Here is a 230,191-nt window from a genome sequence, read left to right on the forward strand (position 1 = left end):
GGCGCATGATCTTGAGGGTTTGACTCCGACTGATGCGCTGGTGGTGCGGGAGTTGGCCAGGCTCGCTGATTGGAGAGGTGAGAGTATCTGTTCTGTCGCATGGCTGGTGAGGCAGACTGGGCGTCATCGAGCCTCGGTGCTGAGAAGTTTGAGCCATTTGGAGGCTATGGGGGCGCTGCTGCGCCAGCGCAGGTATGGCTGTGGTGGTTGGGGGCGGCAGGCTTCTAGGGTCATGTTGTTGGCGGCGGCGCGGCGTCCTGAGGTGGAGGAGGTGCTGGTGTGCAGCTTTCCCCCGATGCCTGAGGTGCCTAAGAAAGGGCCTGTGGTAGGTGACGGGGAGGAGTTGCGCCAGATGCTGAGAGAGGCGATTGAGCACGGCTGGGTGGGTAGGGCCACGGAGATCGTGGCACGCAGTTTGACGGCTGCGGTGCGTACCCGGATGTCAAAGATTGTGCGCAAGGGCATGGTCTATTCAGGCATGGGATGGCAAGAATCTTTGGCTGACACGGTGTCTTGGGCGTGGGAGACGCTCAGGCTCAACGAGTCGAAGATCGTTGGAGCTGATGACCCGTGGGGTATGTGGACCACGATCACTGACCGAGCTACGGGTGAGCGCGACGGCGCATCTGCTGACGCAGTGAGCCTTGAGCTCGTGGAGCCGTTGAAGATGCCTGTTTCAGAGCGGGGTCTTCCGGGCGAGCTGACGGTGAGTGCCGAGCGGGTAGGGATTGACGACTTTCAGGGGGTGCTGTCCGCGATGGTTGAGGCGCTCATTGAGGCTGGTATGCCGCAGGAGGTGGCTTGGGCGGGGACTCGTCGGATTGTGGAGCTTTCGCTTAAGGGCGGCTCGCGGCGCCATACGCTGGCCGGGGAGGACCCGCGGCTGACTGACCTTGGGGTTGATGGGGCCTGTGGGCGGGCGTGGATGACGATGTTCGTGGGGTCGCGCAGGGGTGCCAAGACCTCGGTCCTGGAGGCTTCCCCTGAGGAAGTGCGTGGCCGCGCTGAAGCGGTTGTCGAGGCGTTCAACCAGGCCTCGTTTGTGTGATATGGGACACGATGTAGTCTTGGTCGCGTTTTGCGACCTATGGATTATTTGGGTGGCTGGCTGGCAATGGAGGTCAGGAGATCTCTAACCAGGGTGTTGGGGTTTAGGTTGACGTCGTGGGGCATCCACGGGGTGGTGGCGGTCAGTTGGAGGGACTGCCAAAAGGAGATGTTGTCGGTGGGTAGTTCCATGCCTTGGACCCCTTGGAGCTGGTCAGCCATTGACAGGTAGGCGTCTTGGGCTGCTTTCAGGGTGGTTAGTCCATCGGAGTTAACCGAGTCTGACCATGTGCGAGGGTCGTTGGGGTTGGCTTGGGCGGTGGTGACGCACCAGGTGAGTTTGCAGGTGGTGATGATGTCTTGGGGTGGGGCAGGGATGATGGCCAGGTGGCGGCCGTGATGCTCGATTGGCGTGCGGGTCAGTTCACTTCGGGCTTGACTGAGCAGTCGGGCGGGGTCTGATTCTGGGGTCACCAGGCGCCAGGAGGACTCAGCGATAGCAAGGAGTCGGTACCAGAAGGTTGCGTCTTCCTCGTCGACTTCCGCATTGATTTGGGCGGCCATGGATGCCATTTGAGCTGCGAATCCAGTCGCTGGTTCGTGGATTAGGCGGTGGTAGCTGGTTTTGGCTGCTTCGAAGGTCTGGCAGATCAGGGGGCAGTAGTAGGGCTGTTCGTCGGGGTGGTTACCGCCCGTGACCACCCACTCGTGCTCGGTTGTTACGGGCATGAGTTTTTCCTCCCCAAGGTCTGTATGGGGTCACGGTACACGGGTGGTGCGCCCACAGCAGACGGTTTAGGCGTAGAGAGGAGGTCATCGATGGCCGTAAATCCTTGGTTGCCGCCACCGGCGCCGGAGCCCGGCGTGGTGCAGACGGTGCCTGTTAGGCCCAAGTGGGCGCCTGGGGCGGAGGTGCGGGTGGAAGACGGGCTGCCTGTTGCCCGGGTGCCTGGAGGAGGGCTGTGGGTGCTGGGGGCTCATGGTGGGGCGGGAGCTACGACTGTGGCCGGTCTGATGGGCGCCAATGACGCGCTTGGGGCTTGGCCACTACCAACCGGCGCCTCAAACCAGGTGGTGGTGGTAGCACGGACCTCGGCTTATGGGGCCTGGCGTGCCCAGCTCGCTGCTTTGCAGTGGGCATCAGGCGCCCTGCCTGGCATTGACCTAGTCGGGGTCGTGTGGGTCAGCGCCGCCCCTGGCCGCATCCCAAAGGACCTCAGACAACAGATCTCCCTGGTTTGTGGAGCCTTTCCGAGGTCAGCGGCCCTCCCATGGGTCAGGCCATGGCGCGTTGAACACCCGATATCAACCCTGCCACCAAAGCGTGTGCAGGCAGACCTTAAACAGTTTTTAGCTGAGATCTAAGTTAGGAAGACAAAATGCTGCTGACAGCCACCCCCACGCCGGACATCAAAGACCTGTCAAACAAGCCAGTGATCCCGCCGGGCATCATCACCCCTTTGAACCAACTCCTTGGCATGGCAACCTTCGGGGTTCTGATCTTGGCGATCCTGGCGTTCATCGTGACGGCAGGACTGCTTATTCTCTCAGCTCTGGGGAGGGGAGGGGATGGCCTGGAGAACCTGATCCGCAGGGTCTTGAAAGTCTTCATTGGTTGCTTCTTAGCCACTTCCGCGTTAGCGATCATGACTGCTATTACAGGCGGATTCTGATGCCACAGGAAGAACCAAACCTGTTCAATAAGTCGTTTGCACTATCGGCAGGCTTCATTTTTCTGCTAGTTATCGGCCTGGTTTGGTTATTGGTAGATGGTGGCGTTTCGCGTACTACGGTCCCGTCTGGGGCGGTTTCTGATTCTGGGGTGCAGGCACCCGAAGTGACACCAACTAACGGTGTAGATACCCCAGATTTGGGATGCAAGATGCCTCAAGGTGACCAGAAAGTGCCAACTGGCGCTTTGGGGGCGGAGGTTATCCAGGTTGGCTCTGATCTGGTGGTGCCTTTTGTGCCGGGAGCCGGGCCTGGAGTCAGAGAAGGAATCACTCGCTGCTTCACCCACTCACCTACCGGCGCTGTGGTAGCGGCAACTAATTTCCTTAAATGGCTTTCTTCTAACCGGAAACTGGATGAGGTCACCGCCAAACTGATCGCTCCAGGCCCTGACCGCGACAGGATGCTGAAGGACGTCAAAACTAACTGGGATGGATCGACCACCCCGGCACTGACAGTTTTGGGTTACAAGACTGAGATCAGGGGTCGGGACGAGGTATTGGTGACGCTAGCGACGGCACTACCCTCAGATCTGTCTCACATGGTGTCGTGGCAGCTGGTTATGACCTGGGCAGAAGACGACTGGAAAGTGCGCCCCAGCCCGACGGGTGACTGGGGTGGGCGGGTTATCAAGAGCCTGGCAGACGAAAGATTTGCCGCCTGGACTGTTTGAGGTGATGAAATGTCGAAGTGCGAGCATGCTTGGCAGATCACCTGTCACGCGAAGGATTTATTTAGTGGCTTCGTTGCAGCGGGCACGGACGCCATCGTTGACTCATGGGCTGGCGCTGTCCTTAAAGGCTTGGACAGGACGCTTATTTCTGTGGGAACATTCTGGGTGAATGTGCAAACCCCAGACGTAACGTCACAAGACTCTGTGACTAGTTGGGCGAAGGGCTTGACTGCTTGGATGGTGCTGGTAGCCGGAACACTATCCTTCATTATCGCTTGCGGTATCCTCGTGTGGCACCAGCGCGGCGAGACATTTAGAGGCATCGCCTCTGGAATGTTAACACTGCTTTTTGTTTCTACGGGAGCAACGATTATCGGTCATTCGATGATCACGATCTGCGATGAGACCGCGAGATGGATTCTTGAAAAAGCCACCGAAACTGCTGATGGATCATTCTCAACGAAGCTGTTAGCGATCACTGCCATAGATCCAGGATTCACGACCATGATAGTCGTGATCCTTCTGGGTTTGGCTGGCATAATAGCCAATCTAGTTCAAATGGGGCTTATGTATGTTCGAGCAGCAATGCTCATATTACTGTTGGCGACCATTCCTATAGCGGCCGCCGCCTCGATGCTGGACTGGGGTAAAACCTGGTTCAAGAAGACACTCACTTGGTTCTTCGCATTCGCTTTGGCTAAACCCGCAGCAGCACTGATCTATGGGATCGGAATTAAACTTGTCTCCACCAATTCAGGTGACGCCCTGCAGGCCTTCATCCTGGGAGTTATCGTGATGGTGTTGGCGCCCTGGGCACTGCCAGCACTCATCAAGTTGATCACACCGGCAGCAAACATCGGCGGTGGATCGGGTGTGGGCGCGGCTGGTGCGGCCGTGGGGGCGCTAGCAACAGGTGCAGTCGCCTCTTCAGAACTTTTCAGCTCCAGCAGCGTCTACAACCAAGGTGGAGCTCCGAATGCAGGAGCTCCAAGCACGCCTGATGCTGGCACTCCGAATGCAGGAGCTCCAAGCACGCCTGGTGGTGGAGCTCCAAGCACGCCTGGTGGTGGAGCTCCAAGCACGCCTGGTGGTGGAGCTCCAAGCACGCCTGGTGGTGGAGCTCCAAGCACGCCTGATGCTGGTGCTACGGGTGCTGGTGCTACGGGTGCTGGTGCTACGGGTGCTGGTGCTACGGGTGCTGGTGCTACGGGTGCTGGTGCTACGGGTGCTGGTGCTACGGGTGCTGCCTCGGGTGGGGCGGCAGCTTTAACAGGTGGAATGAGCATGATCGTTGAGGTTGGTAGTAAGGCGGCTGAGGCCGCTAACAATGCGGCCCAGGAGGCGGCTGACAGTGCTACTGGTTCGGGGCCGGAGGCTGAACTATGAGTGAACAGAGTCAAGAGTCGGTCGTGCGCACTTACGGTGGTTGGCGCCGCGAACAGTCGGTTGGGCTTGGGGCTTTTTCTTTGGGTCAGAGCTTGGCGGTGCTTGTCGTCGGCTTTTCGCTGGTGATGGTGAATCTCTGGGCAGGCTGGCGTTGGTCAGCCCTGTTCGCGCTTGGCGCGGTCGCGGTGGCGGCGGCGACCTTGTGGAAGGACCGTTACGGGATGAATTTCTTCAACAGAAAGAGTGAGCGCATGAGGTTCTTGAAAGCAAAGCGTAAGGGTCGCACCGGTGTGCGTGCGGGCGTGCTGTCCGCACAAAGGAAGTCAGATGGACGCTGCCGACTGCCTGGTGTGCTTGGGAAGGTGTCGTTGACTAGTCATGTTGATGCTTACCGGCGTCCGTTTGGCATGCTGAGGCACTCCGATGGACACGTAACCATCGTGCTGGGGATCGCCCCGGATGGGGAACGATTGAAAGACAAGTCCCAGATTGACGATCTGGTGAGCGCCTTTGGTTCTTGGTTGGCTTGTTTGTCCAATGAGGTTGGGCTAATTGCTGCATCCATCACGGTTGAGACCAGCCCTGAAAGCGGTCAAAGGTTGCGGGCTAAGGTTCGCTCGCAACGCGGCTGTGAGGTCCCTGATGTGGCGCAGGAAGTCATTGAGGGTGTTCTGGCTGCGACCGACTGTACCGGGGCGCGGATCTCATGCTGGGCGACTTTGTCGTTTGAACCAGCGAATTTAGGCAAGGGCAAGCAGGCCGTGGACGAAATCGCGACCAGGTTACCGACTTTGACGCAGACTCTGGTGGCTGGAGGTGCCGGAGCGGTTCATGTCATGGATCGCGCTGAGATCGCCCAAATGGCGCGAATTGCTTATGACCCTGGGGTTGAAGCACTGATTGAGTCGGCGGCCGCGAAAGGGCAGCAGGTGGAGATCGAGTGGGAGGATGCAGGCCCGGGGACAAAATTGGAGGGATGGGACGCTTTTAGGCACGACTCAGCAATTTCATGCACTTGGGTGCAGCGCGTCGCGCCGCGTGGCACGGTCCAACACCGGTCGCTGAGGCGGCTGTTGGAGGCAACGAACCAGGTGCCTCGAAAACGAGTGACGATGATTTATCGGCCCCTTGACCCGGCCCGAGCTCCAGATGTGGTCGAGCGCGCGGTAGACCGCGCCGATAGTCGTCTCAGGCTGCGCGGAAAGCGTGCCACGGCAAGACTAAAGCGTGATCTCGCCCAAGCAGTGCAAACGACCACCGAGGAAGCTAGCGGAGCTTCAATCCTCGACTTTGGCCTCATTATCACGGCGACAGCCAGCGGGCCGGATGCCGATGCGCGCATGGTTGATGCGATCGCTGCGGTCGAAAGCATGGCGTCAGCTTCCAGGTTCACCATGCGTCCCGCTTTCGGGTCGCAGGGGATCGCTTTCGCCATGGGGCTGCCCTTAGGCGTGTTGCCCCACCAGCAGTCTTGGTTGGCGGAGGCCTAAAGTGGGGGCACTAGATCTGCTTACAGACGCCCTTGTTGGGTGGGTGCGCCCTGGCTGCGACACTAAGAGTTTGGCTATGGCCTTCACCCGCGAGGTGCCCTTGCAGATGTTCAGAGGCACTTCGTATCAGGTGTGTGGGTTGTGGCCTTACGTCATCGGGGGTGCCACCCCTGAGGTGGGGGTTCCCCTGGGTCAAGTCTTGCAGGGCTCAGGAATGCTCTGTGCAGACCACATCAGTTGGTTTCGCAAGGGGCTCATCTCCGCGCCCTCAGGGATGGTCCTAGGCCTCAACGGCCTGGGTAAGTCCTCTCTTATCAGGCGCATCATTTTGGGGCTTGCCTATCAGGGCGTGCACTCCATGATCTTGGGTGACATCAAGCCGGACTATGTTGACTTGGTGCAGGCACTAGGTGGCCAGGTCATCACCGTCGGACACGGGCGAGCTGGTATCAATCCTCTTGATGCCGGAAACGTCGATGAGGCGTTGGCCTTGCTGGCAGGCCGCCCCCAAGAGCAGCAGGCTTTAGCGCGCAGCGCGCATCAGCGCAAGAAGACGCTGATGATCTCCCTAATTCACATTGTGCGGCGCAGGCCTCCTACCGAGAGGGAGGAGGTAGTGCTAGATCAAGCAATCAGCCTTTTGGAGCACCGCTCAGGCAAGCCAGGGCTTGCTGACTTGTTGGCAGTGATCCGCCAGGCCCCTGATGAGCTCAGGCGCGCCGCGATCGATCGCGGTGACATCAGGCGCTACCGGGCCCTGGTAGAGGATCTTGAGGTCTCTCTTGAGGCTCTTGCCTGCGGCAGGCTCGGAGAGATTTTCTCTGCACCCAGCACCACTGCGATGATGATGGACCGCTCGACGGTCTTTGATGTTTCTAGCCTGCTGCAAGAGGACCTTGACGTAGGTGCAGCTGTGTTGCTGGCCTGCTGGAGCTATGGGTTCGCGACCATTGAGATCGCCCAAACACTCGCTGACGCTGGGGTGGCTCCCAGACGCCATTACAACTTAGTGATGGACGAGCTTTGGCGGATTTTGGAGGCATCTTCTGGCATGGTTTCAAGGGTCAACGCGCTGACCCGGCTAAACCGGACCATCGGGGTTGGCCAGTTGATGTGCACGCACTCAATGGCCGACATGAACGCGTTGGCTTCCTTGGAGGATCGGACCAAAGCGCGAGGCTTTGTCGAACGCTCCAAGATGCTTTTCTTGGGTGGGTTGCCAAGCCAGGAAATCGACTTGTTGTCAGGAGTCATGCATTTCTCATGCGCTGAGCAGAAGCTCTTGTCGTCCTGGAATGCCCCGGGAACTTATAACCCTTACACCGACCAAGTCACTGGTCACTGTGGCGTCGGCAAGTTTCTGCTCAAAACATCTGATGCTCCCGGGGTGGCATTCCAAGTCAGGTTCGCTCCTGGAGAGAGGGCTCTAAACGACACCTCTGCCCGGTGGAGGGAGGAGATGGGCTGATGAGACTGAAAGATGAGATCAAAACCTGGGATGGCGCGACTGTGCTGGGGGTCGGGGTCATGGTGGCCACGACTGTGCTGGCGGCCGTCATAGTCCTGGGCTCTCAGTTATGGGCGTTGCTGGCAGGCACTTCACTGCCCTGGAACCCAGTGCGGCTGGCTTTGATGCTGTGGCGTGGAAACCTTGAGATGTCGTGGAGTTGGTGGGCGTGTTGTGCTCTTGTGGTTGTCTTGCCGTTGGTCCTGTGGCTGTGGGTGCGCCGTGCGCGACGGGGCAAAGGTCGGCGTCGTGTGCGCGGAGATCAGGCAGCCCACCGCACTGGTAAGCCTGGTGATACCCGCAGTTTGATGCCTGTGCAGGCCCGCGCCAAGGCTGAGCGTCTAGGAGTGACGTCAAAGGTCTGTGGTTTGCCGGTGGGGCGAGCTGTGCGCACCGGCAAACCGCTGGTGACGGATTTTGAGTCAGTGTGCACCGGGGTAGCTGGGCCAAGAACTGGCAAGACCACCTGTTGGGTGATACCTCGCATCCTGGTCGCACCAGGTGCGGTGGTTAGCACTTCTAACAAGCGTGATGTCGTGGACGCCACTCGTGAGGCACGACAAGAGCAGGGACGCTGTTGGGTGTTCGATCCTCAGGGCATTGCTGATGAGCCTCAGCGCTGGTGGTGGAACATCATGGATTATGTGACTGACGCGGTTTCAGCGCGGGCTCTAGCTGAGATCTTCCAAGACACCACCCGCCCACCCGAGGCACAGGTCAGTGCCTACTTCGACGCTGCTGCCAGGGACCTGGTCGCTTGTCTGCTGTTGGCGGCTGCCCGCTCAGGTCGGCCACTAACCGAGTTGCACACCTGGCTCAACGACCTAAACGATGACGAGCCGGTTGTTTTGCTCAAAGATGCCGGCGAGAACCTGAGCGCAGACACTTTACGCGGCATCATGGCGTTGGTGCCCGAAACCAGGTCTGGAGTTTATGGCTCGGCATCAACCATGATGAGTTTCTTGCTGAATGCGCAGGCCATCCGATGGGTAACCCCAAGTCCGTGGTTGGAGCAACTAGATCCGCGCGAGTTCGTGAAGTCAACGGACACCTTGTTCGCCCTGTCTCAGGAGGGCAGGGGGTCAGCGACTCCGATAGTTACGGCGCTGACTGTCGCTGTGACCGAAGCCGCCGTTGAGCACGCCAAGACGCAGCCAGCAGGTCGGCTCTCGGTCCCAATGCTCATTGAGCTCGACGAGGCAGCCAACGTGTGCAAATGGCGGGAATTGCCAGACATGTACTCACACTTCGGCAGTCGTGGGATCTGTGTGGACACAGTTCTTCAGTCCTGGTCGCAAGGTGTAACCGCATGGGGTGAGGCGGGGATGAAAAAACTTTGGTCTGCGTCGAATGTGAAGGTGTATGCAGGTGGTGTCTCGGAGCGTGCTTTTCTTTCAGATCTCTCAGAGCTCATCGGCAGCTGGTGGGCAGACTCAATCCAGGTCTCCCACTCTTCACAAGGCCAAAGCACTTCACGCTCACTGCAATCCCAGCAGCGCAATATCGCGACCGTGTCTGACTTGCAAGCTTTGCCTCCGGGCAGAGCTTGGGTGTTTGCCTCTGGAGCGACCCCGGTTCTAGCTGAGCTTGTGCCCTGGTGGCGCAACTGAAAGCCAACTCAACAACAACACCGACGGCAAGGAGGCCGAACATGGAAGAGGTCGTAGCACTAGCAGGTCAAGAAATCACTAAGCTTATGAGAGCAGCAGCCCAAATCGGCAGGTTTCTGGCAGAGCAACGCCGTAGACAGCTGTACCAGCAGGCCCAGCGTTCAGCTGGGCATGCTCGCAACCTTAGGGCGATCATGAACCAGGAACGTGTGCTGGCCGCGCCGGTATACCGGCGTGCCTTAGACCAACGCTTCTGGCAAACGGCCAACGCGCCGCAGGCCAGTTTCGTTTATGGGTTAGCGACCCGGTTCGCGACCTTGGACCCCGTGGCGGAGCAAGCCGCACGCATTTGCGAGGTGGAGGCCCACAATCGTTGGAATGTCCACCTAGGCGAACTCCAGCAGGCCTCCGAGGCCCCAGTGACTTCCAAAGACCTGGGACCCGGCCAGATCGAAGCGTTGGCTCCCAAGCTCCAAGGAGAGCCAGCCCAGCAGTGGGACCGTGTGCTTGACGAGGCGGCCAAACAAGAACGCAGTCAGGCAGCCAACCCCGATCCGGCTGCTCAAGAAGCCAAGAAACAAGAAAAGGCGGTCAATCATTTGCTGACTGTGCTGGGCGATCACCCCGAGATTGCCCGGGTCCGTTTTGGGACACTGCATAGTGGGCTGGCCGTTGAGGCACTCGACGAGCAGGGGGCTGGGCTGCCTGAAGCGTCCTTAGCCCTGAACCAGGTGATTACCAATGCCGCAGTGCCTGATCTGCTGGCCAGACAGTTAGGTGACCGCACATGGGAGCGTGAAGCGTTCGAGACCGAGATTTCACGCCCGCTGGTGGCCGCTGCTGTCACACAGCGCCAAAGCCCACACACACCCGGGAATCCGACGGACCTTACTACCGCTTCTTCCAGCGACGAGATTGATGTGGCCGGAGCAAGGGCGTGGTTTGACACGCACTACAGCACCCATAAAGTGCAGGGCGATAGGAATGAGTATGCGGTGATGCTGCAGGCTGCCCTAGCAGCCGAGGGCTATGACCTACAGGCCCCGCCTCAACTACGTGACCCTGGCTCTTTTAAGCTGAACGATGAGTTCATGAGTGCCGTGGGAGCTCGCAAAGAGTTGGCTGGCTGGCTGGCAATGGAGGCCAGGGGGATCGAGGAGCACATTGATGGACGCGCGATTCACTCCTTGCGTGCATGCTGGCAAATTGTCCAGGACGGGGACTACCCGGAGTTAATCAATTGGAAATGGAATGTCGGCACAAAGTCGATGGAAGCAGCAAAATGGGCCCCTAAAGAGATAGGAGAAGTACGCCTGGTGGGTGAAAACCCACAGCCAGGCGTTTATTTGCCTGCAATGCGCCAAGCCGCAGCCCAAGAAGCCGCTGAGGCAGGCCTGGATGTCCAGGCCTATCTCGACCACCTGCAACCAGTGCAACGGCGTGCTCTGATAACCGGGCTTGGCCCCGAAGACCCCAATGCCACAGATCACCATTACGGTCCGGGAATCTTACGCGCAGCTGCATACCGCGTGGCCTATGCCAAGGCCTCGGCCGCTGAGCGTCCCCAGTGGTCAACCCGACATGAGCTTGAAGTCTCCCAAGCCCAAGACCAACTCAACAATGACGAGCTCAAAACTGATCTGCTCCAAGATGCCACCAGCTTGGAACGGGTAGATCCTGTTGAGCAGGTCGGCCAGGAGACAGACAGCATGGCTTGGGAGAACAGGCAGGTATTGAGCCTGGATGCGACCGAGAGAGCGGCGCTGGCCGACGAGCTCCGCAAGTACGCCGCCTGGCGTGAAGGCGATCTGAACTTCGATATTCATGAACGGATCGCTGAGTTGGGTCAGGACCCAACCTACGCCTATGACCTGGCGCGCCAGGATCGGGAGCTGGAACTTGAACGGCAAAGAATTGACCAATTCTCCCAGGAACAGGCCCAGGCCGCTAACACCTACCGGCAGCTAGCACATCAGGTTGAGCAAAACGGACAGCTCGACCTGACTGATATGGCCGTGCGCCGAGAAGTGATTGAGATGATCGACAATCACGGCTGGCAGCTCGATAATCGCGCCCTAGAGTCGGTGCCCGCCCCCATGCGCCGTGTCGTGGAAGCCTGCCTCCAGGCGCCGTCTGTGCCACTGCGCCCCGAGCCTGACATGGCCAGTCAGGCCGTCTCTGTGGCTGACGCGCCGATGGCCCTACCCGAGGAGTACCTGGTAGCCGATCACGGCCCCAGGTGGGACTCACAAGAAGCGAGGGACGACTGGGCGGCAGAGCTGGTCTCGAAAGGTGTGGATCCTGCTGCAGTGCGCGCAGCACGCACCGGGGACTTGAGCAGGTCCAAGCCCACGAAAGCCACCACCGTCAAAGGCTCCACGAGCAAGTCTGGTCGGCGCCCACCTAAGACACCGCATGCGTCCAACTCTCACAAGCCTCGTTCAATCCCGTAAGGCTCACATGCGGGGAGTGAACAAGTCGTCAGGTGGCGGCTCACACGGCAGCATCGCTTCAGGGTGAGGACGTCTAGGTTGGTGGCCACGCTCAACAGAGCAGCCTTTGAATGTGCCCTCTGAGCTCAGCAGCTGTCCCATGATGGGATCGGCGTAATATACCAGCCACTTGGCCGTGGCCAGTGGCTGCTCGTTGACGTGCATCTCCTCCCACGCCTGCCACAACGCGGTCAACCGCAAAACGGCTTCGTCGTGCATCCACCACTTGGGGCACCAGGTCGTTGCCGTCGAGGTTGCCCGCTCGTAGATCAAGGCGATCAGCCCCGTAACAAAGTCATTTAGCGTGGGGAACTGGAAGGGGACCGCCTGTGGCTGACCACCATCATCTAGTGGCACAGAAGAACTCGCGGACCGGCCAGGATCTGAAACAAAAGGATTAGGTTCACTCATGCCCTAACCGTGTGGTGTGCGCGCTCAAAGACCGTTAGTTCTAGGGCGCACTCGAAGGGGAGGCGCCCCCACAGCCTCAGCAGGACGCTGAACTTCATCAGGCTTCGGCACCTGGGGGCGGCCGCCCTGGGTCAGTGAGGCCAGGCGCGCCACACGCTCGGCGTGCGCACGGCTCATGCCTGCCGCCTCCAGTGCAACGTCACTTGGGCCCACACGCTGGCGTCCACCAGGCCCAGGCAGGGTCTTAGCAGCGCTAGCCTGGCTAGCTGCCAAGGGCGGCTCACCCTGCGCCAACGCCCCAATTCGTTGTAAGCGCTGGCTCCTGTTGGCACTCAGCTCTGCGCCCTGGCCAACCAGCTCAACACTGCGTGGCTGATCCATTCGTGACGCAGGCAGCGCTACCTCGTGGGCGTGCACCAGCGCGAAGGCCTGGGCAGTGTCACGCAGCATCACCCGCGCACTTTCAGTCTGAGCCTGCTGCTCATACAACGCGGCCAAGGAGCGAACCAAAGCCATCATCTCGACCACCAGCAGCATCGAGTCGGCCGACTGATTAGTCAACGCCAGCGAGAGCGTCTGCGCAGCCAAAGCCAAGGCACTAGGCACATTTGCTTTAGGCGCGGGCCTGGTGTGCGTCTGGCAGTGACGTCCCACAGCCCGGCTAGCGTGCTCCAAGATGCTGCGCTCTTGGACATCACTCCGCTGAAAAGCGGCCGTCGCCAACAGCCCAGATATGTCCCTAGTGGCGTCAGCCAAAGCCACCGGATCGCCGGCATCGATCTGGCAAAGCACGTCCCTAAAGGCGCGCAGCCCCACAGCCCTAGCCTCCCACTGATCAGAGGTGACATGAGCGCTGGGAGACACGACCTTCGCGCCTTGCCAAACTTGTCTCCAGGCGCGTGCTGCTCGGCTAGCGTCCTGGGGGGTGTCAGCCCATCTGGCACGCAAGCGCGGCAACGCCAAGTCTCTGGCCAACCGGCCAGCGCCGTACCACTGTGCCCGCTTAGTGTGGTCATAAGAGTGCAACGCGACGCTGTAGCCCACGACCACGTCGGTGCGCCCAGCAGCAAAACGCGGCCGCGCCCGCACACCGAGCTCGGACAGGCGGTAGACGAAGTCAGACTCGCTGCGCGCCGAGACAGCAGCCGACCTTACACGAGTCTCTAAACGAGCTCTGTCAGTCACAACTTCTTCATCACGTGCGGCCCGCTTGGCGGCCACCAAGTCACCATAAGAGTCCGCGCGTGCGCCACGTTGATGCTCACGCGCCTCAATCACCCGCAACCCATACTTATGCTCGATGGCATTAGCTGCCTTCCCAGAGTTTCGCTCGTCCCTCCAGCGCGACCACCTCGTGCCATCTTCACGCACGACGTTAACCGCGATATGCACGTGGTCACCTCCGTTAACAGAAGTGCCGTGACGAAGAGCAACCCAACGGCACGGAGCCTTCCCATCAGCACCGGTAAACCCCATCGAGTCCATGAAGTCACCCACAACGTCGCGCCACATCTCATCACTGAGCGCACCCTCTTCAGCAGGCAAAGACAACGAACAATGCCACACGTGGTTAGCCGCGTTCTTAACCAACTCAGTCTTCCCCGTGCGACGGTTGTAGACCCGAGCTGCACCCACCGAGCGCACACCTGTCTCTGTCATGAACTGGTCCACGAACCGTGCGATCTCATAACCCTGCGCAGGAGTTAAAGAATCCCAGCCACCCCACCTGCGCGTGATCACATCAGAGCCCGCCACAACATGAGGACACTCGTGCTCATTGGCGTTACCAGGACCCACCAAGTAGTTCAACAACCCAGGAGTCGACCCACCGTCAGTGACCTTCACGATCATCTCCGCGTCACCGCCGAACACTGACGAGCATGTCATTGACCTCGTCAACAGTCGCCTCCACGCGACTAAGCACATCGGCAAAGTTTGACGGGATCTCGCACACAGTATTGGCGTGGTGAGCGATCTGGTTCAAGTTCGTGCAAGCCCCCTCCAGTTGACGCCGATAGCCGCGCAGCAAAGCTACCGCCTCAGCCAAGCTACCCACATCAACATGACCCCCAACCGGACGCAAAGCAGCATCAACCAAAATCTTTGCCATCGACTCACCGCTCGTCTCAGCACGCAGCTCCAACAACTCACGCTCCTGAGGAGTCAGATAAACAGTCAAACGCTCACGGCGCCCCACCCGCATCCGTTCACTACGCCGCAGATCATGACGGGGCCCGCCCCGTGAACTGCTCACACCAGCACCCGCCACCACAACCTCCCAACACATCCGCCCAGCGCAGCGACCCGCCAGGGACCACACCAACAGTGTGCCCCCGCTGGACGAAGGAAGTCCAGCGGCAAGATACCTAGCACAGGTGCTAGGTTCCATCTTGCTCCACTTGTGGCTATCTGTGCGCAGCAATAGCGCACCCAGCCTGGGAACACAGCACTCGCCGTCAGCTGCCACGTTAAGCAACTGAGCACCTATGCCCTTTTGAGCACGCACGATGCGCAACTACCAGCACAGACGCAACCCACTTCAATCAGACCTCTGATACGCGCCTAACTGCCCCTTTGCCCCAACTTCGGTCTGGTCCGGTCCGAGGCTCGCGCCCCGGCAGGGCACGAGCCTTAACGCCGTCGTGCGCGCACGCTCCACGTGATCAGCAAACGGGCAACACCAACGCCCAAGACACCGGAAGGAAGACAATGATCGATCCGCTCGAAGCGCTCTTGAGCTCAGACAACGCACGCGCCGCAGCCGCAAGAAATCTCGGCGCCGCACACAAAGAAATGATCGATGCGATAGCCGCCTACCGCGCGTGCTGGCGCACCGCGACAGGATGCGGCTGGTCAAAAACAGACCTAGTGCGCGCCGGATTCACCGACCCCACCAGACTGCCACGCAAGAGCACAACCCAGCCCGCTAAGACCAACACCGAGGAGTGAGCCACATGACCACCACCGCCCCCACAACCACACACACCGCCCACGTTGAGATTCACGAGACAGGCGCGGCCAGCGTCACCATCAACGACACGGTCTACCCGCTGCGCGCGGCCAACACCGAAGACGCAAGAAAAGAAGCCAAGGAACTCATAATCGACTACGCGCAATCCTTCAACTGCCTCATGCTCACCACAGCCACCGAACCCAGCGGAAGCTGGACCATCTGCATCCACCCAGACGGCTCCGTAACGACACCCCCACCACACCACCCCACCACAGCCGCGCCTCCAAGAAACAGCGGGCACCACGCCCGCATGAGCGCTCCAACCCCACCAGACCAACTCACAGACCCAGCACCGGCTCCCTCACAACCTGTGCACCCCACAACCATGGCGCCACCAGTTGCATCGCCACCCGCGAAGCGAGCAGCAACAACGCACGCTCCCACCACAGCGCAGCCCCTCCCCCAACAGGTGCAGGACATAGACGCGCGCCAGCACGCCCGATCCACCTCCATGCTCACCGAAGCAACCACCGAACTCCCTGCCAAAACCGGCTGGCGTGGGGCCCTCAACCTGCTGGGCCTACACCTGAGCCCAAGCCCAACCGAACGCGCCGAGAGGCAAGACATCGAAGCGGTCGCCCAGCACTGGGCTGGGCCAAGAACAATCGCCATCGTTAACGGAAAAGGCGGATCCGGCAAAACACCCGCAACAGTCCTTCTCTCCGCAACCTTCGCCCGCAACGGCGGCGCCGGAGTCATCGCCTGGGACAACAACCCCACGCGCGGAACCCTGGGGTGGCGCACCCTCCAAGGCTCACACAACTCTTCAGTGGAAGACCTGCTCCCACACGTGGAGCACCTCCTATCCCCCGCTGCTCAGGCCGCCGAACTCGCGGCCTTCGTCCACCACCAACCAGGCGACCGCTTCGACGTCCTACGCTCCCGACCAGAACTGCTAGCCGAGGCCCAATCGGTCGGCCCGCAAGCCTTCAACTCAGTGCACGACGTGCTCCGCAAGTACTACCGCCTGGTGCTCATCGACTCAGGCAACGACGAATCCGCCCCAGCGTGGCGAGCAATGATCAACAAGGCCGACGCCATCGTGGTGCCCACCACGACACGGCCCGAGCACGCCGAATCAGCTCGCCTACTCCTAGACGAGCTCGCCCACACCGACACCCACTGCACCCACCTGGCCGCCAACGCCCTGGTCATCGTCTCCCAAGCATCAAAAGCGGAGCCTGGTCCCAACGAACTCGTTGCCACGTTCAACAACATCGCGCGAGCAGCAATCGGGATCCCATACGACCCCATGATGTCCGGTCGCCCACTGCTGCTGGGCTCCCTTGCGCCCAGCACTCAACGGGCTTGGCTCCAAGCCGGAGCAGCCCTGGCCGCAGGCCTCCGCTAGCCGCAAGCTGAGCTTCGGGTGTGCCGATAGGTGCGCTCACGCTGCACGTTAGGGGTGAGCGGGCACCTCGCCCACCTGTAAGGAGACCTCAATGGAACAGGTCCAGGACAACAATCCGTGGCTGACCAATGAGCGGTCAGGCGCACTGTCGCAGATCACCATCTACACCAAACCCAACTGCCCAGCATGTCGCTTAACCCAGCGCGCACTAGACAAGGCCGGGGTGCAGTTCGCGGTAGTAGATCTGTCCCAGCGCCCCGACATTGTGGCTCAGCTGCGGGCTGAGGGGCTGCTGGCAGCCCCGGTGGTTGAGGGGCCTGACGGTCAGCGATCGTCAGGCTTCCGCCCTGAGCGCATCAAAGCGCTGGTGGAGCTGGCGGGGGCCGGGCCGGTGCTGGCTGGGGGCAGTGGGGATCACCAGCTGCTTCCGCCTGCGCACCGGCCCAATGCTGCCCGCAGGGGGTTGGTGCAGTGAAGGCAAGGAACTGGGTCACCACTGTTCTGGTGGGGCCGCTGATGGCCATGCTCGCGCTGATGATGGCCAGCGGAGGAGAAAGCCAAGATGAGGAGGCCAAGAAGATTGAGGTTCCCACGCTCCAAACCGGCACGGGCCTGAGTAGCAAGGTGCCCGAGGCCTACCGCGCGCTGATTGAACGCGCGGCCACCGTCTGCCCTGAGATCACCGCGCCGCTGCTGGCCTCCCAGCTGGCACAAGAAAGCGGTTTCAACCCCAATGCCACCTCACCGGTCGGGGCTCAAGGGATCGCCCAGTTCATGCCGGGCACCTGGGCCACCGCTGGCAGGGACGGGGACGGTGACGGGATCGCAGACGTGTGGAACCCCGCTGACGCTATCTGGTCCCAAGCCCACTACATGTGCAACAACGTTGCGTCTTTGAAAGGGCTTGCCGGTGCGGGCCGGGTTTCAGGAGACCTCATCGACCTGGCGCTAGCCGCCTACAACGCTGGCCTGGGGAACGTTATTGCGCACGGGGGCGTGCCTCCGTTTGCTGAAACCACCAACTACATCAGGGTCATCAAAGCGCGTATGGCTGAGTTCACCGCCCCTGCCCCATTGGTGGAGGAATACGAGCCAGGCCAAGGGGGAGAGTGGAAGGCGCCAGCATCCGGGCCGATCACCAGTCCGTTTGGCTATCGTCTGCACCCCATCCTGGGTTACCAGGCACTGCACGAGGGTACAGACCTCAATGGTGGAGGCTGTGGCGGGCCGATCTACGCAGCTGCTGGCGGGACCGTGAAATTCGCCGGCATGGACGATGACACCGGCACCGTCACTATCGCTCATGGCGGTGGCGTGAGCACTAGCTATCTGCATGTGCCAGAAAGCGGGATCTTCGTGAAAGTTGGTGACACCGTCACTGCGGGCCAGCGGATCGCTGTGGTCGGCTCAACAGGCAGGTCAACGGCCTGTCACCTGCACTTCGAAGTCAGGATCAACGGTCAACCCACGGACCCCGTGCCGTTCATGGCCCAACGCGGAGTCCCCTTGAGGTGAAGCCGTTGTGTGTGGTATGGTTTGTCTACTCCCCTTAACGGGAGCCGCGCTTCATTGAGGATATGTAGTGAGCTTGAATGGGGTCACAACAGATTCCGGCTTGCAGCCCTTCCGGGGGCTGCGCTTCATTTTGCGGCATCCTTCGGGGAGTGCTTCGGAGGGCGGGGGCGGTGAGACTTTTGGTTTCACCGCCCCCGTTCTGTGTTAGTTCAGGTGCTGGATGATGAATGCGTTGGCGCATTCACGGCGGGTGCGTCCTTGAGCGATGGCGTATGTTAGTCGGTCGTTTTGGTTGGCCATCGCGTCTGCGTGGCTAGGCGATTCGTAGGCGAACCAGCCTTCGCCGTGCCACTGAGAGAGGTAGTCGTCGTATCGTTCGAGGGTTGCTATGCGTTCTCCGTTGTCGAGGAGGCATGCCAGGCCTGGGCATATGGTGTGAATGCTGTAGGTGGTCATGGTTGGACCTTTCTTGCGGTGTGTCGGCTAAGGAGCCGATGTCCCCCGGGCTTGGGGGACACACCCCGGTCAAGCCGGGGGGTGGTGGCTGTCAAGGCCCTAGAGAGGTGACCCGCGCGGTGGTGCTGCGCACACGGAGCTTGCGGAGTGTGGACAGCACCAGGGCCAGCGGGTCACCTCGTGCCTTGACAGGCGGTGAACCACCCCCCGGCTACGCTGGGTGTCCCACGAGACGGGATTAACGGTGAGCACAAAAGGCCGCGCACCGGCCTAAACAGGGTCCGTGAGCTCGTCATGGGTCATTGGGCCGGTGCGCGGCCAGGCAGAATTTTCAGGCAGTCTGCCCGTAGGGCAGGCCGCTCCTGACCCCTGCTATGGCTGGGCGTGACGGTAGACGCTGGCGCGTGAGACCCCCAATGCGCGGGCGACGGCCGCGACGCTGGCCCCGCCGGCCAGCATGGCGCTTGCGGCCTCGGCCTTGTCCTGGCTCCACACGCTGGGGCGCCCGATAGGGACGCCGCGCCTGCGGGCGGCCGCCAGCCCCGCAGTGGTTCTCTCAGCGACCAGGTCACGCTCAAAGGCAGCCAGGGCCGCGAAAACGTTAAGCATGAGGCGGCCTGTGGCGGTAGTGGTGTCGATGGCCTCATGCAGGCTGCGCAGGGCCACTGCCCTGGCGTGGAGCTCCTCGACTGTGGCCACTAGGTGGGGCAGGGACCGCCCCAGGCGGTCCAGGCGCCACACCACTAGGGTGTCACCGGCATTGAGGTTGGCCAGGGCTGCTTCCAAGCCCGGGCGGGCGGCCAGGGCGCCCGAGGCAGTGTCGGTGTGCACGCGGGCGCACCCCGCCCCCGCCAGAGCGTCGAGCTGAAGATCTAGACACTGATCAGGGGTAGAGACACGCGCGTAGCCGATGGTGGTCACTACCCCATCATGACGCTTCCCCGTGCGATGTCGTCGCCACGGGAGGTGTTTTGGACGCGGGTTTTGGACGCGCTGTGCTCGGCGTGTCGCGGTGATTGGGTGGGGTGTCCTAAAGGGGTCGGTTTAGATACACAGCCCGCTCTACCCTCCACCGAGCACTCAGCCGATTAGGCATGGGAGTGCTGAGGTGTCAGATGCTGGAGAGGTTCAGGTCTGTGTAGTCGGTGGGGTCCTGGACGTGGAGGAAGTCCGTCTCGGTGAGGAAGTGGCACCAGGGGATCTGGGTGCCGTCGATGTGGAGGCGGCGGCCGCCGCTCCAGCAGGCGAGTTCGATATGGCAGGGGGTCTCGTTGTAGACGAGTTCGATGGCGGGGAGGATGTCTTTGTCGCTGGTGAATACGATGGCGGCGTCGATGGCGCCACGCATGGCGTACTTGGCGAGGTCGACGGCGAGGGCGACGTCAATGCCCTTCTCGGAGGCGGGGATGTCGGGCCACTGGGGTGGGTACTGGAGGTTGCGTCGGATGACGGTGACGCCGGTTGCCTCCCAGTCGACTGTCTGGCGGTCGTTGGCGCGGGCGGAGGCGGCCTGGCGAGTAGGGTTGGGGCGGCCGCGGTAGACGCGGGTGTCGATGAGCTGGCTGGGTCGGCGGCGGCGGCTGACGAGGAGCTCGGCTGTGGCCTTGGGCCAGATGTGGCCGTCGGCGGTGTTGAAACAGCGCTTCGCCCAGCCAGCGACGTTCTGGTAGTCGAAGAAGACGGCGACGCGATCCATGACGGGTACCTCACTTGGCAAAAAAACCCCGCCAATCCCTGAGGATGGCGGGGCGGAATGAGACAACCATACCGCGTCCGGGCGACAGCGGCAACAGGCAGCACGCGGGCGCGATGGCGTGATATCGGCTGTCACTGAGCTCGATGGAGGCTACCCAAGGTGGGGCGAGCTGGTAGGAGGTGGAGCGCCGCTCGTTGTTGGTCGGGGTCGATGCCGAGGTAGCGGCCGGTAGTGGCCAGTGAGGAGTGGCGCATGAGGGTCTGGACGACTCGGCTGTCGGCGCCAGCTCGCAGGAGCGCGGTGGCGAAGTAGTGGCGGAGCTGATGCGCGCTCCCCCGGACACCGGCACGGTCGAGGGCCCGTGAGATGACCGTGCCGACGGTCTGGGGCCTGACGGGTAAGCCTGGTCGGGCAGGTGAGGGGAACCAGTAACCGGTGCGTGGATACCCGCCTGCGAGGCCGAGGATGACGGGGTGGGCGGGTAGGAGGTCGTCGCGGCCACCTTTGCCGACGACATGGAGGCTGCCGGTGATGGGGTCGATGTCAGTGCCACGGATGCGGGCAATCTCGTGGATGCGCAGGCCAGCGTAGGCGGCCAGGAGGATCTTAGCTCGGGTGGAGCGGCGTAGCGGCAGGGCGAGGACGGCGTCGAACTGGGCGTCGGTGATGGGGCGTGGACGTCCTGCGGGCACACGGGGTCTGGGCACGCGGATGGTGGGGTCATCGTCACGGTGGCCGGCGAGCACGAGCCACCGGGTCCAGGCGCGGACGATGGAGTAGTAGGCCTCGCGGGTCGCGGGGGTTGAGAGGGTGGCAAGCCAGGCGGACAGTGTGGTCGAGGTCAGGGCTGCCGGGTCGGTGCCGGTGTCTCGTGCGAGCTGGGCGATTACGCGGGTGCGCTCAGTGATGGTGCGCTCGGACAGTCCCTGGCCGGCCATGGTGGTGGCCCAGGTGCCGATGAGGAGGATGCGGGCGTTGGCGGCGGTGACGAGTTTCAGGGATGCGCTCATGACGTCAGCGTCACCCGGCCCCCCTCTCCTCCGCTGTCGGGTGGGTTGGGGCCCGGGCGGCGATGATCGAGCGGGCTACCGTCGGGCAGCGTTTCCTGTAGGCAGGACGCCGGCCGGGGTAGGTGGGAAGGGCTGGCCGCCGTTGTGGTTGGCCTCGACGGCCTCGGTGGCCGCGATGAGGGCGCTGGCAGCCCACTGTCCGAAGGTCGGGTAGTCGCTGCCGGGTTGGGCGCAGGCGATGCGCCAGGCGGTGCGGGCACGTCCGAGGTCGTTGGCGTCCATACGGATCGTAAGCTTCGCCTGAGCCGGCGGGGACGGCTGGCTGCCAGCAGCTGTCTCGCTGAGAATCTGCACCGGACGGGTGGCGTGCCTGGGGTCAGCTGACCCACTGGGCGTGAACGCCGGGTGTGATCTCGATCCCTGTGGGGATGTGGAGGCTGGGGCTGTAGACGATAGTCTCGCTGCCGATGTGCTGGGTGGCGGCGGTATGGGCGATGGGGAAGCGTGCGCACCGCGCGTCGCCGTAGAGGTCGGCCCAGATGAGCTCCTTGTCGTCGTAGGTCAGCAGCCACGGGTAGGGGGCGGCCAGGAGCTGGTCAGCGAGACGGGTGTGGTCGTCGTCGTCGAAAGCGTGCAGGTAGAGGTTGCCGCCCTGCTCGACGTAGGGCGGGTCGGCGTAGACGAGCAGGTCGTCGCCCAGTGGCCTGAGGGTGGCGAGGAAGCTGAGCCCGTCCTGCTGGGTGACGTGGATTCGTTCGCTGAGCGTGGCCACGGCGTTGAGTCGCTGGATGAGGGCGGGCTTGTTGAATCGGGCGTCGATCTTCCAGCGGCCGGTCTGCTCCAGTCCGCCGATGGGACGGGCGTCGAGGATGCCGGAGCGGTTGGTGCGGTTGAGGAAGAAGGTCGCGAAGGCGAGCGTGAGGTCGTCGCTGTCGCAGGCCTGGTAGACGGCGCGCTGGTGGTGCCACTGTTCGATGGTCACGGGCGCGTCCTGGATCAGGTTGATGAGCGCGCGTGATCTGTCCGGGCAGGTGGCGGTGCGCCAGAAGGCGGCGACGCCGGCGTTGAGGTCGTTGAGGTGGATGTGCTCGACGACGCCGTCGGTCAGCAGGCGTAGTGCGGCGCCGGCGCCGCCGGCGTAGGGCTCGGCGTAGTGGGTTGGGACCGGGTCCTGGGCGTTGATGACGCGTGCGAAGAAGGGGGCCAGGCGGGCCTTGCCGCCGGGGTATCGCAGGGGGGACAGGTACCTCACGGGTCAAGCCTGCCTGTTTTCCTTGTCCGTGGCCACCGCTGGGGCATCCGGCTTGCCCAGGTCGTCGTTGATGGCGTTGAGCAGCGGGGGGAAGAGCCTGTTGGCTCTCTCGGCGATCTCGGTCGCTGCGGTGAACCGGTAGGAGTGGACGCAGTCGTTGAGGTCTCGCAGGAGGTGCCCGTCAGCTTGGTCGGTGCGTACGGCTGCCCACGTTCCGCTCAACTCTGGCCGTTCGGGGGTCTTGGCGTCGAGCTTGGGATCGAGGTGGCGCAGCACGGCAGCGATCTTGTCGTAGAGCCTTGTCCCGTTCTTCGGCTGGAGGTCACGGTGGTGGATGAGGGCGTCAACGGCGAGCTCGACGACGACGCGAGCCATGACCGAGGCGGTCTCCGGGTGGGTCTTGATCTCGATGGAGGCGCACTCCCTGAGCAGGTCCCTGACCCTGTCTGGCATGTTCTTGGATGGCACGCCGTGGTAGAGGTGGGTCTCGCTCTTGCGTGGCTTGTTCGATGGCGTTGACGACTTGCCGCTGCCTGGACGCTGGCCACCGTTGCTGTCAGCCGGGGTCGGTTGCGTCTTTTCAACGTCGTCGTCGGTGTCGGGCGTGCCTGACGGAACGGGGCCCGGGCCTGATGGCGGTGCCGGGGGCTTGAAGACGTCGTTGTCGCCGATAGTGCGCTCCCACAGGTCGGTGAGCAGGCTCTCGGCGGAGGCCTGAGTGTTGAGCGTGCGCGAGGAGAACACGTCCTTCTTGTCGGGCTCTTGGGACGATTTCGATGGCTTCCTCAGCATGCCTTCAACGAGCGCCTCGATGAACGGCCTGATCCTGCTGGGGTCGACGTCGGTACGGATCCTGCCGTCAGGGCCGAGGGTCGCTTTCAGGTGCTGCTTGAGACCCCAGTTGTAGACGCGCCCCATGAGCGTGTACTGCTCACGTCGAGCCCGGTCAATGAGGGTGGCCAGGGACGGGGCGCCGTCGTACGCCTCCTCCAGCCAGTACCAGAACTCGTTCCACTCGACCCGGGCACCGCCATTGTTGACCTGGTCGAGGTAGACCATCTCGGGCCCCCACGAGGCGGTGCCCTCGCCGTCTCCGGCGCCGTGGTGCCTGAGCTGGATCCAGTAGCGCGCGTCAGCTCGGCGCTCAAGCTCGACGCAGCTCGGCTTGATAGCGTCGACGTCGATGCTGGCTGCGTCTCTGATGCTCTTGAAGCGCCCAGCCAGGCTCGCCGGCGCCTTGTCCGGGTGCTGCAGCAGGTAGCAGGCGACGAGGCGCCGGTTACCCTCCAGGACCACGTACCTGCCACCCTCCTTGACGACGATCCATGACTCGGCCGGGCTGAGTCCGTGCTCTGCGACGCTCTTGGCGAGGACAACGATCTTGTCCCCGAACATGTCGAGGAGGCGGGCTCTGGCCTGCTCCTCCGTTTCGGCGTCGTGGCGGCCGAGTCGTGGGTTGCGCAGGTCGAGGTGGAGCCGGCTGATCGCGCGGGGTCTGGGTGGTTTGTGGTCCACCGGGCGGGCCTTTCGGTAAGGGATGGGGCGGGGTGCGAGGGCGTTCAGGCTGCGGGGGTGGCGTGCCTGGTGAGGTAGGCCTCCAGCGCCTCGCGCATGACAGCGCTGGGGGTGGTTCCGTGAGCGGCGGCGTAGGCGTCCAGGGCGTCGCTGGTGGCCTCTGGCAGGCGCACCTGACGGCGCGGGGAGCGCCCCTTGCCGGTGGCGCGAGCCGCACCGAGGTTGGGGCGGCCTCCGAGGATCACGTCGAGCTCCTCGTCGCTGATGCGGGAACCGTCGCGGTGATGGACGTGACCGAGTCGCTGGACCCGGCCAGCGGTGACATCCTCGTCGAGCTGGTCGTAGTAGGCCTGCTCGGCGTCGGTGAAGACATTGCTGGTGGTCATGGGCGTACCTTTCTCAGGTGTCCTAGTCGGTGGGTGGGATGAGGTCGCGGTAGAGGTCGGTGACCTCCATAGCGTGGAAGATAGTGCGGCCGCCGCGTCCGTCAACGGCCACACCGACCTCTAGGTAGCGCAGGGCCTGCGGGTGGGGCAGGCCGACGAACATGAAGGATCGAGTACCGCGGTGGCGTGAGGTTATCTCGGTGTAACCGACGTTGTGGACGACGGCGTGCTCGGCGTCGGGGTGGGGGACGCCGTGCTTGTCGGCGCTGGCCGTGAACTCGAATCCCATACATGTATGGTACTACCAAAGAGGGGGTGGTGTCCACCCTTTTTCCTGGCTCTTAGAGCCGGTCGAGTGCGGTGCGGTGCGCTGCTGGTCCTGGTCCACGGCCAGGTAGCGGGCTGTGGTGGACAGGGATGCGTGGCGCATGAGGGTCTGCACGACGCGGCTGTCGGTGCCGGTGCGCAGGAGCTCGGTGGCGAAGTGATGGCGGAGCTGGTGGGCGGTAGCGGGGGTGCCCGCCCTGGTGAAGGCGCTGACTATGACGTCTCCGACCGCTTTCGGGGTCACGTGCCGGCCAGAGCGGGTGGGTGAGGGGAACCAGTAGCCTGAGCGGGGGTAGGCACGCGCCAGCTCCATCACTCTTGGGTGTGCAGGCAGGGTCGCAGTGGTTCCGCCCTTCCCGGTGATGGTGATCGTGGCGGCGACGTGGTCGATGTCCTGGCCTCTTATCTTGGCGATCTCGTGGACGCGCATACCTGCATAGGCGCCGAGGATGATCTTGGCTTCTGTGTCCCGGCGCAGGGGCAGGGCCAGGACGGCGGCGAGTTGCTCACTGGTCACGGGGCGGGGCAGCCAGGTGGGCGTACGGGGGTGGGGCACCAGGAGGGTGGGGTCGTCAGTTCGTCTGCCTGAGCGGACCAGCCACCTGCTCCAGGCCCTGACCACGGCGTGGTAAGCGCCCTTGGTGGCAGGACTGGGAAGCCCGGCCAGCCAGGCGGTTAGCACCCCTGGGGTGAGGGCCTGCAGGTCGGCTCCGGTGGTGGCCGCCAGCTGCGCGACGACTCGGCGGCGCTCGGTGATGGTGCGACCGGCTAGTCCCTGTGCCTGCATGTCTAGGGTCCAGACGTCTAGGAGGGCGGTAGGTGTTTCAGGGATGTGGTGTCTCATGGCCCAGCCTCCGCCTCCTGGGCCATGAGACACCAACGGCCTATTGGGCCAGGCGGCCCCTGGGGATCACGCCTGCTGGGGTCGGGGCGAACGGGCGGCCGCCGTTTAGGCGGGCCTCGGCCTCGGTCGTGGCCGCCTCAACGGCAGCCACGAGCCAGTCGTTGAAGGTCGTGGCCTCCCCCAGGGCCAGGCTGTTGGCCCAGGCGGTCCTGGCCCGCCCGAGCACGTCCTCATCCAGGCGGAGGGTCACCTTCCGCCTAGCGTCGCCAGCATTGCTGGCTTTTCTGCTACTGCCAGCAATACTGTCATTGACAGCACGGCTGGCTCTGCCAGCATTGACAGCAGTGCTGGCTGTGCTGGCAATGGCGGGCAGCTCGGCGGGGTCGGGGCCGGTGGCCTTGGGGACCGTGACTGCCTTGCGGGGTTTGGGCGCTGGCTTCATCGGCTGACCTCCTTGGTGAGCAGCTCGACGATCGAGTCAATGGCGTTGGCGTAGTCGTGTGCCTCGCGACGCGGTACGGGGACCTGGTTGGTTGCGGCCGTGGCCACCACTTCCCGCTCGGGCAGGTGGTCGGGCAGCATGAGGTCATCATGGCCCAGACGCAGCTGCTCCATCCAGGCCACTCGGTCCTGCCTGTCGGCACGCCACTTGTTCACGACGATGCCCAGGACCTCCAGGCCGGGGTTGTAGTACCGCCTCACGGTGTCGACGGTGGACAAGAGCTCGTCCACGCCGTCGACCGAGGAGGCCCTGGGCTCGGTCACCACCAGGACGTGCGTGGCTGCCGCCAGGCAGGCCAGGGTCAGGCTCCCCAGGGACGGTGGGCAGTCGATGAGCACGACGTCATAGTCGTGCTCCACCCCCTCCAGAGCGGTCCTGAGCGTGAACTCCCGGCCCGGCCGGTTGTCGGCCTCCCGGCTGGCGAGCGCCCGCTCGGAGGGCACAACGTCGATACGGCCCCATGCCTCACCGGCGGGGGTGATGGCGGCCGCGATAGCGCCGGCACCAGCCTGGCCGCTCGCAACGGCCACCAGGACGTCGTTGAGCGTGCGGCTCTCGGCGTCTAGCTGGGCATCCATGATGGTGGTGGCGTTGGCCTGTGGATCGGCGTCGATCACTAGGACTCGCTTCCCGGCCACGGCCAGGCGGTGGGCAAGGTTGATGGCGGTGGAGGTCTTGCCGACCCCGCCCTTCTGATTGGCTACGGCGATGATGTCAGCCATCGTGGCTCTCCAGTTCCTTCATACGGTCGATTTCTTCCAGGAGGTAGTCGATGTATGTCTCTGCCCGGTCTCTGAGGTCTTGTTGGGCCTGCCATCTCTCGTACCTGTTGCCTTGAGTGCAGGCGGCCAAGGCGGCTCGGGCCTCGCTTATAACCTGTGCTGTGGTCGTTGGTGGATCGGTGATCATGGTGTTATCCCCAGCCCTGCGAGTCGTCTCCTACAGCTGGACCTGAGGCCCACGGGTCCACCCACTCCTCTGGAGGCTGGTAGCCCCCCCCTGGTAGCCGCCAGAGCCCTGGCCGCCGCCGTTGTAGCCGCCGCCCTGACCTCCGGGACCGCCTGCACGTGGGGTGCGGGTGACCTCGGCCTTGGCGTAGCGCAGCGAGGGGCCGACCTCATCCACCAGCAGCTCGTAGACCGTGCGGCTGGCGCCCTCACGGGTGGTGTAGGAGCGCTGGGTCAGACGGCCCTGCACGATCACGCGCATGCCCTTCTTCAGCGAGGAGGCCACGTTGTCGGCCGTGTCCCGCCACACCGAGCAGGACAGGAACAGCGCCTCGCCGTCCTCCCACTGGTTCGTCTGGCGGTTGAAGGACCTGGGCGTGGAGGCCACACGGAAGGAAGCGACCGCCGCACCGCTAGGGGTGAAGCGCATCTCCGGGTCCGCCACCAGGTTACCGACGACGGTGATTACAGGCTCTCCGGTCATGATGATCTCTCTTTTCTTTGGTGTCGGGTGTTCAGGGCAGCCAGCACTGACAGCATTGCTGGCAGTAGCAGACCGGCCAGCAATGCTGGCGTCGACGGCAAGGCCAGCCGTTTGCGTTTATGGGCCACCGAGCTCTTCGGGCCAGCCCTCGCCTGGGACGTCTGCGAGGTGGACGGCGTCGATGAGGCGTTCCTGGAGCAGCGCGACCTCGGCCTGGATTGCCCCGAGCTGGTCAAGGCGATAGGGGGCTGCGGCGGCAGCAAGGGACACGTCGTCACTGTCGCAAAGCTCAACGAGCCCGCTCTCCCGCTGCTCAAGCTCACGGAGGAGGGTCGTCAGGCCCGAGACGACGAGCTGCGCCTCGCGAACGCTCAGCTCTACGGGATAAGACCTCATTCACCATCACCGCCCTGCGCGACTTGCTGGCAGATCTGATCCTGACGGCTCTGCTGGCAGTGCTGGCGACTACGGGTCGGCCAGCAGATGTGGATCGGCTGGCACAAGTCGATGGAGAGCCAGGCCATGCGTCGAACACCCCTGCGCAGCAGCAGGTGGCGTAGGACTTTTAATCCGAAGGTCGTGGGTTCGAGTCCCACAGGGGGTACTCATCTTTAGGGGGCTGCTTAACACGAAGCTAAGAGGCGGCCCACCCGATCTACTGTTTCCAGCATCCGCGTTCCCCTCTGAAGCGCCTGCCCGCACCATCTATTGCTCGATATGTAGGACCTAGAGCCGATGGAATGTACTTGCGATGAGCCGGTTACCGGAGCATCGTCAGCACGGCCACCTCTCGGGGTAGCCGTTTTTCACGGCCTCCAAACGCGGCTGACGATGGTGAGGGGCTCAAGGTCAGGGCAGGCACCCGCCAACCAGGCTGCATCCCTCTGGCATGGTTGGCGGGTGTTGTTCTTGCTTGCTGTGGGATCAACGGGTGGCGTCGCGATACACGGCTCTGAGCCGCTTTACACACATAAGCAGGACAAGGAGGTAGTGCAGGCCGACAGTAGTGATGAGTCCAGTTCCTGCACGGGCCAACAGTCCACCAATCGTCAAACTTGAGGCGAGGACTAGGAGAATAGTCCAGGCTATGCCGACGATGACGGAATACAAGACGTTGGCGAAGAACTCGTCGAGCAGCCGCAACCGTCGACTGCCCTTGGTGCTGGTTTTGTCTACGGTGCGCGTCTGAAAGGCGAAGATGGCGAGACCGAAAGAGAACGCCGTGAGGATCGCGGCGCCTCCCAGGAGCGTTCCCGGAGCCTTCAGCGTGAAAGAGCTGAGCGCAACGGCCACACCCACAAGGACGGGGATCATGTACTGCAGCAGCAGGTCATTGATGCTCCTCCGAGGAGCTCCACCATCACCTCGCTGGTCGACAAGCGTGTCAAGGTGATCTGTGACGATGGGCCATACGTCCATCTTCATGGTCATGCCGCACCCCCGTTCGAATGGGTTTCAGTCCTTCTCCCACCGAGAGTTCCATTTGACACCCTCACGTTGTAGGAGTCCAGAGATCTCTTCCAAGCTTCGACTGCGGTGCTCATCGTCATTCAGTGCGGGTACACCCCAGTCACTGAAAACCCAACGAGCGAGCGGAGTGCGTTCCTGGTCGATAGCGAATGTCTTCTCCTTGCCGTCTTCCCCACGCATTCGCACAGTGATGGAGTCAGGCCGCTCGGACTCGTCCCTGCCCACGAGCCGTCCGGCGATCTCAGGGTGTTTCTTAACGCAGTCAAGAGTCCTGCGAGGGAGGAGTTTTCCCTTCGGGGGCTTTAAGACGAAGTGCACGTTCCCTGCTACGGTCCCTTGTCCGTAGTCGGACAGGTCTCGGCTTTGATCTAGGTAGGTCACCGTCATCTCCGCCATGGATGCGGTCTCAAGCCAGCCCTCAGCCTCGCTGACATTCTTGATAACGAGAGTGAACTTGGGGTACCGCACATTCCACAGCTCCTTGAGTGCGTCCAAATACGGCTTTTTCAGCGTTCCCTCTGGGATTTCCTCCACCACCATATATGCACTGATGCAGGGAGTCTCTCCAGGCACAGCGATGACGAGCCGGACCTCTGGCTCATTCGCGATGTTGCCGTCATGGGTCAGTAGGACCTGCCCTGAAGCCACGTCGCGCACCTGTGCGGGCGCCCCGTAGTGCCCCACCCTCCCCTTGAGCAATGCGACTCGCCCTGTGACAATGGCAGGAGACGTTACGAAGGAGCGCTGCCGGTCCTCGTCACGATCAGCCACGCGATTCCATGCCTCAAGAGCGAAGGCGAGGAAGTTGTCGCCGTCAGGCAAGCGACCGAGATCAAGTGACTGCGCGTTGCGTTTGTACTTCTCGTGATACGAGAACCGCACGGCATGAGCCGTGAAGCGAGGCATGAGTTTAGGACACCAGATCAGGCCGCAGCACGTCGGCGCGGAGCAGGCGAGCTAGCTCGGCCCCTTCGACGTTCAGCCCCGTCCGCCGTTTGAGTTCCTTTCGAGCCTCGTCCACCACCTTCTCCGACAACATGACCTCAGCCAGGTGCTTAGGAGCCGTCGCTGCTCGTTCTTTCCAAAGTTCCTCTATCTGCCCGCGCCCGAAAGACTCCTTGGACAGAGGGAACAAAGCGGCGGCAGCCTTAGCGGCAGTCATGCCATCCGCCAAGAGATCCAGTTCGAGAACCAAGTCAATGGTCACTGGTAGGCCTGCGATAAGCTTGTACACCTGCCACTGCGGACCGTTAGTAAGCACCAACCATTCAACGCCCTCGTTTACGGCGTACATCTCAACCTGCCGCAAGTGCCGCTGGTTAAGTCTCGTAGTGCAACGTTTGACTTCCACAAAAGCCGCCAACTGCTGGTCTACCCGGATGCCGTAGTCCGCAAACTCTCCCTTTACCCGGTATTCCGTTGTCAGGTCCGAGTACTTGTCGTACCCCAGAGCGTCACAAAGGATGTCGGTAACAAACAGGCGAGTATCCCCCTCATTCGCGTCCCGGGCCACGAGTTCTGCGGCTGGCTTGAGCATGTTGCGTGCGACCTTACGCAGGCGCTCACGAGTCTCGGTTCCCATTTCGGGGTCTTAGACCTAGGGGTATCAGCCATTGGAGTATCTCCTAATTTCAAGGGGAGGGGAATCACTAAAGGTATCAGCGATCAATGTTTGGGGCGGATTGGGGCTCCTCCCCTAGATCCTTGCGCCAACCGACGCATTCCGCAAGTTACCGCATAGCGTTTGGTCAGCATAGCCGCCAGTCGTAAAGGCTCGCAGGCACACCGACAACCAAAACAGCAAGCCACCGCTCCCCCGCGCCTACCCTGGGTGGATGAGCACAACGACGTCGCATCCCCGCCAGCCGCGCGTCCTAGTAGTCGCCGGACATCCTGACGAACAGTCCTACTCCCACGCCCTGGCACGCGCCTACGCCGTGGGCGCCAAGCGGGCAGGGGCGCAGGTGACGCTCCTAGACCTAGCCGCCGCCGACTTTGACCCGGTCCTGCGCTACGGCTACCGCGAGCGCATGGCCGACGATCCCTTCATCACCCACTCTCAGGCGGAACTGCGGGCCTGCAACCACCTGGCCTTGGTCTTCCCCACCTGGTGGTCGGCCGAACCCTCACTGCTGAAAGGCTGGTTCGACCGCGTCCTCACCCCCGGCGTCGCCTACCGCTATCGCATTGGGAAGCTCCGGCCAGAACAACTACTCGCAGGCCGCACGGCCACGATTATCACCACCTCCCACGGCCCGGCAGCCTGGACCCGACTGGCGCCAGTCAACTCTGTGTCCCGGGTGGGGCGAGCCGTGCTGGGCTACTGCGGCATGCGGGTCACTCAGCGCCTCGTACTAGGCGGAATGGAGGGCAAAGCTGACACCCCGCAGCGGCGTCGAGCCTTCCTAGCGCGGGTCGCACGAGCAGGCGCCCGGCAGGTGGAGCGGCTCCAAACTGCCGGAAACTAACTCTACTCCACGGCTCCGCGCCGCGGGTCAGGGCCGGTTCAGTGCGCGTAGGTCAGGTGGTCGGCTTGCGCAGATCTGTGCGTGCACCGCGCCCGGGGCGGCTGGCAAGCCACTGGTCGACGGTGCTCGGCAGCCAACCGCGCACCTCGCGGGCACCCTCGATAATGAGCGCGTCCGGGGGCGGTAGGTAGCCGCCCGCAGCGTAGCTGCTGGCGGTGTTTCGGCTGATTCCGGCCCGCTCAGCTAGAGCTGATAGCCCGAGGTAGCGGGCTGGCTCAGCCACGGTGGCACTCCTGGTGGCGGCGCTCGTAGCGCAGGGCGGCGAGGACGGCGCAGCCTAGAAGCGTCCACGAGGTGATGGCGATTGCTGGGGTGGCCTTGGGGTTGCCCAGGCGAGCGGGAGCGCGATGGCGGCTAGTGCTGCGGCGCTAACCTTGGCGCTCTTGGTGGCCATCATGATGTGTTCCTCTCCGAAAGGGCTGCGTAGTAAGTATTCTGGCAGGAGTGTGGTCTCGGAGGTACTTCGATTACTTCCAAGCCCCAATCTCACTCATATCCCGTGCTTGCCGTTGCTGCTGCGTGGTCAGTCTCAGAAGATCGTGAACGCGAGCGGATTTAGCAGGGGCCTTGGGCTTGATCGGGATCGGGATTCTCCGCCCCACGCCGTGGGTCAGGGCCGCTTCAATGCGTGTGGCGATAGCTTGTGCCACCGCGTCGGGTTCCAGCCGGACGAGTTCCCCGCGCCTTCCCGCCGGTAGCCTTCGGCGCGGCGGATCTTGAACCATGCGCCCCGGCTGAGCTGTGACCGGCCTTAGCAGTCCGCCCGCCGGTGGCCTTTGCAGCGCTGGGCTTAGCTCCGCCCCGCTTAGCTGAGCGCCCACCCCGACCTGCAGCACTCCGGCCAGCCGGCCTCCGGCCAGTTCCCGCCTTCGCAGACACCACCGGCCCGCCCTTAATCGCCACGCCCTCGGGCATCTCCTCTAGCGCGACGGGTTCAGCCACCTGGCCCACCAGCGCGGCTACGGCGTCGGCATCAGGACGGATGCGTTCAATCTGCGCCTTAATCTTGGCTTTCTTAAGCAGCACCTCCACGTCCTTGCGCTGCTCGGGCAGCACCAGCGTGACCACCACGCCCGCAGCACCAGCGCGGGCGGTGCGGCCAGAGCGGTGCAGGTAGGCCTTGTGCTCGGCGGGAGGGTCAACATGCACCACCAGCTCCACACCTGAAACGTCAATGCCGCGGGCGGCAATATCGGTGGCCACCATGACGTGCACCTGCCCGCTGGAGAAGGCCCGCATAGCGCGTTCGCGGGCATTTTGGCTCATATTGCCTTGCAGTTCGACGGCGGGAATGCCGTGAGCCACCAACTTGCGCGCAATGCGGCGGGCCAGATGCTTGGTGCGCGTGAACAGGATGCGCTGCCCGGTGCCGGAGGCCAGGCGCGTCATCACACCGTCTTTGGCAGTTTTGTCGGCCAGCAGCCAGACGCGGTGCTCCATGCTGGCCACCGGGGAAGCGTCCGAGTCGACAGCGTGCTGCACAGGCCGGTGCAGGAACTCGTCTACAAGCTTGTCCACGCCGTTGTCCAAGGTGGCGGAAAACAGCATCCGCTGGCCGCGGGCAGGGGTAGCGCGCAAGATGCGACGCACGGAGGGCAGGAAGCCCAGGTCGGCCATGTGGTCAGCTTCGTCAATGACGGTCACACCGACCTCGTCCAGGGCCACCACCCCCTGGTTCATGAGGTCCAGCAAGCGACCTGGGCAGGCGACAATCACGTCCACGCCCTGCGCCAGGGCCTTCTCTTGGGGTTTCTGGGAGACGCCACCAAAGAGCGTGGTGACAGTCATGTCCACGGCGGCAGCCAGGGGCTCAATCACCTCTGCGATCTGGCTGGCGAGTTCGCGGGTGGGGGCTAGGACCAAGCCGATGGGGTGGCCGGGGCGGGCGCAGTCCTCAGCGGCTAGGCGCTGCACCAAGGGCAGGGAAAAGGCAAGGGTTTTGCCACTGCCGGTGCGACCGCGCCCTAGGACATCGCTGCCAGCCAGGGTGTCTGGGAGTGTGGCGGACTGGATGGGGAAGGGGGCGGTAAAGCCGCGCCGCTTGAGGTCGGCGACGAGGTCTGGGTCAACGCCTAGGGCGGCGAAGGTGGGGGCCTTAGTGGCGGGCGCCTTAGCGGTTGAGGAGGCAGTGGCTACCCGGGTCTTGCCTGCTGTCTTAGGCGCAGATGTGGGCGGTTTGGCGGAGTGATTGGGCACGGGGGTCCTGTCGGTTGAGCCGGGCGCCCAGGCACCGATCCTGGGCGCGACGGTGCGAAGGCGCCGGTATCAAGCTCAACTGCGGCAAAGCCGCTGGGGTTGCCCCCGACGCTGGGGCACCTGGCCACAGCAGGTTGCCGGGCCGAGTGGTAATTGTGCCGCCTCTTGGCGGTTTCCGCCATGACCTGGGTCTCCTCCGGTTCGCGGGTGGCACGTTTTGCAGTACTTTGCGGCGCGGCGGCTTTAGCCCGCCTCAAAGATCCGCATGATTCTGCGGATCTGTTCCGGAGAGCGCGCGAGCCTGGATTCAAAGTGCTGCATTTCGGGACACTTTTCGGCGAAGCCAGCTGCCTGCTGGGATCAGCGGAAGAAGGGGACCCCGTAGAAAGGCATGGTCTTGCCCTTGGATGCGCGCACGCCACCAACCACGGCCAGGATTAGGTGCACCAGCGTGAGCAGACCGAAGATCGTGATCGGGATTCCCAAGGGGAAGAACTCCTTGACGGGCTTGTCCCGAGTCATGGTGAAGAGGAGGTATAAGTGGGCACTCAACAGGAGCACCGCCAAGATGGAGTAGGTCAGCCCCCAACTCGCTGCTTGCCTGGCCTGGGTCCGCGCGGGCTCAGGGGCTTGGTTTCCCATAGCCAAGCCGACCCCAGCCTGGAGGAACCCAGTTAGGACTCCCAAGATAGGAGCCACGCCCAGCAGCCCCAACAGCCAAGGGGCAGCGCAGGTGCTCGGAACCTGGTTGGAGTACGGGTTTGACAGGCCCGCAGCCGCGTAACCGGGGGTTCCCGGGTACATCGCGCCGGGAACCCCACCGCCAGCCTGCGGGGGCTGTGGGGAATCGTTCTGCGGCGTCTGGCCGGGGTAAGCAGAGTCTTGCATTTTTCCTCCAACGGTCAGGGATTCCTTGCTGGCTCAAAGACCCTATACCAGCAAGCTCGTTATGGCCTGGCAGCGGGCGCGGGCTACTCCACAGCGCGCTAGCGCCCCCACGTCCCCTCAGCCACCGGCCAGCCCGAACAATCCAGACCTGGGTCAATCGAGCCGCACACCCCCGCCTGCCCAGCTTCAGCAGATCGAGGTGTGCGTCAGCAGTGGCAGCCGCACTCCCCGGCCCCGCCCCAGCTTCAGCGAGCCAGGGCCACCGCCACAGAAACCAACAGCAACCCCAGCAGTTCCCAGGCATTAGGCACCTGCCCGAGCATGAGCACGCCCACGGCCAGGCTGGTGGCGGGCAACAGGGCGGAGAGCAGGGAGAAAGTGGAGGCCTGTAGGCGCTTGAGGGTCACTTGGTCCAGCACAAATGGGATCACGGTGGAGGCCAGCCCCACCCCGAGCACCGTCAGCAGCGTGCCCACGGAGTTAAAAGCCCGCCCCGCCGTCGTGGCCGCTAGCGGCAGGTAGAACAGGAAGCCCGCCACCGAAGCGAGCGCCAGCGAGTCCAGGCCGCTTCCGGCGGAGGCAACTTTGCGCCCCAGCAAGATGTAACCGGCCCAGGCAGTCCCAGCCGCGAGCGCCAGCAGCACGCCCAAGCGCTGGCGGGAATCGCTCAGGTCGAGGCCCAGCCCAGAAATTGAGGCCACCCCGGCCAGGGCCAGGAAAGCGGCTACGCGGGGTCGCCAGCCCCTGCCGGTGGCCAGGGCGACAGCCACGGGCCCCACGAACTCTAGGGAGACGGCGGTGCCTAGCGGCAGGTATTTGATGGCGGCGTAGAAGATGACGTTCATGGTGGCGGTGGCGAGGCCGAACATGGCGGCGGTGGCCAACTCCCGCCGGGTCCAGTGGAGTCGCCAGGGCCGGCGCCAAGCCATGAGCACGATGGCGCCGATGGTGATGCGCCACCAGGCCGCGGTGGTGGGTGGCATGAGGGCGAAGAGGGTGACGGCAAAGCCTGCCCCGATATATGCCGAACCCCCGGCAGCGCAGAACAAAAGGGGCGCGGGCACGCGGTCGAGGATGCCGCGCACGCGGCCGGTGAGGGTTGAGGTGGGGACTGGCACGGGCCAATTGTGCGCTGTTGACCGCGCTGCCCCTCAATTCGCTGGAATCAAGTGGGTATCCTCCGCTGTCGGCTCGCTGCAGTGGTCTTGGTGCTGCTGGTCCGCCTGGTGGGACGACGACGCCGGTGTGCCCGCCCAACCGCGCACTCACGGCCAAGCGCGGGGACGGTCCCAGCGAAGCTCAAGCCCAGAGGCACGCTATGGCGCGGACCGGCGCGCAGCTGCGTCAGCTGCTTAGTTCCAGGTCCACCCAGGTGCCTGCGTGGTCGGAGATGACGAAGCTGCGTGTCCCCCATCCCACTGCCCGCAAAACACCTTGGCCGGTGGGGTCGGGCAGGCCATTGGGGCCTGCGGGCCAGGGGTCGGTGAGGAAGTGGTCGATGCGATGGTCGGGAATGCCTGCCGGATAGGTGTCACCCGTGCCGACGGGCCGTGCCACGCCAAGCGCAGCCACCTCCTCTTCCCAGAGGTTCATATCTCCGCCCAGCATATGCGGGCCGGGCAGGGTGGATAGGCCGCGCCAGGCGTCGGCGAGTTGGCGACGGGCGGTGGCCGTGTTGGTGGCTAGGTGGGTGACGCCTACGGCTAGATGCTCGGGCAGTCGGGGCCTGCTTGCTGAGTTTTGGGGCTTTGGGGATTGGGGCTCCGGTGCCCGAAGGTCCGCATCGGCCCAGGTGCGCATATCGGCCTGGCCGCTCGTAGCTGTGAGGGCGCTGGCAGCGCGCTGCGCCGTAGCCCCCAACGCCCCGACCTCCCCTGACGCCGGGGAAGCCGACGCCGTCGCCTCGCGCAAATCAATGCTGGCGGTCAGCATTAGGCGGGAGGAAGCGGTCCACAGGCGGTAGCCGCGCGGGTCCCACACGGGGCCGCTGCGGGTCCAGGAGGGGGCGCCGCGCCCGAGGCGCTGCACCCGCCAGGTGGTCACGGGAAAGCGGCTGAGAAGCGCGTTGCCGAAGCCCTGCGGGGGGAGCCCGACCAGGGCTCGCAGGGGCCCGAGCAGCTCATCGCCGGCCTCAGCTAGGGCACTGCGCAGCGGGCGACGGCGCAGCCCCGCCACGGGCCCGGCCCAAGCGGCCGCAAAACGGTGGTGCGGCATGCCCAGCAGCTTGGCCAGGATGCTGGTCTGGTCCAGGTTGGCGGAGCGTTTTTGGTGGTGGTCTACCTCTTGTAGGAGCACGACGTCGGGGGCAAGCTCTGCGATCTGCTCGGCTAGAGCCTGCAGGGCGGCGTGGGCTGTGCGGGGCTCAGCGATGTCTTTCCCGGCCAGGGCGCGGTGGGTGGGGTCGGTGGCCTGTGCGGCCCCGGCACCGATGGCGCCGTGCTGCAGGTTGAGGCTGAGAAGGCGGAGCATCAGGCCTCCGGGTTGGGGGCCTCAGCGCGGGAGGTGGTAGCGCCCGGGCCTTTAGGGCTGTCCTCCGCAGCGGCAGCAGAGCCTGCTCCTGCACCAGTGCCTGTCTCACCGGCAGGCTCGGCCTCCGCGTCGGAGTCAAAGCTGAGGCTGACAGAGTTCATGCAGTAGCGCTGCCCGGTGGGGGTGTGGGGGGCGTCGTCGAAGACGTGGCCTAGGTGGCTGTCGCAGCGGGCGCAGCGGACTTCGGTGCGCACCATGCCATGGCTGGTGTCGCGCAGCAGGGTGACGGCCTCAGAATTAGTGGGATCGTAGAAGGAGGGCCAGCCGCAGTGGGAGTCGAATTTGGTGGTGGAGCGGAATAGTTCGGCCCCGCAGGCTCGGCAGCGGTAGCTGCCTTCGCGTTTCTCGTTTAGGAGTTTGCCGGTGAAGGCACGTTCGGTGCCGGCTTCGCGCAGCACGTGGAACTCCATGGGGCTCAGGCGCTCCCGCCACTGCGCATCACTGAGGGTGGTGGGGTCAGTGCCTTCTCCGGCTGCGCCGCCGGGGCGGCTGGTAGGAACCTCATCGTCAGCGGCGGGGCTGGTCAGGGCGCTTAGGAAGGACCGGATACCGGTGAGAGCAGAGTAGGAGGATTTCTTTGTCATGGGGCCAGTTTGGCATTAGGCCCCACCCGTGCCGGAACCCCTTCCCGTCTCCTCGAATCTCACATTTTCGCCAGAGCGACGGCGTCGCCCCTGCCTGCCGCGAGCTAGAGGCGGGCGGTCTAGCGTCCTCGGCTGGGCGGCGCCGTATGCTCTTGCGCCCGCGACAGCCCGCCAGCAGTGGCTCCGCTCGCCTCTGTAATCACCCGCAGCTGAGGCAAGGCCTCCGGCGCCTCGGTCTGCAGCCAGGCCAGCAGTTGCTCGCGCACCTGGCATTGCAGCCCAAAGACATTGGCTGTATCCCGACCGCTGAGCACAATCCGCAGGGTCACCGCGCCTTTGGTGGCGTCGGTGACTTGCAGACTGGCCTCGCGCCCGTCCCAGTCGGCCTGGGCTGCCACGATCCGCTCCAGCTCAGCGCGCACTCGCGCCACCGGCACCCGGAAGTCGAGCTCCAAGTTCATGGTGCCGGTGACCTGGGTGCCCCGCCGGGACAGGTTCGAGAAGGGGTGTTGGGTGAACTGGCTGGAGGGGAAGATCATGCGGCGGTCATCCCAGGGGCGCACCACCACGTAGGTGAGGGTGATTTCCTCCACCGTGCCCTGTTGTTCTTCCACCTTGACGACGTCGCCTACGCGAATCGCGTCAGTGGCGGCCAGCTGCAGCCCGGCAAAGACATTCCCTAGGGTGGACTGGGCCGCCAGCCCTGCGATCACGGAGACTAGGCCCGCTGAAGCCAGCAGGGAGCCCATGGCCAGGCGCGCGCTGGGGAAGACCATGGCGGCCCCGACCACGCCGCAGACCATAATCACGGTCTCAATGACGCGGCGCAGCACCTGGGTTTGGGTACGTACTCGGTTGCGACGCCCGGAGTCACTGTCTTTGAAGGCGGAGAGGATGCCGGCTTCAGCTGCCTTTGCCAATCCGACCACGAACCAGGTTCCAGACAGCACCACCCCGACCAGCAGCAGCCTGCTAGCCAGCAGCCCCCAGGCGGGCATCTCCACGTACAGAAAAGTGGTGAATGTGCCGAGCCAGGCACCGAGCAGCGCACCCCCCAGGTAAAGGGGACGGCGGCCGTACTTATGGACTTCACGCCACAGAGGTTGGCGGCGAGCCATCAGGGACAGCACTCCAACTAAGGCTGCAGCAGCTACCAGCCCCAGGACTATCCCGATTCCGCCTCGCAGCAGAAAAGAGAGCAGCGTGGCGCTGGCCTTCACCACGGCCTGGGCGGCCTCTTCTACAACGCCGGGGCTAGGCGACGGCGTCGCCGCAGCCAAGAAGGTCTGGGCGGGCGTGAGAGTAGATGCAGCGGGTCCAGGCATCCCCAGCGCCACCGGCACGGGCGCAGCGATTCCCGCCAGGGCCGGGACGGCAGCGTAGGTAGAGGTCAAAGGCATGCGCCCAGCGTAGAGCCGGTTACTGCTCCCAGCCTTCCGCCAGGCGCTGCACCTGGGCGATGACCTCCGCGGTGGGCCTGCCGGTGCTTGCCGCCACGTAGCCCACCACAAAGGCGGTCATGGGAGCACCGGGCCGCGAAGGTCCGTGCGCCACAGTGGAGATGAGCTTTAGCAGAGGGGTCTCTGGGTCTTGCACCACTGTGGGGTCCAACTGCAACTCAGTACACAGTGCGTCCAGCCAGTGGCGCATCTGCTCCATCTTGGCGGTCTCGTCAGCCTCAGTGCGTCCCATACTCGCTCCTTTAATCTGTCTATCCCGTGAACTCTGCTAGCAGCGCCTGTTTAACACGTTCTGGCCTCGCCCGTCTCCGAATCACCGCGAGTCCGGGTTGCTAAATCCTTCCGGCTGTGTCCTGTCAGCTGTTTCTCGTAGGTGCTGCCGGGGTCGCGGTGCCGGGGAGTGTCCCCTGTCCCTGGGCGGCGAGAGTCTCCAGTAGATGGCGACGCCCCAGGCTGGCCACGCCGGTGGGCGAGAGTCGCACCAGCTGCCAGGGCGGCGCCAGGAGAATAAAGGTGTCTACGACGTCGCCCGGTTCCTCCCGCATACCTGTGCGCAACCAGGACTCAATAATCACCACGGTGTTGGAAACGTGCTGGGACACGGCCATGTTGACCCACAGCTCGGATACGGGCTCCTCTAGATGCGTGATGAAGCTCTGTACGAATTCCTCGGCGGTCTGCCGGAAGCGCTGGCGCAAACGCCCGACGACGGCGGGTGAGCCGTGGTCGCCGAAGACGTGCTGGTAGATCTCCTGGTCCTCGCGGATGGTGTGCAGCACCTCCACATACAGGCCCCTCCAGGCGGTCACAAAATTGTCCGGCTCTTCCTCCAACAGGTTGCCCAGACGGTCCAGGTATGGGGTCAGCTTTTCCAGGAGGTAGCTGGCGAGCAGGTCAGCTGGTGAGGTGGCGTGGGCATAGAAGGCGGAGCGTGAGACTCCTGCTAGAGCGGTGAGTTCAGAGATGGCGACGGCGTCGACCGTGCGTTCCCGCCCCAGCCGGGCGGCAGCCTGAACCAGACTGCCGCGCACTCGCTGATAGCGCGGGTCATCCTGCGCGGTGCGTGGCACTGGCGCCTCCTCCACTGGTTCCACCGGTAGGCCTGGACCTGCTTCCAGCAGGCCGTCACCAGAATACGCAAGCCGCCCGTACCTCAAAACACGGAACTAAGCCACTGACACCCCAGATCGACGTGGCGCCTTTTCCTTGCAATACCAACAAACATCAAAACCTAAAGTACACCCGTCGTTTAGTTCTTTAGTCTTTACATGCATCTTTCCCATTGCCTCCAGAGGAGACCGCTATGGCAGAGCCCGCAGCGTCCACTACCCCCAGCCAGACCGGACCCCGGCTGCGGCCACGGCGTCGTTCCTTCCTGGCCTGGTCCGGCGTAGCGGCCGGCACCACCGCACTTGTGGCCACCACCGATTTAGGCATGCCTGGCAGCGGCCCAGCCGCCGCAGCCGAGGTGGAAGGCATGGCGGAAGCAGATAAGACCGTCTGGTCCGCCTGCACCGTGAACTGCGGCTCCCGCTGCCCCTTGCGCCTGCAGGTCAAGGACGGCACCGTGGTGCGTGTTCTGCCGGACAACACCGGAGACAACAACCTGGGCACGCAGACCGTGCGCGCCTGTGTGCGTGGCCGCTCCATTCGCCACCGCATCTACAACCCTGACCGCCTCAAGAAGCCGCTGCGCCGCAAAGCCGGCACCAAGCGCGGCGCTGGCGAATGGGAGGAGATCAGCTGGGAGGAAGCCCTCACAGAGATCGCCGAGAAAATGAAGGCGATCAAGCAGAAGCACGGCAACGAGGCCTTCTACATCAACTACGGCACCGGCACCCTGGGCGCCACCATGGCCTGCTCCTGGCCGCCGGACCAGACTCCCTTCTCCCGCATGATGAACTGCTGGGGCGGCTACCTGGACCACTACTCCGACTACTCCACCACGGAGATCACCGCCGCCTACCCGTACTTCTACGGCGACTGGGTCTCCTCCAACTCCCTAGATGACGCCAAGAACTCCAAACTTCAGGTCTTTTTCGGCAACAACCCGCTGGAGACGCGCATGTCCGGCGGCGGACTGACTTTCGTCTCGCAGCAGACCCGCAAGGACTCCGGGGTACGCACGATCGTCGTAGACCCGCGTTACTCGGAGACGGCTGCGCTGCTGGCCGACGAGTGGGTGGCGGTGCGCCCGGGCACGGATGCGGCGCTGATCGCCGGGATGATCCACGTGATGCTCAAGGAAAACCTGCACGACCAGGACTTCTTGGACCGCTACTGCCTGGGCTTCGATGAGCAGCACATGCCTGCTGGCGCCCCTGCCAATGCCTCTTACCGCTCCTATATTGAAGGCAAGGGCCCCGACGGCGTCGAGAAAACCCCCCAGTGGGCCGCGGATATCTGTGGCGTCCCAGCCGACCAAATCACCCGCCTGGCCCGGGAAATCGCCGGCGCCAAGCCCTGCGCCATCAACCAGGGCTGGGGGCCGCAGCGCCACGCCAACGGGGAGAACGAGGCCCGCGCGATCTTCCTGCTGGCCTGCGTAACCGGCAATATCGGTATTCCTGGCGGCGGCACCGGCGGACGCGAGGCCGCGCCTGGACTGTCGATTAAGAAGGTCTTCAACGCGGGCACCACTAACCCGCAGCCCCACATCATTTCCGTGTTCTCCTGGCTGGATGCCATCGACCACGGGGAGAAGATGACCACCTTCAACGCGGGGGTCTGCGAGAAGCCCAAGCCCGGGGTGCGCGCCGCCAAGGTGCCTATCGACGACGCCGGCAACCCCACGGATACCGCCCTGACTACCCCCATCAAGATGGTGTGGCAGTACGCGGGCAACTCGATCGTCAATCAGACCGGCGGGAACAACCAAAGTGTCGAGATCCTGCAGGATGACACCAAGTGCGAGCTGATCGTGGTCTGCGATATCCAGATGACGGTCTCCGCCCGCTACGCCGACTACGTTCTGCCCGGCACCTCTGCCGCGGAGGAGTTTGACCTCCACCCCGGCGAAAACGCCAGCCCCATGGCTTACGGGATCATGTCCACTCAGGCGATCGAGCCGCTCTACGAGTGCCGCACTGTCTTTGACATTTGTGGCCAGCTCGCGGAGAAGCTCGGCACAGATGTTAAAGATGCCTACTACGAGGGCAAGGACCGTGAGGCTTGGCTGCGCGCCACCGTCGATGCTTCCCGCGAGAAGGACCCGGAGCTGCCCACTTATGACGAATGGGTGAAGATGGGCCTATACCGCCGCAATGTCGGCGCCGTGATTCCCTTGGAGGAGTTCCGCCAAGACCCGGAGGCCAACAAACTGGAGACGCCTTCGGGCAAGATCGAGATCTACTCCGAGCGCCTAGCCAAGATGGCGCAGAAGTGGACCTGGGACGAGTTCCGCACCCCGCTGGCCGGCGACCAACTCACCCCCCTACCTGAGTTCACTCCCACTTGGGAAGGCGCGCTGGAAGCACGCGAGTCGGATAAATACCCGCTACAGATCATTGGCCACCACTACCGCCAGCGCACGCACTCCACCTACGGGAACGTGGACTGGATGCAAGAGGCGCACCACCAGTACTTGGCAATCAACCCGGTGGACGCAGCGCCACGTGGCATCAAGAACGGTGACCTGGTGTTTGCCTACAACGACCGCGGCACTATCCGTATTGAAGCGCGGGTGACTGAGCGCATCGTCCCGGGTGTGGTGGACCTACCCCAGGGGGCCTGGTTCAACCCGCAGCCCACCTCTGAGGTGGCGCCACCCAAGGGAGCCAATCCCAAGTACCCGGTGGACATTAACGGCAGTGTGAACACGCTGACCTCCCTGCACCCGTCACCGCTAGCCAAGGGCAATGCGGTGCACACGACCACTGTCCAGGTAGTGAAGGCCTGAGGAGCGAAGAAATATGAGTGAGAGCTTCATCAGCAGCGGCGCCGATTACGGCTTCTACTTTGACCAGTCCCTGTGCACCGGCTGTAAGGCCTGCCAGGTTGCCTGCAAGGACAAACATGACCTGCCAGTAGGAGTGACCTGGCGGCGCGTCGTGGAGTACACGGGTGGCTCCTGGAAGATGGACGGCAACACCTTCACACCCAATGTCTTCAGCTACTACACCTCGGTTGCTTGCAACCACTGTGAGAACGCCGTGTGCATGGAGGTCTGCCCCACCACCGCCATGTCCAAGCGAGAAGATGGCACGGTGTATGTGGACCAGTCCAAGTGTGTGGGCTGCCGTTACTGCCAGTGGGCCTGTCCCTATGGCGCCCCCCAGTTGGACCCGCGCACGGGCCATATGACCAAGTGCGACTTGTGCTACGACTACCGCTCCACCGGGCAGGCCCCGGCCTGTGTGTCTGCTTGTCCTTCCCGCGCCCTGGACTGGGGCCCGATTGACGAGCTGCGCAAGAAGTACGGGGAGCAGGCGGGGATCGCCCCCTTGCCTGATCCTTCTCTTACCAAGCCCCATCTGGTCATCAAGCCGCACCGCGACGCCCAGAGCTGGGACAACGGCACCGGCACTATCGCGAACCCGGAGGAGATCTGATGAACACCGCCGAACTGCCCATGATCCTGTTCACGGTGCTCGCCCAGATGTCGGTGGGAGCCTTCCTGACCCTGGGGGCTCTGCAGGTTGTGGGGCATCTACGCCATGACAAAACTTGGACCACTGACCGGGTGACCCGGGCCGCACTTTTCGCCGTCTGGCCCCTGCTGGTGCTGGGCTTCGCGGCGGCCTTCTTCCATCTGGGAGACCCCTTCCACGCCCTCAATACCTTTAGGAACTTCGGTTCTTCCTGGCTGAGCCGGGAGATTGTATTTGGGGTGCTTTACGGCGCCCTAGGTTTCGCCTGCACAGGCTTTGAATGGTTTGGTTGGGGCTCGCGCGGCACTCGCCAAGTCCTAGCCATCCTGACGGCGACGGCGGGCGTAGGCCTGCTGGTATCCATGATCCAGGTCTATTACTCGGTGCGCACAGTCCCGGCTTGGCATAACTCCAGCACCTGGCTGCTGTTCCTGGGCTCAGCGCTGCTGACTGGTCCACTGGCAGTGGCGGTGGCGCTGTTGTTCTCTTGGACTTCACAGCTCAAGCGCGATGAGCACGGCACCAACTCCGGCTGGCGGCGTTTCTTGGACCTGCTGCGGGTGACTGAGGCTCGCCCTATGGACGCCCCCACCTCCAAACTCACCACGGTGGCCATCCAGCTGTGCGCTTTGCTCAGCCTGGTAGCGGCACTGGTCCTGCTGGTTACCTACCCGCTGCTCACGCAGCACCTAGCGCAGGGGAAGAACCCCGCCTCCGCGCATGTGCTGGGCTTGCTGACTGAGGGCAGTGCCCTCACCTGGCGCCTGCTCCTGTTGGCGCTGGTAGTGGTTTTGGTCAGCGGTGTCGCTTATGTGCGCGCCAAGAACGCTGAACGTCCTTCTCACACACTCGTGTGGGTGCTGACGGCCGCCTTCGTGCTGGCGGTGGGAGGCGAGCTGCTAGGACGCGCGCTGCACTACGAGGGCTTATTCCACGTGGGCCTGAATACGCTGCAGGCGGGCCTGGGCGGCTGAATCAGCCAGGAGAGCCATGACCACCGATGACCAACTTGAGCGCTTTGCTGCCGCCTTATCCACCTTGGGCAGGTTGCAGCTGACGCCAGCTGATGACCAAAGCCGCACCGACGTCGTCGAGTTAGCTCCGCAGTGGCCGCTTACGGCTTGTCTGGAGGCTGACTCTGCCGCCGCGGAGTACTCGACGGCGGGGTGGGCGGAGCTGCAGGCCAGCGTCACTAGTGGTGAAGCGGGCTCCGTGGTTCATGCCGACCAGGATCGGGTCTACGGCATCAGTGCGAGCGCGGTGGTGCCCCCCTTTGAGTCGGTGCACCGTGACGAGGAGGGGCTGGTCTTTGACCGCCGCACTTTGGAGGTACGGCAGGCCTACCGGCGGCTGGGGCTGCACGCCCCCAAGCTGAACCGGGAGCCGGACGACCATCTGGGTCTGGAGTTGGACTTCCTGGCCCAGTGCTGCGAGCGGGCCCTGGACTGCGCTGACCGAGGTGACGCCAGATTGCGCGAGGAGTACCTGAGCCTGGCGCGGGACTTCAGTTCTGTGCATCTCCTGGCCTGGGCGCCAGCGATACTGCAGCAGGCGGCGCAGGCAGCCCAGACTCACTGGCTGCGCGGGCTGGAGTTGCTGACCTTAGGCAGCGTGCTGGCCTGGGGGCAGGCACTGGGGCTGCCAAGTCCCGTGCAGAACGAGCAGGGCGAGTACCAGGTTATTCGGGGCCAACAGGAGTTCTGAGAGGCCATGGCAGCTAGGGACAAGCCTGACTCTGGGCGGGTACCTGGGGCTGGGCTTGGGTGCGGGTCGGAGACTGCAGGCGGACCTGGCTCTGCCTCTGGGCCCGCCTCTAAGTCTGCCCCAGACTCTAGGCCTGGGGAGATTGCTGCGCTGGTGCGGTGGTTCAGCGGGACCGATTTCCACGGCCCGGTGCTCTTGTGCTGTGCTGCGTGTGGCGAGCCGCCCGCGCCTGCTGAGGGCTTGCTCCTGCGCTGGAGCGCTTGTCTGGCACAGGCGCCACTGGCCCTGGCCCCGGCGCTGTTGGCAGCGGGCGCTACTGAAGTGCTGGTAGCCCACTGCCTCGCAGGTGGCGCATCTGCGGTGACGGAGCTATGCGAGCGTTGGGAGCAGTTGGCTCCTGGGTTGGTGCGCCGGCTCCCGGTGAGTGCTCCACGCGCACGCAGCTCAGCTCTGCGGCCTCTGTGGCGGCGCAGTAGCCCCATACTTAACGCCGCCGCGGTGCCGATCCCTCGGCGAATGCTGCTGGGGGGCCGAGTGGAGTTGCCCTTTGACGTCGACGGCGACGCGCAGGCGCTGCTGCTGGCGGCCCTGCGCGCGCTGGTGCGGGCGGGGCGCGTGTCTGATCCGGCTAGCGCCCTACAGGGCTTGCCTGCCGCAGGTAGGCATCTGGAGGCCACCGGCTGCAATCTGTGCGGGGTCTGCACACATGCCTGCCCAGAGGGCGCTTTGCAGTTCGCCTTGGTGGGTCACAGCGCGGGGGCCACCCAGGGCTTGGTGCACGACCTGTCCGCTTGCCGCAGTTGCGGGCTTTGTCTACGCCAGTGCCCCACACAGGTGCTACGCGCTGCGGGCCCGGCTGAGCTGAGGGCGCTTTGGCAGGAGCCGCAGGAGGTGCTGGCGGCTGACAGCTCAGTCCTTTGTGAACGCTGCGGCAACCGCTTCGGCAGCGCTGCCGCGAGTGGGCCTGAGTCCCGGCGTCTGTGCCCTTTATGCACTACCCGTTTGCATTCGCCTTTTGGGGCCTTGCCACCGCAGGCGGAGGCCTTTCTGCCTGCCGACGTCGTCGCCAAGATCCGGCGCGCGCAGAACGGTGACGCCAACAACCAGTTGTAGTACTACGGCAGCCGTAGTATGCTTGTCGTACAACAGACATGCGAGAAAGAGACACCGTGATCAGCGCTGACGCCATCCGCGGTTACGTCGACCTGATGGTCCTCTCCTTGCTCCAACAACGCCCTTCTTACGCCTACGAGCTAGCCAAGACCATCACCGAGGTCTCCGCTGGCGAGTACACCATCAAACAGACCACCCTCTACACCGCCCTGAAACGACTAGAGGCCTCCGGACTCACCGTGTCCTACGCGGACGTCTCCGAGTCCGGCAAACCCCGCACCTACTACCGCCTCACCGCCCAGGGAACCACCTACCTGAGCCAGAAGCTCACCGAGTGGGAGGACACCAAGAACCTGGTGGACCGCTTTGCTAAGCCCCAGAAAGGAACCCCCTGATGGACGCCATCGACACCTTCCTAGAGGCCATGTTCGCGCCCTACCCGGCGACGCCTCGTATGACGGAAGCCAAGGCGGAACTGCGAGCCATGATGGAGGACGCCTACGCGGATGCCGTCACCTCCGGCAAGACCCACAATGAGGCGGTCGGCCAGGTCATCACGGATTTCGGCAATTTGGAGGAGCTCGCGCCCGTGCTCGGAATCCTCCCGGAGATTAGAGATGCACAAGCCGAGCAGCCACCAGCACCTCCCTCTAATGCGCCGGCCAGCCCCTCCTACGACGCTGGTGCCTGGCCGGTGGTCACGCTGCCTGAAGCTCAACAACTCGCGAAAGCCAAGCGCCAAACCGGCCCCCTCCTGGCAGCGGGTGTGTCCCTATGCGTGCTCGCGGCTATCCCGGTTACCCTAATCAGCGTGCTCGGCCCGATGGGCCTAGGCTGGTTTAGCAGCGACTCCAAAGCCTTTGCCTTAATGGTCCCGATGACGCTGATGATTGTCGCCTTTGCTGTCATGCTGCTGCTGCGCCGTCGTCAAGCTTTCGCTGGCATTGAGCACCTGGCAGAGGGGCGTTTTGTGCAGGACCCCATCGTCTCCTCCTGGGCTTCGCGGCTGCGCGTGGAACACGAAGGGACGCGCTCACGGGCACTGATGATTGCCGTCGGCCTGTGGATAATCTCAGCTATCCCCGTGATGACCTTCGCCGCTTTGAAAGAGCCAAACAGCACCCAGGACTTCACCGGCCTGGGGGTGGCCGGCACCCTCCTCCTAGTGGCGACTGGTTTGTACATCTTCCTGCCCGCCAATTGGGCGGCTTCCACCCACGAGTTGCTAAGCAAGCAGGGGCGTTCCCGCGTTGACGTGCCGGACTCGGAGGCCGACCGCGACCGGATTGTCGGCGTGATTGCAGCCATCTACTGGCCGGTGCCGGTGGTCGCGTATCTGATCTGGTCTTTCGGCTGGGATGCCTGGGAGCGCTCCTGGTTGATCTGGCCTATCGCAGGCATACTCTTTGGGGCGATCGCCGCGGGCATAGGCGCTTGGTCCTCCGGACGCCGCGCCAACTAAGGCACCCCACCCCACCCTTTTGCGAGCGCAGCCAACAGATAAGCCCGCACAGGCTTGGCTGACCGCCGGGTATTGGGGGTGGCAAAGGCCCGGGTTCCAGGGACATCCTGGCAATCCGGGCCTTTCTTGGTGGCTCCGACCGGCGTCGATCCGGTGACCTTTCGATTTTCAGTCGAACGCTCTACCAACTGAGCTACAGAGCCTGGATTTCCCCAATCTTGCCGCACTAGGGCGGCTTCGCAGGGAATCCGCGACCTTGACGGGACTTGAACCCGCGACCTCCGCCGTGACAGGGCGGCGCGCTAACCAACTGCGCCACAAGGCCATATTCAGCAAGGGCTGACTCTACCGGACCCCCGCCACAAGTCAATCCGGGCCATCCCACACGGCCCGCGCCGCGGCGATTGCTGCGCTCGGCGCAAAGACCCCTGAAATATGACGAGGACCCGCACCTTGTGGGTGACGGGTCCTACGTCGTGGCTCCGACCGGCGTCGATCCGGTGACCTTTCGATTTTCAGTCGAACGCTCTACCAACTGAGCTACAGAGCCTGGGACTATCCGGCCCGGCCAGCTACTGGAACTGACCGGGCCAAAGTCCGCGACCTTGACGGGACTTGAACCCGCGACCTCCGCCGTGACAGGGCGGCGCGCTAACCAACTGCGCCACAAGGCCATATTGTATTGTTCGGCAAATTGCCAGAATCACTGCACGATCCGTACCCCCAACGGGATTCGAACCCGTGCTACCGCCGTGAAAGGGCGGGGTCCTGGGCCGCTAGACGATGGGGGCCCACTAGGCCTCGGCGTCGTTGTGCCTCGAACCGGAAGGAACACTATTGGCCATCATGCAAAGCGCGCAAATCGCTCGCACGTGAGCCTGCTCACCAGGCTAGCACGGGCTTTGAGTGCCTGCCTCAAAACCCAAGCGGCACAGCACTTAACAACGCTTATCCCACAGGGCAGCCCACCCGTGGCAGGCTGGCCCCATGACTCCTCCAGTGCAGCTCACAGACGCCGAGTTCGACGCCGCCGTCGACGACGCCCTAGCCCTCATCCCCGAAGAACTGGCTCAGGCGATGGACAACGTGGTCTTCCTGATCCAGGACGAGCCCGACCCGGAGCTACTCACCGCCGCTGATTACGACGAAGACGGCCTGCCCACCCTCTTGGGCCTATACGAAGGCACGCCCCTAACTGAACGGGACGAGTCCTGGAACCTAGTCCTGCCCGACCGGGTGTTGATCTTCTCGGGTCCACTGTCCCGCTGGTGTCTAAGCCGCGAAGAGCTGGTCCGCGAGATTGCGATAACAGTCATTCACGAGGTGGCGCACCACTTTGGCATCGACGACGACCGCCTGTGCGAACTCGGCTGGGAGTAGCGGAGGCACAGTTATCGGGTCACCCACACCTCGTTCTATCTAAGGGTCTCCCCTGATTCCTCGCGCCCTTAACGGGCTACCCACGGACTCCCCCAAGTAGCTATGGGGTCTTTCCGGATACCGCCGTCAGTCCCTCGGAGCGAGGGCCGGCGACTGCTGTTTTACCGCAATCATGGGCCCCTCCGGCTCCGGCAAATCCACCCTCATGCACTGCCTAGCAGGTCTGGAAACCGTTACCTCCGGCACCATTGACCTGGATGGGGAGGTGATCTCCTCCATGAGTCAGCGCCGCCTGACCAAGCTGCACCGCGAGCGCATTGGCTTCGTATTCCAGGCATTCAATCTGGTGCCTTCGCTGACTGCGGAGGAGAACATCACCCTGCCGCTGGATATTGCCCGCCACAAGGTGGATCGCGCCCACTTTGACCGGGTGGTCGACGCCGTCGGCCTGCGTGACCGCCTGGGGCACCGGCCCGCTGAGCTCTCCGGCGGCCTGCTACGCAAGCCCGTGGATAGCGCCCTAGCGGAGCAGCTGAAAACCATTGCGGGGGTATCCATTGCCCGCCCCGTCTCCTCCCTGCAACTGACCCTGGTGGGCGCGGACCAAGCCCCCGTCTCCACCACCGGAGCTCCCTCCATAGCCATGCCCTTGTATGGCGACGAACGTGGCCTCACCCTGGTTTCCGGCGTCTATCCCAAGGGGGAGAGTCAGATCATCCTGGAGTCTGACGCTCTGCGTCGCTCGGGTCTGAAGGTTGGGGACCGCACGCATATCGTGGCCCTGGGCACACCTCGCGAGGTGGAGTTGGTGGGGGAGTTCAGCTTTGGCACCTCCATGGCGGGTGCGGTGCTGGTGGGCATGGACCCCGATTGGGTAATGCCCATGGCGGCCCCGGACGGCAAGGTCAGTTCGGTGGAAATCCAGGTGGCATCTGGCTCCGACGTCACCAAGGTGAAGGAGGCCGTAGCTGCCTCCTTGCCCGCAGACGCGCAAGTGCGCACCCGGGAAGAGGAAATTGCCGAGCAGAACCAGTTCGTCGAGAAGATCCTCGGCTACGTGCAGACCTTCCTGTTGGTCTTCGTGGTGCTGGCCATGTTTGTGGGTTCCTTCATCATCATGAACACCTTTGCGATGAGTGTGCGGCAGCGGCAGAAGGAGTTCGCGCTGCTGCGGGCGGTGGGGGCTTCCACCTTCTCGGTGTTCCTGACTGTGCTGCTGCAAGCGGTGGTGATCGGGCTGCTCGGCTCGGCATTGGGGGTGCTGGGTGGCCTAGGCCTGACCCGGCTGCTGGTGGCGGGCCTGGAGGCGTATGGCATGCCACTGCCCGGCGGGGTGCCGATGACCAGCACCATCATCGCGACGTCGATCGCAGTGGGTCTGCTGGTCACCATTGTGGGGGCGCTGCTGCCTGCCCGCGACGCCGCCCTAACCGCCCCGGTGGAGGCGATGCGGCAGGTTTCAGGCTCCCGCGAGAAGTCCCTGGTGTTGCGCAGCATTTTGGGGCTGCTGTTCACCGCTGCTGGGCTTGCAGGGGTACTGACCGCCTGGAAGGTGACTGGCCTAGGCCACCGTGGGCTGGTGCTCGGCGTCGGTGCCGGAGTGCTGCTGCTGGGGCTCTTGGTCTCCTCCCCCATTCTGTCGCGCCCGGTGACGAGCTTGCTGGGGCTGCCGCTGCGGCTGCTGCGCCCCTCTGGGCGGCTGGGCACTCGAAATGTGGTGGCTGCTCCTCGGCGCACTGCCGCCACCTCTGCGGCCTTGCTAATCGGTGTGGCCCTGGTGAGTGCGGGCGCCACCATCACCGCCTCCATGAAGGAGTCGGTGCGGGAGATCGTCAACGATTCCATGCACGCGGACCTGCTGGTGCAGCCCGACGCCACGAACAGACTCCAGCCGATGGCGCCGGAATACAAGACGAAGATCAGCCAACTCCCGGGCGTGGCCGAGACCACCTCCCTGCGCATGAGCATGGTGTCGCTCACCGGGCAGGGCAAAGAGCCCGGCACCTCCGTTATCGCCGCCGTGGACGCCCCCTCTTATGTGCGCGCCTTCGACCCGATCATGGTTTCCGGTTCCTTGGAGTGCCTTGACGACTCACATGTGGTGGCTTCGAAGAGCTCCGGCTTCCAGGAAGGCAAGCCGGTAACCGTCACTGGCCCCGCCGGCTCAGTGGAGGCCACCGTCTGCGGCATTTCGGACGCCAAAGGCTCAGGCAATGCCCTTTTCACCAATGCGGCTTTGGCCGCTCAGGTGGGCGACCTGCTGGGTTCCCCGCCGCTGAGCGCCCAAGAACTGCTGGATAACCCCCACGCCATGATGGTGACCTTGGCCCCCGGTGCGGACCTGGCTCAGGTACGGGAGCAGATCAAGGACCTAGTGGCGCCGTCCTATGTGTTCCAGGTGCTGGATCAGAAGCAAATTTCGGATCAGGTGGGACAGCAGGCCAACCAGGCCCTGTCTGTGCTCTACGCCCTGCTGGGGCTGTCCATTGCTATTGCCATCCTGGGGATCGTCAACACGCTGGTGCTGAGCGTGTCTGAACGCACCCGGGAGATCGGGCTGATGCGGGCGGTGGGCTTGGGCCGCTCCCAGTTGGCTGGGATCATCATGACTGAGTCGGTGCTCACAGCCGTGTATGGCACGGTGTTGGGGGCCGGTACTGGGCTCTTGCTGGCTGCAGCGTTACGCTCGTTCTTGGCCGATCGGGGTTTGAGCGTGCTCGTAATCCCCTGGGGCCAGCTAGCTGGCATGGTCATCACTGCCGTGGTGGTGGGAGTGCTAGCCGCCTTGTGGCCCGCCCTGAGGGCCACGCGCCTGCCTGTGCTGGAAGCGATCGCCACTGAGTGAATCGTGTTTGAGTCCGGCTGGCCGTCCCTGATGCCAAGCGATTCCTGAGGTCATCATGCGCCCACCCCACCAAGCTGCCCAACTGTCCCGCCGCAAACTCCTGGCGGTCTCGCTGAGCGCCACCACCCTGGCCGCCTGTGGCCGCGCTGCAAATTCGGCTGATTCGGTGGGGGCGGGCGCCACCTCAGCCTCCGCAGTTACGACGGCACCTGCCACAGCAGCCCCCAGCCCCACGCTGGCCTCTCCCTCCGCCGGCCCGACGCCGTCGCCCACCCCAACACCTAGCCCAACTCCAACGGCCCTGGCAGGTTGGAGCCTGGAGCAGAAGGTGGGGCAGTTGCTGATGGTGGGCACCGACGCCACGGCAGCCTCCGGGACCGCCAGTTCAGCGATCACTGATCTGCACGTGGGCGGGGTGTTCCTTTCGGGGCGCTCGGGGGCGGGGGTGGCGGCGACGCGCCGCGTCGTGGATTCTTTGCGGGCCCTAGTGGGAGCGGATTCCACTCACTCGACGCCGTTGCTGGTCTCCACGGACCAGGAGGGTGGGCAGGTGCAGGTGCTGCGCGGGCAGGGCTTCTCCCGCATGCCTGACGCCCTAGCGCAGGGCGGCCAGGGGGCCGGCTTAGCGGCCACGGCGGCGGGCTGGGCGCAGGAGTTAGCGGGGGCCGGGGTGAATATGAACCTGGCGCCCGTAGCTGACCTGGTGGACCTGGCTAACCCGGGTGCAAACGCGCCAATTGGTGCTTTTGGGCGTGAATATGGGCATGACCTCGCTACGGTGCGGGCTGGGGTGGAGGCTTTTGCCGCCGGCATGGAGCAGGGCGGGATCATCCCCACGCTTAAGCACTTCCCTGGCCTGGGGCGTGTGGCTAAGAACACTGATGTTTCCTCCGGGGTGACGGATTCGCTGACCGGCCCGGATGACCCGGCGGTGGCTTTATTCGCGGAGCTGGCTAAGGCCAGCAGCAAGCGCGTGGTGATGGTCTCCTCCGCCTACTACACGCTGCTAGATGGCTCCGCACCGGCGGTTTTCTCCAAGGCGGTGGTCACGGACCTGCTGCGCAGCAAGCTGGGCTTTGGTGGTGTGGTCATCACCGACGACGTCTCGGCAGCGGCGCAGCTGGCCGCCTGGACGCCCGGCCAGCGCGCCGTCTGGACGCCCGGCCAGCGCGCCGTGTCTGCGGTGCGGGCGGGCTGTGACATTGTGCTGGCCTCCGGGGCACCGTGGCTGATCGGCGAGATGGCTGCTGCCCTGGTGTCTGCTGCACAAGCAGATGCGGCTTTTGCTGCGCAGGTGGATGCAGCGGTGGAGCGGGTGCTAGCCCTCAAGGCTCAGCTGCCTGGCTGAAGCCCGGAGCGCTCCCGCCACGGTTTGCGCGCAGCGGGAGATCGTCCGCACAGGTAGTCTGGTGGCGCTGCCGAAGCGGCCGAGCGTATGAGATTCTGATGCTAGGCCTACTCCGCACCGCCTACGCGTCTCCCAAGAAAGCCGAGATCGTGTCACGTAACACCACTCCCCCCAGTCCCCAGCCGACACTTGGCGAGCTGGTTGCCCGGATTTCAGAGAATATTTCCGGCCTGATCCACGGCGAGTTTGACCTGGCCAAAGCCAAGGCCAAGAACATGGGCCTCCAGATGGGTCTGGGCACAGGCCTGCTGGTGGGCGCCGCCGCCGTCGCCCTGTACGGCCTCGGGTTCCTATTCGACGCCGCCGCCCGCGGCATCGGCGTATTTTTGCCCTTGTGGGCGGGCAAGCTCATCGTGGCCGTAGTGCTGCTGCTGATCGCAGCGATCCTGGGCCTGATCGGAGCTAAGAAACTCAAGGAAGGCAAGGCCTCCATGCCTGCCCCCCAGGAGGGCCTGAAGACCAGCGCCAAGACCCTCAAGTCCTCTATCGTCTCCGGTTTCCAGAAGGCACAGAACCATGACTGACTCTGCCAAGGCTCCTGCCCCCACAATTGCCGAGTTGGAGGCCCGCCTGGCCCGCCAGCGCGAGTCACTAGCCTTCGACCTGGAGTCCCTGGGCTCACGGCTCGCCCCGGTATCGCTAAAGACTCAGGCTCGCGAACAAGTCAACAGCACTTTGGCTTCTCTGCGCGACCGCGCGGCCGCGCTGCGGGACGGCGGCAGTGCCGACGGCGTCGGGGAGGCTGCGGAGAGCCTGTCTGGCAAGCTCGGCAAGCTGCGTGAGCGCGCCGCCGATCTCTTGGAGACCAAGGGTGAGGATGACATCGCCGCTCCCGGCTCCCCCCTAGCAAATATCCGCACTCGGGCCGCCAAAGTCATGCGCGGCGATGCTGGGGCCTGCTGTGGCGGCTCAGCCTGCGGTTGCCCGGGGCGCAAACGCGCCACTGAAGCGCTGGGCAAGCTGTGCTCACGAGCCAAGGGGCTGGTGAGTCACCAGGAGGAACAGCCAGCGGTCTACGGCATCTATGCGGAGGCCACTGAGGCTGCCAGCAGCACAGCCAGCCCTGCTGGGTCCGCCGTGGAGGACCTGCCTACGCGCCTGCGCCACCTGCTAGACGATGCGCGCGACGGCGATCCGACTGCCCTAGCCGTAGCCACCGGTGTTGCCCTGTGCCTGACCGGAGTCGCCACGGTGGCTGTGGTGCGGGCGGTTCGCCGGTGAGTTCGCCGGAGCGCACGCGGGACGTGGCTGAGATTGAGGCGCAGCTGCGGGCCTCACGGGAGGCCTTGGCGGCCGACGTCGACGCCCTGGCGGCGCGTTTCAGTCCCAAGGAGCAGGCCAAGCAGGCTGGGAAGCGGCTTGGTTACCGCCTCCGCTCCGCCCTTACCTCCCGCCGCAAGTGACGCCTCTGCGCTGGGGTTGCAGTGCTGCCGGGCCCTGGATGCATAAGCTCGCTTTGGAGAGGTGGGGTGCACCACCCCGGCAGCTCAGTTCAGGAATGGCCTAGTTGCACTGAAACGATGTACGGTAGCGCCACGACACATTTGCCCATGAGATGCGCGCCCAGCGCGCCCAGAGACGTTGGAGGGGGTCGAGCCTATGGGGCGCGGCCGTCAGAAGGCCAAGGCGACCAAGGTCGCACGGAAGCTCAAGTACTTCACCCCGGACACGGATTACGCGGCGTTGGAGCGTGAGCTCTCTGCGTCGTCCTCCGCCTCCGGTGACGAGATGGACTATGAGGCGCTGGCCTCTAAGTACGCCATTGCCGACGACGATGAGGACTGGGTTGAGGACGATGCGGCCCAGGTCTGAGCGTCGCTTTTGACAACGGCTGAAGGGCCGTGGGTTCGTCAGAGCCCACGGCCCTTTCGCATGCCTGCCCGCCGCACGCGTATGAGTGCGATCGTCTAGCCCACCCGGGCACTGGCCGCCACATGAACGCGCCGCTCGACGCGTACTGCGGCTCCTGCCCGGAGGTGAACCGCGACGCGCGCACCTCTTGGCATTCGCCCGTTCACAGGGCTCAGCGAGAACCGGCGTACTTGTGTGCTGGACCTCGGTGAGTCATACTTAAACCACTAGACCGACGGTCGGTCGGACACACTGAGGCGGAACCTCACTCCTGACCGCCACCACCCCCACTCGGAGCAACCATGCCGCCCACCCGCCTAAACGCCTCGGCCCGCCGTGAGCAGATCCTGGACGCGGCGCAGGACCTGTTCCTGGCCAAGGGCTACGAGACCGCCACCATCGAGGACGTCCTGACCGCCGTCGGCATCGCAAAGGGCACCCTCTACCATCACTTCCGCTCCAAGGAGGCGATCCTGGAGGCGATCGTCGCCCGCACCTGCGAGGAGGTCTCCCAGCGCTCCGCGCAAGCTGCAGAAGCCACCGCTGCCGCCCAGCTCCCCGCCCCTCAGCGCCTCCTGGCAGTGCTCGCCGCCGCCCGCGCCGACGACGAGGACATCGCCCTGTCCCAGCAGCTGCAGGCTGCGGGCAATATGCGCTTCCACCTCATGTCCCTGACCCACGCCTACCGCCACCTGCACCCCCTCCTGACTCAGGTGGTGGCCGACGGCGTCGCCACGGGTGAGCTGCACTCCACCGACCCGGCCGGCGACGTGGAGATCATCCTGGCCGCCGGCATGACACTGCTGGAGGGCGGGATCTTCTCCCCTGCAGATCTCACGGAGGCAGCGGAATCCGACGCCGACTCAAGGGCCCAGTCCGGGGAGGGGGCCGATGCGCCCGGGGGCGGGGCCAATGCACCCGCCTCTGCCGCCGCCTCGCACACAAGCATCAGGACCGCTAACGGCACCGGTATCAGCACCGGTGCCTCCTGCACCCCCGGAGCCATCGCAGCCCGGCGTCGCACAGCCCTCATCCGCGCAGCGGCAGCCCTGCTCGGCGCAGATCTGACCTGGCCGCCCTCCCCGGCCGCAGCTGCCGCACCCTCTGACCCGGCCTCCCCCGCCCCGCCCCCAGGCAGCCCACAATGAACCGCCTCCTGATCCTGGTCCTGGGCTCCTTCACCACCTCGCTCGGCTCCGGTATGACCGCCTTCGCCCTGGCCACCTGGGCCTACCGCACGCAAGGCAGCGCTTCCGCCGTCGCCCTGGTGCAGCTGTGCGCCTTCACCCCCATAGTCCTACTGGGCCCGCTGGCTGGCGTGCTGGCCGATCGCCACGACCGGCGCACCATGATGCTGCTGGGCGACGGCGGCTCCGCACTCGGCCTGCTGCTGGTCCTGGCGGCCCTATCCCGTCCCAGCACACCCCTGCCCATGGTGCTGGCGGGCGTGACCGCCTCCTCCTGCCTGGCGGCCCTGACCGAGCCGGCCCTGCGCGCCTCCGTCAACGAGCTGGTCCCCGCCGAGCAGTACGCCAAAGCCTCCAGCCTGCTGCAACTGGCCTCCGCCTCCAAGTTCTTGCTGGCCCCCGTGCTGGCCGGGGCGGTGCTGGTGCGCGCGGGCGTCTCCGCCGTCCTGTGGCTGGATATCGCCAGCGTGGGAGTGACCTTGGCGTGCACGCTGTACGTGCGTCATCGCACCGCCTCCCACACCGACGCCCAGACCGCCCGCCTGCTGGAGCAACTGCGCACGGCTGCCGCCACCCTGGCCCACACCCCGGAGGTGCGCCGGGCCATCACCCTGGCCGGTCTGCTCACGGTGGTGCTCGGCAGCCTGCAGGTGCTGCTGCCGGTGGTGCTGCTGGCCCGCTACGACGTCGAGGCCGTGGGCACCGCCCAGTCCCTGGCCGCGACCGGCCTGCTGGTGGGCGCCCTGGTGGTGGGGGCACTGCGCCGCCCAGTGCCCTGGCGGCTGCTGACCACCGGGATCACGCTCCTCGCGGCGGGCCTGGTCATGGTGCCGCTAGCCCACTCCCTGCCCCGCCTGAGCCTTTGCTGTTTCACAGTATTCGGGGCCCTGGCAGCCTGCCAGACCGGCGCAGATCTGGTGGTGCGCACGCGCGTACCTGACCAGCAGCAGGGGCGGGCCTGGGGAATGATCGGCATGATCTCCCAGCTGGGGTACCTGGTGGCCTACGCCCTCGCCGGTCCCCTGGCGGATCACGGCTTCGAGCCGCTGCTGCGCGAGGGCGGCCCCCTGGTGCCGACTCTGGGCGCTGTGGTGGGGGCGGGCGCGGGGCGGGGCACCGCCTTGCTTATCGCGACGGCGGGCCTAAGCTGCCTGGCACTGCTACCGCTGGCCGCGTCCCGAGGGCTGCGCGCCGTCGTCGTCCGCAAGGCGCCACCGGACCAAGCTCTGGCGCCTGTAGCCGAGGGCAGCTGAGCTCAGGCGGTGCGGTAACTGCCAAAGATGTCCACAGCCCCGCCGTCTACGCCCTTGGTTCCGGCCACCACCCGGCCACGCGCCCGATAGTCCGCGCCAGCGTGCACCCGCCCCAACAGCCAGGCGGGAACGCCCGCCCCCTGCGCCACGCGCACCACGGTCTCCACAGCCTCCGGGGCCACCACCGCCACCATGCCCACCCCCAGGTTGAGCGTGCCCTCCAGGTCCTCCCAAGGCACAGATCCGAGACGACGCACCAGGTCGAAGACGGTTGGCACCTGCCAGGTGGAGCGGTCCACGTCAGCTACTAGTCCGGCAGGCAGCACGCGCGCTAGGTTCGCGGCTAGGCCACCGCCGGTGATGTGGGAGAAGGCGTGCAGGCGCAAGGCGGTCGGGTCGGCGTCGGTGGGGTCGACGGCGTCCACCAGTTCCAGGCACAGGGCAGAGTACAGGCGAGTGGGCTCCAGCAACTCCTCCCCCAGGGTCCGTCCGAACTCGGGCACCTCCCGCTCCAAGCCCCAGCCGGCGTGCTCCACCACGCGCCGCACCAGGGAGTAGCCGTTGGAGTGCAGGCCGGAAGCGGCCAGGGCCACCAGCACATCCCCGGGGCGGACGCGCTCGGCGCCGAGCAGGCGGTCGGCTTCCACCACGCCGGTGGCGGCGCCTGCAACGTCGTACTCATGCGGTGCCATAAGGCCAGGGTGCTCGGCGGTCTCCCCGCCCAGCAGGGGGGTATGCACGGCGGCGCAAGCCTGGGCAACACCGCGCACAATGTCAGCGATTCGCTCAGGTACTACGTGCCCGCAGGCAATGTAGTCGGTCATGAGGAGAGGGCGGGCGCCGGTCACGGCGATGTCATCCACCACCATGCCCACCAGGTCCTGGCCAATGGTGTGGTGCACGTCGAGGGCCTGAGCGATCGCCACCTTGGTGCCGACGCCGTCGGTGGAGGTGGCCAGGAGCGGACGCCGGTAAGCGCGCAGCTCGGAGACATCTACCATCCCGGCGAAGCCCCCCACTCCCCCAACCACGGCCGGGGTCATGGTGGCGGCCACGGAGGCTTTCATGAGCTCGACGGCGCGGTCCCCGGCGGCGGTGTCTACTCCAGCGGAGGCGTAGGTGATGGCCTGGGGGGATGCGGTGGCGGTGGGGTTTTCAGTGCTCACTGGTGGGCTCCTTAGGGGTGGGTTCGCCTGCGGTCAGCTTGGGGTGGGCTAGGTCCAGGCGCCTTGGCTTAGGGCGGGCCAGCTCGGGTGCGGGAGCGCTTGCGCCCGAGTCAGGGCGGGCCAGTTCGGGGCGGGTGACGGCAAGCTGCGCGGGGGTCTGGCTGAGCTGCGGCGCTTGACTGCACTGCTCGGAGCGTCTGCGATACACGGAGGGCACGCGGGAGACCGGCAGAGTGCCAAGCGACACTCCGTCGTCGGGCGGGGCAATCGGGTAGTCGCCGGTGAAGCAGGCCATGCACAGCTCCTCGCGGGGCTGCCCGGAAGCCGCCACCATGCCCTCCACTGAGAGGTACCCCAGCGTATCCGCCCCAATGGACTCGCGAATCTCCGCAATGCTCATGCCGCTGGCAATCAGCTCGGCCCGGGTCGCGAAGTCAATTCCGTAAAAGCAGGGCCAAAGCACCGGAGGCGAGGAGATGCGAATATGCACCTGGATGGCCCCGGCCTCACGCAGCATGCGCACCAGGGCCCGCTGGGTGTTGCCGCGCACGATGGAATCGTCCACCACCACCAGGCGTTTACCGGAGATGACCTCGCGCAGGGGATTGAGTTTGAGCCGGATGCCGAGCTGGCGCAATGTCTGGGTGGGTTGGATGAAGGTGCGGCCCACATAGGCATTCTTGACTAGGCCCTGACCGTAGGGGATGCCGGAGGCCTGGGCGTAGCCGATGGCGGCGGGGGTGCCCGACTCGGGGGTGGCGATCACCAGATCTGCCTCCACCGGGTATTCACGGGCTAGGGCAGCCCCCATGGCGTTGCGGGCGGTGTTGACGGAGCGCCCGGCAATGCGCGTATCCGGGCGGGCAAGGTAGACGTATTCGAAGACGCAGCCAGCGCGCTTGGCTTGCGCGAAGTGGCTAGAACGCAGACCGTCGGCGTCGATCTGCAAGAGTTCACCGGGCTCCACCTCCCGCATGAAGGTGGCGCCGACGATGTCCAGGGCGGCGGTCTCAGAGGCCACCACCCAGCCGCGTTCCAGGCGTCCGAGTACCAGGGGGCGCACGCCGTGGGGGTCGCGGGCGGCGTAGAGGGTGTGCTCATCCATGAACACCAAGGAGAAGGCGCCGCGCAGCAGGGGTAGCACACGGTGGGCGGCCTGGGAGAGAGGCAACGGCGCCTTGGTGGCGGAGGCGACGGCGGAGGTGGGCTCGGCGCCGTCTACGACGGGCTGGACGGGGGCAGCGTCGGGCTCGGCGTCCCCGTCCCAACCGTCCAGGTGGCCGCGTTCGCATACGAGACCGAACAGAGCGGCCATAACGGCGGTGTCAGTGGAGGAGCCGCGTCCCAGCTCACCGGTGAGGTCCTCACCACTGGTGCTTCGGATGGCCTCCATGAGCTTGCGGGTGTTGGTCAGGTTGCCGTTGTGAGCCAGGGCCAAGGTGGAGCCAGCCACCGGCCCGAGCATGGGCTGGGCGTTCTCCCAGGTGGTGGCACCGGTGGTGGAGTAGCGCACGTGGGCCACGGCCATATGGCCCGTCAGAGTCCCCAGCGTGCGGTCGTCAAAGACCTGGGACACCAGCCCCAGATCCTTGTAGACCAGAATCTTCTGGCCGTCGGAAGTGGCGATGCCGGCGGCCTCCTGGCCCCGGTGCTGCAAGGCGTAAAGACCGAAGTAGCTCAGGCGGGAGACATCCTCACCGGGAGCCCACACTCCAAAGACGCCGCATTCCTCACGGGGGGCTGGTTCCAGGTCTGCTGTGGTTTCAAGCTCCGAATCCTTGCCGGACTCCACGGCCATAACCGCGCCGGAGGCCAAGTTTGCGGAGCTGGCAACGGTGACAGAACTACCTGTCTGCTGCGGCATATCTACGGCGTCGAGATACTGCTGCTGAGGGCTGCGGGCTGGAGCGGTGCTGGCGAGGCCTGATCTCACCCCAACAGTGTGTCACTCCAGCCGACACATGCCAGTTACACCGGCCCACCGTGCCCTGCCACAGGCAGGAGCCAGCTCAGCTGGAGACCAGCCCGAACCTGGAGACCCCTTGGGCCGGGTCAGCCTGCTCTAAGCGCACCTTTACGGCGTCGCCCACCGGCAGGCGCTGTTTCTCTGCCGCCACCACGGTGGAGACGACGGCGGGCTCAGCCAGCACCACCTCACCGCGGGGCCCGCGCACGGAGGTGATGACGGCGTCGAAGATCTCCCCCACGCTCCCGCGCAACACCAGGGCCTCCAAGGTATCCAGGGCACCGCGCTCCACACTGCTCGCGCGCCGCCCACAGCTAGCCATGGTCTCCGGCAAGGCTGGCAGCGCGTCCAGCACCCACGGGGGCACAGGCTGCCCGGCACAAACCGCCAAACAGACCTCCTCGCCGTAGCGGTCCACCAGGCGGCGCAGCGGCGCGGTGACATGCGCATAGGGGCAGCCGAGCGCCGCATGTGTGGCGCCGTCACCCTCCGGCACGGGCAGCTCTGCTACGCCAAAGGCCTTATAGCCTGCGCCCCGGAACAGCCCGGCGGCCTGATCCATGAAGGCGGCGTGGGCGGGTTGAGCTGAGTCAAGGGAACGGATCAGCTCGGGATAAGGCTGCGCAGCGGGCCAATCTACCTTTAGGCCGCGGGCGACGCGGCGCAGGCGCTTGAGGGATTCCTCTGGGGCGGGCGGCATGGTGCGCAGCACGCCCACACCAGCTTTGAGCATTATCTGGGCGGCGCAGATGCCGGTGAGCAGGGAGATTTGGGCGTTGTACTCCTCCGCGGGGAGGGTGGCGCGGAAGACCAGTCGGTAGCCGGTGGGGGCGCCCTCGGGGCTGTGGCCGGGAAGTTCCTGCACTTCTTGTTCAGGGGTGCGCAGGGAGATGCCGCCGCGGCTGACCTCCTGGGCCTGCCGGAGCCTGCCGACCGCCGCCAACAGGGTGGGCAGGTCTGTGGGAGCTTCAGGGGGCAGCGGGGCGAGGCCGTCGATGGCGTCCTGGACCTGCTGGTAGTGCAGGCGGGCGCGGGAACGGACCAAGGCGCGCTCCACGTGAGCGGCTAGGACAGTGCCTGCGGCGTCGAGGTCTATGGTCCACAGGCAGGCAGGGGTGTCCTGGTCCGGGAGGAGGGAGGCGACGGCGTGAGAGAGGGCCTCGGGGTGTAGGGCGGTGGGGCGGTCGGGGATGTAGATAGTTTCACCACGGCTGTGGAGCTCGGTGTCTAGGGCGCCGCCGGGCTGCACGAAGGTGCCTAGGGAGGCGATGGCGTAGCTGACGCGGTAGACCGTGCCGGTGGGCAGGGGGCGAGCGCCGGTGTGGCCGGGCACCGTGGAGGCTGCGGGGGCGCTGGCGGAGGCTGCGGAGCCAGGTTCGCCGGGAGTGCCAGGAGCGCCTGAGAACCCGGAGGTGCCGGGGCTTTCTATCAGCAGGGCCTGGTCCAGGTCTTTGGAGCCTGGTGGGTCGATGGTGACCAGTTGCAGGTCGCGAGCGTCGCGGGCGCCGCTTTGTAGGAAGCGAACGACGCCGTCGGCCTGCCAGTCGCGGGCGGCCTGCTCAGCCTCAACCTGGGCGGCGGCGGAGAAAGCGCTGGGGATTTCAAAGCGCTGGCGCAAGGAGTCCAGGGCAGCGGAGACCTCAGCGGGCGGGGCCGTGAATCGGGAGATGCGCGAACGGGTCATGCGCTGAACCTACCCAGTCTCCCCACCGCTAATGCTGCATTTTCGCGCGAGGGTGACGGTGGTGCCGCGTCACCCGTGCGGAAATGTCACTTTGGCTGCCTATGGAGGCGCAGCCTCACTTAGGCGGGTAGCAGCGGCAGGTAGGCAGACAGGTCGCAGCGCTCCCCGGAGGCCTCTAATGCCCCGGAGTCTCGGGCTTCGGCCCAGGTGAGGCGGCCGGTAGCCAGGGCTAGCCAGGTTTCGGCGTCGGTTTCCACCACCGACGGCGGGGTGCCGCGCCGGTGCACGGTCCCGGAAACCGCCTGGGTGACGCCGTAGGGAGGTACGCGCACCTCCACGCTGCGGCCGGGCGCGCAGGCGGCAAGCTCTTCCAGGGTGAAGCGGACGGCGGTGGCGATGGTGGCTCGGTTTGGGGCTGCAGCCGGGGCGGGCGTGGGGCCGACGGCGTCGTCGCCTGAGGTCAGGGCAGGGGTGGTGGCGGGGTTGGCGCCGGAGCCGGGGGCGGCGCCAGAGTTCGTAGCGGCGGCCCAGGCGCGCACGGCCTGCGCCCCCTCAGCAAGATCAATACGACGTCGTGCGGCCATAGCTGGACCTTAGCCGAGCAGTGAACCGGCCTAAAACCGACGACTTCGCCCGTTTGTGACGAGAACGCCTGCACTGCGGGCGTTTAGGTCACAAACGGGCGTTTTGGCGGGGCTGAGCCCTGATTTAAACCTCAGACGACGCCGTGGGTCATCATCACGTCGGCTACGCGGGTGAAGCCGGCGGCGTTGGCGCCCAGGACGTAGTCCCCGGGCTTGCCGTACTCCTCGGCAGCAGCCACGCAGGCTTCGTGAATGCCTGCCATGATGCCGGTCAGCTTGGCTTCGGCGGTCTCGAAGCTCCACTGGGTGCGGCTCGCGTTCTGCTCCATCTCCAGGGCGGAGGTGGCCACCCCACCGGCGTTGGAGGCCTTGCCGGGGGCGTAGAGGATGCCGGCGGCCTGGAGGGCCTCAATGGCTTCCGGGGTGGAGGGCATATTGGCGCCTTCAGCCACGACGCCGCAGCCATTGCGCAGCAGGGCGGCGGCATTGTCACCGTTGAGCTCATTCTGGGTGGCGCAGGGCAGGGCGACGTCCACGGGCACATCCCAGACCGAGCCTTCGGTCACCAGGCGGGCGCTGGGACGGCGGGAGACGTAGTCGGCCACGCGCCCACGCTCGACCTCCTTGACCTGCTTGAGGAGCTCTAGGTCAACGCCGGCCTCGTCCACCACGTAGCCGGAAGAGTCAGAGAAGGTGATGGGCTTGGCGCCCAGCTGCTGGGCCTTCTCGATGGCGTAGATGGCCACGTTTCCGGCGCCGGAGACCGCGATCTTCTTGCCTTCCAGGGACTCGCCCTTGGTGGCCAGCATGGACTGGGCAAAGAGCACTGTGCCGTAGCCCGTGGCTTCGGTGCGCACCAGGGAGCCGCCCCATTCCAGGCCCTTGCCGGTAAGGACCCCGGCGTCGTAAGAGTTCTGGAGGCGCTTGTACTGGCCAAAGAGGTAGCCGATCTCGCGGCCGCCAACGCCGATGTCTCCGGCGGGGACGTCAGTGTTCGGGCCGATGTGGCGGAAGAGTTCGGTCATGAAGGACTGGCAGAAGCGCATGACCTCGGCGTCAGACTTGCCGTGCGGGTCGAAGTCAGAGCCGCCCTTGCCGCCGCCGATGCGCTGGTGGGTGAGGGCGTTCTTGAAGATCTGCTCGAAGCCCAGGAATTTGATAATTCCGGCATTTACCGAGGGGTGGAAACGCAGACCGCCCTTGTAGGGGCCCAGCACCGAGTTGAATTGGATGCGGAAACCACGCTGGACGTGGACCTGACCGGCGTCGTCGGTCCACGGGACGCGGAACATGATCTGACGCTCGGGCTCAACGATGCGCTCCAGCAGAGCTGCCTCTAGGTATTCAGGGTGTTTGGTGACTACGGGCTCCAGCGAGTCGAGGACCTCTCGGACCGCTTGGTGAAACTCAGCTTCGCCACGGTTGCGCTCGACAACCTGCTGATAGACCTTCTCAATGCTCTCCTGCACGCTGGACTCCTAACTACCAGAGGGATAGTGGCGGCAGAGCTGTGGCAGAACGCAGTCGATGCACACAGTTTCTGCGCCGAATTGAAGTCTTGCACCCGGTCGGAAACTGAGACGAAACATCTCGCTAAGCGGCTGAATGCTGGGGAGTGCCAGATATAACCGCAGCCCAGGGTAAAAGCTGCGACGGTTCTAGATCTGCAAAAGCTGCCCCCTGACTCGGCCCGCCTCTCGCCACAAACCCCGCCTGCGCAGCCGCCTCCTGGCGCTGCGCTCGTCCAGGTCACCGCCACCCCGTGCAATCATTGACGACATGCCCATCCCTGAGGACCCTGAGTCATTCAAGCCCCTGGACCTTAGCGCCCTGCATTCCCTGTCCCCGAACTACGACCGCAGCCGTGACCAAACCGTCTACCGCCCTGCTCGTTCAAATCCCCACCTGGTGACCGCAGCCAAGTGCTGGGCCTTTGCCACTGCGCTCTCGATTTTCGCCCGCCTGACGGCGGCAGGCGTACTCCTGCGTGACAACGTGAGCTGGTTCGAGCTCATACACAAGGCAGTGGCGAATCTCAGCTACCTGCCGATCTTGGTCTTGCTCCTAAGTGGGCTGCTGGTCAGTTTCGCCGCATCCCGACCTTCAGCAGGCCAGCGCCGGCGCTACCTGGGCATTGTTCTGGCTGGTGTCTACATGGCGCAGGCCCTCTCGAACCTGCAACTGCTCGGCGGTCTCACCCAGACCGCGATCTGGCTGTACATCAGTGAAGCGGTCTCCTTGGCCTTAATCACGTCCGCGCTCGTCGCCTCGGTGAACTCGCTGCCTGACTGAGCAGCTAAGCCCAGGCGCCGCACGGCAGGCGAATCAGCCCAGGAAACGCGAATGGGCAGGCGGGCCTCCCTTGGAATTCGTGCCCGCTCAAGGCCCTCGATATGCAGGAGGGCGCCCGCGGCGCAGCACTGCAGTGTGCCAGCGCTAGGCACTCTGGAGGCACCGTGAGGTCGGACACGCCGTCAACTTCCTGGGGAGCCGAGGAGACAGAACGGCTCCGCTTCTGAAAAGCTGCCGCCATGACTCAGCCTGCCTCTCGCCGCAAACCCGGCCTGCTGAGCCGCCTTCTAGCGCTGCGCTCCATGCTTTCAGTCCCGCTGGTGCAGCGCACGGTCCTGGATCCACAGGCACTCCTAAGGGCGAGCGGCGCCGGGCGCATCGGTGACTTGCGGGCCGCTAGCGACGTCGTCGAGCGGCCACTGCTGGCCGAGTTGGCCGACGCCGACCCCACCACCCTGCTCCAGCCTGACAGCCTTGGCTGGCAGCTGGGCAATGCCCTGGACCACGCGGTAGAGCAACGCACGCGCCTGTGGCTGGTCCAGTTGCCCAGCGCCGCCCTGGAGCGCCTGCGCCAAGTCCTGGGCGTGGATCTAGTCCATCAGGTGGGCCCTGCCGACGCCGAGGGCCGCGTGGTGGCGGGAGTGCACCCAGCTGACGTCGTCGTCGCCCTATCTGACCGGGGTGAAGCCGGGCGCAGCTTCCTACGCCAATGCCTAGAGGGCACAGACACCATGCGCTGCTCCCGACGCACCTTGGCAGCCATGCGCCGCGCTGAGGTGGCCTTCACTGAACGCACGCTGGTGCGCCGCGCCATGTCCAACCCGGTGTTCCTGGCCTACGCGGCAGTGTTTATCTACTCCTCGCTGCGGGCCCTGCCGGTGGCTTTTGTACCGGGCTTCACGGGGCATCTGGGGGTGCTGTGGGCTATCGATGTGCTCACCGCGATCCCCTACACCTGGGGCATCGTGGCGATGTTCTCCGGCCGCCGCCTGCGCATCCGCGCGCTGGGCCTGCTGACCACACTTGTGACCTTCACTTCGCCCTATATCTACTTCTGGACGCAGGGCAGGGACTACCCGCATGGGGTGGTGGCGGCCGTGGTGGCCATGATTCTGGGGGCGGCAGCCTTGGAGGTCCTGCGCTGGTTGCGTGACGTCGTCGTAAGCAAAGGCCTGCGCGAGCACCGTTAACGGACGCGCCCTAGGCAGCCCTGAATCGCTGGGCGGGCCCCGGTCCTCCGCGCAGCGCTGAACTCAGCTGTCCAGTGCGCCCTCGACCTCGTCGGGACGCCCCTGGAGGGTGCGCAGCACGCCAATCACCAGGAACCAGCCCCCACAGACCACCGACAGCAACATGGCGGGCAGGGGCCGACTCGGGTAGACGACCACCAGCCAGATGGTGCCTACCATCCAGGCGAGCACCAGTGCGATCAGCAAGGAGCGCCGCTTCACCACACGCATGGGGTGGGCGTAGTGGGTGGGTACCAGGGTCAAAATGGCCAGCGCCACCAAGCAGACGACGTTGAAAAGGGCGGGAGTGTGCAGCACCCACATCATCACGGCCACCACATTCCAAGCAGCGGGGAAGCCCACAAAGTAGTTGTCGGCAGACTTCTCCCCCTCGTTCGCGTAGCAGAATAGGGAGGAGATCAGTGCCACTAGCACCAGCACTCCGGCCAGGGATTTTGGACCGAGCGGCAGGTGCAGGTACATGAAGACGCCGGGGATGAAGGTCCAGGTCAGGTAGTCGATGATGATGTCGGTAACCGAGCCGTCAAACCACGGCACCGCCTCTTTGATGCGCACGCGCCGGGCCAGGGTGCCGTCCACGCCGTCGACCACCAGTGCCACCACCAGCCACAGCCACATCAGCTTCAGGGAGCCCTCGTACAAGGCGAGCAGCGCCAGGCTGGCCCATACGATCCCGGACATGGTGAAGGCGTGCACGGCCCAACCAGCTAGGACCTGATTGCGCTTGGGTGGCGTAGTCCCGGACCCACCCGGCAGAGCAGGGCTGCCAGTAGGGGCGACGGCGGGCTGGGGAGGAGGGGCGGTGGCCACAATGAACCTTCGTTTGGGGAGGACGGTCTGCTGCATCCTATGGCAGGTTCACCGCTAGTCCACCTCCCACAAGTCCCACTCAGGCAGTGTGGGATGTGGCGCAGTTTCACGTCAAAGCAGTAACGCAGGGGCGCCGGGCAGCTAATTCAAGCCACCCAGCGCCCCAGCTGTGCTTTGCGGGTGTTGGTGTGGGTTGGCTGGTAGTGTGCAGTCAGTGGTTACTGGGCTGGTTGTGTGTCTGGTGGTTGCTGGGTTTGGTTGTTCTGGGTGAGTTTTTGGGAGGCGTGCGATGAGTCGCGATAGTGTTCCGTTGATCCCTGATCCTTGGGACATCATCCCGGTGCCTGAGCCGCAGAGTTTGGCTGAGATGGATGCTGAGACTGACAGGCTGATCGACCGGGACCTGTTTGACCCTGAAGGGGCGAATTTGCGGCCTATGGGGGTGGGGGAGGCGGTTAGTGGTGAGCATATTGAGCGGTTTGCTCCGGTGTTGCCGCGCTCGATTATTCACACTTGGCAGCGCTTTGGGTTTGAGGGTTTTAGCGGTGGGGCATTTTGGATCACTGATCCTTTGAAGTGGGCTCCGGTGGTCCAGGACTGGTTAGATCCGGTCATGGAGCGTTTGCCGTTCACAGACACTTGGCATTGCCTGGCCCGCAACGCTATGGGCACCATGTTCCTATGGGGAGAAAACAGTGGCCACAGCTTGGAGATCGACCCTGTCTACCATGAGGTGATTGTTGACCAACTCGCGCGACGCACCTTCGCTGACCCTGGGCGTCGCGAGCAGCAAGGACGTGTTACCTTCATAAGTCCGGCAGACTCCTACCTGACCAGCGCTTTGGATGCGGATAGTCGCCCACTTATGCCTCAGGCTTTGGAGCGTTTAGGGCCTTTGGGGGTTGATGAGGTTTATGGTTTTGTTCTGCCTGTGGTGTTGGGTGGGTCTTTGAGTGTAGACAATCTGCGTATCGTGAATGCTTTTACCTATCTGAGTCTGCAAGCTCAGCAAGACGAGATCGCTATCAGTGACCCTGTTGGAGGTGCTTGGGAGCAAATCGCCCCTATTATCGGTGCTGAGCCCACTACCGGCCCATGAACCCAAATCCGGTGTCCCTGCCCGAGGACTACGGTTTTACTCACAGTATCAGGGGTGAAGACCCCGGGGCGGTCGCCAAACAGTACACCGCAGCTCAAACACTAACTGGGCTCACCCAGGTGGTGCGCAGCGTGTACTTCAACGGTCACTCAGCGCAGCTGCAAACCATGGGTCAGGAGTTTGAGTTCCAGCTCGATGGTCAATACAGCGTCTTAGCCCAGATACCGGCGGACAAGTACGTCCAAGCCCGTGAAGTGTTCAAACACCAAGGCAGGCAAGGCGCTGCTGCCACCCAACGAGCCCGCACTAAACTCGAGAACAGACTCACCGACTACCGCGTGGATCTTGAGGACAAGCCTTCAGAGGCTGAGGCTAGGCGGTGGGCGCGTGAGGTTATGAAGCAAGTTGAAGCGCCCCAGGTTTTGTTCCGCTTCTTTTAGTGGGTGGTCACCGGTGTTGGTGTCCGGCGTTGATTGTAGGTGTGGATGACCTCTTCGGGCGTCTGGTAGCCCAGTGCCTGATGGAGGCGAGCGGTGTTCCACCAGTGCACCCACGACAAGGTCGCAAATTCCACCTCGGCCAGGGATTCCCACTGCCCGGTGTAGATGAGCTCGGTCTTGTACAAGCCGTTGACGGTCTCGGCGAGCGCATTGTCGTAGGAATCCCCCACGGTCCCCGTCGACGCCTTGATCCCCAGGCCCGTGAGCGTGTCGTTGTAGACAATCGAGACGTACTGGGAGCCGTGGTCACTGTGATGCACGAGCCCTTCCAGGTTGCCCCGAGCCTGCGCGATCGCTTGATCGAGAGCTTCGAGCGGTAACGCTTCGGTCTTCATGGACGAGCGTGTCGACCAGCCGACGATCTTGCGGGAGAACACGTCGGTGACGAAGGCCGTGTACACGAACCCGACCTTCGTTCGAACGTAGGTCATGTCGGCGACCCACAGTTGGTTGGGCCGATCAGCCGTGAACTGGCGTTCGACCAGATCTGGGCGCGTGTCTGCCTGCCTGCCCTTGCGGGTGGTGATGGGGGTCCGGCCTCTGCGAACACCACAAATCCCCGCCGTCCGCATGAGCCGGGCGACCTGCTCGCGTCCGACACTCCAACCGGAGCGTTTGAGGGCATGCCACATCTTGCGCACCCCATACACCCTGTAGTTCGCCTCGAAAATCGTGGCGATCTCCCCGATGAGGACGGCATCATTGAGCGAGCGTACCGACGGGGGCCGAGTTTTCGCCGCCCGGTAGCCCCGCGAGGACACGAACCCGCCGGCGCGTTCACGGTTCAACGTCTGACAGATGAACTCGACAGAAAAACGATCACGATAAGCGTCGATGAAGGCGATCATTTCCGACGTTGGGGGTCGAGTTCCGATGCGAAAAAAGCCGACGCCAACTTCAAGATCTCATTCGTGCGCCGCAGCTGCGCGTTCTCCTTGCGCAGCCGGCGAATCTCTTCACTCTCCGACGTTGACACTCCCGGGCGCGTTCCAGAATCCACTCGGGATTGGACCACCCAGCGCCGAAGAGATTCCCTCGATGTCCCCAGCTTCATCGCGGTATCAGCGATCACGCTCGTCTCAGACGCTCCAGGATCATCCCGAAGACGATCCTCCACAAGGCGCACAGCCCGATCCTGAAACTCTCTCGGATAGTTCCTTGGCATGCGAAATCCTCTCACAACAACCGCGGAACAAAACCTGGGGCGCTTCAGTTGGTGTGGGTTGGCTGGTAGTGTGCAGTCAGTGGTTGCTGGGCTGGTTGTGTGTCTGGTGGTTGCTGGGTTTGGTTGTTCTGGGTGAGTTTTTGGGAGGCGTGTGATGAGTCGCGATAGTGTTCCGTTGATCCCTGATCCTTGGGACATCATCCCGGTGCCTGAGCCGCAGAGTTTGGCTGAGATGGATGCTGAGACTGACAGGCTGATCGACCGGGACCTGTTGGGGCCTGAGGGGGCGAATTTGCAGCCTATGGGGGTGGGGGAGGCGGTTAGTGGTGAGCATATTGAGCGGTTTGCTCCGGTGTTGCCGCGCTCGATTATTCACACTTGGCAGCGCTTTGGGTTTGAGGGTTTTAGCGGTGGGGCATTTTGGATCACTGATCCTTTGAAGTGGGCTCCGGTGGTCCAGGACTGGTTAGATCCGGTCATGGAGCGTTTGCCGTTCACAGACACTTGGCATTGCCTGGCCCGCAACGCTATGGGCACCATGTTCCTATGGGGAGAAAACACCGGTGACACTCTAGAGATCGACCCTGTCTACCATGAGGTGATTGTTGACCAACTCGCGCGACGCACTTTCACCCAACCCGGTGCGCCTCAACGAGCAGGAGACATGTTCTTTGGAAGCATGGCATATCTCCCAGACGACGAGGGTGGGCGCCCTTTGCCGTCTCAGGCTTTGGAGCGTTTAGGGCCTTTGGGGGTTGATGAGGTTTATGGTTTTGTTCTGCCTGTGGTGTTGGGTGGGTCTTTGAGTGTAGACAATCTGCGTATCGTGAATGCTTTTACCTATCTGAGTCTGCAAGCTCAGCAAGACGAGATCGCTATCAGTGACCCTGTTGGAGGTGCTTGGGAGCAAATCGCCCCTATTATCGGTGCTGAGCCCACTACCGGCCCATGAACCCAAATCCGGTGTCACTGCCCGAGGACTACGGTTTTACTCACAGTATCAGGGGTGAAGACCCCGGGGCGGTCGCCAAACAGTACACCGCAGCTCAAACACTAACTGGGCTCACCCAGGTGGTGCGCAGCGTGTACTTCAACGGTCGCTCAGCGCAGCTGCAAACCATGGGTCAGGAGTTTGAGTTCCAGCTCGATGGTCAATACAGCGTCTTAGCCCAGATACCGGCGGACAAGTACGTCCAAGCCCGTGAAGTGTTCAAACACCAAGGCAGGCAAGGCGCTGCTGCCACCCAACGAGCCCGCACCGACCTCGAGAACAGACTCACTCGCTACCGCAAGAAGCTCGAAGACAAGCCTTCAGAGGCTGAGGCTAGGCGGTGGGCGCGTGAGGTTATGAAGCAAGTAGCGATCTTGCATAACCCTGATCAGATTCTTGGCGGCGAGCCTTCCCCCGCTCTGGATCGTGGGGGTGCGCCTATTCCTGGTGATCGTGCGGTTAACTCCTCACTGGGTGCACAAAACCGCTCCAATGCGGCCCTTATTGATGCAGCTGCCCACAAGCAGATCGCTTCTGGTTACGGGCACCTACCCATGCACTTCCAAGTAGTGCTAACTAATCGACGCCAAAACGTTGAACGCCTACGCGCAAAACAGCCACCCCCACCCCTGAAACACCCAACCCAACCCACTCACAACACACCACCCCAACCACCCACACTCACCACTGCCGCCAAGATCCGCCACACCCTAAGCATCCAAACCCCCAAACCACCACCCACCCACACACAACACAACCCCCACACCAAACAAGAAATCCTCAAAGCCCTCACCCACACAACCCACAAACACACCCACCCCACCCACACCACACACCACAAAAAACCCAAACTCTAAACAATCAACACACCAGAAATTATCAAACGGAGAGACTATCTGAGAAACTGCGGTGCGAAAAATTGAGTTACGTAATATCAATGGGCTACAAACCACTTCAGTGGTGCTCAAAAATTCGAACACCTCAACCGTTTATGATCCAGTTCACCAGTGAGCACAGGGACCTCAGCCTTGGTTTTCTTGCGAGGGAGTGCAGCCTGCCCAGCACAAACGCACACTTGGTCCATTGTGCTCACAGACATACAGACAGCTACCTCGACCAAAACCAGACGATGGACAATCTGGTGAGCATCACAACTCCTGTACCGCTCAGCTTTGAAGGGCTGAGCAGACTATAGGGACTCGATCGCCGCACGCAGCGTGCCTACTCAATCAGCTGCCCGTCAATATCGTCGGCAATGATCAAAATGAAGTCCTCACGGACTACCGGTTATCACAGCATCGTTACGGGTGAAAACGCAGGGGTGCCGGGCAGCTAATTCAAGCCACCCAGCGCCCCTGAATCTGCGTCCTTTACCGGCCTCAGCCAGCCACCGGCTCCTCGTGCCAAACCACGATGGACCACGGCTCCACCGGGGTGCCTGCGGTGACCACAGCACCCTCACCGACGGGCCAGAAGTTACCTTCAGCCTCCGCCGGGATGGAGGTATCCACTAGGCGGCGCCACTGGCGGCCGCTGCGCGCCTCTGGCACGCGGAAACCAATCTGCTCACCAGTCATATTGAGCATGAGCCAGAAGGACTCGCTCGGCGCGTCAATATTGACGGCCAGGGCGCGGTCGCCCTCCTGGGGGTAGCCCTCGGTGGTGGGCGTGTGGAACAGGTAGGAGACGTCCTCGTTGGCGGCAATCATGTCCCCCCAGGCGGCCTGGTGCAGGGCGGCGTGCTCGCGGCGCAGGTGCATCAGGAAGCTGGCGAAGCGCAGCAGGGGGTTGACTTTGGGGTCTGCGGAGGGGAACTCGCCCAGGTTGTCGTGGTAGGCGGCGTCCAGGCCCTCGGCCACCGGCACCCGCTGCGGGGCGTTGGTGGCGGCCATGGCGTAGTTGTTGCGCATGGCCACGGTGTCCAGGGCCCAGGGGTTGTTGTTGCCGTTCTGGGTGCGGCCCAGCTCGTCTCCGGCCACGATCATGGGGACGCCGCGCGAGAGCATGAGGATGGTCCACAGGTTGCGCAGGCGCACGCGGCGCAAGGATTGGTCGCCGCCACTGTCCCATGACAGGTTGTTGTCGTTGCCGCCATCGGAGGGGCCAAAGGGGTCGGGCTGGTCGTTGGACTTGTTCTGGTAGGAGACCAGGTCGGCCAGGTTGAAGCCGTCATGGGCCACAATGAAGTTCACGGACTTCTGCGGTCCGCCGTTGTCGGCGAAGTGGTGGTAGTCGCCGTTCACCATGTCCAGGAAATCGATGGTGTTGCCGTCACCCTTGGTGAAGCGGCGCACGGCGTCGCGGTAGCGGCCGTTCCACTCGCCCCAGCCGCGCGGGAAGTTGCCGACCTCGTAACCCCACAGGTCCCAGGCCTCAGCGATGACCTCGATGTTCTCCTGCTCGGCCAGGTCGGCGATGGCGGTGAGCAGCGGATGGTCGGTGAAGAAGCGCTTCTGGGCGCCCCAGTCCTCGGCGGCGGCGGCGCCGGGCTTGCGGCCCAGCACGGTGGCCAGGTCGAAGCGGAAGCCGTCCACGCCCATGTCGCGGCACCAGTAGCCCAGGGAGTCCAGGACGAGTTGGCGGGCCACCGGGGAGGAGTAGTTCAGCTGGTTGGAGGTGCCGGTGGCGCCATCCACGAGCATCTTGGAGTCGGTCATCTGGTAGTACTCGGCGGTGGCGAATCCGCCCAGGCTGGTGAAGCCGGTGGTGTTGACGTCCCCACCCCAGTTGCCGCCCTCAGCAGTGTGGTTGTAGACGACGTCCAGGTACACCTCCAGGCCGGCGGTGTGGAAGGCGGATATCATCTGTTTGAATTCGCGGGTGGGTCCGCCCCAGGACTTGTCGGAGGAGTACTGGCGGTTGGGGGCGAAGAAGGACAGGGTCATGTAGCCCCAGGCGTTGGTCTTGCCCGGTCGGCAGGACTCGGAGTTGTTGGTCTCGTGGACGGGCAGCAACTCAATGGTGGTGACGCCGATGGATTTGAGGTACGGCGCCAGCATTCCGGCGCCTTTGTAGGTGCCCAGGTACTCGGCGGGAATATTCGCTAGGCCCGCAAAACCGGCCTGTCCATGCAGGAGGTCGGCTAGGTGAGCGGCGGAGGGGTGGCCGGTGAGTTGCCTGATGGAGGCCTCGTAGATGATGGCCCGCTCCTGCGGTAGCTCGGGCTTGGGCGCCATGGGGGTGGCATCGGCGACGACGACGCCCTTGGGCGCGTAGGGGGCGGTGTCGATCTGGCGGCGGGGCACGCCGTCCACCAGTTCCCCGCCGGTGCCCAGCACGCCGTCGTTGACGCCTAGTTCCGCTAGAGCGTCGGTGTAGACGTTGTGGGTGACTTCGCGGGCGTAGGGGTCGAAGAGGACCTTGTTGGGGTTGAAGCGGTTGCCCTGTTCGTCTAGGTCGGCGTTGAAGCCGGTGGTGGAGCCGGGGGTCCAGGACTCCTCGTAGGACCAGTTGGGGCCCCAGGCGCGGTAGCCGAAGAGGGTGCCGGCGGGGGCGTCGGAGAGGCGGGCGCGCCAGACGCCGTCGCTGCCCTTGGCGGGCAGGAAGGTGGCGGAGGCGGTGGCACCCAGGGCCTGGGGGTAGATCTCCAGCTGGAGGCGGGTGGCGGCGGGCGCGTAGACGGCGAAGGTGGTGGCGCCGTCAGTGTCAGGGTGGGCGCCCAGGGGCCAGGTCGCGGTGGCCCAGGTGGATTCTGCAATTGCGGAGGGTGTTGCCATGCCGCCATCATCGCATTGCGACGGCGAGAGCGCTGTGGCGAAGCTGGCTCCTACGCCCGCCGCGAGATCGGGGCATCGGTGCCGCAAGATCGGGACATATGGCTCGCGAAACCGGTAGGGCGACCCTTAGTTCCGGTGGATAACTGCCCCGCGCCCCCGCAGCAGCACCGACCTCATCCACCAGGCCTGACTACCCCTGGATGGGCGGATCCATTGGAATCACAGTGCCCGTCTGCCGCCATTGACTCTGGTACTTGCAGGCCCTCAGCCTCCTCCGCTCAGCAGCGACGGCGCAGCATGACCAGCGAGGCCGTAAACCCCGCCACCGCCCAGCAGGCCACCACGGCCCACGGCCGCGAATCGACCGGAAACTCCTGCGGGGACATCCCGCCACGCACCAGGTGCCCCATAGATTCGAAGGGCAACCACTCGTGCAGGCTCCGCCCCCAGGCGGGCAGCCGTTCAGCCGGGTAGGCGATGGGGGTGAACAGCATCGTGCCCATGATGAACACCTGGGTACACATAAGCGTGCCGACCTTGCCGAAGGTGACGGCAGGGACGTAACCGATAGCGGTAGCGCAAAATGCCACCAGCAGTACGGCTGGCACCACGGACCAGCTGGGTGAGAACTCCAGCCCGTACCGCCAGCCGGCCACCAGCACGCAGGAGATCAGTCCCGGCAGGGCCAGGGCCATCCACACCAACATGTCCCCCAGAACGAAAGCAGCCCGGGGAACGGGCAGGGTGAGCATCCACTCGTACCCGCCCTCGGCACGGGTGTCGGCCACGGTCTGCGGGGCTACCACCAGCCCGAGCATCAGCAGGCAGACGGTCATGGAGGCGGTGCTCAGGAACAGGCTAGTGCGGTGGTCCACGTCCCCGACGATCAGGCCGTAGCCAAGGGTGATAGCGGCAGCGATGATGACCTGCAGGGCTAGGTAGACGGGCAGGGCCATGCCCTGGCGGCGCAACTGCCACTGCATGAACAAGCCGAACTGCCTAAGGGTTCTCATTGGGACTCCTCGGCTTGCTGGGTTAGCTGGAGGTATAGGTCTTCCAGGCTGGGCGGCGCGTCGGGCCCACTAAACAGCTCCGCGCGGGAGCCTTCTGCGATAACCCGTCCGTGGTCGAGGAGGGTCAGGCGGTCGACGGCGGTCTCGGCTTCGCGCACGTTGTGGGTCACGAGCAGGATGGCAGCCCCGGCGTCCGCCACCTCCCTGACCTGCCGCCACAGCAGTTGGCGACGCACCGGGTCGACGTCATTAGTGGGCTCGTCGAGGGCCACTAGCTTGCCGGGGGCAACCACGGCCATGGCGAAGGCGGTCAGGCGCGCCACCCCGCCGGAGAGGGTCTGGCTGACGCGGTCAGCCCACTCGCCAATGTCGAGGGCCTCGATCAGCACGGCGGCCCGGCGCTTGCTCTCGGCTCGCGATAGGCCACGCAGGCGGCCAACGAGTTCGATCGCCTTGCGGGGAGCTAACCCGGAGACAGGAACTGTCCCTTGCGCCTGGACGCTCACCAGGCTTCGGGCAACCTCCGGGCGTGCGACGAGGTCGTGACCGTCTAGGTAGATGTTCCCCGAGGTGGGGCGCAGCAGGCCGACGATCTGGCGGATGAGGGTGGTCTTGCCAGCACCGTTGTGGCCGAGCAGGCAGTGGACATGCCCGGCAGGCACTTCAAGACTCAGGTCGATATTGGCCTGCACGGGACCGTGCCGGGTGGGAAAGGTGCGGCACAGGTGTGTCACATTGAGACTCATGACTCTCCTCTTGCAGATACCATACCGTTCGGTATATCCCGTAAGGTATCACTAGAGGCGAGGGCAGGCAAGACCTTTCTCAACCCAATCCACTTACACCAACCCGCATACCGTTCGGTATCATGTGGGAATGAGCGACTCGGAACAGTCACCCGGGGTAACCGACGCCCTGCACGACCTGACGCAAGCTGTCGGCAGCCTCGCCCGCGCACTCACCCGCGATGCGCTCGACACCAGCACCACCGCCCAAGCCCGAGCCTTCAACCAGGTCTCGCGCCAGCTTCAGGAGGCCGCCGATACCCTGACGAAGAAAGCTGACGCCGCCTCAGGTCGGCTGAAGCGGGACCGTACTTCCACCCAGGAGGAGATCCTCGCAGCCACGAAGCGGGTGGTGGCCGCCAAGGGCTTCGCGGGCGCCTCGATGGCCGATATCGCAGCCGAGGCAAGGTTCACCAAGGGGGCGATCTACGGTTCCTTCTCCTCCAAGGAGGAGCTCCTCCTAGCGGCTGCCGACCGCCACTACGAGCTTCAGCAGGAGCAGCTGTCCGAGCACTACGTCAACGGCACCACACCCCAGACGTGGGAGGAGATGTGCCGCGAAGGGGGCACCGTCGACATCACCTTCGCCCTGGAGATCATCCTGTTCGCCATCCGTAACCCGGTGGGCCGCGCCCACACCGCCAGGCACATCAGCGAACTGCTGCAGGCCGCCGCTCGGCTCTGTGTCAAGACCGATGGGCAGGAGCCTGGGCCAGAGCACCAGGTCTTCGCATTCATCATGAGCTCGGTCTTCTCCATGGCCGGGCTCTACTCGGCGATCCTGGGGCCGGAGAACGCCAAGGACATATTCACTCACGCCGCCCGCCTCCTCGAGAGCCTGGGGGACTCCCTGACCCGCCTCGAGTAGCACCGAGGGGCATCGACTGTCTTGGCCAAGGCCTCGGCCAGGAGGCCAAGGCACGCCGTCAGAACAACGCGGGCAGGGTGGCCTCGACGGCGTCGCGCAGCTCGGAAAGCTCCAGAACCAACGGCGCTTCAGCCAGCAGGTCGGTGCCGGTGACTACCAGCAGGTCGCCGCCGGTGGTGCCGATCCGCGCCCAAGCCACACCCTCTGCCTCAGCGGCGGCGGCCACCACCCGCAGGGCCACCTCCGGCACGGCCACCAGGGCCCGGGCACCGGACTCGGAGAACAGGGCGGTGAAGTCGTCCACCTGGTCACGCCCCTGGATTTGGCCCAAATCAATGCTGGCGCCCACGCCACTGCGCAGTACAGCGTCTACCAAGGACTGGATTAGGCCGCCGTTGGACAGGTCGTGGGCAGCCCGCAGCACCCGGCCGCCGTCGTCGGGCAGATCCGCCGCGGAGAGGGCCAGCAGCACTCGCCCTAAAGCCATTTCTGCGGCCAGGTCCACGTGCGGCGGCAGGCCGCCCAGGTGGTCGTGAATGATGCGGGACCAAGCGGAGCCGTCAAGCTCCGCGGCGGTGACCCCCAGGGCCACCACCGCCAGGCCCTCTTCGTGCCAGCCGGAGGGGTTGGCGCGACGCACGTCGTCCATGACGCCCAGCACGCCCACCACGGGGGTGGGGTTGATGGAGGAGTCAATCAGACCCTTGACCTTGCCGTGAGAGTTGTACAGGGAGACGTTACCGCCGGTGACGGGCACGCCCATCTCTTGGCAGGCGTCGGCCAAACCGGTGATGGCCTGCACAAGCTGCCACATGGCGTCAGGGTCCTCGGGGGAGCCGAAGTTGAGGCAGTCGGTGACGGCTAGGGGCCGAGCGCCCACCGTGCAGACATTGCGGTAGGACTCGGCTAGGGCTTGGGCGGCGCCGGTGGCGGGGTCGAGTTTGGTGTACCGGCCGTTGGCGTCAGTGGAGATGGCGACGCCGCGTCCGGTGGCCTCGTCCACGCGGATGACGCCGGCGTCGTCGGGTTGGGCGAGAGCCGTGCCACCGCGTACGAAGCGGTCGTACTGGCTGGTTACCCAGGATACGGAGGCCTGGTTGGGGTCGGTGACGACGGCGTGAACTTGTGCAGCCAGCTCAGCGGCGGTGGTGGGCCGGGGCAGGCGGCTGGTGGTGTCGGCGTTGAGGGCGTCCTGCCAGGCGGGGCGAGCGTAGGGGCGCTTGTAGGTGGGACCTTCGTGGGCGACGGTGCGCGGGTCCACGTCCACGATGCGCTCACCAAAGTGGTCGATGGTCAAGCGGCCAGAGCCATTGACCTCTCCGATAACGGCGGCTTCCACGTCCCATTTGTGGATGACCTCCATGAAGGCCTCCAGTTTATCCGGGGCGACGATGGCCATCATGCGTTCCTGGGACTCGCTCATGAGGATCTCTCCGGCGGTCAGGGTGGGGTCGCGCAGGAGGACTTTTTCTAGGTCTACGTGCATGCCGCCGTCTCCGTTAGAGGCGAGCTCACTGGTGGCGCAGGAGATACCGGCAGCGCCAAGGTCTTGAATGCCGAGGACTAGCCCCGCCTGGAATAGGTCCAGGCAGCATTCGATCAGAACCTTCTCCATGAAGGGGTCGCCCACCTGCACACTGGGGCGCTTGGCTGGCATGCCGTCCTCAAAGGACTCAGAAGCCAGGATGGAGGCCCCGCCGATGCCGTCGCCGCCGGTGCGCGCCCCAAAGAGCACCACCTGATTGCCTGCCCCGGAGGCGTTGGCTAGGTGGATGTCCTCGTGGCGCAGCACGCCGACGCACAGGGCGTTGACCAGGGGGTTCTCCTGGTAGGAGGAGTCGAACTCGGTCTCACCGCCGATATTGGGCAGGCCCAGGCAGTTGCCGTAGCCGCCCACACCCGCCACGACGCCGTGGACGACGCGGGCAGTATCAGGGTGGTCTACGGCGCCGAAGCGCAGTTGATCCATGACGGCTACGGGGCGCGCGCCCATGGAGATGATGTCGCGGACAATGCCGCCCACGCCGGTGGCGGCGCCCTGGTAGGGCTCCACGAAGCTGGGGTGGTTGTGGGATTCAACCTTGTAGGTGACGGCCCAGCCGTCGCCAATATCTACCACGCCCGCGTTTTCCCCCATCCCGACAAGCAGGTGCTCGCGCATCTGCGGGGTGACCTTCTGACCGAATTGCTTGAGGTGAAGCTTGGAGGATTTGTAGGAGCAGTGTTCAGACCACATGACGGAGTACATGGACAACTCGGCGTTGGTGGGGCGGCGGCCCAGCAACTCCTTGATGGAAGCGTATTCCTCGGCCTTGAGGCCCAGCTCCGCGTAGGGCATCACCTGGTCTGGGGTGGCGGCGGCGTCTTGGACGGTATCGGGGTGCTCCACCGGCTGAGGAAGGCCGGGGCTGGTGGGGGTGCTTGGCTCAAGCGACTCGGGGGCCATGCGGCTGCTCCTGTGACTCGAAGAGGGGAGGGTGCCAGAGCTGAGAATACCTGGACCAAAAGATCCGGCCGACGCCACCGTGAGGTGACGTCGGCCGGAGTGATCTATACGCGCTGGGTCAGCGCAGGGAACCATCCTTGGAGACCAGAATCAGGATGAACTCAACGAAGGCCCAGATGCTGTTGCCGATGAGCATGAGGTACCCGATCGCAAAGCCGGCAAAACCGCCAGCAGCTGCACCGTCCGGGATGCTGCCACCAGGGGTGATCTGACTTGCAGCAGAGAACGCGCCAACTAACACGATGATGATGCCCAGAGCGGCTAGAACAATATGCCCGATGCCGCGACTCGTCTGACCACGGTAGAAGTTGTGCACACCGAATCCACCCAAGAAGAAGGCCAGCAGCGCTGCAGTGGTCTTGGACTTGGGCTGCATGCCGGGAGCGTAGGGGCTGGCGGCGTAGGGGCCCTGCTGGTACGGGGCAGGCTGCTGGGTGGGCTGGCCGTAAGGGTCGTAGCTCATGTGGGGTTGCCTCCTGTGGAAACTGGTTGAGCGGAATGCGGCCTGAGGTAGCGGCCATATCCTTGCACCATCATCCCTGAAACAGTGGACGCTGACAAAGGGGTGAACTCCCCATGGCTGCCTGGGCAGCGGATCGGGCGGGTTCGCAAGCAACAGTTACGAAACGCGCAGGCTGAAAGTGCCGCGCATCACAGGGTTTGGGGGCAGGATCGTTACATGAGAACCATCGACGTCGCCCCCTTGCCCCTATCGGACCTGGAGAGCCACTTGGACGAAGTGGCCACCCGCCGTCTGCGCGGCGGCGCTCGCAAAGCCCATGGCTTGCTGGACGGGCGCACCATCTGGGTGGTCACCCCTTCGGCCTCCGCCAGCTCTGGTGTAGCTGAGACTGTGGCCCCACTGGTGGGCTACGCCCGCGGCCTGAGCCTGGACGCGCGTTGGCTGACGCTGGATGCTCCCGCAGAGTTCCGGGAGATCGCGGAGCGGCTGCATGCCAATATCCACGGCCAGGATGGCGACGGCGGCAAGCTCGCCGAGAAGCAGCGGGATATCTACGAACATGTTCTAGCTTCCAACGCAGACAACGTCATTGAGGACGTGCGCGAGGGCGATGTGGTGATTCTGGAGGATCCGCCCACCGCTGGTTTGGCGCGCGCTTTCAAGCGGGCCGGAGCCAAGGTGGTGTGGCGCTGCCACCTGGGCACCGACTCCCCCACGGAGGCTGCCCAGATCGCTTGGGCTTTCCTGGACCGTTACTTGGAGGACGTGGACCTGGTGATCGTGTCCCGCCCCAACTACCTACCTGCCTTTGTGGAGCCCGATCAGGCCGCAGTTATTCCGCCGTCGATTAACCCGGAGAGTCCCAAGAACCGGGTGCTGGACCTGGACGAATCCTGGACGGTGGCACGTCTAGCGGGCCTATTTGCGGGCAAACCGCCTTTCGACGCCGTACCGCTGCTGCGCGAGGACGGCCGCACGGATGCCTTCCGCGGCTTGGAAGAGCAGGAGCTCGTGGTGGTGGGCGGCAAAGTACCGGAGGGGGCGCGCACCATCACGCAGGTGCAGCGTTGGGACCGCCTTAAGGGCGGCTTGGAGTTGGTAGAGGCTTTTGCGGCGCAGACGGAGCAGTTGCCTGCCAACGCCCACCTGCTGCTGGTTGGGCCTAAGCCTGACCCTGTCAAGGAGCCTGCTGCCCAGGCGGTTTTGGATCAGATCATTGAGCGGGTCTCCACCTTGCCGCCTCACGCAACCTCGCGCATTCACGTCATGGGGGTTTCCGCACGCGACCGCGAGGTCAACGCCACGGTGGTCAATGCTGTGCAGCGCGTGAGCGACGTCGTAACGCAGCGCTCTCTGGTGGAAGCTTTTGGGCTTACGGTGGCTGAAGCCATGTGGAAGAAGCTGCCAGTGGTGGCCTCTGCGGTTGGCGGCATCCAGGATCAGATTGAAGACGGCGTCACCGGGGTGCTGGTGCAGCCGAGCGATGCAGCCGAATGGGGCAGCGCGGTGGCAGATGTGTTGAATCTGCCGGAGCGAGCCAGCGAGCTGGGCTTGGCGGCCCATGAGGCCGTGCGTCGGGAGTTCCTGCCGGACCGGCACCTGCTGGCGGTGCTGGAGGCCCTGGAGGGCCTGCTGGAATAGGTCCTGGGGAGGGCGGGAGTAGTGCAGAGCTCTGGAGTGTAGCTAGGCCTCAGCCTTGGCGCAGTCCTGCTGCTGCCCTACTGCTGTGCTGTTACTGGTCCCATAGCTGCCCCGGCTCCCGCTTAGGCGCTGCCCTATAGGGCGGCCCTGGATGCAAACTGATAACGGTGCAGCCCTGCGGGCTATTGGGCTCGTGGGGCGGCACTGTGCGTAGCGGTGTAGATCGGACCGCTACGCTCAGCTATTGACGGCAGTTATCCACAAGTTATATGCACACCCTTGTGCACAGGTGTGGACGCTTACGGGATGCCGCCAGTTGCTCTGTGGGCAGCGGCCCGGAGCTGCGCTCACCGACTTGAGTGGTCCACGGCAGGGCATTTCTTGCAGTCCGTGACATGCACTATCACAGTCATGCACGCCGCAGCTAAGCGTTGCAATTTCGCGGTTGGTTAGTTAGTTAACTGGGTCGCATTGGCTGCGTCAGGGCGCGTTAGCTCTCAGTCTGCACATCCGCTTACAGAAGTCACACAGGTTTCATGCAGGCCCGGAACCGCAACAAAAAGTAACGATATGGTCACGGCGCAAGTGAGTTCTCCACAAGCTCAAGCACCGCTTTCCGAATCCGCAAATGACCTTGTGGATAACTGCCGCGGCCCCGCCACCGAGACAGATGGCGGGGCCGCGAGTTAACGGTTCTGGGGTCACACAGCCAACAGCGAGTGCAGGGCTGAGGTGAAGATCTTGAGGCCATCCACGCCCAGGCGCGGACCGGCGGCAGAGTCCGGGCCGAAGCCGGGCTCCACGGCATGCTCCGGGTGCGGCATCAGGCCGACGACGTTGCCGCGCGCATTGCGCACGCCCGCTATATCCCGGGCGGAGCCGTTGGGGTTGCCGCCCAGATAGCGGAACACCACTAGCCCCTCCCCCTCTAGGCGGTCCAACTCGACCTCGGAGGCGATGAAATTACCCTCCCCGTTCTTCATGGGGACGGTGATCTCCTCCCCCACAGTGAAGTCTGCAGTCCAGGCCGTGGAGGTGGACTCCACGCGCAGCCGCTGCTCACGGCAGATGAACTTCTGGTGGTCATTGCGGATCAGGGCACCGGGTAGGAGATGGGCCTCGGTGAGCACTTGGAAGCCGTTGCAGATTCCCAGCACGGGCAGGCCCTTCGCGGCGGCCGCAATGACCTCAGTCATTACGGGGGCAAAGCGGGCGATGGCACCGCAGCGCAGGTAGTCGCCGTAGGAGAAGCCGCCGGGGACTACCACAGCGTCAACGCCTTTGAGGTCGGCGTCCTTATGCCATAGCGCTACGGGCTCACCGCCAGCCAGGCGAATGGCGCGCTGCGCGTCGACGTCGTCGAGAGTGCCGGGGAAGGTGATGACGCCAAGGCGGGCCACGTTCAGGCCTCCTCGTCTGCGGTGATGGAGACGACGTCCTCAATAATGGGGTTGGACAGGAGCTTCTCAGCGGCCTGGGCAGCGGCGTCTAGGTGCTCCTGGGTTACAGGGCCGTCCACGGTGAGCTCGAAGCGGCGGCCTTGGCGCACAGCCGTGAATTGGTCAAAGCCAAGCCGTGGCAAGCTTCCAACCACGGCCTTGCCCTGGGGGTCGAGGATCTCTGGCTTGGGCATTACCTCAACGATGATGCGTCCCATTGGAACTCCTGGATTGGTGAGGGGTGCTGAGCTGTGGCCAGCCTACTAGGTGCCACTAGCCGCGTTGGACGCCGCTGGGCTGGGGGCGTTAAGGAGCGCTGGGCTGAGAGGTGAGGTACCGGCGCCCCGGCCAGTTCCCTCACAAGTCCAGCGGCTCGCCGGTGAGGCGCTCGTAGGCCTCCAGGTAGCGCTGTCGCGTGCGCTCCACCACCTCCGGGGGCAGGGCTGGAGGCTGAGCACCGGAGGCCCGCTGCCAGCCCGAGGCCGGGGAAGTCAGCCAGTCACGCAGGTATTGCTTGTCGAAGGAGGGGGTGATTTGGCCGGGATGCCAGGCGTCGGCGGGCCAGAAGCGCGAAGAGTCAGGGGTGAGCACCTCGTCGCCAAGCACTAGGCGGCCTGCGCCGTCAGTGCCGAGTTCAAACTTGGTATCCGCCAAGATGATGCCGCGCGCCTGGGCGATCTGGGCGGCCCGGGTGTAGAGCGCCAGGGTGGTGCTGCGCAGAGCTGAGGCAGCTGCCTCCCCCACTAGCTGAGCCACACGCCCATAGGAGACGTTCTCATCATGTGCGCCCAACTCGGCCTTAGCGGCGGGGGTGAAAACCGGCTCAGGCAGGCGGGAGGCCTCGGTGAGGCCCTCGGGCAGGGCCAGGCCGCAAACGGTGCCGGCTTGCCGATATTCAGCCAGGCCAGAGCCGGTGAGGTAACCACGGGCCACGCATTCCACGGGGTACATCTTCAAGCGCTGGCAGATCATGGCGCGCCCGGCCACCTGCGCGGGCACCTCCAGGCTTATCAGGTGGTTGGGGACGACGTCGGACAGTTGCTCCAGCCACCAGGCGGTCAGGGCGGTGAGCACCTTGCCTTTGTCTGGGATAGGGGTGGACAGGATGTAGTCGTAGGCGCTGATGCGGTCAGAGGCCACCACCAGCAGCACGTCCTGGCCAGCCCAGGGCCCGTCGGCGGCGGGGGCGTAGACGTCACGGACTTTGCCGGAGGACTGGTGCCGCCAGCCGGGGATAGAGACGGCGGTGGGAGGCAGTAACTCGACGGCGTCGCTCATGCGCTCATCCTGCCATTGGTAGCCAAGAGGCGCTGACGCCCCGACCGTCTCAGTGGCCCGCAGCAATGTCAGTGCGGAACTGGCCGCCCTCCAGACCAATACGGGAGATAGCCGTGTAAGCGCGCTCGCGAGCCTGCTCCACCGTGTCCCCCAGGGCAACGACTGACAGCACGCGACCGCCGGTAGCCACTAGGCGACCGTCCTCATCCTGACCCGTGCCGGCGTGCAGCACATGCACACCCTCCACCGCCTCTGCCCGCTCAATGCCGGTGATGAGGTCTCCGGTGACGGCGGTGCCGGGGTAGCCGGGTGCGGCCAGCACGACGTCGACGGCGGCCTGCTCTGACCAGGTGGGCGCAGCAGTGTCAGCCAGGCCTCCGGTAGCGGCGGCGTAGAGCAGTTCTGGCAGGGAGGAGGTGAGCCGGGCTAGAACCGCTTGGGTCTCGGGGTCGCCGAAGCGCACATTGAACTCCACCACCCGCATGCCGCGGCTGGTGAGGGCCAGACCGCAGTAAAGCAGTCCGCTAAACGGGGTGCCGCGGCGGGCCATCTCGTCTAGGACTGGTTGGGCCACCTCCCGGACTACCTGCTCGCCGAGGTCCTGGGGCGCCCAGTTCAGGGGGCTGTAGGCGCCCATGCCGCCGGTGTTAGGGCCGGTGTCGCCGTCGCCAATGCGTTTGAAATCCTGCGCGGGGGCCAGTGGGCGCACAGTGGCGCCGTCGCAAATGCAGAAGAGGGAGACCTCCGGGCCATCCAGGAAGTCCTCTACGACGACGCGCCCGCCCTCCTTGGCCAGGCAGGCCAGGCCGTGGGCCAGTGCAGCATCCCGATCTGCAGTCACCACCACGCCCTTGCCTGCGGCCAGGCCGTCTTCCTTAACGACGTGGGGGGCGCCAAAGCGGTCTAGGGCGGCCTCTAGCTCCTCGCGGGTGGCGCAAACGGCGGCCTCGGCGGTGGGCACTCCGGCGGCCGCCATCACCTCCTTGGCGAAGGCTTTGGAACCTTCCAGGCGAGCGGCTTCGGCACCGGGGCCAAAAACCGGCACACCAGCGTCGCGTACGGCGTCGGCCACGCCGGCCACGAGGGGCGCCTCAGGCCCGACGACGACCAGGTCGGCGTGCATCTGTTTGACGAGTTCAAGCACCTCGGCGGGCGAGTTGGAGTCGATGTGGAGGTTCGTGGCGATCTGGGCAGTGCCGGGGTTACCGGGGGCCACAAGGAGTTCGGTGGTGGCGGGGTCGGCAAGGAGAGCGCGGGCGAGGGCGTGCTCACGCGCGCCAGAGCCCAAGAGCAAGATCTTCACGTCCCCAGCGTAGTAGCCCTGCCCGCACTTATCCCCCAAAGCTCCGGCTGAAGTGGACAAATTGCGCCAGAGCGCCCTTGGCCTCGCAGCTTCAGCGCAGTCTGGCCGCAATGATGGGGCGTGGAAAGCAAAGCATTCATTGGAAGACAGGTGGCCCCCGGCCGGTTTCCTGGTCGGGGGCCACGCGAAAGGCGTCTAAGCGCCTTCAGTTGTTAAGGCTCAGGCCTTGGCGGCGGCGATGCGCTCGCGGAACTTGGCCAGCTCCTCAAGGATCGCGGCGGGAACCTTGTCACCGAACTGCTGGTAGTACTCCTCGGTGCTGTCCATCTCGGCGGCCCAGGCGTCGGGGTCGATGTCGTACATCTTGGCCCAGTCCTCCTCGGAGACGCCCGCGCCCTCGAGGTTGAAGTCCTCGCGCTTGGGGTACAGGCCCGTCACGCCCTCGATGGCCTCAACCTCGCCGGAGGCACGGCGCACGATCCAGTCCAGGACGCGGCTGTTGTCGCCGTAGCCCGGCCAGAGGAACTTGCCGTCCTCGTCCTTGCGGAACCAGTTGACCTGGTAGACCTTGGGGAAGTTCTCGCCGAGCTTCTCCTGCATCTCCAGCCAGTGGCCCCAGTAGTCGGCCATGTGGTAGCCGCAGAAGGGCAGCATAGCGAAGGGGTCGTGGCGCAGCGAGCCAGCCTTGACGTCGGTGGCAGCCGCGGTGACCTCGGAGGCCACGGAGGAGCCAATGAAGACGCCGTGGGCGGGGCTGTACTGCTCGGCAACCAGCGGCACGTTGGTGGCGCGGCGGCCACCGAAGAGGATCGCGTCGATGGCCACGCCCTCAGGAGCCTCCCAGTCGGGGCAGATGATCGGGCACTGCGCAGCCGGAGTGGTGAAGCGCGAGTTCGGGTGGGCGGCCTTCTTGCCCTCGGCGGCATCCGCCGGGGTGTAGTCGTTGCCCTGCCAGTCGATCAGGTGCTCGGGCAGCTCGGCGTCGATGCCCTCCCACCAGACGTCGCCGTCGTCGGTCAGCGCGACGTTGGTGAAGATGGTGTTGGCCTTCATGGTGTCCATGGCCATCGGGTTGGTCTTGTAGGACGTGCCGGGGGCGACGCCGAAGAAGCCGGCCTCGGGGTTGATGGCGCGCAGGCGGCCGTCCTCGCCGGGGCGCATCCAGGCGATGTCGTCGCCAACGGTCTCGACCTTGTAGCCGGGGATCGTGGGCTGGAGCATGGCCAGGTTGGTCTTGCCGCAGGCGCTCGGGAAGGCGGCGGTGACGTGGTACTGCTTGCCGGACTTCTCCTCGGTCAGGCGCAGGATTAGCATGTGCTCGGCCATCCAGCCGTCGCGGCGGGCCATGGTGGAGGCGATGCGCAGGGCGTAGCACTTCTTGCCCAGGAGGGCGTTGCCGCCGTAGCCGGAGCCGTAGGACCAGATCTCGTTGGTCTCGGGGAAGTGAGTGATGTACTTCTCGTCGTTGCAGGGCCATGCAGTGTCGGCCTGGCCCGGGGCCAGGGGGGCACCCACGGAGTGGGAGCAAGGCACCCAGGGGCGGCCCTCGTTGATGAGGTCCATGGCCTTGGCGCCCATGCGCGTCATGATGCGCATGTTGACCACCACGTAGGGGGAGTCGGTGATCTCGATGCCCAGCTGGGAGATGGGGCCGCCCAGGGGCCCCATGGAGAAGGGGATCACGTACATGGTGCGGCCGGCGTAGGTGCCGTCGAACTTCTCGTTGAGGATCTTCTTCATCTCGGCCGGGTCGTACCAGTGGTTGGTGGGGCCGGCGTCCTCCTCCTTCTCGGAGCAGATGAAGGTACGGGACTCCACACGGGCAACATCGCTCGGCAGGGAGCGAGCCAGGAAGGAGTTGGGGCGCTTCTCGGGGTTGAGGCGGGTGAACATGCCCGACTCGACCATCTCGGAGGTCAGGCGGTCCCACTCAGCGTCGGAGCCGTCGCAGAAGTAGACGTTCTCGGGCTTGCCGAGCTCAGCCATGCGGATAGCGAAGGCGATAACGTCCTCAGGAGCGTTAGCCGGCGCGGCAGCGCGGACGTCCTTCTCGGTCACGGTCATGTGAGTCCCTTTCTTGGGTCTTCGGTGACGAACTTGTTCGGTCGTCCTATATCCTCCCCCATTCCCGCCCCAGATGCACTCTCCTTTAGTCCCAGCCGACGGTTGTTGCCCTACTCACACTTACGCCCTTTCCGTTCCCGCATGCTGATCCCTAACAGCGCCATGTACGGTGCCCCCTATGAGTCCCTTATTGGCACCGGCAGCAAGGACGGCGGCCCGCCGTCGGCGTCTGCTGCCCGCCTGGATCTCCCTGGGCGACGGCGTAGCTTGCCGCGCCCGCACCGTGGGCGCCGTGCTAGGGGCCGCGGCCCTATTGGCTGGCTGCACTGCCAAGCTGGACTTAGAAGTCAAAGCCTCCGGCACTTTCAACGCGGTGATCGAGATGCGGGATACCACGGGCACGGTCTTCCAGGCCGACCCGGACTGCTCCTCCCTGACCAATCCGCAGGCCCTGGGCCTCACCCCACAAGACAGCACGAAGGTCACGGCGGAAAAGCTGACCGGCTCCGATGGCTCCGGCTGCTTGGTGCGCATCAGTGAGGCACCCGTGGCCGAAGGCCCCATGCCCCAGGCGGAGGGCACCAGCCACCCCTTGGTGGTGCGCGACGGAGACAAGTTCACCGTGAAACTGCCGCCCTTTACAGCCCCAGAACCCAGCGCTACCGCTACTGCGCAGGTGGATACTCCCGCAGATCCGGCTGTACCCACCGCAGCCCCGCCGTCGCCAGTGTCTCTGGCCGGTTTGGTGAAGGCGCATCTGCAGCTCACCTTTCCTGGTGCCGTGGTAGATGGCGGTGGCGGGCAGGTGGATGGCCGCACGGTCACCTGGACCGACCCGGACCTGATTGCCGACGGCGTGCAGGCGACCGGCCTAGCCCAGGAGAATGCTGGGCTAAGCACTTGGGACCGCTTCAAACACTGGATTACCGCGGGGGTAGTTCTAACCGTGATTGTGCTGACTGCACTACTGATCCGACGCAACCGGCGGCGCAGCGCAAGGCGCACCGATGGGGACCAATAGCCCCAACCGCCCCTTACAGGAGTGCTGCTGCCAGTTAGACTCGGGGCATGAGGAAAACATCACCATCACGCCCGCTGCTTCGCCGTTTGGCCACAGCCGCCCTACTCCCTGCCTTGGCTCTCGGCCTCGCCGTTGGGTCGGGCTCCACTGCCGCTGCTGATGGCCTAGGCACAGGCTCAGCTGATATCGAGATCGTCATTCATAAGAACGACACACTCGACCTGTCGGCCAAAATCAAGGTCGGTGGGATTGACCCTTCGGTCTACTGCAATAAAGACAAAGGCGATGACGATCTAGAGACCACCATTGAGGTCGTTGATGACGCCTGTGTCAGAAAGGCTAGAGGCGTCAGCCTTAGCAAGATTCCTAACGGCTCCAAGACGAAGATCCGTCACGAGGACGGCAAGTTCTACTTCAAGATGCAGGGTTCTAATGTCAGCCCTGGCAGTGGAGTCGGCTCTGGCGGATTCTCCTCCAAACTGACCGTGGTCTTCCCCGGCAAAGTCAGCACCGCGTCTGCTGGCGGCACGATCGATGGCAATACGGTCACCTGGACCAACCCTGATTCCTCGGAGGAGCTGACTGCCGAAGCCTCGGACAGCTCCTCCAACTTCCTGCTTTGGCTAATTCTTGGGCTGGTATTGCTGCTGTTGATCGGCGGCGGCATTATCACTGCTGTGCTGCTTTCGAGCCGCAAGAAGAAGCAGGCTGCCATGGCTGGGGGCTACCCAATGCCCGGCTCCCAAGTCCCGGCACAGGGTGGCTACGCCCCTGTGCAGCCGCAGCCCTACCAGCAGCCCGGTATGGCCCCACAGGTCCCGCAGCAGGCCCCACAGCCTGGTCAGCCTTTCCCGCAGCCTGGTTACGCGGCGCAACCTCCGGCCGCTAGCCAAGATCCCGCCGCCGGCCAACCTTTCCCGCAGCCTGGTTATGGTCAGCCTGGGGGTCAGCCGCCGCAGAACCCCAACGCGGGCTACTGAGCCTGCCCAGCTCGGCTAACTCCTAGCTACGGGCCTTTCCAAACCTGCATTTCTGCACTTAAGTGACGGTAACCCCGTCACCCGGGTGCGGAAATGCAGGTTTGGATTTTGTTGGAGGCTGCTGCGGCTCAGCCCAGGAGCCGGTGGCGGGTAATACTGGCTTCCCTGCCCGCCCCTACACCAATGGCGCTGATCCGCGTGCGAGCCAGTTCTTCTATGCGCAAGACGTAGTCCTGTGCCGCCTGGGGCAGGTCCTCAAAGCGCCGCACGCCGGTGATGTCTTCGCTCCAGCCGGGCAACTCTTCATAGACCGGCTTAGCGTGATGGAAGCCGGTTTGAGTTAGAGGCATTTCCTCGGTGCGTTCGCCGTCCACGTCATAGGCCACGCAAACCGGGATGGTCTCGTGGCCGGTGAGCACGTCCAATTTGGTCATCACCAGGTCAGTCAGGCCGTTGACGCGGCAGGCGTAGCGGGTAACTACGGCGTCGTGCCAACCGCAGCGGCGCGGGCGTCCGGTGGTGACGCCGTATTCGCCGCCTTCCTCGCGCAGGCGCTCTCCAGCGGCGTCGGTCAGCTCGGTGGGGAAGGGCCCCTCCCCTACGCGGGTGGTGTAGGCCTTAACCACGCCGACTACGGCGTCGATGCGGGTGGGGCCCACGCCAGTGCCGGTGCAGGCGCCGCCGGCGGTGGGGTTGGAGGAGGTGACAAAGGGGTAGGTGCCGTGGTCGATGTCCAGCATGGTGGCTTGGCCGGCTTCAAAGAGCACGGTTTTGCCTGCATCCAGGGCGTCGTTGAGGACCAGCGAGCAGTCGATCACCATGGGTTTGACGCGCTCGGCATAGGCCAGCAGGTCGTCGGCCACTTGGTCGGGGTCGACGGCGGGACGGTTGAAGATCTTGAGGAACAGGCCGTTCTTCTGCCCCAGTGCGGCGTGGACTTTCTGCCGCAGGATGGACTCGTCGAAGAGGTCTTGCATGCGGATGCCTACGCGGTTCATCTTGTCTGCGTAGGTGGGGCCGATGCCGCGTCCGGTGGTGCCGATCTGGCGGGCGCCGAGGAAACGCTCGGTGGTGCGGTCTAAGACGCGGTTGTAAGAGGGGATGAGGTGGGCATTAGCGCTGATACGCAGGGAGGATGCGTCTTTGCCGCGCGCCTCGATTTCTGCGATCTCTTGGAAGAGGACTTCTAGGTCCACCACGACGCCGTTGCCAATGACCGGCACGACGCCGGGGGTGAGCACGCCCGCGGGTAGGAGGTGGAAGGCGAATTTTTCGCCGTCGATGACGACGGTGTGGCCGGCGTTGTTGCCGCCGTTGAATTTGACGACGTAGTCGACGTCTTGGCCGAGTTGGTCTACGGCCTTTCCCTTGCCTTCGTCACCCCATTGGGTTCCAACTACCACGACCGATGGCATGGCTGCTCCCTGTCTTTGATGGTGGCGCGACGGCGGTCACGCCCTGAAGGAGCCTACCGGAGTGCTGCCCGCTGGCGCTGCCGAGCCCAAAGCTTGGGCTGAGCTTGACGCCGGCAGGGTGACGTACGCACCATGACAAAGGATTGCCAGCCTAACTGATTCTCATTATCGTTTTCAGTATGAGAACACATGCGTACTCCCGTTCCCTGGCCCTGTCATCGGCCATCGCCCTGACACTGTCCCTGGCCGCCTGCGGCAGCAATGGCAAGACCACTTCCAGCAGCGCTACAGCCACTGCGGCAGCCTCCGCCGCAGCCACCCAGGCCGCCTCCGAGGCTCCCACCGAGGTTAAGGACCTGGACCCGCGCGCAGCAATTGCTTACGACGGCGGCATCTTGGTGATTGACACTGCCAGCGGCAAGACCGTGGCGGACATCAAGAAGGAAGGCTTCCTGCGCCTGAACCCCGCCGGGGACAACCGCCATGCGATCGTTACCTCCTCCGCCGGTTTTGAGGTGCTGGACCTAGGCCTGATCCTCCAGCCTCACGGGGACCACTTCCACTACTACACCTCCACCCCCAAGCTCACCGGCTCCGTCGTCGCCGCAGACAAGGCCGGGCACGTCGTCACCAATGCCGGACGCACTGCACTATTCGCGGACGGCACCGGCACCGTGACCAGCTTTGACCTCAAGGCCCTGGAGGACGGCCAGCTCAGCAAAGAGGAACTGACCGAGTTCAAGACGGCCACGCCGCATCACGGCGTCGCTGTGCCGCTTAGCAACGGCAACACCTTGGTAACCGAGGGCACTGCGGAAGAGCGCCACACCGTTCACGAGCGCAAGCCTGATGGCAGCTTCGCCGCTGAAACCACCGACTGCCCCGGCGTTCACGGTGAGGCCACTGCTAAAGGCGAGGATGTGGCCAGCTTCGGCTGCACCAACGGCTCAGTGGTATTCAGCGGCGGCCAGTTCCACAAGGTTTCTGTGCCTGAGGAGTACCAGCGTTCCGGCAACCAGTTCGGTCACCACGACTCCCCCTACGTGCTGACGGACTACAAGACCGTCAAACCGGTTGAGGGAGCCGACCCGGAGCACCCCACCAAAGTGGGCATTATCAACACCACTGACGCCACCACCACGACTGTTGAGCTGGGCTCGGCGTACTGGTTCCGTTCCTTCGGGCGAGGGGCCGCCGGTGAGGGCGTGGTGCTCACCAATGACGGCAAGCTCAACATTATCGATATGGCTAGCGCCACGGTAACCAAGCAGGTTGATGTGGTGACCCCTTGGACGGAGAACGCCAAGTGGCAGGAGCCGGGGCCGAATGTGAAGACCGTCGGGGACTTTGCCTATGTCACGGATCCGGCCACCAAGAAGCTGCACATTGTGCAGATCTCCGAGGGCAGGCTGCTTACTAGCCTGGACTTGGGCGTGGTGCCCAACGAGATGGTGGTGATCGACGCCGAGGTCAGCCAGGCCGCAGGCCACGAGCACAAGCACGAGGGCGAGGCGGATCATAAGCACGAGGGCGAAGCAGGCCACGACCACGACCACAAAGGCTGAGGCTGCCCGCAGTTTCTCCTCCAGCGCTTAGTGCCAACAGGCAGGTGCCCCGCTCTTCTCTCCGGGCGGGGCACCTGCCTGTTTCCGCATATTGCCGCCAACTATGCCGCTGCCCCCGCTTATTCTCTTTGTCCTCCGGGCCGCCAGGAGCGCACGAGCCCTGCGGCCACTCGCGCTGCCAGCAACCCCGCCAGCAGCGCAGTGGCTGCTGTTATGAGCAGGCCACCACGGATGAAAGCCGGACGCGCCTGCCACATATATGCATCCGCCGCCCCGTAGGCAAGCTCCATCCCCAGGGAGGCGGCCCGGTAGACGAGCACCCCTAGTACCCCGGCTGTCAGCAGAGGTACTGCTGTGGCCCAGGCGGCGGCACCGGCAGACAGGGAGCGACTGCTGGTGACCGAGCCGATGGGTGCCAGGGTGGTGCTAAGTGCTCGGTGATCGGCTACGACTGTCAGGGCCAGTGCGATAAACAGTCCACCGAGCCCGATAGCTCCCAGCAGCATCACCCAGGAGGCGTCCAGCTGGACATCCGCACCGGATTCCGCCCAGGAAGAGTGTTCGGAAACCACGGCTCCTGGAAGCTTTTGCGTGAAGATCTCTTGGAGTGCATCTACATCCAGGTTCTGGCGGCTGCGGGAGACCAGGAGGATCTTGACAGTGCCTTCTGGCTGCGCCCCTGGTTCCTGCGCGAACGCCGGGGCGCTAAGCAGCGAGGATGCCGTCACCGTCGCCGCGCTAGCGCCGTCACTGAGGTAGCGGTGGAAGGGACTGGTGATCTGCACCGTTGCCGGGTCTACCTCAGTGCCACAGGGCAGTTCCAAGCTCTCCAGCACCGGGCATGCCGCCGTGAGGAAGACCTTTGGTTCCCCACCTTGACGTTCGTCCACCAGATTGGTTTTGACTACCCCGACGTCGTCGGGCAACTGATGTAGCAAGACGCTCAGGTCTCGGCGCTCGCCATCTCGAATGTCCAGGACCGTGGTGCCATAGGCCTGCCGGTTCTCCAGGGAGAGCATCTGGATACTGCCCATGGCTCCCGCCCACAGTTGCACCACACCGGCGATGATGAGCGCACAACATCACTACCCACTTGGGAGCTGCGCAAGGACTGATGCTGCAGCACCCTGCCGCCCACGATCATGCTGGGGGCAGGTAGTCGCTGACCAATTTGTGCCAGTGCCTGTCCGCACAAGGCACAGACGCTAGATACCGGCGCCCAGGACAGAAGTGCGAGCGCCAAGGTGCACAGGGTCACAACATGCGGTTTGAATGGGCTGGCAGCCATCCAACTGGGAAGACATATTGCAGCCAGGAGAAGAAGCACCCAAACGGTTAGGACTGTTCCCCTGAGGCCCCATCGGCGTCGGCGCCCCAAGCTTCTGACCACGAGCCGCGCACAAACCGCCACCCCCACTGACAGCAGCAGCCCCAGTTAGGCAGGCAGGTAAGTGTTCGCCCAGATCGGTCCAGGCCAGTTGGCGCCGCTGCAGGCCCATGGTGGCGAGCATGGCCCCAAGCCCGCGCAGATGCTCCGCACCGATGGCCGCGCCCACCGCCACCGTCAGCAGCCCTGGCAGCACGACCCCAATTAGGAGGACTGCCGCAGAACGCGACAACGGTGCGCCGTACAAGTAGCCGACGCCGTGTAGCAGCACGGCGTCAGCTGAACCGAATCCGGTCACAGGCATCATCATCTGGGCCTGGAACGTTCCGGGGACAGGCCGGAAGTAGACGCGACGCTCCGTAGGCGTCTCCAAAGCCACCCGGTCAATGGTGCCTACCACTTGGCCGAAACTGTTGGCCCGAGGCCCGCGCAGCTCCTCTGCCAGCTGCGGTGATACCAGCGCTCCTCCAGGCTCAGGCCAATGGCTGATCCCCGGGGGCAGAGGGGCATCAGCGGTCAGGGGCTCGATCACCGCCAGGAATACCGGGTGGTCGTCGATGCTTGCGTAGGCGTGCTGATAGAGGAGCTTGGCTGCGGTGGGATCAGTAGCGATCACAGGCGCCGCAGCAGCAGATCTGTTCTCCCGCAGCGTCACGGAGGAACTCAGGACGCATAAGGCGATCAGTCCGAGGCAGGTGAGTAATGTGCCGATGGCTGCCACGTACAAAGCCCCTTTGAAGCCTGCACGGCGGTGCTGCACACGGAGAGCTCGCGCCAGGCGGGCCAGGCCGGTGAGCTGGTCCGAGCTCATGAGGCTTCTCCGTTCAGGTGGCTTCCCTCCAAGGTCAGGACCCGGTCCGTAGTGTCGGCAACAGCTTGGTCGTGGCTGACCACTAGCAGGCCGCAACCGCGACGGCGTACCTGGTCTAGCAGGAGGTCCATGACCACCTGCCGGTTGCCGGAGTCCAAGGAGGCGGTGGGCTCGTCTGCCAGTAGAAGACTCGGGGAGTTGATAAGCGCGCGGGCGATAGCCACGCGTTGCTGCTCACCTCCTGACATTGCGTCGACGGGCCGCTCCAGGCTTCCCACGCCAAGCTCATCAAGCAAAGTGGTGGCACGCTCGCGGGCCTGGGGTCCAGGGGTTCCAGCCACAAGCGCCGGCAGGATGGTGTTCTCCAAGGGGCTAAGTGCTGCCAGGAGGTGACTGTCCTGAAAGACCACGCCGATTTCTTGACGCCGCAGGCGCGTGATTTCTCGGCCTAGGCCGCCCCGTACCGTCGCACCTTTGACGCGCACTGTTCCCGCCGTGGGCTTGAGCAGCCCAAGGATGATGGACAGGAGTGTGGACTTGCCGCTGCCAGATACTCCCATCACCGTGACTGCTTCTCCGGCCCGTACGGTGAGATTTACAGCATCCAACACGGTCTTGCCGGGGTAGGTGAAAGAGAGCCCCTCCACCTCCAGAAGCGCCGTCCTTGCGGGAGGCGGAGGGATCTCGACCATAGACACCTTCCTTGGTGTGTTGCCAATGAAACTCAGCCCCAGTGCGAGCACCGGTCAGGACCGTATTGGATATTGACGCAGGCACGCACGGCACATCGCAAGCAGGTATCTACAGTATCGCGCGTTGTCAGACTATTTCGCTGCCACCCCGCAGGCGGTCCATCACCCCGCGCTGCAGCAGCGCTATCAGGTAGGCGCCAAAGGCCACGCCCAGGAAGACCGTGAACCAGGCCAAGGGCGCCCAGGCGTCTGGAGCCAACCAGGCCAGCGTCACGGGGGCCGCCAGCACAAGCAGGCAGGCCACGGTCAGGTCCAGCCGCCCCACCGCCAAGCGCAGGGCATTGCTCAGGTGTGCGGGCAAGGTGTTGTCAAAGACGGCGCTCAGCGGGACCAGCCACACCAGCACCCCCAGCAGCACTACCAGCCCAGCCAGCAGCAGACCGCTCAGCCCGCCACCTACAGTGGCCGACGTCGTCGACCCCAACAGTCGGGCCTCCCACAGCCCCAGCGCCAGCAATCCCAGCAAAGGCAGCCACCAGCCCAAGGACTGACGCAGCGCCCCGCTAAAAGCCCGCCACCAGGTGCGCAGCACGTAGCCCTCCTCTTCACGCACCATATCTGCCACCACGCGAGCACAAGCTGTCAGGGAAGCACCTGCCGTCACCACCGGGAGGCAGCCCAGGAGCGTCAGCACATTGACTATCACCAGGTCGGCGGCGGCACTATAGGCGCGATAGAAGGGTGAATCCAGGTTCAGTAGGCGGGACACAGGACGATTCTCCAGTCCTTCGGAGGCCACCGCAAAAGGGGGCCGCGGCGGAAAACAACTGCCCGCCGTGAGCACGAGGAGAGTCGCGTGCTCACGGCGGGCAGGATCGGGCAGGGACGAGGTTCAGCCCTTGACGGCGCCAGCAGCAACGCCCTCAATGATGTGCTTCTGCCCGAACAGGTAGAAGATCACGATCGGGACGATCGCCAGCACCAGCATGGCCATCTGCGCACCCAGGTCCTTGTTGCCGTTGGAGCCGGTCAGGGCCTGGATGACGATCGGAATGGTCTTGTAGCGCTCGTCGTGGCCAATGACCAGATACGGCAGCAGGTAGTCGTTCCACACCCACATGGTGTTCAGGATTGCCACCGTCACAGCCGTGGGCTTGAGCAGCGGCATAACCACCTTGAAGTAGCTCTGCAGAGGGGAGCAGCCGTCCATATAGGCGGCTTCTTCAATTTCCATCGGAATGGACTTGATGAAGCCCGCGAACAGGAACACGGACAGTGCTCCACCGAATCCTAGGTAGAGCGCAATCATGCCCCACGGCGTCGCCAACCCAAGCGTGTCAGCCACCTTAGAGGTGGGGAACATGACCAGCTGGAAGGGAGCGATCATGGAGAAGGCAAAGACGTAGTAGATCAGCGAGGTCCACCAGGTCTTCACTCGCGTGATGTAGTAGGCGGTCATTGCCGTCAGGAACACAATCACGGCCACTGAGCCGACGGTGATGAACAAAGACCAACCAATGGCGCGGGCGAAGCCTTGGAGCTTCAGACCGTTGGCGTAGTTAGTGACGCCCGCAAAAGTCTCTCCCATGGGGATCGAGAAGGGGCTGTTAGAGATGAAGAAACGTCCCTTGAAGGAGTTGAACAGGATGAATAACAGCGGCACCATCCAGATCAGGGACAGCACCGACAGCAAAGCTGTCAGCAGGTTCTTGCCCACCTTCTTCTCCGCCGGAGCAACCACCTGTGCGGAATTGCTCGCGGCGACGGCGTCGGTCTTGGTGGCAGTTACGGCGGCGCTCATGCGTCGACCTCCTTCGCACGAGTGGCGCGCAGCTGGATAAGCGCGATAGCAGAGACAATCAGGAAGAAGATGACGGCCTCCGCCTGGGCCACACCCATGCGGCCCCGTAGGTTGTACATGGTCTTGTAGATGTTCAGCGCAGCCATCGAGGTCTTCTCCAGGGGTGCGCCGTTAGTCAAGGCCAGGTTCTGGTCAAACATCTTGAAGGTGTTGGCCAGGGTCAAGAACAGGCAGATGGTAATCGAAGGCATAACCATTGGAATGGTCACGTTGCGCAGGGTCAGCCAGCCATCAGCACCATCGATCTGTGCAGCCTCAATGAGTTCCGGCGGCACGTTCTGCAAGCCCGCGATGTAGATAATCATCATGTAGCCCATCAGCTGCCAGTTAACCAGCATGATCAGGCCCGCCAAGCCCAGTCGCCAGTCGTTGACAATGGTCTGACCCCAGTACTTCAGGACGGCGTTAAGCATGACCTGCCAGGTGAAGCCCAGGACGATGCCGCCAATCAGGTTGGGCATGAAGAACACTGAGCGGAAAAAGTTAGTGCCCCTGAGCTTGCGAGTGAGCAGGTAAGCCAGGGTGAAGGCCCCTAGGTTCACGGTGATGATGGAGATCACCGAGACGATCACGGTGAAACCCAAGGCAGATAGGAAGCCAGAATCCGAGTCCAGGGCAGCAATGTAGTTGTCTATACCTACCCACTTGGCGTTATCGAGCGTCTTGAACTTGGTGAAGGACAGGTACAGGCCCATAAAGAACGGGACTATGAAGGCGATGAGGAAGGCCAGCAGGGTTGGCCCTACAAATATTGGGAAGTACTTCTTTAAAGCGCGGTTCATGATTCCTCTTGCCATGCCTGGCGTCATTGCCAGGATAGGAGTGGGTCTTGATTCGGTGGTGTGACGACGGCGCCCGACTAGGGCTTTGCCGGGCGCCGTCGTTTAGGGTAGCGCCGCGTGGGTCAGCGGATCACTTCTGAGACTTGCCCTTGGCCCAACCGGTAACGAAGTGGTCCTTCACCGCGTTCCAGTCTTCCTTGCCAGAGGCGTACTGCGCCAAGTGCTGGCCCAGCTGGTCCTTGAAGTCCTGGCTCGGGAAGGTCTGGAACACCCAGTTGATCGGGTACATGGTGTCCGCCTTCTTGATGTACCCAGCGAGCTCCTTGCCCAAGGGGTCGGCGGGGGTGAGGTCACCGAAGGACTTGTAGGGAGCCACGGAGACGACGGACTTGTCCACCAGCATCTTGGCCGCCTCAGCGTCGGTGAACAGCCAGTTGAGGAACTCCGTGCTGGCCTTCTTGGAGGCGTCCGAGGCCTTCGCGTTTACCGTCAGGTAGTTCTCTGTGCCCAGGGCAATGCCGGACTTGTCCTCACCCTCAACGCCCACGTAGATGGGCATGAAGTGGACGTCCTCCTCCTTGACGGTGTTGCCGGAAACCTCAGCGATCTGTGACCAGCCCCAGTTGCCGTTCTGCACGATGGCGGCCTTGCCGAGTGCGAACTCAGCCATGGAGTCGGTGACGGCCTTGCCGGAGGTGGCAGAAGGCTCAACGGTGGAGTTCTGCAGGTACAGGTCGAAGATCTGCTTGTAGTTGTCCGAGTAGGTGAGCTTGAGGTCCTTGGAGTCAGTGGCCTTGAGGTCCTTGAGCTCGTAGTAAACCGGGTAGTTGGCCAGGTGGGTCTGCCAACGCCAGTCCTCGCCGGGGGCCAGGGAAGTGCAGGCGAAGACGCCGTCGATGCCGAGCTCGGCCTTCTTGGCCTGCATGTCCTCGACGACCTCCTTGAGCTTGGCGAAGCCCTTGATCTCGTCAACGCTCTTGGCCTTGGCGCCCTCCATGGCAAAGTACTTGTCCAGGATCGCCTTGTTGTAGATCAGGCCGTAGCCCTCGGTGGCCAGCGGCACGCCGTAGATCTTGCCGTCATTGCCCTTGAGAGCCAGGGAGTCGTCAGTGAGGGCCTTAGCGGCCTCGGAGTCGGTGAGGTCAGAGGCGTAGTCTTCCCAGTTGGCCAGGCCGACGGGGCCGTTGACGTTGAAGATGGTCGGCGGGTCAGACTTGGCGACCTCAGCGGTGAGAGTCTCCTCGTACTTGCCGGATGCGGCGGTGACTACCTTGACCTCAACGCCCTTGGCCTTCTTGTAGGCCTCGGCCAGGGCCTTGAAGCCCTCCTCTGCCTCCGGCTTGAAGTTGAGCAGGTAGACGGAGCCGGTGCCGCCGTCGGAGCCACCGGAACCGCCTGAACCACCGGAGCTCTTGGAGCAGGCAGCCAGGGTTGTGGCGACTGCCATAGCAGCAGTTCCACCCAGCATCATTCGACGGGAGATGAGTTGCATGAGTGTCCTCCTTTGGACATCCGGGGCACGTGTTGGGGATCCGTGTGAGCGTCGGCTGAGAGCCGAGCGCCAGAGTGTGGTGCCGCCCCTATTCTTGCACATATACCTAAATCTTGCTGCAAGCTTTGCATGTCTGTGGTCCGCAGCACTCTATTGTGCCTCAGAACCCGCGGCTCCGCAGGCATATCAGACAGCTAGTCGCCACGGAAACAGCAGGGTCGGCCCCGGGGCCATCAGACCACCGGGACCGACCCTGCAGTTTTGAGCTCAGCAGCTCAGCTTCCCGACGCCGTCGGAGCGGCGCCGGGAAGCGGGCTCAGCGGCGGGCGGAGCCAACGGAGCCGAGGCGCTCACAGGCCTCGACGACGCGGGCAGCCATGCCCTCCTCAGCCAGCTTGCCCCAGGCGCGGGGGTCGTAGGCCTTCTTGTTGCCGACCTCGCCGTCGATCTTCAGCACGCCGTCGTAGTTCTTGAACATGTGGTCCACGATCGGGCGAGTGAAGGCGTACTGGGTGTCGGTGTCCACGTTCATCTTGATGACGCCGTTGCGCACCGCGGTAGCGATCTCCTCATCGGTGGAGCCGGAGCCACCGTGCATAACCAGGTCGAAGGGCATGTCCTTGCCCACCTGCGCACCGACCTTCTCCTGGATGTCACCGAGGATCTCGGGGCGCAGCTTCACGAAGCCAGGCTTGTAGGAGCCGTGCACGTTGCCGAAGGTCAGAGCGGTGATGTAGCGGCCGTTCTCGCCCAGGCCCAGGGCATCCACGGCAGCCTTAGCGGCCTCGGGGGTGGTGTAGAGGTTCTCGTTGATCTCACCGGTGATGCCGTCCTCTTCACCGCCGACCGCACCGATCTCAATCTCCAACACGGTGGTGGCAGCCTTGGAACGGGCCAGCATGTCCACGGCGATCTCGATGTTGTCCTCCAGGGACTCGGCAGAGCCGTCCCACATGTGGGAGTTGAACATCGGCTGCTCACCGCGCTTGGCCTGCTCGGCCTCGATCTCCAGCAGCGGGTGGATCCAGTCAGCCAGCAGCTTCTTGGGGCAGTGGTCGGTGTGCAGGCCGACGACACCGGGGTAGAGGTCACCGACGGCGCGCGCGTAGGTGGCAAAGGCGATGGAGCCCTTTACGCGGTCCAGGCGGGAGGAGCCGGACCAGTAGGCAGCACCACCGTTGGAGATCTGGATGATGCCGTCAGACTCAGCGTCGGCGAAGCCCTTGAGGGCAGCGGACAGGGTCTGGGACGAGGTGACGTTGATCGCGGGGACGGCGTACTTGCCGGCCTTAGCGCGGTCAAGCATGTCGTTGTAGGTCTCCTGGGTTGCGATGGCCACTGGGTGCCTCCTGGTAGTGAGTTCAGTTGCAGTGATGCGTGCCTGATTGTTTCACGTTTCGGCGTCGCGTGAGCACGGCTGTTGGTCCTGTATCAGGACGTGGGCTCTCCACCGTGCTGCAGAACCCAGCTGTGCATTGCGACGGCGGCCGCAGCGGCCACGTTGATTGAGCGGGTAGAGCCGTACTGCCCGATCCGCAGCAGGCGGCTGGCCCCAGCCAGCAGTTCTGCGCTTATGCCCTCTCCTTCGGAACCAAAGATCATGAGGCAACGCTGCGGCATCGCTGCCCGCTCAATGAGCTCCGCACCGGGACCGTTGTCTATAGCCACCACCTCGTAGTTGTGCTCCTGCGCCCAAGCCAGCAGGCTCGCGGGCTCGGCATGGTGGCGTACATCCAGGTAGCGGTTGGTGACCATGGCGCCACGCTTATTCCAACGGCGTCGCCCCACGATATGCACCCCGGCCACGTTGAAGGCGTTGGCGCTGCGCACGATCGAGCCAATATTGAGGTCCTGCGCGACGTTTTCTATCGCTACATGTAGCGGGTGGGCGCGGGCAGCCAGGTCAGCGCGGATCGCTTCCACGCTCCAATAGCGGTACTGGTCCACAACATTGCGGCGGTCGCCGTCGCGCAGCAGTTCGACGTCGTAGCGCGGGTCTGTGGGCCAGGCGGATACTCCGCCAGGCCAGGGACCGACGCCGACCTCGCGTATATCGGCAGGGGCGTCCACATCCGGTGGGAACTGGGCCCAGTAATCCGCCTGAGTCATGCAGAGCCTCCTGGCTTCTGCCTCATCTGCGCCGATTCCCGGAGCTTGGCGTAGAAGTCTCGCGGAACATCGAGTCTTATACCTACAGAGTAAGCAGAATATGCTCGCTCGCCCAATTTAAGAATAGAGGACCGATAAATATCCCCCTCCTCTAACCGACGTATTTTTGAATCGAAGGTGAAAGAATCCTTAAGGGTGTCGGCGAACCGCTCACTCGCCCAACCAAATTCAGAACCTTCAACGATCTGCCAGTGCGATAGTCTTGTCAGCAACCCGCACACCCAGTCCGCGAACTGAATACCAACATTGAGTCGACTATCAACATGGAGTGGCGCCTCAACAATACGTCGCATCTCCTCATGATCGCGCGAGGGCCTAGAGCGACTGTAGATATGTGCATACATTTGAGCTACTAGCTCCTGTCGACTCTTCTCCGTGATCGCATCCATCAGGACGAGAAGCTCTTCACTCTGATTCTCTGCATAAGTACACAGTCTATTGATAGTTTCCCGCAGGGCTTTTACCGTCCGCGTACCTGAATCCTCGCCAGTCTGTTTTAGGGTACCAATAGGTTTCTCGTCACCATAGAAAAAGAGTTTTCCTCCTTCTTTCTGCAGAGCACCCACAAGCGACCTAAAGACCCTTACCTGTTCTGGCCGTTTTTGAATGCTCCCCGTCGTAAAGTATTCAGACCCCTTCTTCTCCCATTGATGCGGAGAAGGCGCGGCAAGGATATCGGTCTTAAATAAGCGATCTCTCGCGACCTTGAACCGAGCACCAAAAGACCTGACGCTAGCGGCAGGAAGGACATATCCCGCATATCCGAACACCGGGTGCTGACCGTACTTCGGGTGCCCGGCACGAACAAATGGGCCAATATGGCCAAACTCATCAAGGTATGCGATCAGCACTGAGTTCCCCTTGTTCAACTGGCATACCAGTTCCGGTCATGCAGAAGCCCGCGCACATGGCGCGGGCTCCGAAGTGGCGCGCGCCCCGTATCTCAAGGGTCGCTACCGTTGTAAACTTTAACGCCTACTACCAGTCGGGTTCAAGTGTGCAGAAGCTCAGGCTAGGCCTAGGTCCGCTAGGCCCAGAGCGGCGTAGTACGGCAGTCCAGCAACCTCAATACGCTCCTGGGCGCCAGTCGCCCGGTCCACGATCACGGCCACAGCCAACACTTCCGCACCGGCCTCACGCAGGGCTTCCACCGCTTCCAGCGGGGAGCCACCGGTGGTGGAAGTGTCCTCCAGCACCACCACCTTGCGTCCTGCCACCTCCGGACCTTCGATACGGCGCTTCATGCCATGGTCTTTAGCGGCTTTACGCACCACAAAGGCATCCAAGTCCAAGCCGCGCGACGCCGCCGCGTGCAGCATGGCGGTGGCCACCGGGTCCGCCCCCATGGTCAGACCACCAACCGCACAGACCTCATCCGGCCATAGCCCAGCCTCTTCCAGCAGGTCCAGCATCACGTGACCAATCAGCGGCGCCGCCTCATGGTGGAGGGTGGCGCGGCGCATATCCACGTAGAAGTCGGACTCCAGGCCCGATGCCAAGGTCACTTTGCCGCGCACCACCGCCAGCTCGTTGACCAGTTCAGCTAAGCGGGCGCGGGGAGAATCATTGCTGCTCACGCAACCAGGCTAGCGGCTGCCGGCGGCGTCGAGCACCAACTACCAGCAGCCGCTGCCCCCTAGGCTTTACCCCTCACGCCAAAGCGGCGATTGCAGCCTCATAGTCGGGCTCGTTGGCGGTCTCCCCCACCTGCTCCTGGTGCAGCACGGTGCCGTCAACGTCCAGCACCACCACAGAGCGCGAAAGCAGGCCCTCCAGCGGACCATCACTCATGGTTACGCCGTAGTCCTTACCGAAGGTGGAGCGGAAAGCGGAGGCGGTAACCACCTGGTCAATGCCCTCAGCACCGCAGAACCGGGCCGCTGCGAAGGGCAGGTCCATGGAGATGCACAGGACGGTGGTGTTCTCTAGCGCGGCAGCGCTTTCGTTGAATTTGCGCACGCTCATGGCGCAGACGCCGGTGTCAATGGAGGGGAAGATATTCAGCACTACGCGGCGGCCTGCCAGATCCTGGCTGCTGACCGGCGCCAGGTCCGCCCCTACCAGTTCAAAGTCCGGCGCTTTGCTTCCGGTGGCAGGAAGAGTGCCGACGGTGTGAACAGGGGTACCACGTACAAGAATCTCAGCCATGGGCACATCATGGCCGTTGCTGCCACAACACACCAGGGGGCAATTTAGTGGAGATATCCCACTTGCTTCAGCGCTTCAGTACTGCAGGTCTGGCGAACTGTGCCCCGCCACTCGGCGCACAAACCAGCGCGGCGCCAGGCGCAGGGCGGCATTGGCACTGCGGTAACGCAGGCTGGGGGTGCAGAGCACCTGACCGCGGCGCACCGCCCTCAGAGCCTCTGCAACTACCTGCTCCGCCTCCAGCCAGACGGCGTCGGGCCAGTTCTCCTCCGGCATTCCAGCCCGCTCATGGAACTCGGTGCGGGTCAGGCCGGGGTGCACGGAGGTGGCGGTAACTCCCGTGCCGTGCAGCTCCGAGGCTAGGCCCTCAGTGAAGGTGCGCACCCAGGACTTGTGGGCGGCGTAGGTGCCCATGGCGGTCAGTGCCACCATGGAGGAGACGTTCACAATGGCGCCGTGCCCGCGCTCCACCATGCCCGGCACGGCTGCGTGGCTTAGTACCAGCACGGCACGCACCATGACATCTAGGGCGCGCAGTTCTTGGTCCAGCTTTCCCCCCACAAAAGCCTGGCCGACGGCGAAGCCCGCGTTGTTCACCAGCAGGTCCACGCAGCGCCCCTCCACATCCGCTGCCGTGTGGGGCACCGTCTCACAGGGCGCGCCACCAGAAACGAGCTGCGGGCGCTGCCCTAACGGCGCCCCGGCACGCAGGCGTGCGGACACCCGCTCTAGGTCTTCTGGGATGGAGAGATCGGCGGGCAGCACCTGCACCCCAACGCCAGCGGCTTGGCTAATCTCCGCTGCCAAGGTGTTCAGACGCTGCTCATTGCGCGCCACCAGCACCAGGTCATGCCCGGCGGTTGCTAACTGCCAGGCAAACTCTTCGCCAATGCCAGCGCTTGCCCCGGTGATTAAAGCGGTTCCCATGCCCCAAGATTAATGGTCGCCGCAGGCCCTCTGGTCATTAAGGCGCTTAGACGCCGGGACGCCGTCGGCGCTCATGCATCACCGACGGCGTCCCGGAGTCATTGCACCAGACTCAGCCCTTGACTGCACCCGCAGCTAGACCGGCCTGCCAGAAACGCTGCAGCACCAGGAAGAGCACCACCAGCGGCAGCACGCCAAAGAGCGCCCCCTGGAGCACGGCACCGTATACCGGGTCGAAGTAGGACATCATGCCGTACAGGCCCAGGGTGACGGGTTTGAGTTCCACATTGTTGGTCACCATCATCAGCGGCAGCAAGAAGTTGTTCCAGGTGGCCACAAAGATGAACAGGAAGATGGTCACCATTGCCGGAGCTAGCAGGCGCAGCACCATGGTGAAGAAGATGCGGAACTCGCCGGCGCCGTCGATCCGGGCGGCCTCCAGCAACTCATCAGGCACCGAAGCCTCCGCATACATGCGCCCCAGGAACACCCCAAAGGGGCTCACGCAAGAGGGAATGATGATGGACCAGATGGTGTCTGTCAGCCCTAGAGAGTGCATCACGATGTACAGCGGGATGGTTAGCAGAGAGATAGGCAGCAGCAGCCCCACCATCACGGTTCCCTGGAGCATATTGGAGCCCCGGAACTTGAACTTGCTCATGCCGTAGCCAGCCATGACGGAAATGAGCGTGCCCACCATGCCGGCCGCCGTCGAGTAGAAGACAGAGTTGGCCACCCAACGCCAGAACTGGCCGCCGGTCCACTCCATCAAAGCCTTGTAGTTGGCGGCAATGGAGTTATCGGCAAACCAGAAGCCGTTGGAGTTGAGCAGGTCGCCGTTGGACTTGGTGGAGGAAACCACCACCCAGTAGATCGGCACGATGAAGTACAACAGCACCAGGATCAGCACCACGCGGGTGATCACCTTGGTCATGGTGGAGGGTTCCAGCGACTGGGCGTGATCCGCTTTGGAGGGGTAGTACTCGCGGCCATCTGGCAGCTTGGCCACCTTGCGGCCACGCCGGGCTTTGGCAACAGTTGCAGTGCTCATTTTTGCTTCCCCCTCACTTCTTGTTGAGCTTGAGCTGGACTACGGCGTAGATCGCAGCCAGCAGGCCCGCGATCAAGGCCATAACAATTGAGATGGCGGAGGCCATGTGCTGATCCCCTGGCGAACTCATCATGGTGTTGTAAGCCATCATCATGGGCGTGTAGGAATTACCCATCCAGGCTTGGCCGGAGGCCATAACCGTGGGCTCATTAAAGAGCTGAATCGTGCCGATGATGGACAGCAGCACAGTCAGTAGGGCGGCGCCAGAGACCATCGGGATCTTGATCTTGGTGGCTACCTGTAGGCCGGAGGCGCCGTCGAGCCGGGCGGCCTCGTAGAGCTCTTGGGGGATCGCCTGCAGGGCGGCCAGGAAGACCAGCATGTTGTAGCCGGTGAAGGTCCAGGTGGTCATATTGGCCATCGACGCCAGGATCGTGTTCTTAGAGAAGAAGTTAATGCCCAGCAGGTCTGACAGGGGGAATAGCTGGGGACTGTAGATATACAGCCAGACCATGGCAGCCACGACGCCGGGGATGGCGTAAGGCAGGAAGAATCCCAGGCGGAAGACGGTGACCCGTTTAATCAGGTAAGAGTCCAGAATCAGGGCAAGGATGAGCGCCGCGCCAATCATCACTGGAATCTGGAAGGCTGCGTACAGGACCACTCGGCCGACGCCCGTCCAGAAGGTGGAGCTGGTGATCACATTGGCATAGTTCTCTAGGCCCACAAAGCTGGTGACGCGCTCACCGCCGCCGTAGGGACCGCCCCCGGAGACCTTCGACTGGTAGAAGGACTGCTGAATGGACACGATGATCGGCACCACGAAGGTTGCAGCGAAGAACAGCGTGAAGGGGGCTGCAAAAGTCCAGCCGAAGAGGCTGTTGCGGCGGCTGCGGGCGCGCATTGCGCGCAGATTGGCTGCGGTGGGTTCGTAATGCTCCGTGAGGTTATCGGCCTCTGGTGTTTGCGCCGTTTTAATGGTCATACGTCGGGTCCTTGCTCAAAGGAGTGGTGCCAGGGAAGGGCGCCGCGGGGGATGCGGCCAAGGTAGCCGCGCCTTATGGCGGCCATGAAAATGAGTGTCCGGTGGGTGGTGCGGCGGACGCACCACCCACCGGACGAATCAGTGGCTCACTGTGTGAGGTTCAGGCAGAGGGTCACTCCGCGACCTTGAGGCCAGCCTTCTTGAGCGAGTCGACAGCCTCGGTCTGGCCAGCGGTGAAGACCTCGGCCACCTTGCTCTCGCCGGTGGTGACCTTGCCGCCAATCTCCTTCATCTTGTCCGAGGTGGAGGCCCAGGTCGGGGAGAAGGGGAAGTTGGGGTTCATGGTGGCGTTGGCTTCGGCAAGGAAGCCGTATACATCCTGGCCGCCCCAGAGCTTCTTCATGGCGTCGGGGGTGGTGGGCTTGCCGGTGGTGGTGGCCACAACGAGGCCCTGGCTGACGAGGTCCGCCACCTGGGTGTTGAACCAGTCCAGGAACTTGACGGCCTCAGCCTTGTGCTTGCAGCCCTTGATGACGCAGACGGCGGAGCCGCCGTCGGGGCCGGTCATGTCCTTGTCACCGAACTTGGGGAGCTTGGCAACCTGCCACTGGGTCTCTTCCTTCTTGAGGTCACCCAGCATGAAGGCGGGCTCCCAACCGGCAGCAACGGTGCCGATGATGGTGCCGTCGATGAGCTTGGTGCCCCACTCCTTGCCCCAGCGGCCGTCGGAGAGCAGCAGGCACAGGCCCTCGTCGATCAGGCCCTGCAGGACGGTGGAGACCTTGGCGGTCTCCGGAGAGTCGATAGCGACCTTCCAGGAGTCGCCGTTCTCCACACTGAACCAGGTGGCGCCAGCGGCGGCGGCCAGGCCGGGCAGCATATTGCCAGCCTCGTCACCCTGCCAGGTCATGATGTACTTGCCCTGTGCCTTGGCGGTGGTGGCAGCGGTCTTGAGTTCGTCCCAGGTGGTGGGCACGGTGATGCCCAGGGCGTCAAAGGCGGCCTTGTCGTACACGTAGACGAGTGGGCCGGAGTCCTGCGGGAGGCCGACGACGACGTCGCCCAGCATGCACTGGCTCATCAGACCAGCGGCGAAGTGCTCGGCGTAGCCGCCTTCCTTTACCTCCTTGGCGACGTCCTCCAGGTTGCCGGCAATGTACTGCGAGGCGACGTGACCGAGGTTGACCTGCGCGAGGTCAGGGGCGTCGCCAGCCTTCACGGCCTGGGCGATCTTGGCGTAGGACTCGTCAGGCTTGCCGTCGAACTTGGTGGCCTCAACCTGAATCTTGGGGTTTTCCTTGTTCCACTTAGCCACGATGTCGGCGACCTTGGTCATGCCTTCAGCATCGGGCAGGCGGTGCCAGTAACGCAGCTTGACAACCTCGCCGCCGGCAGCAGGGGCACCGGACATCGCGTTAGAAGCGCCAGCGGTGGGCTTGGCGTCTTTGGAACCACCACAAGCTGCGAGTGTGGCAACGCTCGCGGTGGCGGCGCCTCCAGCGATTACCTGACGACGGGTGACAGAAAGCTTGGTCTTCATTAGAGCATCTCCTGATGAGTCTTTGAACCGAGCCTCTCTGCTCGGTCCTGATCGATTGCTGGGGAAAGCAATTGACTCTACGCAGAGTCTAGGCGCTGTTTCAGATCTACGTCAACCAGTTTCGATCTTCAATTCGCTCAACTTCGCGCAGCCTGAGCCTAGTACCGGGCACCGGGTTGCGCGATCGCCCAGCCGGTACGCTGCCCTCATGCGCCTGGCCACCTGGAACGTCAACTCCATCCGCACCCGCATTGACCGGGTCACAGCCTTTCTGGAGCGTGAAGACATCGATGTCCTCGCCATGCAAGAAATCAAGTGCAAGCCCGAACAGTTCCCGCGAGCCGCGCTTGAGGAGGCTGGCTACGAGCTATCCGTCCATGGTTTGAACCAGTGGAACGGCGTAGCAATCGCCTCCCGCGTGGGCCTAGAGGACGTCGCCACTAGCTTCCTAGGGCAGCCCGCCTGGGCGAGCTCACCAGAGGCCGACGCCGTCGTGGAGGCTCGGGCGCTAGGCGCCACCGTGGGCACCACCGGCCCCGGCGCGCCCGTGCGACTGTGGAGCCTGTACGTGCCCAATGGCCGCGAACTCCAGCACCCGCATTACACCTACAAGCTGGCTTGGCTGGAGGCCCTGCGTCAGGCCACTGACCAGTGGCTTGCGGCCCAGCCCGACCTGCCGCTGGCACTGGTGGGCGACTGGAACGTGGCCCCGCTGGACACAGATGTGTGGGATATGGCGGCCTTTGCGGGAGCCACACACGTTTCTGCTCCTGAACGGGAGGCCTTCGCGGCCTTCACGCAGATCGGACTGCGGGAGGTCACCCGCGAGCTGGTGGATGGCTACACCTACTGGGACTACCAAAAGCTACGGTTCCCCCGCAATGAGGGCATGCGGATCGACTTTGTGCAGGCTTCTCCGGCCCTGGCAGCGCGGGTAAGCGCCGCCGCCATCGACCGCTTTGAACGCAAAGGCAAAGGCGCCTCTGATCACGCGCCCGTAATCGTCACCATCGACTGAGCGCGCAGCGCCTAGCAATCCAATGCCAGCACCTCGTCGTTGAGCGCAGGCCACAGGCGGCGGTGCACCTCCCCGAAAGGCTCAGCCCCCAGAAACACCGCCTGCTTGCTCGCCACTGGGTCCACCCACAGGAAGGACCCGGACTGCCCAAAGTGCCCGCAGGTCTGCGGGCTGTTGCCCTTCCCGGTCCAGTGCGGCTGCTTATTGCCACGCAACTCCATGCCCAGCCCAAAGTCATTGGGCTTCTGCATGCCGTAGCCGGGCAACACACCACCCAGCCCCGGGAAAACCACCGTGCAGGCCTCGCGCGCCAGCGCCGCAGACACCAGCGTGGGCGCAGCTAGTTCTTGAGCAAAAAGCGCCAGATCCGCCGCACTGCCTTCGCCCGAGTAGGCCGGGGAGCCCGGAATCAGCACACTGGCCATACCCAGGGGCACCAGCACGCTTTGCTCCACCCAGGCCTCTAGGGGCGTCGCCGTCGCCTCCTCCAACCGCTCCCCCAGCACCTCGATACCGCGATTGGAGTAAATCCGCCGCTCCCCTGGTGCCGCCCGCCGCAGCTCGCTGCCGTCTGGTGCGCGCCCCGCAAAGGCCAGCCCCGAGGCGTGAGCCAACAGGTGGCGGATGGTGGCACCTGCCAGGGCTGGCGACGACGGCGCCGCCGGGTCTTCTAGGCGCAGCAGCCCGCGCTCCACCGCCACCAGTGCCGACCAGGCCACCAGGGGCTTGGTCACTGAGGCGAAGGGGAAAACCTCCGTGGTCTGACCGGCCCGCAGGATGGTGCGGCCCCGGGCGGTAACCACTAGGGCCACTGGGAAATCAAACTGTGCCAGGGTGGGAACCTGCTCAGCCCCCAGCGCGGCGACGGCGTCGCTCATGAACACCGCCTCAGCGCAAGCAGAGCCGCTGCTCGTGCAGGACGTCCAACATTGGGGACTGCGCGGCCCGGCCCTGGCCTAAGGCGGTGGCGATCTGGTGACTGAAGGAGTCGATGCGCTGGTTGGAGTCACGCAGGTCGTAGTACTGCTGCACCACCTGGTCGTAGGCGGCGATTTCCTCTGCATGCGCTGCCGGGTCCGGGTAGGCGTCCACGCCGGTAGTGACGGCCAAGGGCAGGCGCGGCTTGTACTGCGGCTCCTGCGCGCTGTGCCCCACCAGCAAACCCAGCACCGGGAAGGTGCGCTGCGGCAGACCCAGGGCGGAGATCACCAGGCGTGGATCCCCTTGAATTGAGCCGAGGTAGCAGGTGCCCAGCCCTAGGGATTCTGCGGCAAGCACCATATTCTGGGCGGCCAGGAGTACGTCCTCCACCGCTGCCATGAAGAGGTTGGTGGTTTCCAACGGGGCCAGGTCTGCGCCAGCGCTTTCGCGTAGCCAGGCGTTGCGGTGCAGATCTGCCACCAGAATGAAGAGTTCTCCGGCGGTGCCGCCCACATAGGGCTGGCCGGAGGCGGAGTGGATCTGCGCGCGGATGTTGGGGTCCTGCACGCGGATCACCGTTAGCTGTTGCTGGAAGGAGGCCGTGGCGGTGTGGCGGGCCACTTCCAGGAGGGTGGTGACGACGTCGTCGCTCAGCGGCTCCTGGGTGAAGGCGCGGATGGTGCGGTGGGCCAGCTGGGTGCGGATGGTGGAGTTGTCTAAGGGGGCGCGGTCCGGGGTATTGAGGGCGGTGGTGGTCATGCCCTGACCCTAGCGGTTCAGTTGTCTGGTAGAGCTTGTCTCCAGTTCGCCTGTTCATGACCAAAACGCCCGCAGTGCAGGCGAACTCGCCACAAACGGGCGAACTCGCCACAAACATGCCCCCCCTAAGACCCAGCTGGGCCTGGTGTCTCCCCGTATGGGGAGGTCACCAGGCCCAACCAATACCAAGCAGCCAACAGGCCCTCAGCTCAAGTGGTCAATTCACTTGACCACCACAATCACATCCGCCTTACCCGACTCCTTGTGCACAGAGAGCTTCGAGCCAGCAGTGATCCCCTCAACCATCACCTTGGTAGTGGCACTGCTAGTCAAACGAGTCTGGGCCAACACCGTGGTGCCACGACGCAAAGCCAAAGTGTCCTTACCGTCATTGTCCCAGTCACCCACCAACAACTCGTCAGCGGCCCGCCCCAAAGAAACCGAAGCATAAACCGGGGCGTCAGTGCGGTTCTCGTTGTAGAACACCACCCGGGTGCCCACACGCACCGCATAAGTCACCGTGCCATCACCATCCCAATCACCCTTGAGCACCGTGCCAAGAGCACCACTGTCCACCTTAGACACATAAGCCGGCTTCGAGCCCTCCGGCTCCGGCTGCGTCGTCGGGGCCGTAGTGGGCTCCGTGGTCGGGGCCGTGGTGGGCTCCACCGACGGCGAAGTAGTCGGCGTCGGCGAAGGCTCCGGCGTGCCGTCACTGCATACGGCGCCCACGCGGATTTCAGCGGCGCCACCGAAGGCGTCACCGTTGTGAGAGTTCTTCTGAAGCATCTTCACGAACTTCGCCGTCTGGTGTTTGTCAGCGGGGAAGTTCACCGCCTGCGGCACATCGCTGTTCTTGAGTGCACCACTGTTGACAAGCGTCCACTCCTGGCCGTCCATAGAGACGAGCAGCTCATAGTCCTTGACCCGGGTGTTGGCGTTGCCCGCGCGTCCCTGGTACTCAAAGCCCGTGACCTTGCAGGTCTTGTCCTGCGGCAGGCCCAGCGTGATGTAGTGCGGGAAGGGGTCACTGCCACCTTGCCACTTGGTGTGCCAGAAGGTGGTCGGGTTGCCGTCAATGGCGGCGGTAGCCAGGCCGTTCGGCGGAGTCTCGCCCGCGGTCTCCTGGGAGTCGTATGCCACCAGGGTCAGGCTCGTGCTGGGCAGGCGATTCTCCAGCGGCACTAGGCCACCGGTCACATTGACCTTCTTGGTGACCACGCGGTCACCGGCGGTGAAAGTCAGGTCCTGGTCCTGCCCGGAATACACCGAGCCGGGGATATTCACGTACTGGCCGGTGCGCTCGCCCTTAGCGTCAGTGCGGAAGGTACCCAGCAGGGTGTCACCGATTTTGATGGTGACGTAGGTGTTCGGGGGGAAGCCGGTGATGTTCATGGGCACGCGGTCACCGACGGCGAAGTCAGTGTCCGGCACCTCAGCGGCTGCCTGAACCGAGGAGTCCCAGGGGGTGGGCAGCGGGGTGCTGGTAGCTCCGTCAGCCACATGCGCCTGAGTAGTCACGGTCTTGCCTGCGAAGCTAAGAGTGACCTTAAAGTCGCCTGCGGTGGCATAACGGTGCGTGCCCGCCAGGGTGTAGAGACCAGCAGCGTTGTAGGCGTCGCGCGGCGTTTTGGCGCTGATGGTGGCCTCAGTGGTGGCACTGCCGTCGCCCCAGTCGATGGTTACCTTGGAGCCAGCGGGTACTGCGGAAGCCGAGGTGCCGTCGGCGTCGTTAACGGAGTCCACCGAGATGGTGCTGCCGTCCGTTTTGGTGCCGGGGGCCGCGAGCGCCCCCACGGGCACGGTGGCTTCGGCGCCGGTGGCCAGGGTCAGGCCGGCGGTTCCTGCCAGCTCCGCACCCCAGGTGACCTGCGGGGAGTCGTAGAAGTTGGTGTTCTCGAAGTTCCAGCGAGCCCCCTGGGCGGATAGGCGCCCCACGAAGTCCTCCACATCCCGGTCGGCCTGCTCAGACCAGCCGATTTCAGCGTGGCTGGCCAGGCGGCCCCACATGAGGAACTCGGTCTCGTCGCCGCCACGCTGGGTCTCGGACCACAGCGGGCCCTCCGGGCCGAGGATGCTGGCATCAGTGACATCTGGGATCACCTTGGCCGGGTCCCAGTCGTAGTAGTGCCGCACATCGCAGTCACCTTTACAGGCCCAGTCCAGGGCGATTGGCGTCTTGGGGCTGTACTTCTGGTCCAGGTAGGCGGCATTGCCCTTGGACATGAGTACTTTGGCGCCTTCCTGGGTGACGGCACGTCGGACGTTATTAGTGTCGCCGTGCCAGTATTGGACGCCGTCTCCCTTTTCCAGGGTGCCGGAAGCGATCTCGTTCCAACCAATGCGGTTCTTGCCGGTCTCCTTAACGTAGCCGCCGATCTTGGCGACGAATTGGTTGAAGGCAGTATGACCGTAACGTTCCACGAATTTATGCGACTCATCCCCGCCCACGTGGAGGTACGGACCGGTGGTCATGCTGGCCAGCTGCTTAAGCACATGCTTGATGAAGGCGTCCGTGGCTGGTGAATTTGGGTCCAGGTAGGAGTAGCCGACATCACCGGTGCCGTTGGCGGGTGCTGTGGGCTCTTCAGCTGTGCCCGCGTGGGAGGAGCCGGTGGTGTTCAGCTCGGGGATCGCGTGCAGGGCGGCGTTGGTGTGGCCGGGCAGGTCAATCTCCGGAATTACGGTGATGTGCTTGGTGGCGGCGTAGGCCACCAGGTCCCGGTACTGTGCCTGCGTGTAGTAGCCGGTGCGGCCGAGCTCGTTGGCGGGAGCACGGTCGTGCATATTCATGGCCGTCTTGCCGGAGATCTCAGTGAGCTTGGTGTAGTCGATGCTGTCACCGGCCTCGCGGCCTTCGTTGGTGATCTCAATGCGCCATCCCTGGTCGTCTGCTAGGTGCATGTGCAGGGAGCTCAGCTTGAGGTCGGAGATCTCATCGATGATTTTCTTGACCTCGTCTACTTCCAGGAAGGAGCGGGTGGGGTCGATCATCAGGGAGCGGTACTCGAAGCGCGGCGCGTCGGTGATGGCGACGGCGGGCGCGGTCCAGTTCTGGCTCAGCGCGGTGGGTGACTCAATGGCTGCGGGGAAGAGCTGCTTGAGGGTGCGCGTGCCGTAGAACATGCCTTTTTCAGTGTTGGCGGTGATGACGGCGCCGGTGCTGCTGGTGGTCAGCGAGTAGGCCTCCTCGGTGCGGCCAGTGCTGATGTCCACAGCCCCGGTGGCTAGCACGACGTCGTCGGCTGTGGGGGTGGCACCGTTTACCACCTGGATGCTGTAACCGGTGGCAGCGCTGAGTTCAGCGGCCAGAATCTTGGCTGCTGGGCCGCCCTGGGCACCGGTAACTACTACGCGGGAGTTGGGCTTGAGGGTGAAGGGCTGCTGGGTGGTGGAGTTATCCGTCAGGTTGGCGGGGAGCGGCACCAGCTTGATACTGCTGGTGGTCGGCACCGGAGCGGGGCCGTTCCATACCTCTAGCTCGTATAGGGAGACGCCGTAGTAATTGCCATCAATGAGGGTGCGGCCTTCGGCCTGCATTTTGACGTGCTTCCACTGCTGGGCGGCCACCTCAGCTTTGAGGGTCTGGGTGTCTTTGGTGCCGCAGGTGGGGGTGATGGTGTCCGTGGCGCGGGTCCAGCTCTGGCCGTCCTGGGAGACCTCCAGGTGGTATTTGGCGGCGCAGGCTGCTTCCCAGCGGATAGTCACGTGGTCGATGGTGGTGGGCTGGGCCAGCTGGACGGCGATCCAGGCCTGGTCGCTGTAGTTGGAGGACCAGCGGGAGTCACCGGAGCTGCCTCCGTCAATGACGGCGCTGGGTTGCCATTTGTTGGGGACTTCGGAACCGGAGGCGGTAACCGTGGCGCCTGCGGAGGCCAGGGCCACGTTGGCGGCGACGGCGGCGACGGCTTGTGGGACTAGGCCCGGGACGGTTGCGCTCACCCCCAGTCCGCTCATGGCTAGGGCAGCCGTGACTGCGCAAAGGCGCGCCAGGCGGCTAGTGGGTCGGATCGTCATTGTTCCTTCCTCATTTCCTGGAGTTGGGGCGGGGATTATCGGTGGGTGCTTGCAGAGAAACAGCGGGTGGGCTGCCCTGTGCTGGGGAGTGCGCAGGGCAGCCCACCCGCTTGGGTGCTCACTGGGGGGTGAGCACGTCCTTGCCACCGGACTTGGTGACCTTCAGGGTGGCGCCTGCGGGCACAGTGCCCTTGGTGGTCGCCGTGCTGGTCAGCTGGGTCTGGTAGTACACGGTGGTGCCGCGTTGCAGGGCCAGCGTGTCCCGCTTGTCTCCGTCCCAGTCGCCCACGTAGACCTTGTCAGTGGCGCGGCCGATGGAGATGGAGGCGTAGACGGGGGCGTCGGTGCGGTTTTCGTTGTAGAACACCACCCGGGTGCCCACGCGCACGGCGTAGCTCTGCGTGCCGTCGCCGTCCCAGTCGCCCTTCAGCACCGACTCTGGTGCGTCCGCGAAGATCTTGGACACGTAGGCGGGCATGGTGGCGTTCGGCTCCGGCTGCGTCGTCGGGGAGGCAGTCGGCTCCACGGTCGGGGCGGTGGTGGGCTCTGCCGACGGCGAGGTAGTCGGCGTCGGTGAAGGCTCGGGCGCAGTCTTGGCCTCCGGCATGGTGGTGGAGTGGATGGCGCTCAGCGTCACTGAGTCCGGCCCAGCTCCAGCTTCCTTGGAGGCCACCGCGATAGCGATGGTGTTCTCGCCCTTGAGGTTCAAGAAGCCCTGCGGCACGGTGAAGGAGTTCTGCGGACCCATATCACCGATGTACACGCCGGTGTTCCAACCGTTGACGAAGATCGTGGCCTGCGAACGGTCCGCCCGAGATTTGAAGCGTGCCGAGTTCAGGTTTAGGCGGAAGGCCGTGTCCTGGCCTGCAGGCACATCTAGGTTGACCTTGGCGCGGTACCAGGTGACGCCGGGGGTGGTGGCGTGCAGATCCGTGGCCGCCGCCCAGGCGGAGTCATCGAAGGTCTTGCCGTACCAGCCGGCCTTCTCCCCCTGGAGACCACCGTTGTTATAGATGGTGCCCGAAGGGTTGGCGGCGTCCTTGGCGGAGGTGGTGGGGGCACCCATGATCTTCCAGGTAACCGGGCCGGCGGCCTTGAGGTCGGCGTCGTAGAGCCCTCGGTTCTCCTTGGACTGGGATGCGCCACCTCCGGAGCCGTTGCTCCAGTCCAGGCTGAGGCCCAGGTTGTTGACCAAAATGGCCACCACCACGGGCTGTCCGGCCTGCACCGAGCCGGTCGGAGACTTGATGTCCTGCCAGCCTCCCTCGGCAGAGACGGCACCCGCGTACTGGCCGTTTACCCAGACCTGCGCGAAGCCGGGGTTCCTGCCCTGGCGGGGGGCGCCCTTGGAGGCCGTGGCCTTGATGCGCAGGGTCGGGTCATTGGAGCTGGCGGTGTAGTGGGCGCGGTACCAGACCGAGCCATTGTGGAAGCCGTAGTGGTTAGAGTCCAGCACCACGCCTGCGCGACCAGGGCCCTGCTGGTTGCCGTCCCGGTTGCTGTAGCGGATTATGCCTGGGTAGTTCTGGGACTGCTTGGAGGTGGTGTCCGCGGCGGTGGTCCAGGCAGAGTCGTCGTAGTCAACAGCGGCGTAGGCATTGTCCTCCTGCTTGACAAAGGACAGGCTCTGCTCGGAAACCTGGCTCGGGCCACTCAGGCTGGCGGTGGCCGCGCCCTGGCTGAGCGCGCCTAGGTCCTGGCCATTCCAGCTGGCGGCAGTGGTGCCAGCTGGAGCCAGAACTCGCAGGCTGGAGTCCTGGGAAACCGAGCCGGTCAGCTCCAGCTTGGTGCCTGCAAAGGTGGCGGTGCGAGCCAGCTCCACACCCTCCACGGCTACCGGCGTCGCCTGGCCGTCCTTCATGGCGGTGAGCACCCAGGTGGTCTGAGCGGTAGTGCGGTTGATCAGCCGCAGGGTCAGCGGGCTTTGGCCTGCAGCGGTGATGGTGACATCCTGCGGCTGGGCGCCGTGGGTGTAGTTCAGGCGCAGTTCACCACGCGCAGCGTCCCAAGTCTTCTCAACGCCCTCAGGGGCCTTGACGGTGGGCTCAGCGGCGTAGTGCAGCACGGTTTCACCGGCGTCGCCGTCGGCGCCCACCAGGTACTGAACGGTGGCGGCGTCCATGGCGATGGGCTCAGCGAAGAGCTGGGAGGTCGTGTAGTACAGCTCGTGTCCGGCGATCTTGGTGTCGGCAGTGAGCAGGAGGGCGTCGCGGCCATGCAGCTTGAGGCTGGTGTCTGCTTTCTGCGGGATGCGGCTCCAGCCGATGGTCCCGGCGGGCACGGTGCCTGTGTCGCTTGGCAGAGCGGTGGCATCCGGGTAGTAGCGCACGGCGTCTAGAGAGACAAAGGCGTCTTGGGAGCCGGGGAAGGGCTCGCCGTCCACAGTCACCTTCACGGTGTGGCTGGCGGGGGCACTGGTGTCAGTGGCACGCCAGGAGAAGACGGTCTTCTGGGCTGCGGCGTCTCCGGTCACCTCCTCCTTGGTCTTGCCAACCTCCTGGCCATCCACGGTGACGGTGGCAGAGCCGTGGTTGACGGAGTAAGGCGCCACCAGGTCAAAGCCCACACCGGTGAAGGTGAAGGAGTAGGAGTCACCTTTGGTCTTGGAGAAGCTTTCGTCCCGGTTGATGTCCCCGGCGGTCCAGTTCTTCCCCGAGGCGTGCTCCCAGCTGCCCGCGTAGGTGATCTTGGAGGTGTCGGAGTTGTTGACTACGACGGCCTCAGCGGCAGCCGGAGCGGTGACGTCGAAGGCATCCACATCTAGGACATTGCCCTTGGCACCGCCCAGGTTCTTCACAGTGATGGTGTGCGGGCCAGCCTTGAGACCAGTGGCCTCAAAGGCCTTGTGCTGGGTGGGCTTGTTCTGCTCGGTGTCCACGGTGGCGGTGTTGACGGTGGTGGGGTCGCCGTCGTCGACCTTTACCTCAAAGGCGCCGTGATCCGTGCCGGTGGCCACAATCAGTTTCACGCCGGTGCCGTTGAACTTGAAGCTGGCGGTGTCACCCACTGTGGTGGAGCGGCTGACAGTGCCCTTGGCGGCGGTGCCGTCTGCCACCTGGCTCCAGGTGCCGGTGTAGGTGATGGCGGCATCGCGGTCGTCATGGCTGAAGCCAGTTTCAGCGGCGGCCTGCGACTTGCCCAGGTTCAGCGGGATGGTGAAGGAGGTGTCCGTCTCGCTGTTGGAGCTGTCTAGGCGCAGAGCGATGGTGCGTGCGCCGTTGCCGGTGGCGGAGTTGGTCTTATCCGTGGCCTGCCGCTGGTAGACCTTGACAGTGCTGCCGCTGCTGACATTGGCGCGCGGGGCAGCGACGGCGTCCATGGAGGCGACCTGGGGCACGGCCCGCTGGTAGTAGCCCATCTCCTTTTGCACGGAGGCCTTGGGGGTGAGCTTGCGGTCCTCGGTGATGCCGGCGCCGTAGTCATAGGAGGTGAAGCCGGAGGCCGGGGAACCGGTCCAACCCCAGTTGGTGCCACCGAAGCCCATGTAAAAGTTGAAGGCGGTGACGCCGTTGCCGATATTGTTCACGCCCCACTGACGGGTGAATTTCTCATCGGTGTACTTGTAGCAGTCGGAGGCTTGGTACCTGGCACCCCAGGGAGTAAAAGCACCGCCCTGAGACTCGGTGATGAAATTGGGGGAGTTCGGTGAGAAACCATGGAAGGCATCCTCCGAGTCCCCAATCTGGTTTCTTCCTGCGGAGCAGTTGAAGCCCACGGGGTAGGCGTCGTAGGCGTAGAAGTCCAGGCCGGTGCGGGAGGTATCGCGCAAACGGCCAGATAGGTTCCAGTCATTGTGGAACAGGGGCACGGTGATGCCGGTGCTCTTGACATGCTTGGTGAGCTCAGTGAGAAACTCGTAGTCTGGGTTATTGCCTTCTACGAGCTCGTTTTCCACCTGGTAGACCAGCACGGAGCCGCCACCATTGGTGATCTGGTGCTTGGAGATGATCTGGTTGGCTGCTGTCAGCCAGGACTTGGAGGCAGCCAGGGCCTTAGCGTCATTGGAGCGCAGACCACCGCCGTAGTTGCTCATATAGGCGGGCAGACCACCCATGGAGATTTCCGCATTGACGTACGGGCCAGGGCGAGCAATGACGTACAGGCCCTCCTCCTCAGCCAGGGTGAGCAGGAGGTCCAGGTCCTTGATGGTGCCGGGGCTGAAGTCAAAGTCCCCGTTCTCCTCGGCCTGGTGCAAGCCCCAGAACATGTACAGGGAGACGGCGTTGTAGCCGTTGGCGCGCATCTTCTGGAAGATGTCCCGCCAGCCGTTGACGTCCGGCAGGCGCCAGTAGTGGATCTCCCCGGACCAGATGGACAGGCGCTGCCCGTCGATCATGAAGGAGTTCTTGTCATAGGTGACGGTGTGGGACTTGCCGTCGTTGCCGGGGAAGGTGATGTTGGCGGGTGTGTAGCGGTTGACGGCGGCCAGGCCTGGGTGGGCGGTAGCGTCGCTGGCAGCTACTGCCGAGGCGGCGGGGAAGCCGGTGCCGGTGAGCGCAAGGGCGCTGGTGAGTGCCAAGGTGATTCCCGCCGATCGGCGCGGCTTGCGCCTGCGGCGCGACCGGCTTGAGGCGGTGGGATTGGGGGACGGCATTGTCACACCTCCGGGTCCTGGAAACGGAGTTATTAATCGTCAGTTACCGTCATTTAGGCACAACAACCCAAACCTGGCGAAAACCGGCGAAATTACGGGGAAAGCAGGCGATCAGACGCACCATCGCGTGTGATCGATTCTGCTCGCATCCCGAATCTACCACCAGCTACGCTCAGACCACAGGGTGATAGCCAGATCTTGCGGGCTTTCATCAACTTGACCAGCTAATGACCTACGATCCTGGCGATGTCCACAGTCTCCACCCCGGTTCCAGGCAACCCTCCACCGGCCACCGGCGCCAGAAAGCGCGGCTACGCCGTCGTTGATGTGGAGACTACTGGCCTGTCCCCACAGCACAACCAGGTGATTGAGGTGGGGGTGGTGTTGCTGGACCGCCAGGGGCGGGAGGAGTACGCCTGGAGCACATTGATAGGCGTAGCTGATTTGGAGGATGTGGGTCCTAAGCACATCCACGGAATCGAGCTGGCCTATCTGCGCGGCGCGCCCACCCTGGCGGCCATCTGCGACCTATTGGCAGGCAGCCTGGCGGGGCGGGTGCTGGTGGCGCATAACGTGCGCTTTGACTTGGGGTTCTTGGTGCCAGTGTTGGTAACTGGCGGGTGGCTTGAGGGTGGGGTGGAGCTGGCGCAGCTTTGCACAATGCGCAGCGCGCGGAGCTTCATCTCGACGCCGTCGCGTTCCTTGGTGAGTTGTTGCCAGGCGGCAGGCGTGCCCTTAGCGCAGCACCACACTGCGCTCGACGACGCCCGCGCCAGCGCTGGACTGCTGCGTCATTACTTGAATGTGGCCGCCCAGCGGGGGAATGCGGAGCCTTGGGCGCTGGAGCTGGAGGCAGCGGCGGAGGGATTGGCGCACTGGGCTTGGGATGCGGTGGCCGCGCAGGCGCAGGCTGGGCTGCTGCGGCTGCGTCCGGTTTAGTTGTCTGGTAGTGCTTGTCTCCAGTTCGCCTGTTCATGACCAAAACGCCCGCAGTGCAGGCGAACTCGCCACAAACATGCCCCCCTAAGACCCAGCTGGGCCTGGTGTCTCCCGTGTGGGGAGGTCACCAGGCCCAGCCAATACCAAGCAGCCAGAAGGCCCTCAGCTCAAGTGGTCAATTCACTTGACCACCACAATCACATCCGCCTTACCCGACTCCTTGTGCACAGTGAGCTTCGAGCTAGCAGTGATCCCTTCAACGTTCACCTTGGTGGTGGCGCTGCTGGTCAAACGAGTCTGGGTCAACACCGTGGTGCCACGACGCAAAGCCAAAGTGTCCTTGCCGTCATTGTCCCAGTCACCCACCAGCAACTCATCGGCGGCCCGGCCCAAAGAAACCGAAGCATAAACTGGGGCATCAGTGCGGTTCTCGTTATAGAACACCACCCGCGTACCCACACGCACCGCATAAGTCACCGTGCCATCACCATCCCAATCACCCTTCAGCACCGACGCTGGCGAGTCCGCGAAGATCTTGGACACGTAGGCGGGCATAGTGGCGTTGGGCTCCGGCTCCGGGGCGCTTAGCTTGAGGGTCAGGCTGAGCTCACCGGCCACCAGGAACCGGGCGTTTTTGCCGGTGGAGTAGTTGTTCATGGCCATGAAGCGCACGTAGCGGGACTTCACATCCAGCGGGATGCGCTGCAGTTCCTTGGTGTTCTGCAGGGTGCCAGTGGTTACGGGCTGCTCAGACCAGGTCTTCCCGTCTGCGGAGGTGAAGATCTTGTAGTCCTTGGCCCGGCCCATGTCAGAGTTCTGGCGCGCCGTGTAGTTCAGTCCCACGATGTGTGGGGTCTGGTCTGCCGGAACGTCAGATTCCTTGACCTTCAGGTCGATCCAATGGCCGGTGACCGGGTCAAAGCCGGGCGCAGCATTCTTCCACTCGGTGTGCCAGAAGGTGTTGGGGTCGCCATCCACCGCAGCGGAGATCGGGCCGTTTGGCGCGGTCTCTCCCACCAGCTCCTGGGAGTCCGCAGCAATTGCCTCGGGACTGACATCCGGGCCAGCGGTGGCCACCAGCTTGACGCTGGCCTCAAGCGGCCCGCCCGCAAAGGCGACCGGGAAGGTCAGTGCGGCCTCGCCCAGGCCTGTGGCCTTGGCAGTGAAGGTGAAGACGGCCTGGCCCTTGGCAGGAACTGTGGTCGGCACCTCGCCGGTGGGAGTGAGGGCAACGACCTCGGAGGACGGCGCGGTGACGGTCACGCCCGTCAGATCCTTGCCGGTCGGGTTCTTGACCGTCACGGTAACGGTGGCGTCCTTGCCCGGGTACACCGTGGCAGCGGAGGCCGTGGCGGAAGCATTGGGCTGGGTGCAGTGCGAGCCAGCCCAGGCCAGGGTGAAGTTGCGGTAGTAGATGCCGCTGTAGCTGTCGTCCTCAGAGAGGAGGCCGATGGTGCCGTCCTGCTGCACCGCAATGGTGGAGTAGCCGGTGAAAGGCTGGTAGAAGGTCTTGCGCGCCGCCCAGCTGGTGCCGTTGTCGCAGGACAGGGAGATGGTGCCCTGGGTGCGACCGCTGCCGGCAGTGTTGGTGAAGAGCAGCATCGAAGCCTTGGGGTCATCCGCTGGGGCGTTGGGGTACAGGCGGATGATCTGGGCGTTGTTGGTGGGGTCAGGCAGGCTGCGGTCCAGGGTGACTTCACCCCAGGTGGCCCCGCCGTCGGTGGACTTGGCAACCTTGCGGTAGCCGGAGTTCGCCGAGTCGCGCGAGTTCATCATGAGCGTGCCGTCGGAAAGCTCCACGACCTTGTTCTCATCCATACGGGTACCTACCGGGGTGCCCACAGTCCAGGTCTCGCCGTGGTTGTCGGAGAACAGGGAGACTGCCTGGTAGTCATCGTTAGCGCGCTTGACCGTGAACTGCTGCACCAGGCGCCCCTTGTGCTTGGGGTGATTGCGCATCTGGATGCCCTGGCCGGAGGCCGCAAAGCGGGACTTAGCATTGATCCCGGCATCAACCTCAGTGGTGATCTCCCGGTGGGTCCAGGTGTGGCCATTGTCGGTGGAGGTAGAGACCTCTGCGTGCAAGACATTGCGGGCCGCCGGGTCGGTACCGGCCACCGAGTCCTGGAAACGCACGTCATAGGACTTCACGTGGAAGTTGAAGATCTTGCCAGTCTCATAGTCCACCACGTAGGAAGGATCGGAGTACCCCTCCTTCTTGAAGCCAGTCTCAATGCCCTGGTGGATGTAGGTAGGCACGCCCCAGTTCTTGCCATTGTCCGTGGAACGGCGCTGCACGATGTGGTTAGGGTTCGGAGAGTCCCCACCCTTGTTTCCATTGTCCTTGGGACGCTCGTCGTAGGAAGCCAGCAGGTCTCCGTTAGGAGCCACGGCGATCGCCGGGATCCGGTAATTGTCCGTTGAAGTGGTGGTGGCCAGTGCCTGACGCTCAGACATGGCGGCTGCCAGGTTCTCGTCTGCGCTGGGAGAGATTCCCGGCTGCGCCTGAGGCCAAGAGCCCGTCACCTTGATCGGATCGCCCGCGAAGGTGAGGGTGTGCAGCTCAGACTTGTCCGAGGTCAGGGCCGACTTCACAGTGATAGAGGGTGTCCAAGAGCCAGCTTCAGCGTCCGCCTGCTTGATGGTGTAGGTGATCGGCTGGCAGTTATAAACATCGTTTGCTGGCAGTTTCTGCCAGTTGCACTCATTAGTCACCCCAAAATTGGAAGCAGGCACCGAGACATCCGTCGTTGCGCCCCACACGGAGCGAATCCGCGGGGTCAGCGTGATGGTGTCACCTACGGCGTAGGAGTCCTTAGCAGGAGAAACCGTGATCCGCTCAACTTCCACGGCCGGCCGTTTGATCGGGGTAGGTTCACCCTTAATGGTCTGCGGAGTGTTGAGGATTTTTCCAGTGTGGCTGCCGGGCGCCCGCATAGTGAAGGAGGCCTCGGGGGTGAAGCTGCCCCGAGTCAAGTCATCGGCAGTCACCCTGTGCTGGGCGTGGTTGTTGCAGTCGGACTTGGTCTCATCCTTCTGGATGGTCCGCCACTTACAAGCAGCGACATTGCCCTCCAGGTTCGACTTTTCGAGCTGGAAAGAATGGGCGGAGCCGCTGGTGTTCTTCAGCTGGATGGTGTAGGTCAGGACGTCACCGACCTGGTAGCGGTGGTCCGGGTTCGGGTTGTTCAGAGTGATGGTCACGTCCATCGCACCGTCTTCGGTGGGGATAGCCGAGGCCGGGGCCGCGGGGAAGGTGAGCACGGCACCTGCCAAGGCCAGGGCACCTAGGGTGCCCAGGGGCCGACGCAGGTGGTGGCCGTGCCGCGAGGACTTCTGTGTTCTCATGCGGAGCTCCAATGGGATTGGGGAACTGCCGACGTCGTCGTGGGCAGCCTGCCAGAGATGAGATGTCTGACAACACCCGCACTGTAGCCGAGAGTCTTATCCGAATCGAAATCAAATTCCCGCAAGATTCTGGCGAGCACCCCACAGCCCGCTCAGCTCAGCCAAGCGGCCAACCAGCACCCCAGGGCGGCTGGTAGGCCGTTGCCTCAGCCCTCCAGGGAGACCAGGAAACCGCAATCGTCCACAGCTACGCCGCCCACAGCGCCCAGCACCGCCCCGGTCACCTGCTCGATGAGCGCACGCACGGCACGCCGCTCCTCCGCCCGCGCAGGCGGCAAATACTCAGCAAAGGCATCCCGGGGCTCATGCGGCTGCCAGGTGACGACGTAGCGCAGCGCCCCCTCCCCCATAGCCCAGGGCTCACCCAGCACAGACAGGGGCAACTCTGTGACGCCTCGAGCCCGCAACTCCACACGACCCCAGTCTGAACGCCCCGAATCAATAGGCATCACTAAGCTATAACCGTCCAGTTCATCATCTTCGTTGCTGGCAGCGCGGCGTTCATCTTCCTGCTTAGCCAAACGCCAGGCAGTCTCCATCGCCTCCGCGCCTACAGTCTGCGCCACCTGTCGCGTGCCGGTGCGCACGGACTCGTCATCCACCTGCACCTCCGCCGCCAGCTGGAAGCCCATAGCCACCCCGGGAGAAAAGCGCGCCAGCAGCACCTCCGCCGCCTCCGGCATCAACCACACAGGCGAGTAGACCACCAACATCGTGGAGCGCTCCGGATCCGGCACAACCACCTGACCCAGCGGCGCCACCCGAATGCCGCCCGCCAGCCGCCGCGCAATATCGCGCAGTCGGTGCAGCGCCAGCAACTCAGTGCCGGTGGGCTGCCCCTCTGGGAAACAGTCCATCAGCGCATCCTTGCCCACCATGAACTGCGGCAGCGGGCCAGAGCGCTCGGGCGGACAGTCAAGCACCATCACCTGGCTCACCCATTCGGGCAGACCAATGGCTTTGTGGGTGCCATCGGGAATCTGCCACGGCCCCAGCAGGCAGGCCCCCGGGGCCAACTGCAAGCGCCCCGCCCCCACCCAACCGGAGTGCAGATCCATGGAGAGAGCCAGGGCCTCCACCTCGTCGGCGGCGACGTCGTCAGCCAGCAGCAGGAGGTGATGATCCGCCATCATTCCGGCGGGAAAGCCATCGCTCATCGACGGCGCCCCCAGGTCCATAGGCAGGGCCAGGGAGGGATCTGTGGGGAAAGAGCCAGTGCTCATGCCGAAGTCTCCTGCGCGCCAGTCTCCTGGGCGGAGCCATCCTCAATGCGCACGCGGTGGAAGGACAGGTGCGAGCGAGACTCCGTAGGACCGCGCTGCCCCTGATAGCGGGAGCCCGAAGCACCCTGACCATAGGGCCGTTCGGCTGGGCTGGACAGGCGGAAGAAGCACAGCTGCCCCACCTTCATGCCGGGCCACAATTTGATTGGCATGGTGGCCGTATTTGACAGCTCCAAGGTGACGTGCCCAATGAAGCCCGGGTCAATGAATCCCGCGGTGGAGTGGGTCAGCAAGCCCAAGCGCCCCAGGCTCGACTTGCCCTCCAGGCGGGCGGCGACGTCGTCGGGAAGCGTGATGCGCTCATAGGTGGCGCCCAACACGAATTCACCGGGGTGCAGCACGAAAGGCTCGTCTGGGCCCACGTCTACCAGGTGAGTCAGGCCGTCCTGGGCGGCAGCCGGGTCAATTACCGGGTAGCGGTGGTTGTCGAATAGCCGGAAGCAGCGGTCTAGGCGCACGTCGATGGAGGCCGGCTGGACCATGTTCAAGTCCAGCGGGTCCAGGACCACGCGACCAGCCTCCAACTCGGCACGGATGTCACGGTCAGATAGCAGCACGGGGCGATTGTGGCACGACCCAGGCGATCACGTCTCGCGCCTGCGCCAGCACTGCGGAGCTAGTAGGGGCGCAGCGGCGGCACTGTGGGCGCGGAGCTGGGCGCAACGGCGTCTCGTCCGGTGCGCCGAGTGGCTCAGGATGCCAGCGGGTAGCCCTCGGCATCGACGCCCCAGGGGGTGGAGCCGGGTTCAGCGACGAGGATCATGATGCCCTCGACAATTGCCCAGGGAGCGGTCACGAGAGTCAGCAAGCCACAGGAGAGCACCGTGAGCAGCAGCTGTGCCAGCCCTCGTCCAGTGCGCCCCAGGTAGAAGTTGTGGATGCCCAGGGTGCCAATGAACAAGGCGATTACCCCGGCAGCAACCTTGGACTTCGGGGAACGCCCCATGGCTGCGGCCTGCGCGTAGGCTGCCGCATTCGGATCCGGATATCCCGCCTGGAAGGCGCCGGGCTGCTGATAAGGCTGCTGGTAGCCGGCGGCGTAGGGCTGCCCGGCACCGTAAGGCTGCTGGTTGCCAGCGGCGTAGGGCTGCTCAGCACCGTAGGGCTGCTGGTAGCCAGCGTTGTTGCCTGGGTATCCGCCTGCCTGCGCGGCGTCGGCCGAAGGGCTGGAGTAAGCCGAGTTGTTGTCATAGGGGTTGGATGTCGACATTTCGGGCCTCACGGTTGATGGGTAGCTGACGGAGCTGCCAGCAGCGCTTGAAACACACCGCCTACTCCAGGCTATCCCAGAGTGCCTAGTCGCTCCGCCATATCTCTCCTTCACGGCTCCTGGGGCACGGTTCACAGGCTCGCTTTGCGGGTATTGGGCACTGGTGGGGTATGCTGCTCCAGCACCTCCCAGGTGAGCGCGGGTGTAGTTCAATGGTAGAACTTCAGCTTCCCAAGCTGACAGCGCGGGTTCGATTCCCGTCACCCGCTCGGAGAGAGCCCCACACCGGTTTACGGTGCGGGGTTTTTCCTTTCGGGCAGCTGATCTGCGCTCGTTGCTCACCACAGGACGCCGGCGCCGGCACGCACCACCGCCCAGGTGCAGGCCGCGCAGGCCACCACCCAGGTGCCTAACCAAAACCACGCTGGCAGGAAGGTGATCCGGGCGAGCGTACGGTGATCTTGGCCCGCGTCACGGGAGCGGGCGACGTCGAGCAGTGCATCCCAAGCCCCCAGCAGCAGCACAAGCCCCAGCCCAGCGACCACCCCGTCACGCAGCGGCACGACGGCGTCGCCCCACCACCACAAGGCAGCAGTAAGCAGCGCCACCAGAGCGACCAAACCCACCGTCCGCAGGGAACGGGACATAAGGAGCAGGAACAGCAGGCCAAGCGCCATGCCAGCCAAGGTGGTGCCAGCCCAGCCGCGCAGGGCGCTGGCCGTAAGCACCGCCCCGAGGAGTGCGGGGGCCGGATAGCCGGACCAGCTGGTCAGAGTCCGCCCTAATCCGCGTTCGGGTCCACTGGTGACGGCTGCGCCCGACAGGTCATGGGCAACGGTGAAGCCATGGAAGCGGCGCCCCACCGCCATGCCGACGACGGCGTGCCCGGCCTCGTGGACGATCGTGCCGAGCGCCCGCCCCCAACGCCGGGCCTGCGGAACAGCAATAACCAGCACCACTAGGACGATCACAGGCCAGAGAGTGGCGGGCTCAGGCGGAGTAGTGCGGGCGGAATGATCCACCACGGTCTGCCAGAGCTGCTGCCAAAGGCCGGGTTCAGTGCTGTGCATAAGGGCAGTCTGCCAGCACCCCCACGAGAGTGGTGTTTTCTCGCTCAGGGCAAGGCGCCACCGCAGCCCCAGCACGAAAACGCCAGTTATGGCAGGAAAACGGCGGCAGCAGGGCGCTGGAGCGGGAGGTGACGGATGTTCGTGGGCCGTCACTTCGTGGGTTAGGGTTACCTACATGCCGAAGATTATGGGAGCCAACCTAGCTGAACACCGCGAGCGCACCCGCACAGCCCTTTTCGACGCCTTGTCCGCCCTGCTCTCCCAACGCACCTTCGACAAGATCACGCTTTCCGACGTCGCCAACCGCGCCGGAGTGGGACGCACCGCCGTCTACAACCACTTCACTGACAAAGAAGACCTGCTGCTGGCCTTCATGGACTATGAGACGCAGCAGCACGCCGCCGAGCTGGCCCGCGCCCTCGCCCAGACCCCCGACCCTATCGACCGCCTGCGCCTATACGTCCGCCAACAGGCCCTGGTGAAGCGCCACTATCACTTCCCCACCACCGGCCCGCTGGCCTCCTCCGTGTCCCGCCCCACCGCCTCCCGGCTGCGCGCGCATGCCGGCATGTTGCTGCAGATGCTGGCCCAGATCCTCACCGATGCCATGGAACAGGGGCTAATCCCCCGCCAGGACCCACGCCAAGTCATCCCGCTGATTCACGCCACCGTAATGGGCGGGCGGCCCACCCCCACTGAACCGGAGGAACGCCAGGCCTTCCTGGCGGCCTTGGACGCCTATGTGCTGCGCGCTGTCGGCTCGGCGCCCGCAACCCACGAGGTGCCTTCACTCAAGCTGCTTCCCGACGCCGAAAGGCACGCCAGCCAGCGGGCCCACGCCCTGCGCGTGATGGCCTGAGCTCGCGCAAATTATCCAGCTGGCACTGAAGCCCACGCAGCCCACCGGCATCAGGTGACAGTCAGGCCGACACCTGACTCAGTTCAGCCGAGCAACTCACCAGGGCTGGTTGGGGCGCTTCCCGCTCCTGTCCTTGCCACGGTCATTAGCCTCCGCATTCCGGCTAGCCAGGGAGGTGGCCTGCGGGTCTGGTGAAGGCTCCGGGCTGGGGCTGGGGGAAGCCGAAGCGGTGGCGCTTGGCTCCGCGGAAGCACTGGGTGTGGCCGAAGGGTCCTGCGAAGGGCTAGGGCTGGAACTCGGCGTAGCTGAAGGGTCCTGACTGGGCTCAGCAGTGGGTGTCTCAGACGGTTCGGCGGAAGACGTCGGCGTGGAGGTAGAGGTCGGCGTCGCCGTGGGCGTAGCTGAGGGCGGTGCGGTCGGCTGCTGGTTGCTCTGCGGGGGTGGCTCACAACTGCTAAGGGCCTGCTCGGCGCGCGCCTTGACGTCGTCGGGGTTCATCGGCTGGGACGAGTACTGCCCCATGATGAAGTAGGCGGCGTACAGATTGCGGCGCACTTTGCACTCGTCACTGCGCGGATCCAAGACCGGCTGGCCGTCAGCGTTAGTGGTCTGCTTGGCCTTGGGTACCCGCTCCACCGCCTGGGTCAGATGCGCTACGGCATCCTCACCGCGGTGGGCTAGAGCCTCGGCTGTGCCCAGGTTGTAAAGCACGCGCCAGCGCCCCAGCCACGGGTCAAGCCATTCCACTGTGGCAAAGCGAGAGACCGCCAGGTCGTAGTTTTCCTTCTGGGCTGCGTGGCTGCCAGAAAGGGTCAGGCCCGCGATAGCCACCAGCCAGATAGACACCAAGGTGGTCAAGGCCGCAGGCACCGCGCCAATAGCCAATAGGCGCCGACGGCGTCGCAAGCGGGCAGCTTTGGTGGCGGGCTCCTCCGGGGGCAACTCTGGCTTGGCCTCGCCCACCGTGACGGTCTGCGTGTAGGCCTCGGTGGCTTGCTCGCTCATATGCCCACGGGCAAAGCGCTCGTCGCCAGCCGGGTCTGGGATGACCGGGCCGGTAACCACCGCTCCCGGGGCGGCGGGAACCTCAGGTACCTCAGGACTGCTCATGGGTGGGTACTCCTGGTGCTCGGGGCCAGGCGGCTCAGCCGCCCCTCGGCCTGGGCCAGTGCGGCCAGTTCCCAAATAATCAGGCCCGCAGCCAGGAGGCCTAAAGGCCACACCAGATAGCCGTGGTGTGAGCGGCGGCCGCGCCCGTCCTTGAGGATCGTCGGCACGTCCAGTTTGGTGAAGCTCTCCACCCCGCCCGGTGCGGTGCGATGTACATAGGGCAGGCCTAATCCGGTGGCGGCGGCGTTCAGCGCATTCTCGTCAATCTTTGAGATGCCGTCCTGACCGGTGGACTTGTCCTTAAGGTATGGGGCGTCGGAGCCCGCCCCAGAATCTGCTTTGCCATTGAACTCCCGCATCTTGCCGCCCTCAGCGGTGCCGTAGCCCAGAACTGCCCCACCGTCTACCAGCGGCTTGATCTTCTCCCAGCTCAGCCCAGCCGCAGCGGCATCATTGGCTGCGGCGCCGCCGTCAGTGGGCTCGCCGTCGGAAAGAATAAAGACGAGGCGCACATCCCCGGGCTCATTCTCGTAAGCCCGTACCAAGGAGCGGGCCAGCAGCGGCATACCCCGCTCCAGGGAGGAACCGGTGGACTTAGCGCTGATCTCCTGCTTAAGGGAATCTGCCCAAGCGCCGACGGCGTCCAGGTCACTGGTCAGCGGCAATTCGCGGGCGGCAGTCGAGTCCAAGGCCAGGATCGAAAAACGCGCCTGCGGAATGGCTTGGCGAATATCCAAAATGTCCTGGCGTACCCCCTTGAGCCTAGGTTCGCTGCCATTCCAATCCTCAGCGGCCATCGAACCGGTACGGTCCACCAGCAGGTAGACCTCCACATTGCTGGTGGTCTGGCCCCGGTACACGGGCACGGAGGGGCCCGCCACCATTAGCACCACCACTGCGGCCAGGGCGCCCCGGCGCAGCAGGGTGAGCCGGGCGCCGCGGTCGGCGTCGGCACGCAGGAGCCAACGGCTGGACCAAAACAGCAGGCCGCCAAGCGCCAGCACCAGCAATAGCAGCAGCCACCACGGCACCATGGGATTGAAACTCATGCGCGCCTCCAAGCGGCCAGCCCCAGGAGAATCAGCAGGAAGACCACCAGGGTCAGCACTGCCCGCTCTGGGATATCCGTGAAGATAGTGCGGATATCACCTTCGAGAATCTGCGCCTGGTCTTGTTGCAGGCGGTTCACGATCCCCTCTGTTGCTTTGGGGTCGGTGACGTCGTAGAACAGGCCGCCGTGAATCTCCGTGACATTCTTCAGTTCCTGGCGGAAGGGAGCAGGATCAAGCTTGTGACCCCCACCGCCGCCCTGGAACTCGTCAAAACCAAATAGGGAGAACAGCTGGATGTTGCGGGAAGCAGCCAAGTCGCCGGCCTGAGGCAGGCTGTAAATCTGATCATGACCGCGGTCCAGCACCACATTGTCGGTGGCCAGCACGATTGAGCGCGAACGGTCCTTGGCTTCCGTTTGGTCAAACACCAGGCTGCAAGAAGCCAGGCCATCCCCAGCCAGGGAGGAGGAAGTGACCGATTCTGACAGCGTGCCGCCGAAGACCTCTAGGAAGCGCTCGTCATCCGCAGTGGAGGTAAGTGAAGGCGTGTAGTCCAGGGCGTCGCGGGCCACGTTGAATTGCTCGCGCAGCAGGTCATAGTCGTCGGTCAACGGCACCATGGTCTGCGCAGTCCGGTTCCAGGCCACCAGGGCCACGCGCTCCCCCTGGAAGCTATCCAGCAGCTTGTCGAAAGCCTTGAGGACCTCCATATCCACCTGCCACATGGAGGAGGACACATCCAGGCACAGCACAATGTCCCGGCTGGCTAGCTTCTCCGAGCGGGTAGAAACATTCGCGGGGCGGCCAGCGATAATACCGGCGGCAATTAGCCCCGCCACCGCCAGCACCGCCAGCCCAGCATTGAGGAATCGACGCCGGGCGATCCGCTCCCGCACCGCCGGTGAACGCAAAAACGGCGCAGAGTTCGCGATTCGGCGCAGGTTGCCTCCCTGCAGCTTGCCGGTGGCGTGCCGTTTGCCAGCCAGCAGGGCCGCCACCACCACCACGATGGCCACCAGGGCGATCAGCCAAGGCATCCAGGGCATTACCATCGCGTGACCACCTCTCGCGCTGAGACCAGGGAACGCTCAGCCGCAGCCCGCGGTTCCCGGTCAAAGGAGGGCTGCTCCCAGATAGCCAGGAGCTCAGCCACGTACCCCAGTGGGTTGCTGTCCAAGGGACGGCCTGCGGCGCGTACCCGGCGCAGGCGAGCCAGGGGCGAGCGTGGGCCTGCAGTGTCGGCAATATCCAGGATCTCCAGCACCGTGGAGGACTCAATATCCACCCCGGAGCGGGCTCCCGCGAAACCACGCAGGATGGCGGCCAGTTCCAGGTGCAGGGCGCGCAGGTCGAGTTCACCGCTGCGGAAGCGGGCTTCGGCGTCGTCAATCTTGGTGACCCACTGGTCGCGAACGGTGGGGGCCATGGGGATATCGCCGTAGCCCAGGGAGCGGTCGCGGCGCGTGGATAGGAAGGTGCCGATCAGCCAGGCTGCAACCACCAGCAGCGCGATAATCGGGATTATCACCATCCACAGGGGCATGCCGACGGGCGGGTCAAAGGCAATGGTCATGCTTAGCGCCTCCCGCGTCCGACTGCAGCTAGGCGGCGCTGACGCTCCAGCAGATCTGCCAGAGAGTCGATGAGCGTCTCCTCTGATTCCACGCTCACGTGCTCAATATGGCGGCGGTCCAGCAGCTGGGCCACGGCCTGGCGGCGCCCAGCGACCTCCTGCTCCAAGGTCCTAGCTAAGGCAGCATCTTCCCGCAGGAAGGCGGGTAGCTCGGCGGTCATCTCCACGTCGCGGGCCCGACCGGCGCCAGGGCGCACAGCGACGTCGTCGGCCACCTGTACCACCACCAGCTCGTGCTGGGCCGATAGGCGGCGCAGCTGGTCCACGGCGGTTTCATCCGGATGGGAAGTGTCTGTCAGCAGGACCACCAGGGAGCGGTGCGGGTGCCAGGTGATAACGCGCCCCAGGATTTGGCGCACGTCTGACAGTGGGGCGTCCGGGCGCAGGTCCGGCAGGCGGTTGGCGTCCGTCGCGGGCTCCTCCAGTTCGGCCCAGGCGCGAGCCAGGACGGATAGGAGCATCTCGGCATGCTCGGCGCCTGCACGGGGCGGGCGCGTAATCATGCGCTTGGAGTCCCCAGCAACCAGGGCCACCGTGTCCCCGCGCATGCGGGCCAGGTAGGAGAAGATCTCCGCCACGGCCAAGGCCAAGGTGCGCTTGTCCTCCCCCGTGGGGGTTTGGGCGGCCATGGTGCGGCCGGTATCCACCGCCAGCACCAGCGGCAGGTTGGATTCCCGCTGGTAGCGCTTGATGACGAGTTGCCCGCAGCGAGCTGAGGCTTTCCAGTCGATATCCGTGACGTCATCCCCGGGGCGGTACTGGGACAGATCGTCAAAGTCCTGGCCATGGCCCACAAACACTGATTTGTGGCGCCCGTCCAGCAAGCCGGTGGCGCGGCGCACCGTCGGCAGGGTCAGGCGGCCACGCACCCGGGACAGCCGGGAGCCGCGCGAGGCGGGCTCACCCGGCAGGGGCGGCGTCTCGCGTGGCGGTGGCAGCGGGGGCACTTCGGGGCTCATGGGGCTGGGGCTGCTCAGGTTCAGGGGGTGGGCACGGCGGCGAAGATCGCGTCGATAATGGACTCGGGGGCGACCTCGTCCGCCAAGGCGTCGTAGGTGCGGACCAGGCGGTGGCGCAGCACTGAGTGACGCAGCAGGCCGACGTCGTCGGGCGTGACGTAGGTGCGGCCAGCCTGCAAGGCGATGGCCTGGGCGACCTTCATCAAGGCGATGCCACCACGCGGGGAGGCGCCGACGCGCACATGCCGGTCAATGCCTGGCACGGGGCGGGGGCCGCCGCCACGCGAGGTGTTCACAATGGCCACGATGTACTGCTTGATAACGGGGTCCACCCACACGCGGTCCACTGTGGCCTGCAGCCAGAGCACGTCCGCGGTGGTGATGGGGCTGGTTTTGATGGGGGTGTTGAAGGTGCCCTTGGAGATGCGATCCAGCACATCTGCTTCCTCCGCGGGCCGCGGGTAGGTCAGGACCTCTTTCATCAAGAAACGGTCCATCTGGGCTTCGGGCAGGACGTAAGTGCCTTCCTCCTCAATGGGGTTCTGGGTGGCTAGAACCATGAAGGGATTGGGCAGGGGGTAGACGACGCCGCCAATGGAGGTCTGGCGCTCCTGCATTGCCTCCAGCATGGCGGACTGGGTTTTGGCGGAGGACCGGTTGATTTCATCTAGGAGGACCAGGTTGGCGTGGACCGGGCCCAGCTGGGTGGTCATCTCACCGGAGGCGTAGTTGAGGATCTGGGTGCCGATGATGTCGTTAGGCATCAGGTCCGGGGTGCATTGGATGCGGTGGAAGGAGCCAGAGACGGCGGAGGCGAGGGTCTGGGCGGCGGTGGTTTTGGCCAGGCCCGGCACGGATTCCAGGAGGATGTGGCCGCCGGCAATCAGTGTGGAGACCAGAGCGATGCGCAGCTGGTCCTGGCCCACAACGCGCTCTGCGAAGGTCTTGGTGACGCGCCCTAGGAGCTCTTCGGCCCGCGCTAGGTCTGCTTTGCTGGGGGCGTCGTCGCCGCCTTTGTGGGCGCGGCGGCCACTGTGGGAGTGCCCAGAGCTCGGCTTGCTGGTCTCGGGTGCAGCGGAGGGAGCAGCGGGGCTCGGCTGGCTGGTGGGGCTCGGCTGGGCTGGCGCGGAGAGGGCAGAAGCCTGCACCGGGACAACCGGAGCGGCTGGCGCGGAGGGCTGCGCCGGAGCGGCTGGCGCAGCTGGAGCGGAGCCCGGACGCAAGGGTTGGGCTGGGGCGGAGGGAGCTGAGGCGGCGTGCACTCCACGGTTAGGCACCGCCGGGGCGGAGGCAGCAGAGACACTCGGCGCCGAGTAGCCGGAGGCGGCGCCTGAGCGCGTGGGCAGGATCGTCGTCGGTGTCTGGGAGGGGGCTGGGGGTACGCCAGGGGCGGGCTGCGGGACCAGGGGGGCGGCGTGGCCCGCTGGTTTCAGAGCTGGCGACGGCGGGGCCACGGGCTGATTAGGCTGCGCGGGCTGACCGCTGGCGGGCGGGTGTGGCGGGATGGTCATCGGTGCTCCTCTAAGACGGGGCCAGGACTTCGCCCCGAAGGCAGGATAGACGACCCAGCCCAGGCTGAGAGCGGCGAGCACCGGGGAGAGTGCCCCATCGCCTAGCTGCCAGCCCCCTCAACGCAGCCCGGCATAGGCCCAAGCGCGGCGGCGTGCCAGGCCCGGCGTGCGCAGCGCCCCGGGCGATCAGGCTTGTAAAGCAAGGCCGGGTGGATCAGTGCAAGGAGTCCAGGGCGAGGTTCTGCCCCTCCAGCACCACCGTGGCGCCATCGGTTTCGGAGGTCACGGAGCTCAGCTTCAGGCCAGCAGGCAGGTCTGCAGCGCGCAGGACCGTCATGGTGGTGGGCACACCCACCCAATCCAGCACATTGATGCCGTCTTCCAAGCCCCAGCTAAAGCCCAGCGAACTGGTCTCAACTTTGGACAAGGTCACCTCCAGGTCGCCTTCCTGGGTGATGGTGGGTTCAACATTGGCGCTCACAGTGCTTCCCGCCAGATTCATGCTGGCGCGCACGGTCCCATCCTGCCCTTGGCTCAGGGTCACTGAGGGCACGATGCCCAGGGGGAAGGAGTCGCTTTTCTTGGCCAGGTTGGCGGCCAGCCGAGCGCTTAGCTGATCCCAGGTGATGGTGCCGCTGACGTAGAAACTCTGCGTCGTGTGCGGGCTGTCGGTCTGCAGCGAGCCGAGCTTTAGCTTGAGCTTATTCAGCTGCAAGGCGGTGGGCGCTTGGCCCTGCCCGGCGCTGGTGTTTACCTCCAAAGTTGAGGCGGTCACCTCCAGGTGTTTGAGTGTGCCGTCCCAGACCTGCGGCAGGACGCTCTCCTCGCCTAGATCAATTACAGCGTCCTTGGATAAGCCTGGCAGGGCCTTCTTCACCTGGCTAATGACGTTCTGCCGGGCGATTGACTCCAAGATCCGCATCCCCACCGGGACCGCGAGCGCCAGCACCAGCAGCACCACCGCCAATGCGATCAGGCGGCGACGGCGTCTCTGGGCCCAGCTAAGCCAACGGTCCCAGCGTGCCTGGCCCACCGCCGGTGCCGCAGGTTGCGCTTTGGTCTGAGTCGGATGCGCTCCGGTTGTGGCAAGGGCTGGGCTCACGCTTGGCTCTACAGCCAGCTGAGGGGTGCTAGCGCTCGGTTCTGCGCGGGTGGGTAGCTCAGGGCTGGTGGGCAGCGCAGCACCGACTGACAGCTTGGCGGTGTCATTCAGGTCTGCGGTTGCGCGCAGCTCTGCGCCGTCGTCGCTGGCCGCTGCCTGGGCCCCTGGGCTACTCAAACCGGAATCAGGCACCGGCTGCTCCGCCCGTGGCCGCCTCCTTCGCAGCGGCAGCCTCCTTGGCCGCAGCTGCCTGGTTAATGGCCAGTTCCTCATCAAGTTTGGGCAGGTCCTCCGCCGTCACCATAAGCGTGGCCACAGCGTGTTCCACCAGGGCGGTGCGCCGGTTGGAGGCGGCGCCGCCCACCCGTCCGCCGCGCAGACCGCGCACCCCCACCCGGTCCAGCTTCTCGCAAACATTGTCCAGCTTGCGGTTGAACTTGGTGATCGGCCAGCCCAGACGTGCAGCCGCGGCATTCGAGGAAGGGATTTCCGCGGCACCGGTGCCCGCACGGCGCAGCACCGGCTCAGCCAGGGCCAGTATTAGCAGCAGTTGCGAGCGGGTCATGGGGGTGACGCCGATCGTGGCGGTCCCGGTGCCGCCCTGCCTGCCTTCCACCACAGTGAAGTGATCCTCGCCAGATGAGATCAGGTCAATCTCGTAAGTGGTGGGGCCAGCCGAGAAGGTCAAGATAATGCGGGGAAAAACCAGCGGGATGCGGGCCCCGGGGGCGATGCGCGACTGCACCAGGCCATCGCCGTCGGTAAGGGTAGCGGAAAGGCGCGTGCCCTCATTGGCCGCCCACCACAGTCCCTCAGAGCGGGCCAGCACCAGGAAGCGACGGTGCAGGTAGGGATTGTCATCAATATCCAGATCCCCACCTCGGCCAATCACGAAGGTTTCCTCAGGGCCAATCCGGTGAATCTCGCCGGAGAAGTCCAGCACCAACTCGTCCGGGCGGCCAGGGTCCACCTCAGGGAGCTGGGTCCAGGTCATCTCACTCATCGGCTCTCCTTCATTCCAGATGCCTGCAACGCACCCCAGGTCACTCCGGGGCGTTCACACGCAGCGTTATTCCGTCACCAATATCCAATAAATCTCCCACGACTAAGGGCGTGGGCAAGGCAGTTGCTATCAATACGGGTGCTTCACCGGCGCGGACCAGCACCGTGCCATTTGAGGACCCCAGGTCGCAGGCGAGCACCGTCCAGCCCAGGGTGGTGATCAGCAGATGCGAGCGGGAGATCAGATGGGTGGGGCTGGGCACGGTCACCAGCTGGGCGGGCCCGTTCTGCTCTTTGGGGGCGCGGCCCACCACCACGGAGCCGTTAACACTTATGTCCTCCCCGGTGGAGACGTACAGGCGAGCCAGGGGCGGGCGTGAGCCGCGCACCGTCGTCTGGGTGACCGGGGCGGCGCAGCGCAAGCAGGCGATGGAGCCAGGCGGGTTGAGGTGCCCGGCCACGCAGTGCGAGCCCATGACATAGGGCGCAGTGGGAGGTGCGGTTTCAGCGGTGTTGGCTGCCTGCCGCTCGGGCAAGTCCACCGCGGCAGAATCACCAATGGCAGCGCCCGCAGATCGCGCGGAGCGGGCCGAACGCGCCGAGCGGGCGGAGGGCACAGAGGCGGCGGAACTGCTTGGCGCCCCCGGGTTGGCCGACACTGGTGAGGCGACGGCGCCAGCCCCTGCGGCAGCAGGGCTCGGTGCGACATGCCGTCCACCGGCGGTGGCGGAAGCTTCAGGTGACGGCGCGCTGGTGTTATCGGTGGTGGTGCTAGCTGTGCCGAATCCGGTCGAATTGCTCACGGATTCTTGGTAGGCGACGTCGTCGGGATCGATCCACACGCCGGTCTCGGCGACCACCGGATCGGTTTCCTCCTGGGGAGAGGAAGCGGAAGCAGCGGAGCGGATCGACGGCGGCAGGAAGATGGTGGTTGCGGCCGCGAAGGCAGCGGCCTGAAGCTCAGGTGTCAGCTCGGCCTCAGGGTCGGCGGACGGGTTCATGACCTGCTCCGCGGCGGTTTCAGCAACTGGGTTGGTGGCCGGGTCGGTGGCAGGGGCGGCAGGGCTGGCGTCTGCCTCGGCAGCCACCTCCACTTGCGCCCCGGGCGGTGCCTCCTGCGCCGACGCGGCACTGTGCGGTGTTACAGCGGCACGGTCAGACTCAGATTGCATACCGTCGGATTCCGGTTGCATCACAGCTGCTGCCGCCTCGGAACCGTCCCAGGGGTCGAGTTCAAGCCCGGCAGAGAGCTCACGCAGCAGGGCCTGCACCCGAGCAGCATCTGCCGGGGAGATCCGCGGGTCCAGGACGGCACTGCCACAGGGAGCATGCAGCACCCACTCCTGGCTGGATTCTGTTTGAGATTCTGGGGATTCACTGGCGTTTAAGGCAGTCAGGTCCAGGGGTGCGGTGTCACGTGGCACGCGCACCCCGCCGCAGTCAGGCAAGAACTGGGTTTCTGCACCCTCGCTCATCAGGGTTCCTGTCGTCAGCTAGACCCGCTGGTCGCAAGGTCCCCTTGAGACTACCGGTTTAGCCGCGAACAGGTAGGCTCGTCGCGCCCCACTACCGGTCAGTTGGGGCGGCGCTCCCGGGAAAACCGAAAGGACCCCACCATATGTCCCAGGCTCAGGACGACCTTGTCGCACGCGCACAGGACCCTCGCACGCCCCTGACCACGCTTCACTCCCTGGCGCAGAACTATCCGGGCCTGCGGCCCGCCATCGCTCTGAACCCCAGCACTTACCCGGCCTTGCTGGAGTGGCTGGGCGCCTTAGGAGACCCCGCCGTCGACGCCGCCCTTAAAGCCCGCCGGGACACCAGCGCCGCGGGCTCCAAGCGCACGGTCATGCTGCCGCCGGTAATCATCCCTTCCCGCCAAACCAAACGAGAGACCGGCACCCAACCTGCCGTAGTGCCTAGCGAAGCGGCGCCAGCACAGGCTGAGGGCACCACCGTGCTGCCCACTGAAGCTGCCAGCGCCGCCGCAGAGATGGGCACCGGTGACCAGACCTCGGTGCTGGCCCCCGCCACCCCAGCGGCCCCGGTCACTGACGCAGTGGTAACCCAGGTGGACCCAGAGTTAGCCGCCGCTCCGCTCACCCCCGGCACCCTCACCTTCCCCAACGCGGAGCCTGAGCCGGCCTCCACCGGCCTTGATTCTCTGCGACAGATCGGCACTGATGAGCCCGAGCCCCACGGCCTGGGAGACTCCAAACTGCCCTGGATCGCCCTGGCCGCAGCCGCCGTGGTACTCGCGGCGGTGCTGCTCGTGGTCTTCACCGGTGGCGAGGACCCTCAACCTGTCGCAGCAAGCAAACCAAGCGCCACCGCTGCGCCGACCGTCCCCACCGCCGCACCGACGCCGTCGGCCACCCCCAGCCCAAGCCCTACCCCCACACCAAGCCCCACGCCTACGCCCACGCCCTCAGCCACTCCCAGCGCAGAGCCCACCAAGCAGCTGGTAGCACCCGCGCCTGCCGACGCCATCGCCCTGACCACCTTCACGGACCCAAGCGGGAATATCTCCTGTGAACTCAGCGGCGAACAGGCCACCTGCAGCATCAAAGACCGCACCTTCGCTGCTGACACCTGCGAGGCAGAAAAGGCTTACAGCGCCACCGTCACCTCCGGCAAAGCGCCCTTTGGCCTGTGTGCAGGTTCCTTCGAGGCCAATGGCACCCCGCTGAACGCCGGCCAGTCCGCCATCCAAGGCGACTACGTTTGCACCGCTTACGACGGCGCCGTCGAGTGCTGGAGTCAGTCCTCCGGGCAGGGCTTCAGCATGTCCCGCGCAGGTGCGGACGCAATCGAGCGCTCAGGCAACTAAGCCCGCCGACAAGTAGCGCAAATATCGGCGCCCGTGCCACCGCATACACCGCCAAGCAAAGCGGCCCCGCAGCCTCAAGACGGAGCCAAGTGGCCGTATTCCAATGCATCTCACACCTGCCAGCCACCTGCTCAAGGACTAGCATCTGAGCAATGGCCTCAACCTACGCGCGTCTTCTCAGCAAACCCGGAGCTTTAAGCTTCTCCGCCGCCGGGATGATCGCCAGGTTCCCCATGTCCATGGTGGGGATCTCCACCATCCTGGCCGTACAGGCCAGCTACGGGAGTTACCAAGCTGCCGGACTCGTCTCCGCCGCGGGCGTGGTGGCCGCCGCCGTCGGCTCCCCACTGTTGGCCCGCCAAGTTGACGCCCACGGGCAAAGGCGCGTCATGTTGCCCGCCACCTTGGCCTCGGCGGCGAGCTTGGCCGGCTTGGCCTTAACCAATTACCTGCAGGCGCCCCTCTGGCTGCTGACGGTGTTAGCCGCTTTGGCTGGTGGCCTTTCCGGATCCATTGGGGCGCTGGCACGCGCCCGGTGGAGCCACCTGCTGTCCAACCCGGAAGAGATTCACACCGCTTTCTCCTTTGAAGCCGCCCTAGACGAGGTGGCCTTTGTGATTGGCCCGGTGGTGGCCACCGTGCTTTGCACCACCGCTCCCCTGCCCGCAGAGAGCGGCTGGATAGCCTCCCTGCTGCTGCAGTTGGTAGGTGTCATCTGGTTCCTGTCCCAGACCGCCACGGAGCCGCCGGTTGCTCCGCGCCGCGCCGCGAGCAAGAGCATGAGCCCCGTCAATGACCCGGGCGGCGCTCCCGCCGCTGACCGGGCAGGTGCAGAGCCGGGCGCCAACGCGCAGAAGCACGCCAGCTCTGCAAACCACACCTCCCCACTAGCCCACAAGCCAGTGCTGCGCCACGGCGCGGTGCTGGTGGTGCTGGGCGTGTTCCTCTTCGATGGGGCGCTATTTGGCGCCAACGACGTCGCCGTGGTTGCCCGTGCCACCGAGCTCGGCGCCAAGTCCTTTGCGGGCCTGGTGTTGGCCAGCTTTGCCGCCGGTTCCCTGGTGTCGGCCCTGGTTTACGGCGCCCGCTCTTGGTCTTGGCCGCTGTGGAAACAACTCTTGGTGGGCTCGGTGGCTTTAGCCCTGGGCTGCACCAGTTTCATGGTGGCCAACCAACTGTATTTCCTGGCGGCGCTCATGATGCTGACGGGTGTGGCAATCGCGCCTACCATCACCACCGGTAACAACATTGTGCAGGTGTCGGTGCCCGCAGGTTCCCTCACTGAGGGCCTAGCCTGGGTGGGCACCGCCTTAAACGTGGGAGTCTCCCTGGGCTCCTATGTGGGTGGGGTGCTGCTCGACGCGCACGGCTCCACCGGCGGCTATATATTCGTGGCGGCTATGGCCTGGACCGCTGTAGCTACTGCTCTGGTGGGGCTGCCGGTTCTGCGCCGCGCCCAACCCGCCCGCACCCTCCGGCATAAAGACTGACGGCATCAACAAGGAGAGGCATGGCCCTGCATACCGGCTCCACCAACGGCACCCCCGGAGGAGCGGCTCCCCCAGCGTCAAAGGCTGGCGCGAGCGGCAACACTCGGCGTGACACTGACGCGCTGCTGAATGCTGACGGAGCGACGCCGTCGCCACGCGTAAGCCACCGGGCCGCTCAGCTGCCCCGCGGTGAGCGACGCCGTCGCCGCAAACCAGCTGCCGCGCAAGCCTTGAGCCATCACCTGCCAGCCGACGACCTAGCTGATCTAGCCGGCCCCGTCTCCATGGTGCTGGGATGGATCCTGCTGGCGCTTTCCTGCTTCCCCATGCTGATCGCCAAGGACGGCACACAACGCTTCAAATTTGATGCCTGGGTGTACTACCACGCCATCGACAACTGGCACAGTGGCGGGGACCTATACCAGTGGTGGGCCTTCCCCAATGAGCAGCTCTACCCCTTCACCTACCCGCCCTTTGCCGCCTGGCTGATGACGCCACTGACCTGGCTCGATGACCGTAGTGCCCAAGTGCTGCTGACCGTGGCCACCCCACTCTGCGCTGCCGCAATGGTGCTGCTGCTTGCCCGCGTGCTCCAGACACCGACAGGCCACACAGGCCTGCTGGTGCCCTGGGCTGCACTAGCAACTTGCACCTTGCTGGAGCCCTTCGTGAAGTCGATCGAATACGGGCAGATCAACGCGATCCTCCTGCTGCTGGTGTCCGTGGACCTGCTGGCGGTGCGCCCGGGCGGGCCGCTGGCGCGGCTGGCGCCTGCACGCGGGGCGCTCTGCGGGATTGCCGCTGCGATCAAGCTGACCCCGGCGATGGCCTTGCTGGTGCTGCTGCTGCGCCGGGAGTGGCGGGCAGCCGGGGTGATGGTGGGAACTGGCCTGGGGGCCACCCTCCTAGGAGCTGTGTTCTCTCCCCAAGAGACCTGGGAGTTCTTCACCAAAGCCATGCTGGATCCCACGCGCGCAGGCGATGCCGAGTACAGCGGCAACCAGAATCTGCGGGGATTCCTGGTGCGCTTCCTGCCTGAGGCTGCCGAAAAACCCATCTGGGCCCTGGGTGTGGTGGGGGTGATCGCGGCGGCCTGGATGCTGGTACAGCGGCTGCAAGTGCTGCGGGAGTGCGATTGCCCGGAGACGCTGGTGCTGCTGCTTCAGACCAGCGTGGTGATGACCTTGGGACTGTTGATCTCCCCTATCTCCTGGTCGCACCACTGGGTTTGGTTCCTGCCCGCCCTAGTGGGGCTTGGCGTATTGGCCTGCCGGGAACGATCGCGGGCGCTGCTGCTGGTGTGCGTCACGGGAGTAGCGGTGATGGTGATGGCCATGCACTGGTGGCTGCCTGAGCACGATCATGTGGAATTGTCCTGGCCAGTGTGGGCCAAGGTGACGGGCTCCTCCTACACCCTGTGGGCCCTAGGTGCCGGGGCGGTGTTGTGGTGGCAGACCGGGAAGCTCAGGGAGGCGCGGAAAAGCGGCCCGGAGGGCGCTGCGCAGGCGAGCTGAGGGCCCGACGGCGACCCGCATGCTTGCGGCCAGCCAAGTACCCCGCTGCACCGATCCCCTAGGATCAGAGAGTGCCTCTGTCTGACCTAGCCCGTGCCGTGGAGGACCGCTTCCACAAAAACACGATCCCCATGTTCAAACGCTGGGGTTGGCGGCCGCGCGTAATCGCCTACGACGGCTACGGCTCCACCGTCATCGCCCGCGTCATGGCGCGCATGGTGCTGCGCCCAGAAGGCGTCCCCGCAGACGGGCCCCTGTTCCGCTCCCTGCCCGAGGAACTACCCACCTCCATGCACCAGGCGGCGGATATTGCCGCCCAAGGAATCGCTGAGGCCCAGCGCGGCTGGCGCAACTTCGTGGACGCTCCCGTGCCTTACCTGCCGGTCACCGTGAAAGTCGGCCAAGCCCGCATGCGCACGCGCGCCGACCGGGCCGGATACATCGACCTGGTGGTCCGCGGGCACGGCCTAGAGCCAGGCCTGCACCAGGTGGAGTTGCAGGCCGCCGGGTCGGAGCCGGTCACCAGCACGGTACAGATCGTCCCACCAGGCCCGCAGCTGGGAATCGTCTCTGATATTGACGACACCGTCGTCGTCTCCCATGTGCCACGCATCCTCGTGGCCGCCTACAACCAGTTGGTGAAGTACTCCTCCGCGCGCGAGCCCGTGCCCGGCATGGCTGAACTGCTCACGCATGTGCGCTCGCGGCAAGACGGTGCCCCCATGATCTACCTGTCCACGGGGGCTTGGAACGTGGTGCCCACCATGCGTTCCTTCCTGCAACGCCACGGTTACCCCGCGGGCCCCATGCTCATGACCGACTGGGGGCCCACGAACACCGGCTGGTTCCGCTCGGGCATTGAGCACAAGCGCACCCAGCTGCGGCGACTCATGCTGGACCTGCCGGAGGTGCGCTGGCTGTTGGTGGGCGACGACGGCCAGCACGATCCGCTGATCTACGGCGAGGTGGCGCGCGACCACGCAGAAAAGATCGCCGCCATCGCAATCCGTCGCCTAACCACAGGGCAAAAGCTCTTGGCCGGGTCGATGGGTTTGGAGCCAGAGGCTCGCACCCTCGGGCAGTGTCCGGTGCCGGTGGTTTTTGGGCAAGACGGCTACGAGTTGGCTCGCCAGCTGCCGCGCGAGATCACGGCGAGAGCCTAAGGGCGCCGCCGCGCACAGGGGCTTGCCGCCGCGCTCCGGGGCGCGCTGACGGCTCAGCGCATTGCAGGCCCAAGTAACTCCGGGCAGAGCGGCCTGGCGCTACGGCGTCGATCAGACCGTGACGCCAATGAGGTGGCCGATACCCCAGGTGACGCCCATGGCTAGAGCACCACCAACCACAACCCGCAAGATGGCCGGTCGCGCGGGGGCGTCACCAAGTTTGGCGGAGACGCCGCCGGTCAGGGCTAGGCCCACCAGGACAGCCACGAAGGTCAAGGGGATGGCGATGCTAGCGGGCGGCAGGAGGATGGCCAGCAAAGGCAGCATGGAGCCAGCGACAAAGGCCACAGCGCTAGACATGGCCGCATGCCAGGGGTTGGTGTACTCGTCCTCGCGCATTCCTAGTTCAGCTTCCAGGTGCGCGGCCACCGCGTTGTGAGCGGTGAGTTCAAGGGCCACCTGGCGGGCAGTGTTGGGGGCTAGGCCCTTGTTGCGGTAGTGGGAGGCGAGCTCGTCGACGCCGCCGTCGGGGTCCTCGGAGAGGGTCCGCCGGTAGCGGGCGACGACGGCGCGCTCCGTGTCCGACTGGGTGGAGACGGAGACGTACTCGCCAGCGGCCATGGAGACGGCGCCCGCCAGGATGCCTGCGATGCCCGCAGTAAGGATCACGCCGGTGGCGTTGGGGTTGGCGGCAGCCACACCGATAACCAGGCCAGCGACGGAGACAATGCCGTCGTTAGCGCCGAGCACACCGGCGCGCAGCCAGTTGAGGCGGGAGGCCAGGTCCGAGGAGTCTGTCTTGGTCTCCAGCGCGGCAGACAGGCCTGCGACGGAGTTCAGGCGGCGGCCAGTGGGGCAGTTGGCGGCGGAGTCGGAGGCCTTGAGGCCCGCCTTGGTGAGGGCTGGGGTAGGCGGAAGCGGGGCATAGTTGCGTGCATCGACGACAGGGATTGCCGGGCTGGCAACTGGGCGCTCAGTAGAGGTCATGCCACAACGGTAAAGGCAATTAATGACGCTGTATAGCAAAGTCAGTCTTACCTCAGGCAGGTACGGCTGACCTATATTGCCGCTGTAGCGATGAGGCGCTAGCGCGGTGGGTTGGTGCGGCGGTTAAGCGCTGGTCCTTGAGTGGCTGTGGCTGGAGGTGGCCTGTGGCGGGTCGCCGCGGGCAGGCCGAGCGTGGGCGGGGCGCGGCGGGCAGGCCAAGCGTGGGCGTGCCCGGCGCTGACCTGTCAGGTTCGCCCGGCGCGGAGACAAGCTCCCTGGGGAGGCTGCCGCCATAACCAGCCCGTAGGCTGTCACCGCACCCCCAACCTCCCACCATGTAGGAGAGCTCTCATGGCCAGCAAGATTCCCTTCATCATCGGGCTTGGCGCCGGTTATGTCCTGGGCACCCGCGCCGGACGCGCTCAGTACGAGCGCATCAAATCCGCCGCAGCCCACGTCGCCGAGAGCCCCGCCGTCCGCAACCGCATGGACGCCGCCCAGGCCAAGGTCTCAGAGGCCGTCCGGCGGCAGGGGGAAGCCGTCACTGACAAGGTAGCCGACGCCGTCAAGGAGCGCCTCTTCGGCCCCCGCAACGAACCCACCCCGGCACCCAGCAAGAGCGGCGCCGTAGACGCGGGCGAAGGCACCCTGCGTCCCCTGCGCTGACCAGGGGCCAGTAGCCGGTCGGTGATCCTGGGCCGTTACCTGGCGCTTTGGCTAGCCTACTGCCCTAGAGCTGGCTTGCGTTGACTGAGCCCCTCACGCAAAAACGCCACTGCCGCATCCGGCTCGCCACAGCCCGCCCCAGCGAAATAACCGGCCTCGGTCGGAGCTTTTAGCCCTCGCTTACCTGGCCTTCAGCGTCACCAGCGTCGCGGCCCAGCCCAGTTCTCTCCGCTCCCATTCCGTCCAGCTCAGAGCCCTCCAGCACCGTGCGCTCCACGGCACCCCGGCGTCGGCGTCGCAATACCCCCAGGCGCGCGGGCCCCACGGCTTCTGCCACCTGCCGCTCCATGCGCCGCCGCTCCCGATCCGAGACCACCGGCAGCTTCCAGGAGCGCCAGTAGGCCAGCAGGCATAGGCCGGCCCCCACACAGGTGGCGGCCAGCAGAGCGAGGTCAGAGTTGCCACCCGAGCGCACCAGAATCACCTGGACCAGGGCCGCACAAAAGGCCGGAATGGCGTAAAGCTTATTGCCGCCGAACACCGCCGGGGTCTCCCCCACCGCTACATCGCGGATCATTGAGCCACCCACCGCGGTAATGCAGCCCAGCAACAGTGCGGGCATCACTCCCAGCCCAGCATTCAAGGCCTTGTAGGCACCGGTGGCCGCCCAGGTGCCCAGCACGATGGCGTCGGCTACTACCAACAGGCGGCGGGCGGGCCGCGATTCAAAGCGTGCATACCAGGCCACTAGCGCACCCACGCAGGCGGTGTACAGGTAGTACGGGTCGGTCAGGGCGAAGGGCGGACCGGCCTGGATCATGACGTCGCGCAGGATGCCGCCGGCGGTGGCGGTAAGGATCGCCAGCACCACGAAGCCCACCACATCAAAGTTCTTACGGCGGGCGATCAGGCCCCCCAAAATCCCATTGAGTAACACCCCGGACAGGTCAACAACGCGAAAGACCTCCGGCAGTGTCTCGGGGAGCGTCACAGTCGGTCTCCTCTGTGGGGTGGGCGGGGCATGCCTGGCACAAATTGCAGCACTTTGAAGTTTACGCAAACCCAGCCCGCCAACGAATCCCCGTAATTCCAACGATCGTTTTCTGACGGCAGGCGCCACTCGCCTCAAAGTGCTGCATTTCGGGACACTTTGCATGAGAATCGCCCGGTGACTTCGCCCCGCTACGCACCCCCAAAGGACCTATCCGCCTATGCGTGGCTGTCCATCGGGGCGGCGGTGGCCACAATCAGCCTCAAGGGCGTGGCTGCCTGGATGACCGGCTCAGTCGGACTGCTCTCGGATGCCGCCGAGTCCCTGGTGAACCTGGTTGCAGCGGTGGTGGCCCTAGTAGTGCTGCGCATTTCGATCCGCCCAGCAGATGAGGACCACCAGTTCGGCCATTCCAAGGCCGAGTACTTCTCGGCTGTCACCGAGGGCGTAATGATCTTCGTGGCGGCAGCCTTCATTGTCTTGGCCGCCGTGCAGCGGATCATCACCCCGTCCATGCCGGAGCAGTTGGGCGTTGGTCTGCTGATCTCGGTGGTGGCCTCAGTGATCAACGCTTGGGTGGCTTGGGTGCTGTACCGCAAGGGCTCACAGGAAGGCTCAACCACCCTGGTGGCGGATGCTAAGCACCTGGCCACCGACGTTTTGACTTCTATTGCGGTGCTGGCGGGGGTGGCACTGGTGGCGGTGTTCCGCTCACCAGTGTTGGATGCGGTGGTAGCCCTAGCAGCTGGCCTGAACATTATGTGGGTGGGTTTCACTCTGATCCGCGACTCGGTGGGTGGCCTCATGGATATCGCGCCCTCACATGAGGCGCTGGCGCGCATCCGCTCGGTGCTCTCCCGCCACCAAGAGGAGGGGGTCACAGATTTCCACGCAGTGCGAGTGCGGGAGGCGGGCAACCGCCGTTTCGCGGAGCTACATGTGTTGGTGCCGGGCCACTGGAGCGTTAAGCGTGGCCATGACTACACCGAGGCACTCATCGATGAATTAGTGGCGGTAGACCCCGACCTGCGGGTTTCCGCGCATCTGGAGCCTATTGAGGACCCCAAGAGTTACGAAGACCAGGTGGACGTCTAGCGTCCCCGATAGCGCTCATCAGCACCGCTGCTCACCGCTGCTGCTTGTTTCAGACCCCCGGCGCCAGGCCCTCGCGAAGGGCCAGGCGTTGCAGTGGCCCTTCGATTGCCAGCAGGGCGGCAGGATCACCGTCTTGCACCACGGTTCCACCGTCTAGGACCACTACGTGGTCGGCACTTTCGATCCACTGCAGCCGATGAGTGATTTCAACGACGGTGGCGCCGCGCGCGGCAGCCCAGGTACGCAGGTTTTCGCGTAACCGTGCCTCCAGGTGTGGGTCCAGGTGAGAGGTGAACTCATCTAGGACTAGGGCGCTAGGCTCGGCGAGCAGGGCGCGAGCCAGGGCTAGGCGCTGGCGTTGACCGCCTGATAGTGACCGTCCGTGCTCGCCCACGGCGGTGGCGTATCCAGAAGGCATGGCTGTGATGTCCTCATGGATGCAGGCGATACGGCAGGCCTCCTGGATCTCAGCGTCGCTGGCTCCGGGCGCTGCCAGACGAAGATTCCCCGTGATGCTGGCGCGGAAAAGGTGAGCGCGTTGGGGCACCATTTGGACCTCTCGACGCAGGGAGTCACCGGTGAGCTGGCGCAGGTCATACCCATCAACACAGATAGTGCCAGTGGTGGGGTCATCGAAGCGCAGAGCCAACTGAGCCAGGGTGGTTTTGCCGGAGCCGGAGACCCCCACCAGGCTGGTCCACTGCCCGGCACCGGCAGTCAGGCTGACGCCACGTAGCACCGGCTTTATGCTGCCGGGATAGGTGTAGGTAATTTCCTGCCAGTTGAGTTCCGGTCCTAGTGGGCGCGCGGAAGCGTCACCTGTATCGCGCGGCCGCAGCTCCACATTGCCGTCCGCTACTTCCACCGGCCCATGCACGACGGCGTAGACTCGCTCGGCTGCAGCGAAGGAGTGGTTTAGGTAGGAGGAGAACTCCTCCACGCCGCGTACACACTCAGTCAGTCGCACCACTGCTGCAATCGCAGCAGCTAGCGAGGCTAATTCCACATTTCCGGTCGCCACCTGTGGCCCGCCGACGGCGAGCATGGCTACTGGACCGGCCAAAACCATGAGAGCGGTGACCCCGCGGCGTAGGGAAGCGGAAATAGTGGCGGGGCGGAGGGCGATGGCGATGTTGCGGTCCAGCCCAGCGGTTTCAGCCAGGCGCTCAGCGGTGCGGCCGTAGCCGACCACCTCGTTCATGCCCTGGATCGTGTCGGTGACGTGGCTGGTCAGGGCTGCTCGCGCAAGGGTTGTGCCACGCGAGGAGGCCAGAGCATTGCGCCAACCAAGCAAAGGTGCCATGAGCAACGCCGCGAGCAGGAAGGGCAGGGCCACGCCTGCTACGGCCCAAGACGTCGCCCAGCCGATCACAGCGAGCACGGTGGTGGGTACCACCAGGGCGGATACTAGGGGGGCGAAAGTGTGGGCAAAGACCACTTCAATGCGGTCCACATCCTTAGTGGCACAGGTCAGCAGGTCACCGGAGCGGGAGGTTGCCATCACCTTGGGGGCACGCGGAATGAGGGCGCGGAAGATCTCCCCGCGCAGCAGTTCCAAGGCTTTGAAGGCCACTAGATGGCCGAGGAAATGTTCGCCGTAGCGCAGGATCGCTTTAAGCAGGCTCAGGCCCGCCATCACTGCCACCACGCGCCAGGGTGAAGGCGTTGGGCTACCTGCAGCCACTCCCGTGGCGGTGGCAACGACGGCGTAGGCCCCCAAGGCGTACAGGACTACTCCGGTCAATAGGTCGCCTATGCGGCAGATAGTCGAGGCGGCCAGGGGTGCGAGCACTGGGCGGCTGGTGCGCAGCAGCCAGGTGAGGAGTTCCCGGCGGGGCGGCGGTGCATCCGGTGCAGCAGGGACAGCCGGGGCAGCAGCCTCAGCTGAAGGCTGCGGATTAAGTGCAGAGGCGTGGTTCTGCTGGTTCATCTCAGGCCACCTCCTGCACATGCCCGTCCGCAACCTGCAGCACTCGATCAGCGGCGTCGACCGCACCCTGCCGGTGGGAAACCGTGAGCACCGTGCGTCCCACAGCGAGCCGCTCGATAGCTTGGAGGATCAGCGCTTCCCCGGCGAGGTCCACTTGGCTCGTGGGCTCGTCCAGCAGCAGTAGGGGGCGGTTGGCTAGGAAGGCGCGAGCCAGAGAGACGCGCTGCGCCTGCCCACCGGATAGTCCCAGGCCTTGCTCCCCTACCAGAGTGTCTAAGCCGTCAGGCATTTGCCGGACCTCCTGGGCCAGGTTGGCTTCCTGGAGGGCCTGCCACATTTGCGCGGTGGTGGCTTGCGGGTCGGCCAGGCGTAGGTTGTCGGCGATCGTGCCGCAGAACAGCCAGGTGCTCTGGGAGACGACGGCGCTAGCGGCGCGTATGGCATCTTGATTGGCCGCATTCAGGGTGACCCCGCCTACCTGCACGGTTCCGGCAGCAGGGAGCAGATCTCCTGTAGCCAAGGACAGAAGGGTGGACTTTCCTGCGCCGGAGGGGCCGGTCAAAGCAATCCTTTCGCCTTGAGTCACTTGTAGGTTCACGCCCGTCAGCACGGGGCGCTCCGGTTCCCAAGCGGCGGTGACGCCAGACATGCTGAAGGCAGGAGCGGCGGGCGCAGCAGCAGGGCGTGGGGCCGTGGACTCGTCTACACCGGCGGCACCAGAGTCGGCGGAATAATCGATCACCTGCTCATTGGCGTTAGCAGTGGAGGAACTGTTCTCCCGGTTACCTACGGCGTCGTCAACAGGGGCGGCAGCTCCCGGACGCCGAGTGGCCAGGATGCGGCAGATAGCGCGCTGATTGGCCACTCCACCCATGCCGACGTAGAAAAAAGCGCCCAGCCGGTCCAGGGGTTCGAGCAGCACGAAAGAGCTTAGGGAGAGAGCCAGTGCCCCGCCCAGATCAATCGCTCCGGAACTCAGGCGGACCAAGGCCAAGACGGCGGTGGCAGCGATGAAGAACAGGGAGAACAAGGAGTCGGTCAGGAAAATGATGCGCTGGTTTCCGGCCAGCATCCGCATGATTGCCTGGCGGTTGGCTTCCCCGGCGTGGCGTAAGTCAGTGGCGGCACGCTCGGCGGCGCGTATGAGGGTCAAGGTAGTTAGGCCTTGGATGGCGTCCAGGTAGGCCCCGGCCAGACGCATTCGCTCGCGTCGAGAGCCCGCTGAGGAACGGCGCGAGTGTTTGAGGAAAAAGCCGATGGCGGCTGGCACCGTCACGATCCCAGCAAACAGGATCAGGGCGGAGAGCAGATCTACGGTGACAGCAAGCAGCAGCAGTACCAAGACTGGGGTGAGCACGGAGGCGACGGCGGGTGCCAGGAAAGTCTGGCGGTAAGTGCTTACACGCTCGGCACCGTCGGTGAGCAGGGAGGTGGTGGAGCCTGTGCGTAGGTGGGCGGCGCGGGCTGGGCCCAGTTCTAGCAGGTGGGCTAAGGCGCGACGGCGTAGCTGGCCTTCTTCACGGATGGCGGAGCTGCGGGAAACAAGCTCCACAGCTACTTGGCAGGCAGCAGCCAGCAGGGCAGCGAAGGCGGCCTGCAGGAGGTAGGAGTTGAAGGTTGCGGGTAATGGCAAGCTGGCCAGGACAGATGTGGGAGCTGAGGAGAGCGTGGGCGCTAGGGATCCCAGGCCGCGCCCCAGGCTGACGAGGGTCCAGACCTGAGCCAGTGAACTAAGTGCCCCCAGGGTGAAGGAGAGGATATTGGCAATTCGTCCCGCAGGGGTGTCCACCTGGATCTTGGGTTGGGGTTGCACAGGCGCAGCAGGTCCGGACTGAGGGGAGGCAGGAGTGTGCTCACTGTGTTCTGTGGCGAGGGCCTGTGGGGTCATCTTGTCCCAGTCTGTGTCGTCCAGTGTCGTCAGTGGCGACCGTGGTTCAGCCACACAGCCAAACAACTTAGGTGCACCTTAGTTTACGGTCTCGACACTAGCGAACTGACACTGATTCGCAAAACTCGGTTATGCACCGCAGGCTACTTACTGACTACCGGACACTTACGTGATTCACTAAGCCCATGTCTGCCATGCGAATGGCTGGGGCAACGTCGCCCGGCCGGGACCACTCTCACCCCCGCCAGTACCAGCCTGCCAAGGGCACGCATGTGCGCGTTGAGATCTGTGTGGAGTCATTGGCGGGGGTGCGTTCCGCTGCCCGCGCTGGCGCCGACCGCGCTGAGCTCTGCGACAACCTGGCGGTAGGCGGCACGACGCCGTCGATTGGTGCGGTTGAGGCTGCTGTGCTGGCTGCCGCCGAGCAGGTGGAGGCGCGACGGCTGGCCCTGGGCCCAGCCTGGTCTGCTCTCCCTGAGGCGGCGCCTTTTGGCGTGCAGGTGATGATTCGTCCGCGCGGTGGCGACTTTGTCTTTGACCAGGACGAGCGCCACGCCATGATGGCGGATGTGCGTCGCATCGCGCGCCTGTCTGACGAGCTGGCTGACTACACCCGCCCGGTGCCCACCTCCGCTGCCGGACGGGACCTGCCGCCCGCGGTGGAGCTCGGCTTCGTAATTGGGGCGCTAACTCCTGAGGGCAAGGTGGATCGGGGCTTGGTGCGGCTGCTGGCTGACACTGCCGACGGCGCTCCCGTCACTTTCCACAAGGCCATTGACTGTGTCCCTGATATTGAGGCCGCCTACCGGAGCCTGCTGGGCTTGGGGGTGCACCGGGTGCTGACCTCCGGAGGCATTGCCGCTAAGGAAAATGCTTTAAGGGGTGCCAAGTCCTTGGCGCGTCTGGTGGAGCTCTCGCGCAGCGACGCCGGACCGGGCGTGATCGTGGCTGGCGGTGTGCGCACGGAGAACGCTGCTGAGCTCATTGCCACCACTGGCACGGATGAGATTCACCTGCGCTGTCCCCTGCCAAACCTGCCTCATGACGTGCCACAGGCAACTGACGAGGACGAGGTTCACCGCATCGCCAAACTGGTGCAAGCCATCAAGCGCTGACGACGACGCCCCGCGCTTGGCGGAGCAGGTGTGGGTGGGGGCGCCCGCAGGCGTGGCGGGCTTGGCGGGAGCGCCGCGAGCAACGAGCGGTGCGGATGGTAGCCAAGGGCGCCCCCACCCGCCCGTGCTCATTCCCCGCGCTCACACCCCGTGCGCTGCACGCACCACGCGCGTCGCCGCCACCAGGTTGCGCAGGCTCGCCTCGGTTTCCGCATAGGCGCGTGTCTTCAGGCCACAGTCCGGGTTAGCCCACAGCTGCCCCATCCCCAGGGCTCGGGCGGCGCGCTCCAGCAGCTCAGTGCACTCCTCCACAGAGGGCACGCGCGGAGAGTGAATATCCCACACTCCCGGACCCAACTGGCGCTCAAAGCCGTGTTCAGCCACCGCGGGGAGAATGTCCATGCGGGACCGGGAGGCCTCAACGGAGGTGACGTCAGCGTCCAGGTGGTCTACGGCGTCGATCACCACATCGAACTCGGAGTAGCACAGATGCGTGTGAATCTGGGTGGCGGGCTTCGCCGAGCCGGTGGCCAGGCGGAAAGAGCCAACGGACCACTTTAGATATTCGGGCCGGTCTGCCAGGCGCAGCGGCAGGGTTTCGCGGATGGCGGGCTCATCCACTTGGATCACGGGAATCCCGGCCTGTTCCAGGTCTGCCACTTCTGCGCGCAGGGCTAGGCCAAGCTCGTCAGCTACCAGAGCGCGGGGCACGTCGTCGCGCACATAGGACCAGGCCATGATGGTGACCGGCCCGGTGAGCATGCCTTTCATGGGTTTGTCGGTGAGCGACTGCGCGTAGGCGCTCCATTCCACGGTCATGGGGGCGGGGCGGGTGATGTCTCCCCACAGGATGGAGGGGCGGGTGCAGCGTGAGCCGTAGGACTGCACCCAGCCGTGTTCGGTGGTGGCGCAGCCGTCGAGCAGTTCGGCGAAGTACTGCACCATGTCGTTGCGCTCGGCCTCACCGTGGACTAGCACGTCTAGGCCGATTTCTTCTTGGAGGCGCACCACACCGGCGATTTCCTCGCGCATGGCCTGTTTGTATCCGGCGTCGTCTAGTTCGCCTTGGCGGTGGGCGGCGCGGGCTTTGCGGATTTCAGCGGTTTGGGGGAAGGAGCCGATGGTGGTGGTGGGCAGGATGGGCAGGCTTAGGCGCGCATCCTGGGCGGCTTTGCGCTCGGCGTAGGGGGCACGGCTGCGGTCGGCGTCGGTGATGGCGGCGACGGCGGCCCGTATCTCGGGGCGGTTCACGCCGGGGTGGGTGGCGCGCTCGGCGCGCAGGCGGGCGTCTAGTTCCAGCTCAGCGGCGACGGCGTCGCGCCCTTGCTGTAGGGCGGTGGCGAGTATGCGCACTTCAGCGACCTTCTGGTCGGCGAAGGCCAGCCAGGAGCGGATGTCTTCCGGAATGCTGGTTTCGCGGGCGGCGTCGTGGGGGACGTGCTGCAGGGAGGTGGAGGTGGCGACCACGAGTTTGGCCTCTGAGGGCAGGGCACTGCGCAGCGCCTCCAGGGTGTCCAGGGCGGCGGCCAGGTCGCAGCGCCAGATATTGCGGCCGGAGACGACCCCGGCCACGAGGGTGCGGCCTCCTAGGAGCGCTAGGTCGTCGGTGTGGGGTATTGCCCCGGCCACTAGGTCAATGCCGATGGCTTCCACCTCGGTGTGAGCTAGGACGGGCAGAGCGTCGCCGAGGCTGCCGTATCCGGAGGCCACGAGCACTTGGGGGCGTTCGGCGATGGCGGCGATCCAGGTGTAGGCGCGGCGCACGGCGGCCAACACCTCGTGGCGGGGCACGTCCCAGGCGTCTGAGACCAGGGCGGGCTCGTCGAGTTGGACCCAGGGGGCGTCGGCGGCCCATAGGTCGGCCAGGAGGTGCCCGTAGGCGTGGAGGATGTCGTCTAGGCGGTCTAGGGGGTGGAAGTTCGCGGGGGCGCCGTCGGCGGCTTTGGCCAACAGCAGGTAGCTGACGGGGCCGACGACGACGGGCCGTGGCGCTTCTTCACCGTTGTTGGTGGCCTCAAGGTACTGGGCGGTGGGGCCGTCGGTGGGGTCTACGGCGCCGAAGCCAGGTACGTAGTCAAAGTTGGTGTCCTCGCTGACTTCGGGGACCAGGTAGTGGTAGTTGGAGTCGAGCCATTTGGTCATTTCCATGGCGGCTTTGTCTGCTTCGCCGCGGGCGGCAGTGAAGAAGCCGGGCAGGTTAGTGCCGGGGTGGCCGGTGGCGGCAGTGCCGCGCAGTTCGGTGAAGCGTTCAGGTAGGGCGCCGAAGGCGCTGGTGACCTGGAGGACTTGGTCGTAGTAGGTGAAGTCGGCGGGGACGGCAGCGGCGCCGGTTAGGCCGAGTTCGCGCAGGTGCGCGCGGGTGCTTTGGCGCAGTTGGGCGGCGGTGGCGCGCAGGCTGGTCTCGTCCAGAGTGCCTTTCCAGTAGGCCTCGACGGCGCGTTTGAGTTCGCGGTCGGCGCCGATGCGCGGGTAGCCGAGGATGGTGGCTGCGGGCAGCGGCTGGTTGGGGATGGTGGGCGCGCCGGTCGGGGCGGTCGGTGCGCTGGGGTCGGTGGTGGTCGGGGTGGAACCGGTCATGGTGTTGCTCTCTTAGTTGCGGGTTGGAGTCTGTGGCTTGGGGCGGCGGCCCACCGTGGTGGGGGCCGCCTACCGCATTCGGCGGTCTCCGCCGGGGGTGGCGTTGAGGTAGGCGTGGACGACTTCGCGGCGGGTGCGCGGGTCGGGTGGGTTACCGCCCAAGATGCCTCCCACCCGCAGTTGGCTGATGAGGTCGATCGTGGGGCGGGCTCGGTTGAAGGTGTACAGGTGCAGGCCGGGGGCGCCGCCGGCAATGAGGTCGGTGGCTAGCTGGAGGGTGGCGTCGATGCCGCGGGAGAACTGGGCGGCGCTGCGCCCACCGGCTAGGGCTTGGTGTAGGTGGTTGGGCACGTTTACGCCGGTGAGGGACTCTAGGCGGGTCAGGCGTCCCAGGTCGGTCAGGGGCATGAGGCCGGGCAGGATCGGCAGGGTGACGCCGGAGTAGGTGCAGGCGCGGGTGAGGGCCAGGTAGTCGTCGGCTTCGTAGAAGACTTGGGTGATGGCTAGGTCTGCTCCGGCGGCTTGTTTGGCGCTCAGGACTTCTACTTCTTGGCCGTGGTCTACGGCGGCGGGGTAGGTGGCGACGGCGATCTGCACGTGCTGGGCGCCGTCGTCAAAGTATTCGGCCTCGACTTCTCGGATGACGGCAACTAGCTCGTGGGCGTAGCGGAGTTCACCGGAGAGTTCATCCACGCAGTGGCCGGGAGGTGGGTCGCCGCGCAGGGCCAGGAAGCGGCGCACCCCCAGGTCCAGGAAGCAGTTCACAATGCCGACCACGTCCCGTTTGGTGTATCCGATGCAGGTCAGGTGTGCCATCAGGGGCACTCGGGTGGTGGCGATGACGTGCGCAATGACGTCTTCAGATGGGTTGCGTTGGGGGAGCACACTGATTGGACCGGCTGGCTGGGTGGGGGTGGGCTCACCGATGGCGAATGTGGGGCGGTAGGTGACGGAGACGAAGTCCGGGACCATACCCAGTAGGCGGTCTAGGGCGCCCCAGGTTTGAGAGGCGAGGCGTCCGGGGCGTGGTGGGAACAGCTCCATGGACAGGGTGGGGGTGGAGCCGGATGGATTTACGGTTTGGGTAGCCTCAGTCATTTGCTCTCCATCGGTCCTGGCTGAAGCACCCGCCTTGAAGGGGTTGCTGCGGCGTCGTGGAGCCAGGTCTCTCAGCCGCTCTGGATGGACTGGTTGGGACGATAACGGCACTTTTGGTCCCCGTGCAAGCCTTGTCCACAAGGTGGCGCCGGGGTGCTGCCGGTTGTCACGCTGCCAGCGCAACGGGTCGCACCGGCGGCTGGGGCTGGTCTGCCTTACTTTGGAGGCATGCCTGAAGTCCGTATCGACACCCCCCGCGGCATTACCCTTGCCGCCACATTGGAGCTGCCGGAAGGCGCTGAGCCGCTCTCCCCTGAGGCCTTGGAGGGGAACGCTGTGCTGGTGCGGGAGGCCGGGCAGGATGCTGCCCGGGACTTGGGCGTGGTGATTTTGGCGCATGACTTTTTGGCGGACCGGCACGGTTTGGCTGGGCGTTTGGACCATGTGGGGGCGGCCTACCGGGAGGCGGGTTTGGCCACTTTGGCTTTTGATTTCTCTGGCCTGGGAGCTTCTGAGGATGATGTGATCACTTTGGCCGGTGAGGTGGAGGACTTGCGGGCCGTGTCTGGTTGGTTGGCGGAGCGGGGCTTTACGCGCCAGGGTGTGCACGCGAATGGTTTTGGGGCGACGGCGGCGCTGCTGGCCCGCCCTGAGTTGGTGCGCACGGCGGTGGCGGTGGGCATGATTATTGGGCCGCAGTCGATTTTGTGGGAGGAGGTCTTCTCCCCTGAGCAGCTTGATGAGTTGGATCAGCATGGGCTGACGCGCGTGCCGGATGACAATGCCAATGGGCGCCAGTGGGATGTGCTGAGCAAGGAGACTCTGGTGGATGTGTCGATGCAGGATCCGCAGAAGGTGTTGGCGGAGGTGGCGTGGCCGGTGCTGCTGTTGCATGGGGCTTTGGCTAATGAGTTTCCGGGCACGGCGGAGGCGGCGGCGCAGGGTTTCCAGCTGTTGCCGCAGGGTTCTCGGCTGGCGCAGGTGCAGGCTGATGATTGTGAGCAGACCTTGGCGGAGGTGGCGCGGCTCGGGGTGGATTGGATGCGCCAGTATTTGGGTTGAGTGTGGCTGCGGGCTGACCGTTGTGTCGGTTTAGGTCTGGGCTTTGGTGCGGGCGCTGCTTCAACTGGTGGGTTCTAGGTCCACCATGACGGCGCGGTGGTCGGAGCCTGGTAGGTCCATGATGCTTCCGGCGCGGGCCCGCCAGCTGGCCTGGTCTATCAGTACGTGGTCGATGCTCGCGCCCAGCAGTTGGGTGTGCGATGACGTCGGCCAGGTGGCTAGGCCACCGATTCCGGCCTGCACTCCGGCGTCGGCACATGCACCCAGTTGGCGCAGGGGGCCGTTGTCCAGGGTGGCGTTTAGGTCTCCGGCCATGATCAGTCCGGCTGGCATGGTGCCTGCCTGGCATTGGGCGGCGACTTTGGTGAGTTGGTCTCTCCAGGGTGCCATGTAGTTGCCTACTGGTGGGAGGGTGTGCACGCCTAGGATGGTGGGGCGGAGTTTGCCGGTGACTGAGTCGCCGGTGGGGCTCAGCATGACGGCGCCGAAGCCTAGGTTGGCGGGGGCGGGCTTTTGTTCGTAGTTGCCGAGCGCTGCGGAGACTAGGACTGTGGTTTCTTCCGCGGTGCCGTGGTGCTTTTTCTTCTTGGCGCCTGCTTTGCTGGGGGTGGGTGTGGCGGTGGCTTCGGGGGTGGGTGTGGTTGTTGCCTCGGCGTCGGTGGGCTGCGCGGTGGTGGCGGTGAAGACGCTGAAGGCGTGGCCGTCTTCTTGGAGTAGCTCAGCGAGTTGCTGCCCGTATTCAGGGCCCGTTTCTAGCAGAACGATTACTTCTGGGGAGAGGTCGCGGATGGTTTGGGCCAGGGTGACGACTGAGGTGCCTTCGTAGAGGGTGTTGAAGCTCAGGACGGTGACGGTGCCGTCCCAGGCGGTGGGGTCGGCGACGGCGGAGGCTTTGGTTGGTTGTGAGCCGCTTAGGCCGCGTTGCGCTAGGACGACGCCGTGGCTGACAGCTACTAGCGCCAGCACGATTGCGAGGGTGAGGGTGCGGTGTCCGCCTTCTTTGCGGTAGAAGCGCACGGCGGCGGAGGTCAGGAGGATCAGGGCGATTACGCCGATGCCCACCAGTAAGCCGGATCGCAGTGCCAGCATTTGCGCGAATGGGTAGCTGGTGGAGAGGCGCAGGGATGGTGAAATTGGGGTTAGGAGGTCTGGCCACAGGCTTAGTACTCCAAGCGCGCTAAAGACGCCGACGATTGCCCATCCCAGGGCCCGGCGGATGCGCTTTATGGCTATGGGGCGGTGGGCTGGGTGGCTCACCGGCAGGCCGCTCGGGGAGGGTGGAAGACATAGGGCCAGTGTCACTGATTTACCGGGTGCGCGTGCGGAAACGGTGCAGGTGTAGTCAGGTGGCTGTGCCTGCGCGGCTAGAGGAGGTGATCGGTGCTCTGGGTTCTTGTGGTCATGTGGCGCCTGGGGTAGCGAGCGCGCTGGGCTGCCTCCTGCCCCACAGAGCTTGGATCTCCAACTGGTTCCACGCATTGCCGAGCCCTGCGTTTGTTTAGTGTTTAGGGCTTGGGCTTGGTGTGGGCTGATCAGGAATGTACTTGGTGGCATGAGCCAGAATGAGGGTGCGTAACTGGTTAATCACGTTATCTCTTTGATCAGTCGAATCCTCGTTAGTTAGGTCAGCGCAGGCCCGTACGGCATGAGTCTGATTAACCCAGTGCACACAAGGAACGCGGGTTGCAATATATAAGAAAGCCTCCGGGTGTCCCGGTATATCAGACTCGAACAAAATGCCACTGTCATTCGCGGCAATTTCCTTCAGCTTTTCGGTAGGCAGGTATAAGGCATCCATGTCATCACGTTCACGGAATTCCCACTCAATGCTAGTGGCCGGTGCGGACAAGTCATGAATTTGCCTGACGATCGTGCATGAGTACCAGCTTCCATGTATAAATGGCGGCCTGTGTTGTCTGGGTTGGTAGCCGACTATAGGAACCAGTTGGGTGGTGGGTAGGTGTCCGCAAAGGAACTCGGGCTCGGGGCGGGTGAGTTGGTACACCCGCCAACCCAAGAACGACGAAGTCGCAGTCAGAGCGATTACCAGCAGCACCAGCGCCCGCTGCCTGCCACTGCGAGCCCGCCACCAACCCCCCACAGCCACAACCCTACCCCCGGAAGCTTTCACAGGATTCCTCACAAGACCACCTCCCTAGTCACGTAATCCAATGCCAAGCCTTAGGCCTATTTAGGGCTTGGTGTGGGCTGGCTGGGAATGTACTTGGTGGCATGGGCCAGAATGAGGGTGCGTAACTGGTTAATCACGTTATCTCTTTGATCAGTCGAATCCTCGTTAGTTAGGTCAGCGCAGGCGCGCACAGAATGAGTCTGGTTAACCCAATACACACAGGGCACCCAATAGTCAGTGAATAAGAAAGCCTCCGGGTGTCCAGGTATCTCAGACTCAAACAAAACCCCACTGTCTTTATCGGCAATCTCCTTCAGCTTTTCAGTAGGCAGATATACGGCGGTCATGTCAGCGCGTTCACGGGATTGCCATAGCATGCTAGTGGCTGGTGCAGGCAAGTCAGGGTGTTGGCTGATGGCGTCACAGGAGTACCAGGTTCCCCTTTCAAAGGCCGGTCCGTCTTGCCTGGGTTGGTAGCCGACTATAGGAACCAGTTGGGTGGCGGGTAGGTGTCCGCAAAGGAACTCGGGCTCGGGGCGGGTGAGTTGGTATACCTGCCAACCCAAGAACGAGGAAGTAGCAGTCAAGGCGATTACCAGCAAGATCACGGCCCGCTGCCTACCACTGCGAGCCCGCCACCAACCACCCACAGCCATAACCCTGCTCCCAAATGACTTAACAGGAATCCACATAAAACCACCCCTAATCGCGTAATCCAATGCCGAGCCTTGGGCTTGTTTAGCGTTTAGGGCTTGGGCTTGGTGTGGGCTGATCAGGAATGTACTTGGTGGCATGAGCCAGAATGAGGGTACGTAACTGGTTAATCAAGTTCACCCTTTGGTCGGATGGAATCCCACTAGTCAAGCTGGCACAGGCCCGTACAGCATGAGTCTCATTAACCCAATACACACAAGGAACGAGAGTTTCGGCATACAAAAAAGCCTCAGGATGACCAGGAATTTCAGGCTCAAACAAAACATCGCGAGTCTCTGCGGCGATCTCCTTCAGCTTTTCGGTAGGCAGATATACGGCATCCATGTCATCACGCTCACGGAATTCCCATAGTATTCTGGTGGCCGGTGCAGGCAAGTCAGGGTTTTGCCTGGTAATCGCGCAAGTGTACCAAGTTCCATGTATAGAGGGAGGTCTATTTTGTCTGGGTTGGTAGCCGACTATAGGAACCAGTTGGGTGGTGGGTAGGTGTCCGCAAAGGAACTCGGGCTCGGGGCGGGTGAGTTGGTACACCCGCCAACCCAAGAACGACGAAGTAGCAGTCAGAGCGATTACCAGCAGAACCACCGCCCGCTGCCTATCAGTACAACCCCGCCACCAACCACCCAAAGCCATGATCCTACCTCTAAACACCTTCAGAGAAATCTGCATAAAACCACCCCTCCCGAGCAATACGCATGAGGCTCTGTGACCTCACTCCAATCCTTTTCCAATATCGTGGCCACGCTCGAACGCAGAAGAAAAATCAATCTCGTCGCGAGCCCATTCGGGCATGTTATTATCCTCAAGAAAGTCGTTGAGGTCATGTAAGTTTTCATAAAAAACTTCTTTGGAAGCCTTGGTTTTGCCTACCTTGAATTGGGAAGGATCTATTTGGCGCCCATTAAGCCAGGTAAATTTGTAAGAATGTCCATCCTCATCTTCGAAGGCGTTTTTTCCGAACATGTTCGGCTGCTGCGCTAAAGCATTGAAGGCGGTGATCTTGTTCTGGGCCCTTAGCGCCTCTCCCATATCGTCCAGACTTGTGTCGGTAGTGCGGGAAGTTGCCCAATCCTCACCGGCTTCAAGGAGGTGATCCTTCAAAATGGAATATACTTGTCCAGCTACCCTGCCTTGAGGTGAGGGGACAAACTTTAGTCCATCACTGAGCGCGTCGAAGAAAAGGCCGACAGAGGCATCATGTTCGTCAGATTCCAGATCTCGGGCCTTCTGAGCTGCGCCCATAATAAAACCCGCCAGTTGATTGTTCTGCTTAACGGCAGTGAGTACGTGGTCAATAGACGCCTTCTCAGTTGCAATCGTCTGGTCAGCAGATGATTTATCAGCTGCCACCGCTTCTGCGCGCAGTCTAGAGAAATCGCCCGCTGCAGCACCAAGAGCAGCTAATGCTGAGTCATCTTTGCTCACTTCCTGAAGCAGCTTGCGTACCTCAGCGTCATGAGTATCGCGCCATGAGGCTGGAAGGCTGGCATCAAAAGGGCCGCTCTTATTACCAGTCCGGTTCACCCGGGCACAATTATCCACATCGCCCATCGAGTTTCCGAACATAACAGATAGGTTACGTCTAGAGGCGCTATCCCAGTCTAGGTCCTCAAGCGGATGCTTTCCGGTGCCCGCCAGGGACTCAACAGCCAACTCGGTAAGTTGAGCGGCGCGCTCGTCAAGAGTGGTTCGAGGCTGAGTCGCACGCTTGACGGGATCGGCGCTAGTTGGAGTGCGGAAAGTGGAGACCCCGGCGATAGCAGCTGTCAAACCCTCCAAGCTGGCCTGATCCCAATGTCGCGACATAAGCCAATTATAACGGGATTCATCTATTTTGATGTCATTCTCGGTAGCATAGATACTAGTTGGTGAGGCCAGCAGATCGAGGGCGGCATGGGGATTTCGACCCATGGCAGTCAGTATACCGGTATAGGGGTCGAAGTCTCCGTAAGAAGTCCCAGGCGTATGACTGAGACTCGCCGTAAGCTGTTCCTTCCAGTGCGGATCACCTTTTTGTTCATCCAACCAAATACTGGACTCGATCGTGCCCAGAAAGTCCTTATGAAACACCCCACCAGCGCGAAGAGGCGTATCGCCCAGCCTAGCCGAGTTCTCAACCGAGTGGTTAGTTCCAGAAAGCAGCAGATTTAAGGCTAGCGAGCCATATACAGGCGCTTTTTCACTTACCGCCAAGGAGGCTAGATCCTTGGCGTACTGCTTGCTGTGAGAGGCATTCCATAACCCTGAGGTCGTTGCTGTACCTAATGTCACTGAGAGTGCAGACTGGGCTAGGGTGTACAGCCGGAACTGCTGCGCCTGCATTTCTTTTCTGTCTTGCGGTTCTATTCCCGCTCGAGCAGAAGGGCTTTGCGAATCTTGCCAAGCTTGCCTAATGATATAGGCGTATGTGGCCATGCCCTGGGGCCCTAGGGTGTCAGAGAAAACAGTGGCATAGACTGGGTTGTCTTTGTTTTTATGAACCGACCCGCTAGCCAGTTCTAGGGCCTCCTGGCCTTGGCTGTTGCGGGCCGACTCTGCGTCAGCCTTAGCTTGAGCTATAGCACCGCTGTTATAAGCCTTGACGTTGGCCAGGGTATCTGTGTTCTGCCAGTAAGTATCAATGTCCTGTGTGCCTTCGGGCGGGTCTGGTAGATAGTACCCCACGGTGCCATCACCAAACTTCCCCCCTGAGGTGCTGTAGTTGATAGCTTCTTGGCGACGCGTTGCCAGATCAGTGGCCAGACTGGTGATGGCCTGACTGCAGGCGTGCAGATTAGTCAGGTTGCTGGCGCTGAAACCCGTAGTTGCATAACTACTCAGCTCAGTAGCCTCACTGACCTCTGGCACTGGATCGTGATTGAGGTAGCTTGAGTTGTTGATGTTACGCCGGGCCGTTTCAAGGTCGGCAGCCCGATCATTCAGATTGTTAACTACCGTCTGCATCTTGTCAGTGTCGATCTTTATCAGCATCGCATACCAATCATAGGCTAAATAAATACGTACAGGTCAAAAACTAGAGACGGTCAACTCTCTTGGCAGTTGGGCCACTTTGCCTCACTGCTATCTGAGGGCACCTTTTCTTCGAGGTTATTAGCGGCATTAGTAAGCGTGGTGTGCATAGCACTGATGGCATTATCCGCATTCGTTAACGCAGTGCTTATCTGCGTGCGGTAGGTATCAGCCTTTGGGGAAGCCCAGACCTCCTGGGTCAACCCCTCGCTCATCTTGTCGCTATAAGAGCCATTATACCTCGATGCCGCCAAGTTGGTCTGACTGGTGGTTACTGTGCTGTCCACCGCCAAAATCGCAGTTCGCTTAGGGTTGTCCACCATGGTCTGAGCATCATCTTCTTGGTCAGCCATAGACTCCTCCATTCTCCAAGTTCTTGAATTAATTCATTATCTGAAAACAAGGTCTAGCAGGCAGCCGCGCCACCGACATCGCCCTTGATAGCCAAGCAAGTCCATAGCAAGAGGCGCGTCGACCATAGGTGTCTCCAGCTAAAAGGGCGGCATTGCCGAGTACAGGCTACCAAGAACATCGGGCTTTTGGGAGTCTTTGGCTACGCCTATAGCGACTCTAGGCAATCCGCTTGTATAGGCAACGATGGCTTCCGATCTAGCTATTCACGGAGCTGAGCTAGGGTCTTGCCAGTCTTTACGAGTTGTCGGCGGCACATATGCCCGCCTAGGGTGGTAGTGCACTCCCGCAGACAGGCGACTCTCGGCAGCCAGGCGATGCGCCTGCGCCTGTAATGACTTCCGCGCTTGAGAAGGCCCCGAGGTGCACCGTAGGTTCTCCGCGATATGGCATGAATCTTTCGGTGGAGGCTTGGCTTTGGGGCCTGCCGGTTGTGGCCGCGGTGTTTCTCGTAGTTGATCGTGCTCGTCATACCCGCCGAGCTGTGTCAGCGCTGGCGACTATAGCCCCCACAGCATCAGTCCAGGACGACCGCCTGAGCCTAGTGGCGTTGGCGAACTCGTTTATGAGAGGGAGCCTCTCACTCCAGGCTGTTGAAGAACGCCTCAGCGGCTGCATTGTCGAAGCACGACCCGACCCGGTCCATAGCCATGAACAGGCCACTGGATGCGACCGACGCGGGTGACCGGCTCCGGCCCTCGGGACCGCCAACAAGATAATAGTAACCTCGCTCTACTATACCTATAGCTTTCCACGGAATTCCCGGATCCTGCTGTTTCAGGCGCTCATAAACTCAGGATAGGCCTATTAGTTTGTTGGGATGTTGATGGTTTGGATTTCGGCTACGGGTAGGTTCATGGTGTTGGTGGTCTCGATGTTGTCCAGTTCGCCGCTGGAGCCGTCGTTGCTGGACCAGGACACTTTGTAGGAGATCCCGATCTTCAAAGGGGTGGTGCCGCCTAGGTGCGCGCTGGAGCGAGTGAAACGCACCGTGCAATCAGAGCCGCCCTCCACGCTGACTCCAGGCACCCAGGGGCTGCCCCACCCAGTGCAGGAGGAGGCTGCGTCTGGAGCGGACAGATGCAGGCCGCTGGCTGTTACTTGCACGCTGACGCTGGTTGAGCCCACTGAGGCGTTAACTGAAGCTGACCGCACGGTGGCTTCAGTGGCCCACACCCAGGTATCCAGGCCCACCACCGTGGCGCCGTTAGCGCCCAGCTTCGGGCTGGTGCTGACCTGCGGGGAGGGCATGTGCATGGCCCGGCGCACCGCCTGAGCCACCACCTTGCCGGGTAGTGGCGCTACTGGGGGAGTTTGACCTTCGGGCAAGAAACGATGAGTGCCACCAGCCTCAAAAGAACGCACATACGCCTGATACTCCTGCTCAGTGCCAGTGAAATACGTCTGCGAGCACATCGCGTGCCACCAATACCCGCCGGTGTCATCACGATGAGAGGCCCACCCCGCAAACACCTCATCAGTATCCGAACGAGTGGTGCCATCAGCATTCAAAGCGTCCAAAGCTCCAGACTCAATCCACTGAGCCATTTGCGCCCCATCAAAACCACGGTACCACCAACACACCGGATGCACATCCACCTCCTGAGAGCTAACACCCACCTGCCCCACCACCCCAGGAGACCCATCAACCACCACACCACCAACCGCAACCGCTACCGCGTCCTGCCCCCTGACAAACCCACCAGAAGAAGCCGTATCACCTTCTTCGTAGACTGCATGGGCGGGGGTTGACAGTCCGGGGAGTAATAAGGCGCCGGCTAAAATCATCCGTGCGGTCCACGGCCTGCTCAGTCCACGCAATCGTCTTTCCCCGCAATCTGGCCTTCAATGACCTGCCAGCCCGTCGCTGATCTCTTCAGCACATACACCTTGTGGAAGGCATGACGAGCGCTATCCTTCGTTACATCGGCCCCACCAGCATCCAGTAAGGATATTTGCCGCTGATCCTCACATACCTCCACGGTTGCCGTAATACCGTTAGAGCTATAAACCGACATGACCTTCGTAGAATCATGTCCATGGAGATGCCAGCCGTTGCTATCCAACCTGCTCTGGAACTCATCCGCCTTTTTAAGCATCTCGCCGCTGGTGCTGGCTAGGTACGGGCCACGGTCCTTAGACCTCCCCGAATTCAGCATCCAGGTCGCCTTCTGGTGTGTTATGTAGCTGCGTGCTACTTGTTGTGAGGTGGCATCCAGGCCCTGGGGCACAGCCGTTACTTGGAAGCCATTGTCCAAGTCCGACAAACCCTCAGCCGTAAAAGGCGCCTCACCAGCCGAGGCGGAGGCTGCAGGTGAGGCACTAGCCGAAGCCGAGGCTGTAGCCGATGCGCTGGGCTGGGCAGTGTAGGGCGGCACACTGGAGCCGGCCGCAGGCTCCTTGGCCCCACACCCCGCAGCCGAAACAGCACAGGCGCACAAACCCACCAACCCACAAACCACACCACGCACACGAGAAGAACGCATCAAAGCAAACCCCAACGCAAAACAACCAGGAACTCACCCAGGCTAACAACCCACCCGCCCCGACACCACCCCCCTGCCTGCGCCCGCAGACCCTAAGCCCGCAAGAATCCATGCGGCCGGCACTGCGGCCCACCCAACAGCCGCGGGGCTGTCCGATTGACGTTGTAATTGGTGTTTTCTGCTGGTGGGTGCTGGCCACGGGTATGCGGTTGACGAAGGGGGTGGGTTGAGGCGCGTCCAGGGCAGGCTTCCACCGCATACCCCATCTGGTCTGGCCGATGCCCCTGAGGGCCAACGACCTCACGACCAGATACAAGGCCTTCAATGCGGCCTGCTCGTTAGGGAAGTGACCGCGGGCCTTCACCTCTGGGCGGAACCCGGCGCTGAGTGACTCGATTCGGGCGCGTCGAGCACAACGCCTCGCGGATCACGGGCGTCGTATTCCAAGAACAGTGACGTTCTAGGTACAGGCGCCCAGCCACAGCCGGATCATCACCGGATACGACCAGCCCTACTTCTGTGCGAGCTCCTCGAACGCTCGTCCCACATCAGCTGGTGTGGGTGCTGGGGTGGGTGGGTTTAGGGCCGTTGGGTCCAGGGCGGCTTTGGCTTTGTTCAGGGCTTTGTCCAGTAGCTCCAGTGGGGCAGGATTGCCGGGCTGGGTGCCGGGGGCGCGGGTGGTCAGCACGATCATCCCCGGCAGCCTGCCTTCGGTGGTGACTGCGGCGTAGATACGCTCAATGGTCTGAGTGCCCCCTTGGTCATCGACTACTTGGGAGCGGAAACCAATGGTCCCAGCAGGCAGTGAGGCCCGTGGAAGCACCGTCAAAGTCTCCTTGCCCTCAACGTAATGGGGCAGCACTTGGATCCTAGCGGGGAAGGTCTGCCCATCACATTCGAGCATGAGATCGTTCAGGTCCCGAATATCCTCACCATGATCGAATTCACTAATATTGAAACTAGCGGTCTGGGTGACCGTAACCTCACCCACAGTGAAACGAGCCGTAGTCGTAACGGGGCGTGCCTCATCCCGCGACGGCAAACTTAACCTAGCTTCCAGGCCCGGGCAACCGGTGACAGGAAAAGTAGCTGTGGCAAAGTCCCAAGTCACTGCGGTCGCTCCAGGCACATCCTGAACCCCAAGCATAGAGGCTTCCATCGCCGGCCTAGGAGTATAGGCGTGTTTCTCCGGCACTTCAGGGCTCTGACATCCAGCCAGCAGGCAGCAGGCCGCCAACGCCAGAGCTCCCAGGCGGTGCCGCCCCTTGACTATCAACATCGGCTCCCCTTACTTGAAATACTCAATGAACGGGTCATTGAACGCGTCGCGCACAGTACGGTCATGATCAAAGCCCTGCACACTGCTCGCCAGGCTCTCCAGCGCCCGTCCAGCGGAATCCCGCTCCTCCGGAGGCAAACGGTTGTACTCCTCCCGATTGATAAAACGATAGCCCTCAGGGCTCTGAGTGGCCACGCCCGCGTTATACATGGCTTGCCAGTTGATCGGCGGCAGGCCGGAACCGGCCTGCTGGTAACCGTTGAGGCCCAGCTGGTCTGCTTGGAAGAACATACGCAAAGTGAAATCGTTGGCTGCCTGGGAGGCCATTCTCGTCTGATCCACCCGGGCCGCATCCGCATTGCTGGCCCAGGTGGATTTGGCTTCATCAGCCAGGTGCTCCACCAGGGCCTCAGCGCCCCAGCCAGCCACCTTACCCACCGCAGATGGGGCGAATTTGGTGACGAGACCTGTCAGTTCCCCAGCCCCTTTGCGGCCGAGCTCGATCCAGGCCAGGGCGTAGTCGTCATCGCGCTGAGCTTGGTCAATAGCACCATTTCCGATTGCCTTGGCAATAGCCCCCTCTGCTGTGCCCCAACTGTCAGCGCTCGCCTTTAGCTGAGCCATGCTGCTACCAGGAGGCATGCCATCCGCCTCGGCCCGGTTCACGGCCTCGCGGAACTTAAGCAAAGCCCGCCCATCCCGACCAACCACACCCAAAGCCTTATCCAAAGCCGTCACGGTGAACACAGGATTATTCTCCGTGATGTACCCAGCAGAATTGGTTATAGTTTGAGGCTCACCAGTATCTATGTTCTTAAACTTGTAGGCATCAACCATCGATTCCATATAGGTTTCCAGGATGTGTTCCAGGCTTCCCGCACCCTCCACCCCGTATTGGCCTGCCCCGTAACCGAAGTCCTCACGAGAGGTCAGAGCCTCCAAGCCTTTAGAAGCGATAGCTGCCGCTTCCTTCGGGTGCCGGCGCATATTGCCTGGATCAGTTGAGGCCGCATCCAAGGCTGCACTCACGCCACTCAGGTCACCGCCGCTGTGGCCAACGCCGTACACGTGGTTGTGCGCCCACCGGGTGACCCGATCCTGGTCATCACTGAAGAACCGGTAAGCGGACTTGGGATGATCAGCTAAAGCATGCATCAGGACTGAAGAAGTGCTAGCTATCCATGGCGCCCGAGCCTCATCTGTCATTGAGAATATGAAATGAGGCGGAGAATAAACCTGCCAAGGTTGCGGATGAGGGTTGGCCTTCTCCAACTCGTCCATCTTCTCACTAGAGCCCAGAACCAGACCGTCGCCAGCACCTTTAGTGTCATAAAACAGCCAATTCAATGCTTCCACGGGCACAGGGTAGCAGTTATAAGGGGAGCCTTCGTCATACCCAGTATAAGCCTGCTCAACCAGCTTGGAACCAAACACCTTGGCATGGCCCTCACTCCAAGACTTTGAGGCCCGATGCAAACCGGTGCGCAACTGCTCCAACAGTTCCGCGGCTAGCTTGGAATCACTGGAGGCCCCGACGTCACCATCATCAACGTGATTACCTACCTTAGTAGCAAGCGTCAGCGTCCCGTCGGGTCCCAGATGGTCGTAGAACACGGCCATAACGTCCCGGTGCTGGTCCGTGTTCCAACGCTTAAGATAGTCACGCAGTTTAGCTGCGCGAGGGTCGCCATCCTCATAGCCTTCCCTGGCCAGCTTCTGAGCCAAGTGACCCATCGCACGCCCCACCTGGGCCTTAGCCTGCGCCAGCGTGGTGGCCTCAGATCCATTGAAGTCAAAACTGACCTCACCAGAGGCAGGAACCTTCCTCCCATCGGTGGAATTGATGATCTCTATAAAGTCGGCCTTCGCAGACGCAAAGAGCGACTCATCTCGCAGACTCTGCACATAGCCAGGTACATGGACCAGCGAGGAAGTGGAGATCTGAAGACTCGCAGCCTGGGAGGTCAAGGTATTGTACTTAATCTCCACCGAGTTGGCCAGGATCGCCAGATCGTTGGCCACAGCCCGCAACGTCGTCACATTCGCTTTTACATGAGTCATACCGCTCAACTCCCCCGGCTTTACGGCACCCAACCCTCAGCCAGATCACCACAAGGAGAGCTGTCGGCGACCGCCACCCAGCTAGCCTTCCAGGACTCCGGCCCAGGCACCATCACGTTCTCATCCTCAGCACTAATGTCCTGATCAACATCAGCCTTGTAATTCGTAAACGCCGTCTTTATTGACCTTCCGAGCGCCTCAAGCCCCGTAGTCCAAGTAGTAGCCGCAGGAGAGACCCAACCTCCATCATCAATCTTCTTGCAAACCGCTGAGCATGGGCCACCGAACCCGCTTGATGGCGTCAACTCCATGCTCACATAAGTCCGGACGGCCCCAGCATGCTTGACCAGATCCTTCTTGTAAAGACTTGGCTTGGACTCAGACGAGCCCCCATCCGCATCCGTGCCACTGGCCTGAGCGCACGCAGGATAGCTATCTGACACTCGCAGACCCCCAGAGCAGTCAACTAAACACACAAAGACGGGCAGAACATAACACCGCCGCCACATCGCGGCTGTTGGGTGGGCCGCAGTGCCGACCGCATGGATCCTTGCGGGCTTAGGGGCTGCGGGCGCAGGCAGGGGGGTGGTGTCGGGGCGGGTGGGTTGTTAGGCTGGGTGGGTTCCTGGTTGTTTTGTGTTGGGGTTTGTTTTGATGCGTTCTTCTCGTGTACGTGGGCTGGTTTGCGGGCTGTCTGGTCTGTGCTTGTGCTGTTTTGCTTGCGGGGTGTGGGACTAAGCAGCCTGTGGCTGGCTCTAGTGTGCCGCCTTATACCGCCCAGCCCAGCACCTCGGCCTCGGCCGTGGCCTCGGCTAGTGCTTCACCTACAGCCTCAGCTTCGGCTTCGGGTGGTGAGGTGCCTTTTAGGGCTGAAGACTTGTCAGACTTGGCCAATGGCTTCCAAGTCACGGCTGTACCCCAGGGCTTGGACGCCACCTCGCAACAGGTAGTCCGCAGCTACCTGACGTACCAGCGGGAAGCCTGGAAACTAGTTTCTGGAAAGTCTCAAGACCGAAGCACGTACCGCGCTAACACCAGCGGCAAGGAACTTAAGAAGGCAGAAGACTTCCAGGCTAAGCTGGACAGCAACGGCTGGCATCTTGGTGGACGCTATTCCACGAAGGTTATGTCGGTTTATAGTTCTAGCGGTATTACAGCAACCGTAGAAGCATGTGAGGATCAGCGGCAAATATCCTTCCTGGATGCTAGTGGGGCTGATGTAACAAAGGATTCTACGCGCCATGCTTTCCATAAGGTTTATGTGTTAGAGAGGTCTGAGACGGGGTGGCAGGTAACTGAAGGTCAGATTGCGGGGACAGACGATTGCACAGACTAAGCAAGTCATGGGCTAGGTGGTGATCACGTCCAAGACGGCGTCGTGCTCCAGTCGGGAGCTCAGGACCTTTCTCTATGACCGGGTGGTGAACTACCCTGAGTTTTGTTCCATGGTCAGGACGCAACGGGTGTTAAGTCCTGGTTGTTTTGTGTTGGGGTTTGTTTTGATGCGTTCTTCTCGTGTACGTGGGCTGATGGGTTTGTGTGCTTGTGCTGTTTTGCTTGCGGGGTGTGGGGCTAAGCAGCCTGTGGCTGGCTCTAGTGTGCCGCCTTATACCGCCCAGCCCAGCACCTCGGCCTCGGCTGTGGCCTCGGCTAGTGTTTCACCTACAGCCTCCGCTTCAGCTTCGGGTGGTGAGGTGCCTTTTAGGGCTGAAGACTTGTCAGACCTGGCCAATGACTTCCAAGTCACGGCTGTACCCCAGGGCCTGGACGCCACCTCACAACAGGTAGTCCGCAGCTACATAACCTTCCAACGGGAGGGGTGGAAACTATCCTCTGGAAAATCTAAGGACCGAAGCTCATATCTAGCCAACACCAGCGGCAAGGAACTTCAAAAGGGAGATGCATTCCGAGCTAGGTTGGATAGCAAAGGCTGGCATCTTGGCGGACGCTATTCCACGAAGGTTATGTCGGTTTATAGTTCTAGCGGTATTACAGCAACCGTAGAAGCATGCCAAGACCAGCGGCAAATATCTAACCTGGATGCTGGCGGAGCCGATGTAACAGAGCAGGGTCTTCGCCATGCTTATCACAAGGTTTATGTGTTAGAGAGGTCTGAGACGGGGTGGCAAGTAACTGAAGGTCAGATTGCGGGGAAAGACGATTGCACAGACTAAACAGGCCATGGGCCACACCAATAATTTTAGCTGGCGCATTATTACTCCCCGGCATATCAACCCCCGCCCACGCACATGGTAATGGCGAGGTGGTTCCGCCGGTTTCTTCGGGTGGGTTTGTTAGTGGGCAAGAAGTGGTAGCGGTTGCGGTTGATAGTGTGGCGGTTGATGGGGCTCCTGGGGTTGTGGGGCAGGTGGGTGTTAGCTCTCAGGGGGTGGATGTGCATCCGGTGTGTTGGTGGCAGCGTGGTCGCAATGGGGCGCAAATGGCTCAGTGGATTGAGTCTGGAGCTTTGGACGCTTTGAATGCTGATGGCACCACTCGCTCGGACACCGACAAAGCGTTTGTGGGGTGGGATTCTCATCGTGATGACACGGGTGGGTATTGGTGGCACACAACGTGTTCAAGAACGTATTTCACCGGCACGCAGCAGGAGTATCAAGACTATGTGCGTGCTTTTGAAGCTGGTGGCACTAACCGGTTCTTACCCCAAGGCCAAACTCCCCCACTCGCACCACTACCAGGCAAAGCAATAGCCCAGGCAGTACGACGGGCTATGCACCTGCCTTCCCCACAGATCAACACCAGCCCAAAACTAGGAGCCAACGGCGCCACAGTAGTGGGCTTAGACACCTGGGTGTGGGCCACTGAAGCCACCGTGCGGTCAGCTTCAGTTAACGCCTCAGTGGGCTCAACCAGCGTCAGCGTGCAAGCAACAGCCAGCGGGCTGCATCTGTCCGCTCCAGACGCAGCCTCCTCCTGCACCGGATGGGGCAGCCCCTGGATACCTGGAGTCAGCAAAGAAGGCACCACTGACTGCATAACCCGCTTTACTCGCTCCAGCGCACACCTAGGCGGCACCACCCCACTAAAGATCGCAGTCTCCTACAAAGTCTCATGGACCAGCAACGACGGCACCAACGGCCAACTAGACAACATCGAAACCACCAACACCACAAACCTACCCGTAGCCGAAATCCAAACCATCAACATCCCAACAAACTAAAACAACCCCAAACCACAAGCTCGCGAATGTGTTTGCAACCATGGCAGGTTAAGCATGCATATGAAGACCCCCAACTCATAGACTTAAGAGGAACCGCAGCCGCTCCAACGCACAAAGAAACTGGTGGCGGGATAGGAAAGACCCACCCCGCCACCAGATCGGCGCCACACTAATCAGATGACGTCATAAGAACTGATCTTAGGCAGTTCGCGCGCATCGGTCACACCGTTGGCCGCAACGAGATCACTGTGGTTCTTAGCCACGTCGTTGGCGGCATCAGCAGTAGCCATCTCCATCTTGATCAGCTTGGGGCGGAAGTCGGTCCAAGAATCACGGAAGGCCTGCGCGTTCGGGCTCTGCCAGACCGCGTTCTTGAGCGCAGTGTCTGTGTTAGAGACGACGCTGTGCATGGAGTCCACGTCTCCCTTCAGAGCATCATAGAGAGTCTCAAGCGTAGAGAGGTCTGCGTTGACGTTCGCCACGTTACTTTCCTTCGGTACAGGGACGCCTGCGGACTAACCGCAGACGCTGGTTCTAGATGTCAAGACGAACCAGCGAGCACCACAATGTCACCTCACGCCGTCGTAAGCAAGAGAAAGCTAAAGTCGCACCCCCTCCTGGCGCCGCAACCAATCTTGCGGGGGCCGCACACTCCACCGGACGCACCGCCAGAGACTCCTCTCACGCATTGCGCCAACCAGCGATCTATGGCAGGAATGTGCAAGTCCCTGAGTTCCAACACCCGAAGCGAATATGTCAAGTCCTGCAGACTCCCGCACCGCACGCCGTCGCGCCCGTGACGCACGGGGAACCAAAAGCGCACGAAGCCAGCCGGTTGATCGCGCACCCAGTCGGCTCCCTGGACCACCTCGCGAGCGCCGCCCTTTGCTGGCAGTCCTCGCGGTACTGCTGATCGTCGGCGGTGCCCTGGTTGCCGGACTGCTCGCCACCCGCCTAGACCAGCGCAAGGAGATGCTGGTAGCTGCCAACACGATCAAGGCTGGGCATGTAATCGAGCTTTCTGACCTCGCATCAGCGTCGGTGTCAGCCAATGTCAACTCCCTGATCCCTGCAGAGAAAGTCAACGAAATCGTAGGGCAGACAGCCCGGGTAGAGGTCACCCAGGGGGAGTTCCTGGCAAGCACCCAGATTCTCGCCTCACCTGCTGTTAAAGACGGTACGACCCTCACCGGCCTGTCATTAGCTGTCGGCCGCTTCCCGGCAGGTGGACTCAGGCCGGGCGATGTGGTCACCCTCGTGAACGTCAAAGACGGCAGCACCGCCGTTACTTCGGCACAGATCCTTGAGGCGGTGCCCACATCCGGTAATGCGAACGAGTGGACCTCCGGCTCAGTGATCTCACTATTGGTGCACAAGGATGACTCTGCCAAGGTGGCGCGCCTAGGAGCGGAAGAGTCTATTGCTATCGCTGTAACCGCCACCGGTCACGCCATCGGGGACTTCTGATGCTTCTGTCCATAGCCTCAGCCAAAGGCTCACCAGGCGCCAGCACCACCTGCCAGGTGCTTGCTGCCGTCTGGCCCAAAGCCTCTATTTTGGCGGACCTAGATCCAACCGGCTCAGACCTGCTTTATCGGCTTCGCTCAGCAACTGGCGCTCCCCTGGAACCCGAGCATGGCCTACTATCGCTCGCAACTGCCATCAGACGCCGCTCCCAGACCCACCTCCTAGAGCACACCACCCGGGTGGAAGGCGGCTTAGACGTGCTAATTGGTCTGCCCCGCCCGGAGCAGACTGCTGCGATAGGCCCTGGCTGGGGCGCACTGGCTGACTATCTGCGTACCGACAGGGACGTTCTGTGCGACGTCGGCCGCCTAACTCCGGGAACCCCGAGCCTGCCGGTGGCGCTGAACTCTGAGGCCCTGCTTCTAGTGGTCAGACCCGGAGTTGACGCTTACGGGCACCTACGTGACCGCATCCGGTGGATCGAGGAAGAAACGGCCCTCCGGGAGCAAAGACCTTTCCTAGGCGTGGTGCTGATCGCCCCCTGGAAAGCCCGCCATGAGAAGGAGGACCTGGAGAGGCTGCTGCGCTCCACCGGCCTAGACGTGCCGGTGCTCGGCCCCCTGGTGTATGACCTCCGAGCAGCCGACGCTCTGGCCGGACGCCAGGCCAACTCCCTCAGACGCAGCCTCTTAGTGCGCTCAGCCACCGCTCTGGCAGACGAACTCTATTCACGCATGGCCACGCTAAAACTGGGGGCAGTCTGATGAGCGCCGATCAGAACCTGGTGCGGCAACTGCGCGAACAGGTCGCAGACCTTCTAGCCCGACAGCGTCAAGAAGACACGGCCAACGGCATCAGGCCAATGAGTGGCGAAGACGAACGGCAGTTCGCTCGCGCCCTAATCAGCCGCGTGCTGGACCAGCACGCCCGTGAAGAAATCTCTGCCGGACGCAGCCCCATGTCCGCCGTGGAGGAGGAAGATATCGCCCAGGGCATCCACGCAGCCCTGTTCGGCGTAGGTCGCTTGCAGCCCCTGCTGGAGAACCCAGACGTTGAGAACATCGACATCAACGGCTACGACAACGTCTTCATCCAATATGCCGACGGCCGCGAGGAACGCGGTGCCCCCGTGGCAGACTCCGACGACGAGCTAATCGAGCTGGTCCAAGTACTTGGCTCCTACTCAGGTCTGGTGTCTCGTCCTTTTGACTCGGCAAACCCACAACTAGACCTGCGGCTGCCTGACGGCTCGCGCCTATCGGCGATCATGGACGTTTGCGCCCGCCCCGCCTTGTCCCTACGCCGGGCCAGACTGGACAAAGTTGGGCTCGATGATCTGGTCCGCTTGGACACCCTCAGTCCCAGACTGGCGGCGTTCTGCTCTGCCGCGGTGCGGGCGCGCAAGAACATCATGATTGCGGGCGCCACCAACGCCGGAAAGACCACCTTCCTGCGCGCCCTAGCCAACGAGATCCCACCCTCAGAGCGGCTCATTACGGTTGAGCGTGCCCTGGAACTGGGCCTCGGCGAGTTCACCGACCTGCACCCCAACGTCGTCGCCTTTGAAGAGCGCCTAGCAAACTCCGAAGGGGCGGGCGCCATCACCATGGCGGACCTAGTCCGTCGCTCCTTGCGTATGAACCCCTCCCGGGTGATTGTGGGTGAAGTGCTCGGTGACGAGATCGTCACCATGCTCAACGCGATGAGCCAGGGCAACGACGGCTCGCTGTCCACCATCCACGCGAACTCTTCCGCTGAGGTGTTCAACCGCATCGCCACCTACGCGATCCAGTCCCACGAGCGGCTGCCCCAGGAAGCCACCCACCTGTTGATCGCTGGCGCCGTAGACTTTGTCATCTTCCTAACGCGTGAAAACCGGTTCCAGCAGGGCGGCACCATGCGCCGCTACGTCGCCTCCGTGCGTGAGGTTAACGGCGTGGATGGGCGCGTGCTTTCCTCCGAGGTCTTTGCTGATGACGGCTCCGGGCGCGCTGAGCCCGCCGCACCAATCTCCTGCATGGACGACCTGTTGAAGGCTGGCTACGATCCGGTAGCCTCCTACAGCCTGCAAGGACCTATATCGTGAGCGCCAGCGGCACCGTAGCTATCGCCCTGCTGGCTGGAGCCATGGTGGGTGGCGGGATCTTCCTGCTGGCGGCCTTCGCCATGCGCGTGGATGTCCTACCTGAGGTGCGGCTTAAGCCTAATGACGGCGGAAAAGCGATTTCTCGCCGCATGCTGGCCGCCGCAGGGACAGGCCTGCTGGTGATGGTGCTGACCCGCTGGGTAGTGCTGGCGGTCGCAGGCCTTCTCCTAGTGCTGCTGTGGCCGCTGCTATTCGGCGGCACCCGTCAAGAGAAGGAGGCCGCCTCCCGCATCGATGCCCTAGCGACTTGGACCGAGTCCCTACGAGACACGATCGCTGGTGCAGTTGGCTTGGAGCAGGCGATTCCGGCAACGGTCTACGCGGCACCGCCCATAATTCGCAGCCAGTTGTCCCTGCTAGCAGACCGAATGCGCGTTCGGGTTCCCCTGCCACAGGCGCTACGGCAGTTTGCAGATGACCTCAATGATCCAACTGCAGACCTGGTGGTATCTGCACTGGTCATGAACTCCCGACTACGCGGCCCTGGGCTGCGCCAGCTCTTAGGTTCGCTTGCGGCAACTGCCCGGGCTGAGCTCGATATGCGCCAGCGCGTCTCTGCAGCCAGAGCGGGCACCCGCCGTTCAGCGCAGATCGTGGTGGTCTTCTCAGTGCTGGTCATCCTTGGACTGGCAGTTTTCAACCGCAAATTTGTGGCCCCCTACAACACGGCATTAGGCCAGCTAGTACTCCTGGTGGTGCTTATCTTTTTCGCTGCTGGGCTTATGTGGATGCGACGCCTGGCTGGTGTCCGGCTGCCGCGCCGTTTTCTGACCACCAACCCTGACATGGTTGCAGGAGGTGCCCGATGATCACCTGGATTCTCCTGGCTGGGGCCGTGAGCGGCGCAGGACTACTACTCCTGGTCGTGCTGCTGGTGCCACCTGCAGTACAACCAGCGGCAATGCTGTCTGCCCTGGACTCTCAGCGCACTGAGATGCGCCTTAGGTCAGAATCCCGTCGCCTGAATCCGGATGAGAAAGAGCTACCTGAGTGGCTTGATTCCCTGGGCTACCGGGCTGCTGGGCTGCTACGACGCACCAGCCTGGATCTAAGTGGTCTGCTTAGCGACCTCTCCGTCCTCAGCCGTTCCTTAGAACGACACCTGGTGACATCCATCCTCCTAGGTCTAGCTGGTCTTGTTGGCCCCCTAGGGCTAGTGGAAGTAGCCAAAACCATCGGTCTGGTACATGACACCTCCATGCCGGTGCTCTTAGGACTACTGCTGGCCGTAATACTCGCCCTGCTCCCCACCTTGCGCCTGCGCTCAGCTGCGCAGGCGGCGCGTCGGGACTTCCGGCACGTCGTCGGCTCATTCCTAGACCTGGTCTCAATGTCGCTTTCCGCAGGGCGGGGTGTTCCTGAAGCCCTAGATGCAGCCTCTTCCCTCTCAGATGACCCCGCAATGCTGCGGATCCGGGACTCACTGGCTACCGCCCGATTGCGTGGCGAGACACCTTGGAATGCACTTGGGCGTCTGGGTGAGGACCTGCGGATCGACGAGTTGCGTGACCTGGCCTCTGCACTGGCTCTTGTGGCGGAGGATGGTGCCAAAATCCGAGAGTCCCTTAGTGCGCGGGCGGCTTCCATGCGACGCCGCGAGCTTGCCCTGGCGGAAGGGGAAGCCGGAGAAAACTCTGAGTCCATGCTCGTGGCGCAGCTTGTCATCGCCATCGGCTTCATCATCTTCTTGGTCTTCCCAGCTATCGCCGGCATAACGGGTCGGGTCTAAGATCGTCTCACCGGCAGGTTGAGGAATGAAAGGAACTCTCATGCTGTCCCTGATGTGCACCCTGAAGGTCTTTGTTGAGCAGCTCGCGGAGCGGGCAAGTAACCGCCTCCGCGCGGAAGAAGGAGCCTCCACGGTTGAGTGGGTGGTGATCACCGGCTTCGTCATCGTCCTAGCAGCTTTGGTTGGCAGGGCTATCTACGGTCTGGTCGAAGGTGCTAGCTCTAATCTGAAGGTACCGAACCTCAAATGAGCCCTAGCCCAGTCTCGCTATGAAAAAGGTGACTGCTCGCTCTAAGGAATCCGAAGATGAGCTGGGAGCGTCATCCGTAGAGCTACTGGTCTTCTTCCCCCTTTTACTAGCGATCATCCTTTTGACCGTACAAGTCTCACTCACCTGGTACGGCAATGAGGTGGCGCTAAGCACGGCACGAGAAACCGCCCGCACCCTGCGCACCAATGCCAATGCACCCGGTGTGCAGGCCGCCGCCGTGGAGCACGCCAAGGAGTACGCCGCGCGCACTGCACACGGTGGGCTTGAAGACCTTGACGTCCAAGTCCAAGTTGGACCAGACCAGGTCACGGTAACGGTCAGTGGCAGGTCAATGGATGTGTTCTGGGGCCTGTCACCGCGTGTAAGCGCAACCGTGTCCGGTCCGGTCGAACGGTTTAAGGGGGACCTGTGACGGCCCCAATTTGCCGTCTGCTCACCCGCAGCCGTGGTCTTCTACGGCGCGAAGAAGGCAACAACACGGTCGAGATGATCGTGATAGCACCAATGCTCATCGTCATCATCATGCTGGCCGTGGCTGGCGGACGCTACGTTTCCGCAGAAGGGGCTGCCCAAGCCGCAGCTCGTGACGCCGCGCGAGCCGCCTCCCTGCAGCGCAATGAGGTAGCCGCACGGTCTGCCGCAAACGCCAGCCTGGCTGCTTCTCAGTCAGCTGCGCTCAGGTGTACCGGCTTGACTTCTACCGGTGGATTCCGTCCTGGTGGGACGGTAAGAGTTTCTGTCACTTGCCGGGTGGAACTGGCTGATCTGGGTATTGGTTTCCTGCCGGGCACGGCGGAGATCTCCTCGAATGCCACCGCATTGATCGACCCATTGAGAGGTACCGGGGGATGAGAATACGTAGACCACTGCATTTGGAGGAGGGCTCAAGCTCAGTTTTCGCGATCTGTGTGGTGAGCGTAATGATGCTGCTGGTGGGCCTATGTATCGACGGCGGACGCGTACTGAACGCGCGGGCTAGTCTGGCTGACGCGGCTGAACAGGCGGCTCGCGCAGGTGCTCAAAAGGTGCAGGCTGACACGCTGCGCAGCACAGACGCCCTGGCGCTCGATGCCCCTGCCGCCGCCTCGGCAGCACGGTCCTATATGAGCTCCTCAGACGCCGGTAAGGGCAGCGTTGTCACGGTTTCAACCACCGGGAGCCAGGTAACTGTAAGCGCCCGGAATCAGGTCTCTACTGGCTTGCTGGCATTAGTTGGTATGAGCACGATCAACATTGAGGTGTCAGCCAGGGCGAAGGCTGTTGGTGGCGTGAGTAAAGGAGAGTTCTAGAATCATGACGCATCGTTCACTCACCGGTCCTGAGCGGTTCTTGGTCCCTGAGCCGCAGGAGCAGCCGGCGATGCTCAAATCTCTTGCGGCCGCGTTCCTGCTACTGCTGGTTGTGGTGGGCCTGCCCGTACTGATGCTGTTCGTATTAGGCGCCCCTCCACTGCCATCCAGCCTGTCGCTTTCGACATTCACTGGCTCACTCTCAGTAAAGGCGCTGTTGGGCGTGCTGGAGTGGGTTATATGGCTAGCTTGGCTGCAGTTCACAGCCTGCACAGTTACAGAACTCGCCTCCGCATTTAAAGCCAACGGTGCGCCACGCCACCTTCCTTTGTCTGGTGCCGTCCAGGGATTAGTCCGGCGTCTGGTAATTACCGCTTTGCTCGTGACTTCCGTGTCAGCTCCAGCTGTGGCCGTACCAGCGCCGCAGTTGGCACACGCAGGTTCCGGAACGGTATCCAGCGCTCAGGTGCTCTCTGAGGACGCGAGCACGATGGCTAGTACTGAAACCGCTGCCAGCGTGGAGGTCGCCACCACGGCTCAGGGTTCGGACGGCAGTAGCACCGGCATGGCGGTCAGATACATGTTGGGTGACCAGGTCCTGGACCCGACGCTTGGGGCGCAACTAGTCGGAAAGCGGGTGTATGTGGTCCAGCCTCCGGAGGGCCACTACCACGACAACCTTTGGGACATCGCCGAACGCACCATGGGGGATGGCCGTGCTTACCGGGAGATATATGAGCTAAATGCGGGTCGGGAACAGCCCGATGGGTTGCGACTGGAACTTGCCCGCCTGATTCAGCCCAACTGGCACCTGATCATGCCTGAGTCCGCAGTAAACCTGCCGCGTGTGATGGCAGTCCCGGTGCAAGCACCCGAGCCAGCTGTACCTGGTGCCGAACAGCAGGGCACACCAGAGCAACAGGGGCAGGAGGCGCCCCTGTCTGCGCCCCAACAGATCGACGACGTAATGCCGGCGAACCTCCCCGCCGTCGGAGCGTTAACGGCAGCGAGCTTGGTGGCACTGCTGGTGCGCCGCCGCCGCCTGGGTGTCTGGGGCTGGCCGAACGCTGAGGCCGGAGAGCTGGAGCGACTGCTCAGGGTCGGGGCTGACCCCAAACGCGCAAGTCGCCTTGAGGAGGCCTTGCGTTACCTCTCTCAGTTGCCTACTCCGCCCGCCTTTTATGCTGCAGGGGTAAACGACCAATCCATAACCCTTTTCCTCAGCGTCCCAATGGAAACCGCCCCTGAGCCGTGGCATGCGGAGCACAATGGCAATATCTGGGTCCTGGATGCCGCGGCAGACCTCGGGGGTGCCTCCGGAGCGGTGCATGTTGGTGCGGGGCTAGTCACCCTGGGACGTGATGAGATGGGCACTGACGTGCTCGTAAACCTGTGCGAGGCTGACGGCGAGGTGGTCGTTGCTGGCGGTGCGCTGCAAGCCGTTGAGGTGATCTGTGCGCTGGCGCTGGAGCTTTGCGTGAATCCCTGGTCTGAGAAGGTCAAGGTCACTGGCCTCCTGCTTCCCTGGACCTTGTTCCAAGTATGTGGCCCTAGGCTCAACATCGTTGAAAGCATGGAGGCGGTTCTAAGCAAGCAGCAGGCTGAGCCTATTTCCGGGCAGCACCGGGATATTGAGCACCACATCGTATTAACGGCGCATCCGCAGGCAGATCAGATCAAGAGCCCGGCACCTGGCATGACGATCGTGAGGACCGGCAGCCTGGAGCGGGCCCGCTGGCGCATTGTGGTTGACGACTCGGGCACGGCCAAGGTTGAGCCACTGGGTGTAGCTGTGCGAGTCACCAGGGCATCGGAGTCAGACCTGGCTTCCTTGGCGGGACTTATGGAGGACAGCGCAGACCCCCTGCCTCCTGCTCCCATCAGCCCGCCACCCGTGACTACCGCGGCCCTAGCCTCCGCTCCTTTGCGGATCCTGCTGTTAGGGAAGCCCAACGTGGTAGCGCCCGGAGCCGTAGACCCGGAGCGCTTGCCTGTACTAACTGAGGCTGTCGCCTGCCTAGCGCTGCACCCCGACGGCCTACACCCGCATGTGCTCGGCTCCTTGCTTTGGCCGCACGGCGTAACTGGAGACGTGGTCCAAGCTACGATCGACCGCCTGCGTGGCTGGCTCGGACAAGACTTGTCCGGGGCAGAGCGACTGCTTGAAGACGAGCAGGGGCGCCTCAAACTAGGCTCTGACGCGGTGCTCGACGTCGATGTGCTCCGCAACCTTCTGGAGGTGGCTGCAGTGCCAGGAGCACCGAACGAGCGAGACGTACTCGCACAGGCTTTGCGATTGGTGCGCGGCCCCTTGTGTCAGGACACTCCAGAAGGCCACTACACCTGGCTCGCACGTTCACGAACCAGCAGAGACGTAACCAAGCTAGTCACCAAAGCCTCACTGCGACTAGCTGAGCTACTTCACGACACCGACCCTGATGGTGCCGCTGCTGCCATCGACGTCGGCCTGAGCGTAGTAGAGCTTGACCAGGGCCTATGGCGAGGTTTGTTCCGACTCGCCGCCAAACAGGGGCCTGACCATCTCGCAGGGAAGGTAGCTGCGCTACTGGACCTGACCGGCGCCGACGATCTCAGCCTGGTGGACCCACAGACAGCGGCGCTGGTGGAGGACCTGGCACCCGGCCGCAGTCTAGGTGTGCGAAGGAAGACCGCCTGAGGACGACATGGAACTGCTACTAAAGGTCCGCCTCAACGGGGCTGCAGGCCAAGAGGTCCGAGAGGTCCTAGCAAATATCTCAGAGGGAACGCGGGTGGCAGACCTCGCCACCGTTCTACAGGAGTCCCTGGGGCACAATCCCTCGCCAGAGCAGCTGCAGTCGCAGCAGCCTGCACCCCTTGAGGCCCCTGGGGTACTTAGGCTGGTGAGAGACGCTGACACAGTAGCTGCGCAAGTCCCTCCCCTCTGGTTAGGAGGGCAGCAGCTTGACCCGGAAGCCCCACTCGAGGCGGGACCAATCCACGACGGTGCCACTCTCAGCCTGGTCGGAGCTGATCCTGTGGCTGGAGAGCCGACCGGCCTAGTTGAGTTGCGCGTGGTCGGGGGACCCGGTGCCGGATTGGTACGTCGGATGGGGCTTGGCGACTACACCGTCGGAGGCGAGACAGCAGATATCAGCCTGCCGGGCCTGGAAGAGCCCCTTGTACGGGTAAGAGTAAAGACTGGCCCAGAAGTCTCGGTGGAGCCAATAGAGCAGGCTCAGAAGGCCGAGGCGCCTATCCGGCCCGTGCGCAACCGGAAGCTTCCCGGACCGCTGGTCCTGCGTATCCGTGCCGGAGAAACAGCTAAATCCACCTCCCAGCAGGAAACGCGCCAACAACGACGACGTCGAAAGAAGCTAGACCGGCACCGTCGTAAAGAGAACAAGCGGCGCCTTAAGCGCGGTGAGCAGCCATTTAAGCAAGCGCAGCCACATGTCGAGCAAGATCCGGATGCCCGTCGCAGGCTTATTGAGCTTGATAGGCGCCCTATTGAGGGGAGTCTTCCTTGGGAGGCAGAAGTCATCCTCGGAGTGGGGCAATCTCAGTTAACAGTTGGCCCGGTACCAGCAGCTGATGCAGTGGTAGTGCAGGGTTCCGAGACCTTTACTTTGGATTTCAACAGGCCTCCACGCCTGGCTCGTCCCCAAAGGCACGCCAAGTTCACTCTGCCACGCCAACCTCAGCCGGCCCGCAAGCCACCTTTTTCCCTGATCATGCTGGTAGGTCCCCTGGTAATGGGCGTCGGTATGTACCTGCTAACTCAGCGCCTGGCATCCCTCATGTTCACAGCACTGTCGCCACTGATGATGCTTGGGAACTTCTTTACCATGCGCTCCCAGTCAAACAGAACCCACCGTGATGAGGTGATTAAGTACGAAGAGATGAAGCAGGATGTGGAGGCGAAGGCCTTCGAGGCTTTATTGGAGGAGCACCAACTGCGGCGAGGGGATTATCCCGACCCTGCAGAGGTAATGCTGCGGGCTACCGGACCACGTGCGGCACTGTGGGAACGCCGTTATGAGAACCCGGACTGGCTGGTCCTGCGGGTAGGTACGGCCGACCAGCGCAGTGAAGTCGAGTTGACACTGCCAGACCGGGCTGCCCATGAGGAGCCTTATCGGTGGACCGCGCCTGACGTGCCTGTGACGCTTTCGATGCAACAGCTTGGGGTTGTTGGTGTCTATGGCCCGCTGCGCAGGCAGATTGCGGCTTGGATGGTCAGCCAATGCGCGGTCTTGCACTCACCTGCAGAGCTGGAGCTGTCGATCTTGCTGGATCCCAAGTGCTCCGGGGCAGCAGAGAGTGATTGGTCATGGAGTTGCTGGCTGCCTCATATCCGTATGCCTGAAGGCAAAGGGGCCCGGCTGCGGGTAGCCACAGAGGACACCACCGTCTCCAAGCAGGTAAATGCACTGTTGACCATCATCGAAGAGCGGCAGGAAAAGAAGTCTCGCAGACCAAAGACGCCAACGATTTTCGTGGTATTGGAGGGCGCTCGGGCGCTTAGGCACGCGCCCGGCATGATCCAAGCGCTGCGGGAAGGTCCTGGAGCGGGGGTGGTGTTCTTGTGTCTAGACGACGATCGCGTCGCCCTCCCCGAAGAATGCCGCGCAGTGCTCCAAGCCGAGGAGCCCCTGGCCAACCTGTCCATAACTGACGAGGACAGTATTGAGCAGGTAACTCTCGACGTGCCCATCGACGGCTGGTTCGAGCAGGTAGCAAGAAGCCTGGCCCCCTACCGGGACGCTGCCACAAAAGGCGCAGAAGGAACCATTCCGCGGTCATCTCGTTTCCTAGACATAATCAATATGCCCGAACCGTCTGCCGAAGAAGTCCTGAAACGATGGACAACTGGCACACAGACCACGGTTGCCGTGATCGGTGAGGACAGCGAGGGCTTGTTCCAAGTCGATGTGCGGGCCGACGGACCTCACGCGCTGGTTGCTGGTACCACCGGTTCCGGTAAATCAGAGCTGTTGCAAACCCTAATCGCCTCTCTTTGCATAGAGAACACTCCGGAACACATGACTTTTGTCTTAGTTGACTACAAGGGCGGGGCGGCTTTCAAAGACTGTGCATTACTACCGCACACCGTTGGCATGGTTACGGACCTCGATGGGCACCTGACTTCCAGGGCCTTGGATTCGCTCGGTGCCGAGCTGCGGAGGCGTGAGCACATGCTCGCTAACGCTGACGCTAAGGATATCGAGGACTATACGGCTGCCATGCAACCAGGTGACGAGCCGATGCCCCGCCTCATGCTGGTCATCGACGAATTTGCTGCCCTAGTCTCGGAGCTTCCCGACTTCGTGACAGGTTTGGTTGACATTGCCCGGCGCGGTCGTTCCTTGGGTGTGCACCTAGTGCTGGCCACGCAGCGTCCTGCGGGGGTGGTATCGGCTGAAATCAAGTCAAACACCAACCTGCGTATTGCTTTGCGCGTTACCGACGAGAGTGATTCACAGGATGTGGTTGAGTCAAACGCTTCAGCCTATATTCCTCCGTCCATACCAGGAAGGGCGCACGCCCGGCTGGGACACGGGCGCCTACTGCAATTCCAGGCTGCACGAGTTGGGGGACGTCCACACGGCGCCGTACGCACATCGGAGCCGCAAATCGAGGATCTCAATTTGCGGGATCTTTCTTGGCCTGCCCCGGTGGGACCTGTGATTGAGGAGGACATTTCGATTCCGACGGACTTGTCAGCCTTGGTCAACGCGATGTTGGAAGCTAGGAGCGAGCAAGGCTTGCCTGCACCGCATCGCCCTTGGCTAGAACCACTGCCAGGGACGCTCGTGCTGGACGATCTACAGATCGCCTACGGCGAGCCATCACCTGCCGCTGAGCAAAAGGACCAGACCAGCTTCTCGGAAGGGTTCTTGCCCCCAGTCGTGATCGGTTTGGAAGACCTTCCTGCATTGCAGGAGCAGCGGTTAATGACCTGGGATTACACTCACACAGCGCACCTAGGCGTGGCCGGAGCGCCGAGAAGTGGACGTTCTACGGTGCTGCGGCTAATTGCCGTAGAGATTGCCAGATCAGCCTCTCCTGCAGATGTGCACCTATATGGCATCGATGGCGGCTCAGGGGCGCTGCTACCGTTAGTAGCTTTCCCACATTTTGGCGCAGTAATACTCAGAGACCAGACTGATCGCCTTAGGCGTCTGATAACGAAACTGGGCACGGAGATTGCCAGACGCCAGCAGCTCCTGGCATTAGAGGGCTATTCCTCCATATCTGAGCAGCGCGCGGCAGTCGCGCCGGGGGAGAAATTGCCTTATATAGTAATCTTGCTTGACCAGTGGGATGGAATCGTTGCGGTATATCAACAGGTCGACGGCGGTGACCTGCTTGAAAAACTTGAGAACTTGATGAGAGAAGGCTCCGCTGTGGGCCTCAGGTTTGTGCTCACCGGCGACCGACTAGTATTCCGGGGCCGCATGGGCACCTTACTGGAAGACAGGCTGCTGCTGCGTATGCCAACGCCAGAGGACTTCGATTTGGTCGGACTGCGCAGCCGAGATGTACCACTTGAAATGGTACCTGGACGCGGATTCCGTACCGGGGTGAAGCCACGAGAGGTACAGATTGCGCTACTCGATCAGGATCATGCAGGAACTGCACAAGTTGCGGCTATACAAAAAGAATCCCAGTCCGCCCAACAACGATGGGGGACGATCCCTAAGGAACTGCAGCCTCCACGAGTAGACGAGTTGCCACTGGTGATAGATGCAGACAAGGCCATGAAGATGGTCTCGACACCAATTGTAGGTATGGTTCCTCTCGGGGTTGGCGGCGACAGTCTAGACCTGCTTTCTGTGTCAATGGAAGAGATCGGTAATGGCCTGCTAGTAACCGGACCTCGACGCTCCGGTAAGTCCAACTCTCTAACCTTTATATTGAACTATTTACTGCAGGCTGGGGTGCGAACACTCTTGGTGCTTCCAAGACGCTCACCTCTACATGCCTGGACTGGAAAGCCCGGAGTGTTGGGCGTGCTTGACAGCTCCGGAACAAAAGCTGATGTTGAGCAGATACTTGGACCAGAAGACTCTGACGTAGTCGTAATAATCGATGATTTCGAGGTTCTAGGAAATGACCATGTGCTTGCGGATGCCCTGTGGGGCCATCTCAAGGCTTGCCGGGACAATACCGGCGGCGTCCTGATGGCTTGCGGAATTGATGATCTGCAGGCAGGGTATCGGGGTCTCCTGGCCGATATTCGTAAGACCCGCACGGGCCTGATTCTGGCGCCTCGCAGTGCGGGCGACGGAGATTCCTTCTCCGCACGGCTGCCGCGTTCTGTAGGAGCTCCAGTACCGCTTGGTCGAGGCCTGATGATCACCAGTCAAGGGTGGAGCTGGGTGCAGGTGCCCCGCCAAGAGCATCCGTAGTTCGCTGGTACCTAGCCGAGCTTCTCCTTGACTAGGAGCTTTGCTCATGCAGCAGCTGTCCGTCCAAGCAGAGGTCTCGGCGCAAGCAGGCACTTTGGGTGCTTCCGAGTGTGAGGAACAATAGGCGGCCTATGGACCGCCCCCACCGTCGCCACCGCACCTGGCCCGGGTACACCCCCGAGCAGCTGGCAGCGCGCGCCGCCGTCGTCCCCACCATCAGCTACCCCACCGAATTGCCGGTGAGCGCCCGCCGCGAAGAGATCGCCGCCGCCATCCGTGACCACCAAGTAGTGATCGTGGCCGGGGAAACCGGCTCCGGCAAAACCACCCAGCTGCCCAAGATCTGCCTGGAACTAGGCCGCGGCATCAGCGGCATGATCGGGCACACCCAGCCGCGCCGGATCGCCGCCCGCTCCGTAGCGGAACGCATCGCCCAGGAACTAGCCACCCCCATCGGCCGCGACGGCGTGGTGGGCTACCAGGTGCGCTTCACTGAAGAGGTCGGCGCCAACACCCTGGTCAAGCTCATGACTGACGGCATCCTGCTCGCCGAAATCCAGTCCGACCCCGAGCTGCGCCGCTACGACACGATCATTGTGGACGAGGCCCACGAACGCAGCCTCAACATCGACTTCATCCTGGGTTACCTGGCGCGCCTGCTGCCCAAACGCCCCGACCTGAAAGTCATCATCACTTCCGCCACCATCGACTCGGCGCGCTTCGCCGAACATTTTGGGCACGACGCCGTAGACGACCGGGGCCAGTCGGCCCGCGTACCCGCCCCGGTCATTGAAGTTTCAGGCCGCACCTACCCGGTGGAAATCCGCTATCGGCCTCTCGCACCCGAGGCGGAGGCGGAGCCTAATGCCACCTCCCGGGAAGAGGAACGCGACCAGATCACCGGCATCCTCGACGCCGTCGATGAGCTTATGGACACCGGCCCCGGCGACATTCTGGTCTTTCTAGCCGGAGAGCGGGATATTCGTGACACCGAGTCCGCTCTCATGGACCACCTAGGCCCCCGCTACACCCCCGACGGCCGCAGCCGCACCCCCGCAGCGGTGGAAGTCGTTCCCCTGTTCTCCCGGCTGAGCGCCGCCGAGCAGCACCGCGTCTTTGCGGCCCACTCCTGCCGCCGCATAGTGCTAGCCACCAACGTGGCCGAAACCTCCCTGACCGTGCCCGGCATCCGGTACGTGGTAGACCCTGGCTTGGCACGCATCTCCCGCTACTCCAACCGCACCAAGGTCCAACGCCTACCCATTGAGCCCATCAGTCAGGCCAGTGCCTCCCAACGCTCAGGCCGCTGCGGGCGCGTGGCCGACGGCGTCGCCATCCGCCTGTATTCGGAGACGGACTTTGTGGCCCGCCCCGAGTACACCGAGCCGGAAATCCTGCGCACCTCCCTGGCCTCGGTGATCCTGCAGATGGCGGCCCTAGGTCTAGGAGCGGTGGAGGACTTCCCCTTCATTGACCCGCCCGAGGCCCGCTCCATCCGCGATGGCCTGCAACTACTCACGGAAATTGGGGCGATTGAGGTACCGGGGGCCCGCCGGAGCCCGGCCTCTTCCCGGGCCAGCCGCCGGGGGCCTCGCCTCACCCAGATCGGCCGCCGCCTAGCCCGGCTCCCCATCGACCCACGCCTAGGCCGCATGCTGCTGGAGGCTGGGGAACTGGGCTGCGCCGGGGAAGTCATGGTGATCGTCTCAGCCCTGTCTATCCAAGACGTCCGCGAGCGCCCAACCGACCGCCAAGAGGCCTCCGACGCCCTGCACCGGCGCTTCGCAGACACCAGCAGTGACTTCCTGACCTACCTGAACCTGTGGCGCTACCTGCGCACCCAGCAGCGTGAACTCTCCGGCTCGGCCTTCCGCCGCATGTGCCGCGCTGAGTTCCTGCACTACCTGCGGGTGCGCGAGTGGCAGGACGTGCATGCCCAATTGCGTCAGCTCGCCCGCCCCCTGGGGCTCAATGCCGCCCCGGTGGAGCTGCCTACCGCCCGGGCAATCCGCACTGCCGGAGCCGCTCTGGAGCCGGGGACGCAGGCCGCGCAGATTGCGAACGGAGATGTGGCGGCCGCCGTCGTCGCCCTGGGGCGCAGTGCGGATACCCCCGATGCGGACGCCATCCACCGCTCCTTGCTGGTGGGCCTGCTCTCGAACGTCGGCAACTGGGATGAGCGACGGCGTGAGTATGCGGGGGCGCGTGGCACCCGCTTTACGATCTGGCCGGGCTCAGGCCTGCGCCGCAAGACCTATGACTGGGTAATGACGGCGGAGCTGGTGGAAACCAGTCGGCTCTTTGCTCGCACCGTTGCCAAGGTGGATTCCCGTTGGGTGGAGGCGGCAGCGGAGCGGGCCGGTTTGCTTAAGCGCGTGCACGGCGAGCCTTACTGGTCCACGCGGCACGGGGCCGCGATGGTGCACGAGAAGGCGCTGCTGTACGGGATGACTCTGGTGGCGGATCGGGCTGTGCCCCTGGCGAGTGTGGGTTCGGCGTCGGCCCGTGAGGTGGCGCGGGAGATGTTCATCCGCTCCGCTTTGGTGGAGGGTGACTGGCATTCGCGGCATGGCTTTGTGCAGCGCAACCGGGAGCTGGTGGAGGAGCTGGGGGATGTGGAGCGGCGCCGCCGCGAGCACGGCCTGCTGGCGGATGACTCGGCGCTGTTTGCTTTCTACGACGATCGTCTGCCGGAGTCGGTTTATGGCGCGAATGACTTTGATGCCTGGTGGAAGCGGGAGAAGGGGCGGCACCCGCAGCTGCTGGACTACACGCGCGAGCTGCTGCTGCCGGGTGGTGACGACGCCGCCGGGCACCCTGACACCTGGGTGCAGGGGGATCTGACGCTCGGCCTGGAGTATGTCTTTGAGCCCGGTCAGGCGAACGACGGCCTAAGCGTGCTGGTGCCTGTGGAGGTGCTGGGGCGGCTACAGCCTGCGGGCTTTGACTGGTTGGTGCCGGGGCTGCGGGCCGAATTGGTGGTGGCTACGATTCGGGCCCTGCCCAAGCGGGTGCGCCGTCAGCTGGTGCCCGCCCCTGATGTGGGCGAGCAGCTTTGGGCGGTGTTGCGCGAAGAGTACGGCGCCGGGGGCGGCAGTCCTGCCGCCGGAGGTTCTGACGACGGCGGCGCGGGCACGGCGGCGTCTGAGCTGGGAACTGGGCAGACGAGTGCCCCGGAGTTGTCCTTCCGGGAGGCTTTCAGCGCGGTGGTCTCACGCCTGCGGGACGTGGAGGTGAGCGCCGCCGACTGGGCGGAGGCGCAGGAGCGATTGCCGGAGCACCTGCGCATGTCCTTTGTGGCCTTGGATGCGGCTGGCCGGGAGATTGGGCGCAGCAAGGACTTGGTGGACTTGCAGAAGCGGCTGGCTGGTCGCTCAGAGCAGGCGGTGCGCTCAGCCGTGCGCGGCGCCCTGGCGCAGGCCCTGGCGGAGGCGCAGCAGCGTGAGGACCGCAAGCGTGGGCGCGGCAAGGGCAAGGGGCGTGAGCGCACTGGCGCCGCAGTCGGTGACGGCAGCACGGCGACGCCCTCGGGTGGTGGCGCAGGCGGTGCAGCGGGCGGGGTTGCGCGTGCTCGCGCCGGCGGCAAAGCCATCGCTGGGCCCGCCGGGGCGCAGCTGCCTAGCAAGGTGGGCCTGGCGGAGAAAGCGGGTCTGTGTGACTGGCCGGTGGGCGTCGTCGGGTTGGAGGGGCCGGAGCGATCCACTATCCCGCAGGCGGTGGAGTCCACGGGTCGGGCGGGGCTGGTGGTGCGTGGCTATCCGGCGCTGGTGGCCACGGGCCCGCTGAGCGCGGACCTGCGGATCTTGGGCGATGGGGCTGCGCAGGCGCGGGCGCATGGGGCAGGCGTCCTTGCCTTGGCGCTGGCGCGCACCGTGCTGCCCACTGCCCGGGTTACCAGCCGTTGGACCGCCAAGGAGACGCTGACGCTGGCGGCCTCCCCTTATCAGAGCACGGAGGAGTTGGTGACGGAGCTGCAGCTGGCAGCCGCCCGGGTAGTGGCCAAGCGCTGGGCCCAGAGTGCTGGGTTGGGGGAGTCCGGGCTTGGCAAGTCCGGGCTGGCGGGCCTGCGCGAGCGCGCGGTTTTCGAGCAGCTAGTGACGGTGATGCGTCAGGAGTTGGAGGATGAGGTTTACCGCGTGGCGCAGCAGGTGGCGGCAGCTCTGACGAATCTGCGGGAGCTAGAGCGGGTGGTGACGGCGTCGACCTCCTTGGCGCTGCTGGGCACGCTACAGCAGGTGCGTGAGCACGCCGCCACCCTGGTATTTGCGGGCTTTGTGGCGGCGACGCCCGCCGAGCAGTTGGCGCATTTGCCCCGATTCCTGCGGGCCTTGGCCTTGCGGGTGGAGAAGGCGCAGGCCTCCCCACATCAGGATGCGGCTTTGGCCTATCAGGTGCGCCAGGCAGAAGAGGTGGTGGCGGCGGCCCGGGCCCGGGTGGCAGCCCTGCCTGCCGACGCCGAGCGTGAGGCGGTGCTGGAGGAGGCGCGCTGGATGCTGGAGGAGCTGCGGGTGAGCCTATTTGCGCAGACCCTTGGGACTAGCCGCAAGGTCAGCCCTCAGCGCATCAACAAGCTCGTCGCCAGCCTCTAAACGCTGGCGCCCTTAGCACGCAGCTCACGCGCCCACGCCAATCCCTGCGGCGGCATTCGCCAGAGTCACCACCCCGGGGCATAAGCCCGGCGGACACTGCTCACGGGCTTGCTAACCAGGCACCGCTCCCCATTCAACCCCCTCCAAAAATCGCTGTGATTACGCCACAATCTCTATATGGCTTCCTCCGACCTCGGTTGCGAAACTCGGCCTCTCGCAACCACTCCATCTAGCTTGCAACTGAGCACTGCCCCGCACTCCCCTGCGCTCAGCCGCCGCTCAGCCCTAGCTCTGGCCGCATTGGCCAGCGGCGTCGCCTCCGGTCTGCTGAGCGGCTGCAAACTGCCGTTCATGCGCAAGCAATTGGGTGGAACCGAACTCAGCAGCTCACTGACTCGCCTCACCCCCAGCCTGCAGGAAGCACCGGAGCTCACCTCCGCCGTCGCCGCTTGCGATCAACTTGGTGCGCAGCTTCTAGCCAGCCAGCTGGCCGACGGCGCCCACGCCAACGCCCTAGCCAGCCCCGCCTCCCTAGCCCTGAACCTGGCCACCGCCGCCGTCGGCGCCACCGACCCCGCCACCCAGGGTCTCAACACCTTGTTGGGCTGCACTGACGAGGCCGCACGCAACACCACCTGGGCGGCAGCCACCGCCGCGCTGAACCAAGCCAAGGCAGCACAAGCCACCCCAACCGTGAATCTCTCCCTGCCACGCCTGGACCTGCAGACAGGCGCCAAGGGGGTGGACCTCCTCCCGGTGCTGGAGGCTTTGGGCGCAGATATCAAGCCCATGGGGCGGATCAACCCGCAGTATCAGACCCTCGAATATCGCCAACAGGTGCGGCTAATTGTGCAAGAGGATGGCACCAAAGCTGCCGCCGTCACCGAGCACCGCAGCGGAAAGACCGCAGTGAATATTGGCGACGTCGTGGATTTCGTGGTGGACCACCCTTATGTGTTGCGGCTGCGCGATCTAGCCACCGGCCTGTGCCTGTTTGAGGCGGTCATAAACTCGCCAAACTGAGCTGGCCTGGCGGCGCGGCCCCTGGCTGTCAGTCGCCACGGCGGGCACAGCCACCGCTGCCCTCGCCAAGGCGGGCACAGCCACCGCTTACAAGACTGCGGACACGAGTCGGCAGACATTGTCCACATAGCGACGGCGCCACGGCTCGCGCGCCCACTGTTCAGCAGTCAGCTCAGTGGAGCGTTCCCGATAGATAGCGTCATTGGCGCGCAGCAGGTCATCCAGGTCCCCACCAAAGGCCAACAGCATGACCTCGTAGTTCAGGGCGAAGGAGCGGAAGTCCATATTGGAGGAGCCGATCACCGCCACTTCGTCGTCCACTGTCATGTATTTGGAGTGCAGCACGGTGGGGGCGGGGTAACGGAAGATGCGCACCCCGGCGGACAGCAGCGCCCCGTAATAGGAGCGTTGTGCGTGGTTGACGATGAACTGGTCGGATTCCAAGCCCACGAAGAGTTCCACCTCAACCCCCCGGTAGGAGGCGGTTGTCAGGGCGGATAGCAGTGCCTCGTCAGGGATGAAGTAGGGGCTGGTGATGGAGACCTTGCGCGTGGCGTTTGAGATGAGCGTGAGGAACATGCGCAGGTTGGGCTCAGTGGGGTAGCCCGGGCCGGAGGGCACCAGTTGCATGGCATTGACGACGGCGTCGGGCCGCCCGGGCTGGGGGGCTGGTGCCCCCACCGGTTCACTGGCTTGGGCTTGCGCCACTAGCGGCAGGACCTGTTGGGTGGAGAGGTCTTCATCGGATTCGAAGAACCAGTCCATGGCGAAGATGGCCTCGGCCTCCAGCACAATCTCTCCGGTGACTTCCACGCTCAGGTCCTGCCATTTGCGGCCTGAGTTGAGGTTGCGGCGCGAGAGATAGTGCGGATCGATGATGTTGTGGGAGCCGATGAAGGCCCGCTCGGAGTCGATGGTCAGGAGCTTGCGGTGGTTGCGCAGGTCGGGGCGGCGGAAGCGGCGTTTATGTGGCAGCAGCGGCATGGTGAGTCGCCAGGTCACGCCGATGGCGTCCAGCCGCGCTCCAAAGCGCCGCCAGCCGGGGTATTTGCGGGAACCCAGATGGTCCACCAGCAGTCGCACTTTGACGCCGCGCTCCACTGCCCGGGCAAGCGCTTGGTAGAAGATGTCGGTGGTGTCATCCCAAGCCTGGATGTAGAACTCCACATGCACGTGGTGGCGGGCTTTATCCACTGCGCGGGCCATCTCTAGGTACATGGCGCGGCTATCCACATGCACGGCCACCACCTCCCCCGTGACGCAGGGCAGGCCGGTGAGGTTGTGGTTCATGCGGAGAATGCCGGTGAGCTGCGGGGTGGCGCTGGCCCCGGCAGGTAGGAGGGAGCGTCCGGCGGTGAACTGGTGGGCCAAGCTGGTGACCTCCTCCTGCTGCTGGCGCCGGCGGCCGTGGACCCAGGGGCTGCCCAGGAAGATGTAGAGCGGCAGGCCGATTAGGGGTAGCAGGAAGATGGTCAGCAGCCAGGCGGTGGAGGAGGAGGGACGCCGGTTCTCAGGCACGATGCCCAGCGCGACGAATTTGATGAGGTAATCCCCCGCCACCAATGCCGTCGTGAGAACAGGCTGCGTGTCCCAGTTCATGGGGTAATCCTCGCATGCGGTTACCTGGAGAGGTGGCGCCGCCGGTACTGACGCACCCCACCCCCGAGACATGGCGAAGGCCCGCACCCGGTTGGATCACCCGGGGCGGGCCCTTCGCAATGAGGTCCTCCATCCGGTTCCCAGCCGGAAGTGGATCCCTCCTTCACCGAGTGGACCTTCATGTTCCCTTGACCATGAACTTGTCCCGTTGATGACCTTTCATCGGCGCTCCCCAGCACCTCCGGGCCGCCACCGTTCGGCGGTGAGATAACTATGCACAGCTCACCTGGAAGCTCACCCACATTAACCCTGGGAACTCCCTGGCAAAACGTCCTGTCATTTCATTGCCTAGCATGCCGGTTTTCAGCGACATATCGGGCTCAGGTTGACGGCGTCGGGTCCCCAAACCAGGTGCGGAAGTAGCCATAGAAGTTCCAATTACCCCAGCTAGTGCAGTCATCCCCACCCGAAGCCGCCGCCGGATTCGGCTGGAATGGCGTGTAGGCATATAACCCCGCCGTCGCCTGATTAACCACCTGCAGCGGCGCGTGACCACAAGTCGCCTGCGGCGAGTAAGCCAGCTCCACCGGTCTGCCCGCCACCACCTGGTAGTTGCCGGGGTTCAGGCGGTAGCGCTGGAACTGGGAGGCAGCCCCATACAACTGACGGAACAGCCCCACAAAACTCGGGTCACAGCTCCCGCCGTCTGGGCAGGCGTAGCCGGTAGCCGAGGCATAGTCGGTGGCAGTCAGGGCGCGCCCGGAGGCCGTGAGCAGCCCCTGTTCCTTTTGCAGCAGCACCAGCAGCACCTGTGGGTTGATGTCACAGGCGGCAGCCACCTTGTGGATGATCGTGGCCGCCGACTCCCCCTGAGCACCCGCATAACCACCCGGACAGGTAATGCTGGGCTCACGGTCCTCCGTGTCCACCATGACCTGCGCCAAGCAGGGGGTGCCGTCGCGGCCCGGCACGCAGCCTGCGTTGACCTGCGTGATGAAAGCGGAGACCTCCTGCTCGCTCATGGTCTGCGAGTTATAGAAGACCTCATCGTCAATGATGTGGGCGGCGTCAAAACCCGTCATATCCAGGGACACCGGGGCCGGAGCGGAGACCTCATCAGTTGTACCCGGCAGGGAGACCAGGGTTGGATGCGCCGCGCCAGCCCGATTCCAAGTGTCAAACCAGCTCCGCAGACTCTGAGCCGCCAGCAGCAAGCAGACGATTAGACCCAAGCCGATCGCCAGCATGACAATGCTCCCCAAGCTAGGGAGAAAGCGACGGCGTCGGTTGCGGCGGGCAGAGCCGTTGCGGGGCCGGGCGCTGCGCGGGGTAGGGATGCTCATTGCGGTCATATTCGCATACCGGCCAGGACCAACCCGCACAGCTAGCCGCCTTAGGATGCCGTCATGCAGCTGCCCGAGGTCCTGAGTCTGGCCCGTCAGCTCCTGACCCAGCACGGTTTGCAGGACTGGGAGGTGCGCCTGGATCGGGCTCTACGCCGCGCTGGGCAATGTGATGAACGCCGCCGCCGCATCACCGTCTCCCGGCACCTAATGGAGCTCTACACCGAGGCGGAGGTCCGCGAGACGATCCTGCACGAGGTGGCGCACGCTCTGGTCGGCAACCGGCACGCACACGACGCCGTCTGGGTGGCGCAGGCCCGGCAGATCGGTGCCAGCGGCGCCCGCCTGGTGCCCCACAGCGCCCCACGAATCAAGGGCCGCTGGGTGGGGCACTGCCCGGCTGGGCATGAGGTGGACCGCACCCGCCGCCCCACCACACCTTTAGCTTGCGCGCGTTGCTCACGCCGCTTCAGCCTGGAAAACCTCATCTCCTGGTGCCACGACGGCGTGCCCGTAGCGCACGAGGCCTTAGGCCCGGGCTACAACCGCGCCCTCAAGCACGCCCTGCGGCAGGCCCGCAAGCGCCCTCGCCGCCCCCGAGGGTGAGCTGCGCTGAGCTGAGCCGCGCCCAAAGTTGAGCTGCCCCCCAGAGCTAATGCTGCGCCCCCGCAAATCACGCCCAGAGCAGGCCCGGCCTTCACGCCCAGGCAGCCGGTGCCACACCCAAGGCACAAGCACACCAGCCCAAAGCACAGCCCGCGTTAAGAGACCAGCTCATGAGCGGCCAAGAGCACCAGGGCACAGGTCCAAGCCAACGGGGCAGGGCCAGCCGGACTGCCATCAGCCAGCACCTTCTCCGGCAAAGCGCCTGCTGCCGTGCGGTGCGCCTCCAACCAAGCCAACAGCTCCTCCGCCTCCTGGCGCCAGCCGAGCCCAGCCGCCGACCAAGCCAACAGCGCCGTCTCCGGGGTCCAGGAGACGCCGTCGCGCCGCCACCCCTCCCCTGGCGCCACCCCACCGGCAGGTCGCGCCATGCGAGCCAAGGCCGTCGTCCGCACCGCCTCTGCTCCAGGCAGGGCGGTGGTGAAGGGCGGCAGCACTAAGGCGAGGGCAGCGTCGATCTGCCCCGGTGAACCGACCGCAGCCCCCACCCGCTCGGGGTACCTACCCCAGGTGGGGGCGTAAGCACGGCACATGGCTTCCCGCAATCTGGCGGCGCTGGCGGCAGCACGCGCGCTGAGCCCCTCCGGCAAGCCGGGCCGCGTAGCCACAGCTTCCAGGCCCAAAAGCGTGGCGGCGGCAGTGCCCAGAGTAGTGAAGCGTTCACGCACCTCCCAGTAGTCAGGACTGGCTGGGGGCAGGCCGGTAGGCCCGGCAGTAAGCCGCACAAGCCGCTCGCCGCTGCGGCACAAAGCCGCCTCCAAGGTGGCCAGGTCATCTGGGCGACTGCCCGTTGGCAGGACCTTAAGCACCCCCACGCTGGCCCAGGTGAACCAGCCGACGCCGTCGGTCTGTGGTGGGCGGGCGTCTGGCAGCCCACCGGCGGCGGTGTAGCGGGCTGCGTAGCTGCCGTCGGGGCCCTGCAAACTGGCCAGATGGGTCAGCACAGCCAAGGCCTCGTGGTGCAAGCCGCAGCGGGCCAGAGCTAAGGCGGCAAAGGAAGCGTCGCGTGGCCAGGTGTAGCGCCACCAGCTCACTGGCCCAGCGACGACGGCGCCGCGCGGGTAGGCGGTGTTAGCCAGCACTGGGCCGGTCAGGGCCAGCAGATCATCCAGGGCCGCAGAGCACAGCGCCTCCCAGCGTCCCGCAGGCAGTTGCGCCCCAGCCCGGCGGTCCCGCGCCGCCTGGGCCAAGCGCTCCCGCTGCACGGGATCCAAGCCCCGGGAGGTGACGGAGTCATCTGCGGGCACGCGACTGCCGGGCAGGTAGGTGGGAGCCACCCCGGGGGGCAAGGGCCACAGCACGCCGTCGGCACCTACGGCAAGACCACCGCTGAGCAGGGTGGGGGTGGGGCGCTGCAGCAAAGCGCGCACGCCAAGGCCGCCAAGGAGCGCGGCAGCAGGCAGGGAGGCGGCGCCGAGCAGGAAGTTACGGCGTCGCAATCCCAGTTCTCACTCCTGGAAGTCTGCGCGCAGCACAACCACCAACGGGTTGGAACCGGTGGCCTCAGTGGACTTCTGCACGTTCTTGATCTTGAGGGTGTCAGCCAGTGCGCGGGCCGTGGGCTGGTGCTTATCGTCCCCGTAGAAGACCGTGGAGGTGGCCGGGTCGTTACCCGAGTAGATGCCCTGAGAAACCGTCACCGAGGTGTAGCCGGCGTTGCGGAGGCGGTCACCGGTGCGGCCCGCCAGGCCGGAAACGGTGGTGCCGTTGTGCACCGTCACCCCCAGGGTGAAGTCAGTAGAGGACGGGGCCCCACTAGCCGTGGCACCGCCGCCAGCTGATCCCGTCTCCGGTACCACGTTGCCGACGGAAGCAGTGGGCGAGACCCCGGGCTGTTCAGCCTGTGGGGCGGCGGTGGCCTTGGCCGTCGGCTTGCTCTCAGGGCTGCCCGCAGAGCTACCCAGCATGGCGACGGCCCCCCAGGCGAGAAGCGGTGCAATAACAATGACCAGCAGCAGCGGCAGCCAGCTGCGCCAAGCAGGAAGCTGGGCGCGGTGCACGCCGACGGGGGAGATGCCGTCGGTTTCAGCGTCAAACTCGTCGGGTGAATAGCTGTACGGGCTCACGGGTTCAGGCTACCGGCTTTCCACCCCATGGCACGCCAGGACACAGGTGCGCTGCGGGGCTTGTGGCCGACCTGTGGCATAACTCGTCTACGCTCCTGGACGTGAGCAACGCCAAGCCCCTCTCTCAGATCATTGACCCTTCCTGGGCGCGCGCCCTGGCACCGGTGGAGCCACTGGTGCATGAAATTGGTGAGCGATTGCGCCAGGAAACGACGGCGGGACGCGGCTATCTGCCAGCTGGAACTGACGTGCTGCGTGCCTTCACTTACCCGCTGGAGAGCGTGCGCGTGCTGGTTGTGGGCCAGGACCCTTACCCGACGCCGGGGCACCCGATGGGTTTGAGCTTCTCGGTGGCGCCGGGGGTGCGGCCACCGCGCAGTTTGGAGAACATTTTTACGGAGTTGGTAGCGGATCTAGGGGTGGAGCGGCCTACCTCGGGTGACCTGACGCCGTGGGCGCAGGCGGGAGTGATGCTGCTGAACCGAGTGCTGACGGTGCGTCCAGGTGCTCCGGCCTCCCACCAGGGTTGGGGTTGGGAGCAGGTGACCCAGCGGGCTATTGAGGCACTGGTTGAGCGCGGCGGGCCTCTGGTGGCGATCTTGTGGGGGCGTCAGGCGCAGTCATTGCAGCCTTTGTTGGGGTCGACGCCGGTGGTGGCCTCGCCGCACCCCTCACCATTGAGCGCCTCGCGGGGTTTCTTTGGGTCCCGGCCCTTCTCCAGGGCTAATGAACTGCTGGTAGCGCAGGGCGCCGAGCCGGTGGACTGGCGCTTGCCTTAAGGTCGACCTGCGTTTGGCCCCACTCCCTGTTCGGACAACCATTAGCCATTCGGACAACCATGCGCGCGGTCGTAGGTTGTCCAAAGGGCGTTTGGTTGTCCGAAAGGGAGGGGAGGGGAGGGAGGAGAGGCGGGCGGCAGGCTCTAGGGAACTTGCCCAGGGGACTACCAACTCTCGTGCCAAGAAGCCAAGAGCCCCACCTGAATGGAGCCGCGTATCGGACTCGAACCGATGACCTGCTGTTTACAAGACAGCTGCTCTACCAACTGAGCTAACACGGCGTGCGGTGAAGCCTACCTGCTTAAGCCCGCTTCACCGAATGGCGCGGGTGCGCGACCGAATCTCACTGCTCCGGTTCGTGCCCACGCGCCACCGAATCACTGGCCCGGGGTGGACTCCGGAGTCGCCTCTGAGGTCGCTTCCGACGTCGCCTCCGGGCTGGCCTCCGGGGTGACCGCCTCGGCGGCGCTGGGCGTCGCTGCGGGGGTGCTATCCGCGCCTCCGGCAGCCTTAATCGCGTCGGTCAGGCCGGTTGGGGAGGCGATCTTCCCTAGCTCCAGCACCGTCCCGTCATAGGTGACCACTGGGGTGCCCTTGAAACCCTTGTCAAAGAAAGCCTTGGTGCCCGCTGAGGTCCAAGCCGCGTACTGGTTCTTGGTGACGGCGTTGTCGAACTTCTTGGTGACGCTGGCGCTCACGCCCAGCGCTTCGGCGGCAGACTTCAACCCCTGCGTCTTGAGCAGGGACTGGTCCTGGGCCTTAACCGCTTTAAGGAACAGGTTGAGGATTGCGTTGTGGAAGTCGTAGGCGTGCTCAGGGGACTCGTCCAGCACCACACCCATAGTGTTGATAGCCACATCAGTCCACCCGGAGCCAAGGATCTTGCAGGGGTGCAGCATGAAGTTGACGGTGCCGTCTTCCACGAGCTTCTTGATCTCTTCGCCGTGCAGGGCCTCAAATTCGGCACAGTGGCTGCAGGAGTAGTCAAAGTAAAGGTCTAGGACCTTGGCTCCACTGTTGCTCGTGCCCACCTTCATGCCTTTGCCGAAGCTCAGCGCCCCGGCCGCGTCCGCTTGGGAAGGCACCGACTTGCCGGTGGTCGACCGGTCCCAGTAGACCAGCCCGCCCACGCCACCAACGACCGCCACGGCAGCGCCACCAATCAGGCTGCGTCGCGTGATCTTGCGACGGCGCTCGGCGCGTTCCTGTTGCTCCCGCAAGGCCTGAGCCTGCGCTCGCGCCTGCTCACGCAGCTGGGTCTTGGAGTTACGGGATGATGCAGCTGCCACAGGCGCTCCTAAAACAGGCATAGTTGACGGTCTTTGACCAAGCGTTTTCAGGAGTCGAAACTAGCGAGGCTTACTGGATTTTGCCAGGGAGGCAGGTCACGTTCTCGCAGCGCCTAGCGGAACTCCGGCCCAGCGCCACTTCCAACTGCTGCCAGGCGACGCCGTCCAGAGTGCTCAAACCACCGGGGAAAGCGACATCCGGAGCAGGTAGCCGCGCCACAGCAAAAAGATTGCGAGACCCACCAGCAGGAGCACCAGCAGGCCGGTCAACAGACGTGGCCGCCCCTTGGGCACCACCTGTCCCAGGATGATCGCAGAGCCACGACGAGTCGCTTTACCCCAAGGCACAAACCAGGTGACCAAGAGATAGCAGGCAGTAACGCCAACCATCATCGCCACCAACTGGAAGTAAATCTGCCTCGACGGCGCTCCAGTGGCCTCAGGTGTGTCGAGTCCAATCGCGTTGTAAGCGGAAAGCATGGTCACCACTACCACGAGCACACCAATGAGCTGAGTGAAGAACCCGGACAGGAGTGAGCGCAAAAAGTACCAGGGGGAGCGCAGGATCTGCCCGGCCAGGGCATCGTCCGCGCGGCCTTGTTGCAGGCGCCGCCAGCGCAGGGCGTCGTCGGCGCGGCCCACAGTTCCGGCGATAACTTCCCAAATTGCCACCGCGATCATCACCCAGAAGGGGCGAATCATCGCCGGCACCAGCAACAGGACAGCAAAAGCTGCGGTGAGGCCTGGGCACTGCTCCGGCTCACGCGCCCATTCCGGCAGAGCTCCAGCTGGCGCCCCATCGCCAAAGGCAGGATTGCCGACGCCGTACCCACCGGCAGCGCTGTACCCGCCACCAGCTCCATACCCACCGGTCGCGCCATAGCCACCGGTGCTGCCCGTACCCCAACGCTCATACTGCGCATAGCCAGCCGACTGCGCACTGGGCACTGCAACCGCTTCTGCCCCGGTGAAGGCCGAAGGCGCACCGGCCACTCCCGGCCCGTAGTAGCCCGCGACTGCTGGCGCTGGCTGCACCTGGGGGGCTACCCCGTAATTGGCTGAAGGCACTGCGGTTTGGGCGCTCTGCGCTGGCATCGGCTGGTCCCAACCGCCACTGTTACCGCCTGCCGACGCCGGAACTTGCGGAGTTGGGTTAGCGACGTGGCCGTATTGACTTCCCGGCATGATCGCGGGCGGGAGCGCCTCACTGTTGCCGTAAGCGCCGTAGCCACTGGATTGGGCGGAGGCGGCTGATGGTGCTGCCGACGACGCCGACGCCACAGCGGAAGCAGCGGAGGCGCTGGCTCCGATGCCGTAACCCATAGAGCCGTAGGCAGGGCCTGCAGGCTCCGCAGCGGGGGCTTCTGGGCTGGCGCCCGCGTAATGCAAGACGGGGAAAGAGCCGGTGTCCGTCTCCTCCTCGTCAACGCCAAGCGCGTCGGCCCCCAGAATCTCTTTGACGGCCCATTCGCCGGTGCCGCCGTCGGCAATCTCATCTAAGACCGTGAGCAGGTCATCCACCCGCATGCGCCGGTCGACGCGCGGATGCAGGGCCTGGGTGAAGGCCACCGCGAGCGCAGGCCACTTCTCCGGCAGGTCTCCTAGCTCCGGGGTGCCGTCGTAGACCCGGCGGAAGACTGTCTGCCAGGGGCCGGAGCCGAAGGGTGCCTGCCCGGTGATCGCAAAGAGGATGACGCCAACGCAGGCGTAGCGGTCCACCTCCGCGTCCGGCTGGCCGCCGTCGAGCATTTCCGGGGGAATGAAGCCGGGGGTGCCGGTGACCTGACCGGTGCGGGTCAGGCGCGTGTCGTCCTCACTTTGGGCGATGCCGAAGTCGATCAGCACCGGGCCTTTGGCGCCAAGCATCACGTTGGAGGGTTTGAGGTCGCGGTGGATGACACCGGCGTCGTGGACGGCAGCTAGGGCGCCGACCAGCCCGTGGGCTAGGTCTGCTAGCTCGACGGCGTCCTGGGCGGGGTCGTAGGGGCCTTCTTGATCCACCTCATGCTGCAGGGTGGGGCCGTCAACCAGCTCGGTGACCACAAATGCGGGGGTGTCACCAACAGGTGTGGACTCAATGTCCAGGATGCGGGCCACGCGCTCGTCCTTGACGCGGCTGAGTACCGCTGCTTCACGCTCTAGGCGGCTGCGGGACACCGGGTCGGTAGCTGCCTGGGGGTGCAGCACTTTGATGGCGACGTGTCTGCCGCCGTCGTCGGTAGCATCCCAGACGACGCCCATGCCGCCGGCGCCCATGCGGCGTACTAGGCGGTAACCGCCAACAACTGAGCCCTCACGCAAGCCGCGCAGGGCGTGCGGCAGTTGCGCCGCACCGCCTGTGGGATCTGGGAGGCTCGTCATGGAAATCAGACTACCGGCCCACGGCCAAGGTCCTGGTATGAAGTGAATGCAGTGAGTTCCCCATTGACTTTGATGCTGACTCACATGCTCATATGACTGTCACATGTCGCGGGAGTGTGCAAAGATGAGCACGCCGTCGATGGCCGACGGTAAACAGTGTCAATGCGGACACAACGCATCGGCACCTTTCACGAAGGATCGTTCGGCACGTACCTGCCGGTGAAGGGAAGCGAATATGGCAACGGTGACTTTTGATCACGCCACCCGCATCTACCCGGGCAATGACCGCCCGTCTGTTGACCAGTTGAACCTTGAGATCGCGGACGGTGAGTTCCTCGTCCTAGTTGGTCCCTCTGGTTGCGGTAAGTCCACCTCCCTGCGCATGCTCGCGGGCCTAGAGGACGTCAACTCCGGTCGCATCCTGATTGGTGACCGTGACGTGACCGACGTCCAGCCCAAGGACCGTGACATCGCCATGGTCTTCCAGAACTACGCCCTGTACCCCCACATGACGGTGCACGACAATATGGGCTTCGCCCTGAAGATTGCGGGCACCCCCAAGGAGGAGATCGACAAGCGCGTCCGTGAGGCCGCCAAGATCTTGGGCCTGACCGAGTACCTGGACCGCAAGCCGAAGGCCCTCTCTGGTGGTCAGCGTCAGCGTGTGGCCATGGGCCGCGCGATTGTGCGCAAGCCCAAGGTCTTCCTGATGGACGAGCCGCTGTCCAACCTGGACGCCAAGCTGCGTGTGCAGACCCGCACGCAGATCGCCTCCCTGCAGCGCTCCCTGGGGGTAACCACCGTTTACGTGACCCACGACCAGACGGAGGCCCTGACCATGGGTGACCGCATCGCGGTCCTCAAGGACGGCATCCTGCAGCAGGTCGGCACCCCCCGCGAGATGTACGACACCCCCGCCAATGAGTTCGTGGCCGGCTTCATCGGCTCTCCCGCCATGAACCTGGGTCTGTTCGACGTCCAGGGTGACGTGGCCACCATCGGCAAGGCGCGGGTCCGCCTGTCTCGCGCCACGCTGGACGCCATGACCGAAGAGGACAACAACAAGGTCACCATCGGCTTCCGCCCGGAGGCCCTGGATGTGGTCTCTGCTTCGGATGAGGACTCCATCCCGGTGCGCCTGTCCTTCGTGGAGGAGCTCGGCTCCGACGCTTATGTCTACGGCGAGTTGGAGGGCGCGGAGGGCGCGGAGAACAAGCTCGGCTCTGGTGAGGACTCCAGCCAGATCATCGTCCGCGTGCCTCCGCGTACGGCTCCGGCTCCCGGCGAGATCGTCCACGTGCGGATTCGCCCCGGCCAGGAGCACATCTTCTCCGCTTCCACTGGCAAGCGCCTGCCGGCCTGATTCCCTAGCCGCCAACGGCATCTGTCACGCGCCCGACGATTCCGGGAGCCGCTGACTCCCTGAGCCTCGCCGTCGTCCCCTGTGGTCGACGGCGAGGCTCTGCTTCAATCAGATTGCTATGGGCAGTGAGGCTCACCACTGGCCCATCTAGGAACAACTACCTGAGAGAATGCGCCCATGCCTCCGGCTTTAAAGATCACCGCCGCCACGGTCGACCCCGCCCTACTTGACCTGCCTTGGGACATTCCGCTGGAGGATTGGCCCGCAGAGGTGTTGGCTGCCCTGCCGCGGGGCTTGTCCCGGCACGTGGTTCGTTTTGCCAAGCTCTCCGGGCGGGTGATCGCCGTCAAGGAGATTGGCGAGCACGTGGCTTACCGCGAATACGAGATGCTGCGGGACCTGGGGCGGGTGGGTGCGCCCTGCGTCACCCCCACCGCCGTCATCACTGGGAGGTGTGATAGCCACGGCGAGGAGCTCAACTCTGTGCTGGTCACTGAGCATCTGGCCTACTCCCTGCCGTACCGGGCCCTGTTCAGCCAGTACATGCGCCCGGAGACCGCCACCCGTCTGATTGATGCTTTGGCTGTGCTGCTGGTGCGTCTGCATTTGCTGGGCTTTTACTGGGGGGACGTGTCCCTATCCAATACTTTGTTTCGCCGCGACGCCGGGGCGTTTGCCGCCTATCTGGTGGATGCGGAGACTGGCGAGCTTTATCCGGAGGGCCTGACTGAGGGCAAGCGCCTGTACGACATTGACGTGGCCCGCACCAATATCATCGGCGAGCTCATGGACCTGCAGGCTGGGGCGCTGCTCGAGCAGAGTGTGGACACGATTGAGATTGGGGACCGGATTGTCCACCGCTACACCGAGCTGTGGGAGGTGCTCACCGCCAAGGAATCCTTCTCCATGGGTGAGCGCTGGCGGGTGGCTTCCCGCATTGAGAAGCTAAATGAGCTGGGTTATGACGTCGGTGAGCTGGACATGTCCACCACTACCGCAGACGGGGAGACTCGTATCTCAATTCAGCCCAAGGTGGTGGATGCCGGGCACTACCACCGCCAGGTCATGCGGCTAACCGGCTTGGACGTGCAGGAGCGTCAGGGGCAGCGGATGCTGAATGATCTGAAGTCGTACCGTGCGCTGACCGGCCGTAACCAGGATCCGTTGGAACTTGTGGCGCACGCCTGGATGGCGGATGTCTTTGAGCCGACTATCGCGGCTGTGCCGGCGGAGCTGCGCCGCAAGTTGGAGCCGGCGGAGATTTTCCACGAGGTGCTGGAGCACCGCTGGTATATGTCGGAGCGGGCGGGGCGTGATGTGAGCACACAGGAGGCGGTGGAGGATTACACCCATTGGGTGCTGCCCCAGCACTGGGATGAGCAATCCTACCTGTCCCTGGGCGACTCGCAGGAGATGGAGCAGATCTTTGCGGAGCAGCCTGAGGAGGAAGAGCTAATGGACGACGCCGAATTCGCGGCGCGGGACGAGGAGTCCCTTTCCGAGTACGACCAGAACCCCATGGGCTTTACCGCCGGGATGCGCTTCAAGGGCGAGTAGCCCACAAGGCATACCTGCATCTCAGGGACACAGGGCGACCGCCTGCCTCTAAACAGCCAAAAGTTGGTGTGGGGTAGGAACCATAGCTCCTACCCCACACCAACTTTGACAGTTCAGTCCTGTCTACTCAGGTTAGTTAGTCCTGCGCAATCAAACGGCGACGATACCTCAGCGCTAGAGTGCCTCCCGCTGCGAGCAGCAGCACCAGACCGGCTGCTGACAGAACCGGAACCGAGACACCAGTGCGAGCCAAGCTAGGGGCCTTTGGGGCTGGCTTAGCAGCGGTATACCCAGCTGTGTCAGCTATCTTTCCCGGGGATTGGGCGCCCTTGTCTCCAGGAACTGCTGGAGCAGTCGGCCCGGACTTCCCACCGGGTTTGGGCGTCTCAGGCTCAGGCGTGGGTTTGGGCGTCTCAGGCTCAGGCGTGGGTTTGGGCGTCTCAGGCTCAGGCGTGGGTTTGGGCGTCTCAGGCTCAGGCGTGGGTTTGGGCGTCTCAGGCTCACCCTTACGGGTTTTAACAATTGTGAAGGTGGCGCTAACACCAGGGCGCTTGAAAGTTACGGTGTACACACCGGTTGGCTGATCTTCAAATGTAGGCAAAGTCGTGCGCAGATCATAGGTGCCCATGGGCGGCTGGAACCTTCCCAGATGCACCTGACTGATGAAGTCCTGCGGACCTGTTATCTCAAGATCCACTTCCTGGTTATAGTCAAGACCGCTAATGACCACGTTGACGGGGTTGCCAGCCTTGACAACCTCCGGGGTTAGCTTGATTGCGATGCCATGCCTGACTCCATCAGTGGGTAGGTCAGACTGCTTGGACTGAGTTGTTGCCTCATCTGCTACTCCCGGCGCGGTCTGCTCAACGCTGCTAGACCGCCCAGTTTCCGGTTCAGCTGCAGTGGCAGTACTTCCCACTAACAAGGACATAGGAACAGCGAGTGCTACTGATGCAATTAATAGGTTTCTCTTCTTCATCATCTCCCTTTCAAAGAGCGACCAGCAGGGAAGATAGCGCCACCGTCACACCTGCGCAACCGACGTCATAAGCATCTGTAATCACACGTAGGTCAGTACGCACAGCGCACCCTTGCAAGTTCAGCAACTATGTGCTAGTGGACAGTCAGGCCGATGCTTCACGCTATCGCGATGTGCTACAGCGCTGTGTATGGTCTGGGCGCCGCTCATGACCACTATCAACCGCTGTGGCAACGGGCCCTCAGGCCTAACTCCCTGTAGCACCATGCAAGGCGCCCCAGGATCATCCGCAGGCGAGGGTGAAGCCCGTCAGGCCCCCAGCTCCTCGGCTACCAGGGCCATCTCCTCATCGGCACGGCGCCGCAACTCCAGGTGCCGCACCCACGACGACGTCGAGGCCTCCAACACCGAGTCGAGCAGCAACAGCACGCCACCAGCTAGTAGCCAGCGCGGCGTCACCCCCGTGCGGCCCCGGCGTCGCAGCGCAGTGCCTAGCAGCGCACCCCCCAGCCCTGCTTCCAAAGCCAAGCCAGCACGCACAATCCACGCCTTATCCGTAACCGTATGCACATAGGAGCGCCAGAAACCTGCCCCCGGCGTCGCGGGGTCCTGCAACATCAGGCCCACCGAGCGGGACACGGCATTGGACAGGCCACGCGGCTCATGCACCACCGCGCCGGGCACCTCCGCCGGAGCCAGCCGCCCCGTCAGCACCGAGCCCACAAAGTCCGGCAGTCCCAAGGCCGCCACCAGCGCCAGCAGCCCCTCAATCCCCGGGATCTGGATCGCCTTAGCCACCTCAGTCGGATCGGCTCCGGGCACGGCAGCCGCAATCACCGAGGCGTCAGTGCTGTCCTCCAACAGTTCCTTGACAAAAGCCAGCAGGGAGGGACCAGCATCCGCCACCCCACCCAGCACATAGCGCGAGCTCATGCCCCAGGAGTAGACGGCGTCGTCTTCCCCCTCAGCGGAGGTGATGGCACGCACCGCCATATCGTGCTCATCCACGGTCAGCACCAAGACCGGCAGGGAATCGTCATCCCAACCGAAGGTGCCCAGCGCCTGCCCCTCGCCCGCATACATAACCAGGCGGCGGTCCAGGCCCGGGGCGGAGGCCACAGCCAGGGAACGCTCCAGCAGGGTGGCCTGCAGAGGCACCGTGTAAGCGCTGAGCGGGGAAACCACCACGGTCCGTGAACTTGGGCTACTGCCGACGCTGATGGTGGGGAGTTCAACACCCTCCGGCAGGCCGTTAAAGGAGGCGGGGCCAATAGTTACATCGGCATGGAACTCCTGGGCCAAGGCCTCAGTGAGCTCGCTGATGCCAAGCCCGGCCACCACGCCGCCGCGGCTAGGGGGTGTAACTGCCACCCGACCCTGCACATCACAGGCCAGGGTCAGGGACAGCAAGTGTGGGCTGCTGGGGTACCACTCCAGGCGCCCCACCACGCTGCGCGCAGCCAGGAACTGAGCCACCGACTCCGGGGCCGTGCCAGGTGCAACAAGCACACCCTCAGTGCGGTTCCAAGTCGCGTTAGCGTCCGTAGTCATGTGGGCCTCCTCGGTCCGGCGGTGGTCCGGTCTAGGAGCCATTGTGCCATTGGGGGGCCCAGAGTGAAGGCTTGGCTCAGTTGCCAGGCGAAAGTCGGCTCAGGCTTGCGCAGCTGCCCGACGCCGCAGCCGGTCCACCTCATACAGGCTGATCCCCGTGGCCACAGCCGCATTCAGTGACTCAACGCGCCCATTGATGGGGATGGAAGCGATGGCGTCACAGGTCTCACGCACCAGGCGGGACAGCCCCGTCCCCTCCGCCCCGGTAACCAGCACCAGGGGGGCGTCCGCGAAGCTCAGCTCTTCCACCAGCGTCTCGCCACCGCCATCCAGGCCCACCACAAAGCAGCCCTCCTTCTTCAGGGCCTGCAGGGCGCGCACCAGATTGGTCTCACGGGCCACAGGCACACGCGCAGCGGCCCCAGCAGAAACCTTCCAGACGGTGGCGTTCACGCCCACGCTGCGCCGCTCCGGGATGATGACGCCGTCGGCCCCAAAAGCCCCAGCGCTGCGCAGCACGGCCCCCAGATTGTGGGGGTCAGTGACCTGGTCTAGGGCAATGAACAGGGGCGTGTGGCCGACGGCGCGGGCGCGGTCCAACAGGTCAGCGGCCGCACTGTACTCGTATGCGGGAACCTCAATGGCTACACCCTGGTGGACTGCGCCGTCGGTGAGGGCTTCCAAATCCAGCTTGGTGGTCTCCAGGATGGGGGCGCCCAGCAAAGCGGCGCGGCGCACCACGGCACCCAGGCGCTCGTCGTTTTCAGCGGAAACCGCCATGAATACGCGGGCGATGGGCACGCCAGAGCGGGCGGCTTCCGCTACGGCATTGCGCCCACAGACGATCTCGTGCCCCTCAGGCACACCAAAGCGCCGTTTTAGCTTCTCTAGCTGTTTGGCGCGGGTGGGTTGGGCTTCGCGGGCCTCTGCCCGTGCCTTGGCGCGGGCCTTGGGGTGGCCGACGCGGTTTTCTGCCCTGGGGGTGGGACCCTTGCCTTCTAGGGCGTGCTTCTTCTGCCCGCCGGAGCCTTTGAGGGGGCCCTTCTTCTTTCCGGGTCGGCGCAGGGCGCCGTGCACCTTGTCATTGCCTGGCATGTGGTCCTCCGTGTTCGGGGGTGGTCTGTGGTTGGAGTCGGGCACCCAGGGGCTATGGCTGGGCGGTGGTTTACTTGGTGGTCTAGTGCTTTGGGATGGCGATCAGGCTAGGTGCCAGCGGGCACCAGCAGCGGAGTCTTCTACGACGACGCCCGCCACCGTCAGCTGGTCGCGCAGCGCATCGGCGCGCGCCCAGTCCTTAGCGGCGCGGGCCTGCGCCCGCTCAGCGATCATGGCGGTAACCAGGTGGTCCAAGGCATTCATGGCACTGTCGGCCCCGGGTGCTCCCCCGGCCCCGAGGACGCGACTGCGCCAGGGCTCGGCCAGGGGGTCCAGTCCCAGCACATCCAGTTGGGCACGCAGGTCTAGAGCAGCCTCCAGGGCGACGCCGTCAGCCACCTCCTCCTGTGGGGTGGCGTCAGCGGCGCGGCCCGCCGCCTCCAAGGCCGTGTTTAGGCGTTTGAGGGTCGCGTGCACCACGGCCATGGCACCGGCCAGGTTGAGGTCCTCGTTCATGGCGGCAGTGAAGGACTCAGGTAGTTCGCGGGTGCGCAGGGTGGCAGGCTCCGCGTCTACTCCTTGCCCCGCGAGCTCGTGAGCGCGGGTGATCGCTCCGGTGAGGCGCTCCCACAGGGCAGCGGCGTCGGCCAGGGAATCCTCCGAGAACTCCACGGTGGAGCGGTGGTGAACGGTTCCCAGGGCTAGGCGCAGCACAGCGGCGTCGTGCTGTTTGAGGAGCTCCGCCACCACCAGCGAGTTGCCGAGCGATTTGCTCATCTTCTCGCCTTTGATGGTGACCCAGGCGTTGTGCACCCAGTGCTTGGCAAAGCCCCAGCCAGCGCCATGGGATTGGGCTTGTTCATTCTCATGGTGAGGGAAACGCAGGTCTATGCCGCCGCCGTGGATATCAAAAGCTTCTCCCAGGTAGCGGCGGCTCATGGCCGAGCATTCCAGGTGCCAGCCGGGCCGGCCCCGACCCCAGGGGGTGTCCCAGGCGGCGTCGGCGGGCTCACCGGGCTTGGCGGCCTTCCATAGGGCAAAGTCGCGGGGGTCGCGTTTATCTGCCTCTACGACGGCGTCAATCTGGGCCTCATCCTCCGTGCAAGTTAGATCCTCCGGGCGCTGGTTGGTCAGGGCGCCGTAATCCGGCAGGGAGGCCACCGAGAAGTAGACGTTGCCGGGGCTGGCGGCGTAGGCGTGTCCGCGCTCGATCAGGCGGGAGATCAGGTCGATCATCTCTGGGATATGGCCGGTGGCGCGCGGCTCATAAGTGGGGGGTTGCACGCCTAGGGCACGGTAAGCGGCGTCAAACTCGCGCTCGTGGCGCTGCGCCCAGGCCCACCAGCGCACTGGTGGCTCAGCGGCGGCAGACTTGGCGAGAATCTTGTCATCAATATCCGTGACATTGCGCACCAGGACGACTTCTTGGCCGCAGCGCTCCAGCCAGCGGCGCAACACGTCAAAGGCGATGGCGGAGCGCATATGGCCGATATGGGGCGCGCCTTGGACGGTGGCGCCACATAGGTAGATCGTGACCACGCCGGGGGTGACGGTGGGCGCCAAGGGGACGACGGCGTGTGCGGCCGAGTCGTAGAGGCGCAGGGCGGGGCTCACTGCTGGCTGGATGCTCACCGGCTTAGCCTAACTGCTGCGCGATTTTCGACCGCTTGGCGGCGAGCTCGGGCCGGTCGGCTCGCAGCGCAGGCCGGGATCAGTTTGGCTGAGCGGACCGAGTGATCCGGCCAGGGTTGGGTGGTCAGGCCGGGGCGGACGGTCAGAGCACGGTTAAGGCTGCGCGTTTCGGGCCGGGGCGGGGTCTTCAGCCCACTGGGTAGACCAGGGCGGTGGCGATTGCCAGCAGGCCCTCCTCGCGGCCCAGGAAGCCCAGGTGGTCGGTCGTCGTCGCCGAGAAAGCAACCTCCGCACCCGCCGCCTTTGACAGTGCCGCCTGCGCCTCCCCCATGCGCGCGGCCACACGCGGGCGCGCCCCTACCAGTTGCACCGCCACATTGCCGATTTCGTAGCCGGCCGCACGCACGCGCCGGGCGGCTTCTGCCAGCAGCACCGCTCCGGCGGCCCCCCGCCACTGCGGCTCAGCGGTGCCGAAGTTAGACCCCAGGTCGCCCAAGCCAGTGGCTGAGAACAGGGCGTCGCAGCAGGCGTGGGCCACGACGTCGCCGTCAGAGTGCCCTTCCAGGCCGGTCTCCCCTGGCCACTCCAGGCAGGCCAGGTGCAGCGGGGTGGCGGGGTCGGTGGAGAAGGCGTGCACATCGGTGCCGATGCCGGTGCGGGGCAGTTTCTGGCGCATGACGTCAGTGTGCCCTACACCAGACCTAAAGGGCCCCGAGTGCCCTGGATGGAGCACAATCTGGGCATGACCAGGACCCACTCGGCGCAGCAGTCGCCTTCCGGCGGCCAGTTGAGCTGTGAGCAACATGCTGCTGGGCAGTGCCGGTCTTGCCCGCATCTGGACTTGCCGGTGGCCGAGCAACTGCATGCCAAACAGGCGCGGGTGGCTGCACTGCTGGCCGCTGGGGTTAACCCGGTTCCGGCCCAGGCTTGGGCACCGCCCGTCGCGAGTGCCCCGGAAGGCTTCCGCAATAAGGCCAAGTTGGTGGTCTCCGGGGCTGCTGGCTCCCCCGTCCTGGGGATTCTCGACGGCGTAGGCGCGGGGGTGGATCTGCGCGGCTGCCCGCTACACACACCGGTGCTGCGTGAAGCGCTGGGAGTGCTGGCAGGCTTTGTGGCCCGCCTGGGCCTGGAGCCTTATGACGTGCCCAACCGGTGCGGTGAATTAAAACATCTGCTGGTGACGGCCTCCCCAGATGGCGACCTGATGGTGCGCTTCGTGCTGCGCTCGCAGCGGCATGTGCCACAGCTGCAGGCCTCGCTGCCGCAGTTGCAGGAGGAGTTGCCAAACCTGGCGGTGGTCAGCGCCAATATTCAGCCGGTGCACCAGGCGGTGATTGAAGGCCCGCAGGAGCTAGTGCTGACGCCGGGGCCTGGTGGGGACCGCCTGCTTATGCGCCTGCGCCTGTCGGCCAGTGGTGCGGAGTTGCCTCTGTGGTTGCCGACCCGCTCTTTCTTCCAGACCAATACGGCGGTGGCTGAGGCGCTTTACGAACAGGCCCGCCAGTGGGCACTGCAACCGCTAAGCGGCGACGGCGTCGCTCTGGTTGCGAAGGATTCTGCGCCGCTGCGGGTGTGGGACTTGTTTTGTGGCGTCGGGGGTTTCGCGCTGGCTTTAGCCGGGCCAGGCCGGGAGGTGTTGGGGGTGGAGCTGTCCGCCAACGCAATCGACGGTGCCCGTGACTCTGCTCGTCTCATGGGTCTGAGCCCACAGCAGGCGCACTTTGAGGCGGGTGATGCCCAGGTGCTCGACCCTGGTGCGGCGCAGGCACTGGGTGGAACGCCGGACCTGCTGGTAGTCAATCCGCCGCGGCGCGGCATCGGTGAGCTTGCGGCGGCGATTGAGGCGTCGGAGGTGGAGCGGGTGCTTTATTCCTCTTGCAATCCGGTCAGTTTGGCCGCCGACCTAGAGGCAATTCCTTCCCTGCGAGTGATGCGGGCACGGCTATTCGATATGTTCCCGCACACTGACCATGCCGAGGTGCTGGTAGAGCTCCGGCGCCTGCCTGCAGCGCACAACTCAGGCGCCTAGGCCTCGGGATTCTGCTCGCTAGTGCTGACCCGCGCCTAGCTGACCGTGCTGCTCATGGCGCTAGTCCCTGAGAACCCGATCCGCGGCTGGGCCTATACGTGCCTTAATGCCGGGGATCAAGGTCTGCCGGACCACCTATGCGCGGCTGAGTGATAGCACGAAACACCGGCACAAGTGAGTCGGGCACAGGCTCATAGCGTCCCAGATCAGGCCCTGACAGCTTGCTGGCCTGGTTCCATAACTCCGGGCTTACTTGACTGAAGTCGAAGGTAAAACCCGACTGCTCAGAGATGTGTTCCAGGAATACTTTGGAGGCACGGCCGTTGCCCTCCCGGAACGGGTGTGCCTGGTTAAGGGAGGCGAATACCTCCGCACTGGTACGTGCGAAGCTGTCATGGTCCAGGTTCGCCCAACTGGTGCCCGCAACTAGACGATGTACATCGGTCAGGTATCTATCGACGTCGCCGTTGTGAACGTCAGCGAATGAGGATAAACCCTTGGACATATTCACGCCCCGGTACTGCCCAGCCCATTCATAGACATCCTGGAACAGATAACTGTGAATCGCACACACATGCGCAGCGTCATAGGTGCGAGGCAGATGAACTCGCCCGTTCGTAAGGTCTAGAGCACGGACAGTAGTGTCTACGTACTCCATCCGAGCCAGTACCTTGGCATTACGCTCGTCGTAGAGGTTTCGCAGCGTTCCCTGGCCTGTACTGGGGTCGTAGGTTTCAGGGTAGAAGTATGACTCCCAGATCTCGTAAGGCATAGGCGGGCTTAAGACTCAGATGTGAACGGGTTGGCTGACGCGCCTGGCCGCAGCATGCGCGCGGCGGCGGTATTCATTCAGATCGATCGTGCCCCGCGCATAGTCGGTCAGGTTCTCGACATCCTCGCGGGTAGGCTCAAAACCTTCGTGCCAGGCGGCAGCGAGCGATTGCATCACGGCATGACGCTGAGTCTCGTCGAGCTGTGTGAACAGCTCGGGCCAGCGCTCTTCGATGTCAAACTTTGTAGTCACGGCCTAACTCCCCTCTTACCTGGCAATGAGCTTATTCTAGCCGCTTTACTGAAAATGGCCTATGGGTGATTTTGAGTAGCTGTCGCGTAGTTTCAGTGACAAGCTGCGAGGAGCTCAGGCTCAGCGCTGGGATTGTGTGAGCCACGATAACTACGCGCCGGAATTTCCGGATTCTCCACGCAGGCGTGCAGCCCATTGTGTGCAGCGTTCCTTAACTCCTTCAAGCTGCTCAGCACTGACGCCGTAGCGCTCAACATCGCGCAGCGTTACTCGGCGCACTGACTCTAGCTGATGAGCAAACATGATTAGCTCGAAGCCGGGGTCACGCTCAGCCGCAGCACTCACCAACTCCTCGTCTGTGAACCTGCCCCACCTGCGGATGGCATCGACGTCCAGGTAGTCGCGTGGCTCACAGCGTGAGTAGAGCGCGGCAACCTTGTTGCCGACCGCGTCCTCCACACTCAGCACTGGACCGATATCGAGCCTGACTGGGTCATTCTCACGCCAGTCCACACCCATATCTACGTCGAGCCGCAGACCATCGGCAGCACGGACTTGCAACCGCGCGAACTGGGCGGTGCGGCAAATCTCCTCAACCTCGTAACCACCTTCCCGCAGATCCGATACGACGCGAGCGACAGCCTGCGCAAACACGTCGTGGTCCTGCAGCATGGTGAACAGGTCAACATCTTCGGTCGGCCGGTTAATCACGCCATGCGCACGGATCGCACCAGAACCCGCCAATACGAAACCGGCTTCGGCAATCCCGGCCAGGGCAATGCGGGTAACCTCGCGCTGAGCTTCGAATCCGCCACTCATGCACTTACACGGCGCGCAGGCTAGGGAAACGTGCCTCCCACAGTGCGCGGACCCTTCTCGGAAGCAATAACTCTGGCCAGGCAGCCAGCAGCAGATCGCGATTCAGAATCGCCACCTGATCGGCCACGGTCCCTTCAGCTATCACCGCCCGATAAGCCAAACCAACGCCCCCCTCTTCATCAAGGTCAACACGCCCATCTCCTGGCGCCCATAAGACCGCATGAGGTAACTCGACCACGCCGCCCACCGGTCCTTTCAGGTCCTCCAAGCTCTCAGGAACCGCATAGGGCCTAACATCGCGAAAGAATACCCGGCGCTCAGGCCAGCGCTTCTCAATATCAATATTTGTAGCCACAGTGCGCCTCCCTTCTCGCATGGCCGTAAGCCCATTCTAGTCAATTTGCCGAAAGGCCCTAGGGATAGTCGCAGGCAGCCTTGGGGAAAACCCTCGAACTCCCAGCATTTCCTGCCCCCGCAGCACCCGCCCCTCCGTCACTCAACCTCAGCCAAGGCAGCGCGCAGCTGCCCCAGATGCGCCTCGATCTCCGCAGCCTTGTACGGCACCTCCAGGTCGCGCACCGCCCCCGCCAAATCGGCCAGGTCGCGAGCCTCCGGGAAACCATCGCGCACCAAGGACCGGGCGGCACGGGCAGAAGCCTCATCTGCGGCCCCAGCGTCGGCGGCAGCTCCCAGCAGGTCCATCAGCGGCTGATGCGTCTGCGTCAGGTCCTTAGCGACCACATCCAACTCCCCGCCCACCAGCTCAGCGCGTGCCCGGAACAGTTCCAGGCGGTCCGCCAGCGAATGTGCACCCTCACTGAGCGCCGCCACCAACTCCTCCAGCGAGCCGACGGCGTCGTTCTCCTCCAGGGCGTCCTGCCCCGCCAAGAGCTGCACCGCAAAGAAGCCCGCCGCCAGGTTGTGCAGACGCAGCAGCGCGATACCAAAACGCACCGAGTCCACGTCCCCACGCAGCTCAGCGACCTGTCCCGCCAGCGGATGCAGTTGCTCAAAGCACTCCAATACCAAAGTATCCACCTCCTGGTACCGGCTGGCGACGACGTCGGCCGCAGCTGAGTCACCCAGGCGGCCAGCATCAGCCACCAAGGTGCGCAGAGCCTCGCGCAGGGACCCCAAACGCTTTGACAGCGCCCCAATCTCCGCGGCGCGCGTGCCCAGCAGCGACACCAGTCGGCTGCACTCATCGATCTGAGACACCAGCCCCGAGGTGGAATCCTCAATGGCGTTCATTTCCGCCAAAATCCGCGCCACCGGCCCGTCGCCCTCACGCTCGGGGATATCCACACCAGAGGCCACCAGCGCGGAAATCTCCTCCGGCAGAGCCTGGCGAGTGAAGTCAATCGAATCGCGGTACCCCAAAGCCTCCAGCTCAGCTTTGAGGGCCGCCTGACCAGCTGCCGCTACCTCGCGGCGAGTGGAGCCAGCGGCAGTGGAGGCCGCCTCCACCTCAAGCACGCGCGAGTAAGCCGCCTCCACCTGGTCCCGCAGTTCCGTGCGCATAGGCAGGGTGCGCACGGATAGATACCCGTCCTTGGAGGGCACAATCGTGGCAAAGACGCGGTAAGAGCCGCCGTCGGCAGAGCGGTTAGTGATGTAGGCGCTGGCGGCCTTGCCCGCCTCAATGTCCTGCCAGACGCTGTGGAACAGTCCGGCAGGCATATCCGGGTGGCGCACCACATTGTGTGCGCGGCCCACCAGGGCGCCCCGGGGGAAGCCAGACAGGCGCATAAAAGTGGAGTTGGCGCGGCGGATGCGACCCCTGGCGTCGGTGGTGGAGAAGAACAGCTCGTCGGCAGCGTAGGTGTGCTCGGTGGCGTGGGCGGGTGCATCTGGTGCATCTGGTGCAGCTGGCGCATCGGGGGTGGCTGAAGCGGTTGTGGTCGGGGCGGTGGGCCCAGCCGCAGCATCGGGCACAGACGGGGTGGTAGGCGTGGCCGGGGTGCCGGTCTCGGGCTGAAGCGTCATTGGCAGCCTTCCTGTTGGGTCCCGGGCCAGTCGGCGGCGGGAGTGTCTGGGACGTTGGACCTGCATTGAGGTTACCCGTCAGCTCCGCACCTGGACTCTGTTTCACAGCAACAGGCCGCAAGAAGACACTCCCAAGGCCCTCTCCACTAGGCACTCGGAGGCACAGCACAGCAAACTAGGGCCATGAGCACTCCTGACCCTGCCGCTCCGACCCGCCGCACACTCATGGTCGGCGTCCCTGCGCTGGCAGCTGCGGCACTGACCGGGCTGGCAGGATGCTCCATTTTGGAGGGTGTCGCCCCGGGTTCCCCTGCACGCGCACTGCGCGCCATTGACTCCCTGCCCACCAAGGCCAAGCCCACCACCCCACCGGCGGATATCGCCTCCTCGACGGCGGCTGCGCTGGCCGCCAGTAACCTGGGCCGCCGTCTGCTTACCCAGCGCCTGACCGCCTCCCCAAGGTCCAACGCCCTGGTCTGCCCGGTGGGCATCACGCTGACGCTCGCAATCCTCTACGCCCAGGCCTCCACCCTCGGCAAGGGTGTAGCTGAACTCCTAGCGGACCCAAGCACTGGGACTGACGCTGACGCCACGCAGCGCGACACCCGCTGGCGGCGCGCGCAACTGGCCCTGCAGCGCTTCGATGTGGCCTCCTTGCGCCAGCTACAGGACTTTGACGCCAAGAAACTGCCGGAGAAACCCCTGGTGCATGTGGCCAACAACCTGCTGCTGGTGGGCACTGCCAAGGACTCCATCAACCAGAGCTATGTGGATGCCGCCCGCACCTGGTACGACGCAGACGTCAACTACGTCGCCCTAGACCGAGCCGGTGAAGCCCTGGATGCCTGGACCACCCTCCACACTGGCGGGATGATCCGTAAATCCGGGCTCACCTTGGGCGCTGACACCCGCCTGGTAATCCAAAATGCGGTGCTGCTGGCAGCCCGCTGGTCCCTGCCCTTCCGCGCCACCAACACCCTCAAGGACCAGCCTTTCAAGCAGCCGGGCAACTCTGAAACCCGCGCGGATCTGCTGGTTGCCAACGGACATTTCACGCTGGTGGAAGAACCCGACTGGCAGGCCCTGCGCCTGCCCTACGGCGTCGTGGACCCCTCACAGAGCACCGGGCGGGGCTTGGCCCTGGACGTGGTGCTGCCTCGGCAGACCATCTCCCCCACCGAACTAGGCGAGGGAGTCTGGGCGGAGGCCACCACAGCGCTAACTGCCGCAGAGGACAAGGGCAAGCAGGGACCAGAGGTACATCTACGCCTCCCCCGCCTAGACCTGAGCACCGAGGCCACCGACCTACTGGCCGAGCTGAAAACCATGGGCGTGGAACTAGGGAATCTGGAACACCTTGGTGTGGGGCTCGCCGTGGATCAAACGGTGCAGCAGGCGCGGCTGATGGTGGATGAAGAAGGCACCGTGGCGGCAGCACTGACCGAGGCAAATGTGGGTGTTAGGGCGCCTCTACAGGAAGATGAGCCGGTGGAGTTCTTCGCGGATCATCCCTTTGTGGCCAGAATCGTGGACACAGCCACCGGCATGCCCGTATTTGAAGTCGTGGTGATGGACCCGGCTTCACATTCGGCGCTGTGAGTCGGTGCCCCCTAAAACCTAAGCATGCTGACCAACACCAGGATCTAAGGAGCATCCATGTCCGTTGAGCTCATCACCAAATCCACCCCTGAGCTGGTTGAGGCGATGGAACGCCTGATTCCTCAGCTCTCCCGCTCCGCCCCGGCCCTCACTGCCGCTCAGTGTGAGGAGTTGGTGGCACAGGAGGGCGTTTTCCTCTTCCTATTCCGTCCCGACGACGTCGACGCGCAGGGCCAGCAGCCGATCCTGGGCATGCTGACCCTGGCTACTTTCAAGATTCCCACGGGTTTGCGCGCCTGGGTTGAGGACGTCGTCGTCGACTCTAAGGCGCGTGGGCAGGGCGCGGGTGCGGCGCTGGTGGAAGCCGCGGTAGCGCATGCGGCCCAGATGGGGGCGCGCACCGTGGACCTGACCTCCCGGCCTTCGCGTGAGGCCGCCAACCGCCTGTATCAGCGCTGTGGTTTCCAGCTGCGCGAAACCAATGTCTACCGCTACGCCGCCGAATAAGGCCAGCGCACCCGTTTTGTACGAGTTCGCCCATTCTTGACGAATTCGCCTGCACTGCGGGCGTACTCGTCACATTTGGGCGATTTCGTCAGCCTTCGTCAGCCTTCAACCTCAGCCCTCGGCCCCAAGAATGCGCTCCACCAGCTCGGCCAGGCTGTCGGTGCGCATCTCACAGGCCTGCACCACCTCCGGTGGGGAGCTGGGCATAGCGCAGGAGTGGTCGGCGGCGGTGTGCATGGGAATGTCATTCCAGGAGTCGCCAATGGACCAAGTCTCTAGGCTCTCTCCCGCGCAGACGCCGTCCGGCCCAGTGAGCAGGCCAAGCAACTCACGCAGGCCAGTGCCTTTGGTGTGCCCGGCGGGAACCAGGTCAATGAAATCCTGATTGCGGACCGCACTGACCTGCTTGCTCCAAGGACCGGTGGCCAGTTGCATGATCCGCTCATGCAGGGCCTCGTCGCGGATATGGAAAGGTATGCCAATCAAGGTGCGCCCCTGCAAATCGGCCAGCGTGCCCGGGGAGAAGAGCGTAAGCAGTCCGGTGGCCGTGCCGTAGCTGTTGGTGAGGATGAAGTCGCCGTTCAGGGTGGTGGCAAAAATCTTCAGCCCGTCTTCCTGCCCCAGCTCAGCTAGGACCTCTTCCACGACGCCGTCGGGCATGGGCGAGACGCGCAGCGGTTGGGCGGCCTGGTCCACCAGCACCGCCCCGGTGTACAGGACGGCGTAGTCGTACTCCAATCCGCTGCCGGCCAATGCGGAGCCAAGGGCAGCGATGGAGCGCCCCGTGTTAACTACAAAGAGGTTTCCGGCGGCACGCCAGCGGCGCACGGCGGCGACGTCGGCCGGCGAGATCTTGGCGTCAAAGACAATCGTGCCGTCCAGGTCGGCGGATAGGAGACGCCTAGGAGTAGCCGGAACGGGGTTGGTGGCAGCCACGGGGTTTCCGGGGGTAAACATCGCCTCAGGCCTCCGGGACATTGCGTTCAAGCTCCGCGATCCAGGCGGTGGCCGCGGCATCTGAAGGCATGCGCCAATCACCGCGTGGGGACAGGGAGCCACCCGCCACCACCTTGGGGCCGTTCGGCAGGGTAGAGCGCTTGAACTGGCTGGAGAAGAAGCGTTTGAGGAAGACCAGCTCCCACTTGCGGATGGTGGCCAGATCGTAGGCCACCTTCTCCGCCTCAGGCAGTCCGGCGGGCCAGGTGCCCACGGTGGCGTCTGCCCAGGCCTTTTCCGCCAGGAAAGCTACGCGGCTGGGGCGCGAACCGCGGCGCAGCAAGTGCCACAGGTGGAAGTCCTGCAGGGCGTAGGGGCCGATTTTGGCTTGGGTGGATTGGATGGGCTCACCATCGGTGGCGGGGACCAGCTCGGGGCTGATCTCCGTGTCCAGCACCGCCAGCAGCACCTCACCGGCCTCTTGAGAGAAGAGCCCCTCGGCCACCACCCAGCGGATGAGGTGCTGGATCAGGGTCTTGGGGATGCCAGCATTGACGCCGTAGTGGGCCATCTGGTCGCCCACACCAAAAGTGCACCAGCCCAAGGCCAGCTCAGAGAGGTCCCCGGTGCCCAGCACGATGCCGCCCCGGTGGTTGGCGATGCGGAATAGGAAGTCTGTGCGCAGGCCTGCCTGCACGTTCTCAAAGGTGACGTCGTAAACCTCGCGACCGCGTTCACCCTTGCCGTAAGGGTGGTCCATGGCGGCCAGCATCTGTTGGGCGGCGGGCCTGATATCCAACTCCTCCACATGGCAGCCCAGGGCCTGCGCCAGCGCCAGCGCGTTCTGCTTGGTTTCAGCGCTGGTGGCAAAGCCGGGCATGGTGATGGCGTGAATATGCTCGCGGCCTAGGCCCAGGCGGTCCACGGCGCGAGCGGCCACGATCAGCGCATGGGTGGAGTCCAGGCCGCCGGAAACACCGATGACGATCTTGGGCAGGCCGATGGCGCGCAGGCGCTGCACTAGGGCAGCCACCTGAATGTTGTAGGCCTCGTAGCAGTCCTGAGCTAGGCGAGCAGGGTCATCGGGGACAAAGGGGAAGCGGTCCACGGTGCGTTTGAGGCCAATGTCTGTGCGCGGCACGCGCAGGGCCTCACGGCTGACAGTCAGGTGGCGGAACTGGGCGGGATTGGTGAAGGTGGAGGTGCGTTCGGTGGCGCTGGTGCGGGCGAAGGTCTCCCGGTTGTCATCAAAGCTGCCTTGGCGCAGGCGCTCAGCTACCAGGCCTTCAATATCGACGTCGACGACGGTGGCGCGCGGCCCGTCCGGGAAGCGCTCGGTTTCCCCCAGGAGGGCGCCGTTCTCATAGACGAAGGTCTGGCCATCCCAGGTCAAGTCTGTGGAGGATTCGCCCTGACCGGCGGCGGCAAAGACATAGGCGGCCAGGTTGCGGGATGAGGAGGCGCGGGCCAGAAGCTTGCGGTCCTCAGCTTTGCCAACGGTGATTGGCGAACCGGAGAGGTTTAGCAGCACATTGGCGCCGGCGATCGCAGCGATGGAGGAGGGGGGCACGGGCACCCACATGTCTTCACAGACCTCCACGTGGAAGACCAGGCCGGGCACGTCCTCCACCTCAAACAGCAGGTCCGGACCAAAGGGCACCACGGCGACGTCGTCGCTGTGCCGGCACGGCTGGGTGACTGCCAGAGAGCCGCTGATGCCAGTGCCGCGCGCGGCGCTGGGATCGCAGACGCCGTCCAGGGCGATCCAGCCCTCCCCCTCGATCGTGTCCCCGTTGGCGAAGTGCCGCTTTTCGTAGAACTCGCGGTAGTTGGGCAGGTAGGACTTGGGGGCCACGCCTAGCACCTCGCCACCTGAGATGACGACGGCGCAGTTGTACAGGCGGGTGCTTACGCGCAGGGGCGCGCCCACCACTAGGGCGGTAGACAGCTCTGTGGAGGCGGCACGGAGGGTTTCCAGGGCGGTGAGGACCTCTTGGAGGAGGACTTCGTTTAGGAGCAGGTCGTCAATGGAGTAGCCGGTCAGGGACAGTTCGGGGAAGACCGTCAGGCAGACGCCCTGCGCCCCCAAGCTGCGCGCTTGCTCGATGATGGCGGCGGCGTTGGCAGCTGGGTCAGCCAGGACCACCGGCAGGGTCACGGCGGCCACCCGCGCGAAGCCCTGGTCATAGGCGGAGTGGAAGGCGATAGTGGGACGGGAGGCGCGGTCCTGACTCATAGGCCTGAGTCTTTCACGTTCTGGCCCGCCCGCCACGGCAAACCCTTGGTCTTGGTGGCCGGGTGCGTGGCAGCATCGAACCTATGAGTGCACCAATCAGCCAGGCCTACCCGGCCATCCCTTGCCCGAACCCGGTTCCTGCTGGGCGCCGCACCATTTTTGCGCATCGTGGCGCGCGGGCCCTGGCGCCCGAGAACACGGTGGCAGCTTTTGAGCTGGCGGGGCGCCATGGCGCCCAGTGGGTGGAGTTGGATGTGGATGTGATCAGTGACGGCACGGTGATCGTCATTCACGACTCTCGGCTGGATCGCACCACCGACCGGCAGGGGACCTACTATGACCTGTCGGCTGCAGATTTGGCGCATATTGACGCGGGTTCCAGCTATGTGGCGGAGGACGGATCGCGGCCTTTCGCGGGTGAGCCGCTGCCGACTTTGACGACTTGCCTGGAGGTGGTGCGCCGCTACGGCATGCATGTGAATGTGGAATTGAAGTCCTGTGAGGCGGGAGCTGCAGCTTGTCGGCGGCTGGTCGACGGCGTCGCGGCGCTTTTAGATGAGCACGCTGAGCTGGGCGGCGCGCAGGTGTTGGTCTCTTCCTTCAACCCGGTGCTGCTGGATCGTTTTGGGCAGCGTCGTCCGGGCACGCGCTTGGCGGTGCTCACGGAGACGGGACTGCTGCTGGATGATTGGCGTTCTTATGTGGAGCAGCTGGGGGCGGAGGCGGTTAACCCTGCGGATAGGGGTTTGGCGCGGGAGCGGGTTGAGGAGATTCGCGCGCTGGGCTACGGCGTCAATGTTTGGACCGTGAACTCCCGAGAGCGTGCCGAGGAGCTGTTTAGCTGGGGCGTTACGGGAATCTTCACCGACCGTGTGCACGAGCTAGGCCACCTAGCGAACTAAATAGGCTGTTGTTAGGATGTGCGGGCGGGTTCGCTATCTCGGCAGACATCCAGGCCCCCATTAGCACCAGAATCCTACTTCTGGCAATTTTCTAGCCGCGTTAGCCCGGGCGTTACGAGACCCCACTGCCTTGTGATGTAACTGTAATGCCGAGTTTCTGTGAAACGGCGATATTCCGCCAAATCCAGAGATGCATTTAGGGCCGGTAGGGCCTTATGCTTTGGGGGTCGGAACACAATACGGTACGAGGAGATCAGGGACTCCGTTGACCTACCGCAGTGCTCGGGGATGACGCGAATCAGGGACCGCGCCCCCGTATCCGACAACGAGGCCTCGCACTCCGGTGCGAGGCCTCGGCCTTTGTTGGGGAGGCTGCCTGGTGGCCGACGCGCCCACACTTTCCAAGGATGCTAAAAGGCGCGAGCAGCACCGGTTTTCCGCGCCGCTCGCGCCGTCAAGCGCCAGTTAGTCAGCTGGCCAGTCAGAGTGCCCAGCGGGCCTTAATCATGTCTACGTAGAGCTTGAGTTCGGAGAGCACATCCGTACCTTTGCTCGCCTGGGCCTCAACTCCGCCGTGGGTGGCGCAGAACCACTGCACTAGCAGCCCATCGGTGAGCGCCACGATCGTGCGAGCCAGTTCCAGCGACGGCGCCTCCTGGCGCAAGAAGCCTGCGCGTTTGCCGCGCTCCAGGCGGTCAGCCAGGTCGGCCACCTCGGCCTCAAGCCGCTGGGTCTTCCATTCGCGGGCGGCAGGCCCCATCTGCAGGACCTCACCGCTCATGGCCACATTGACGGCAGCCAGCTCGCGATGGGAGAGGCTGTTGCGCAGCCGCTCGATCCAGGCGGTCAGCGCCATCCAAGGGTTGTCACCCTTGGGCAGTGGCGCAGCTTTGTCCTCGGCCTCCTCGCGGGCACGCAGCACCTCCACGAAGAGCTCCTCCTTGGAGCGGAAGTGGTGCAGCAGACCCGCCTTGGAAATATCCGCAGCGGCAGCGATATCGGCTAATGAGGTGGCAGCGTATCCGGCGGTGCCGAAAAGCTTGACCGCTTCCTCTAGGACGCGGGCGTGCTTGTCCTCTGAACCAGCCGGTGGGCGGCCCGGACCGCGGCGCACCTGCGTGGCCACCGCAACCGCCTGACCTTCAGTAAGTGTTGGCATAGCCGCATTGTCACACGGTTGTTTGGGCGCCTCTAAAAAGTATAAACCTCCAGTTTCTGGCTCAATTACAAGGCTTTACGCCCCTCTAGTGCGCTTGCAAATCCACCGTCAGTTATCAAAGCGGCATGGGATCGCCACAAAAGGACGACCCCATACCGTTTTAATACCACCAATCAGGCCTAGAGCAGGCCCCAAAGGCAGTAGAGCTCACTCCGCGCTGGCTGCAGAGCGCCCGGAACGGGATACCGGCACCCCCTGGGCTCGCAGCACCAAGCCCGCCATCACCCCTTCAGGGCTAAGGTCGGCCACCACCTCCTGACCATCAGCCACCTCCCCAGACAGGATCAGCTTGGCTAGGCGGTCGCCAATCTCGCGCTGCACTAGGCGGCGCAGCGGCCGGGCGCCGTAAGCCGGGTCGTAACCCTCATCCGCCAGCCACTCGCGGGCAGCCGGGGTGACCGTAAGCGTCAGGCGGCGGTCAGCCAGACGAGCCGCCATGCGCTCCAGCTGCAGGTCCACGATCCGCCCCAATTCCTCCTTGCTGAGTGGATCAAAGACCAGAGTCTCATCCAAGCGGTTGAGGAACTCCGGTTTGAAGGCAGAACGCACCAGGGTCATCACTGCCTCACGCTTCTCGTCCGGGCTCATCACCGGGTCGATCAGGAACTGGCTCCCCAGGTTGGAGGTGAGCACCAGGAGCACGTTGCGGAAGTCCACGGTGCGGCCTTGGCCATCGGTGAGGCGGCCGTCGTCGAGAACCTGCAGGAGGATGTCGAATACCTCCGGGTGCGCCTTCTCCACCTCGTCCAGCAGCACCACCGAATAGGGGCGACGCCGTACAGCCTCCGTGAGTTGGCCGCCTTCCTCATAGCCAACGTAGCCGGGAGGGGCACCCACCAGACGGGCCACGGAGTGCTTCTCCGAGTACTCGGACATGTCGATGCGCACGATGGCGCGCTCATCGTCAAAGAGGAAGTCCGCCAGAGCCTTAGCCAGCTCCGTTTTGCCCACCCCGGTGGGGCCGAGGAACAGGAAGGAGCCGGTGGGCCGATCCGGATCGGAGACTCCGGCGCGCGAACGGCGCACGGCATCGGATACAGCCACGACGGCGGCCCGCTGGCCGATCAGACGCTGCCCAATGACCTCCTCCATGTGGAGCAACTTCTCGGTCTCCCCCTGCAGTAAGCGTCCCACGGGGATACCGGTCCAGGAGGCAATGACCTCTGCGATCTGAGAGGGGCCAACTTTTTCCGCAATCATGGGCTCGGCACTGACCTTCCGGGATGCTGGCGCCCCGGATGCATCCGGCCCGACGGCGTCCTCGGCGCTGCTGGCGCTTTCACTGGCCTCAGCCTGCTGAATCTGCCGTTCCAGCGCAGGCATCTCCCCGTAGCGCAGGCGACCGGCCTCCTCAAAGCGCCCCTCGCGCTCAGCTAGGTCCGCTTTAGTGCGCAGCTCATCGAGGCTGGCGCGCAGTTCACCGACCAGGTTGTGCCCGGCCTTCTCCTTCTCCCAGCGGGCGTTCAGGGCCGTGAGTTCCTCCGTGGCGTCGGCCAGTTCGGCGCGCAGACGCTCTAGGCGCTCGGCGGCCGCCTCATCCTCGCCGTCACCCTGGGCGGAGTCAGCCAGGTAGGACTCTTCCATGCGCATCCGGTCCACGCGGCGGCGCAGCGCGTCGATTTCCACGGGGCTGGAGTCCAGTTCCATGCGCAGGCGGGAAGCGGCCTCGTCGATCAGGTCGATGGCTTTGTCTGGCAGCTGACGGCCGGTGATGTATCGGTCAGATAGCTGAGCGGCAGCTACCAGGGCACCATCGGAGATAGTCACCTGGTGGTGGGCCTCGTATTTGGGGGCGATGCCGCGCAGGATCGCCACGGTGTCAGCCACAGAGGGCTCTCCGACGAAGACCTGCTGGAAGCGGCGCTCCAGGGCCGGGTCCTTCTCCACGTTCTGGCGGTACTCGTCCAAAGTGGTGGCGCCCACTAGGCGCAGCTCACCGCGGGCCAGCATGGGCTTGAGCATATTGCCCGCGTCCATGGCGCCCTCAGAGCCGCCGCCTGCTCCCACTACGGTGTGGAGCTCGTCAATGAAGGTGACGACCTCGCCGTCGGAATCCTTGATTTCCTTGAGGACGGCTTTGAGTCGCTCCTCAAACTCGCCGCGATACTTGGCTCCGGCCACCATTCCGGCCAGGTCCAGGGCGATCAGGCGCTTGCCGCGCAGGGACTCGGGCACGTCTCCGGCCACAATGCGCTGGGCCAGCCCCTCGACGACGGCGGTCTTGCCGACGCCGGGCTCACCGATCAGCACGGGGTTGTTTTTAGTGCGGCGGGAGAGGACCTGGATGACCCGGCGGATCTCCGCGTCTCGGCCGATCACCGGGTCCAGTTTGCCTTCGCGGGCGGCCTCGGTGAGGTCCGTGCCGTATTTCTCCAGGGTCTTGTAGGTGCCCTCGGGGTTGGCCGTGGTAACGCGGCTGTTGCCGCGCACTTGGGGCAGAGCGGCGCGCAGCGCGTCGGGGCCTGCGCCTGCCTCCGCTAGAGCTTGGGCCATGGGATCGGTTGTGGGGGCGGCAGCTAGGCCAATGAGCAGATGCTCGGTGGAGATGTATTCGTCGCCTAGCTTCTCTGCTTCCTTGGCGGCGGCGTCAAGGGCCGCCAGGAGAGCGCGGGAGGGCTGGGGGCGGGTGACGGTGCTGCCGGCATTGGCGGGCAGTGAACTCAGGGTGCGGCGGGCGACGGCGCCGACGGTGGTGCGGGCTTGGGGGTCCGGAGCGGCTGCCGCAAGCAGGGCCGTGGCGACGCCGTCGTCTTGGCCGAGGAGTTCGGCCAGCAGGTGGGCGGTCTCTACTTGAGGATTGCCTGCAGCGGCGGCTGCCTGCATGGCGCCGCCAATCGCCTCCTGCGAGCGGGTGGTGTAGTTCGTGTCCATGGGCGGTCTCCTTGAGAAGTGCTTTGACGCGGGATGTGGGTCCGGCGTCTCCGCTGGGTCCAACCACTTGCAGGTTGAGTCTATTCCACTCAACTTTTGGTATCCATGGCATAAATCTGAGCCGTCGAGGACGTGCGGGCCTCGAGCAGGATCTGCAACCGGGCCACGTCAAACCCGCTTGAGTTCCGCACGTGAGCAGCGCGCTCCTACGCAAGCCGTTGAATCAAAGCTCTTGCCGGACTAGCATGGCGGCATCCCTGACCGGTTTCTGATCGGCCGCACTTGACCTGCTCTGACTACTGCGGCCCCCTAGCTGAGGAGGCGCCCGATGAACCGCCGCCATTCCGTCGCCATACTGTCAACAGTTGCTTGTCTGAGCTTGGCGCTCAGCGGCTGTGGCTTCGGCACCACTAACAGCTCACCGGCCACCACCCCCGCTACACCCTCCGTTGCTGCCAAGCCAACCGAGGGAAACAGCGCCGTTCCATCGCCAAGCTCCCTGCAAACGCCAGCAGCCTCCACAAGCTCGGCAGCCCCCACATCCAACGGCGCTCCTCCAGCACCCGCTCCGGCACCAGCTGGATCCCAGTCAGTAAGCTGCCCTGCTGGAGGTATCTCCTATGCGCTACCTCAGAGCTGGACTATCTTCACCAAGTTCGACGAGGCTGAGCTCGCTAGAATTGCTGAACGAACCGGAGTAAGCATCGCTGAGGTAAGCCTATCAAACAGTGCAGTAGATGTGGCGGGACTCGCCAGTTCCCGCGATTCCTCTGGTGTACTGGAACAGGCCATGTGCGCTAAGAAGATACTGTCCCTAGACGAGGCTGCCGTAACACAAGCAATTACGGAAACTGCCCAGCGACACGGGGAAACCTTGCAGAAGACCGCCTCATTAGACTCCGTGAACGGAAAGATCCAGTATGGAGTCACTTACAGTCCCAGCAAGGGCATGTACGGAAGTGTCGCTTACCTGCCCAACTCAAAGGGCGAGATGGTCACCACTCGCATCTTTGCTGGTAGTGCTTTGCGAATCGAAGAGATTCTGGGAGTAATTGCTACCACTCTGCGCTGAGCAGCCTACTTAGGCAGTCTGGACTGTTTTCTTCCTGGAACTTCGCACTACCTGGGCTTGTCTACCCATTTGACCAAGCTCCGCCTTGGCCTATGGTCTAGTCCCAGCGGACTGGCTCCGCATTGGAACCAGCACCTAGGAGGCTCCATGAAAACCGTGACCCGATCTACTCGCACTGTGGCCGTAATCTGCGCAGCCACCTTGGCCTTTCTAGCTTCAGGTTGCTCATTGCTGTCAGGCAAGAACACACCCGTGACCGTAACCTCCGGAAGTCCCACTGCAGCCGCCACACAGGACCCGGCGGCGCCTACCACCTCTGCACCTGACAAGAAATCTGCTCCTGCCGCGAACACCAAGACGGTAACCGCCCCCACCACGGGACTAGTTTTTGCTATCCCAGAGGACTGGTCATCTTTCACCACGAATGACCTCAACTCCGATCAGCTCGCTGGGGCAGCAAAGGCCCTAGGCCTTACCGAAGATGCGCTGCGCAGCCAAATGCAACTGCTGGACCTATATGCGATCGCACCGCTAACTGATGGACAGGCGCTAGCCAATATCACCGTGGCCAAGCAGGCCGCACCCAAGGGCAGCCCGATCTCTGAAGCCACCTTGAAGCTGGCGCTCAGCGCCAATGGTGGTGAGCCCGGTGAATACAGTAAGGAGAGCGTCGCCAATGGGGAGGCACATCTGCTGTCTTACACGGTTACGGTCAACGGCGAGGTCTTGCAGGGTCAACTGATCTCGGCACCGACGCCGTCGGGAGACTATGCCCAGCTGGCCATTACCAGCACGGATGCGGACACGCGGGACAAGCTCAAGGAAATTATCATTTCCTCCCTGCGCTGACAGAAGCCACAGTTGCCCCGCAGAAGCTTGGCAGATTCCTACATGTCTTGAGAGGATTTGCCTGAGACGGGCAGCCATCCGGCGCTCCGTCATCCGACGAAAGGGGAACACCATGGGACTTGATGACCTGAAGAAGAAGGCTTCCGAGCTGGTTGACGCTGAGAAGATCGAGGCCGCCTCCGACAAGGCCCTCGATGCCGCTCAGGGCATTGCCAAGAAGGTCACCGGCGGTAAGTTCGACGACAAGATCGACGCCGCCCGCGACGCCGCTGACAAGGCGATCGGCGAGTGACTTCGCGCGGCCTAGGCCGCCAGCAGCTCGAAGCCTGAG

198 protein-coding genes, 8 tRNA genes, 1 pseudogene and 1 riboswitch are annotated in these 230,191 nt (G+C 63.9%); of the genes and pseudogenes, 80 read left to right on the forward strand and 127 right to left on the reverse strand.

From position 1 onward, the window contains the following. Positions 1-148: 148 nt before the first annotated feature. Entirely contained in the window at positions 149-1,048 is a 900-nt protein-coding gene (locus tag DR039_RS05560; RefSeq protein ID WP_126622329.1) for a hypothetical protein, read from the forward strand. A gap of 44 nt (positions 1,049-1,092) precedes the next feature. Here DR039_RS05560 and DR039_RS05565 read toward each other — a convergent pair whose 3' ends face one another. Further along, positions 1,093-1,776: a hypothetical protein gene (locus DR039_RS05565; RefSeq protein ID WP_111836432.1), complete on the reverse strand. Its 684-nt coding sequence runs from the start codon at positions 1,774-1,776 to the stop codon at positions 1,093-1,095. A gap of 90 nt (positions 1,777-1,866) precedes the next feature. Between DR039_RS05565 and DR039_RS11770 the strand changes: the two genes are divergently transcribed. The 8 genes from DR039_RS11770 to DR039_RS05605 all read left to right on the forward strand — a co-directional run bounded on the left by DR039_RS11770 (position 1,867) and on the right by DR039_RS05605 (position 11,897). Next, positions 1,867-2,412, forward strand: a complete 546-nt coding sequence (locus DR039_RS11770) for a DUF6668 family protein (RefSeq protein ID WP_111836433.1) — start codon at positions 1,867-1,869, stop codon at positions 2,410-2,412. 14 nt (positions 2,413-2,426) lie between these two features. Beyond that, positions 2,427-2,720: a hypothetical protein gene (locus DR039_RS05575; RefSeq protein ID WP_111836434.1), complete on the forward strand. Its 294-nt coding sequence runs from the start codon at positions 2,427-2,429 to the stop codon at positions 2,718-2,720. Next, positions 2,720-3,451: a hypothetical protein gene (locus DR039_RS05580; protein WP_111836435.1), complete on the forward strand. Its 732-nt coding sequence runs from the start codon at positions 2,720-2,722 to the stop codon at positions 3,449-3,451. Before DR039_RS05575 ends, DR039_RS05580 begins: the two co-directional genes overlap by 1 nt. A 976-nt stretch (positions 3,452-4,427) precedes the next feature. Further along, positions 4,428-4,721 (forward strand): hypothetical protein, encoded by a 294-nt coding sequence (locus DR039_RS11245; protein WP_170166839.1) that lies wholly within the window; start codon positions 4,428-4,430, stop codon positions 4,719-4,721. 112 nt (positions 4,722-4,833) lie between these two features. Beyond that, positions 4,834-6,327, forward strand: coding sequence for an SCO6880 family protein (locus DR039_RS05590; protein WP_111836437.1), 1,494 nt, complete (start codon positions 4,834-4,836; stop codon positions 6,325-6,327). A gap of 76 nt (positions 6,328-6,403) precedes the next feature. Next, positions 6,404-7,795 (forward strand): ATP/GTP-binding protein, encoded by a 1,392-nt coding sequence (locus DR039_RS05595; protein ID WP_111836665.1) that lies wholly within the window; start codon positions 6,404-6,406, stop codon positions 7,793-7,795. Next, positions 7,795-9,444: a type IV secretory system conjugative DNA transfer family protein gene (locus tag DR039_RS05600; protein WP_111836438.1), complete on the forward strand. Its 1,650-nt coding sequence runs from the start codon at positions 7,795-7,797 to the stop codon at positions 9,442-9,444. The genes DR039_RS05595 and DR039_RS05600 overlap by 1 nt, the downstream gene beginning before the upstream one ends. Before the next feature lie 41 nt (positions 9,445-9,485). Beyond that, the gene (locus DR039_RS05605; protein ID WP_111836439.1) at positions 9,486-11,897 is read left to right on the forward strand and encodes a hypothetical protein; all 2,412 of its coding nucleotides are present in this window, start codon (positions 9,486-9,488) and stop codon (positions 11,895-11,897) included. Positions 11,898-11,900: 3 nt separating this feature from the next. Here DR039_RS05605 and DR039_RS05610 read toward each other — a convergent pair whose 3' ends face one another. From DR039_RS05610 to mobC, 3 genes are all read right to left on the reverse strand, one after another. After that, the gene (locus tag DR039_RS05610) at positions 11,901-12,347 is read right to left on the reverse strand and encodes a DUF4913 domain-containing protein (RefSeq protein WP_111836440.1); all 447 of its coding nucleotides are present in this window, start codon (positions 12,345-12,347) and stop codon (positions 11,901-11,903) included. A 24-nt stretch (positions 12,348-12,371) separates the two neighbouring features. Then, positions 12,372-14,006, reverse strand: coding sequence for a relaxase/mobilization nuclease domain-containing protein (locus tag DR039_RS05615; protein ID WP_170166920.1), 1,635 nt, complete (start codon positions 14,004-14,006; stop codon positions 12,372-12,374). Positions 14,007-14,205: 199 nt separating this feature from the next. Next, positions 14,206-14,601, reverse strand: a complete 396-nt coding sequence (mobC, locus tag DR039_RS05620) for a plasmid mobilization relaxosome protein MobC (RefSeq protein WP_229116841.1) — start codon at positions 14,599-14,601, stop codon at positions 14,206-14,208. Positions 14,602-15,056: 455 nt separating this feature from the next. On the opposite strand from mobC, the gene DR039_RS05625 reads away from it, so the two are divergent. The 4 genes from DR039_RS05625 to DR039_RS05640 all read left to right on the forward strand — a co-directional run bounded on the left by DR039_RS05625 (position 15,057) and on the right by DR039_RS05640 (position 18,226). Beyond that, entirely contained in the window at positions 15,057-15,296 is a 240-nt protein-coding gene (locus tag DR039_RS05625) for a hypothetical protein (protein ID WP_229116842.1), read from the forward strand. A 5-nt stretch (positions 15,297-15,301) separates the two neighbouring features. Continuing rightward, positions 15,302-16,711, forward strand: a complete 1,410-nt coding sequence (locus DR039_RS05630) for a ParA family protein (RefSeq protein ID WP_111836443.1) — start codon at positions 15,302-15,304, stop codon at positions 16,709-16,711. 91 nt (positions 16,712-16,802) lie between these two features. Continuing rightward, the gene (locus tag DR039_RS05635; RefSeq protein ID WP_111836444.1) at positions 16,803-17,186 is read left to right on the forward strand and encodes a glutaredoxin domain-containing protein; all 384 of its coding nucleotides are present in this window, start codon (positions 16,803-16,805) and stop codon (positions 17,184-17,186) included. Continuing rightward, entirely contained in the window at positions 17,183-18,226 is a 1,044-nt protein-coding gene (locus DR039_RS05640) for a peptidoglycan DD-metalloendopeptidase family protein (protein ID WP_126622335.1), read from the forward strand. The genes DR039_RS05635 and DR039_RS05640 overlap by 4 nt, the downstream gene beginning before the upstream one ends. 204 nt (positions 18,227-18,430) lie before the next feature. On the opposite strand, the gene DR039_RS05645 is transcribed toward DR039_RS05640, so the two are convergent. The 14 genes from DR039_RS05645 to DR039_RS05710 all read right to left on the reverse strand — a co-directional run bounded on the left by DR039_RS05645 (position 18,431) and on the right by DR039_RS05710 (position 27,645). Next, the gene (locus DR039_RS05645) at positions 18,431-18,682 is read right to left on the reverse strand and encodes a hypothetical protein (protein WP_111836446.1); all 252 of its coding nucleotides are present in this window, start codon (positions 18,680-18,682) and stop codon (positions 18,431-18,433) included. Positions 18,683-19,054: 372 nt separating this feature from the next. Further along, on the reverse strand, positions 19,055-19,603 hold the full coding sequence (locus tag DR039_RS05650) for a recombinase family protein (protein WP_111836447.1): 549 nt from the start codon (positions 19,601-19,603) through the stop codon (positions 19,055-19,057). A gap of 190 nt (positions 19,604-19,793) precedes the next feature. Next, positions 19,794-20,378 carry an NYN domain-containing protein gene (locus DR039_RS05655; RefSeq protein WP_111836448.1) on the reverse strand — a complete coding sequence of 195 codons (585 nt, stop codon included), beginning with the start codon at positions 20,376-20,378 and terminating at the stop codon, positions 19,794-19,796. Positions 20,379-20,509: 131 nt separating this feature from the next. After that, a complete protein-coding gene (locus tag DR039_RS05660; protein WP_111836449.1) occupies positions 20,510-21,388 on the reverse strand; it encodes a tyrosine-type recombinase/integrase in 879 nt (292 codons plus the stop codon). 75 nt (positions 21,389-21,463) lie between these two features. Next, positions 21,464-21,670 carry a hypothetical protein gene (locus DR039_RS05665; RefSeq protein WP_111836450.1) on the reverse strand — a complete coding sequence of 69 codons (207 nt, stop codon included), beginning with the start codon at positions 21,668-21,670 and terminating at the stop codon, positions 21,464-21,466. 94 nt (positions 21,671-21,764) lie between these two features. Beyond that, positions 21,765-22,640, reverse strand: coding sequence for a DNA adenine methylase (locus tag DR039_RS05670; protein WP_111836451.1), 876 nt, complete (start codon positions 22,638-22,640; stop codon positions 21,765-21,767). Positions 22,641-22,643: 3 nt separating this feature from the next. Continuing rightward, a complete protein-coding gene (locus tag DR039_RS05675; RefSeq protein ID WP_111836452.1) occupies positions 22,644-24,155 on the reverse strand; it encodes a ParB N-terminal domain-containing protein in 1,512 nt (503 codons plus the stop codon). Positions 24,156-24,199: 44 nt separating this feature from the next. Continuing rightward, complete coding sequence (locus DR039_RS05680; RefSeq protein ID WP_111836453.1) at positions 24,200-24,541, reverse strand: CopG family ribbon-helix-helix protein; 342 nt, start codon at positions 24,539-24,541, stop codon at positions 24,200-24,202. Positions 24,542-24,563: 22 nt separating this feature from the next. Further along, positions 24,564-24,830, reverse strand: coding sequence for a hypothetical protein (locus tag DR039_RS05685; protein WP_111836454.1), 267 nt, complete (start codon positions 24,828-24,830; stop codon positions 24,564-24,566). Between the two features lie 12 nt (positions 24,831-24,842). Continuing rightward, positions 24,843-25,712, reverse strand: coding sequence for a tyrosine-type recombinase/integrase (locus tag DR039_RS11690; protein ID WP_111836455.1), 870 nt, complete (start codon positions 25,710-25,712; stop codon positions 24,843-24,845). 40 nt (positions 25,713-25,752) lie between these two features. Further along, positions 25,753-26,154 (reverse strand): hypothetical protein, encoded by a 402-nt coding sequence (locus DR039_RS05695; protein WP_111836456.1) that lies wholly within the window; start codon positions 26,152-26,154, stop codon positions 25,753-25,755. Continuing rightward, positions 26,151-26,936, reverse strand: coding sequence for a ParA family protein (locus tag DR039_RS05700; RefSeq protein ID WP_111836457.1), 786 nt, complete (start codon positions 26,934-26,936; stop codon positions 26,151-26,153). The genes DR039_RS05695 and DR039_RS05700 overlap by 4 nt, the downstream gene beginning before the upstream one ends. Then, positions 26,929-27,123: a hypothetical protein gene (locus DR039_RS05705; protein WP_111836458.1), complete on the reverse strand. Its 195-nt coding sequence runs from the start codon at positions 27,121-27,123 to the stop codon at positions 26,929-26,931. Before DR039_RS05705 ends, DR039_RS05700 begins: the two co-directional genes overlap by 8 nt. Positions 27,124-27,153: 30 nt before the next feature. Continuing rightward, complete coding sequence (locus tag DR039_RS05710) at positions 27,154-27,645, reverse strand: single-stranded DNA-binding protein (protein WP_111836459.1); 492 nt, start codon at positions 27,643-27,645, stop codon at positions 27,154-27,156. A 27-nt stretch (positions 27,646-27,672) separates the two neighbouring features. On the opposite strand from DR039_RS05710, the gene DR039_RS11250 reads away from it, so the two are divergent. Continuing rightward, entirely contained in the window at positions 27,673-28,080 is a 408-nt protein-coding gene (locus tag DR039_RS11250; protein WP_172458367.1) for a hypothetical protein, read from the forward strand. A 98-nt stretch (positions 28,081-28,178) separates the two neighbouring features. Further along, positions 28,179-28,249 (forward strand) — tRNA-Lys (locus DR039_RS05720). Positions 28,250-28,569: 320 nt separating this feature from the next. Here the strand turns inward: DR039_RS05720 and DR039_RS05725 are convergent. The 3 genes from DR039_RS05725 to DR039_RS05735 are packed head-to-tail and all read right to left on the reverse strand — an operon-like array spanning position 28,570 to position 30,697. Beyond that, on the reverse strand, positions 28,570-29,076 hold the full coding sequence (locus DR039_RS05725) for a hypothetical protein (protein WP_111836461.1): 507 nt from the start codon (positions 29,074-29,076) through the stop codon (positions 28,570-28,572). Between the two features lie 24 nt (positions 29,077-29,100). Then, entirely contained in the window at positions 29,101-30,021 is a 921-nt protein-coding gene (locus DR039_RS05730) for a hypothetical protein (RefSeq protein WP_111836462.1), read from the reverse strand. Positions 30,022-30,025: 4 nt separating this feature from the next. After that, positions 30,026-30,697 (reverse strand): type I restriction enzyme HsdR N-terminal domain-containing protein, encoded by a 672-nt coding sequence (locus DR039_RS05735; RefSeq protein ID WP_111836463.1) that lies wholly within the window; start codon positions 30,695-30,697, stop codon positions 30,026-30,028. Between the two features lie 253 nt (positions 30,698-30,950). Here DR039_RS05735 and DR039_RS05740 point away from each other — a divergent pair, with 253 nt between their 5' ends. Continuing rightward, complete coding sequence (locus tag DR039_RS05740) at positions 30,951-31,583, forward strand: NAD(P)H-dependent oxidoreductase (protein WP_111836464.1); 633 nt, start codon at positions 30,951-30,953, stop codon at positions 31,581-31,583. A gap of 52 nt (positions 31,584-31,635) precedes the next feature. On the opposite strand, the gene DR039_RS05745 is transcribed toward DR039_RS05740, so the two are convergent. The 9 genes and pseudogenes from DR039_RS05745 to DR039_RS05785 form a co-directional block, all read right to left on the reverse strand. Beyond that, the gene (locus DR039_RS05745; RefSeq protein WP_111836465.1) at positions 31,636-31,866 is read right to left on the reverse strand and encodes a helix-turn-helix transcriptional regulator; all 231 of its coding nucleotides are present in this window, start codon (positions 31,864-31,866) and stop codon (positions 31,636-31,638) included. A 398-nt stretch (positions 31,867-32,264) separates the two neighbouring features. After that, positions 32,265-33,839, reverse strand: coding sequence for a DEAD/DEAH box helicase (locus DR039_RS05750; protein WP_111836466.1), 1,575 nt, complete (start codon positions 33,837-33,839; stop codon positions 32,265-32,267). Between the two features lie 360 nt (positions 33,840-34,199). After that, the gene (locus tag DR039_RS05755) at positions 34,200-34,727 is read right to left on the reverse strand and encodes a DUF4870 domain-containing protein (RefSeq protein WP_111836467.1); all 528 of its coding nucleotides are present in this window, start codon (positions 34,725-34,727) and stop codon (positions 34,200-34,202) included. 245 nt (positions 34,728-34,972) lie between these two features. Then, positions 34,973-35,845, reverse strand: a complete 873-nt coding sequence (locus DR039_RS05760) for an EamA family transporter (protein ID WP_229116843.1) — start codon at positions 35,843-35,845, stop codon at positions 34,973-34,975. Positions 35,846-36,071: 226 nt separating this feature from the next. Then, positions 36,072-37,196 (reverse strand): endonuclease/exonuclease/phosphatase family protein, encoded by a 1,125-nt coding sequence (locus DR039_RS05765; protein WP_111836468.1) that lies wholly within the window; start codon positions 37,194-37,196, stop codon positions 36,072-36,074. A 122-nt stretch (positions 37,197-37,318) separates the two neighbouring features. Next, positions 37,319-37,783: pseudogene (gene msrB / locus DR039_RS05770) on the reverse strand (peptide-methionine (R)-S-oxide reductase MsrB); the annotation flags it as partial. Positions 37,784-37,959: 176 nt separating this feature from the next. Further along, entirely contained in the window at positions 37,960-39,240 is a 1,281-nt protein-coding gene (locus DR039_RS05775) for a mechanosensitive ion channel family protein (RefSeq protein ID WP_229116844.1), read from the reverse strand. Between the two features lie 19 nt (positions 39,241-39,259). Next, positions 39,260-39,532, reverse strand: coding sequence for a DUF6457 domain-containing protein (locus DR039_RS05780; protein ID WP_111836470.1), 273 nt, complete (start codon positions 39,530-39,532; stop codon positions 39,260-39,262). Positions 39,533-39,656: 124 nt separating this feature from the next. Continuing rightward, entirely contained in the window at positions 39,657-40,370 is a 714-nt protein-coding gene (locus tag DR039_RS05785) for a TetR/AcrR family transcriptional regulator (protein WP_170166921.1), read from the reverse strand. A 233-nt stretch (positions 40,371-40,603) separates the two neighbouring features. Between DR039_RS05785 and DR039_RS05790 the strand changes: the two genes are divergently transcribed. Genes DR039_RS05790 through DR039_RS05820 form a run of 7 tightly spaced genes read left to right on the forward strand, consistent with a single transcriptional unit; the run spans position 40,604 to position 48,168 of the window. Beyond that, complete coding sequence (locus tag DR039_RS05790) at positions 40,604-43,198, forward strand: DMSO/selenate family reductase complex A subunit (protein ID WP_111836472.1); 2,595 nt, start codon at positions 40,604-40,606, stop codon at positions 43,196-43,198. 13 nt (positions 43,199-43,211) lie between these two features. Then, on the forward strand, positions 43,212-43,850 hold the full coding sequence (locus DR039_RS05795) for a DMSO/selenate family reductase complex B subunit (protein WP_111836473.1): 639 nt from the start codon (positions 43,212-43,214) through the stop codon (positions 43,848-43,850). Then, positions 43,850-44,863, forward strand: coding sequence for a dimethyl sulfoxide reductase anchor subunit family protein (locus tag DR039_RS05800; RefSeq protein WP_111836474.1), 1,014 nt, complete (start codon positions 43,850-43,852; stop codon positions 44,861-44,863). The genes DR039_RS05795 and DR039_RS05800 overlap by 1 nt, the downstream gene beginning before the upstream one ends. 16 nt (positions 44,864-44,879) lie before the next feature. Then, complete coding sequence (locus tag DR039_RS05805; RefSeq protein WP_111836475.1) at positions 44,880-45,593, forward strand: TorD/DmsD family molecular chaperone; 714 nt, start codon at positions 44,880-44,882, stop codon at positions 45,591-45,593. 6 nt (positions 45,594-45,599) lie between these two features. After that, positions 45,600-46,706 (forward strand): 4Fe-4S dicluster domain-containing protein, encoded by a 1,107-nt coding sequence (locus tag DR039_RS05810; protein WP_111836476.1) that lies wholly within the window; start codon positions 45,600-45,602, stop codon positions 46,704-46,706. Positions 46,707-46,762: 56 nt separating this feature from the next. Next, positions 46,763-47,101 carry a PadR family transcriptional regulator gene (locus tag DR039_RS05815; RefSeq protein WP_111836477.1) on the forward strand — a complete coding sequence of 113 codons (339 nt, stop codon included), beginning with the start codon at positions 46,763-46,765 and terminating at the stop codon, positions 47,099-47,101. Further along, the gene (locus DR039_RS05820) at positions 47,101-48,168 is read left to right on the forward strand and encodes a permease prefix domain 1-containing protein (protein WP_172458368.1); all 1,068 of its coding nucleotides are present in this window, start codon (positions 47,101-47,103) and stop codon (positions 48,166-48,168) included. Before DR039_RS05815 ends, DR039_RS05820 begins: the two co-directional genes overlap by 1 nt. 127 nt (positions 48,169-48,295) lie before the next feature. On the opposite strand, the gene DR039_RS05825 is transcribed toward DR039_RS05820, so the two are convergent. The 5 genes from DR039_RS05825 to DR039_RS05845 form a co-directional block, all read right to left on the reverse strand. After that, positions 48,296-48,371, reverse strand: a tRNA-Phe gene (locus DR039_RS05825). Positions 48,372-48,419: 48 nt separating this feature from the next. Next, a tRNA-Asp gene (locus tag DR039_RS05830) sits at positions 48,420-48,493 on the reverse strand. Positions 48,494-48,645: 152 nt separating this feature from the next. Then, positions 48,646-48,718: transfer RNA gene (locus tag DR039_RS05835), tRNA-Phe, on the reverse strand. Positions 48,719-48,768: 50 nt separating this feature from the next. Further along, a tRNA-Asp gene (locus DR039_RS05840) sits at positions 48,769-48,842 on the reverse strand. Positions 48,843-48,886: 44 nt separating this feature from the next. Beyond that, positions 48,887-48,959: transfer RNA gene (locus DR039_RS05845), tRNA-Glu, on the reverse strand. A 196-nt stretch (positions 48,960-49,155) separates the two neighbouring features. Here DR039_RS05845 and DR039_RS05850 point away from each other — a divergent pair. The 9 genes from DR039_RS05850 (at position 49,156) to DR039_RS05890 (ending at position 58,092) form a co-directional block, all read left to right on the forward strand. Further along, on the forward strand, positions 49,156-49,548 hold the full coding sequence (locus tag DR039_RS05850) for a metallopeptidase family protein (RefSeq protein WP_111836479.1): 393 nt from the start codon (positions 49,156-49,158) through the stop codon (positions 49,546-49,548). A 172-nt stretch (positions 49,549-49,720) separates the two neighbouring features. Then, a complete protein-coding gene (locus tag DR039_RS11400; protein ID WP_111836480.1) occupies positions 49,721-52,393 on the forward strand; it encodes an FtsX-like permease family protein in 2,673 nt (890 codons plus the stop codon). A 55-nt stretch (positions 52,394-52,448) separates the two neighbouring features. Then, positions 52,449-53,741 carry a glycoside hydrolase family 3 N-terminal domain-containing protein gene (locus DR039_RS05860; protein WP_111836481.1) on the forward strand — a complete coding sequence of 431 codons (1,293 nt, stop codon included), beginning with the start codon at positions 52,449-52,451 and terminating at the stop codon, positions 53,739-53,741. Positions 53,742-53,839: 98 nt separating this feature from the next. Continuing rightward, on the forward strand, positions 53,840-54,325 hold the full coding sequence (locus tag DR039_RS05865) for a phage holin family protein (RefSeq protein ID WP_111836482.1): 486 nt from the start codon (positions 53,840-53,842) through the stop codon (positions 54,323-54,325). After that, on the forward strand, positions 54,318-55,022 hold the full coding sequence (locus DR039_RS05870) for a hypothetical protein (protein ID WP_111836483.1): 705 nt from the start codon (positions 54,318-54,320) through the stop codon (positions 55,020-55,022). Before DR039_RS05865 ends, DR039_RS05870 begins: the two co-directional genes overlap by 8 nt. Beyond that, positions 55,019-55,204, forward strand: a complete 186-nt coding sequence (locus tag DR039_RS05875; RefSeq protein WP_111836484.1) for a DUF3618 domain-containing protein — start codon at positions 55,019-55,021, stop codon at positions 55,202-55,204. Before DR039_RS05870 ends, DR039_RS05875 begins: the two co-directional genes overlap by 4 nt. A 196-nt stretch (positions 55,205-55,400) precedes the next feature. Then, positions 55,401-55,613 (forward strand): DUF3073 domain-containing protein, encoded by a 213-nt coding sequence (locus DR039_RS05880; RefSeq protein ID WP_111836485.1) that lies wholly within the window; start codon positions 55,401-55,403, stop codon positions 55,611-55,613. A 341-nt stretch (positions 55,614-55,954) separates the two neighbouring features. Further along, complete coding sequence (locus tag DR039_RS05885) at positions 55,955-56,800, forward strand: TetR/AcrR family transcriptional regulator (protein ID WP_111836486.1); 846 nt, start codon at positions 55,955-55,957, stop codon at positions 56,798-56,800. Further along, positions 56,797-58,092, forward strand: a complete 1,296-nt coding sequence (locus DR039_RS05890; protein ID WP_111836487.1) for an MFS transporter — start codon at positions 56,797-56,799, stop codon at positions 58,090-58,092. The genes DR039_RS05885 and DR039_RS05890 overlap by 4 nt, the downstream gene beginning before the upstream one ends. A 2-nt stretch (positions 58,093-58,094) precedes the next feature. Here the strand turns inward: DR039_RS05890 and purM are convergent, their stop codons facing one another. The 5 genes from purM to gdhA all read right to left on the reverse strand — a co-directional run bounded on the left by purM (position 58,095) and on the right by gdhA (position 64,961). Continuing rightward, entirely contained in the window at positions 58,095-59,258 is a 1,164-nt protein-coding gene (gene purM / locus DR039_RS05895) for a phosphoribosylformylglycinamidine cyclo-ligase (RefSeq protein ID WP_111836488.1), read from the reverse strand. Then, positions 59,248-61,056 (reverse strand): amidophosphoribosyltransferase, encoded by a 1,809-nt coding sequence (gene purF / locus DR039_RS05900; protein WP_111836669.1) that lies wholly within the window; start codon positions 61,054-61,056, stop codon positions 59,248-59,250. Before purF ends, purM begins: the two co-directional genes overlap by 11 nt. 211 nt (positions 61,057-61,267) lie before the next feature. After that, a complete protein-coding gene (locus DR039_RS05905; protein ID WP_111836489.1) occupies positions 61,268-62,908 on the reverse strand; it encodes an RNB domain-containing ribonuclease in 1,641 nt (546 codons plus the stop codon). Positions 62,909-63,027: 119 nt separating this feature from the next. Further along, entirely contained in the window at positions 63,028-63,492 is a 465-nt protein-coding gene (locus DR039_RS05910; RefSeq protein WP_111836490.1) for a sterol carrier family protein, read from the reverse strand. Between the two features lie 131 nt (positions 63,493-63,623). Next, positions 63,624-64,961 (reverse strand): NADP-specific glutamate dehydrogenase, encoded by a 1,338-nt coding sequence (gene gdhA / locus DR039_RS05915; protein ID WP_111836491.1) that lies wholly within the window; start codon positions 64,959-64,961, stop codon positions 63,624-63,626. A 310-nt stretch (positions 64,962-65,271) separates the two neighbouring features. Here gdhA and DR039_RS05920 point away from each other — a divergent pair, with 310 nt between their 5' ends. Then, complete coding sequence (locus DR039_RS05920; protein WP_111836492.1) at positions 65,272-65,784, forward strand: hypothetical protein; 513 nt, start codon at positions 65,272-65,274, stop codon at positions 65,782-65,784. A gap of 239 nt (positions 65,785-66,023) precedes the next feature. Beyond that, positions 66,024-66,974, forward strand: a complete 951-nt coding sequence (locus tag DR039_RS05925; protein ID WP_111836493.1) for a hypothetical protein — start codon at positions 66,024-66,026, stop codon at positions 66,972-66,974. 63 nt (positions 66,975-67,037) lie between these two features. On the opposite strand, the gene DR039_RS05930 is transcribed toward DR039_RS05925, so the two are convergent. Continuing rightward, positions 67,038-67,880, reverse strand: coding sequence for a CDP-alcohol phosphatidyltransferase family protein (locus DR039_RS05930; RefSeq protein ID WP_111836494.1), 843 nt, complete (start codon positions 67,878-67,880; stop codon positions 67,038-67,040). Positions 67,881-68,133: 253 nt separating this feature from the next. Between DR039_RS05930 and DR039_RS05935 the strand changes: the two genes are divergently transcribed. Both DR039_RS05935 and DR039_RS05940 read left to right on the forward strand, forming a co-directional pair. Further along, positions 68,134-68,943 carry a GAD-like domain-containing protein gene (locus DR039_RS05935; protein ID WP_111836495.1) on the forward strand — a complete coding sequence of 270 codons (810 nt, stop codon included), beginning with the start codon at positions 68,134-68,136 and terminating at the stop codon, positions 68,941-68,943. Next, positions 68,940-69,383: a polymorphic toxin type 15 domain-containing protein gene (locus tag DR039_RS05940; protein WP_111836496.1), complete on the forward strand. Its 444-nt coding sequence runs from the start codon at positions 68,940-68,942 to the stop codon at positions 69,381-69,383. The genes DR039_RS05935 and DR039_RS05940 overlap by 4 nt, the downstream gene beginning before the upstream one ends. Here DR039_RS05940 and DR039_RS05945 read toward each other — a convergent pair. Further along, positions 69,380-70,608 (reverse strand): IS3 family transposase gene (locus DR039_RS05945; protein WP_111836497.1). Its coding sequence is split into 2 segments (ribosomal slippage): positions 69,380-70,317 and positions 70,317-70,608, totalling 1,230 coding nucleotides; the frame shifts between segments, so codons are not numbered across the junction. The genes DR039_RS05940 and DR039_RS05945 overlap by 4 nt on opposite strands. 154 nt (positions 70,609-70,762) lie before the next feature. Here DR039_RS05945 and DR039_RS05950 point away from each other — a divergent pair. Both DR039_RS05950 and DR039_RS05955 read left to right on the forward strand, forming a co-directional pair. Further along, positions 70,763-71,560, forward strand: coding sequence for a GAD-like domain-containing protein (locus DR039_RS05950; protein ID WP_111836498.1), 798 nt, complete (start codon positions 70,763-70,765; stop codon positions 71,558-71,560). Further along, positions 71,557-72,456 carry a polymorphic toxin type 15 domain-containing protein gene (locus DR039_RS05955; protein ID WP_111835633.1) on the forward strand — a complete coding sequence of 300 codons (900 nt, stop codon included), beginning with the start codon at positions 71,557-71,559 and terminating at the stop codon, positions 72,454-72,456. The genes DR039_RS05950 and DR039_RS05955 overlap by 4 nt, the downstream gene beginning before the upstream one ends. A 522-nt stretch (positions 72,457-72,978) precedes the next feature. Here the strand turns inward: DR039_RS05955 and DR039_RS05960 are convergent. The 3 genes from DR039_RS05960 to DR039_RS05970 all read right to left on the reverse strand — a co-directional run bounded on the left by DR039_RS05960 (position 72,979) and on the right by DR039_RS05970 (position 77,074). Next, positions 72,979-75,315, reverse strand: coding sequence for a glycogen debranching protein (locus DR039_RS05960; protein ID WP_111836499.1), 2,337 nt, complete (start codon positions 75,313-75,315; stop codon positions 72,979-72,981). Positions 75,316-75,593: 278 nt separating this feature from the next. After that, a complete protein-coding gene (locus tag DR039_RS05965; protein WP_111836500.1) occupies positions 75,594-76,328 on the reverse strand; it encodes an ABC transporter permease in 735 nt (244 codons plus the stop codon). Then, the gene (locus DR039_RS05970) at positions 76,325-77,074 is read right to left on the reverse strand and encodes an ABC transporter ATP-binding protein (protein WP_077240568.1); all 750 of its coding nucleotides are present in this window, start codon (positions 77,072-77,074) and stop codon (positions 76,325-76,327) included. Before DR039_RS05970 ends, DR039_RS05965 begins: the two co-directional genes overlap by 4 nt. A 130-nt stretch (positions 77,075-77,204) precedes the next feature. Here DR039_RS05970 and DR039_RS05975 point away from each other — a divergent pair, with 130 nt between their 5' ends. Beyond that, entirely contained in the window at positions 77,205-77,981 is a 777-nt protein-coding gene (locus DR039_RS05975; RefSeq protein ID WP_111836501.1) for a TetR/AcrR family transcriptional regulator, read from the forward strand. 58 nt (positions 77,982-78,039) lie between these two features. Here DR039_RS05975 and purL read toward each other — a convergent pair whose 3' ends face one another. Next, complete coding sequence (purL, locus tag DR039_RS05980) at positions 78,040-80,427, reverse strand: phosphoribosylformylglycinamidine synthase subunit PurL (protein WP_111836502.1); 2,388 nt, start codon at positions 80,425-80,427, stop codon at positions 78,040-78,042. A gap of 118 nt (positions 80,428-80,545) precedes the next feature. Next, the gene (locus DR039_RS05985) at positions 80,546-80,950 is read right to left on the reverse strand and encodes a TM2 domain-containing protein (RefSeq protein WP_111836503.1); all 405 of its coding nucleotides are present in this window, start codon (positions 80,948-80,950) and stop codon (positions 80,546-80,548) included. A 216-nt stretch (positions 80,951-81,166) separates the two neighbouring features. Between DR039_RS05985 and DR039_RS05990 the strand changes: the two genes are divergently transcribed. After that, entirely contained in the window at positions 81,167-82,591 is a 1,425-nt protein-coding gene (locus DR039_RS05990) for a glycosyltransferase (protein ID WP_111836504.1), read from the forward strand. A 701-nt stretch (positions 82,592-83,292) separates the two neighbouring features. On the opposite strand, the gene purQ is transcribed toward DR039_RS05990, so the two are convergent. The 5 genes from purQ to DR039_RS06015 all read right to left on the reverse strand — a co-directional run bounded on the left by purQ (position 83,293) and on the right by DR039_RS06015 (position 88,675). Beyond that, entirely contained in the window at positions 83,293-83,991 is a 699-nt protein-coding gene (gene purQ, locus DR039_RS05995; protein WP_111836505.1) for a phosphoribosylformylglycinamidine synthase subunit PurQ, read from the reverse strand. Positions 83,992-83,993: 2 nt separating this feature from the next. Continuing rightward, complete coding sequence (gene purS / locus DR039_RS06000) at positions 83,994-84,248, reverse strand: phosphoribosylformylglycinamidine synthase subunit PurS (protein ID WP_111836506.1); 255 nt, start codon at positions 84,246-84,248, stop codon at positions 83,994-83,996. Positions 84,249-84,387: 139 nt separating this feature from the next. Further along, complete coding sequence (locus DR039_RS06005) at positions 84,388-85,308, reverse strand: phosphoribosylaminoimidazolesuccinocarboxamide synthase (RefSeq protein WP_111836507.1); 921 nt, start codon at positions 85,306-85,308, stop codon at positions 84,388-84,390. 49 nt (positions 85,309-85,357) lie between these two features. Next, complete coding sequence (gene purD, locus DR039_RS06010; RefSeq protein ID WP_111836670.1) at positions 85,358-86,611, reverse strand: phosphoribosylamine--glycine ligase; 1,254 nt, start codon at positions 86,609-86,611, stop codon at positions 85,358-85,360. A 219-nt stretch (positions 86,612-86,830) separates the two neighbouring features. Beyond that, positions 86,831-88,675 (reverse strand): phosphoenolpyruvate carboxykinase (GTP), encoded by a 1,845-nt coding sequence (locus DR039_RS06015; protein WP_111836508.1) that lies wholly within the window; start codon positions 88,673-88,675, stop codon positions 86,831-86,833. Between the two features lie 178 nt (positions 88,676-88,853). Here DR039_RS06015 and DR039_RS06020 point away from each other — a divergent pair, with 178 nt between their 5' ends. Then, positions 88,854-89,696: an LppM family (lipo)protein gene (locus DR039_RS06020; RefSeq protein ID WP_126622339.1), complete on the forward strand. Its 843-nt coding sequence runs from the start codon at positions 88,854-88,856 to the stop codon at positions 89,694-89,696. 47 nt (positions 89,697-89,743) lie between these two features. Further along, positions 89,744-90,676: an LppM family (lipo)protein gene (locus DR039_RS06025; RefSeq protein ID WP_126622341.1), complete on the forward strand. Its 933-nt coding sequence runs from the start codon at positions 89,744-89,746 to the stop codon at positions 90,674-90,676. A gap of 128 nt (positions 90,677-90,804) precedes the next feature. On the opposite strand, the gene DR039_RS06030 is transcribed toward DR039_RS06025, so the two are convergent. Further along, entirely contained in the window at positions 90,805-92,091 is a 1,287-nt protein-coding gene (locus tag DR039_RS06030) for an adenylosuccinate synthase (protein WP_111836511.1), read from the reverse strand. Positions 92,092-92,270: 179 nt separating this feature from the next. On the opposite strand from DR039_RS06030, the gene DR039_RS06035 reads away from it, so the two are divergent. Continuing rightward, entirely contained in the window at positions 92,271-93,656 is a 1,386-nt protein-coding gene (locus DR039_RS06035) for a hypothetical protein (protein ID WP_174887825.1), read from the forward strand. Positions 93,657-93,775: 119 nt separating this feature from the next. Here the strand turns inward: DR039_RS06035 and DR039_RS06040 are convergent, their stop codons facing one another. The 16 genes from DR039_RS06040 to DR039_RS06115 form a co-directional block, all read right to left on the reverse strand. Then, complete coding sequence (locus DR039_RS06040; protein WP_126622343.1) at positions 93,776-94,690, reverse strand: hypothetical protein; 915 nt, start codon at positions 94,688-94,690, stop codon at positions 93,776-93,778. Positions 94,691-94,861: 171 nt separating this feature from the next. After that, entirely contained in the window at positions 94,862-95,854 is a 993-nt protein-coding gene (locus tag DR039_RS06045; RefSeq protein WP_111836513.1) for a hypothetical protein, read from the reverse strand. Further along, the gene (locus DR039_RS06050; protein WP_111836514.1) at positions 95,851-96,546 is read right to left on the reverse strand and encodes an ABC transporter ATP-binding protein; all 696 of its coding nucleotides are present in this window, start codon (positions 96,544-96,546) and stop codon (positions 95,851-95,853) included. Before DR039_RS06050 ends, DR039_RS06045 begins: the two co-directional genes overlap by 4 nt. A 127-nt stretch (positions 96,547-96,673) precedes the next feature. Beyond that, on the reverse strand, positions 96,674-97,315 hold the full coding sequence (locus tag DR039_RS06055) for a MusI family membrane protein (RefSeq protein ID WP_111836515.1): 642 nt from the start codon (positions 97,313-97,315) through the stop codon (positions 96,674-96,676). A gap of 123 nt (positions 97,316-97,438) precedes the next feature. Then, positions 97,439-98,347 (reverse strand): carbohydrate ABC transporter permease, encoded by a 909-nt coding sequence (locus DR039_RS06060; RefSeq protein ID WP_111836516.1) that lies wholly within the window; start codon positions 98,345-98,347, stop codon positions 97,439-97,441. Then, positions 98,344-99,189, reverse strand: a complete 846-nt coding sequence (locus DR039_RS06065) for a carbohydrate ABC transporter permease (protein ID WP_111836517.1) — start codon at positions 99,187-99,189, stop codon at positions 98,344-98,346. Before DR039_RS06065 ends, DR039_RS06060 begins: the two co-directional genes overlap by 4 nt. Before the next feature lie 130 nt (positions 99,190-99,319). Next, positions 99,320-100,681 carry an ABC transporter substrate-binding protein gene (locus DR039_RS06070; protein WP_111836518.1) on the reverse strand — a complete coding sequence of 454 codons (1,362 nt, stop codon included), beginning with the start codon at positions 100,679-100,681 and terminating at the stop codon, positions 99,320-99,322. 316 nt (positions 100,682-100,997) lie between these two features. After that, positions 100,998-102,020, reverse strand: coding sequence for a class II fructose-bisphosphate aldolase (gene fbaA / locus DR039_RS06075; RefSeq protein ID WP_111836519.1), 1,023 nt, complete (start codon positions 102,018-102,020; stop codon positions 100,998-101,000). A 92-nt stretch (positions 102,021-102,112) separates the two neighbouring features. Further along, positions 102,113-102,790, reverse strand: a complete 678-nt coding sequence (locus DR039_RS06080) for a TrmH family RNA methyltransferase (RefSeq protein WP_111836520.1) — start codon at positions 102,788-102,790, stop codon at positions 102,113-102,115. After that, on the reverse strand, positions 102,787-103,701 hold the full coding sequence (locus DR039_RS06085) for a DUF3800 domain-containing protein (protein ID WP_170166923.1): 915 nt from the start codon (positions 103,699-103,701) through the stop codon (positions 102,787-102,789). Before DR039_RS06085 ends, DR039_RS06080 begins: the two co-directional genes overlap by 4 nt. Before the next feature lie 156 nt (positions 103,702-103,857). Continuing rightward, complete coding sequence (gene pyrE / locus DR039_RS06090) at positions 103,858-104,427, reverse strand: orotate phosphoribosyltransferase (RefSeq protein WP_111836522.1); 570 nt, start codon at positions 104,425-104,427, stop codon at positions 103,858-103,860. A 73-nt stretch (positions 104,428-104,500) separates the two neighbouring features. Next, positions 104,501-104,998, reverse strand: coding sequence for a thiol peroxidase (gene tpx / locus DR039_RS06095; RefSeq protein WP_111836523.1), 498 nt, complete (start codon positions 104,996-104,998; stop codon positions 104,501-104,503). Positions 104,999-105,073: 75 nt separating this feature from the next. Further along, entirely contained in the window at positions 105,074-105,925 is an 852-nt protein-coding gene (locus tag DR039_RS06100) for an SDR family NAD(P)-dependent oxidoreductase (RefSeq protein WP_111836524.1), read from the reverse strand. A 112-nt stretch (positions 105,926-106,037) separates the two neighbouring features. Further along, the gene (locus DR039_RS06105; RefSeq protein WP_111836525.1) at positions 106,038-106,976 is read right to left on the reverse strand and encodes a carbohydrate ABC transporter permease; all 939 of its coding nucleotides are present in this window, start codon (positions 106,974-106,976) and stop codon (positions 106,038-106,040) included. A 13-nt stretch (positions 106,977-106,989) separates the two neighbouring features. Next, entirely contained in the window at positions 106,990-107,880 is an 891-nt protein-coding gene (locus DR039_RS06110; protein WP_111836671.1) for a carbohydrate ABC transporter permease, read from the reverse strand. Between the two features lie 253 nt (positions 107,881-108,133). After that, the gene (locus DR039_RS06115; protein WP_111836526.1) at positions 108,134-109,501 is read right to left on the reverse strand and encodes an ABC transporter substrate-binding protein; all 1,368 of its coding nucleotides are present in this window, start codon (positions 109,499-109,501) and stop codon (positions 108,134-108,136) included. Between the two features lie 208 nt (positions 109,502-109,709). On the opposite strand from DR039_RS06115, the gene DR039_RS06120 reads away from it, so the two are divergent. Beyond that, positions 109,710-110,519 carry an exodeoxyribonuclease III gene (locus DR039_RS06120; RefSeq protein WP_111836527.1) on the forward strand — a complete coding sequence of 270 codons (810 nt, stop codon included), beginning with the start codon at positions 109,710-109,712 and terminating at the stop codon, positions 110,517-110,519. An 11-nt stretch (positions 110,520-110,530) separates the two neighbouring features. On the opposite strand, the gene DR039_RS06125 is transcribed toward DR039_RS06120, so the two are convergent. The 4 genes from DR039_RS06125 to DR039_RS06140 form a co-directional block, all read right to left on the reverse strand. Further along, the gene (locus DR039_RS06125) at positions 110,531-111,397 is read right to left on the reverse strand and encodes a serine hydrolase domain-containing protein (protein ID WP_111836528.1); all 867 of its coding nucleotides are present in this window, start codon (positions 111,395-111,397) and stop codon (positions 110,531-110,533) included. Positions 111,398-111,407: 10 nt separating this feature from the next. After that, on the reverse strand, positions 111,408-112,199 hold the full coding sequence (locus DR039_RS06130; protein ID WP_111836529.1) for an NADPH-dependent oxidoreductase: 792 nt from the start codon (positions 112,197-112,199) through the stop codon (positions 111,408-111,410). A gap of 222 nt (positions 112,200-112,421) precedes the next feature. After that, positions 112,422-116,216, reverse strand: a complete 3,795-nt coding sequence (locus DR039_RS06135; protein ID WP_111836530.1) for a family 20 glycosylhydrolase — start codon at positions 116,214-116,216, stop codon at positions 112,422-112,424. Positions 116,217-116,334: 118 nt separating this feature from the next. After that, positions 116,335-120,810 (reverse strand): beta-galactosidase, encoded by a 4,476-nt coding sequence (locus tag DR039_RS06140; protein ID WP_126622345.1) that lies wholly within the window; start codon positions 120,808-120,810, stop codon positions 116,335-116,337. 246 nt (positions 120,811-121,056) lie between these two features. Between DR039_RS06140 and DR039_RS06145 the strand changes: the two genes are divergently transcribed. Beyond that, a complete protein-coding gene (locus DR039_RS06145) occupies positions 121,057-121,749 on the forward strand; it encodes a 3'-5' exonuclease (RefSeq protein WP_111836532.1) in 693 nt (230 codons plus the stop codon). A gap of 180 nt (positions 121,750-121,929) precedes the next feature. Here DR039_RS06145 and DR039_RS06150 read toward each other — a convergent pair whose 3' ends face one another. From DR039_RS06150 to DR039_RS06165, 4 genes are all read right to left on the reverse strand, one after another. After that, the gene (locus tag DR039_RS06150; RefSeq protein WP_111836533.1) at positions 121,930-125,097 is read right to left on the reverse strand and encodes an exo-alpha-sialidase; all 3,168 of its coding nucleotides are present in this window, start codon (positions 125,095-125,097) and stop codon (positions 121,930-121,932) included. Between the two features lie 206 nt (positions 125,098-125,303). Then, positions 125,304-126,380 (reverse strand): hypothetical protein, encoded by a 1,077-nt coding sequence (locus tag DR039_RS06155; protein WP_111836534.1) that lies wholly within the window; start codon positions 126,378-126,380, stop codon positions 125,304-125,306. Then, the gene (gene dcd, locus DR039_RS06160; protein ID WP_111836535.1) at positions 126,377-126,997 is read right to left on the reverse strand and encodes a dCTP deaminase; all 621 of its coding nucleotides are present in this window, start codon (positions 126,995-126,997) and stop codon (positions 126,377-126,379) included. Before dcd ends, DR039_RS06155 begins: the two co-directional genes overlap by 4 nt. A gap of 134 nt (positions 126,998-127,131) precedes the next feature. After that, complete coding sequence (locus DR039_RS06165; RefSeq protein WP_111836536.1) at positions 127,132-127,650, reverse strand: TM2 domain-containing protein; 519 nt, start codon at positions 127,648-127,650, stop codon at positions 127,132-127,134. Between the two features lie 198 nt (positions 127,651-127,848). Here DR039_RS06165 and DR039_RS06170 point away from each other — a divergent pair. Beyond that, positions 127,849-127,919, forward strand: a tRNA-Gly gene (locus DR039_RS06170). Positions 127,920-127,988: 69 nt separating this feature from the next. Here the strand turns inward: DR039_RS06170 and DR039_RS06175 are convergent. Further along, positions 127,989-128,720: a M50 family metallopeptidase gene (locus tag DR039_RS06175; RefSeq protein ID WP_111836537.1), complete on the reverse strand. Its 732-nt coding sequence runs from the start codon at positions 128,718-128,720 to the stop codon at positions 127,989-127,991. A gap of 175 nt (positions 128,721-128,895) precedes the next feature. Between DR039_RS06175 and DR039_RS06180 the strand changes: the two genes are divergently transcribed. Further along, the gene (locus DR039_RS06180; RefSeq protein WP_111836538.1) at positions 128,896-129,579 is read left to right on the forward strand and encodes a TetR/AcrR family transcriptional regulator; all 684 of its coding nucleotides are present in this window, start codon (positions 128,896-128,898) and stop codon (positions 129,577-129,579) included. Positions 129,580-129,675: 96 nt separating this feature from the next. Here the strand turns inward: DR039_RS06180 and DR039_RS06185 are convergent, their stop codons facing one another. The 9 genes from DR039_RS06185 to DR039_RS06225 form a co-directional block, all read right to left on the reverse strand. Then, the gene (locus tag DR039_RS06185; RefSeq protein ID WP_111836539.1) at positions 129,676-130,689 is read right to left on the reverse strand and encodes a hypothetical protein; all 1,014 of its coding nucleotides are present in this window, start codon (positions 130,687-130,689) and stop codon (positions 129,676-129,678) included. Continuing rightward, on the reverse strand, positions 130,686-131,738 hold the full coding sequence (locus tag DR039_RS06190; RefSeq protein WP_111836540.1) for a VWA domain-containing protein: 1,053 nt from the start codon (positions 131,736-131,738) through the stop codon (positions 130,686-130,688). The genes DR039_RS06185 and DR039_RS06190 overlap by 4 nt, the downstream gene beginning before the upstream one ends. Continuing rightward, positions 131,735-132,787: a VWA domain-containing protein gene (locus DR039_RS06195; RefSeq protein WP_229116846.1), complete on the reverse strand. Its 1,053-nt coding sequence runs from the start codon at positions 132,785-132,787 to the stop codon at positions 131,735-131,737. Before DR039_RS06195 ends, DR039_RS06190 begins: the two co-directional genes overlap by 4 nt. Further along, a complete protein-coding gene (locus DR039_RS06200) occupies positions 132,787-133,314 on the reverse strand; it encodes an alpha-amylase (RefSeq protein WP_229116847.1) in 528 nt (175 codons plus the stop codon). The genes DR039_RS06195 and DR039_RS06200 overlap by 1 nt, the downstream gene beginning before the upstream one ends. A 2-nt stretch (positions 133,315-133,316) precedes the next feature. After that, complete coding sequence (locus DR039_RS06205) at positions 133,317-134,333, reverse strand: DUF58 domain-containing protein (protein WP_111836542.1); 1,017 nt, start codon at positions 134,331-134,333, stop codon at positions 133,317-133,319. A gap of 20 nt (positions 134,334-134,353) precedes the next feature. Next, positions 134,354-135,844 (reverse strand): AAA family ATPase, encoded by a 1,491-nt coding sequence (locus DR039_RS06210; RefSeq protein ID WP_229116848.1) that lies wholly within the window; start codon positions 135,842-135,844, stop codon positions 134,354-134,356. A gap of 214 nt (positions 135,845-136,058) precedes the next feature. Next, entirely contained in the window at positions 136,059-137,138 is a 1,080-nt protein-coding gene (locus tag DR039_RS06215) for a hypothetical protein (protein WP_111836543.1), read from the reverse strand. Then, on the reverse strand, positions 137,131-137,949 hold the full coding sequence (locus DR039_RS06220; RefSeq protein WP_111836544.1) for a hypothetical protein: 819 nt from the start codon (positions 137,947-137,949) through the stop codon (positions 137,131-137,133). The genes DR039_RS06215 and DR039_RS06220 overlap by 8 nt, the downstream gene beginning before the upstream one ends. A gap of 40 nt (positions 137,950-137,989) precedes the next feature. Continuing rightward, a complete protein-coding gene (locus DR039_RS06225; protein WP_111836545.1) occupies positions 137,990-139,423 on the reverse strand; it encodes an FHA domain-containing protein in 1,434 nt (477 codons plus the stop codon). Positions 139,424-139,566: 143 nt separating this feature from the next. Between DR039_RS06225 and DR039_RS11085 the strand changes: the two genes are divergently transcribed. The 4 genes from DR039_RS11085 to DR039_RS06255 all read left to right on the forward strand — a co-directional run bounded on the left by DR039_RS11085 (position 139,567) and on the right by DR039_RS06255 (position 144,945). Continuing rightward, a complete protein-coding gene (locus tag DR039_RS11085; protein ID WP_126622347.1) occupies positions 139,567-140,778 on the forward strand; it encodes a variant leucine-rich repeat-containing protein in 1,212 nt (403 codons plus the stop codon). 152 nt (positions 140,779-140,930) lie between these two features. Continuing rightward, positions 140,931-142,268, forward strand: a complete 1,338-nt coding sequence (locus DR039_RS06245) for an MFS transporter (RefSeq protein WP_111836548.1) — start codon at positions 140,931-140,933, stop codon at positions 142,266-142,268. 20 nt (positions 142,269-142,288) lie between these two features. Beyond that, positions 142,289-143,782: a glycosyltransferase 87 family protein gene (locus tag DR039_RS06250; protein ID WP_229116849.1), complete on the forward strand. Its 1,494-nt coding sequence runs from the start codon at positions 142,289-142,291 to the stop codon at positions 143,780-143,782. Positions 143,783-143,853: 71 nt separating this feature from the next. Continuing rightward, positions 143,854-144,945, forward strand: coding sequence for an App1 family protein (locus tag DR039_RS06255; RefSeq protein ID WP_111836549.1), 1,092 nt, complete (start codon positions 143,854-143,856; stop codon positions 144,943-144,945). Positions 144,946-145,056: 111 nt separating this feature from the next. Here the strand turns inward: DR039_RS06255 and DR039_RS06260 are convergent, their stop codons facing one another. Next, the gene (locus DR039_RS06260) at positions 145,057-145,932 is read right to left on the reverse strand and encodes a VIT1/CCC1 transporter family protein (RefSeq protein WP_111836550.1); all 876 of its coding nucleotides are present in this window, start codon (positions 145,930-145,932) and stop codon (positions 145,057-145,059) included. Between the two features lie 351 nt (positions 145,933-146,283). On the opposite strand from DR039_RS06260, the gene DR039_RS06265 reads away from it, so the two are divergent. Beyond that, positions 146,284-146,598, forward strand: a complete 315-nt coding sequence (locus DR039_RS06265; RefSeq protein WP_111836551.1) for a YtxH domain-containing protein — start codon at positions 146,284-146,286, stop codon at positions 146,596-146,598. A gap of 169 nt (positions 146,599-146,767) precedes the next feature. Here DR039_RS06265 and DR039_RS06270 read toward each other — a convergent pair whose 3' ends face one another. Continuing rightward, positions 146,768-147,589, reverse strand: a complete 822-nt coding sequence (locus DR039_RS06270) for a trimeric intracellular cation channel family protein (protein WP_229116850.1) — start codon at positions 147,587-147,589, stop codon at positions 146,768-146,770. A 177-nt stretch (positions 147,590-147,766) separates the two neighbouring features. Here DR039_RS06270 and DR039_RS06275 point away from each other — a divergent pair, with 177 nt between their 5' ends. Next, a complete protein-coding gene (locus tag DR039_RS06275) occupies positions 147,767-148,684 on the forward strand; it encodes a cation diffusion facilitator family transporter (protein WP_111836553.1) in 918 nt (305 codons plus the stop codon). A gap of 49 nt (positions 148,685-148,733) precedes the next feature. Here DR039_RS06275 and cydC read toward each other — a convergent pair whose 3' ends face one another. Then, the gene (cydC, locus tag DR039_RS06280) at positions 148,734-150,614 is read right to left on the reverse strand and encodes a thiol reductant ABC exporter subunit CydC (protein WP_111836554.1); all 1,881 of its coding nucleotides are present in this window, start codon (positions 150,612-150,614) and stop codon (positions 148,734-148,736) included. Position 150,615: 1 nt separating this feature from the next. Further along, the gene (locus DR039_RS06285; protein ID WP_229116851.1) at positions 150,616-152,556 is read right to left on the reverse strand and encodes an ABC transporter ATP-binding protein/permease; all 1,941 of its coding nucleotides are present in this window, start codon (positions 152,554-152,556) and stop codon (positions 150,616-150,618) included. Positions 152,557-152,687: 131 nt separating this feature from the next. Here DR039_RS06285 and DR039_RS06290 point away from each other — a divergent pair, with 131 nt between their 5' ends. Continuing rightward, positions 152,688-153,617, forward strand: a complete 930-nt coding sequence (locus tag DR039_RS06290) for a copper homeostasis protein CutC (RefSeq protein WP_229116852.1) — start codon at positions 152,688-152,690, stop codon at positions 153,615-153,617. On the opposite strand, the gene DR039_RS11255 is transcribed toward DR039_RS06290, so the two are convergent. The 3 genes from DR039_RS11255 to DR039_RS06300 form a co-directional block, all read right to left on the reverse strand. Beyond that, a complete protein-coding gene (locus DR039_RS11255) occupies positions 153,607-153,762 on the reverse strand; it encodes a hypothetical protein (RefSeq protein ID WP_170166924.1) in 156 nt (51 codons plus the stop codon). The genes DR039_RS06290 and DR039_RS11255 overlap by 11 nt on opposite strands. After that, a complete protein-coding gene (gene metE / locus DR039_RS06295; protein ID WP_111836556.1) occupies positions 153,759-156,194 on the reverse strand; it encodes a 5-methyltetrahydropteroyltriglutamate--homocysteine S-methyltransferase in 2,436 nt (811 codons plus the stop codon). Before metE ends, DR039_RS11255 begins: the two co-directional genes overlap by 4 nt. A gap of 69 nt (positions 156,195-156,263) precedes the next feature. Beyond that, positions 156,264-157,292, reverse strand: coding sequence for a methylenetetrahydrofolate reductase (locus DR039_RS06300; protein WP_111836557.1), 1,029 nt, complete (start codon positions 157,290-157,292; stop codon positions 156,264-156,266). Positions 157,293-157,296: 4 nt separating this feature from the next. After that, a riboswitch (SAM riboswitch) is annotated at positions 157,297-157,383 on the reverse strand. Between the two features lie 137 nt (positions 157,384-157,520). Between DR039_RS06300 and DR039_RS06305 the strand changes: the two genes are divergently transcribed. Next, complete coding sequence (locus DR039_RS06305) at positions 157,521-158,354, forward strand: alpha/beta hydrolase family protein (RefSeq protein WP_111836677.1); 834 nt, start codon at positions 157,521-157,523, stop codon at positions 158,352-158,354. A 60-nt stretch (positions 158,355-158,414) separates the two neighbouring features. On the opposite strand, the gene DR039_RS11260 is transcribed toward DR039_RS06305, so the two are convergent. The 11 genes from DR039_RS11260 to DR039_RS11270 all read right to left on the reverse strand — a co-directional run bounded on the left by DR039_RS11260 (position 158,415) and on the right by DR039_RS11270 (position 172,192). Next, complete coding sequence (locus DR039_RS11260; RefSeq protein WP_170166925.1) at positions 158,415-159,611, reverse strand: endonuclease/exonuclease/phosphatase family protein; 1,197 nt, start codon at positions 159,609-159,611, stop codon at positions 158,415-158,417. 930 nt (positions 159,612-160,541) lie between these two features. Next, complete coding sequence (locus tag DR039_RS06315; RefSeq protein WP_126622349.1) at positions 160,542-161,177, reverse strand: hypothetical protein; 636 nt, start codon at positions 161,175-161,177, stop codon at positions 160,542-160,544. Positions 161,178-161,223: 46 nt separating this feature from the next. After that, complete coding sequence (locus tag DR039_RS11090) at positions 161,224-161,523, reverse strand: hypothetical protein (protein WP_126622351.1); 300 nt, start codon at positions 161,521-161,523, stop codon at positions 161,224-161,226. A gap of 387 nt (positions 161,524-161,910) precedes the next feature. Next, the gene (locus DR039_RS06325) at positions 161,911-164,169 is read right to left on the reverse strand and encodes a DUF6571 family protein (protein ID WP_111836561.1); all 2,259 of its coding nucleotides are present in this window, start codon (positions 164,167-164,169) and stop codon (positions 161,911-161,913) included. A 53-nt stretch (positions 164,170-164,222) separates the two neighbouring features. Further along, positions 164,223-164,561, reverse strand: coding sequence for a hypothetical protein (locus DR039_RS06330; RefSeq protein WP_111836562.1), 339 nt, complete (start codon positions 164,559-164,561; stop codon positions 164,223-164,225). Between the two features lie 865 nt (positions 164,562-165,426). Further along, positions 165,427-166,272 carry a hypothetical protein gene (locus tag DR039_RS06335; RefSeq protein ID WP_126622353.1) on the reverse strand — a complete coding sequence of 282 codons (846 nt, stop codon included), beginning with the start codon at positions 166,270-166,272 and terminating at the stop codon, positions 165,427-165,429. A gap of 155 nt (positions 166,273-166,427) precedes the next feature. Then, on the reverse strand, positions 166,428-166,877 hold the full coding sequence (locus tag DR039_RS06340) for a hypothetical protein (protein WP_126622355.1): 450 nt from the start codon (positions 166,875-166,877) through the stop codon (positions 166,428-166,430). A gap of 739 nt (positions 166,878-167,616) precedes the next feature. After that, positions 167,617-168,252 carry a hypothetical protein gene (locus DR039_RS06345; protein WP_126622357.1) on the reverse strand — a complete coding sequence of 212 codons (636 nt, stop codon included), beginning with the start codon at positions 168,250-168,252 and terminating at the stop codon, positions 167,617-167,619. Between the two features lie 141 nt (positions 168,253-168,393). After that, entirely contained in the window at positions 168,394-170,445 is a 2,052-nt protein-coding gene (locus DR039_RS06350; protein ID WP_126622359.1) for a hypothetical protein, read from the reverse strand. Positions 170,446-171,213: 768 nt separating this feature from the next. Then, positions 171,214-171,354 (reverse strand): hypothetical protein, encoded by a 141-nt coding sequence (locus DR039_RS11265; RefSeq protein WP_170166927.1) that lies wholly within the window; start codon positions 171,352-171,354, stop codon positions 171,214-171,216. Between the two features lie 697 nt (positions 171,355-172,051). Then, the gene (locus DR039_RS11270; protein ID WP_170166928.1) at positions 172,052-172,192 is read right to left on the reverse strand and encodes a hypothetical protein; all 141 of its coding nucleotides are present in this window, start codon (positions 172,190-172,192) and stop codon (positions 172,052-172,054) included. A 984-nt stretch (positions 172,193-173,176) separates the two neighbouring features. Here DR039_RS11270 and DR039_RS06355 point away from each other — a divergent pair. Then, the gene (locus DR039_RS06355; protein WP_111836567.1) at positions 173,177-173,626 is read left to right on the forward strand and encodes a hypothetical protein; all 450 of its coding nucleotides are present in this window, start codon (positions 173,177-173,179) and stop codon (positions 173,624-173,626) included. Positions 173,627-173,799: 173 nt separating this feature from the next. Here the strand turns inward: DR039_RS06355 and DR039_RS06360 are convergent, their stop codons facing one another. Next, positions 173,800-174,108: a hypothetical protein gene (locus DR039_RS06360; protein WP_111836568.1), complete on the reverse strand. Its 309-nt coding sequence runs from the start codon at positions 174,106-174,108 to the stop codon at positions 173,800-173,802. 403 nt (positions 174,109-174,511) lie between these two features. Between DR039_RS06360 and DR039_RS06365 the strand changes: the two genes are divergently transcribed. The 13 genes from DR039_RS06365 (at position 174,512) to DR039_RS06425 (ending at position 193,534) form a co-directional block, all read left to right on the forward strand. Then, positions 174,512-175,093, forward strand: a complete 582-nt coding sequence (locus DR039_RS06365) for an SAF domain-containing protein (protein ID WP_229116853.1) — start codon at positions 174,512-174,514, stop codon at positions 175,091-175,093. Further along, complete coding sequence (locus DR039_RS06370) at positions 175,093-175,857, forward strand: P-loop NTPase family protein (protein WP_111836570.1); 765 nt, start codon at positions 175,093-175,095, stop codon at positions 175,855-175,857. Before DR039_RS06365 ends, DR039_RS06370 begins: the two co-directional genes overlap by 1 nt. Further along, positions 175,857-177,179, forward strand: coding sequence for a CpaF family protein (locus tag DR039_RS06375; RefSeq protein WP_111836571.1), 1,323 nt, complete (start codon positions 175,857-175,859; stop codon positions 177,177-177,179). Before DR039_RS06370 ends, DR039_RS06375 begins: the two co-directional genes overlap by 1 nt. After that, positions 177,176-178,048, forward strand: coding sequence for a type II secretion system F family protein (locus DR039_RS06380; RefSeq protein WP_229116854.1), 873 nt, complete (start codon positions 177,176-177,178; stop codon positions 178,046-178,048). Before DR039_RS06375 ends, DR039_RS06380 begins: the two co-directional genes overlap by 4 nt. Beyond that, complete coding sequence (locus tag DR039_RS06385) at positions 178,045-178,968, forward strand: type II secretion system F family protein (RefSeq protein WP_111836572.1); 924 nt, start codon at positions 178,045-178,047, stop codon at positions 178,966-178,968. The genes DR039_RS06380 and DR039_RS06385 overlap by 4 nt, the downstream gene beginning before the upstream one ends. Before the next feature lie 25 nt (positions 178,969-178,993). Beyond that, complete coding sequence (locus tag DR039_RS06390; RefSeq protein ID WP_229116855.1) at positions 178,994-179,218, forward strand: hypothetical protein; 225 nt, start codon at positions 178,994-178,996, stop codon at positions 179,216-179,218. 19 nt (positions 179,219-179,237) lie between these two features. Further along, positions 179,238-179,651, forward strand: a complete 414-nt coding sequence (locus DR039_RS06395; protein ID WP_111836574.1) for a TadE/TadG family type IV pilus assembly protein — start codon at positions 179,238-179,240, stop codon at positions 179,649-179,651. Beyond that, entirely contained in the window at positions 179,648-180,091 is a 444-nt protein-coding gene (locus tag DR039_RS06400; protein WP_126622361.1) for a TadE/TadG family type IV pilus assembly protein, read from the forward strand. Before DR039_RS06395 ends, DR039_RS06400 begins: the two co-directional genes overlap by 4 nt. Continuing rightward, the gene (locus tag DR039_RS06405) at positions 180,088-180,528 is read left to right on the forward strand and encodes a pilus assembly protein TadG-related protein (protein WP_111836576.1); all 441 of its coding nucleotides are present in this window, start codon (positions 180,088-180,090) and stop codon (positions 180,526-180,528) included. Before DR039_RS06400 ends, DR039_RS06405 begins: the two co-directional genes overlap by 4 nt. Positions 180,529-180,532: 4 nt before the next feature. Beyond that, on the forward strand, positions 180,533-183,205 hold the full coding sequence (locus DR039_RS06410) for a bacterial transcriptional activator domain-containing protein (protein ID WP_111836577.1): 2,673 nt from the start codon (positions 180,533-180,535) through the stop codon (positions 183,203-183,205). 340 nt (positions 183,206-183,545) lie between these two features. Next, positions 183,546-187,922, forward strand: coding sequence for an FtsK/SpoIIIE domain-containing protein (locus tag DR039_RS06415; RefSeq protein ID WP_229116856.1), 4,377 nt, complete (start codon positions 183,546-183,548; stop codon positions 187,920-187,922). Between the two features lie 131 nt (positions 187,923-188,053). Next, on the forward strand, positions 188,054-192,511 hold the full coding sequence (gene hrpA / locus DR039_RS06420; protein WP_111836578.1) for an ATP-dependent RNA helicase HrpA: 4,458 nt from the start codon (positions 188,054-188,056) through the stop codon (positions 192,509-192,511). A 177-nt stretch (positions 192,512-192,688) separates the two neighbouring features. Then, a complete protein-coding gene (locus DR039_RS06425; RefSeq protein WP_111836579.1) occupies positions 192,689-193,534 on the forward strand; it encodes a serpin family protein in 846 nt (281 codons plus the stop codon). An 87-nt stretch (positions 193,535-193,621) separates the two neighbouring features. On the opposite strand, the gene cls is transcribed toward DR039_RS06425, so the two are convergent. Both cls and DR039_RS06435 read right to left on the reverse strand, forming a co-directional pair. Next, positions 193,622-195,133, reverse strand: a complete 1,512-nt coding sequence (cls, locus tag DR039_RS06430; protein ID WP_111836580.1) for a cardiolipin synthase — start codon at positions 195,131-195,133, stop codon at positions 193,622-193,624. Positions 195,134-195,513: 380 nt separating this feature from the next. Then, positions 195,514-196,476: a hypothetical protein gene (locus DR039_RS06435; protein ID WP_111836680.1), complete on the reverse strand. Its 963-nt coding sequence runs from the start codon at positions 196,474-196,476 to the stop codon at positions 195,514-195,516. Positions 196,477-196,539: 63 nt separating this feature from the next. Between DR039_RS06435 and DR039_RS06440 the strand changes: the two genes are divergently transcribed. Then, positions 196,540-197,082, forward strand: a complete 543-nt coding sequence (locus DR039_RS06440; protein ID WP_111836581.1) for a SprT-like domain-containing protein — start codon at positions 196,540-196,542, stop codon at positions 197,080-197,082. A gap of 155 nt (positions 197,083-197,237) precedes the next feature. On the opposite strand, the gene DR039_RS06445 is transcribed toward DR039_RS06440, so the two are convergent. After that, positions 197,238-198,578: a glycoside hydrolase family 15 protein gene (locus DR039_RS06445; RefSeq protein ID WP_229116857.1), complete on the reverse strand. Its 1,341-nt coding sequence runs from the start codon at positions 198,576-198,578 to the stop codon at positions 197,238-197,240. 9 nt (positions 198,579-198,587) lie between these two features. Further along, complete coding sequence (locus DR039_RS06450; protein ID WP_111836583.1) at positions 198,588-199,205, reverse strand: LytR C-terminal domain-containing protein; 618 nt, start codon at positions 199,203-199,205, stop codon at positions 198,588-198,590. 101 nt (positions 199,206-199,306) lie between these two features. On the opposite strand from DR039_RS06450, the gene DR039_RS06455 reads away from it, so the two are divergent. After that, positions 199,307-199,984: a uracil-DNA glycosylase gene (locus DR039_RS06455; RefSeq protein ID WP_111836681.1), complete on the forward strand. Its 678-nt coding sequence runs from the start codon at positions 199,307-199,309 to the stop codon at positions 199,982-199,984. Between the two features lie 205 nt (positions 199,985-200,189). On the opposite strand, the gene DR039_RS06460 is transcribed toward DR039_RS06455, so the two are convergent. From DR039_RS06460 to DR039_RS06470, 3 genes are all read right to left on the reverse strand, one after another. Then, positions 200,190-200,265, reverse strand: a tRNA-Thr gene (locus tag DR039_RS06460). A gap of 96 nt (positions 200,266-200,361) precedes the next feature. Continuing rightward, positions 200,362-201,273, reverse strand: a complete 912-nt coding sequence (locus tag DR039_RS06465) for a DsbA family protein (protein WP_229116858.1) — start codon at positions 201,271-201,273, stop codon at positions 200,362-200,364. Between the two features lie 174 nt (positions 201,274-201,447). Beyond that, the gene (locus DR039_RS06470) at positions 201,448-203,634 is read right to left on the reverse strand and encodes a serine/threonine-protein kinase (protein WP_111836585.1); all 2,187 of its coding nucleotides are present in this window, start codon (positions 203,632-203,634) and stop codon (positions 201,448-201,450) included. 235 nt (positions 203,635-203,869) lie between these two features. On the opposite strand from DR039_RS06470, the gene DR039_RS06475 reads away from it, so the two are divergent. Together DR039_RS06475 and DR039_RS06480 are read left to right on the forward strand one after the other, a co-directional pair. Then, positions 203,870-204,997, forward strand: a complete 1,128-nt coding sequence (locus tag DR039_RS06475; RefSeq protein ID WP_111836586.1) for an ABC transporter ATP-binding protein — start codon at positions 203,870-203,872, stop codon at positions 204,995-204,997. 177 nt (positions 204,998-205,174) lie between these two features. Next, positions 205,175-206,554 carry a DUF4032 domain-containing protein gene (locus DR039_RS06480; RefSeq protein ID WP_111836587.1) on the forward strand — a complete coding sequence of 460 codons (1,380 nt, stop codon included), beginning with the start codon at positions 205,175-205,177 and terminating at the stop codon, positions 206,552-206,554. A gap of 136 nt (positions 206,555-206,690) precedes the next feature. Here DR039_RS06480 and DR039_RS11405 read toward each other — a convergent pair whose 3' ends face one another. From DR039_RS11405 to ispF, 5 genes are all read right to left on the reverse strand, one after another. Then, entirely contained in the window at positions 206,691-207,485 is a 795-nt protein-coding gene (locus DR039_RS11405) for a hypothetical protein (RefSeq protein ID WP_111836588.1), read from the reverse strand. 357 nt (positions 207,486-207,842) lie between these two features. Further along, positions 207,843-209,084, reverse strand: coding sequence for a hypothetical protein (locus tag DR039_RS06490; RefSeq protein WP_111836589.1), 1,242 nt, complete (start codon positions 209,082-209,084; stop codon positions 207,843-207,845). A gap of 99 nt (positions 209,085-209,183) precedes the next feature. After that, the gene (gene rlmB, locus DR039_RS06495; protein WP_111836590.1) at positions 209,184-210,179 is read right to left on the reverse strand and encodes a 23S rRNA (guanosine(2251)-2'-O)-methyltransferase RlmB; all 996 of its coding nucleotides are present in this window, start codon (positions 210,177-210,179) and stop codon (positions 209,184-209,186) included. 102 nt (positions 210,180-210,281) lie between these two features. Next, complete coding sequence (gene cysS, locus DR039_RS06500; RefSeq protein ID WP_111836591.1) at positions 210,282-211,811, reverse strand: cysteine--tRNA ligase; 1,530 nt, start codon at positions 211,809-211,811, stop codon at positions 210,282-210,284. Positions 211,812-211,998: 187 nt separating this feature from the next. Further along, positions 211,999-212,487 carry a 2-C-methyl-D-erythritol 2,4-cyclodiphosphate synthase gene (gene ispF / locus DR039_RS06505; RefSeq protein WP_111836592.1) on the reverse strand — a complete coding sequence of 163 codons (489 nt, stop codon included), beginning with the start codon at positions 212,485-212,487 and terminating at the stop codon, positions 211,999-212,001. 66 nt (positions 212,488-212,553) lie between these two features. Here ispF and DR039_RS06510 point away from each other — a divergent pair, with 66 nt between their 5' ends. Then, positions 212,554-213,840 (forward strand): methyltransferase domain-containing protein, encoded by a 1,287-nt coding sequence (locus tag DR039_RS06510; protein ID WP_111836593.1) that lies wholly within the window; start codon positions 212,554-212,556, stop codon positions 213,838-213,840. Positions 213,841-213,943: 103 nt separating this feature from the next. Here the strand turns inward: DR039_RS06510 and DR039_RS06515 are convergent, their stop codons facing one another. The 5 genes from DR039_RS06515 to DR039_RS06535 form a co-directional block, all read right to left on the reverse strand. Then, positions 213,944-214,498 carry a Fic/DOC family protein gene (locus DR039_RS06515; protein ID WP_229116859.1) on the reverse strand — a complete coding sequence of 185 codons (555 nt, stop codon included), beginning with the start codon at positions 214,496-214,498 and terminating at the stop codon, positions 213,944-213,946. A 129-nt stretch (positions 214,499-214,627) separates the two neighbouring features. Further along, positions 214,628-214,864: an antitoxin VbhA family protein gene (locus tag DR039_RS06520; protein WP_111836595.1), complete on the reverse strand. Its 237-nt coding sequence runs from the start codon at positions 214,862-214,864 to the stop codon at positions 214,628-214,630. 150 nt (positions 214,865-215,014) lie between these two features. Beyond that, complete coding sequence (locus DR039_RS06525; protein ID WP_111836596.1) at positions 215,015-215,683, reverse strand: nucleotidyl transferase AbiEii/AbiGii toxin family protein; 669 nt, start codon at positions 215,681-215,683, stop codon at positions 215,015-215,017. A 4-nt stretch (positions 215,684-215,687) separates the two neighbouring features. Beyond that, a complete protein-coding gene (locus DR039_RS06530; protein WP_197719034.1) occupies positions 215,688-216,038 on the reverse strand; it encodes a transcriptional regulator in 351 nt (116 codons plus the stop codon). A 137-nt stretch (positions 216,039-216,175) separates the two neighbouring features. After that, positions 216,176-217,669: a PAS domain-containing protein gene (locus DR039_RS06535; RefSeq protein ID WP_229116860.1), complete on the reverse strand. Its 1,494-nt coding sequence runs from the start codon at positions 217,667-217,669 to the stop codon at positions 216,176-216,178. A gap of 183 nt (positions 217,670-217,852) precedes the next feature. Here DR039_RS06535 and DR039_RS06540 point away from each other — a divergent pair, with 183 nt between their 5' ends. Together DR039_RS06540 and DR039_RS06545 are read left to right on the forward strand one after the other, a co-directional pair. Continuing rightward, entirely contained in the window at positions 217,853-219,268 is a 1,416-nt protein-coding gene (locus DR039_RS06540; protein ID WP_111836597.1) for a serpin family protein, read from the forward strand. Between the two features lie 57 nt (positions 219,269-219,325). After that, positions 219,326-219,775, forward strand: coding sequence for a GNAT family N-acetyltransferase (locus DR039_RS06545; RefSeq protein WP_111836598.1), 450 nt, complete (start codon positions 219,326-219,328; stop codon positions 219,773-219,775). A gap of 111 nt (positions 219,776-219,886) precedes the next feature. Here the strand turns inward: DR039_RS06545 and DR039_RS06550 are convergent, their stop codons facing one another. Together DR039_RS06550 and DR039_RS06555 are read right to left on the reverse strand one after the other, a co-directional pair. Next, positions 219,887-220,753, reverse strand: a complete 867-nt coding sequence (locus DR039_RS06550) for an HAD hydrolase family protein (RefSeq protein WP_229116868.1) — start codon at positions 220,751-220,753, stop codon at positions 219,887-219,889. Next, positions 220,737-222,947, reverse strand: coding sequence for an NAD(+) synthase (locus tag DR039_RS06555; RefSeq protein WP_111836600.1), 2,211 nt, complete (start codon positions 222,945-222,947; stop codon positions 220,737-220,739). Before DR039_RS06555 ends, DR039_RS06550 begins: the two co-directional genes overlap by 17 nt. Positions 222,948-223,030: 83 nt before the next feature. Here DR039_RS06555 and DR039_RS06560 point away from each other — a divergent pair, with 83 nt between their 5' ends. After that, positions 223,031-223,849 (forward strand): glycerophosphodiester phosphodiesterase family protein, encoded by an 819-nt coding sequence (locus tag DR039_RS06560; protein ID WP_111836601.1) that lies wholly within the window; start codon positions 223,031-223,033, stop codon positions 223,847-223,849. A 481-nt stretch (positions 223,850-224,330) separates the two neighbouring features. Here the strand turns inward: DR039_RS06560 and DR039_RS06565 are convergent, their stop codons facing one another. Further along, positions 224,331-225,008, reverse strand: a complete 678-nt coding sequence (locus tag DR039_RS06565; RefSeq protein ID WP_111836602.1) for a TetR/AcrR family transcriptional regulator — start codon at positions 225,006-225,008, stop codon at positions 224,331-224,333. A 207-nt stretch (positions 225,009-225,215) separates the two neighbouring features. Then, positions 225,216-227,939: an ATP-dependent Clp protease ATP-binding subunit gene (locus DR039_RS06570; RefSeq protein WP_111836603.1), complete on the reverse strand. Its 2,724-nt coding sequence runs from the start codon at positions 227,937-227,939 to the stop codon at positions 225,216-225,218. A gap of 949 nt (positions 227,940-228,888) precedes the next feature. On the opposite strand from DR039_RS06570, the gene DR039_RS11650 reads away from it, so the two are divergent. From DR039_RS11650 to DR039_RS06590, 3 genes are all read left to right on the forward strand, one after another. Continuing rightward, entirely contained in the window at positions 228,889-229,011 is a 123-nt protein-coding gene (locus DR039_RS11650) for a hypothetical protein (protein ID WP_267489826.1), read from the forward strand. A 147-nt stretch (positions 229,012-229,158) separates the two neighbouring features. After that, complete coding sequence (locus DR039_RS06585; protein WP_111836606.1) at positions 229,159-229,860, forward strand: hypothetical protein; 702 nt, start codon at positions 229,159-229,161, stop codon at positions 229,858-229,860. Between the two features lie 112 nt (positions 229,861-229,972). Beyond that, positions 229,973-230,152: an Rv0909 family putative TA system antitoxin gene (locus DR039_RS06590; protein WP_111836607.1), complete on the forward strand. Its 180-nt coding sequence runs from the start codon at positions 229,973-229,975 to the stop codon at positions 230,150-230,152. Positions 230,153-230,191 lie beyond the last annotated feature (39 nt).

Source organism: Actinomyces bovis (assembly GCF_900444995.1).
Lineage (GTDB): Bacteria > Actinomycetota > Actinomycetes > Actinomycetales > Actinomycetaceae > Actinomyces > Actinomyces bovis.

What these genes read in the sequence shown, in the direction of transcription:
- DR039_RS05565 (WP_111836432.1), bottom strand. Translation starts at nt 1,776, where the DNA reads ATGCCCGTAACAACCGAGCACGAGTGGGTGGTCACGGGCGGTAACCAC.
- DR039_RS11770 (WP_111836433.1), top strand. Translation starts at nt 1,867, where the DNA reads ATGGCCGTAAATCCTTGGTTGCCGCCACCGGCGCCGGAGCCCGGCGTG.
- DR039_RS05575 (WP_111836434.1), top strand. Translation starts at nt 2,427, where the DNA reads ATGCTGCTGACAGCCACCCCCACGCCGGACATCAAAGACCTGTCAAAC.
- DR039_RS05580 (WP_111836435.1), top strand. Translation starts at nt 2,720, where the DNA reads ATGCCACAGGAAGAACCAAACCTGTTCAATAAGTCGTTTGCACTATCG.
- DR039_RS11245 (WP_170166839.1), top strand. Translation starts at nt 4,428, where the DNA reads ATGCAGGAGCTCCAAGCACGCCTGATGCTGGCACTCCGAATGCAGGAG.
- DR039_RS05590 (WP_111836437.1), top strand. Translation starts at nt 4,834, where the DNA reads ATGAGTGAACAGAGTCAAGAGTCGGTCGTGCGCACTTACGGTGGTTGG.
- DR039_RS05595 (WP_111836665.1), top strand. Translation starts at nt 6,404, where the DNA reads ATGGCCTTCACCCGCGAGGTGCCCTTGCAGATGTTCAGAGGCACTTCG.
- DR039_RS05600 (WP_111836438.1), top strand. Translation starts at nt 7,795, where the DNA reads ATGAGACTGAAAGATGAGATCAAAACCTGGGATGGCGCGACTGTGCTG.
- DR039_RS05605 (WP_111836439.1), top strand. Translation starts at nt 9,486, where the DNA reads ATGGAAGAGGTCGTAGCACTAGCAGGTCAAGAAATCACTAAGCTTATG.
- DR039_RS05610 (WP_111836440.1), bottom strand. Translation starts at nt 12,347, where the DNA reads ATGAGTGAACCTAATCCTTTTGTTTCAGATCCTGGCCGGTCCGCGAGT.
- DR039_RS05615 (WP_170166920.1), bottom strand. Translation starts at nt 14,006, where the DNA reads ATGACAGAGACAGGTGTGCGCTCGGTGGGTGCAGCTCGGGTCTACAAC.
- DR039_RS05625 (WP_229116842.1), top strand. Translation starts at nt 15,057, where the DNA reads ATGATCGATCCGCTCGAAGCGCTCTTGAGCTCAGACAACGCACGCGCC.
- DR039_RS05630 (WP_111836443.1), top strand. Translation starts at nt 15,302, where the DNA reads ATGACCACCACCGCCCCCACAACCACACACACCGCCCACGTTGAGATT.
- DR039_RS05635 (WP_111836444.1), top strand. Translation starts at nt 16,803, where the DNA reads ATGGAACAGGTCCAGGACAACAATCCGTGGCTGACCAATGAGCGGTCA.
- DR039_RS05645 (WP_111836446.1), bottom strand. Translation starts at nt 18,682, where the DNA reads ATGACCACCTACAGCATTCACACCATATGCCCAGGCCTGGCATGCCTC.
- DR039_RS05655 (WP_111836448.1), bottom strand. Translation starts at nt 20,378, where the DNA reads ATGGATCGCGTCGCCGTCTTCTTCGACTACCAGAACGTCGCTGGCTGG.
- DR039_RS05660 (WP_111836449.1), bottom strand. Translation starts at nt 21,388, where the DNA reads ATGAGCGCATCCCTGAAACTCGTCACCGCCGCCAACGCCCGCATCCTC.
- DR039_RS05665 (WP_111836450.1), bottom strand. Translation starts at nt 21,670, where the DNA reads ATGGACGCCAACGACCTCGGACGTGCCCGCACCGCCTGGCGCATCGCC.
- DR039_RS05680 (WP_111836453.1), bottom strand. Translation starts at nt 24,541, where the DNA reads ATGACCACCAGCAATGTCTTCACCGACGCCGAGCAGGCCTACTACGAC.
- DR039_RS05685 (WP_111836454.1), bottom strand. Translation starts at nt 24,830, where the DNA reads ATGGGATTCGAGTTCACGGCCAGCGCCGACAAGCACGGCGTCCCCCAC.
- DR039_RS11690 (WP_111836455.1), bottom strand. Translation starts at nt 25,712, where the DNA reads ATGAGACACCACATCCCTGAAACACCTACCGCCCTCCTAGACGTCTGG.
- DR039_RS05695 (WP_111836456.1), bottom strand. Translation starts at nt 26,154, where the DNA reads ATGAAGCCAGCGCCCAAACCCCGCAAGGCAGTCACGGTCCCCAAGGCC.
- DR039_RS05700 (WP_111836457.1), bottom strand. Translation starts at nt 26,936, where the DNA reads ATGGCTGACATCATCGCCGTAGCCAATCAGAAGGGCGGGGTCGGCAAG.
- DR039_RS05705 (WP_111836458.1), bottom strand. Translation starts at nt 27,123, where the DNA reads ATGATCACCGATCCACCAACGACCACAGCACAGGTTATAAGCGAGGCC.
- DR039_RS05710 (WP_111836459.1), bottom strand. Translation starts at nt 27,645, where the DNA reads ATGACCGGAGAGCCTGTAATCACCGTCGTCGGTAACCTGGTGGCGGAC.
- DR039_RS05725 (WP_111836461.1), bottom strand. Translation starts at nt 29,076, where the DNA reads ATGACCATGAAGATGGACGTATGGCCCATCGTCACAGATCACCTTGAC.
- DR039_RS05730 (WP_111836462.1), bottom strand. Translation starts at nt 30,021, where the DNA reads ATGCCTCGCTTCACGGCTCATGCCGTGCGGTTCTCGTATCACGAGAAG.
- DR039_RS05735 (WP_111836463.1), bottom strand. Translation starts at nt 30,697, where the DNA reads ATGGGAACCGAGACTCGTGAGCGCCTGCGTAAGGTCGCACGCAACATG.
- DR039_RS05740 (WP_111836464.1), top strand. Translation starts at nt 30,951, where the DNA reads ATGAGCACAACGACGTCGCATCCCCGCCAGCCGCGCGTCCTAGTAGTC.
- DR039_RS05755 (WP_111836467.1), bottom strand. Translation starts at nt 34,727, where the DNA reads ATGCAAGACTCTGCTTACCCCGGCCAGACGCCGCAGAACGATTCCCCA.
- DR039_RS05765 (WP_111836468.1), bottom strand. Translation starts at nt 37,196, where the DNA reads ATGCTCCGCCTTCTCAGCCTCAACCTGCAGCACGGCGCCATCGGTGCC.
- DR039_RS05775 (WP_229116844.1), bottom strand. Translation starts at nt 39,240, where the DNA reads ATGCCTTTGACCTCTACCTACGCTGCCGTCCCGGCCCTGGCGGGAATC.
- DR039_RS05780 (WP_111836470.1), bottom strand. Translation starts at nt 39,532, where the DNA reads ATGGGACGCACTGAGGCTGACGAGACCGCCAAGATGGAGCAGATGCGC.
- DR039_RS05790 (WP_111836472.1), top strand. Translation starts at nt 40,604, where the DNA reads ATGGCAGAGCCCGCAGCGTCCACTACCCCCAGCCAGACCGGACCCCGG.
- DR039_RS05795 (WP_111836473.1), top strand. Translation starts at nt 43,212, where the DNA reads ATGAGTGAGAGCTTCATCAGCAGCGGCGCCGATTACGGCTTCTACTTT.
- DR039_RS05800 (WP_111836474.1), top strand. Translation starts at nt 43,850, where the DNA reads ATGAACACCGCCGAACTGCCCATGATCCTGTTCACGGTGCTCGCCCAG.
- DR039_RS05805 (WP_111836475.1), top strand. Translation starts at nt 44,880, where the DNA reads ATGACCACCGATGACCAACTTGAGCGCTTTGCTGCCGCCTTATCCACC.
- DR039_RS05810 (WP_111836476.1), top strand. Translation starts at nt 45,600, where the DNA reads ATGGCAGCTAGGGACAAGCCTGACTCTGGGCGGGTACCTGGGGCTGGG.
- DR039_RS05820 (WP_172458368.1), top strand. Translation starts at nt 47,101, where the DNA reads ATGGACGCCATCGACACCTTCCTAGAGGCCATGTTCGCGCCCTACCCG.
- DR039_RS05850 (WP_111836479.1), top strand. Translation starts at nt 49,156, where the DNA reads ATGACTCCTCCAGTGCAGCTCACAGACGCCGAGTTCGACGCCGCCGTC.
- DR039_RS11400 (WP_111836480.1), top strand. Translation starts at nt 49,721, where the DNA reads ATGGGCCCCTCCGGCTCCGGCAAATCCACCCTCATGCACTGCCTAGCA.
- DR039_RS05860 (WP_111836481.1), top strand. Translation starts at nt 52,449, where the DNA reads ATGCGCCCACCCCACCAAGCTGCCCAACTGTCCCGCCGCAAACTCCTG.
- DR039_RS05865 (WP_111836482.1), top strand. Translation starts at nt 53,840, where the DNA reads ATGCTAGGCCTACTCCGCACCGCCTACGCGTCTCCCAAGAAAGCCGAG.
- DR039_RS05870 (WP_111836483.1), top strand. Translation starts at nt 54,318, where the DNA reads ATGACTGACTCTGCCAAGGCTCCTGCCCCCACAATTGCCGAGTTGGAG.
- DR039_RS05880 (WP_111836485.1), top strand. Translation starts at nt 55,401, where the DNA reads ATGGGGCGCGGCCGTCAGAAGGCCAAGGCGACCAAGGTCGCACGGAAG.
- DR039_RS05885 (WP_111836486.1), top strand. Translation starts at nt 55,955, where the DNA reads ATGCCGCCCACCCGCCTAAACGCCTCGGCCCGCCGTGAGCAGATCCTG.
- DR039_RS05890 (WP_111836487.1), top strand. Translation starts at nt 56,797, where the DNA reads ATGAACCGCCTCCTGATCCTGGTCCTGGGCTCCTTCACCACCTCGCTC.
- purF (WP_111836669.1), bottom strand. Translation starts at nt 61,056, where the DNA reads ATGGCCGTGGAGTCCGGCAAGGATTCGGAGCTTGAAACCACAGCAGAC.
- DR039_RS05905 (WP_111836489.1), bottom strand. Translation starts at nt 62,908, where the DNA reads ATGACCCGTTCGCGCATCTCCCGATTCACGGCCCCGCCCGCTGAGGTC.
- DR039_RS05910 (WP_111836490.1), bottom strand. Translation starts at nt 63,492, where the DNA reads ATGGCCGCACGACGTCGTATTGATCTTGCTGAGGGGGCGCAGGCCGTG.
- DR039_RS05920 (WP_111836492.1), top strand. Translation starts at nt 65,272, where the DNA reads ATGCCCATCCCTGAGGACCCTGAGTCATTCAAGCCCCTGGACCTTAGC.
- DR039_RS05925 (WP_111836493.1), top strand. Translation starts at nt 66,024, where the DNA reads ATGACTCAGCCTGCCTCTCGCCGCAAACCCGGCCTGCTGAGCCGCCTT.
- DR039_RS05930 (WP_111836494.1), bottom strand. Translation starts at nt 67,880, where the DNA reads ATGCAGCAGACCGTCCTCCCCAAACGAAGGTTCATTGTGGCCACCGCC.
- DR039_RS05935 (WP_111836495.1), top strand. Translation starts at nt 68,134, where the DNA reads ATGAGTCGCGATAGTGTTCCGTTGATCCCTGATCCTTGGGACATCATC.
- DR039_RS05940 (WP_111836496.1), top strand. Translation starts at nt 68,940, where the DNA reads ATGAACCCAAATCCGGTGTCCCTGCCCGAGGACTACGGTTTTACTCAC.
- DR039_RS05950 (WP_111836498.1), top strand. Translation starts at nt 70,763, where the DNA reads ATGAGTCGCGATAGTGTTCCGTTGATCCCTGATCCTTGGGACATCATC.
- DR039_RS05955 (WP_111835633.1), top strand. Translation starts at nt 71,557, where the DNA reads ATGAACCCAAATCCGGTGTCACTGCCCGAGGACTACGGTTTTACTCAC.
- DR039_RS05960 (WP_111836499.1), bottom strand. Translation starts at nt 75,315, where the DNA reads ATGGCAACACCCTCCGCAATTGCAGAATCCACCTGGGCCACCGCGACC.
- DR039_RS05965 (WP_111836500.1), bottom strand. Translation starts at nt 76,328, where the DNA reads ATGAGAACCCTTAGGCAGTTCGGCTTGTTCATGCAGTGGCAGTTGCGC.
- DR039_RS05970 (WP_077240568.1), bottom strand. Translation starts at nt 77,074, where the DNA reads ATGAGTCTCAATGTGACACACCTGTGCCGCACCTTTCCCACCCGGCAC.
- DR039_RS05975 (WP_111836501.1), top strand. Translation starts at nt 77,205, where the DNA reads ATGAGCGACTCGGAACAGTCACCCGGGGTAACCGACGCCCTGCACGAC.
- purL (WP_111836502.1), bottom strand. Translation starts at nt 80,427, where the DNA reads ATGGCCCCCGAGTCGCTTGAGCCAAGCACCCCCACCAGCCCCGGCCTT.
- DR039_RS05985 (WP_111836503.1), bottom strand. Translation starts at nt 80,950, where the DNA reads ATGAGCTACGACCCTTACGGCCAGCCCACCCAGCAGCCTGCCCCGTAC.
- DR039_RS05990 (WP_111836504.1), top strand. Translation starts at nt 81,167, where the DNA reads ATGAGAACCATCGACGTCGCCCCCTTGCCCCTATCGGACCTGGAGAGC.
- purS (WP_111836506.1), bottom strand. Translation starts at nt 84,248, where the DNA reads ATGGGACGCATCATCGTTGAGGTAATGCCCAAGCCAGAGATCCTCGAC.
- DR039_RS06005 (WP_111836507.1), bottom strand. Translation starts at nt 85,308, where the DNA reads ATGAGCGACGCCGTCGAGTTACTGCCTCCCACCGCCGTCTCTATCCCC.
- DR039_RS06015 (WP_111836508.1), bottom strand. Translation starts at nt 88,675, where the DNA reads ATGACCGTGACCGAGAAGGACGTCCGCGCTGCCGCGCCGGCTAACGCT.
- DR039_RS06020 (WP_126622339.1), top strand. Translation starts at nt 88,854, where the DNA reads ATGAGTCCCTTATTGGCACCGGCAGCAAGGACGGCGGCCCGCCGTCGG.
- DR039_RS06025 (WP_126622341.1), top strand. Translation starts at nt 89,744, where the DNA reads ATGAGGAAAACATCACCATCACGCCCGCTGCTTCGCCGTTTGGCCACA.
- DR039_RS06030 (WP_111836511.1), bottom strand. Translation starts at nt 92,091, where the DNA reads ATGCCATCGGTCGTGGTAGTTGGAACCCAATGGGGTGACGAAGGCAAG.
- DR039_RS06035 (WP_174887825.1), top strand. Translation starts at nt 92,271, where the DNA reads ATGAGAACACATGCGTACTCCCGTTCCCTGGCCCTGTCATCGGCCATC.
- DR039_RS06040 (WP_126622343.1), bottom strand. Translation starts at nt 94,690, where the DNA reads ATGGGCAGTATCCAGATGCTCTCCCTGGAGAACCGGCAGGCCTATGGC.
- DR039_RS06045 (WP_111836513.1), bottom strand. Translation starts at nt 95,854, where the DNA reads ATGAGCTCGGACCAGCTCACCGGCCTGGCCCGCCTGGCGCGAGCTCTC.
- DR039_RS06050 (WP_111836514.1), bottom strand. Translation starts at nt 96,546, where the DNA reads ATGGTCGAGATCCCTCCGCCTCCCGCAAGGACGGCGCTTCTGGAGGTG.
- DR039_RS06060 (WP_111836516.1), bottom strand. Translation starts at nt 98,347, where the DNA reads ATGAGCGCCGCCGTAACTGCCACCAAGACCGACGCCGTCGCCGCGAGC.
- DR039_RS06065 (WP_111836517.1), bottom strand. Translation starts at nt 99,189, where the DNA reads ATGAACCGCGCTTTAAAGAAGTACTTCCCAATATTTGTAGGGCCAACC.
- DR039_RS06070 (WP_111836518.1), bottom strand. Translation starts at nt 100,681, where the DNA reads ATGCAACTCATCTCCCGTCGAATGATGCTGGGTGGAACTGCTGCTATG.
- DR039_RS06080 (WP_111836520.1), bottom strand. Translation starts at nt 102,790, where the DNA reads ATGACTCAGGCGGATTACTGGGCCCAGTTCCCACCGGATGTGGACGCC.
- tpx (WP_111836523.1), bottom strand. Translation starts at nt 104,998, where the DNA reads ATGGCTGAGATTCTTGTACGTGGTACCCCTGTTCACACCGTCGGCACT.
- DR039_RS06100 (WP_111836524.1), bottom strand. Translation starts at nt 105,925, where the DNA reads ATGGGAACCGCTTTAATCACCGGGGCAAGCGCTGGCATTGGCGAAGAG.
- DR039_RS06105 (WP_111836525.1), bottom strand. Translation starts at nt 106,976, where the DNA reads ATGAGCACTGCAACTGTTGCCAAAGCCCGGCGTGGCCGCAAGGTGGCC.
- DR039_RS06110 (WP_111836671.1), bottom strand. Translation starts at nt 107,880, where the DNA reads ATGCGCGCCCGCAGCCGCCGCAACAGCCTCTTCGGCTGGACTTTTGCA.
- DR039_RS06115 (WP_111836526.1), bottom strand. Translation starts at nt 109,501, where the DNA reads ATGAAGACCAAGCTTTCTGTCACCCGTCGTCAGGTAATCGCTGGAGGC.
- DR039_RS06120 (WP_111836527.1), top strand. Translation starts at nt 109,710, where the DNA reads ATGCGCCTGGCCACCTGGAACGTCAACTCCATCCGCACCCGCATTGAC.
- DR039_RS06125 (WP_111836528.1), bottom strand. Translation starts at nt 111,397, where the DNA reads ATGAGCGACGCCGTCGCCGCGCTGGGGGCTGAGCAGGTTCCCACCCTG.
- DR039_RS06130 (WP_111836529.1), bottom strand. Translation starts at nt 112,199, where the DNA reads ATGACCACCACCGCCCTCAATACCCCGGACCGCGCCCCCTTAGACAAC.
- DR039_RS06135 (WP_111836530.1), bottom strand. Translation starts at nt 116,216, where the DNA reads ATGACGATCCGACCCACTAGCCGCCTGGCGCGCCTTTGCGCAGTCACG.
- DR039_RS06140 (WP_126622345.1), bottom strand. Translation starts at nt 120,810, where the DNA reads ATGCCGTCCCCCAATCCCACCGCCTCAAGCCGGTCGCGCCGCAGGCGC.
- DR039_RS06145 (WP_111836532.1), top strand. Translation starts at nt 121,057, where the DNA reads ATGTCCACAGTCTCCACCCCGGTTCCAGGCAACCCTCCACCGGCCACC.
- DR039_RS06150 (WP_111836533.1), bottom strand. Translation starts at nt 125,097, where the DNA reads ATGAGAACACAGAAGTCCTCGCGGCACGGCCACCACCTGCGTCGGCCC.
- DR039_RS06155 (WP_111836534.1), bottom strand. Translation starts at nt 126,380, where the DNA reads ATGAGCACTGGCTCTTTCCCCACAGATCCCTCCCTGGCCCTGCCTATG.
- DR039_RS06165 (WP_111836536.1), bottom strand. Translation starts at nt 127,650, where the DNA reads ATGTCGACATCCAACCCCTATGACAACAACTCGGCTTACTCCAGCCCT.
- DR039_RS06175 (WP_111836537.1), bottom strand. Translation starts at nt 128,720, where the DNA reads ATGCACAGCACTGAACCCGGCCTTTGGCAGCAGCTCTGGCAGACCGTG.
- DR039_RS06180 (WP_111836538.1), top strand. Translation starts at nt 128,896, where the DNA reads ATGCCGAAGATTATGGGAGCCAACCTAGCTGAACACCGCGAGCGCACC.
- DR039_RS06185 (WP_111836539.1), bottom strand. Translation starts at nt 130,689, where the DNA reads ATGAGCAGTCCTGAGGTACCTGAGGTTCCCGCCGCCCCGGGAGCGGTG.
- DR039_RS06190 (WP_111836540.1), bottom strand. Translation starts at nt 131,738, where the DNA reads ATGAGTTTCAATCCCATGGTGCCGTGGTGGCTGCTGCTATTGCTGGTG.
- DR039_RS06195 (WP_229116846.1), bottom strand. Translation starts at nt 132,787, where the DNA reads ATGCCCTGGATGCCTTGGCTGATCGCCCTGGTGGCCATCGTGGTGGTG.
- DR039_RS06200 (WP_229116847.1), bottom strand. Translation starts at nt 133,314, where the DNA reads ATGACCATTGCCTTTGACCCGCCCGTCGGCATGCCCCTGTGGATGGTG.
- DR039_RS06205 (WP_111836542.1), bottom strand. Translation starts at nt 134,333, where the DNA reads ATGAGCCCCGAAGTGCCCCCGCTGCCACCGCCACGCGAGACGCCGCCC.
- DR039_RS06210 (WP_229116848.1), bottom strand. Translation starts at nt 135,844, where the DNA reads ATGACCATCCCGCCACACCCGCCCGCCAGCGGTCAGCCCGCGCAGCCT.
- DR039_RS06220 (WP_111836544.1), bottom strand. Translation starts at nt 137,949, where the DNA reads ATGAGTGAGATGACCTGGACCCAGCTCCCTGAGGTGGACCCTGGCCGC.
- DR039_RS06225 (WP_111836545.1), bottom strand. Translation starts at nt 139,423, where the DNA reads ATGAGCGAGGGTGCAGAAACCCAGTTCTTGCCTGACTGCGGCGGGGTG.
- DR039_RS11085 (WP_126622347.1), top strand. Translation starts at nt 139,567, where the DNA reads ATGTCCCAGGCTCAGGACGACCTTGTCGCACGCGCACAGGACCCTCGC.
- DR039_RS06245 (WP_111836548.1), top strand. Translation starts at nt 140,931, where the DNA reads ATGGCCTCAACCTACGCGCGTCTTCTCAGCAAACCCGGAGCTTTAAGC.
- DR039_RS06250 (WP_229116849.1), top strand. Translation starts at nt 142,289, where the DNA reads ATGGCCCTGCATACCGGCTCCACCAACGGCACCCCCGGAGGAGCGGCT.
- DR039_RS06260 (WP_111836550.1), bottom strand. Translation starts at nt 145,932, where the DNA reads ATGACCTCTACTGAGCGCCCAGTTGCCAGCCCGGCAATCCCTGTCGTC.
- DR039_RS06265 (WP_111836551.1), top strand. Translation starts at nt 146,284, where the DNA reads ATGGCCAGCAAGATTCCCTTCATCATCGGGCTTGGCGCCGGTTATGTC.
- cydC (WP_111836554.1), bottom strand. Translation starts at nt 150,614, where the DNA reads ATGAACCAGCAGAACCACGCCTCTGCACTTAATCCGCAGCCTTCAGCT.
- DR039_RS06290 (WP_229116852.1), top strand. Translation starts at nt 152,688, where the DNA reads ATGTCTGCCATGCGAATGGCTGGGGCAACGTCGCCCGGCCGGGACCAC.
- metE (WP_111836556.1), bottom strand. Translation starts at nt 156,194, where the DNA reads ATGACCGGTTCCACCCCGACCACCACCGACCCCAGCGCACCGACCGCC.
- DR039_RS06300 (WP_111836557.1), bottom strand. Translation starts at nt 157,292, where the DNA reads ATGACTGAGGCTACCCAAACCGTAAATCCATCCGGCTCCACCCCCACC.
- DR039_RS06305 (WP_111836677.1), top strand. Translation starts at nt 157,521, where the DNA reads ATGCCTGAAGTCCGTATCGACACCCCCCGCGGCATTACCCTTGCCGCC.
- DR039_RS06315 (WP_126622349.1), bottom strand. Translation starts at nt 161,177, where the DNA reads ATGTGGATTCCTGTTAAGTCATTTGGGAGCAGGGTTATGGCTGTGGGT.
- DR039_RS11090 (WP_126622351.1), bottom strand. Translation starts at nt 161,523, where the DNA reads ATGGATGCCGTATATCTGCCTACCGAAAAGCTGAAGGAGATCGCCGCA.
- DR039_RS06325 (WP_111836561.1), bottom strand. Translation starts at nt 164,169, where the DNA reads ATGCTGATAAAGATCGACACTGACAAGATGCAGACGGTAGTTAACAAT.
- DR039_RS06330 (WP_111836562.1), bottom strand. Translation starts at nt 164,561, where the DNA reads ATGGCTGACCAAGAAGATGATGCTCAGACCATGGTGGACAACCCTAAG.
- DR039_RS06345 (WP_126622357.1), bottom strand. Translation starts at nt 168,252, where the DNA reads ATGCTTGGGGTTCAGGATGTGCCTGGAGCGACCGCAGTGACTTGGGAC.
- DR039_RS06350 (WP_126622359.1), bottom strand. Translation starts at nt 170,445, where the DNA reads ATGACTCATGTAAAAGCGAATGTGACGACGTTGCGGGCTGTGGCCAAC.
- DR039_RS06355 (WP_111836567.1), top strand. Translation starts at nt 173,177, where the DNA reads ATGCACCTGCCTTCCCCACAGATCAACACCAGCCCAAAACTAGGAGCC.
- DR039_RS06370 (WP_111836570.1), top strand. Translation starts at nt 175,093, where the DNA reads ATGCTTCTGTCCATAGCCTCAGCCAAAGGCTCACCAGGCGCCAGCACC.
- DR039_RS06375 (WP_111836571.1), top strand. Translation starts at nt 175,857, where the DNA reads ATGAGCGCCGATCAGAACCTGGTGCGGCAACTGCGCGAACAGGTCGCA.
- DR039_RS06385 (WP_111836572.1), top strand. Translation starts at nt 178,045, where the DNA reads ATGATCACCTGGATTCTCCTGGCTGGGGCCGTGAGCGGCGCAGGACTA.
- DR039_RS06390 (WP_229116855.1), top strand. Translation starts at nt 178,994, where the DNA reads ATGAAAGGAACTCTCATGCTGTCCCTGATGTGCACCCTGAAGGTCTTT.
- DR039_RS06395 (WP_111836574.1), top strand. Translation starts at nt 179,238, where the DNA reads ATGAAAAAGGTGACTGCTCGCTCTAAGGAATCCGAAGATGAGCTGGGA.
- DR039_RS06405 (WP_111836576.1), top strand. Translation starts at nt 180,088, where the DNA reads ATGAGAATACGTAGACCACTGCATTTGGAGGAGGGCTCAAGCTCAGTT.
- DR039_RS06410 (WP_111836577.1), top strand. Translation starts at nt 180,533, where the DNA reads ATGACGCATCGTTCACTCACCGGTCCTGAGCGGTTCTTGGTCCCTGAG.
- hrpA (WP_111836578.1), top strand. Translation starts at nt 188,054, where the DNA reads ATGGACCGCCCCCACCGTCGCCACCGCACCTGGCCCGGGTACACCCCC.
- DR039_RS06425 (WP_111836579.1), top strand. Translation starts at nt 192,689, where the DNA reads ATGGCTTCCTCCGACCTCGGTTGCGAAACTCGGCCTCTCGCAACCACT.
- cls (WP_111836580.1), bottom strand. Translation starts at nt 195,133, where the DNA reads ATGAACTGGGACACGCAGCCTGTTCTCACGACGGCATTGGTGGCGGGG.
- DR039_RS06435 (WP_111836680.1), bottom strand. Translation starts at nt 196,476, where the DNA reads ATGAGCATCCCTACCCCGCGCAGCGCCCGGCCCCGCAACGGCTCTGCC.
- DR039_RS06440 (WP_111836581.1), top strand. Translation starts at nt 196,540, where the DNA reads ATGCAGCTGCCCGAGGTCCTGAGTCTGGCCCGTCAGCTCCTGACCCAG.
- DR039_RS06470 (WP_111836585.1), bottom strand. Translation starts at nt 203,634, where the DNA reads ATGACGAGCCTCCCAGATCCCACAGGCGGTGCGGCGCAACTGCCGCAC.
- DR039_RS06475 (WP_111836586.1), top strand. Translation starts at nt 203,870, where the DNA reads ATGGCAACGGTGACTTTTGATCACGCCACCCGCATCTACCCGGGCAAT.
- DR039_RS06480 (WP_111836587.1), top strand. Translation starts at nt 205,175, where the DNA reads ATGCCTCCGGCTTTAAAGATCACCGCCGCCACGGTCGACCCCGCCCTA.
- DR039_RS11405 (WP_111836588.1), bottom strand. Translation starts at nt 207,485, where the DNA reads ATGTCCTTGTTAGTGGGAAGTACTGCCACTGCAGCTGAACCGGAAACT.
- DR039_RS06490 (WP_111836589.1), bottom strand. Translation starts at nt 209,084, where the DNA reads ATGACTACGGACGCTAACGCGACTTGGAACCGCACTGAGGGTGTGCTT.
- rlmB (WP_111836590.1), bottom strand. Translation starts at nt 210,179, where the DNA reads ATGCCAGGCAATGACAAGGTGCACGGCGCCCTGCGCCGACCCGGAAAG.
- ispF (WP_111836592.1), bottom strand. Translation starts at nt 212,487, where the DNA reads ATGCGCCAGAAACTGCCCCGCACCGGCATCGGCACCGATGTGCACGCC.
- DR039_RS06510 (WP_111836593.1), top strand. Translation starts at nt 212,554, where the DNA reads ATGACCAGGACCCACTCGGCGCAGCAGTCGCCTTCCGGCGGCCAGTTG.
- DR039_RS06515 (WP_229116859.1), bottom strand. Translation starts at nt 214,498, where the DNA reads ATGGAGTACGTAGACACTACTGTCCGTGCTCTAGACCTTACGAACGGG.
- DR039_RS06525 (WP_111836596.1), bottom strand. Translation starts at nt 215,683, where the DNA reads ATGAGTGGCGGATTCGAAGCTCAGCGCGAGGTTACCCGCATTGCCCTG.
- DR039_RS06535 (WP_229116860.1), bottom strand. Translation starts at nt 217,669, where the DNA reads ATGACGCTTCAGCCCGAGACCGGCACCCCGGCCACGCCTACCACCCCG.
- DR039_RS06540 (WP_111836597.1), top strand. Translation starts at nt 217,853, where the DNA reads ATGAGCACTCCTGACCCTGCCGCTCCGACCCGCCGCACACTCATGGTC.
- DR039_RS06545 (WP_111836598.1), top strand. Translation starts at nt 219,326, where the DNA reads ATGTCCGTTGAGCTCATCACCAAATCCACCCCTGAGCTGGTTGAGGCG.
- DR039_RS06550 (WP_229116868.1), bottom strand. Translation starts at nt 220,753, where the DNA reads ATGTCCCGGAGGCCTGAGGCGATGTTTACCCCCGGAAACCCCGTGGCT.
- DR039_RS06555 (WP_111836600.1), bottom strand. Translation starts at nt 222,947, where the DNA reads ATGAGTCAGGACCGCGCCTCCCGTCCCACTATCGCCTTCCACTCCGCC.
- DR039_RS06560 (WP_111836601.1), top strand. Translation starts at nt 223,031, where the DNA reads ATGAGTGCACCAATCAGCCAGGCCTACCCGGCCATCCCTTGCCCGAAC.
- DR039_RS06565 (WP_111836602.1), bottom strand. Translation starts at nt 225,008, where the DNA reads ATGCCAACACTTACTGAAGGTCAGGCGGTTGCGGTGGCCACGCAGGTG.
- DR039_RS06570 (WP_111836603.1), bottom strand. Translation starts at nt 227,939, where the DNA reads ATGGACACGAACTACACCACCCGCTCGCAGGAGGCGATTGGCGGCGCC.
- DR039_RS11650 (WP_267489826.1), top strand. Translation starts at nt 228,889, where the DNA reads ATGTACGGAAGTGTCGCTTACCTGCCCAACTCAAAGGGCGAGATGGTC.
- DR039_RS06585 (WP_111836606.1), top strand. Translation starts at nt 229,159, where the DNA reads ATGAAAACCGTGACCCGATCTACTCGCACTGTGGCCGTAATCTGCGCA.
- DR039_RS06590 (WP_111836607.1), top strand. Translation starts at nt 229,973, where the DNA reads ATGGGACTTGATGACCTGAAGAAGAAGGCTTCCGAGCTGGTTGACGCT.